General features: G+C 65.3%; 206 protein-coding genes, 1 other RNA gene and 1 riboswitch (1 of these 208 only partly in view). Of the genes, 117 read left to right on the plus strand and 90 right to left on the minus strand.

The genetic code is table 11. The annotated features are described in order from the left end of the window. Window positions 1–169: 169 nt before the first annotated feature. Together QTI04_RS07640 and QTI04_RS07645 are read right to left on the minus strand one after the other, a co-directional pair. Window positions 170–1,093, minus strand: coding sequence for an MBL fold metallo-hydrolase (locus QTI04_RS07640; RefSeq protein WP_286614881.1), 924 nt, complete (start codon window positions 1,091–1,093; stop codon window positions 170–172). Continuing rightward, on the minus strand, window positions 1,090–2,781 hold the full coding sequence (locus tag QTI04_RS07645; RefSeq protein ID WP_286600807.1) for an AMP-binding protein: 1,692 nt from the start codon (window positions 2,779–2,781) through the stop codon (window positions 1,090–1,092). Before QTI04_RS07645 ends, QTI04_RS07640 begins: the two co-directional genes overlap by 4 nt. A 103-nt stretch (window positions 2,782–2,884) precedes the next feature. Between QTI04_RS07645 and QTI04_RS07650 the strand changes: the two genes are divergently transcribed. Continuing rightward, on the plus strand, window positions 2,885–3,769 hold the full coding sequence (locus tag QTI04_RS07650) for a triacylglycerol lipase (RefSeq protein ID WP_286614884.1): 885 nt from the start codon (window positions 2,885–2,887) through the stop codon (window positions 3,767–3,769). Between the two features lie 14 nt (window positions 3,770–3,783). Here QTI04_RS07650 and phhA read toward each other — a convergent pair whose 3' ends face one another. From phhA to hppD, 3 genes are read right to left on the minus strand one after another with little or no spacing between them, the layout of a single operon-like run. After that, a complete protein-coding gene (gene phhA / locus QTI04_RS07655) occupies window positions 3,784–4,659 on the minus strand; it encodes a phenylalanine 4-monooxygenase (protein ID WP_286600811.1) in 876 nt (291 codons plus the stop codon). Between the two features lie 18 nt (window positions 4,660–4,677). Further along, window positions 4,678–5,478, minus strand: a complete 801-nt coding sequence (locus tag QTI04_RS07660; protein WP_286600812.1) for a transporter substrate-binding domain-containing protein — start codon at window positions 5,476–5,478, stop codon at window positions 4,678–4,680. A gap of 27 nt (window positions 5,479–5,505) precedes the next feature. Continuing rightward, complete coding sequence (gene hppD, locus QTI04_RS07665) at window positions 5,506–6,633, minus strand: 4-hydroxyphenylpyruvate dioxygenase (RefSeq protein ID WP_286600814.1); 1,128 nt, start codon at window positions 6,631–6,633, stop codon at window positions 5,506–5,508. A gap of 151 nt (window positions 6,634–6,784) precedes the next feature. Between hppD and QTI04_RS07670 the strand changes: the two genes are divergently transcribed. The 11 genes from QTI04_RS07670 (at window position 6,785) to QTI04_RS07720 (ending at window position 18,425) form a co-directional block, all read left to right on the plus strand. Further along, window positions 6,785–7,258, plus strand: a complete 474-nt coding sequence (locus QTI04_RS07670; protein WP_286600815.1) for an Lrp/AsnC family transcriptional regulator — start codon at window positions 6,785–6,787, stop codon at window positions 7,256–7,258. Window positions 7,259–7,367: 109 nt separating this feature from the next. Beyond that, the gene (locus QTI04_RS07675; RefSeq protein ID WP_286600816.1) at window positions 7,368–8,093 is read left to right on the plus strand and encodes a GNAT family N-acetyltransferase; all 726 of its coding nucleotides are present in this window, start codon (window positions 7,368–7,370) and stop codon (window positions 8,091–8,093) included. 190 nt (window positions 8,094–8,283) lie between these two features. Beyond that, a complete protein-coding gene (locus QTI04_RS07680) occupies window positions 8,284–9,162 on the plus strand; it encodes an HlyC/CorC family transporter (protein ID WP_286600818.1) in 879 nt (292 codons plus the stop codon). Continuing rightward, window positions 9,159–10,721, plus strand: a complete 1,563-nt coding sequence (gene lnt / locus QTI04_RS07685) for an apolipoprotein N-acyltransferase (protein WP_286614886.1) — start codon at window positions 9,159–9,161, stop codon at window positions 10,719–10,721. The genes QTI04_RS07680 and lnt overlap by 4 nt, the downstream gene beginning before the upstream one ends. 278 nt (window positions 10,722–10,999) lie before the next feature. Then, a complete protein-coding gene (locus QTI04_RS07690; protein WP_286614887.1) occupies window positions 11,000–12,070 on the plus strand; it encodes an asparaginase in 1,071 nt (356 codons plus the stop codon). Between the two features lie 180 nt (window positions 12,071–12,250). Further along, window positions 12,251–13,156, plus strand: coding sequence for a glycine--tRNA ligase subunit alpha (gene glyQ, locus QTI04_RS07695; RefSeq protein ID WP_286614888.1), 906 nt, complete (start codon window positions 12,251–12,253; stop codon window positions 13,154–13,156). A gap of 3 nt (window positions 13,157–13,159) precedes the next feature. Continuing rightward, window positions 13,160–15,304, plus strand: coding sequence for a glycine--tRNA ligase subunit beta (glyS, locus tag QTI04_RS07700; RefSeq protein WP_286614890.1), 2,145 nt, complete (start codon window positions 13,160–13,162; stop codon window positions 15,302–15,304). Window positions 15,305–15,322: 18 nt separating this feature from the next. After that, entirely contained in the window at window positions 15,323–15,898 is a 576-nt protein-coding gene (gmhB, locus tag QTI04_RS07705) for a D-glycero-beta-D-manno-heptose 1,7-bisphosphate 7-phosphatase (RefSeq protein WP_286600825.1), read from the plus strand. Beyond that, window positions 15,898–16,662 (plus strand): 1-acyl-sn-glycerol-3-phosphate acyltransferase, encoded by a 765-nt coding sequence (locus tag QTI04_RS07710; protein WP_286614891.1) that lies wholly within the window; start codon window positions 15,898–15,900, stop codon window positions 16,660–16,662. The genes gmhB and QTI04_RS07710 overlap by 1 nt, the downstream gene beginning before the upstream one ends. A 14-nt stretch (window positions 16,663–16,676) precedes the next feature. Further along, on the plus strand, window positions 16,677–17,582 hold the full coding sequence (locus tag QTI04_RS07715; protein WP_286600828.1) for a M48 family metallopeptidase: 906 nt from the start codon (window positions 16,677–16,679) through the stop codon (window positions 17,580–17,582). A 57-nt stretch (window positions 17,583–17,639) separates the two neighbouring features. Beyond that, window positions 17,640–18,425, plus strand: a complete 786-nt coding sequence (locus QTI04_RS07720; RefSeq protein WP_286600830.1) for an alpha/beta fold hydrolase — start codon at window positions 17,640–17,642, stop codon at window positions 18,423–18,425. An 8-nt stretch (window positions 18,426–18,433) separates the two neighbouring features. On the opposite strand, the gene QTI04_RS07725 is transcribed toward QTI04_RS07720, so the two are convergent. Both QTI04_RS07725 and QTI04_RS07730 read right to left on the minus strand, forming a co-directional pair. Next, entirely contained in the window at window positions 18,434–20,392 is a 1,959-nt protein-coding gene (locus QTI04_RS07725; RefSeq protein ID WP_286614893.1) for a S8 family serine peptidase, read from the minus strand. After that, window positions 20,361–21,317: a hypothetical protein gene (locus QTI04_RS07730; RefSeq protein WP_286614896.1), complete on the minus strand. Its 957-nt coding sequence runs from the start codon at window positions 21,315–21,317 to the stop codon at window positions 20,361–20,363. The genes QTI04_RS07725 and QTI04_RS07730 overlap by 32 nt, the downstream gene beginning before the upstream one ends. A 236-nt stretch (window positions 21,318–21,553) precedes the next feature. Between QTI04_RS07730 and QTI04_RS07735 the strand changes: the two genes are divergently transcribed. Continuing rightward, complete coding sequence (locus tag QTI04_RS07735) at window positions 21,554–22,228, plus strand: GntR family transcriptional regulator (protein ID WP_286600833.1); 675 nt, start codon at window positions 21,554–21,556, stop codon at window positions 22,226–22,228. Between the two features lie 10 nt (window positions 22,229–22,238). Here QTI04_RS07735 and QTI04_RS07740 read toward each other — a convergent pair whose 3' ends face one another. Genes QTI04_RS07740 through QTI04_RS07765 form a run of 6 tightly spaced genes read right to left on the minus strand, consistent with a single transcriptional unit; the run spans window position 22,239 to window position 25,638 of the window. Then, complete coding sequence (locus QTI04_RS07740; RefSeq protein WP_286614898.1) at window positions 22,239–23,153, minus strand: ornithine cyclodeaminase family protein; 915 nt, start codon at window positions 23,151–23,153, stop codon at window positions 22,239–22,241. An 18-nt stretch (window positions 23,154–23,171) separates the two neighbouring features. Then, window positions 23,172–23,894 (minus strand): sulfite exporter TauE/SafE family protein, encoded by a 723-nt coding sequence (locus QTI04_RS07745; RefSeq protein WP_286615355.1) that lies wholly within the window; start codon window positions 23,892–23,894, stop codon window positions 23,172–23,174. A gap of 23 nt (window positions 23,895–23,917) precedes the next feature. Continuing rightward, window positions 23,918–24,217, minus strand: a complete 300-nt coding sequence (locus QTI04_RS07750) for a 2Fe-2S iron-sulfur cluster binding domain-containing protein (protein ID WP_286600836.1) — start codon at window positions 24,215–24,217, stop codon at window positions 23,918–23,920. A gap of 39 nt (window positions 24,218–24,256) precedes the next feature. Further along, on the minus strand, window positions 24,257–24,550 hold the full coding sequence (locus QTI04_RS07755) for a ferredoxin (protein WP_286600837.1): 294 nt from the start codon (window positions 24,548–24,550) through the stop codon (window positions 24,257–24,259). A 19-nt stretch (window positions 24,551–24,569) separates the two neighbouring features. Further along, complete coding sequence (locus tag QTI04_RS07760) at window positions 24,570–24,875, minus strand: 2Fe-2S iron-sulfur cluster-binding protein (RefSeq protein WP_286600838.1); 306 nt, start codon at window positions 24,873–24,875, stop codon at window positions 24,570–24,572. A gap of 31 nt (window positions 24,876–24,906) precedes the next feature. Beyond that, complete coding sequence (locus QTI04_RS07765; RefSeq protein WP_286600840.1) at window positions 24,907–25,638, minus strand: TenA family transcriptional regulator; 732 nt, start codon at window positions 25,636–25,638, stop codon at window positions 24,907–24,909. A 167-nt stretch (window positions 25,639–25,805) separates the two neighbouring features. Between QTI04_RS07765 and QTI04_RS07770 the strand changes: the two genes are divergently transcribed. From QTI04_RS07770 to QTI04_RS07785, 4 genes are read left to right on the plus strand one after another with little or no spacing between them, the layout of a single operon-like run. Next, entirely contained in the window at window positions 25,806–27,266 is a 1,461-nt protein-coding gene (locus QTI04_RS07770; protein WP_286614899.1) for an aldehyde dehydrogenase family protein, read from the plus strand. Window positions 27,267–27,296: 30 nt separating this feature from the next. Beyond that, window positions 27,297–27,776 (plus strand): heme-binding protein, encoded by a 480-nt coding sequence (locus QTI04_RS07775; RefSeq protein WP_286614902.1) that lies wholly within the window; start codon window positions 27,297–27,299, stop codon window positions 27,774–27,776. A gap of 4 nt (window positions 27,777–27,780) precedes the next feature. Continuing rightward, window positions 27,781–28,788: a 2Fe-2S iron-sulfur cluster-binding protein gene (locus QTI04_RS07780; RefSeq protein ID WP_286614903.1), complete on the plus strand. Its 1,008-nt coding sequence runs from the start codon at window positions 27,781–27,783 to the stop codon at window positions 28,786–28,788. 23 nt (window positions 28,789–28,811) lie between these two features. After that, window positions 28,812–29,591 (plus strand): SDR family oxidoreductase, encoded by a 780-nt coding sequence (locus QTI04_RS07785; RefSeq protein ID WP_286614904.1) that lies wholly within the window; start codon window positions 28,812–28,814, stop codon window positions 29,589–29,591. Here QTI04_RS07785 and QTI04_RS07790 read toward each other — a convergent pair. Genes QTI04_RS07790 through QTI04_RS07805 form a run of 4 tightly spaced genes read right to left on the minus strand, consistent with a single transcriptional unit; the run spans window position 29,588 to window position 32,994 of the window. Then, entirely contained in the window at window positions 29,588–30,256 is a 669-nt protein-coding gene (locus QTI04_RS07790) for a cysteine hydrolase family protein (protein WP_286614906.1), read from the minus strand. The two genes, QTI04_RS07785 and QTI04_RS07790, sit on opposite strands and share 4 nt — an antisense overlap. 22 nt (window positions 30,257–30,278) lie before the next feature. After that, window positions 30,279–31,118: an ABC transporter permease gene (locus QTI04_RS07795; RefSeq protein WP_336621877.1), complete on the minus strand. Its 840-nt coding sequence runs from the start codon at window positions 31,116–31,118 to the stop codon at window positions 30,279–30,281. 38 nt (window positions 31,119–31,156) lie between these two features. After that, window positions 31,157–31,963, minus strand: a complete 807-nt coding sequence (locus QTI04_RS07800) for an ABC transporter ATP-binding protein (protein WP_286614910.1) — start codon at window positions 31,961–31,963, stop codon at window positions 31,157–31,159. Further along, complete coding sequence (locus QTI04_RS07805) at window positions 31,963–32,994, minus strand: ABC transporter substrate-binding protein (RefSeq protein WP_286614911.1); 1,032 nt, start codon at window positions 32,992–32,994, stop codon at window positions 31,963–31,965. The genes QTI04_RS07800 and QTI04_RS07805 overlap by 1 nt, the downstream gene beginning before the upstream one ends. A gap of 300 nt (window positions 32,995–33,294) precedes the next feature. On the opposite strand from QTI04_RS07805, the gene QTI04_RS07810 reads away from it, so the two are divergent. The 7 genes from QTI04_RS07810 to QTI04_RS07840 all read left to right on the plus strand — a co-directional run bounded on the left by QTI04_RS07810 (window position 33,295) and on the right by QTI04_RS07840 (window position 41,367). After that, a complete protein-coding gene (locus QTI04_RS07810; RefSeq protein ID WP_286614912.1) occupies window positions 33,295–34,830 on the plus strand; it encodes a hypothetical protein in 1,536 nt (511 codons plus the stop codon). Window positions 34,831–35,020: 190 nt separating this feature from the next. After that, window positions 35,021–35,635: a hypothetical protein gene (locus QTI04_RS07815; protein WP_286615357.1), complete on the plus strand. Its 615-nt coding sequence runs from the start codon at window positions 35,021–35,023 to the stop codon at window positions 35,633–35,635. Between the two features lie 106 nt (window positions 35,636–35,741). After that, window positions 35,742–36,479 carry a protein-L-isoaspartate(D-aspartate) O-methyltransferase gene (locus QTI04_RS07820; protein WP_286614913.1) on the plus strand — a complete coding sequence of 246 codons (738 nt, stop codon included), beginning with the start codon at window positions 35,742–35,744 and terminating at the stop codon, window positions 36,477–36,479. A gap of 13 nt (window positions 36,480–36,492) precedes the next feature. Continuing rightward, on the plus strand, window positions 36,493–38,895 hold the full coding sequence (locus QTI04_RS07825; RefSeq protein WP_286614914.1) for an SAM-dependent methyltransferase: 2,403 nt from the start codon (window positions 36,493–36,495) through the stop codon (window positions 38,893–38,895). A gap of 91 nt (window positions 38,896–38,986) precedes the next feature. After that, window positions 38,987–39,769: an alpha/beta hydrolase gene (locus tag QTI04_RS07830; protein ID WP_286614916.1), complete on the plus strand. Its 783-nt coding sequence runs from the start codon at window positions 38,987–38,989 to the stop codon at window positions 39,767–39,769. A gap of 35 nt (window positions 39,770–39,804) precedes the next feature. Further along, window positions 39,805–40,884: an App1 family protein gene (locus QTI04_RS07835; protein ID WP_286614919.1), complete on the plus strand. Its 1,080-nt coding sequence runs from the start codon at window positions 39,805–39,807 to the stop codon at window positions 40,882–40,884. Between the two features lie 24 nt (window positions 40,885–40,908). Then, window positions 40,909–41,367 (plus strand): DUF4262 domain-containing protein, encoded by a 459-nt coding sequence (locus QTI04_RS07840; protein WP_286600858.1) that lies wholly within the window; start codon window positions 40,909–40,911, stop codon window positions 41,365–41,367. A gap of 39 nt (window positions 41,368–41,406) precedes the next feature. On the opposite strand, the gene QTI04_RS07845 is transcribed toward QTI04_RS07840, so the two are convergent. The 6 genes from QTI04_RS07845 to QTI04_RS07870 form a co-directional block, all read right to left on the minus strand. Further along, window positions 41,407–43,779 (minus strand): arylsulfatase, encoded by a 2,373-nt coding sequence (locus QTI04_RS07845; protein ID WP_286614920.1) that lies wholly within the window; start codon window positions 43,777–43,779, stop codon window positions 41,407–41,409. A gap of 175 nt (window positions 43,780–43,954) precedes the next feature. Beyond that, entirely contained in the window at window positions 43,955–44,428 is a 474-nt protein-coding gene (locus QTI04_RS07850) for an SET domain-containing protein (protein ID WP_286600860.1), read from the minus strand. A gap of 2 nt (window positions 44,429–44,430) precedes the next feature. Next, complete coding sequence (locus QTI04_RS07855; RefSeq protein ID WP_286614921.1) at window positions 44,431–46,149, minus strand: IlvD/Edd family dehydratase; 1,719 nt, start codon at window positions 46,147–46,149, stop codon at window positions 44,431–44,433. A gap of 18 nt (window positions 46,150–46,167) precedes the next feature. Beyond that, complete coding sequence (locus QTI04_RS07860) at window positions 46,168–46,752, minus strand: molybdopterin-dependent oxidoreductase (RefSeq protein ID WP_286614923.1); 585 nt, start codon at window positions 46,750–46,752, stop codon at window positions 46,168–46,170. Window positions 46,753–46,763: 11 nt separating this feature from the next. Beyond that, window positions 46,764–47,162, minus strand: coding sequence for a nuclear transport factor 2 family protein (locus QTI04_RS07865; RefSeq protein ID WP_286600863.1), 399 nt, complete (start codon window positions 47,160–47,162; stop codon window positions 46,764–46,766). A 97-nt stretch (window positions 47,163–47,259) separates the two neighbouring features. Further along, window positions 47,260–48,321, minus strand: a complete 1,062-nt coding sequence (locus QTI04_RS07870; RefSeq protein ID WP_286600864.1) for an alpha/beta fold hydrolase — start codon at window positions 48,319–48,321, stop codon at window positions 47,260–47,262. Between the two features lie 62 nt (window positions 48,322–48,383). Between QTI04_RS07870 and QTI04_RS07875 the strand changes: the two genes are divergently transcribed. Beyond that, entirely contained in the window at window positions 48,384–49,085 is a 702-nt protein-coding gene (locus QTI04_RS07875; RefSeq protein ID WP_286614925.1) for a DUF899 family protein, read from the plus strand. 16 nt (window positions 49,086–49,101) lie between these two features. Here the strand turns inward: QTI04_RS07875 and QTI04_RS07880 are convergent, their stop codons facing one another. The 4 genes from QTI04_RS07880 to QTI04_RS07895 all read right to left on the minus strand — a co-directional run bounded on the left by QTI04_RS07880 (window position 49,102) and on the right by QTI04_RS07895 (window position 53,257). Further along, window positions 49,102–49,872: an SDR family oxidoreductase gene (locus QTI04_RS07880; protein ID WP_286614927.1), complete on the minus strand. Its 771-nt coding sequence runs from the start codon at window positions 49,870–49,872 to the stop codon at window positions 49,102–49,104. Window positions 49,873–49,972: 100 nt separating this feature from the next. After that, window positions 49,973–50,872, minus strand: coding sequence for a pseudouridine synthase (locus QTI04_RS07885; RefSeq protein ID WP_286614929.1), 900 nt, complete (start codon window positions 50,870–50,872; stop codon window positions 49,973–49,975). Between the two features lie 4 nt (window positions 50,873–50,876). Next, complete coding sequence (locus tag QTI04_RS07890) at window positions 50,877–52,199, minus strand: leucine-rich repeat-containing protein kinase family protein (protein WP_286614931.1); 1,323 nt, start codon at window positions 52,197–52,199, stop codon at window positions 50,877–50,879. Then, a complete protein-coding gene (locus QTI04_RS07895) occupies window positions 52,196–53,257 on the minus strand; it encodes an MBL fold metallo-hydrolase (RefSeq protein ID WP_286600872.1) in 1,062 nt (353 codons plus the stop codon). Before QTI04_RS07895 ends, QTI04_RS07890 begins: the two co-directional genes overlap by 4 nt. Before the next feature lie 87 nt (window positions 53,258–53,344). Here QTI04_RS07895 and QTI04_RS07900 point away from each other — a divergent pair, with 87 nt between their 5' ends. The 13 genes from QTI04_RS07900 to QTI04_RS07960 all read left to right on the plus strand — a co-directional run bounded on the left by QTI04_RS07900 (window position 53,345) and on the right by QTI04_RS07960 (window position 68,402). Continuing rightward, window positions 53,345–53,740 carry a MerR family DNA-binding transcriptional regulator gene (locus QTI04_RS07900; RefSeq protein ID WP_286614932.1) on the plus strand — a complete coding sequence of 132 codons (396 nt, stop codon included), beginning with the start codon at window positions 53,345–53,347 and terminating at the stop codon, window positions 53,738–53,740. Window positions 53,741–53,777: 37 nt separating this feature from the next. Beyond that, on the plus strand, window positions 53,778–54,497 hold the full coding sequence (gene can, locus QTI04_RS07905) for a carbonate dehydratase (protein ID WP_286600874.1): 720 nt from the start codon (window positions 53,778–53,780) through the stop codon (window positions 54,495–54,497). A gap of 12 nt (window positions 54,498–54,509) precedes the next feature. Next, a complete protein-coding gene (gene aceK, locus QTI04_RS07910) occupies window positions 54,510–56,321 on the plus strand; it encodes a bifunctional isocitrate dehydrogenase kinase/phosphatase (protein WP_286614935.1) in 1,812 nt (603 codons plus the stop codon). Window positions 56,322–56,348: 27 nt separating this feature from the next. After that, window positions 56,349–57,533, plus strand: a complete 1,185-nt coding sequence (locus tag QTI04_RS07915) for an acetyl-CoA C-acyltransferase (protein ID WP_286614938.1) — start codon at window positions 56,349–56,351, stop codon at window positions 57,531–57,533. Window positions 57,534–57,622: 89 nt separating this feature from the next. Further along, window positions 57,623–58,915, plus strand: coding sequence for a glutamate carboxypeptidase (locus QTI04_RS07920; RefSeq protein ID WP_286614940.1), 1,293 nt, complete (start codon window positions 57,623–57,625; stop codon window positions 58,913–58,915). Further along, a complete protein-coding gene (locus QTI04_RS07925; protein WP_286614943.1) occupies window positions 58,881–60,011 on the plus strand; it encodes an acyl-CoA dehydrogenase family protein in 1,131 nt (376 codons plus the stop codon). Before QTI04_RS07920 ends, QTI04_RS07925 begins: the two co-directional genes overlap by 35 nt. 61 nt (window positions 60,012–60,072) lie before the next feature. After that, on the plus strand, window positions 60,073–61,596 hold the full coding sequence (gene iaaH / locus QTI04_RS07930) for an indoleacetamide hydrolase (protein ID WP_286614945.1): 1,524 nt from the start codon (window positions 60,073–60,075) through the stop codon (window positions 61,594–61,596). A gap of 80 nt (window positions 61,597–61,676) precedes the next feature. Further along, on the plus strand, window positions 61,677–62,114 hold the full coding sequence (locus tag QTI04_RS07935; protein WP_286600884.1) for a YchJ family protein: 438 nt from the start codon (window positions 61,677–61,679) through the stop codon (window positions 62,112–62,114). Between the two features lie 220 nt (window positions 62,115–62,334). Continuing rightward, window positions 62,335–63,168 (plus strand): DUF3047 domain-containing protein, encoded by an 834-nt coding sequence (locus QTI04_RS07940; protein WP_286614947.1) that lies wholly within the window; start codon window positions 62,335–62,337, stop codon window positions 63,166–63,168. A gap of 45 nt (window positions 63,169–63,213) precedes the next feature. Next, entirely contained in the window at window positions 63,214–64,191 is a 978-nt protein-coding gene (locus QTI04_RS07945) for a VTT domain-containing protein (RefSeq protein ID WP_286614949.1), read from the plus strand. A 27-nt stretch (window positions 64,192–64,218) separates the two neighbouring features. Continuing rightward, window positions 64,219–64,324, plus strand: a riboswitch (TPP riboswitch). An 80-nt stretch (window positions 64,325–64,404) separates the two neighbouring features. Further along, entirely contained in the window at window positions 64,405–66,291 is a 1,887-nt protein-coding gene (gene thiC / locus QTI04_RS07950) for a phosphomethylpyrimidine synthase ThiC (protein WP_286614951.1), read from the plus strand. 34 nt (window positions 66,292–66,325) lie between these two features. Next, window positions 66,326–67,018 carry an HAD family phosphatase gene (locus QTI04_RS07955; protein WP_286614953.1) on the plus strand — a complete coding sequence of 231 codons (693 nt, stop codon included), beginning with the start codon at window positions 66,326–66,328 and terminating at the stop codon, window positions 67,016–67,018. A gap of 10 nt (window positions 67,019–67,028) precedes the next feature. Beyond that, window positions 67,029–68,402 carry a patatin-like phospholipase family protein gene (locus QTI04_RS07960; RefSeq protein WP_286614955.1) on the plus strand — a complete coding sequence of 458 codons (1,374 nt, stop codon included), beginning with the start codon at window positions 67,029–67,031 and terminating at the stop codon, window positions 68,400–68,402. A gap of 2 nt (window positions 68,403–68,404) precedes the next feature. Here the strand turns inward: QTI04_RS07960 and QTI04_RS07965 are convergent, their stop codons facing one another. Both QTI04_RS07965 and QTI04_RS07970 read right to left on the minus strand, forming a co-directional pair. Then, window positions 68,405–68,605, minus strand: a complete 201-nt coding sequence (locus QTI04_RS07965; protein WP_286600892.1) for a hypothetical protein — start codon at window positions 68,603–68,605, stop codon at window positions 68,405–68,407. Window positions 68,606–68,680: 75 nt separating this feature from the next. Continuing rightward, complete coding sequence (locus QTI04_RS07970; protein WP_286614958.1) at window positions 68,681–69,733, minus strand: AraC family transcriptional regulator; 1,053 nt, start codon at window positions 69,731–69,733, stop codon at window positions 68,681–68,683. A gap of 127 nt (window positions 69,734–69,860) precedes the next feature. Here QTI04_RS07970 and QTI04_RS07975 point away from each other — a divergent pair, with 127 nt between their 5' ends. The 8 genes from QTI04_RS07975 to QTI04_RS08010 are packed head-to-tail and all read left to right on the plus strand — an operon-like array spanning window position 69,861 to window position 79,313. After that, window positions 69,861–71,033: an isovaleryl-CoA dehydrogenase gene (locus QTI04_RS07975; RefSeq protein ID WP_286614960.1), complete on the plus strand. Its 1,173-nt coding sequence runs from the start codon at window positions 69,861–69,863 to the stop codon at window positions 71,031–71,033. Between the two features lie 10 nt (window positions 71,034–71,043). Then, the gene (locus tag QTI04_RS07980; protein ID WP_286614962.1) at window positions 71,044–72,747 is read left to right on the plus strand and encodes an AMP-binding protein; all 1,704 of its coding nucleotides are present in this window, start codon (window positions 71,044–71,046) and stop codon (window positions 72,745–72,747) included. Further along, window positions 72,744–74,351: a carboxyl transferase domain-containing protein gene (locus QTI04_RS07985; RefSeq protein ID WP_286600897.1), complete on the plus strand. Its 1,608-nt coding sequence runs from the start codon at window positions 72,744–72,746 to the stop codon at window positions 74,349–74,351. The genes QTI04_RS07980 and QTI04_RS07985 overlap by 4 nt, the downstream gene beginning before the upstream one ends. A 12-nt stretch (window positions 74,352–74,363) precedes the next feature. Continuing rightward, window positions 74,364–74,873, plus strand: a complete 510-nt coding sequence (locus QTI04_RS07990) for a DinB family protein (RefSeq protein WP_286600902.1) — start codon at window positions 74,364–74,366, stop codon at window positions 74,871–74,873. A gap of 5 nt (window positions 74,874–74,878) precedes the next feature. Continuing rightward, window positions 74,879–75,670, plus strand: coding sequence for an enoyl-CoA hydratase/isomerase family protein (locus tag QTI04_RS07995; RefSeq protein ID WP_286614964.1), 792 nt, complete (start codon window positions 74,879–74,881; stop codon window positions 75,668–75,670). A 13-nt stretch (window positions 75,671–75,683) separates the two neighbouring features. After that, window positions 75,684–76,355, plus strand: coding sequence for a DUF4126 domain-containing protein (locus QTI04_RS08000; protein WP_286614965.1), 672 nt, complete (start codon window positions 75,684–75,686; stop codon window positions 76,353–76,355). After that, the gene (locus QTI04_RS08005) at window positions 76,348–78,375 is read left to right on the plus strand and encodes an acetyl/propionyl/methylcrotonyl-CoA carboxylase subunit alpha (protein WP_286614967.1); all 2,028 of its coding nucleotides are present in this window, start codon (window positions 76,348–76,350) and stop codon (window positions 78,373–78,375) included. The genes QTI04_RS08000 and QTI04_RS08005 overlap by 8 nt, the downstream gene beginning before the upstream one ends. Before the next feature lie 8 nt (window positions 78,376–78,383). Beyond that, complete coding sequence (locus tag QTI04_RS08010; protein WP_286615358.1) at window positions 78,384–79,313, plus strand: glyoxylate/hydroxypyruvate reductase A; 930 nt, start codon at window positions 78,384–78,386, stop codon at window positions 79,311–79,313. Between the two features lie 105 nt (window positions 79,314–79,418). Here the strand turns inward: QTI04_RS08010 and QTI04_RS08015 are convergent, their stop codons facing one another. Beyond that, window positions 79,419–80,132: a Crp/Fnr family transcriptional regulator gene (locus QTI04_RS08015; RefSeq protein ID WP_286600907.1), complete on the minus strand. Its 714-nt coding sequence runs from the start codon at window positions 80,130–80,132 to the stop codon at window positions 79,419–79,421. A gap of 129 nt (window positions 80,133–80,261) precedes the next feature. Here QTI04_RS08015 and QTI04_RS08020 point away from each other — a divergent pair, with 129 nt between their 5' ends. From QTI04_RS08020 to QTI04_RS08075, 12 genes are all read left to right on the plus strand, one after another. After that, window positions 80,262–80,999, plus strand: coding sequence for an IclR family transcriptional regulator (locus QTI04_RS08020; RefSeq protein ID WP_286614970.1), 738 nt, complete (start codon window positions 80,262–80,264; stop codon window positions 80,997–80,999). Beyond that, a complete protein-coding gene (locus QTI04_RS08025) occupies window positions 80,999–81,391 on the plus strand; it encodes a cupin domain-containing protein (RefSeq protein ID WP_286600910.1) in 393 nt (130 codons plus the stop codon). The genes QTI04_RS08020 and QTI04_RS08025 overlap by 1 nt, the downstream gene beginning before the upstream one ends. 63 nt (window positions 81,392–81,454) lie before the next feature. Then, on the plus strand, window positions 81,455–82,441 hold the full coding sequence (locus QTI04_RS08030) for a tripartite tricarboxylate transporter substrate binding protein (protein ID WP_286614972.1): 987 nt from the start codon (window positions 81,455–81,457) through the stop codon (window positions 82,439–82,441). Window positions 82,442–82,452: 11 nt separating this feature from the next. Beyond that, window positions 82,453–83,691, plus strand: coding sequence for a CaiB/BaiF CoA-transferase family protein (locus tag QTI04_RS08035; protein ID WP_286614973.1), 1,239 nt, complete (start codon window positions 82,453–82,455; stop codon window positions 83,689–83,691). Beyond that, entirely contained in the window at window positions 83,688–84,857 is a 1,170-nt protein-coding gene (locus QTI04_RS08040; RefSeq protein ID WP_286614975.1) for an acyl-CoA dehydrogenase family protein, read from the plus strand. The genes QTI04_RS08035 and QTI04_RS08040 overlap by 4 nt, the downstream gene beginning before the upstream one ends. Before the next feature lie 60 nt (window positions 84,858–84,917). Beyond that, window positions 84,918–85,838: a hydroxymethylglutaryl-CoA lyase gene (locus tag QTI04_RS08045; RefSeq protein WP_286600914.1), complete on the plus strand. Its 921-nt coding sequence runs from the start codon at window positions 84,918–84,920 to the stop codon at window positions 85,836–85,838. Between the two features lie 81 nt (window positions 85,839–85,919). Further along, window positions 85,920–86,408 (plus strand): YbaK/EbsC family protein, encoded by a 489-nt coding sequence (locus tag QTI04_RS08050; RefSeq protein ID WP_286600916.1) that lies wholly within the window; start codon window positions 85,920–85,922, stop codon window positions 86,406–86,408. Beyond that, window positions 86,405–86,668: a DUF1289 domain-containing protein gene (locus QTI04_RS08055; RefSeq protein WP_286600917.1), complete on the plus strand. Its 264-nt coding sequence runs from the start codon at window positions 86,405–86,407 to the stop codon at window positions 86,666–86,668. The genes QTI04_RS08050 and QTI04_RS08055 overlap by 4 nt, the downstream gene beginning before the upstream one ends. Beyond that, the gene (locus tag QTI04_RS08060; protein WP_286614977.1) at window positions 86,665–87,306 is read left to right on the plus strand and encodes a 2-hydroxychromene-2-carboxylate isomerase; all 642 of its coding nucleotides are present in this window, start codon (window positions 86,665–86,667) and stop codon (window positions 87,304–87,306) included. The genes QTI04_RS08055 and QTI04_RS08060 overlap by 4 nt, the downstream gene beginning before the upstream one ends. 143 nt (window positions 87,307–87,449) lie before the next feature. After that, entirely contained in the window at window positions 87,450–89,144 is a 1,695-nt protein-coding gene (locus QTI04_RS08065) for an MFS transporter (RefSeq protein ID WP_286600920.1), read from the plus strand. A gap of 117 nt (window positions 89,145–89,261) precedes the next feature. Further along, window positions 89,262–89,420, plus strand: coding sequence for a hypothetical protein (locus QTI04_RS08070; RefSeq protein WP_286600922.1), 159 nt, complete (start codon window positions 89,262–89,264; stop codon window positions 89,418–89,420). A gap of 115 nt (window positions 89,421–89,535) precedes the next feature. Next, window positions 89,536–90,633, plus strand: a complete 1,098-nt coding sequence (locus QTI04_RS08075; protein WP_286614978.1) for a DnaJ C-terminal domain-containing protein — start codon at window positions 89,536–89,538, stop codon at window positions 90,631–90,633. Here the strand turns inward: QTI04_RS08075 and QTI04_RS08080 are convergent. Beyond that, a complete protein-coding gene (locus tag QTI04_RS08080) occupies window positions 90,620–91,915 on the minus strand; it encodes an acetyl-CoA hydrolase/transferase family protein (RefSeq protein ID WP_286614979.1) in 1,296 nt (431 codons plus the stop codon). The two genes, QTI04_RS08075 and QTI04_RS08080, sit on opposite strands and share 14 nt — an antisense overlap. 223 nt (window positions 91,916–92,138) lie before the next feature. Here QTI04_RS08080 and uvrA point away from each other — a divergent pair, with 223 nt between their 5' ends. From uvrA to QTI04_RS08095, 3 genes are all read left to right on the plus strand, one after another. Further along, window positions 92,139–97,955, plus strand: a complete 5,817-nt coding sequence (gene uvrA / locus QTI04_RS08085; protein ID WP_286614980.1) for an excinuclease ABC subunit UvrA — start codon at window positions 92,139–92,141, stop codon at window positions 97,953–97,955. Continuing rightward, the gene (locus tag QTI04_RS08090) at window positions 97,955–99,001 is read left to right on the plus strand and encodes a histone deacetylase family protein (RefSeq protein WP_286614981.1); all 1,047 of its coding nucleotides are present in this window, start codon (window positions 97,955–97,957) and stop codon (window positions 98,999–99,001) included. The genes uvrA and QTI04_RS08090 overlap by 1 nt, the downstream gene beginning before the upstream one ends. A 114-nt stretch (window positions 99,002–99,115) precedes the next feature. Further along, a complete protein-coding gene (locus tag QTI04_RS08095; protein ID WP_286614983.1) occupies window positions 99,116–100,072 on the plus strand; it encodes a tripartite tricarboxylate transporter substrate binding protein in 957 nt (318 codons plus the stop codon). Window positions 100,073–100,131: 59 nt separating this feature from the next. Here the strand turns inward: QTI04_RS08095 and QTI04_RS08100 are convergent, their stop codons facing one another. The 14 genes from QTI04_RS08100 to QTI04_RS08165 form a co-directional block, all read right to left on the minus strand. After that, window positions 100,132–101,166, minus strand: a complete 1,035-nt coding sequence (locus QTI04_RS08100) for a DctP family TRAP transporter solute-binding subunit (RefSeq protein ID WP_286614984.1) — start codon at window positions 101,164–101,166, stop codon at window positions 100,132–100,134. A gap of 541 nt (window positions 101,167–101,707) precedes the next feature. Further along, on the minus strand, window positions 101,708–103,006 hold the full coding sequence (locus tag QTI04_RS08105) for a TRAP transporter large permease (RefSeq protein WP_286614986.1): 1,299 nt from the start codon (window positions 103,004–103,006) through the stop codon (window positions 101,708–101,710). Further along, entirely contained in the window at window positions 103,003–103,563 is a 561-nt protein-coding gene (locus QTI04_RS08110; protein WP_286600934.1) for a TRAP transporter small permease, read from the minus strand. The genes QTI04_RS08105 and QTI04_RS08110 overlap by 4 nt, the downstream gene beginning before the upstream one ends. Window positions 103,564–103,655: 92 nt before the next feature. Then, complete coding sequence (locus QTI04_RS08115; protein ID WP_286614988.1) at window positions 103,656–104,627, minus strand: nitronate monooxygenase family protein; 972 nt, start codon at window positions 104,625–104,627, stop codon at window positions 103,656–103,658. A 24-nt stretch (window positions 104,628–104,651) separates the two neighbouring features. Beyond that, window positions 104,652–105,587, minus strand: a complete 936-nt coding sequence (locus QTI04_RS08120; protein ID WP_286614989.1) for an electron transfer flavoprotein subunit alpha/FixB family protein — start codon at window positions 105,585–105,587, stop codon at window positions 104,652–104,654. Between the two features lie 11 nt (window positions 105,588–105,598). Then, a complete protein-coding gene (locus QTI04_RS08125) occupies window positions 105,599–106,348 on the minus strand; it encodes an electron transfer flavoprotein subunit beta/FixA family protein (protein ID WP_286600938.1) in 750 nt (249 codons plus the stop codon). A gap of 34 nt (window positions 106,349–106,382) precedes the next feature. Next, window positions 106,383–107,381, minus strand: a complete 999-nt coding sequence (locus tag QTI04_RS08130; RefSeq protein WP_286614990.1) for a tripartite tricarboxylate transporter substrate binding protein — start codon at window positions 107,379–107,381, stop codon at window positions 106,383–106,385. A 38-nt stretch (window positions 107,382–107,419) separates the two neighbouring features. Then, a complete protein-coding gene (locus tag QTI04_RS08135; RefSeq protein WP_286614992.1) occupies window positions 107,420–109,360 on the minus strand; it encodes an acyl-CoA synthetase in 1,941 nt (646 codons plus the stop codon). A gap of 69 nt (window positions 109,361–109,429) precedes the next feature. Continuing rightward, on the minus strand, window positions 109,430–110,434 hold the full coding sequence (locus QTI04_RS08140; protein WP_286614994.1) for a tripartite tricarboxylate transporter substrate binding protein: 1,005 nt from the start codon (window positions 110,432–110,434) through the stop codon (window positions 109,430–109,432). Between the two features lie 20 nt (window positions 110,435–110,454). Continuing rightward, entirely contained in the window at window positions 110,455–111,654 is a 1,200-nt protein-coding gene (locus QTI04_RS08145; RefSeq protein ID WP_286614996.1) for a CaiB/BaiF CoA-transferase family protein, read from the minus strand. Then, entirely contained in the window at window positions 111,654–112,790 is a 1,137-nt protein-coding gene (locus QTI04_RS08150; protein ID WP_286614998.1) for an acyl-CoA dehydrogenase family protein, read from the minus strand. The genes QTI04_RS08145 and QTI04_RS08150 overlap by 1 nt, the downstream gene beginning before the upstream one ends. 10 nt (window positions 112,791–112,800) lie before the next feature. Further along, entirely contained in the window at window positions 112,801–114,009 is a 1,209-nt protein-coding gene (locus QTI04_RS08155) for an acyl-CoA dehydrogenase family protein (protein WP_286614999.1), read from the minus strand. A gap of 10 nt (window positions 114,010–114,019) precedes the next feature. Then, a complete protein-coding gene (locus QTI04_RS08160) occupies window positions 114,020–115,210 on the minus strand; it encodes an acetyl-CoA C-acyltransferase (RefSeq protein ID WP_286615001.1) in 1,191 nt (396 codons plus the stop codon). A gap of 11 nt (window positions 115,211–115,221) precedes the next feature. Beyond that, window positions 115,222–117,351 (minus strand): 3-hydroxyacyl-CoA dehydrogenase NAD-binding domain-containing protein, encoded by a 2,130-nt coding sequence (locus QTI04_RS08165; protein ID WP_286615003.1) that lies wholly within the window; start codon window positions 117,349–117,351, stop codon window positions 115,222–115,224. 133 nt (window positions 117,352–117,484) lie between these two features. On the opposite strand from QTI04_RS08165, the gene QTI04_RS08170 reads away from it, so the two are divergent. The 7 genes from QTI04_RS08170 (at window position 117,485) to htpX (ending at window position 125,951) form a co-directional block, all read left to right on the plus strand. Next, entirely contained in the window at window positions 117,485–118,399 is a 915-nt protein-coding gene (locus QTI04_RS08170; RefSeq protein ID WP_286600950.1) for a LysR family transcriptional regulator, read from the plus strand. Window positions 118,400–118,464: 65 nt separating this feature from the next. Then, a complete protein-coding gene (locus QTI04_RS08175) occupies window positions 118,465–121,728 on the plus strand; it encodes an adenylate/guanylate cyclase domain-containing protein (RefSeq protein ID WP_286615004.1) in 3,264 nt (1,087 codons plus the stop codon). Window positions 121,729–121,750: 22 nt separating this feature from the next. Further along, the gene (locus tag QTI04_RS08180; RefSeq protein WP_286600952.1) at window positions 121,751–122,404 is read left to right on the plus strand and encodes a redoxin domain-containing protein; all 654 of its coding nucleotides are present in this window, start codon (window positions 121,751–121,753) and stop codon (window positions 122,402–122,404) included. Between the two features lie 57 nt (window positions 122,405–122,461). Then, window positions 122,462–123,502: a dihydroorotase gene (pyrC, locus tag QTI04_RS08185; RefSeq protein ID WP_286615006.1), complete on the plus strand. Its 1,041-nt coding sequence runs from the start codon at window positions 122,462–122,464 to the stop codon at window positions 123,500–123,502. Next, window positions 123,499–124,236: an NYN domain-containing protein gene (locus tag QTI04_RS08190; protein ID WP_286600955.1), complete on the plus strand. Its 738-nt coding sequence runs from the start codon at window positions 123,499–123,501 to the stop codon at window positions 124,234–124,236. Before pyrC ends, QTI04_RS08190 begins: the two co-directional genes overlap by 4 nt. Next, a complete protein-coding gene (locus QTI04_RS08195; protein ID WP_286600957.1) occupies window positions 124,233–125,021 on the plus strand; it encodes a DUF3025 domain-containing protein in 789 nt (262 codons plus the stop codon). The genes QTI04_RS08190 and QTI04_RS08195 overlap by 4 nt, the downstream gene beginning before the upstream one ends. A 54-nt stretch (window positions 125,022–125,075) precedes the next feature. Next, window positions 125,076–125,951: a protease HtpX gene (htpX, locus tag QTI04_RS08200; protein WP_286600959.1), complete on the plus strand. Its 876-nt coding sequence runs from the start codon at window positions 125,076–125,078 to the stop codon at window positions 125,949–125,951. Window positions 125,952–126,012: 61 nt separating this feature from the next. Here the strand turns inward: htpX and QTI04_RS08205 are convergent, their stop codons facing one another. Continuing rightward, the gene (locus QTI04_RS08205) at window positions 126,013–127,671 is read right to left on the minus strand and encodes an NAD(P)/FAD-dependent oxidoreductase (RefSeq protein WP_286615008.1); all 1,659 of its coding nucleotides are present in this window, start codon (window positions 127,669–127,671) and stop codon (window positions 126,013–126,015) included. Window positions 127,672–127,742: 71 nt separating this feature from the next. Next, a complete protein-coding gene (cysK, locus tag QTI04_RS08210; RefSeq protein WP_286600962.1) occupies window positions 127,743–128,663 on the minus strand; it encodes a cysteine synthase A in 921 nt (306 codons plus the stop codon). Window positions 128,664–128,724: 61 nt separating this feature from the next. Here cysK and rnpB point away from each other — a divergent pair. Both rnpB and QTI04_RS08220 read left to right on the plus strand, forming a co-directional pair. Then, window positions 128,725–129,061, plus strand: an RNA gene (gene rnpB / locus QTI04_RS08215) — RNase P RNA component class A. 303 nt (window positions 129,062–129,364) lie between these two features. Next, the gene (locus tag QTI04_RS08220) at window positions 129,365–129,724 is read left to right on the plus strand and encodes a hypothetical protein (protein WP_286615009.1); all 360 of its coding nucleotides are present in this window, start codon (window positions 129,365–129,367) and stop codon (window positions 129,722–129,724) included. An 838-nt stretch (window positions 129,725–130,562) separates the two neighbouring features. On the opposite strand, the gene QTI04_RS08225 is transcribed toward QTI04_RS08220, so the two are convergent. From QTI04_RS08225 to QTI04_RS08235, 3 genes are all read right to left on the minus strand, one after another. Continuing rightward, window positions 130,563–131,072: a hypothetical protein gene (locus QTI04_RS08225; RefSeq protein WP_286615010.1), complete on the minus strand. Its 510-nt coding sequence runs from the start codon at window positions 131,070–131,072 to the stop codon at window positions 130,563–130,565. Between the two features lie 543 nt (window positions 131,073–131,615). After that, window positions 131,616–132,323, minus strand: a complete 708-nt coding sequence (locus tag QTI04_RS08230; protein ID WP_286615011.1) for an RNA pseudouridine synthase — start codon at window positions 132,321–132,323, stop codon at window positions 131,616–131,618. Between the two features lie 10 nt (window positions 132,324–132,333). After that, complete coding sequence (locus tag QTI04_RS08235; protein ID WP_286615013.1) at window positions 132,334–134,019, minus strand: MBL fold metallo-hydrolase; 1,686 nt, start codon at window positions 134,017–134,019, stop codon at window positions 132,334–132,336. Between the two features lie 126 nt (window positions 134,020–134,145). Between QTI04_RS08235 and QTI04_RS08240 the strand changes: the two genes are divergently transcribed. Beyond that, window positions 134,146–135,150, plus strand: a complete 1,005-nt coding sequence (locus QTI04_RS08240) for a tripartite tricarboxylate transporter substrate binding protein (protein WP_286615015.1) — start codon at window positions 134,146–134,148, stop codon at window positions 135,148–135,150. Window positions 135,151–135,168: 18 nt separating this feature from the next. On the opposite strand, the gene QTI04_RS08245 is transcribed toward QTI04_RS08240, so the two are convergent. Beyond that, the gene (locus QTI04_RS08245; RefSeq protein ID WP_286615018.1) at window positions 135,169–135,690 is read right to left on the minus strand and encodes a tetratricopeptide repeat protein; all 522 of its coding nucleotides are present in this window, start codon (window positions 135,688–135,690) and stop codon (window positions 135,169–135,171) included. Between the two features lie 166 nt (window positions 135,691–135,856). Between QTI04_RS08245 and QTI04_RS08250 the strand changes: the two genes are divergently transcribed. Both QTI04_RS08250 and QTI04_RS08255 read left to right on the plus strand, forming a co-directional pair. After that, on the plus strand, window positions 135,857–137,212 hold the full coding sequence (locus tag QTI04_RS08250; protein ID WP_286615019.1) for a nodulation protein NfeD: 1,356 nt from the start codon (window positions 135,857–135,859) through the stop codon (window positions 137,210–137,212). Window positions 137,213–137,215: 3 nt separating this feature from the next. Beyond that, on the plus strand, window positions 137,216–138,001 hold the full coding sequence (locus QTI04_RS08255) for a slipin family protein (RefSeq protein WP_286615021.1): 786 nt from the start codon (window positions 137,216–137,218) through the stop codon (window positions 137,999–138,001). A 29-nt stretch (window positions 138,002–138,030) separates the two neighbouring features. Here QTI04_RS08255 and QTI04_RS08260 read toward each other — a convergent pair whose 3' ends face one another. Beyond that, window positions 138,031–138,951 (minus strand): LysR family transcriptional regulator, encoded by a 921-nt coding sequence (locus QTI04_RS08260; protein WP_286615022.1) that lies wholly within the window; start codon window positions 138,949–138,951, stop codon window positions 138,031–138,033. Window positions 138,952–139,112: 161 nt separating this feature from the next. Between QTI04_RS08260 and QTI04_RS08265 the strand changes: the two genes are divergently transcribed. Then, complete coding sequence (locus QTI04_RS08265) at window positions 139,113–139,862, plus strand: SDR family oxidoreductase (RefSeq protein WP_286615024.1); 750 nt, start codon at window positions 139,113–139,115, stop codon at window positions 139,860–139,862. 67 nt (window positions 139,863–139,929) lie between these two features. Continuing rightward, window positions 139,930–140,904, plus strand: a complete 975-nt coding sequence (locus tag QTI04_RS08270; protein WP_286615027.1) for a magnesium and cobalt transport protein CorA — start codon at window positions 139,930–139,932, stop codon at window positions 140,902–140,904. A gap of 21 nt (window positions 140,905–140,925) precedes the next feature. Here QTI04_RS08270 and QTI04_RS08275 read toward each other — a convergent pair whose 3' ends face one another. The 5 genes from QTI04_RS08275 to QTI04_RS08295 form a co-directional block, all read right to left on the minus strand. Then, window positions 140,926–141,195, minus strand: a complete 270-nt coding sequence (locus QTI04_RS08275) for a hypothetical protein (protein WP_286615028.1) — start codon at window positions 141,193–141,195, stop codon at window positions 140,926–140,928. A gap of 55 nt (window positions 141,196–141,250) precedes the next feature. After that, complete coding sequence (locus tag QTI04_RS08280) at window positions 141,251–141,934, minus strand: response regulator (protein WP_286615030.1); 684 nt, start codon at window positions 141,932–141,934, stop codon at window positions 141,251–141,253. Beyond that, window positions 141,931–143,454 carry an ATP-binding protein gene (locus QTI04_RS08285; RefSeq protein WP_286615032.1) on the minus strand — a complete coding sequence of 508 codons (1,524 nt, stop codon included), beginning with the start codon at window positions 143,452–143,454 and terminating at the stop codon, window positions 141,931–141,933. Before QTI04_RS08285 ends, QTI04_RS08280 begins: the two co-directional genes overlap by 4 nt. Before the next feature lie 53 nt (window positions 143,455–143,507). Continuing rightward, on the minus strand, window positions 143,508–144,368 hold the full coding sequence (locus QTI04_RS08290; RefSeq protein WP_286615034.1) for an intradiol ring-cleavage dioxygenase: 861 nt from the start codon (window positions 144,366–144,368) through the stop codon (window positions 143,508–143,510). 84 nt (window positions 144,369–144,452) lie between these two features. Further along, on the minus strand, window positions 144,453–145,076 hold the full coding sequence (locus tag QTI04_RS08295; protein ID WP_286615035.1) for a hypothetical protein: 624 nt from the start codon (window positions 145,074–145,076) through the stop codon (window positions 144,453–144,455). Between the two features lie 187 nt (window positions 145,077–145,263). Here QTI04_RS08295 and QTI04_RS08300 point away from each other — a divergent pair, with 187 nt between their 5' ends. Both QTI04_RS08300 and QTI04_RS08305 read left to right on the plus strand, forming a co-directional pair. Then, window positions 145,264–145,743 carry a nucleoside deaminase gene (locus tag QTI04_RS08300; RefSeq protein WP_286615037.1) on the plus strand — a complete coding sequence of 160 codons (480 nt, stop codon included), beginning with the start codon at window positions 145,264–145,266 and terminating at the stop codon, window positions 145,741–145,743. 35 nt (window positions 145,744–145,778) lie between these two features. Beyond that, on the plus strand, window positions 145,779–146,687 hold the full coding sequence (locus tag QTI04_RS08305; protein WP_286615359.1) for a ketopantoate reductase family protein: 909 nt from the start codon (window positions 145,779–145,781) through the stop codon (window positions 146,685–146,687). 20 nt (window positions 146,688–146,707) lie between these two features. Here the strand turns inward: QTI04_RS08305 and QTI04_RS08310 are convergent, their stop codons facing one another. Continuing rightward, on the minus strand, window positions 146,708–148,273 hold the full coding sequence (locus tag QTI04_RS08310) for an FAD/NAD(P)-binding protein (protein ID WP_286600991.1): 1,566 nt from the start codon (window positions 148,271–148,273) through the stop codon (window positions 146,708–146,710). Window positions 148,274–148,294: 21 nt separating this feature from the next. Here QTI04_RS08310 and QTI04_RS08315 point away from each other — a divergent pair, with 21 nt between their 5' ends. Beyond that, window positions 148,295–148,930, plus strand: coding sequence for a 2-hydroxychromene-2-carboxylate isomerase (locus tag QTI04_RS08315; protein WP_286600992.1), 636 nt, complete (start codon window positions 148,295–148,297; stop codon window positions 148,928–148,930). On the opposite strand, the gene QTI04_RS08320 is transcribed toward QTI04_RS08315, so the two are convergent. Continuing rightward, on the minus strand, window positions 148,927–150,054 hold the full coding sequence (locus QTI04_RS08320; RefSeq protein ID WP_286615038.1) for an ABC transporter substrate-binding protein: 1,128 nt from the start codon (window positions 150,052–150,054) through the stop codon (window positions 148,927–148,929). The two genes, QTI04_RS08315 and QTI04_RS08320, sit on opposite strands and share 4 nt — an antisense overlap. 72 nt (window positions 150,055–150,126) lie before the next feature. Here QTI04_RS08320 and QTI04_RS08325 point away from each other — a divergent pair, with 72 nt between their 5' ends. Genes QTI04_RS08325 through QTI04_RS08335 form a run of 3 tightly spaced genes read left to right on the plus strand, consistent with a single transcriptional unit; the run spans window position 150,127 to window position 153,657 of the window. After that, window positions 150,127–152,172, plus strand: coding sequence for a molybdopterin-dependent oxidoreductase (locus QTI04_RS08325; protein ID WP_286615040.1), 2,046 nt, complete (start codon window positions 150,127–150,129; stop codon window positions 152,170–152,172). Continuing rightward, window positions 152,169–153,329: an aminopeptidase gene (locus QTI04_RS08330; protein ID WP_286615042.1), complete on the plus strand. Its 1,161-nt coding sequence runs from the start codon at window positions 152,169–152,171 to the stop codon at window positions 153,327–153,329. The genes QTI04_RS08325 and QTI04_RS08330 overlap by 4 nt, the downstream gene beginning before the upstream one ends. After that, window positions 153,322–153,657: a polyhydroxyalkanoic acid system family protein gene (locus QTI04_RS08335; protein WP_286600997.1), complete on the plus strand. Its 336-nt coding sequence runs from the start codon at window positions 153,322–153,324 to the stop codon at window positions 153,655–153,657. Before QTI04_RS08330 ends, QTI04_RS08335 begins: the two co-directional genes overlap by 8 nt. Window positions 153,658–153,671: 14 nt before the next feature. On the opposite strand, the gene QTI04_RS08340 is transcribed toward QTI04_RS08335, so the two are convergent. The 4 genes from QTI04_RS08340 to QTI04_RS08355 form a co-directional block, all read right to left on the minus strand. Then, complete coding sequence (locus tag QTI04_RS08340) at window positions 153,672–153,926, minus strand: acyl-CoA-binding protein (RefSeq protein ID WP_286571267.1); 255 nt, start codon at window positions 153,924–153,926, stop codon at window positions 153,672–153,674. A 56-nt stretch (window positions 153,927–153,982) separates the two neighbouring features. After that, window positions 153,983–154,813: a hypothetical protein gene (locus QTI04_RS08345; RefSeq protein WP_286615043.1), complete on the minus strand. Its 831-nt coding sequence runs from the start codon at window positions 154,811–154,813 to the stop codon at window positions 153,983–153,985. Window positions 154,814–154,824: 11 nt separating this feature from the next. Then, window positions 154,825–155,499: a TetR/AcrR family transcriptional regulator gene (locus tag QTI04_RS08350; RefSeq protein WP_286615044.1), complete on the minus strand. Its 675-nt coding sequence runs from the start codon at window positions 155,497–155,499 to the stop codon at window positions 154,825–154,827. A 117-nt stretch (window positions 155,500–155,616) separates the two neighbouring features. Further along, window positions 155,617–156,102 (minus strand): phasin family protein, encoded by a 486-nt coding sequence (locus QTI04_RS08355; RefSeq protein WP_286615045.1) that lies wholly within the window; start codon window positions 156,100–156,102, stop codon window positions 155,617–155,619. Between the two features lie 154 nt (window positions 156,103–156,256). On the opposite strand from QTI04_RS08355, the gene rfbB reads away from it, so the two are divergent. The 5 genes from rfbB to QTI04_RS08380 all read left to right on the plus strand — a co-directional run bounded on the left by rfbB (window position 156,257) and on the right by QTI04_RS08380 (window position 160,738). Beyond that, entirely contained in the window at window positions 156,257–157,336 is a 1,080-nt protein-coding gene (gene rfbB / locus QTI04_RS08360; protein WP_286615046.1) for a dTDP-glucose 4,6-dehydratase, read from the plus strand. Beyond that, on the plus strand, window positions 157,333–158,223 hold the full coding sequence (gene rfbD, locus QTI04_RS08365; protein WP_286615047.1) for a dTDP-4-dehydrorhamnose reductase: 891 nt from the start codon (window positions 157,333–157,335) through the stop codon (window positions 158,221–158,223). The genes rfbB and rfbD overlap by 4 nt, the downstream gene beginning before the upstream one ends. 21 nt (window positions 158,224–158,244) lie before the next feature. Further along, the gene (gene rfbA, locus QTI04_RS08370) at window positions 158,245–159,132 is read left to right on the plus strand and encodes a glucose-1-phosphate thymidylyltransferase RfbA (protein ID WP_286615049.1); all 888 of its coding nucleotides are present in this window, start codon (window positions 158,245–158,247) and stop codon (window positions 159,130–159,132) included. Further along, window positions 159,129–159,680, plus strand: a complete 552-nt coding sequence (gene rfbC / locus QTI04_RS08375; RefSeq protein WP_286615051.1) for a dTDP-4-dehydrorhamnose 3,5-epimerase — start codon at window positions 159,129–159,131, stop codon at window positions 159,678–159,680. The genes rfbA and rfbC overlap by 4 nt, the downstream gene beginning before the upstream one ends. A 149-nt stretch (window positions 159,681–159,829) precedes the next feature. Further along, entirely contained in the window at window positions 159,830–160,738 is a 909-nt protein-coding gene (locus QTI04_RS08380; RefSeq protein WP_286615053.1) for an FkbM family methyltransferase, read from the plus strand. A gap of 46 nt (window positions 160,739–160,784) precedes the next feature. Here QTI04_RS08380 and QTI04_RS08385 read toward each other — a convergent pair whose 3' ends face one another. The 8 genes from QTI04_RS08385 to QTI04_RS08420 all read right to left on the minus strand — a co-directional run bounded on the left by QTI04_RS08385 (window position 160,785) and on the right by QTI04_RS08420 (window position 175,295). Next, window positions 160,785–161,858, minus strand: a complete 1,074-nt coding sequence (locus QTI04_RS08385) for a hypothetical protein (RefSeq protein WP_286615056.1) — start codon at window positions 161,856–161,858, stop codon at window positions 160,785–160,787. Between the two features lie 82 nt (window positions 161,859–161,940). Continuing rightward, window positions 161,941–164,667: a glycosyltransferase family 1 protein gene (locus tag QTI04_RS08390; protein ID WP_286615058.1), complete on the minus strand. Its 2,727-nt coding sequence runs from the start codon at window positions 164,665–164,667 to the stop codon at window positions 161,941–161,943. Continuing rightward, window positions 164,655–166,151: an FkbM family methyltransferase gene (locus tag QTI04_RS08395; RefSeq protein ID WP_286615059.1), complete on the minus strand. Its 1,497-nt coding sequence runs from the start codon at window positions 166,149–166,151 to the stop codon at window positions 164,655–164,657. Before QTI04_RS08395 ends, QTI04_RS08390 begins: the two co-directional genes overlap by 13 nt. Before the next feature lie 69 nt (window positions 166,152–166,220). Further along, on the minus strand, window positions 166,221–167,339 hold the full coding sequence (locus QTI04_RS08400) for a glycosyltransferase family 4 protein (RefSeq protein WP_286615061.1): 1,119 nt from the start codon (window positions 167,337–167,339) through the stop codon (window positions 166,221–166,223). Further along, window positions 167,336–169,579 (minus strand): glycosyltransferase, encoded by a 2,244-nt coding sequence (locus QTI04_RS08405; protein ID WP_286615063.1) that lies wholly within the window; start codon window positions 169,577–169,579, stop codon window positions 167,336–167,338. Before QTI04_RS08405 ends, QTI04_RS08400 begins: the two co-directional genes overlap by 4 nt. Further along, complete coding sequence (locus tag QTI04_RS08410; RefSeq protein WP_286615064.1) at window positions 169,576–170,400, minus strand: hypothetical protein; 825 nt, start codon at window positions 170,398–170,400, stop codon at window positions 169,576–169,578. Before QTI04_RS08410 ends, QTI04_RS08405 begins: the two co-directional genes overlap by 4 nt. A gap of 87 nt (window positions 170,401–170,487) precedes the next feature. After that, window positions 170,488–171,525 (minus strand): GDP-mannose 4,6-dehydratase, encoded by a 1,038-nt coding sequence (gene gmd / locus QTI04_RS08415; protein WP_286615066.1) that lies wholly within the window; start codon window positions 171,523–171,525, stop codon window positions 170,488–170,490. Continuing rightward, on the minus strand, window positions 171,522–175,295 hold the full coding sequence (locus tag QTI04_RS08420; protein WP_286615067.1) for a glycosyltransferase: 3,774 nt from the start codon (window positions 175,293–175,295) through the stop codon (window positions 171,522–171,524). Before QTI04_RS08420 ends, gmd begins: the two co-directional genes overlap by 4 nt. A 17-nt stretch (window positions 175,296–175,312) precedes the next feature. Here QTI04_RS08420 and QTI04_RS08425 point away from each other — a divergent pair, with 17 nt between their 5' ends. Together QTI04_RS08425 and QTI04_RS08430 are read left to right on the plus strand one after the other, a co-directional pair. Beyond that, a complete protein-coding gene (locus QTI04_RS08425; protein ID WP_286615069.1) occupies window positions 175,313–175,504 on the plus strand; it encodes a hypothetical protein in 192 nt (63 codons plus the stop codon). Window positions 175,505–175,953: 449 nt separating this feature from the next. After that, on the plus strand, window positions 175,954–178,107 hold the full coding sequence (locus tag QTI04_RS08430; protein WP_286615070.1) for a glycosyltransferase family 4 protein: 2,154 nt from the start codon (window positions 175,954–175,956) through the stop codon (window positions 178,105–178,107). Window positions 178,108–178,119: 12 nt separating this feature from the next. On the opposite strand, the gene QTI04_RS08435 is transcribed toward QTI04_RS08430, so the two are convergent. Genes QTI04_RS08435 through QTI04_RS08445 form a run of 3 tightly spaced genes read right to left on the minus strand, consistent with a single transcriptional unit; the run spans window position 178,120 to window position 181,049 of the window. Then, entirely contained in the window at window positions 178,120–178,824 is a 705-nt protein-coding gene (locus tag QTI04_RS08435; protein ID WP_286615072.1) for an ABC transporter ATP-binding protein, read from the minus strand. Between the two features lie 6 nt (window positions 178,825–178,830). Continuing rightward, window positions 178,831–179,634, minus strand: a complete 804-nt coding sequence (locus QTI04_RS08440) for an ABC transporter permease (RefSeq protein ID WP_286615074.1) — start codon at window positions 179,632–179,634, stop codon at window positions 178,831–178,833. Then, window positions 179,631–181,049 (minus strand): mannose-1-phosphate guanylyltransferase/mannose-6-phosphate isomerase, encoded by a 1,419-nt coding sequence (locus QTI04_RS08445; RefSeq protein ID WP_286615075.1) that lies wholly within the window; start codon window positions 181,047–181,049, stop codon window positions 179,631–179,633. Before QTI04_RS08445 ends, QTI04_RS08440 begins: the two co-directional genes overlap by 4 nt. A gap of 27 nt (window positions 181,050–181,076) precedes the next feature. Here QTI04_RS08445 and QTI04_RS08450 point away from each other — a divergent pair, with 27 nt between their 5' ends. Further along, window positions 181,077–182,180 carry a glycosyltransferase family 2 protein gene (locus QTI04_RS08450; RefSeq protein ID WP_286615077.1) on the plus strand — a complete coding sequence of 368 codons (1,104 nt, stop codon included), beginning with the start codon at window positions 181,077–181,079 and terminating at the stop codon, window positions 182,178–182,180. Window position 182,181: 1 nt separating this feature from the next. Here the strand turns inward: QTI04_RS08450 and QTI04_RS08455 are convergent, their stop codons facing one another. Beyond that, window positions 182,182–182,928 (minus strand): glycosyltransferase, encoded by a 747-nt coding sequence (locus tag QTI04_RS08455; protein WP_286615078.1) that lies wholly within the window; start codon window positions 182,926–182,928, stop codon window positions 182,182–182,184. A 50-nt stretch (window positions 182,929–182,978) separates the two neighbouring features. Between QTI04_RS08455 and QTI04_RS08460 the strand changes: the two genes are divergently transcribed. Together QTI04_RS08460 and argB are read left to right on the plus strand one after the other, a co-directional pair. Next, window positions 182,979–184,073 carry a glycosyltransferase gene (locus QTI04_RS08460; RefSeq protein ID WP_286615080.1) on the plus strand — a complete coding sequence of 365 codons (1,095 nt, stop codon included), beginning with the start codon at window positions 182,979–182,981 and terminating at the stop codon, window positions 184,071–184,073. A gap of 42 nt (window positions 184,074–184,115) precedes the next feature. Beyond that, complete coding sequence (gene argB, locus QTI04_RS08465) at window positions 184,116–185,009, plus strand: acetylglutamate kinase (protein WP_286571291.1); 894 nt, start codon at window positions 184,116–184,118, stop codon at window positions 185,007–185,009. 37 nt (window positions 185,010–185,046) lie between these two features. Here argB and galE read toward each other — a convergent pair whose 3' ends face one another. Further along, window positions 185,047–186,063 carry a UDP-glucose 4-epimerase GalE gene (gene galE, locus QTI04_RS08470; protein ID WP_286615081.1) on the minus strand — a complete coding sequence of 339 codons (1,017 nt, stop codon included), beginning with the start codon at window positions 186,061–186,063 and terminating at the stop codon, window positions 185,047–185,049. 124 nt (window positions 186,064–186,187) lie between these two features. On the opposite strand from galE, the gene slmA reads away from it, so the two are divergent. Beyond that, window positions 186,188–186,832 carry a nucleoid occlusion factor SlmA gene (gene slmA, locus QTI04_RS08475; RefSeq protein ID WP_286615360.1) on the plus strand — a complete coding sequence of 215 codons (645 nt, stop codon included), beginning with the start codon at window positions 186,188–186,190 and terminating at the stop codon, window positions 186,830–186,832. A 55-nt stretch (window positions 186,833–186,887) separates the two neighbouring features. Here the strand turns inward: slmA and QTI04_RS08480 are convergent, their stop codons facing one another. Next, window positions 186,888–187,304 (minus strand): DUF2501 domain-containing protein, encoded by a 417-nt coding sequence (locus tag QTI04_RS08480; protein WP_286601051.1) that lies wholly within the window; start codon window positions 187,302–187,304, stop codon window positions 186,888–186,890. 174 nt (window positions 187,305–187,478) lie between these two features. Here QTI04_RS08480 and QTI04_RS08485 point away from each other — a divergent pair, with 174 nt between their 5' ends. Next, the gene (locus tag QTI04_RS08485) at window positions 187,479–188,861 is read left to right on the plus strand and encodes a TAXI family TRAP transporter solute-binding subunit (RefSeq protein ID WP_286601052.1); all 1,383 of its coding nucleotides are present in this window, start codon (window positions 187,479–187,481) and stop codon (window positions 188,859–188,861) included. An 82-nt stretch (window positions 188,862–188,943) separates the two neighbouring features. On the opposite strand, the gene QTI04_RS08490 is transcribed toward QTI04_RS08485, so the two are convergent. The 7 genes from QTI04_RS08490 to QTI04_RS08520 all read right to left on the minus strand — a co-directional run bounded on the left by QTI04_RS08490 (window position 188,944) and on the right by QTI04_RS08520 (window position 196,095). Further along, the gene (locus QTI04_RS08490; RefSeq protein ID WP_286601053.1) at window positions 188,944–189,297 is read right to left on the minus strand and encodes an alpha/beta hydrolase; all 354 of its coding nucleotides are present in this window, start codon (window positions 189,295–189,297) and stop codon (window positions 188,944–188,946) included. A 199-nt stretch (window positions 189,298–189,496) separates the two neighbouring features. Further along, the gene (locus tag QTI04_RS08495; protein ID WP_286615083.1) at window positions 189,497–190,555 is read right to left on the minus strand and encodes a malate/lactate/ureidoglycolate dehydrogenase; all 1,059 of its coding nucleotides are present in this window, start codon (window positions 190,553–190,555) and stop codon (window positions 189,497–189,499) included. A gap of 17 nt (window positions 190,556–190,572) precedes the next feature. Next, window positions 190,573–192,099 carry a UxaA family hydrolase gene (locus QTI04_RS08500; RefSeq protein WP_286615085.1) on the minus strand — a complete coding sequence of 509 codons (1,527 nt, stop codon included), beginning with the start codon at window positions 192,097–192,099 and terminating at the stop codon, window positions 190,573–190,575. A gap of 138 nt (window positions 192,100–192,237) precedes the next feature. Continuing rightward, window positions 192,238–193,632 (minus strand): TRAP transporter large permease, encoded by a 1,395-nt coding sequence (locus QTI04_RS08505; RefSeq protein WP_286615087.1) that lies wholly within the window; start codon window positions 193,630–193,632, stop codon window positions 192,238–192,240. 19 nt (window positions 193,633–193,651) lie between these two features. Continuing rightward, entirely contained in the window at window positions 193,652–194,209 is a 558-nt protein-coding gene (locus QTI04_RS08510; protein ID WP_286601058.1) for a TRAP transporter small permease, read from the minus strand. A 137-nt stretch (window positions 194,210–194,346) separates the two neighbouring features. Next, the gene (locus QTI04_RS08515) at window positions 194,347–195,342 is read right to left on the minus strand and encodes a sialic acid TRAP transporter substrate-binding protein SiaP (protein WP_286615088.1); all 996 of its coding nucleotides are present in this window, start codon (window positions 195,340–195,342) and stop codon (window positions 194,347–194,349) included. 45 nt (window positions 195,343–195,387) lie between these two features. Next, on the minus strand, window positions 195,388–196,095 hold the full coding sequence (locus QTI04_RS08520) for a FadR/GntR family transcriptional regulator (RefSeq protein ID WP_286601060.1): 708 nt from the start codon (window positions 196,093–196,095) through the stop codon (window positions 195,388–195,390). 161 nt (window positions 196,096–196,256) lie between these two features. Between QTI04_RS08520 and QTI04_RS08525 the strand changes: the two genes are divergently transcribed. The 12 genes from QTI04_RS08525 to QTI04_RS08580 all read left to right on the plus strand — a co-directional run bounded on the left by QTI04_RS08525 (window position 196,257) and on the right by QTI04_RS08580 (window position 208,556). Further along, window positions 196,257–196,991 carry an SDR family oxidoreductase gene (locus tag QTI04_RS08525; RefSeq protein ID WP_286601062.1) on the plus strand — a complete coding sequence of 245 codons (735 nt, stop codon included), beginning with the start codon at window positions 196,257–196,259 and terminating at the stop codon, window positions 196,989–196,991. Then, window positions 196,988–197,734, plus strand: coding sequence for an SDR family NAD(P)-dependent oxidoreductase (locus QTI04_RS08530; RefSeq protein ID WP_286601065.1), 747 nt, complete (start codon window positions 196,988–196,990; stop codon window positions 197,732–197,734). Before QTI04_RS08525 ends, QTI04_RS08530 begins: the two co-directional genes overlap by 4 nt. Before the next feature lie 19 nt (window positions 197,735–197,753). Further along, window positions 197,754–198,602, plus strand: a complete 849-nt coding sequence (locus tag QTI04_RS08535; RefSeq protein ID WP_286601067.1) for a fumarylacetoacetate hydrolase family protein — start codon at window positions 197,754–197,756, stop codon at window positions 198,600–198,602. A 166-nt stretch (window positions 198,603–198,768) separates the two neighbouring features. Continuing rightward, window positions 198,769–199,458 carry a TetR/AcrR family transcriptional regulator gene (locus QTI04_RS08540; RefSeq protein WP_286615089.1) on the plus strand — a complete coding sequence of 230 codons (690 nt, stop codon included), beginning with the start codon at window positions 198,769–198,771 and terminating at the stop codon, window positions 199,456–199,458. Window positions 199,459–199,525: 67 nt separating this feature from the next. Then, window positions 199,526–201,322, plus strand: a complete 1,797-nt coding sequence (locus QTI04_RS08545) for an acyl-CoA dehydrogenase C-terminal domain-containing protein (RefSeq protein ID WP_286615091.1) — start codon at window positions 199,526–199,528, stop codon at window positions 201,320–201,322. 5 nt (window positions 201,323–201,327) lie between these two features. Next, window positions 201,328–201,762 (plus strand): DUF2147 domain-containing protein, encoded by a 435-nt coding sequence (locus QTI04_RS08550; RefSeq protein ID WP_286615093.1) that lies wholly within the window; start codon window positions 201,328–201,330, stop codon window positions 201,760–201,762. Window positions 201,763–201,893: 131 nt separating this feature from the next. Beyond that, window positions 201,894–204,293: a 3-hydroxyacyl-CoA dehydrogenase/enoyl-CoA hydratase family protein gene (locus QTI04_RS08555; protein WP_286615095.1), complete on the plus strand. Its 2,400-nt coding sequence runs from the start codon at window positions 201,894–201,896 to the stop codon at window positions 204,291–204,293. Window positions 204,294–204,304: 11 nt separating this feature from the next. Further along, complete coding sequence (locus tag QTI04_RS08560; RefSeq protein ID WP_286615097.1) at window positions 204,305–205,504, plus strand: acetyl-CoA C-acyltransferase; 1,200 nt, start codon at window positions 204,305–204,307, stop codon at window positions 205,502–205,504. A gap of 77 nt (window positions 205,505–205,581) precedes the next feature. Further along, window positions 205,582–206,412, plus strand: coding sequence for an acyl-CoA thioesterase II (locus QTI04_RS08565; RefSeq protein ID WP_286601077.1), 831 nt, complete (start codon window positions 205,582–205,584; stop codon window positions 206,410–206,412). Next, a complete protein-coding gene (locus QTI04_RS08570) occupies window positions 206,409–207,155 on the plus strand; it encodes an SDR family oxidoreductase (RefSeq protein ID WP_286615098.1) in 747 nt (248 codons plus the stop codon). Before QTI04_RS08565 ends, QTI04_RS08570 begins: the two co-directional genes overlap by 4 nt. 13 nt (window positions 207,156–207,168) lie before the next feature. Beyond that, window positions 207,169–207,765, plus strand: coding sequence for a 2-hydroxychromene-2-carboxylate isomerase (locus QTI04_RS08575; RefSeq protein WP_286601082.1), 597 nt, complete (start codon window positions 207,169–207,171; stop codon window positions 207,763–207,765). A 26-nt stretch (window positions 207,766–207,791) separates the two neighbouring features. Beyond that, complete coding sequence (locus tag QTI04_RS08580; protein WP_286615099.1) at window positions 207,792–208,556, plus strand: enoyl-CoA hydratase; 765 nt, start codon at window positions 207,792–207,794, stop codon at window positions 208,554–208,556. Window positions 208,557–208,583: 27 nt separating this feature from the next. On the opposite strand, the gene QTI04_RS08585 is transcribed toward QTI04_RS08580, so the two are convergent. Then, on the minus strand, window positions 208,584–209,555 hold the full coding sequence (locus QTI04_RS08585; RefSeq protein WP_286615101.1) for a LysR family transcriptional regulator: 972 nt from the start codon (window positions 209,553–209,555) through the stop codon (window positions 208,584–208,586). Between the two features lie 98 nt (window positions 209,556–209,653). On the opposite strand from QTI04_RS08585, the gene QTI04_RS08590 reads away from it, so the two are divergent. From QTI04_RS08590 to QTI04_RS08600, 3 genes are all read left to right on the plus strand, one after another. Further along, window positions 209,654–210,616 (plus strand): tripartite tricarboxylate transporter substrate binding protein, encoded by a 963-nt coding sequence (locus QTI04_RS08590; protein ID WP_286615103.1) that lies wholly within the window; start codon window positions 209,654–209,656, stop codon window positions 210,614–210,616. A gap of 92 nt (window positions 210,617–210,708) precedes the next feature. Then, the gene (locus tag QTI04_RS08595; RefSeq protein WP_286615104.1) at window positions 210,709–211,161 is read left to right on the plus strand and encodes a GAF domain-containing protein; all 453 of its coding nucleotides are present in this window, start codon (window positions 210,709–210,711) and stop codon (window positions 211,159–211,161) included. A 36-nt stretch (window positions 211,162–211,197) separates the two neighbouring features. Beyond that, entirely contained in the window at window positions 211,198–213,033 is a 1,836-nt protein-coding gene (locus QTI04_RS08600; protein ID WP_286615106.1) for a gamma-glutamyltransferase family protein, read from the plus strand. Between the two features lie 8 nt (window positions 213,034–213,041). Here QTI04_RS08600 and QTI04_RS08605 read toward each other — a convergent pair whose 3' ends face one another. Further along, on the minus strand, window positions 213,042–213,464 hold the full coding sequence (locus QTI04_RS08605; protein ID WP_286601095.1) for an acyl-CoA thioesterase: 423 nt from the start codon (window positions 213,462–213,464) through the stop codon (window positions 213,042–213,044). Between the two features lie 189 nt (window positions 213,465–213,653). Here QTI04_RS08605 and QTI04_RS08610 point away from each other — a divergent pair, with 189 nt between their 5' ends. Both QTI04_RS08610 and QTI04_RS08615 read left to right on the plus strand, forming a co-directional pair. After that, entirely contained in the window at window positions 213,654–215,486 is a 1,833-nt protein-coding gene (locus QTI04_RS08610) for an ABC transporter ATP-binding protein/permease (RefSeq protein ID WP_286615362.1), read from the plus strand. 77 nt (window positions 215,487–215,563) lie between these two features. Beyond that, window positions 215,564–216,502: a 2-hydroxyacid dehydrogenase gene (locus tag QTI04_RS08615; protein ID WP_286615107.1), complete on the plus strand. Its 939-nt coding sequence runs from the start codon at window positions 215,564–215,566 to the stop codon at window positions 216,500–216,502. Here QTI04_RS08615 and QTI04_RS08620 read toward each other — a convergent pair. Then, window positions 216,499–217,953, minus strand: coding sequence for an amidase (locus QTI04_RS08620; RefSeq protein WP_286615112.1), 1,455 nt, complete (start codon window positions 217,951–217,953; stop codon window positions 216,499–216,501). The two genes, QTI04_RS08615 and QTI04_RS08620, sit on opposite strands and share 4 nt — an antisense overlap. 58 nt (window positions 217,954–218,011) lie before the next feature. On the opposite strand from QTI04_RS08620, the gene QTI04_RS08625 reads away from it, so the two are divergent. The 5 genes from QTI04_RS08625 (at window position 218,012) to QTI04_RS08645 (ending at window position 222,331) form a co-directional block, all read left to right on the plus strand. Further along, the gene (locus QTI04_RS08625; protein WP_286601104.1) at window positions 218,012–218,986 is read left to right on the plus strand and encodes a LysR family transcriptional regulator; all 975 of its coding nucleotides are present in this window, start codon (window positions 218,012–218,014) and stop codon (window positions 218,984–218,986) included. Window positions 218,987–219,183: 197 nt separating this feature from the next. After that, window positions 219,184–220,086 carry a transporter substrate-binding domain-containing protein gene (locus QTI04_RS08630; RefSeq protein ID WP_286615113.1) on the plus strand — a complete coding sequence of 301 codons (903 nt, stop codon included), beginning with the start codon at window positions 219,184–219,186 and terminating at the stop codon, window positions 220,084–220,086. Window positions 220,087–220,176: 90 nt separating this feature from the next. Beyond that, complete coding sequence (locus QTI04_RS08635) at window positions 220,177–220,902, plus strand: amino acid ABC transporter permease (RefSeq protein ID WP_286601109.1); 726 nt, start codon at window positions 220,177–220,179, stop codon at window positions 220,900–220,902. A gap of 1 nt (window position 220,903) precedes the next feature. Then, the gene (locus QTI04_RS08640; protein WP_286615117.1) at window positions 220,904–221,569 is read left to right on the plus strand and encodes an amino acid ABC transporter permease; all 666 of its coding nucleotides are present in this window, start codon (window positions 220,904–220,906) and stop codon (window positions 221,567–221,569) included. 24 nt (window positions 221,570–221,593) lie between these two features. Continuing rightward, window positions 221,594–222,331, plus strand: a complete 738-nt coding sequence (locus QTI04_RS08645; RefSeq protein WP_286615364.1) for an amino acid ABC transporter ATP-binding protein — start codon at window positions 221,594–221,596, stop codon at window positions 222,329–222,331. 141 nt (window positions 222,332–222,472) lie between these two features. Here QTI04_RS08645 and QTI04_RS08650 read toward each other — a convergent pair whose 3' ends face one another. Then, a complete protein-coding gene (locus tag QTI04_RS08650; RefSeq protein WP_286615119.1) occupies window positions 222,473–223,318 on the minus strand; it encodes a GNAT family N-acetyltransferase in 846 nt (281 codons plus the stop codon). Window positions 223,319–223,364: 46 nt separating this feature from the next. Here QTI04_RS08650 and QTI04_RS08655 point away from each other — a divergent pair, with 46 nt between their 5' ends. Both QTI04_RS08655 and QTI04_RS08660 read left to right on the plus strand, forming a co-directional pair. Continuing rightward, a complete protein-coding gene (locus QTI04_RS08655) occupies window positions 223,365–223,583 on the plus strand; it encodes a SlyX family protein (RefSeq protein WP_286601400.1) in 219 nt (72 codons plus the stop codon). Window positions 223,584–223,669: 86 nt separating this feature from the next. After that, the gene (locus QTI04_RS08660) at window positions 223,670–224,503 is read left to right on the plus strand and encodes a DUF4399 domain-containing protein (RefSeq protein WP_286615120.1); all 834 of its coding nucleotides are present in this window, start codon (window positions 223,670–223,672) and stop codon (window positions 224,501–224,503) included. On the opposite strand, the gene QTI04_RS08665 is transcribed toward QTI04_RS08660, so the two are convergent. Continuing rightward, window positions 224,490–225,296 carry an HAD-IIB family hydrolase gene (locus tag QTI04_RS08665; protein WP_286615123.1) on the minus strand — a complete coding sequence of 269 codons (807 nt, stop codon included), beginning with the start codon at window positions 225,294–225,296 and terminating at the stop codon, window positions 224,490–224,492. The two genes, QTI04_RS08660 and QTI04_RS08665, sit on opposite strands and share 14 nt — an antisense overlap. Then, window positions 225,296–225,864, minus strand: partial view of a peptide chain release factor 3 gene (locus QTI04_RS08670; RefSeq protein WP_286601117.1) — the 3' portion only. Its footprint extends 1,060 nt past the window's final position; only the last 569 of its 1,629 coding nucleotides appear in the window; its start codon lies beyond the right edge, outside the window; the stop codon is at window positions 225,296–225,298. The genes QTI04_RS08665 and QTI04_RS08670 overlap by 1 nt, the downstream gene beginning before the upstream one ends.

Consider the following 225,864-nt stretch of genomic DNA (forward strand, 5'->3'; position numbering starts at 1 on the left):
AACGCCTCAGCGCCGATGATAGTGCGGGTTCCCGTGTGAAAGTAGGTCATCGTCAGGCTCTTACAGCCCAGAAAAGCCCAGCCCCTCAAAGGCTGGGCTTTTTTGCGTTTGAAGCTTCCTGGCACCACTCGCGATGCTCTCGCTTGCGGACAGGAATTCTGCGTGGTCTTCAGCGATTCTGAATCTGTTCTGTGCTGGCGGATGCTGCTCCAATTTTGACGAGTGCCTCCAGTGCCTGGTCGCCCAGATCGTCCAATGAAGACGTGGGGAAAAAGCGGGCGCGAATAGTCTCCATATAAGGCGTTTGCCGCACCCAGGACTTCCATTCGTCAACGCTCATCGTCTGCATTTCAAGCAGCTTGAACTTCACAAGCACTTTGACTGCGTGCCAGGCATGTTTGGGCGGGTTCCGTGCGAATGTGTCCAGCCGGGTTCGCGCCAAGCGCAAGGCTCCGGCAGTCTCGTTGAAGACTGCGCCATGGCCGGGAATCACTCGATGTGGCTTGAGCGTTTCGATCAGTTCGAGGGTCGCTGCGACTTCGCCGAAAGACGGCTCTCCCGCAAGTTCAGGAAATACGACCCCGAATCCGTTCTCCCAAAGCGCATCTGCGGAGATCACGGTTCGCGAACGCGGCTCGAAAAGGATCACTGAATGCGGATCGTGCCCCGGAGCCGCATGGACTTCCCATGGAATGTCGCTCAAGACGACTTCGTGGCCAGGCTGGAGCAGGGCTTCGAAGCGGAAGCGAGGGCAAGTCTGCCCTGTCGCTCTGAAGCTCAGGCCGTCTTCGTCCCAGTTTTCTACCGAAGACGCTTCTCCGGGCGGAATTCGCGTCTCGACGCCTGAATAACGCGTCTGCAGCGCGGCGTTCCCGCCGCAATGGTCGCTGTGCAGATGTGTGTTGAGGATCAGATCGAGCGGCCGCCCGGCCAGGGCCGACTCGATCAACGCTAGCGTCTGCACCGAATGAGTCGCGTAGCCAGTGTCGACTACGGCAGTCTCGTCCCGCCCGACGAAGACGATGTTGTTGGCCGATAGCCATCCACGTTCGAGAACCAGCACCTGCGCTGGCAGACCGTCGACGGTTGTCAAGCCTGCGCGCCCACGCGCAATTGCCGGCGAAGAATCTTTCCGACGTTCGTCTTCGGCAGGGCATCTCGAAACTCGATGAGCTTCGGCCGCTTGTACCCGGTCAACTGGTCGTGGCAGTAGCGCATGACCGCATCCTCGGTCAATGAAGAGTCCTTCCTCACCACGAACACCTTGATGGCCTCGCCTTGCTTTTCATCGGGCACACCGACTGCCGCGCACTCGATCACGCCGGGGCACAAGGAGATCACGTTCTCGAGTTCGTTTGGAAAGACATTGAAGCCGCTCACCAGAATCATGTCCTTCTTGCGATCGACAATCCGGCTGTAGCCGTCTTCTTGCATCACCGCGATGTCGCCCGTCCGCATGAAGCCGTCTGGCGTGAAGGCAGCAGTGGTCTCTGCGGGCTGCTTGTAGTAGCCGGTCATCACGTTGGGACCTTTGATGCAGAGTTCGCCCGCTTCGCCGATGGGGAGCGAGCGACCTTCGTCGTCCTTGATCGCGAGCTCGATGCCGGGCAAGGGCAGGCCGATGGTGCCGGTGAAGGCGGTATTGGAAACCGGATTGTTCGTACCGATCGCGCAGGTTTCGCTCATGCCCCAGCCTTCGATCATCGGGCAGCCGGTGACCTCGAACCACTTGCGCGCGGTGCCTTCCGACGCCGCCATGCCGCCGGCCTGCGAGACGAACAAGGTCGAGAAGTCGACGGTTTTGAACTCGGGATGGATCAGCAATGCGTTGAACAGCGTGTTCACCGCCGGCAGCATGTGGAATGGCCGCTTCTTCAGCACCGCGATGAACTTGTCGAAGTCGCGCGGGTTGGGAATCAGCGTCAGGTGCGAACCTTGGCGGATCGCGAGCAGGCACAGCGTCAAGGCGAAGATGTGATAAAGCGGCAGCGCCGCGATGCTGTTGACCTTGGACAGATCGCCCGCACGGGCCAGCGCCGGTGTGAACCATGCCTCGGCCTGGAGCGTCGCGGCAACGATGTTGCGATGCGTGAGCACTGCACCCTTCGACAAGCCCGTCGTCCCACCGGTGTATTGCAGGAAGGCGATCGAATCGAGCGTGCTCGGGTCGGCCGCCAGCGTGCGGCCGCGCCCCTCCGCGATCACTTCTGAAAACGGCGTGACGGTCCGGCCGTTGTCGAGCGGCAGCTTGTAGGCCGGCACCATTTTCGCGAGGTGTCGGACGGCGATGGTGATCCACTTGCCGTACAGCCCGCCGAGAAGATCGCCCATCGACGCCACCACGACATGCTTCACGGCGGTGCGGTCGATCACCTGTTCGAGCGTGGCCGCGAAGTTTTCGAGAATGACGATGGCGGTCGCGCCCGAATCCGTCAGTTGGTGCTCGAGCTCGCGCGCCGTGTAGAGCGGGTTGACGTTGACGCAGGTGTAGCCCGCACGCAGCACGCCGCACATCGTGACCGGGAACTGCGGCACGTTGGGCAGCATGATCGCCACCCTGGCCCCCGCTTCCAGCCCGCGCGACTGCAGCCATGCCCCGACGGCGGTCGACAGGGCATCGAGTTCGCCATAGGACATCCACCGCTCCATGCATACCGAAAACGGGCGCTCGGCAAAACGCTTGAATGACTCGTCGAACATTTGCCCTAGCGAGCGATATTGTTCGGGGTGGACTTCGTGCGGCACGCCGGCCGGATAGTTCTGTAGCACTGATGTCTGCATGCGGTCTCCTTTGGCGCGGATTGTCGAAGCGAGCTCGTGTCCGCCGCCAGCGGGCTTGTCCTAATGCGGCACCGCACCAGCCGCGCATGCGATAGTCTGACTCATGGTTGCGCGTCTACAGCGATGGTTGGTGGTGGGGTGGCTCGTGATCGCGATCGCGTGGACCAGCTTCTGGTGGGGGCGTTCGATGGGGATCGCCATCGCAGGCCTTCTGGTCCTAGCGTGTGTGCATGCAGGCGTGCTGGCATTCGAGTTCTTCGCCAGCTATCGCGTGAATGCGCCAGATCCCATTCCTCGCGGCAGCGCCGCGCAGTACATCGGCGCATGGTTGGCCGAGTGTGTGGCGGCGCCGACTGTCTTCGGCTGGCGTCAGCCCTTCCGTTCGCAGTCGATCCCGGACCGGCTCCAGCCGGATGCGCGCCGTGGCGCCGTGCTCGTTCATGGTTTCGTCGGCAACCGCGGCTTCTGGAATCCATGGCTGCGTGAGTTGCAGGCGTCAGGTCGTGCGTTCGTCGCAGTCACGCTCGAGCCGGCCTTCGGCTCCATCGATCACTACGTTGAAATCGTCGAGGACGCCATGGCGCGCGTGACGGCTGCGACAGGCCAGCCGCCGCTCCTCATCTGCCACAGCATGGGAGGCTTGGCCGCGAGGGCCTGGTTGCGCGATTCGGATGGTTCGCGCGCGCACCGCATCGTCACGATCGCCACGCCGCACCGCGGCACGTGGCTTGCGCGCTTCGGTCGCACAGTCAACGGTCGCGAGATGCGCGTCGGCGGCGAGTGGCTGCAGAAAATCGAAGGCGAGCGGGCGAGCACGCGGCAAGTGCCGTTCACCTGCTGGTACTCCAACTGCGACAACATTGTCTTTCCCACCTCGGTGGCGACCTTGCCGGGTGCGGACAACCGCATAGTGTCAGGCCGTGCCCACGTAGAGTTGGCTTTCGACCCTCGCGTCATGCGCGAGACCCTGGCGCTCCTGGAGCCCTGAGCCCGACCGTGCAATCAGGCGATGGATCCGGATTCACCCGGCAGCAGCACGTCTGCCTCGATGTCTGGCTGTGTCGCAAGTTGCTCATACAACGCCGTAAAGTCCGGCGCCGTGAGATCGAACAAATGCGCGAAGCTGTCGATCACGAAATAGGTGCTCTGGTAGCTGTCGATCTTGTAGCGAGTCCGCATCGTGCGCAGCAGATCGAGCGGCAAGCGATGCGGCTCGTTGCTGCGGACCGCGTGCTGCAGTTCGCCGACCGAACTCAGGATGCCCGCGCCGTAAGCACGCACGCCGTCCTGCTGGCGAATGAGCCCGAACTCCACGGTGTACCAATAGAGGCGCGCAAGCTTCTCTCCCGCGCCGAGGCCATGCGCCTTCATGCCGCCCTGGCCATAGCGCTGGACGTAGTCGGCGAAGGTCGGATCGAACAGCATCGGCACGTGCCCGAACAAGTCATGGAAGACATCGGGTTCGACGATGTAGTTGAATTCTTCAGGCTTACGGATCCAATCGGTCACTGGAAACTTGCGATTAGCGAGTAGCGTGAAGAAGGGCAGTTCGGGAATCAGCCCGGGTACCGCGACCACCTCCCAGCGGGTGGCCTTGTACAGGCGTTCGTTGATCTCGTCGAAGCGCGGAATGCGATCCTTGACGCCGAGCGAAGGCAAGGAAGCGATGAAGGCATCGCAAGCAAGCCCGGGCAACTGCGCGGCCTGGCGTTCATAGAGCCGCCGATAGGTGTCGTGGTCGGCCGGCGTATAGCTGGCCCAGTCCTGCGGGCAGGTGTAGTCGTCATGGACGGCGCCCCCGCGGGAATAGTCGCCGCGAGGAGGGCGCTCCGATTGGCCGTAGACGGCCGGCATGACCGCGCCTTTGGGGGTGTCCATGAAAGCTCCGATGTTGGGTTACTTGAGCCAGCGATCCATCGTTCGCTGGAATTCGCCGCCGGCGAGCGACAGGTGCAGCCACTGGTCGACGTACGCCTTGAAGGCCACGTCGTCGCGCGGCAGCATCCAGGCCATCTCGCCGTACTGCAGCGGCTTGTCGGGGTTGATGGCGCACAGGCCCGGCTTGAGCTTCTGCTGCGTGATGGCTTCGGCCGATTCGGTCACGAAAACGTCGGCGCGGTTCGCCAGGATCTCGTCGAAGATCGTCACGTTCTCGCCATGTAGCGTGAGCTTGGCGCGCTTGAAATTGGCGCGCGCAAAACGCTCGTTGCTGCCGCCCGGGTTAAAGATCACCCGCACTTCCGGCTTGTCGATCAACTCCACGGTTTGATATTTGGCGACGTCCGCGCAGCGAGCGATCGGCGTCTTGCCGTTGACCATGTAGGGCGAGCTGAAGAAGGCGCGCTTCTGGCGATCGGTGGTCACCGACACGCCGCCGACCGCCATGTCGCATTTGCCCGCCGCGAGGTCGGGCAGCAGATTGGCCCAGGTCGTCTTGACCCACTCCGGCTTCGCGTTGAGGCTCGCGCTGAAGCTGGTCATGAGATCGACGTCGATGCCTTCGTAGCTCGCGTCCGGTTTCTGGAAGCTGAATGGCCGGTAGTCGCCGGGCGTGCAGATGCGCACCACGCCCGCCTTCTGCACCGCGTCGAGCCGCGAAGTGGGGTCGCCTTGCCGCGGCGTCATCGCGCAGCCTCCCAGCGTCAGGGCCGCAGCCACCATACAGAGGGAAGAACGAAACGAAGACGTCGGGCGCATGCGAAGCTCCTATGTGTAAAGGGAGCTTTATTGTGCGGCGGCCAGCACCCCGCGACGGATCTGGTCGAGCTCGATGCTCTCGAACAGCGCCTTGAAGTTGCCTTCGCCGAAGCCGTCGTCGCCCTTGCGCTGGATGAACTCGAAGAAGATCGGTCCAAGCTGGTTCTCGCTGAAGATCTGCAGCAGCAGCGCGCCCTTCTTGCCGTCGACCAGGATCTTGCGCTTCTTCAGTGCAGCCACGTTCTCGCCATGGCCGGGGATGCGCTTGTCGATCAGCTCGTAGTACGTGTCGATGGTGTCCAGCAGCTTCACGCCGGAGGCGCGCAACGCATCGACTGAATGCGGGAGGTCGCGCGAACCCATAGCGATGTGCTGGATGCCTTCGCCACGATAGCTGTCCAGGTACTCCTGGATCTGGCCGGCCTTCTCGTTGCCCTCTTCGTTGATCGGGATACGGATCTTGCCGCAGGGGCTGGTCATGGCCTTGCTTTTCACTCCCGTGACCTGGCCTTCGATGTCGAAGTAGCGGATTTCGCGGAAGTTGAAGAGGCGTTCGTAGAAATCGGCCCATTCCTTCAGGCGACCGCGGTGCACGTTGTGCGTCAGGTGGTCGATGTAGGTGAGGCCGTGGCCTTCCGGCGCGAGCGCTTCGATCGCCGTCAACCCGGGCAACGCCTCGAAGTCCACGTCATAGAAGCCGATGTTGCCGATGTCGCCAGGGGCCGCACCGTTCTTGCCGCGCCAGCGATCGACGAAATAGATCAGGCTGTCGCCGATGCCCTTGATGGCCGGGATGTTCAACTCGCCTGGGCCGGCGCCGGGGGCGAAGCCCCACGCACCGAGCGAGATCGCGCGTTCGTAGGCCGCCTTGGCGTCCTGCACGCGGAACGCGATCGCGCAGATGCTCGGGCCATGCTGGCGTGCGAAGCGCTGCGCAAAGGAATCCGGCTCCGAATTGATGATGAAGTTGATCGTGCCCTGGCGATACAGCAGCACATTCTTGTGACGGTGCTTGGCGATCGGCCTGAAGCCCATCTGCTCGAAGACCTTGCCCATCGCGGCCGGATCGGGTGCGGCGTATTCGATGAACTCGAAGCCGTCGGTCCCCATCGGGTTCTCCCAGGGCGTGAAAGCAGATTCGTCGTTGGTGCTCATGGCGTGTCTCCGATAGGGCGGGGGGTGATTCAGTGTCGCGCCGCGGTTCTGCGGCGTCCGTGTTGAACTGTAAAAGCGCGAGGCATCATGATTTCAGCGTTGTTGCGCCTAGATTGCAGCGAACACGCAGGAATCCTGCGAAAATTCAAGAATGGACGCATTGGACAAGATCGATAGACACATTCTTCGCACCCTGCAGATCGATGGGCGCGCCACCTACGACCAGTTGGCCGAGCAGGTCAGCCTTTCTCCCAGCGCGGTGCTGCGCCGGGTCAAGCGCCTCGAGGAATCGCGTGTGATCGACCGCTACGTTGCCCTCGTCAAGCCAGAATCGGTCGGCTGGGGCCTCACCGCCTATCTCAACGTACGGCTCGAAAAGCACACCGAAAGCCACAAGCGCAATCCGATGGACTTGTTCCGCGCCAGCGTTCAAACTTGGCCGGAGGTCGTCGAATGCGCAGCGCTGACCGGGGAGATGGACTACCTTTTGCGCGTGGTCGTGGCCGACATGGGCCACTACAGCCGCTTCATCATGGACACCCTGCTCAAGCACCCCAGCGTGCAAGACTGCAAGACCAGTTTTGTGCTCGATCGCGTGAAGGTCACCACCGCCGTGCCTGTGTAACAACACGAGCCTGTAGGCCAATGACTGATATTGGGCAGTTGTTCACCAATGAAACGCCAGGGTGCCCTTACGGCCTTGAGAGTTTAGGGAAAACCCTTATATTCGATGCATGCTTACCGCCAAGGCCCTCTTTCTTGCCTCACTCGGCGTCGGCTCGTTCCTGAAGGCGCCGATGGTTGAGGCGCATCCGCGCGCCGCCGCGCCAACCCCTGTGATGGTGCCGATCCGTTCGATCGGCCCGCGCGAGCGTGACCGCATCGCGCAACACCTGCTCGCGCTCGCGCCGCACGACCGCTATCTGCGCTTCGGCTACGCGGCGTCCGACGAGCAGATTCGCCGCTACGTCGACGGCCTCGATTTCGAGCGCGACGAGCTCTTCGGCATCTACAACCGCCGACTCGACCTCATCGCGATGGCCCACCTGGCCTTCGCGCCCGCTGAACAGCAGCAGGACTGCGCCGAATTCGGTGTCTCAGTCTCCGAACACGCCCGGGGACGCGGCTACGGGGCCCGCCTGTTCGAGCGCGCGGTCGTCGTCGCCCGCAACGAAGGCGTCGGCATGCTGTTCATCCATGCGCTAAGCGAAAACGCCGCCATGCTCAAGATTGCCCGCAATGCCGGTGCGACCGTCGTGCGCAGCGGCTCCGAATCCGAAGCCCATCTCGAACTCCCCGCGGCCACCTTCGACAGCCGCATGAGCGAAATTGCCCTGCAGCACTACGCCCAGGTCGACTTCCAGCTCAAGACCCGCGCCAAGCAGTTCTGGGCCTTCCTGGCGGAGCTGCAGGAAATCCGCAGCGGCGTCCGCGCAGCGCGGGATCGTTCGTCCCCCTGATCTCACGGCTCACTCTCAGTCACGCTCCTCAACGGCCGCGCGCAGCGCGCCGCGGTGGTGAGTGGCCGCGGATCCGGCTTGGCCGGTCCGCAGGCCACGCCCCCTTGAAGGGGGAGGCGGCTACACGAAGTGAGCAAGCAACGCGGGTGCCTCATGTATGCTTGTAGTCCCCCAACTTCGCCCTCCCGCAGTGGCAGACCCTCACCCTGAACGCGCGCCCGTCGAACGCGAAGACAAGCGTAGCTTTCTTCAAAAGCTCGCCGAATTCATTCATCCCGGGCCCGACTCGCGCGACGAGCTGATCGAAACCCTCGCCGACGCCGAGGACAACGACGTGATCGGGGCCGAATCGCGCGTGATGCTCGAAGGCGTGCTTCGCATGGCCGACATGACAGCCGGCGACGTGATGGTGGCCGCGCCACGCATGGATTTGGTCAACATCGACGCACCCTTCGACGCGTTGCTGCACCTGGTGATCGACACCGCCCACTCGCGCTTTCCCGTCTACGAGGGCGAAAAGGAAAACATCATCGGCATCCTTCTCGCGAAGGACCTGCTCAAGCTGCAGCGCGCACCGGGCCTGAACATCCGAGCCCTGCTGCGCCCCGCGACCTTCGTGCCGGAAAGCAAGGGGCTGAACGACCTCCTGCGCGAGTTCCGCGGCAATCGCAACCACCTCGCGATCGTCATCGACGAGTTCGGCCGCGTGGCCGGCCTCATCACCATCGAGGATGTGCTCGAACAGATCGTCGGCGAGATCGAGGACGAGTTCGACATCGCCGAGGACGAAGGCGACATCTTCGGCCTCGCGGACCACACGTACCGCGTGTCGGGCGACACTCCCATCGAGCGCGTGGCCGAAGCCTTCGGCATCACCTTCGACGACGAGGTGCTCAGCGAAGACTTCGACACCATCGGGGGACTGATCGCGCACAAGATGGGCCACGTGCCTAAGCGCGGCGAACACTTCGCCATCGGCGCCTTCGACTTCGTCGTGCTGCACACGAAGGGCGGTGCGGTGCGCTGGTTCAAGGTCTCGCCGGCCCGCGGCGACGACGCGGCCGATTGAAAACGCTGATTCGCGCGCTGGGCTTCGGCCTGGCCGGTCTTGCGCAGGCCGCCTCCATTGCCGCACCGTGGAACGGCCAGCCGCTGTGGTGGCTGCAACTGCTCTCGCTGGCCGCGCTGGTCTGGCAACTCGATGCATTGCGTTCGGGTGCTGCCGGCGGTCGCCGGCCGTTGCGCAGCGGAGCGCTCCACGGCTGGCTGTTCGCGACGGCCTGGCTCTGCGGCACCTTCTGGTGGCTCTTCATCTCGATGCACACCTACGGGGGGCTTGCGGCGCCGCTTGCCGCGATCGCCGTGCTCGCGCTCTCGGCAGCGCTGGCCTTGTACTACGCGCTGGCGTGCGCCCTGTTCGTGGCCTACGCGCCATCGAGTCCCTTGCGGGCCGCCGCGTTCTTCGCTGCGCTGTGGACGCTGGCCGAGTTGCTGCGCGGCAGCTGGTTCACCGGCTTTCCGTGGGGCGCGGGCGGTTATGCGCATGTCGATGGACCGCTGGCCGTCTACGCGCCCTGGCTCGGTGTCTACGGCATCGGCGCCGTGGCCACAGGCATCGCGACACTGGCGGCGCTCGCCTTCCGCAACGCCCGCGGCCGCGCATTTGCCGCACCGGTCGCCCTTGCGTTCGTCCTGCTTTGCGTGCCGGTGCTCTTCAGCACCTTGCGCGGGACGCCCTCCGACGATGCGGCCCGTTCACGCGGCCGCATCGGCATCGCGCTGCTCCAAGGCAACATCCCGCAGGATGAAAAATTCATCCCCAGCGGCGGCATCGTGACGGCGCTGCGCTGGTACGGCGAGCAGCTGCAGAAGGCGACTGCACCGCTCGTCATCACGCCCGAGACCGCCTTGCCCCTGCTGCCCTCGCAATTGCCGCCAGGCTATCTGGAGGCCATCGCGGCGCGCTACGCCAGCGGCAGCCAGGCGGCCATCGTGGGCCTTCCGACGGGCAACGGCCAGTCCTACAGCAACGCGGTGCTGGGCTTCAAGCCCGGCGAAGCAACGCCCTACCGCTACGAAAAGCACCACCTCGTTCCCTTCGGCGAGTTCATCCCGCGCATGTTCCGGTGGTTCACGGACATGATGAACATTCCCCTGGGCGACTTCCGCAGCGGTGGCCTCGCGCAAGCGCCCTTTGCCTGGCAGGGCCAGCGTATCGCGCCCAACATCTGCTACGAGGACTTGTTCGGCGACGAGATCGGCGCGAACTTCCGCAACGAGGCCGACGCGCCCACCGTGCTGCTCAACGTGAGCAACATCGCGTGGTTCGGCGACTCGATCGCGATCGACCAGCACCTTGCCATCTCGCGCATGCGGGCGCTGGAATTCCAGCGCCCGATGGTTCGCTCGACCAACACGGGTGCCACTGTCGTCATCGACCATCGCGGCCGCGTCACGCACGAGTTGCCGCGCCTCACGCGCGGCGTGCTGGAGGCCGAGGTCGAGGGCCGAGCGGGGCTCACGCCCTATGCCATGTGGGTGTCCCGCTTTCGTCTGTGGCCGTTGTGGGGCGCGGCGCTGCTTGTCGTCGCGGCGACGCTGATCTTTCGCCGCCGGCGCGCAGACTGAGCCGCGTCGACGGCCGGTCGTCGGTCGTCGATCCATCCGTTGATGATGTCGATCTTCTTCTGCGTCCAGGCCCGCGCATTGAGCCAATAGCGCTCTAGGTTGCGTCCACTATCCAGTGCCGATGTACTCGCCCGGCGATGGTAGCGCTTGCCCGGAACGCTGCGCCGCAGCATGCTCGCGAGTGGGCTGCATGACCGCATGCGCACCGGGCATCGAAGGGGTGCGCCGCAACGCAATGCTTCCCGTATCGTCTCGCCCTCGTCACCACAGGAGCTCCCATGTACTTCGCTTCCCGATTTCGTGCCTTCGCCGGCGCGGCTGCGTTGCTCGCGGCCAGCGCCATGGCCCATGCGCAGACTGCCTTGCCCAACGTCGTGATTCTCGCGACCGGTGGCACCATCGCCGGCGCGGGGGCTTCGGCCGTCAACAGCGCCACCTACTCGGCGGCCAAGGTGCCGGTCGAAAAGCTGCTCGCGGGCTTGCCCGAGTTGTCGAAGGTGGCCAACGTGCGCGGCGAGCAGGTGTTCCAGATCGCCTCCGAAAGCTTGACCAACGACAACCTTCTGACCCTTGCCAAGCGCGTCTCTGCGCTCTCGAAGCAGGCCGACGTCGACGGCATCGTGATCACGCACGGCACCGACACGCTCGAGGAAACTGCTTACTTCCTGACCCTCACGGTGCATACGCCCAAGCCGATCATCGTGGTGGGCTCCATGCGGCCGGGCACCGCGATGTCGGCCGACGGAGCCCTCAACCTGTTCGACGCGGTGAATGTGGCGGCCAGCAAGGATGCCGTCGGCAAGGGCGTGCTCGTGACCATGAACGACGAGATCCAGACCGGCCGCGACGTCAGCAAGACGGTCAACATCAAGACGGAGGCCTTCAAGAGCCAGTGGGGTCCGCTCGGCATGATCGTCGAGGGCCGCAACTACTGGTTCCGCGCGCCGCTCAAGCGGCACACGATGCAGTCGGAGTTCAACATCGACACCATCAACGCATTGCCGCCGGTCGAGATCGTTTTCGGCTACCAAGGTGTGCCGTCGACGGCCATCGATGCCTTGGCCAAGAGCGGCACCAAGGCGCTGATTCACGCTGGCACCGGCAACGGTTCGGTGGCAGACCGCATCGTGCCCGTGCTGCAGAAGGTGCGCGGCGACGGCATCCTCGTTATTCGCAGTTCGCGTGTGCCGGACGGCTTCGTGATCCGCAACGCCGAGCAGCCCGACGACAAGTACGACTGGGTGGTGGCGCACGATCTACGCCCGCAGAAGGCGCGCATCCTGGCGATGGTGGCGCTGACCAAGACCAGCGACACCAAGGAACTTCAGCGCATTTTCTGGGAGTACTAGCTTACCCCCAGGCTTCGCGCACTTCGTGTCGCTACGCCTTCCCCCTTGCAGGGGGCAATAGGCGGACCGGCGGAGCCGGATCCGCGGTATTTCTGCAAGAGGAGGGGCCGGCTGGCTGGCTCTTAAAATGATTGGTTCGCCGCGTGGGGCTCTTCCCTGCCGTGGCCACCCAGGGCTGACATGCTGACCTTCCAACAAATCATTCTCAAGCTTCAGGCCTACTGGGCCGACCAGGGCTGCGCGCTGCTGCAACCGTACGACATGGAGGTCGGCGCGGGCACTTCGCATACGGCCACCTTCCTGCGGGCACTCGGGCCGGAACCCTGGAAGGCTGCCTACGTGCAGCCGAGCCGCCGGCCCAAGGACGGGCGCTATGGCGAGAACCCGAACCGCCTGCAGCACTACTACCAGTACCAGGTGGTGCTCAAACCAGCGCCGAGCAACATCCTCGAGCTCTACCTGGGCTCGCTCGAAGCGCTGGGCTTCGACCTGAAGAAGAACGACATCCGCTTCGTCGAGGACGATTGGGAGAACCCGACGCTCGGCGCGTGGGGGCTCGGCTGGGAGGTCTGGCTCAATGGCATGGAAGTCACGCAGTTCACTTACTTTCAGCAGGTCGGCGGCATCGACTGCCGGCCGCTCACGGGTGAGATCACCTACGGGCTCGAACGGCTCGCGATGTACCTGCAGGGCGTGGACAACGTCTACAACCTGGCGTGGACCGACGGCCTCAGCTACGGCGACGTCTACAAGCAGAACGAGGTCGAGCAGTCGACCTACAACTTCGAGCACAGCGACGCCGACTTCCTTTTCACGGCCTTTGCCGCGCACGAGAAGCAGGCCAAGAACCTCATGGAACAACAGCTCGCGCTGCCGGCCTACGAGCAGGTGCTCAAGGCTGCTCACTGCTTCAACCTGCTGGACGCGCGTGGTGCGATCAGCGTGACCGAGCGCGCGGCCTACATCGGCCGCATCCGCAACCTCGCGCGCAGCGTCGCGCAGAGCTACTACGAGAGCCGCGAACGGCTCGGATTCCCGATGGCGCCGCGCGAGTGGGTCGCACAGATCACGAAGAAGGCGGCCTGATCGATGACCACCCCCAAGAACAACCTGCTCGTCGAACTCTTCGTCGAGGAACTGCCCCCCAAGGCGCTGAAGAAACTCGGCGATGCCTTTGCCTCCGTGCTGCGCGACCAACTCGTCGCGCAGGGACTGGCCGATGCCGGCTCGGTGATGACCGCCTACGCTTCGCCGCGCCGGCTCGCCGCGCATCTGACCGATGTGCTCGCGCAGGCCGCCGACAAGGCCGTCTCGCAGAAGCTCATGCCGGTGACGGTGGGTCTGGATGCATCGGGCAACGCAACGCCAGCGCTGCTCAAGCGCCTGGGTGCGCTGGGCGCCGATGCATCGGCCGTGCCGGGACTGCGCCGCGCCATGGACGGCAAGGCCGAGGCGCTGTTCTTCGAGAGCACCGCCAAGGGCGCGACGCTGGCCGAAGGCCTGCAGAAGGCGCTGGCCGAGTCGATCGCCAAGCTGCCGATCCCGAAGGTCATGAGCTACCAGCTCGAAACCGGCTGCGAGCTGCCGGGCTGGAGCAGCGTCAGTTTCGTGCGCCCGGCGCATGGTCTGGTCGCGCTGCACGGCGACACGGTTGTTCCGGTCGAGGCGCTGGGCCTGAAGGCAGGACGCGAGACGCACGGTCACCGCTTCGAAGCGACTGTCGATCCCATCGTGCTGCGCGACGCCAACCACTACGCGGAGCAACTGACCGACGACGGCGCCGTCATCCCCGGCTTCGAGGCTCGCCGCTCCGAAATCGCACGCCAGCTCGCCGATGCCGCCGTGAAGGTAGGCGGCGGCACGCAGCCGGTTCTCGATGATGCGCTGCTCGACGAGGTCACCGCGCTGGTCGAGCGCCCGAACGTGCTGGTCTGCGAATTCGAACGCGAGTTTCTCGACGTGCCACAGGAGTGCCTCATCCTCACGATGAAGGCCAACCAGAAGTACTTCCCTCTGCTCGACGCAGCCGGCCGCCTGACCAACAAGTTCCTGGTCGTCAGCAACATCCGGCCCGACGATGCCAGTGCCGTGATCGGCGGCAACGAGCGCGTCGTGCGCCCGCGCCTCGCCGATGCCAAGTTCTTCTTCGACCAGGACCGCAAGAAGTCGCTGGCCTCGCGCGTCGATTCGCTGGCCAAGGTCGTCTATCACAACAAGCTCGGCACGCAGGGCGAGCGGGTGCGGCGTGTGATGCAGATCGCGCGCCTCGTCGGCGAACAGTTGGGCGCCGCGAGCGACGATTCGAGGCTGGCCGCGCATGCAGTGCAGGCAGCGCAACTTGCCAAGGCCGACCTCGTGACGGACATGGTCGGCGAATTCCCCGAGCTTCAGGGGACGATGGGTCGCTACTACGCATTGCACGACGGGCTCGATCCGTTGGTGGCCGACGCGATCGAAGATCACTACAAGCCTCGCTTCGCCGGCGACACGTTGCCGCGCAGCATGGTGGGCGTTGCCGTCGCGTTGGCCGACAAGCTCGAAACGCTGGTCGGCATGTTCGGCATCGGCAATTTGCCCACCGGGGATCGCGATCCATTTGCGCTGCGTCGTCATGCCCTGGGCGTGGTGCGCATGCTCATCGAGCGTTCGCTGCCGTTGCAGTTCTATGAACTGACGCGCCAGGCATTCGGGGTGTTCCCGCCGGGCCTCCTGGAGGATCGAAGCGTCGAACTCGACGAGTTCCTCATCGAACGTCTCAAGAGCTATTTCAAGGACGAAGGCTATTCCGCCGTCGAGATCGATGCAGCGGTGTACGTGCGCAAGCTCGGGGTGTGGGCGACTATTCCCAAGCGCCTCGATGCCGTCCGCGCCTTTGCGTCGTTGCCCGAAGCACCGGCACTCGCCGCGGCCAACAAGCGCATCGGCAACATCCTCAAGAAGTCGCCCGAAGCCGACGCCCACGTGAGCGAACTGCTTCTGCACGAGCCCGCCGAGAAGGCGCTCCACGCCGCCATGCAGCAGATCGTGCCGCAGGCCAATGCCCAGTTCGACGAAGGCGACTACACCGCATCGCTGCAGACCCTGGCCGCGCTGCGCGCACCCGTCGACGCCTTCTTCGATGGCGTGATGGTGAATGCCGAGCAGTCCGATCTGCGCCTCAACCGCCTCGGCCTGCTGATGTTGCTGCACAACGCGATGAACCGCGTCGCGCAGCTCGAACGTCTCGCCGCCTGACCCCACAATCGACACGCCATGAAACTCGTCATCCTCGACCGCAACGGCAGCCTCAACGTGCACCGCGAGGACTTCGTGAAGAGCGACATCGAGTGGACGCCGCTGCCCGGCGCGCTCGAAGCCGTCGCCCGGCTCAACCATGCGGGCTGGCACGTCGTCATCGCATCGAACCAGTCCGGCCTCGGCCGCGGCCTGTTCGACGTCGCATCGCTCAACGCCATGCACGCAAAGATGCACAAGATGCTGGCGGCCGTCGGAGGGCGCGTCGAAGCCGTGTTCTATTGCCCGCACAGTCCCGACGAAGGCTGCGATTGCCGCAAGCCGAAGCCGGGCCTGTTCCGCCAGATCGGTGAACGCTTCGGCGTCGATCTGGCCCACGTGCCCACCGCCGGCGACAGCCTGCGCGACCTCCAGGCCGGCGCGGACGCCGGCTGCGAGCCGCACCTGCTGCTCACCGGCATGGGCGCGGCCTGCCGTGGCGTGCCGCTGCCGCCCGACTATCCGCCCAACACCATCGTGCACGAGGACCTTCCCGCCTTCGTCGATTTCCTGCTCCAGCGAGAAGAGCAAGCCGCCCTGAAGGTCGCCGTCTGATGTCCTTGATCCGTTCCATCGTCCACGCACTGTGGATGCTCGTCACCGTGATCCCCTGGGGGATCATCATGTGCGTCTGCTCCATCTGGAGGCGTGGCATTCCGCTGTACTGGATGGCCGTGCAATGGCTCAGCTGGGCCATCGGCGGCGCGCGGGTGTTGCTGGGCATCCGCACCCGCGTCACCGGCATGGAGAACCTGCCGACCGACAAGCTCGCCGGTGCCGTGCTCCTGGTCAAGCACCAGTCGACCTTCGAGACCTTCCTCATGCCCACGCTGATGCCGCATCCCCTGGCCTTCGTGTTCAAGAGGGAGCTGATCTACGTGCCCTTCTTCGGCTGGGCCATGGCCCGGCTCGACATGATCCACATCGACCGCAGCCAGCGCACGCAGGCGTTCAACAAGGTCGTCGCGCAAGGCCGCAAGCTGTTGGAGCAGGGCATCTGGATCATCATGTTCCCCGAGGGCACACGAATTCCGCGCGGCCAGCAAGGCACCTACAAGACCGGCGGCACGCGGCTCGCCTGCGAGACCGGTGTGCCCGTCATCCCCGTCGCCGTCACCTCGGCGAAGGTCTGGCCGCGCAAGGCCTTCATCAAGCGTCCGGGCGTGGTCGACGTGTCGATCGGCCCGGCCATCCCCAGTGTCGGCCGACGGCCTGACGAACTGATGCGCGAAGTCGAGGCCTGGATCGAAAGCGAGATGCGCCGGCTCGACCCCGAGGCCTACGCGCCCGCGGCCTCGGCGGCATCGACGACCGCCTGAACCACCTTCCCGACATGCGCAGTCTGCTGCAGTTCACGCTCGATCTCTTCGACGCTCCTGCAGCCGTCGAGTCGCCGCCGGCCGTTCGCCCGGCCGAGCCCCGGACACCGCCGGCGCCCGGCAGCAACCTGCCGTCGATCTCGCTCGCCGACGCCCTGAGCCCCGCGAGCTTCGTCCACCCGCGCGCCTCGCGCGAACTCATGCTGGGCCCTGCCCGCGTGGCCTACGAGTTCACGCGCGGCAAGCGCCGCACCATCGGCTTCGTTGTCGGGGCCGATGGCCTGTCGGTGCGCGCGCCGCGCTGGGTGGCGCTGCGCGACGTCGATGCGGCCGTGCTCGAGAAGTCCGACTGGATCCTGCGTAAGCTGGCCGAGACGCAGCAGCGCCACGCACGGCTCGAAGCCGCGCGCATCGAGTGGAAGGATGGCGTGACCTTTCCCTTCCTGGGCCAGGACGTGACCGTGCGACTCGACCCGCACCACGCCTTCGACGGCATCGGCGCGGTGCTCGATGCGTGCACGGAAGACGGCCCGCGCACCCTGCGTCTCGCGGTGGCCAACAACGCCACGTCGGCGCAGATCCGTGACGCCGCCCAAGCCTGGCTCATGCGGCAGGCGCGTCGCATCTTCATCGAACGACTCGATCACTTCGCGCCGCGACTCGGGGTGAAGTGGAACAAGCTGTCGCTGTCGAACGCATCGACGCGCTGGGGCAGCGCGAGTGTGGATGGCGCCATCCGGCTGCATTGGCGGCTCGTGCATTTCCGCATGTCGGTGATCGACTATGTGGTGGCGCATGAGCTGAGCCATCTGCGCGTGATGGACCACAGTGCGCGGTTCTGGGAGACGGTGGAGAGCGTGGTGCCGGACTATGAGCTGTTGCGCAGGCAACTCAAGGATGAGCCAGTGCCGCGCTGGTGAGGTGACGCGACGGTCGAGTAGCCTCGTGCCATCCAAGGTGCGAAGGAGACAGTGAACATGTACGTGGAAACAGGCGGCGAAGGTGCGGACCTTCTCCTCATGCTGCATGGAATGGGCGCGACGGGCGCTGTGTGGTCGCCCATGTGCGCGGAGGCCGGCCATCGCTGGAGCGGCCGCTGGCTGTCCCTGGACTTGCCCGGCCACGGCAAGTCCGCCCGACTGAACTCTTATGCCATCGGCCAGTACGCCGCGAGCGTCGGGCGCGCCGCGCTGCCGCACATTCATCCCGAAGGACGCCTCGTGGTTCTCGGACACTCGCTGGGCGGCGTGATCGCTCTGGCCCTGGCGACGGGCTGGTTCGGGATCAGACCGCATCAGGTCTTCGGTGTCGGCATCAAGATCGCATGGAGCGACGATGAACTCCGCCGCATGCAGACGCTTGCCTCCCAGCCTGCCAAGTGGTTCTCCACGGAAGGAGAAGCGTGGGAGCGATACCTGAAGGTCGCCGGCCTTGCCGGGATCGCGAATGCAACATCACCCGTCGCCGCGAGGGGCATCGCGCGTGATGGCGATGGGTGGCGTCTCGCGATGGACCCCGGAGCCCATGCCGTGGGCAAACCGCCTCTGTCCGAACTGATGGCGCTGGCCCGCTGCCCTGTCCATCTCGGTCGCGGGCGAGATGACGCGCTGGTGACGATGGAGCACATGCGTGCCCTCGATCCCGATGCCAGGGATCTCGGACCGAATGGTCACAACGTGATGGTCGAGGCGCCCGGGCGGGTCTGGGATTGGGTCACCGAACCATCGAGACTGGCGGCACCTTCGATCTCGATGCCGAACTGAACATCGGCTCAGTGCGACCCTCCATCGACCACCACCGTTTCCGCCGTTCCCAGGTGCCACTGGCCGAAATCCAGCGCTGCAGGCTGGGTGCTGCGCGCCAGCGCGCGCCGCCGTTCCACCTCCATCTCGAGCAACTCGGTTTCAAGGCAGGCCCGGCGAGCCATCAGCCTCAGTTGCTCGAGGCGCACATTGGCTTCGGCCAACAAGACCGGCTCGCATGAAGCGCAATGGGCCAGCTCGGCTTCATAGAGCGTGCCGTCGGTGGGCAGGGTGATGGAACGAGCGTCGCGAGTGACCTGCCCGTCCTTGACGAGTTCGCGCAGCATCTCGGCGATCAGCTTGCGCAACACGTCCGAGACTCCGTTGAGGTCATTGGCCGACCGCCATGCGCCGCCGTCGCCAAGCCGCCACTCGATGGACTCGATGCGCGAATGCACCTCGTACACCTCGTTGACGCGGCGCACATAGTAGGTCACCGCATAACAGTGGTTGTGGTTCTTCAGGGTGCGCGCGGTGGTGCTGACGTGCTCCTGCTCCTCGAAGGTGCTGACCACCGTGGAGCGTTCGGCTTCCATCGCCTGCGATGCCATCAGAGCGAGTTGCGAGAACTGCTCGGACGCCGTGCGCACGGAGCCACCGCTGGCCACTGAGCTCTCCGTGTCGACGCCGAACTCGCCTTTGACAGTGGGTGCACCCAGGAAGCCCGCCAACCCTCCGCCTGCAGATACCGAGGTGTCGCTGTGCGTGCGGATATCGTTGAGCGTGTCGACGTAAGCCGAGGTTGCTGCAGATCGGCGGCTCTGCGACAGCGCGCTGAGGGTTTGGCGGAACGAGGTGTGCACCGACATGCGCTGTGTCTCGGATCGGGTGCGCCGGTAGCGGTCGAATTCGAACAAGCGCACTTCTTCGCCGGGCAGCAGTGTGGTCGTATACAGCAACGGGCCCTGCTGGCGGCCGATCAGTTTCAGGCAATGCTGATAGGTGACGCGCAGGCGCATCCGCTGCTGCGCATCGCGTGCAACGCCATCGAAGACGCGCGTTTCGTAGAAGTACATGCAGCGGTCGAACGGCAGCCATGGGACTGGCTTGGGGCCGCGGCAATGCTCGGGCGTGGGTTCGGCGCAAGTGCCACCGCAGCCGGTGCATTCGTCGTCCTTGCAAGTCTCTTCGCCAGCGCACGCCTGCAGCAGCGCACGCTCGACGCTGATTCGCCCATAGCCGACTTCCTCGTTCCATGTGCCGCTCGGCTTGGACGGCACGTTGGCGTAGCCATACAGCGCCGGCGAGATCTTGTCGCAAGTGGATTCGATGATGTGACGCGCCTCGACGTTGCTGAGCGACGGTCGCAGCGACAGCAGCAGACCGGCAAGTCCAGCCACGACAGGTGTTGGCCGAGGAGGTGCCGTTGAAGCGGTCATAGTAGTCACCGATCGAGTAGCCGAAGCCGCCAAGCCGATCGGTCGTTGGCATCTCCAGGCACGGCGCGACGACGTCCACGTCGGGGCCGTAGCTCGCGCCCCACCAGGCTTCGGACGAGGCGTCGCCGATCCGCTTGCGCTCGTCGCTGCGATTGCTGCCGCCAACGCACAAGGTGCGGCCGTCGCTGCCCGGGAAGCGAGCCACGTTGGCATCTCGTTGCCCGACGCGGCCACCAGCACCAGGCCCTGGTCGTGCGCGTGCTGCAGCGCGTCGCGAATCAGATCGAAGTCCCAGAAGTTCCACGAGGCATAGACGCCGAAGCTCATGCTGACCACGCGTGCACCATTGTCGGCGGCGAAGTACAGGCCCTCGGCAATGTCGACATCGGCCCAGGTCGCGGTCGCGATCGCCATGATGCGAACGCCGCCGGCAATGCCGGACACACCCTGGCCGTTGTCCAGTCGCGCACCGATGATGCCGGCGCAGGCGGTGCCGTGATTGCCCGTCGGGCTGCCGTCAGGCGTATCGCTGGAGGCGTTCCAGGACAAGTGGATGCACCTCCAGGTCAGGATGCCCGAGTTCCACGCCTTCGTCGATCACCGCCACTGTCACGCTGGGCACGCCTCGCATGATTTCCCAGCCGCGCGGCGCGCCGACGCGCTGCAGCCCCCACTGGAGTGCGAACATCGGATCGTTCGGGTTGAACTCCGACGACGGGGGGCGGCATGACGGCAGCCGCGTCGGCATCGCGATCGGGCGGTCCGGAGCGGCTGGCGGGTGCTCGCCATGTGCCTGGGGCGAGAGCAGCGGAATCGTCTCGAAGCGCACATCCGCGCTGGCGGCGGCAGCCTCATTGGCCCCCAGGACCTTGGCGACAGCCGCGGCCACGTGCAATGTGGTCCGGCCGGCCGTGAACTCCGGCTTGTCGACCTGCACCGTGACGAAGCCGCGCAGGCGTCCGGGCCGGTTGAGGTCGACCGACAAGCCCGCACCGAGAGCGGCGGCGCCGCCGGCCCGTTCGAACGCCGACGTGCGCACGTAGAAGCGGGTGGGGTTGACGGTAAACAACGCCAGTGCCGGGGCCGGGGGCTCGGCACGTTGGGTGTTGCCGGGTGACGAGTTCTTCTCGTCGTCGTGCCGACTGAGCTCGGGACGCAGTGCCGGCGCGATCCATTCGATCAGCTCACTGTCTTCGAGACGCTTCAGCACGTCCTCCGCAAGCGGCGCGCCATCGGTGCGCTTGACCCATGACAACCCTTCGGTCTGGTTGGTCCGTATAAGCGGCGCGTCTTGCGTCGTGCCGGTCTGGACCAGGGACAATTCGAACTCGTCGAGCAGCTTCTCTTTCCTGGCCGGGGTGGCAGCGTCATGCCAGCGGATCGCGAGGATGGACAGGTCGACGCTGCAGCGGCCCGCTGTCGGATGATTGAGGCCGAGGTGCGGCGAGGTTTCGCCTTTGACTTGATTGGCCATGGGGCGTGCTCCTTGGAAGCGTATCGGTTGCCGTCCACTTCGCGAAGGCGGGGGTCGCAGCCGAGAGTGAACGCATGCTACGGAATTGCGCGAATGCCGCATCCACAAGCCGAGGGACCACTCCATGCGACATAGGCCCGCTCTGCGCAGCCTGAAAGACGGCTGCACCGGGCACAATATGGATTTCGTATACCGGCTACTCTGGCTGGTGAAGATCACGCGTCGCCGCTGGAGCAATGGAAGCACAAAACATCGATGGCAAATTGGGCGAGCGCCACGCGCCGCTCACAAAGCTTGTCCTGGCGGCGCTGCGGGAACGCATTCTGAGCGGGGCGCTTGCGCCGGGCGAACGGTTGGTGGAAGGCCGCCTTTCCGAGGAACTGGGAGTCTCGCGGATGCCGGTGCGCGAGGCGTTGCGCGCCCTGGCTGCCGAAGGCATCGTGGCCATCGAGCCGCGGCGCGGCGCGACGGTCACGACCTTCACGAAGGAACAGATCCAGGAAATGGTCGAGGTGCGCGCAACGTTGGAGGCACTGAACGCCAAGCTGGCGGCACGTCGCCATGATCCGGTGCAGATCGCCAAGCTGGAGCGCATCTTGGCCGAAGGCTCGCAACTCACCAGCGACGACGATCTGGCGCGCATTTCCGCGCTCAATCTCGACTTTCACGAAGCGCTGGGCAACGTCGCCGCCAATTCGGTGCTGCAGGAAATCATGCGTTCGCTGCGCGAGCGAACGGCTCTCTTCTTCACGGTGAACAACCGCGAACGCATGCATGCCAACTGGCAGGAGCACGCCGCCATCCTGCGCGCCGTGGTGGCCGGTGACGCGGAACTGGCATCGCTGCTCGCTGCACGCCATGTCTACAGCGCGGCCGAGCTGCCTCCGTCGCCGCCGACAGCGGCCGCCTGAAGCCGCGGAGTCAACGCTCGCCGAGGCGGCGCCAGGCGAGGCCGGCCAGCGCCACGTCTTCCAAGCCCACGCCGACCGACTTGTAGATGGTGATGTCGTCCCGGCCGCAGCGGCCACGCACCTGGCCGGTGACGAGCTCGGCGAGTTCCACGATCTTTTCCGCGGGCAACGCGCCCTCCGCCGCCTGCACCAGCTCGCCGGCCTCGCGCAATGACTGTGGCCGCCACTCGACCGCCACGAGCGCGGCGCGCGACAGCGCCACGTCGTCGAGTTCGCGCGTGTGCGGCAGGCTGGAGCCGATGGCGGCGACGAAGCAGCCCAGCGGCAGCCGATCGCCCGCAAAGAGCGGCGTGGTGGCGCGCGATGCGGTGACGACGATGTCGGCGCCCTCCAGCGCCTCATCGGCAGTGCACAGGCGTACCGGCGCACCGCACTGCGCGGCGAGGATTTCCGTCGCGCCTGGAGCGGGGTTCCGCGTGCAGACGCGGATGCTCTCGAGCCCGAAGACCGCCGCCATCTGCACCGCATGCGCCTGGCCTTGCGTGCCCGCACCGAACAGCGCGAGGCGACGCGACTCCGGGCGCGCCAGATGCTGCGCCGCGATCACCGAACAGGCGGCAGTGCGCAGCCTCGTGATGGCGCCGGCATCGAACGAGGCCAGCGGCCGTCCGTCGTCGGTCGAGAACAGCAGGATGACGAAGGAGAACTGTCCCTTGATCGTCGTATAGACCTTGGCGCCTGCCACACCCTGCCCGGGAATGACGGCGCCGAGCGTCGACAGCTTGACGCCGCCGGCCTCGGTGCGGATGCGCTCCTGCATCGCGGCCTCGCGCTCGCCGAAGCGTGCGAAGGCGTCGCGCAGTACCTGTTGCGCGTCCGCCGGCGAGACCAGCGCCTCGACCATTGAATCGGTGATGTGTTGCATGACGGGCTCCGGGGAAGGTCAGTAGCCGAAGGCTTCGCGCACCAGCAACGCGATGGCGCCGAAGGCGGACAAGCCCAGCAGCAGTCCGCGCACCGCGCCGCGCGGCACGCGGCTGTTGAGGGGGCCCGAGAGCGCGAAGCCCGCCACCATCAACGGTAACAGCCAGGCACTGAGCAACAGCTCGTGCCGGCCGAAGCGGCCCACGCTCGCCAGCATGGCCACCGAGAAGACGGCGCCGACGAAGAACACGCAACCCAGCGTGGCGCGTAGCCGGGGCGGCGGCAGGTACTGCATGACCAGCGCGAAAGGCGGTGCGCCCGCGGAAGTGATGGTGCCCATCAACCCCGAGGCGATGCCGGCACCGACCATGTTGCCGCGCGATGCGTCGAAGCGACGCCCGCTCAGGCTCAGCGCGACGCCCGCGAGGATGAAGAGGGCGAACATCACGGTGAGCAGGTCGGCGGGCAGGAGCATCAGGCACACTGCGGCGCCCAGCGTGCCCATCACGCGGCCGATGAGCGCGACGCCCGCCGCGCCCCAATCGACCTGGTCCAGCTCGCGCAGCGCGGACATCAATGCGAGCGGACCGCCGAGCGCGAGCAGCGGCCCCGGTGCGAGCTCGGGATAGAACAAGGCGGCGATGGGTGCCGAGAACATCGCGAAGCCGACACCGCCGATGCCCTGCAGGCAGGCGCCCACGAGCACCATCGCTGCCATGCCGGCGTAGTGGGCCAGGCTCATGCCGTCGGGCAGCAGCGAAGCGATCACCTGGCGAGGATCCGCGGCTGCCAGGACACGGCGATGTCCCCGTTCACGAAGGTCTGGCAGGCCATGCGCCAGCCCTGCTTCAACTCGTCTTCGGAGAGGTGCTTCTTCTCCTTCGCCTTGATGGCGTCGGTGTGCTCGACGCCTTTCTCGACGAGGCACTTGCAGGTGCCGCAAAGGCCGCCGCCGCACTTGAAGGGGATGCCGCCCTGCTCGCGCAGCGAGATGCGCAGGAGATTGCCGCCTTCGGGCGCGGAGACGACCTTGGCGTTGTTGCTGATGAAGGTGATCTGGATCATGAAGAGTCGAGGGATCGGGCGCCGCGGGCGGCAAGGGATTCAGGTGGGCACCAGCACCACGTCGGCATCGCCTTCGTGCACCAGTTCGCGCAGGGCCTTGCGCGCCAGTTCGACGGTGGCGAACTTTTCGAAGAATTTGATCGGCACGTGATTGACGGTCTCCGGCGGCACTTCGTCGATCACCGTGATGCGGCAGTCCGACACGACTTCCGCGATCACGAAGCGCGCCTTGCAGCGGCCGAAGAACAGGTAGTCGGCGGACTCGACGCGCCGCAGGCCCTCGACGAGCTCGGTGTGGAACTGCCCGGGCTTGCTGGTCAATATCACGTACATGGTGGGGGAGGACGATGCTTCAGGCGGACAGTGCGTCGTCCTGGGCGAGCTCGATGTCCTGCTGCACCCAGAGCTGGCAGGCCAGGCGCCAGCCCGCGTCAAGCCGCTCGCCAAGTTGCTTCTTCTCCTTCCAGTTCGGTGCAGGAAGGTGCTCGGCGCCGGCCAGCACGCGGCAGGCGCACTTGGAGCACTTGCCCATGCCGCATTCGTAGCGCAGATGCGGATAGGGGAACTGCCTGATGCCTGCGCGCACCACCAGGTTGGTGTTTTCCTTGACCTCGTCGCTGTAGACCTGGCCGCCTTTGTGGAAAGTGATGATGGGCATGCGCGGCGGCTTGCAATCGGATCGATGGCGCTCAGGCGGCTTCGAGCGCCGGCTGCCTGGCCTCTTCGACGGCCACGTAGTCGTGGTACAGCGCCGTCGTATAGAGCAGGCGCATCTGCGCGCCGACTTCGCAGATCTTCAGGCAGCGCTGCTGCAACTCGACGGTGGTCGCGTGCTCCAGCACGATCTGGTAGCCGCGTTCGCCGTGGATCTCGTCCGAGACGATGTGCAGGTCGAAGAACTCCACCTCCTCGTCGGTGAAGCCGTACTTCTCGCGGAGAGTGGGCGTCTGCTTGCGGTAGATCGACGGCACCTGAGACTCGAGCCCCACCACGAGGCCGGCGACGGCCACGATCGGGTCTTCGCGCATCGCGACGGCGTAGCACCAGCTTTGCAAGCCGCGCGTGGTCGGCGACATGTTGTCGGGGTCGGTCACCCGCTCGCGCGTCGTGCCGCAGGCTTCGGCGAAGCGGATCAGCAGGTCGGTGTGGCGATCGCCGCCGATCTCTTCCTCGTACATGTTGGCCAGCAGGAAATCCTTGGCTTCGGTGTAGCGGTCAGGCATGCGCGCATAGAGATAGCCCAGGTAGTCGGCGAAAGGGCCGACGTAGTGGTAATGGTTCTCCGCCCAGCGAGCCAGGTGCGCGCGGCTCAACGTGCCGCCGGCCCAAGCCAGGCTGAACGGGGATGTATTGGCGCTCTTGCCCTTGATGGCGTTTTCGAGGGCGGTCCGGAATTCGTCGCGATTCATGAGGGCGGGCATGCGGGCTCCTGGTCGGGATGGGTGGGTGGATGAAATCAGTTGTTGATGAATACTGTATACCAAATATCCAAGTCTGCGCAATGGCTCATTCGGAAGGATGGAAGATGTTGTCGGATTTGTCGGTATACAGTATTCTTAAAAGAACTTCACCGCCTCACCACTCGCAAATGACCCACGTTTCACCCGCCCCCTTTCGGAACTACATCGACGGAAGCTGGGTTTCCAGCAGCACCGATCGCACCTTCGACAACATCAATCCCGCCGACGCGCGCGAGGTGGTGGGGCGCTTCCAGGCTTCGTCCGCCGAAGATGCCAAGGCGGCCGTGGCGGCGGCGGCGGCGGCCTTCGACGGCTGGCGGAAGACGCCCGTGTCCAGGCGCGCCGCGATCCTCAACGCCGCTGCGCAATACCTGGAGGCGCACGCTGCACCGTTCGCCGAAGAACTGACGCGCGAAGAGGGCAAGCCGCTGGCGCAGGCCCGGGATGAAATCCTCCGGTCGGCGCAGACGCTGCGCTTCTATGCAGTGGAAGGCCAGTCCTTCTCGGGCGAGACCTTCCCGCAGGACGACCCGGACATGGTCGTCTACAGCCAGCGCGAAGCGCTCGGCGTGGTGACGGTCATCAGCCCCTGGAACTTTCCGGTGTCGATCCCTGCGCGCAAGATCGCGCCGGCGCTGATCACCGGCAATACGGTGGTCTTCAAGCCCTCGTCGGACGCTCCACTGTCGGGCCTGAGGCTGGCCGAGGCGCTGATCCAGGGCGGGCTGCCCAAGGGGGTTCTCAACTTCATCACAGGACGCGCCTCGGAAGTCGGACCCGTCATCACCGAGTCGCCCGCCGTGCGCGCCATTTCCTTCACCGGATCGACGGCGGCGGGCGAGCAGATCCATCGCGCCGCCGCCATGACCACGCGCACGCAGATGGAACTGGGCGGCAAGAACCCGCTGATCGTGATGGACGATGCCGATCTCGACAAGGCGGTCGATCTGGTCATCAAGGGCGGCCTGTCGCTCAGCGGCCAAGCCTGCACCGGGACGAGCCGGGTCCTGGTGATGAAGAAGGTGAAGGTCGACTTCACCGACAAGCTGGTCGCTAGGGTGCGCAGCCTGAAGGTCGGCAGCGGCATGACGCCCGGCATGGACATCGGCCCCCTTGCAACCCGCAAGCAACTGGAGACGGTGCTCGGCTACATCGAGATCGGCAAGTCGGAGGCAAGGTTGCTGTGCGGCGGCGAGCAGTTGGTCGCCGGCGATTTCGCCCATGGCTTCTACGTGACGCCAGCCATCTTCACCGACGTGACGCAGCAGATGCGCATTGCGCGCGAGGAGATCTTCGGGCCCGTCATCGCGATCATCGAGGTCGACGGCTACGAGGACGCGATCGCCAAGGCCAACGACACCGAGTACGGCCTCTCGGCCGCCATCGCCACCACCAGCCCGGTGCATGCGCACCGATTCGCGCAGGACATCCAGTCAGGCACCGTCAAGATCAACCGCACCACCACCGGCAACCTGATCAACGCGCCTTTCGGCGGCCTGAAGCGATCGAGCACCTCGACCTTCCGCGAGTCGGGCCGCACCGGGCTCGAGTTCTATACGCAGATCAAGACCGTCTATCGCGGCTGCTGATCTTTTCTTTCCGTCCCGCAGAGAAACCTCATGAAAACCGCACTGAAGCTCGAACTCGAAGAAGCCCGCCTGATGATCGCCGCTGCCATCCGCAAGGCGGAGGAAATAGGCGTGCTCGAAACCATCTGCATCGTCGACGACGGCGGCTATCCGATCGCCATGGACCGCATGAACGGCGCCCGCATCACCGGCCCCCAGATCGCATGGAACAAGGCCTTCACGGCCGCCGGCCACAAGCGGTCGACGCACCTGTTCAACACCTTGCCCAATGGTCCTGCGCTGCCGGGCAACGAGGCCTTCGGCATCCAGTGGAGCTTCGAGGGGAAATTCGCCGTGTTCGTCGGCGGCTTCCCGATCGTGGTCGACGGCAGCGTCATCGGCGGCGTGGGCCTGTCGGGTGGCAATGGCGAGCAGGACACGAAGTGCGGCGTGGCCGCGCTGCAGGCCCTGCACGAGTTCCTCGAAGCCAAGGGCCATGCGGTGCTGGTCGAGGCCGACATCAAGAAGTAGGACCATGGCTTTCCGCATCCGGTTGCTCGACACCGCGCAGAGCTTCGAGGCCGCCCCCGGCGAATCGGTGCTCGACGCCGCGCTTCGCCATGAACTCCGGCTGCCCCACGAATGCTGCTTCGGTAGCTGCGCGACCTGCCGCATCAAGCTGGTCGAAGGCTCGGTGCGCTACGACGACTTCCCGCCTGGCCTGACGCCCGAGGAGGCAGCCGAGGGTTATGCGCTGGCCTGCCAGGCCAGGCCCGCGAGCGACCTGGTGATCAGCAGCGCGCGTCGCCTGCCGCCATGTTCCGAGCCGGCGCGTCACCTGGCCACGGTGACCGCACTCCGGCCGCTGGGCGATGACGTGCTGCACCTGTCGCTCGAAGTGCCACCCGAGGCCGAACTGCTGTATCGCCCCGGCCAGTACATCAATATCCTGCTGCCCGACGGCGGTCATCGCAGCTTCTCGATGGCGTCGCGGCCGCATCCGCAAGCGCTCGACTTTCACATCCGGCGCATTCCAGAAGGGCGCTTCACCAGCGGCCATGCCGCGCGACTGAAGCCCGGCGATCGCCTGCCGGTCGAGCTGCCGCACGGCAGCTTCTGCTTCCATGCGGAAGACTATCGACCTCTGCTGATGGTGGCGACCGGCACGGGGCTGGCGCCCATCAAGAGCATCCTGGAGTCGCTCATGGACGACGAGGACTGCCCGCCGGTGAGCCTCTACTGGGGCATGCGCACCGAGGCGGACTTGTACCTGCACGACGAGATCCAGGGCTGGGCCGATCGCCTGTGCGACTTCCGCTACGTGCCCGTGTTGTCACGTGCGGATGCCGGCTGGACCGGCCGGCGCGGGCACGTGCAGCAGGCGGTGGCGGAGGACTTCGAGGACCTGTCGGAACACGCCATCTACCTCTGCGGCGCGCCGGCGATGATCGGCGACGCGAAGCGGGTCTTCCTCACGCGCAACGCCAGCGTGGACCATCTGTACTGCGACAGCTTCACCTTTCAATCCACCGCCACGGCCTGAGCCGGGGCACGCGAGGAATCCCGATGGACCTTGGCATCTCGCAGCGCACGGCGCTGGTCTTCGGCGGCAGCCGGGGCATGGGGCGCGCCTGCGCACGGCAACTCGCGCTGGAAGGCGTGCAGGTGGTGATTGCCGCGCGCACCGAGGCCACGTTGCGCCAGTCGGCCGCCGAGTTGTCCGCCGAGACCGGCGCCGCGTTGCGCTTCGTGGTGGCCGACATCACCACCGAGGCGGGACGCGACGCGGCGCTGGCGGCCTGCCCTTCACCCGACATCCTGGTCAACAACGCCGACGGCCGGCCGCCAGGCGACTTCCGCGACTGGACGACTGCCGATTGGCATGCCGCGCTGGACGCCATGATGCTGGGCCCGATCGAGATGATCCGGCGCACCGTCGACCCGATGATCGAGCGTGGCTTCGGACGCATCGTCAACATCGTCTCGCGCAGCGTGAAGACGCCCCAGGCCGAACTGGGCCTGTCGAACGGCGCGCGCTCGGGGCTGGTCGGCTTCGTCGCCGGCCTGGCGCGGCAGACCGTGCGGCACAACGTGACGATCAACAACATCCTGCCCGGCGTCTTTGCGACCGATGCGCAGCGCCATCACGTCGAGGGGCTCGTGAAGGCCGGAGGCCCGTCCTTCGAGGTCTTGTGGGAAGAGCGCGGCCTCAACAACCCCGCAGGCCGCTTCGGCCGCGCCGAGGAGGTCGGCGCGCTCTGCGCGTACGTGTGCTCCGCGCAAGCCGGCTACATCACGGGCCAGAGCCTGCTGATCGACGGCGGGGCCTACCCGGGCACTTTCTAGGCCCGCAGGCGCTTGCCCACTTCGTCCACGGTCAGCACGTCGCCGAAGAACAGCATCCAGTTGTTCAGCGAGTGCACGTGCTCTTCCGTCGTGGCGGCCGAGAGCGCGTCCTCGACCATCACGGTGGCGTAGTTCATCATCATGGCGTCGCGTGCGGTCGACTCGCAACAGACGTTGGTGACGGTGCCGCCGATCAGCACGGTCTCGATGCCGCGCTCCTTCAGCACTTCGTCGAGCGTTGACGAGCCCGGTACCAGCGCGCTGTAGCAGCGCTTGACGACGCGCGGGTCTTCCGGCCGCGCGTCGAGGCCCGGCGCGAGATGGAAGCCGGGGTGCGAGCGGCCGAGTTCCAGCAGGCGGCGAGCGCTGCGCTCCGGCGTCAGCATGTAGGCGTGGTGGTGCGACCAGAAGCTGTCGGCGCCGTCGGAGCAGGTCTGCACCCACACCACGGTGCCGCCGGCCTCGCGCAGCACCGAGGCGAGTGCATTGACCTTGCCGAAGGTGGCGCGCGCCGGCGCGCACTCGCCCAGGTAGCCGGGCTGCGTGTAGTAGTTCTGCAGGTCGACCACCACGAAGGCGGTGCGGCGCGCGTCGAAGCGGGAGTAGGGGTGCAGCGTGCCTTGCCGCGCGATCACGCGGTCGACGATCCAGGCGGGGAATTCCATCGTGTGTCCAGGTCTTTCGGGTTCAGCCGTAGCGGCGCGCGAGTGCGCTTTCGACGCGGGCGATGACGAGGTACATCAGCGCCGACATCAGCGCCAGCACCACGATCGCGGTCATCACGATGTTGAGCTTGAAGATCTGGCTGCCGTTGACGATCAGGAAGCCCAGCCCCTCGCTGGCGGACTGGAACTCGCCGACGATCACGCCGACCAGCGACAGCCCGATGTTCATCTTGAGCGCCGCGATCAGCGTCGGCACGCTGCCCGGCAGCACGACCATGCGCAGCACCTGGGCGCGGTTCGCGCCCAGCGTCGTCGCCAGCTTGATCTTGTTCGGGTCGGTCGACTGGAAGCCGTCGTAGGCGACCATGATCGTCACGAAGATCGCAATCGCGACGGCCATGCCGTACACCGAGTACTCCGAGCCGAGCCAGATGTAGAAGATCGGCACGAAGGCGATCTTCGGCATCGCGTTGGCGACGACCAGGAAAGGATCGAGCACCTTGTTGGCGAAGCGAGACCACCACAGGCCCGCCGCGATCGCGATCCCGAACACCATGCTGAGCACGAAGCCGATCAGGGTCGCCTTGAAGGTGGCCCAGGTGTGCGTCAGCAGGTTGCCGTTCTGCAGCAGGTCCACAAAAGTCGGCCACAGCGCGCTCGGGTAGCTGGTGAGCATCGGGTTGACCACGCGGGTCTTGGCCAGCAGTTCCCAGAGGCCGAAGAAAACCACGAGCAGCAGCAGCCGGCTTGCGAGCACCAGCGTCTTCTCGCGCCGCTGGCGCGCCAGCCATTTTGCGTAGGCCGCGCTGGGGGCCTTGTCGGCCGCGACCGCGGGTTGTGATGGCAGGGCCGGTGGAGGCATCGTCATCGAGGGGGTTGCATTCATGTCTGCGCTCACGTTCATCCTTCGACATGCACGTCGAGCTCGTCCCAGAGCGTGCCGAAGTAGGTGTTGAATTCGGGCAGGGCGCGAGCCTCGAAGGGCGTCGGCCGCTTGCCGTGGCTGGGAAAGCTCATCAAATGCTCGGACTTGATGCGGCCCGGGCGGCGCGACAGCACCACCACGCGGTCGGTCATCGCGATCGCCTCGCCGATGTCGTGCGTCACCAGCACCACCGACTTGCCCTCGCTGCGCAGCACCTCGACCACTTCGTCGGCGATCGCTAGCCGCGTTTGCGAATCGAGCGCCGAGAAGGGCTCGTCGAGCAGAACCACGTCGGGGTTGGTCACCAGCGTGCGCGCCAGCGCCACGCGCTGGCGCATGCCGCCCGAGAGCTGGCGCGGGTAGTGGTGCAGGAAATCCCCCATGCCGCACTTGTGCAGCAGGTGGATGGCGCGCTCGCGCGCCTCGCGCATGTTGCGCTTCTGGATCTGGGCGCCGAGCAGCGCGTTGTCCAGGATGCTGCGCCACTCGTAGAGGTAGTCCTGCTGCAGCATGTAGCCGATGCTGGGCGAAGGGCCGCTGACGGACTTGCCGTCCACCGTCACGCTGCCGGAGGAGGGTTCGAGGATGCCGGCAATGATCGAGAGCAGCGTGCTCTTGCCGCAGCCGGACTGGCCGATGATGCTGACGAACTCGCCGGGTGCGACCGCCAGGGAGATGTTGTCGAGCGCCTGGGTCTCGCCCTGCAGCGTGAAGTAGCGCAGCGAGACGTTGCGCACGTCGATGCGCGGCCGTCCGGCCGCGGAGATGCCGCCCGCCGCCATCACTTGGCCTTGGTGGCGAAGTCGGTCACGACGACCTGCTCGTACTTGACGCGCTTGCCGCTCTCGAGCACGCCGCTGGTCGTGAGCATGTCCTGCAGCTGCTCGATGGCCGCCTTCTCGACAAGCGGCGAAGTCTTCCAGAGCTTGTAGCCGCGATAGCGTTCGATGGCCTTGACCAGTTCGGGCTGCGACATGCCGGGGAAGAACTCCGCGATCTGCTTCGCGAGGTCCGCGGCCGGTGCGGCCTGGACGTACTTCTGGGCCCGCGCCACCGCGTTCGTCCAGGCTTGCAGTACCTCGGGGTTCTTCTGCATGAAGGTGTCGGTGGTGGTGAACACCGTGTAGTCGACGGGGCCGACCTCGCTGCCGATGGACGCCATGACGTAGCCGTTGCCGTCCTTCTCCAGGTTGCCTGCCTCCGGCTCCAGGAAGATCGCGTAGTCGTTCTGCCCGGCCATCCAGGCGCCGGTGCGTGCGGCCGGGCCGATGTTGTTGACCAGCTTCAGGTCCTTCTTCGGGTCGAGTCCGTGCTTGCGAAGCGCTGCTTCCAGGAACACGTCAGGGTTCGAGCCCGGACGGAAGGCCATCACCGACTTGCCCTTGAGTTGGTTCCAGTCGAAGGTGCCGCTGACCGGCTTGCGCGCCATCAGCAGGAAGCCGTCGGTCGCGGTGAGTCCGGCGAAGATCTTCGGCTTCGAAGGCGATTCGCTGTTGGCGACATAGATGGAGGCCTCGGGGCCGATCAGCACGATGTCCGCACTGCCGGACAACAGCGCAGCCATGCCCTTGTCGGTGCCCTGGGAGGTCTTCATGCCCACGTCGAGGCCGGCATCCTTGAAGTAGCCCTGGTTCAGGGCGACGTACATCGGCACGTAAAGTACCGAGCGGATGACTTCCTCATAGCGCACCTTGGTCAGGGGCTTGGCGGTCTGCGCGGTGGCGTGGCCGGCAAGGGACACCAGACCGGCCGCCATGGCGAGCGCCGGCACCAGTCGGGCGAGTGCCGGTATACGGCGCGAGAACAGAGACATGAGAAACCTCCGGTGTGAATGAATTAATACAGTATGCAAAACGTGGGCCAGAAAGCAATCCTGCAATGCAGCATCGCGACCCCTCGACAGCCTGCACCGGGCAGCGAAGATAAAGCAGATTTCGTGCGATTTCTCCAATGAGATGCGCGCTTTGGAAGCATTGCCGCACCATTTCGGCGCGCGGAGATGCTGCGTTCAAGCGTTTACCCCATGGCTCAGTTCTTGCCATCACGGAATACTGTATACCGTAAAGAGAGTTTTGTTTCTCCCCCCAAACCCCCACTCCACGAGGTTCCAACGATGGATTCCATCACCATCACCGCCGCCCACTGGGCCTATCTGCTGGGTGTCGGCGCCATCGTTCTGACGATGATCTTCCGCGCCAATGTCGTCGTGCCTTCGATCGTTGCCACCTTCTGCGTGACGCTCGCCTGGACGCACAGCCCCATCGCGGCGCTGGGCAGCATCTTCAATGCAAGCTTCGTGGCCGCAAAGGAGCTGTTCAACATCTTTCTGGTCATCGCCCTGATGACGTCGCTGCTCAACGCCCTGAAGGCGCTGCAGTCGGACATCCGCATGGTGGAGCCGTTCCGGGCCATCATGAAGAACGGACACATCGCGTACTTCGTGCTCGCAGGCATCACTTACATGATCTCGCTGTTCTTCTGGCCGACGCCTGCCGTTCCGTTGGTATCGGCGGTGCTGCTGCCTGCCGCGATCGCCGCCGGCCTGCCGCCGCTGGCCGGCGCGGTGGCCATCGCCATCGCCGGGCAGGGCATGGCGCTGTCGTCGGACTACGTGATTGGCGTCGCGCCAGGCATCAGTGCCCGAGCGGCGGGCGCCTCCGCCGCGATCGTGGCCGATCGCGCGCTGACGCTGTCCCTCATCACCGGCGTCATCGCGCTGTTCATCGCCTACATCTCCCTGCGACGCCGGATCGTGCCGGCAAGCAACGCGCTTCTCGTGAAGTGGCAGGCACAGTCGAGCAACGGCCAGACCGCCGAACTCGAATCCGCGGGGACCTTCGACAAGGCGGAGATCGCGCGAGGCACCAGCCGCGACGCACCTTTCCTGAGCGAGGCACAGATCGAGGACACACTGTCCTCTGTGGCGGCACGCCGCATCGTCTGGTCCAAGGTCTTCGCCATCCTCACTCCGCTGGCCTTCCTCGCCGTCATCGCGACGATGGTGCTGCCGAAGGTCATGCCGCTGCTGCCCGAACTCAAGGGCGGCGCTGCGGCCACGCTGGTCGGCGGAATGGCGGCAGCGCTGATGATCCTGGCCACGCTGGCCGCCGAGGGCCCCCGCAGGATGCTCGATGTCAGCGCCGACCACATCACCGACGGCTTCGTGTTTGCCTTCAAGGCCATGGGATCCGTGCTGCCGATCGCCGGCTTCTTCTTCATCGGTGCCGGCGAAACGGCTGGCCCGATCCGGGGCATCGTTGGCGACGCGAAACCGCCTCACTTGCTGTTCGAGTTGATCCAGAGCGCACAGCATCTGATCCCCCAGAGCCACGCCTTCGTTGCCTTCGGCGTCTTGATCGTGGGGATGATCACCGGCATCGACGGCTCCGGCTTTGCCGGCTTGCCGCTCACCGGCACCTTGTCGGGTGCGCTCGCGCCGGCTGCCGGTATGGATCCGGCAACGCTCGCCGCAGTCGGTCAGATGGGCGCTGTGTGGACTGGCGGCGGCACCCTGGTCGCCTGGTCGTCGCTGATCGCGGTCGCCGGCTTTGCTCGGGTACCGGTGCTGTCCGCCGTGCGGGCCTTGCTGTTCCCGGTCGTGACCGGTCTCATCGTCGCGACACTCTGCGCGATCATGCTGTGGCCGTGAATGTAGAGGCGCACTGGTGGAACCGTGGTGGCCGATCGCGCGCGCGGCTCCCATAATCCGCGCAGCCTGGCCAGGCGGCCGGGCTGCGACGCAACCTTCAACTTCCAACGGAGGAACCATGTCCAGACGCTTTTCCTGGCCCCTGCGGGCAGCCCTGATCGGGCTTCCGGTCGTGATCACGGCCTGTGCGATGCAGCAATCCGGCGGCGCCGGTGGTGGGCCGATGAGTTTCTTCGTGACCAGCGTCGGCGCCGGCAAGGGCGCCGACCTGGGCGGCCTTGCCGGCGCCGACAAGCACTGCCAGAACCTGGCCACTGCCGCAGGCGCAGGCGGGAAGACATGGCGGGCCTACCTGAGCACCCAGGGCAAGGACGGCGTCCCCACGGCGAACGCGCGGGACCGGATCGGCAAGGGGCCCTGGAGCAATGCCAAGGGCGAGGTGATCGCGCGTGACGTCGACCAGCTGCACTCCACGAACAACGTCACCAAGCAGACGGCCCTGAACGAGAAGGGCCTGCCCGTCGAGGGCCGCAGCGACACGCCCAACCGCCATGACATCCTGACCGGCTCACGGGCCGACGGAACGGCCTTTTCGCCGAACGACACGGACATGACCTGCGGCAACTGGACGCGCAGCGGCACCGAGGGCGTGGCGATCGTCGGCCATCACGATCGCTCGGGGCCGACGGCGGACCCGTGGGCCACATCGTGGAACTCGTCGCACCAATCCCGTGGCGGATGCAGCCAGCAGGCACTGCGCGGAACGGGCGGCGACGGCCTGCTCTATTGCTTCGCCGCGAACTGACGGCATGCGGGACCGGCCCTTTCAGGGCCGGTTCGTCCTCTTCCCGACCATGGCCTTGCACCGCGCACTGGACCGCGGTATCGGCCTCGTCCATGATCGCCGGACGATGGCCACATCCATGGTTCGTGCACTGGCGGCGTTACTCCTCCTGGCCACGGCGGGAACCCACTCCGCGGCCGCCTCGGACTTCGCTTCCGAGCGCCGGCGGATGATGGAGCAGATCGAGCTGCTGGCGCGCCAGACCAGCGTCGAGACCGGCAGGCCCGCCTTCGACGCGCGGGTGATGACCGTCATGAGCACCGTGCCGCGGCATGAGTTCGTGCCGCCAGATCAGGTCGATGTCGCTTACGCCAACCGGCCCGTACCGATCGGCCATGGGCAGACCATCTCGCAGCCCTACATCGTCGCGCTCATGACCGATCTGGCGAAAGCGGAGCCGGGTCACAAGGTGCTCGAGGTGGGTACCGGCTCGGCCTACCAGGCGGCGGTGATGGCACGGCTGGCCCGCGCGGTCTACACCATCGAGATCATCGAGCCGCTGGGGCTGCAGGCCACGCAACGCCTCCAGAAGCTGGGCTACGGCAATGTCCAGGTGCGCACGGGCGACGGCTATCACGGCTGGGAGGAGCATGCGCCCTACGACGCGATCCTCGTGACCGCGGCGGCCAGCCACGTCCCGCCGCCGCTCATCCGCCAGCTCAAGCCCGGTGGCCGGATGGTGATTCCGGTGGGTGCGGCGTTCATGGTCCAGCAGTTGATGCTCATCGAGAAGAACGCGGACGGAACGGTGTCGACGCGGCAGATCCTGCCGGTGGCCTTCGTTCCGCTGACCGGCCGGCGCTGAGCCCGGAGCGTCGATGGCCGCCGCGCCGCTGATCGCCGTGGCCCTGGTCTCGGCCGCGGCGCTGGCCTACGAGATTCTGCTGATGCGGCTGTTCTCGGTGATCCTGTGGCACCACTTCGCTTACATGATCATCAGCCTCGCGCTGCTCGGCTGGGGCGCCAGCGGCGCGTTGCTGACGCTGGCGCAGCGCGCGGTTCAGCAGCATTTCGCGCCGCTATTCTGTGCGGCCGCCGCGGGGTTCGGGCTCAGCGCGATCGGCTGCTTCCTGCTGGCGCAGCGCGTGCCGTTCAATCCGCTGGAAATCCTCTGGGACCCGCGCCAACCGGCCTACCTGTTCGCCGTCTACCTGCTGCTCCTGGTTCCCTTCCTGTGCGCCGGGGCTTGCGTCTGCATGGCCCTGTCGCGGTTTCGCGGACAGGTGTCGCGCATCTACAGCGTCGACATCCTCGGCGCCGGCGCGGGAAGCCTGGGCATCGTGGCGCTGCTGTTCGTGCTGTCGCCTTCCGATGCATTGCAACTGATCGGTGCGCTGGGGTGCGTCGCGGCGGCGATCGGGTGGCTCGAATGTGGTGGGCATCGGCGCTGGCCGGCGTTCGCGCTCGCGGCCCTGGCCGGCGTGCCTCTGCTGCTGCCCGAGGCCTGGATGACGCCCGCGATGTCGCCCTACAAGGAGCTGTCGCAGACCCTGCGCATTCCCGGCACGCGGGTGGTGGCACAGCGTTCGAGTCCGCTGGGCCTCGTCAGCGTGGTCGAGAGCCCGCGCATCCCGCTGCGCCATGCGCCCGGCCTGAGCCTCACCGCGTCGACCGAGCCGCCGCCGCAGTGGGGCGTCTTCACCGACGGCGAAGGACTCAACGCGCTGACCCGCTTCGACGGGCGGCGCGCCAGCCTGGCCCATCTGGACCAGATCAGTTCTGCGCTGCCCTATCACCTGCTGAATCGGCCGCACGTCCTGGTGCTGGGCTCCGGCGCAGGGGCGGACGTGCTGCAGGCGCACTATCACGGCGCGCGCCGCATCGATGCGGTGGAGCTGAATCCCCAGGTCGTCGAACTGGTGCGAGGCCAGTTCGCGGCCGCGGCGGGCGGTGTCTATGGGTCGATGGCGCACGTGCACGTGGCCGAGGCGCGGGGCTTCATCGCGGCGAGCCGGGACCGCTACGACCTTGTCCAGGTGGCGCTGCTGGATTCCTTCAGTGCGTCCTCGGCCGGCCTCTACGCGCTCGCGGAGAACTATCTGTACACGGTCGAAGCCTTGCAGGACGACCTGCGCCACCTGCAGCCCGGCGGCCTGCTGGCGGTCACGCGCTGGGTCACGCTGCCGCCGCGCGATGCGCTCAAGCTCTTTGCCGCCGCGGTGGTAGCGCTGGAACGATCGGGCGTCAGCGACCCCGCATCGCGGCTGGCGTTGATCCGCAGCTGGAAGACCAGCACGCTGCTGGTCAAGAACGGCGCGTTCACCAGCGAGGACATCGCTGCGATCAAGAGCTTCTGCATCGCCCGGTCCTTCGACGTGGCCTTCTACCCCGGAATGCGGCGGGATGAGGCGAATCGCTTCAACGTGGTCGAGGGCCCCGACCTGTTCGACGGCGCGCAGGCACTGCTCGGTCCGGGGCGCGGCGAATTCATGGAGCGCTACAAGTTCCACATCGAACCGGCCACCGACGACAAGCCGCACTTCTTCCACTTCTTCAAGTGGCGCTCGCTGGCGGAACTACTGTCGCTGAAAGAGCAGGGCGGTCTGCCGCTGCTCGAATGGGGCTATCCGGTGCTGGTGGCCACGCTGGTGCAGGCGGCGCTCGCAAGCCTTCTGATGATCGGGCTGCCGCTCGCATGGGTCGCGCGATCCGGTGCGCGGCAGGGCGCGAGCGCATCGGGCGCCGCATCGCGCGGGCGTGTGCTGACCTATTTCCTGGCGATCGGCTTCGGCTTCATGTTCGTCGAGATCGCGTTCATCCAGAAGTTCGTCCTGTTCCTGAGTCATCCGCTGTATGCGATTGCCGTCGTGCTGTTCGCGTTCCTGCTGTTCGCTGGCATCGGCAGCCGCGTGTCGGGCCGGCTGAAGGGGTACCCGGTGGCTGCGGTGGTGGGCGCCATTGCCGTGTCGGCGGCGCTTTGCCTGCTCCTGCTGCCCTGGCTCTTCCAGCACGCGATGGGCCTGCCCGATGCGGCGCGGATTCTGATTGCGGCAGCGCTCATCGCACCGCTGGCGTTCTTCATGGGCATGCCCTTTCCGCTGGGCCTGACCAGGGTGGAGGCTGCCGATGCCCGCCTCATTCCCTGGGCCTGGGGCATCAACGGCTGCGCCTCGGTCACTGCGGCGGTGCTGGCCACCTTGCTCGCGATTCACATCGGCTTCACGGCCGTGGTCGTGGCCGCGCTGGTTCTGTACGGAGTGGCCGCCGTGGCGCGTCCCTGACGCGTTTCGGGGTTGACAGCGCATCGACTTCGCCAAAGGATGGCCTGCCATTGAACTCCCATACCGGCCGGGGATGAAACCTGCTGCCATCATGCTTTGGCTCGTCACCGCCTGCGCCATCGCGCTGGCTGCGCCCGCCATGTTCCAGGACAGTCTTCTCTACCACCCCGCCCGGGCGCAAGCCGCCGACATGGTGTCCGCCGGGCTCGTCGCCTGGCCGGCAGAGGGCGACTTTCGTGGCCTGGTGGCGGAGCCGGCCGGGCCGGCGCGCGGCACGGCTCTCGTGTTCCACGGCAATGCAGGCCATGCGGGACATCGCGACTACTACGCCGCGGTGCTCACCCGCCTCGGCTTGCGCGTGATCCTGGCCGAATACCCGGCGTACGGTCCGCGTGAGGGCGCGCTGGGCGAGCGCAGCCTGGTCGAGGATGCCGGGCAGACCATCGCGCTGGCCCATCGCCTGCACGGGCCGCCCTTGCTGCTCATCGGCGAATCGCTGGGCGCCGGAGTGGCCGCCGCGGCGGGCGCGAGGCAACCCGAGCATGTCGCGGCCCTGATGCTCATCACGCCTTGGGACACGCTCGAACACGTCGCGGCCTACCACTATCCGTGGCTGCCGGTGAGTTGGTTGCTGAGGGATCGCTACGACAGCGCAGCGCATCTCGCGTCGATCGGGCGCCCCGTGCTGGTGGCGGTTGCCGAGCGCGACCGCATCGTTCCTGCGCGCTTCGGAACGGCGCTGTATGAGGCGCTGCCCGGTCCCAAGCGGCTCGAAGTCGTGCGCGCCGCCGACCACAACGACTGGATCCGCTACGTCGACGACGCGTGGTGGCGCAGCGCCGTGGGATTCCTGCTTGGAGATCCGCCTCGGTAGCGCAGGGCGCGCCGCCGTTGCCCGGAGTTGTCGTCATGAAGCGACCGATCATCGATGACCTGTGGAGCCACATGCTCCGCGTCCTGTGCTTGTGCACGCTGGCTTCGACGCTTCAGGCCGCACCGCTCGATGCGGACGAAGAGGTCATGTTCATACCCGGCATCGCACGCGCCACCGACGCTGGCGCGATCGAGTTCGACGTTCACGCCTGGCTTCACGAGAAAGAACCGCTGCTCGTGGCGCATCGCGTGCTGGCGCGCTATCTGGATCTCGACCTCGAGAAGCTGTCGCCGCTCGAGCGTGCGCGCTTCAGCCGGCGCGCTGCGTTGTTTCGAACCGAGTCGGAAGAAGACAACGTGATCGAGCTCGTGATCGAGGGCGTCAAGGGGCGCGTCGCACTGCCGCCGACCGCGAGGAACGGGCGCAGCGACGCCAGGCTGACCGTCGATGCCAGTGCGGCGCGCGGACCCGAGGAAGTCGTGCGCTTTCACGCTTACACGGCGCTCACCGACCCGCGCCGCTTCAAGGGGGAGGCGCGGCTCGTGCCGGCGCAGGGGCTGTCCGTGATCTCGGACATCGACGACACCATCAAGCACACCAACGTGCGCGACCAGCGCGACATGCTGCTCAACACCTTTGTCCGCCGATTCACGCCGGTCGAGGGCATGGCGTCGCACTACCGAGCGCTCGCAGCCAGCCCCGACACACGCTTTCACTACCTCTCGGCGAGCCCGATCCAGCTCTATCCGCCTCTGGCGGATTTCCTGGTGGGTGGCGGGTTTCCCCCTGGTAGCGTGCATCTGCGCGAGAGCACGACCTGGCGCACCCTCATTCCGTCGGAAGGCGAATCGCGCATCCACAAACTCGCGGTCATCGAACGCCTGTTGGCCGACTTTCCGCAACGCCGCTTCCTGCTGGTGGGCGACTCCGGCGAATCGGATCCCGAGATCTACGGCGAGGTCGCACGAGCGCACGTCGGGCAGATCCACGGCATCGTCATCCGCAACGTGACCCAGGAGCCTCGCGAAGCAGCACGCTATGCCAAGGCGTTCGAAGGTGTTGACGAAGGCCTCTGGCACGTCATCCACGAGAAGGATGCCTGGCCCGTGCGCTAAGGCCGCAGCGACATGGTGGGAGAGATGTTCATCCAACCCGAAGCTGTCGCAACGCTCAGGCGCCGCATCGCGCAAGAAGGCTGGGCCATGGCGGGCGTCGGCACGAGGAACGCAGCCGTGACCTACGTCTACACGGTCGGATTGCAGAAGAGCTTCGCGCATCCGGACCTCATCATGTTCGGCATTGCACCGGCGCACGCCAGGAGCGTCCTCGAAGTCATTGCGCAACGCGTGAAGGCAGGCGAGCCGGTTCACGAAGGCGTCATGATCCTCGGCGCCGCGCAGATTCCCTTGATGCCCCGCGTTGCGGATGCTGCGCGCGTCGAGCTGCTGGTCCCTGCCCAACTCGCGCGCGGCCACTATGACTATGTGCAGATCGTGTGGCCCGATGGCAAGGATCGCTTTCCCTGGGAGGCCGGATTCGACAGGAGAAGGCTTCGGTCCCAGTCCTTTCTCTTCGATATCGAGGGGATGGGGACCTGAACTCGGGTGCAAAACAACGCGGGGTCGCGACGAAATGACCTATCGCGCGCGAGCCGGCTTGCCCGCCGTGACAGCCAACTGCCCGAGTTCGACCGTCACCTTCTCGATGGTGCCCGTGAACGCGAAAGGCATCTTGTAGGTGAAGTCGATCGGCGAGCCGATGTCCATGCCCACGTCCAGCCCCTCGCCCAACGAGAACTGGATCGGGATGGTGCGCTCCAGCCGGCCCTCGGCGATTTTCCTGCCGTTCGCGCTCATGGTGACGGTGCCGCCCTTGCCCATGCCGCCGCCGTCGTACTTGAAGGCGACCACCAGCTTGTTCCGGCCCTTGGGCAGCGGGTTCTTCGCCGTGAAGGTCGGCCGGTCGATGCTGAGGTAGTTGTAGACGAAGGTCGGCCTGCCTTCACGCAGGTACAGGCCGTAGCCGCCTTCGAGGCCGCCGTGCGTCACGATCATTCCCTCGGCCTTGTCGTCGGGCACATCGAACTCCGCCGTGATGGTCCAAGACTTGTTGCACATCGCAGGCGAGGCCGCGTCGGGCAGGCCGATGGTGCCGGGGTAGTAGGTCATGCGGGTACGCCCGGCGATGAGGCTGGGCCGCCCCATCAGTTCGGCGTTCATGCGGATGGTGGCGCGCCAGTCGAGCGGCAGCACGTTGTACTTGGCGGCCTCCACCCACCAGAGGTCCTGCAGCTTGCGCAGCATGTCCGGATGCTTCTTGGCCAGGTCATTGGCCTGGGAAAAGTCTTCCTCGATGTTGTAGAGCTCCCAGGGTGCCTTGTCGGGGTCCCACTCCTGGCGGTTCGGGTCCCACGGCACGAACGACGGCGACGAGGCCATCCAGCCGTCGTGGTACAGGCCACGGTTGCAGCCGAGCTCGAAGTACTGCGTGTTGCGCGGGCTCTTGGCGTCCGCGCTGCCCAAGGTATCGGCAAAGCTCTTGCCTTCGATGGGCTTCTGTCTGATCCCGTTCAGCTCGGTCGGTGCGGTGACGCCGCAAAGCTCGTAGATCGTCGGCACGATGTCGATCGTGTGGATGAACTGGTCGCGCAGCCCTCCCTTGTCCCTGATGCGCGCCGGCCACGAAATGATCATCGGATTGCGGGTGCCGCCGAAATGGCTGGCGACCTGCTTGGTCCACTGGAAGGGCGTGTTCATCGCATGCGCCCACGCGGACGGGAAATGGTTGAAGTGCTTCGGACCGCCCAACTCGTCGATTGCCTTGATGTTGTCCTGCCACTTCTCCGAGAAGCCGTTGAAGAACATGTTCTCGCACAGCGATCCCTCCAGCCCGCCTTCGGCGCTGGCGCCGTTGTCGCCGGCGATGTAGATGATCAGCGTGTTGTCGGCGTCGGGCAGCTGCTTGCAGGCCTCGACGACTCGCCCCAGCTCGTAGTCGCAATGCGCTGCGTAGCCGGCGAAGACTTCCATCATCCGCGCGTAGAGACGCCGCTGATCCGCGTTGAGGGAACTCCACGCCGGCAGGCCCTTGGAGCGGGTCGTGAGCTTGGTGCCTTTCGGAATCACGCCCAGCTTGAGTTGCCGGGCGTGCGTCTGCTCGCGGTACTTGTCCCAGCCGCCGTCGAACTGGCCCTTGAACTTGTCGATCCATTCCTGCGGCGTGTGGTGCGGCGCATGCGTCGCGCCCGTGGCGAGATAGAGAAAGTAGGGACGGCTCGGCGCGATGCTCTTGGCCTGGCGTACCCATGCGATCGACTTGTCGGCGAGGTCGGTCGTGAGGTGGTAGTCCGGGTCCGACGAGGCCGGCACCAGGTCGCGGTTCTGGAACAGGATCGGGTTCCAGTGGTTCATGTCGCCGGCGTTGAAGCCGTAGAAGTAGTCGAAGCCCAGGCCATTGGCCCAGCGGTCGAACGGACCCGCCGCACTGGTCTCCCAGGTCGGCGTGTTGTGATTCTTGCCGACCCAGGCCGTCATGTAGCCGTTCTGCCGAAGCACCTCGCCCATCGTTCCGCAGCTACGCGGCAGGATGCAGGTGTAGCCGTCGTAGCCCGTGGCCAGTTCGGTGATGCCGGCGAACGAGGCGGAGTGATGGTTGCGCCCGGTGATCAGCGCCGCGCGTGTGGGGCTGCACAGCGCCGTGGTGTGGAAGCGGTTGTAGCGCAGGCCCTCGGCGGCCAGCTTGTCCATCGTGGGCGAAGGGATGCCGCCGCCGAAGGTGCCGTACTGGCCGAATCCGCAGTCGTCGATGAGGATCAGCAGGATGTTCGGCGCGCCTTGGGGCGCCTGCACGGGCTTCGGGAACTGGGCGGGATCCGAATCGAGATAGGTGCGCCCGACCTCGCCGGGAAAGTGGAAGTCCGGGCGGGGGAGTATTTCAGGGGTGCTGTCCGCAGGGATCGCCACTGCAGAGGCTTGCTTGCGCGACACGGGACTGCTGGGCTTCTTTGCCATCGCTGGACTCCTAGAGTGGCTGCGCAAACGGGGTCAGCGGACAGGAGCGTCCACCTTTGCCGTTGCGAGCAGGGTGCAAGAGTGGCGCCGGTCGGGGTTGCGCGCAATTGCACATTGGTGCAGCCGCCTCCGGCTCGCAGATGTCAGCGGCGCGGCGGCGCACCACTCGCGGAGTTCAGTCGGCCTCGACGGGCGCAAGCATCGTCCCGCGGCAGTTCGCGCAACGGCAATGGCAGGGATAGTTCGAGGCGGCCGAGCCGTCATCCGCTGTCAGGCAATAGTCGATGAACAACTCGTCCCCCGCCTCCACGGGCACGATCGTTTGAAACTTCAGCACCAACCGGCCCGCGTCGTCGTATTCCTCCACCGCTTCGCAGTTCGGGTCACAGGCGTGATTCAAATGGCGGGTGCCATTGCCGCCCTTGGCGCCGTCGATGGTTTCTTGGTTGGATAACGCAAACAGGTAAGTCAGCTGGTCATCCCAGGCCTTGGCCGCAATTTCCTGTTGCGAGTAGCGTCGGCCGTTGTAAAGGCCCAGCAATGCGAAAGCGGGCAGGTCCCGCGTCGCGAAGGCGCCGAGCCCGTGGACACCACTGGGCGCCACCCTGATGCACGGGGTGGAGGATGTGTACTTGCGATGCTTTGCCACAGCTATTCCGGCACTTTCCCGACCATCTTCGGCGCCTGCAAGAAGTCGAAGTCCACGCCTTTGTCCGCCTGCGTCACGGTCTCGAGAAACAGCTTTCGATATCCCCGCTCGGCCGTCGGCACGACTAAGGGCGCTTCTTCCGCTCGTCGCGCCAACTCCTCATCGGACACCAGCAGCGCGATCTCGCGGTCCCGCACGCTCAAGCGAATCCGATCGCCGTGGCGCACATGCGTCAGCGGACCGCCAATGGCCGACTCGGGCGTGACGTGCAGCACGATGGTCCCGAAAGCGGTGCCACTCATCCGCCCGTCCGAAATGCGCACGATGTCCTTCACGCCCGCACGCGCGAGCTTGCGCGGGATGGGGATGTAGCCCGCCTCGGGCATGCCGGGCGCGCCCTTGGGGCCGATGTTCTTCAGCACCAGCACGTCCAGCGCCGTGACGTCCAGGTCATCGCTGTCGATGCGCGTCAGCAGATCCTCGATGTTCTCGAACACGACGGCTCGGCCTTCGTGCTCCATCAGTTGCGGGTCGGCGGCCGACTGCTTGATGATGGCGCCGCCCGGGGCCAGGTTGCCGCGCAGCACGGCGATGCCACCTTGTGGATAGATGGGGTCGGTGATGGGCCTCACGACATCCTGTTGGAAGCCCGTCCCGGAGCGTTCGATTTCCTCGCCCAGCGTGCGGCCGGTTACCGTCATCGCGCCGAGCCGCAGCAGCGGCTTGAGTTCGCGCAGCAGGGTCGCCATGCCGCCCGCATGATGAAAGTCTTCCATGTAGTGTTGCCCGGACGGCTTCAGGTCCAGCAGCACCGGTGTCTCGCGGCCCATGCGGTCGAGTGCGGCCAGGTCGATCTCCAGGCCCATGCGCCCCGCAATGGCGGTCAAGTGCACGATGCCGTTGGTCGACCCGCCGATCGCCAGCAGCACGCGCATGGCGTTCTCGAAGGCCGCCGGGGTCAGGATCTTGTCGATGCTCAAGCCATCGCGCGCCATCTGCACGGCCTGGGTGCCGGTCTGTTCGGCGATGCGGATGCGATCGGCCGTGACCGCCGGTGGCGATGCGCCGCCCGGCATCGTCATGCCCAGCGCCTCGGCGATGCAGGCCATGGTGCTGGCCGTGCCCATCACCGAGCAGGTGCCGACGCTGGCAACGAGCTGGTTGTTCACGTCGGCGACTTCGTCCTCGTCGATCTCGCTCGCGCGGAACTTGCCCCAGTAGCGGCGGCAGTCGGTGCAGGCGCCGACGCGCTCGCTGCGGTGGCTGCCGGTCAGCATCGATCCGGTGATGAGCTGGATGGAGGGGATGCCCGCAGAGGCCGCGCCCATGAGCTGGGCGGGCACGGTCTTGTCGCAGCCGCCGATGAGCACCACGGCGTCCATCGGCTGAGCGCGCACCATTTCCTCGGTGTCCATCGACATGAGGTTGCGCAGGTACATGCTGGTCGGCGCGGCGAAGCTCTCGTGGATGGAGATGGTCGGAAACTCCATCGGTAAGCCGCCGGCCAGCATGACGCCCCGCTTGACTGCCTCGATGAGCTGGGGCGCATTGCCGTGGCAGGGGTTGTAGGCGCTGCTGGTATTGGCGATACCGACCACGGGGCGGTCGAGCGCCGAGTCGGTGTAGCCCGCGCCCTTGATGAAGGCCTTGCGCAGGAACAGGGAGAAGCCCTGGTCGCCGTAACTTGTGAGGCCTTTCTTGAGGCCGGTTGGCTTGTCCATGGTTTCAGCGAGAAACGATCAGCCGCGCGTGACTTCGATGCTGTACAGCCCCCACGGGCACAACGCGAACCGCTCCTTGAGCGGCTTGTCCTTGAACGCGGCGAGCGTATCGGCCTCGTAGATCGCCCACTGCGGGCCCAGCCCTCCGAGCGCGAGCGGCGTGCCGTCGATCTCGGTTGCCACGATCATCCGGTAGGCGCGTGCGTTCGCCATGCTCAAGGGCACGACGTAGCCGTCCACGGCGCGAAGAGCGATCGTCACTTCGCTGCTCGTCGGCACGCCTGCGGCCTCCAGCACGCTGGTCAGCAGCGGGCCCGCGAGCGAGTGCATCTTGGCGTCGTACTCGAGCGTGGCCTTGATGCGAACCGACGGCAGGCGGAGCAATGCTTCGGAGTCGAACACATAGGCCTTGTCGAACTTGACGCCGTGCTTGACCAGCAACTGGTCGAGCGCCGGATCCACCGGACCCCGGTTCGACTTGCCGATCGCTCCGCTGACGGTGAGAAGGCCCGGGCCCTTGCGGGCCGGGTCGGCGGCCAGTGCATCGACTGCGGGCCACAGTCCGGCGAGTGTCGCCGTGCCCAGGAAGTGACGCTTGTTCATCCAGTCATTGTCTACTTCGCGTGGAGTCTGGAGGCGGTGTCGCCCGTCCCGACCCAGCGGCTGATCTTGGTGCCTTCTTTCCAGGTGAAGACCTGGATCCATTCGGATTCGTGCACCTTGCCGTCCGGCAGCGCCCGGCCCTTGAGGCGGCCGAGCACCGTCACATGATTGGGACCTTCGAGGAATTCGCGCGGCTCGAACTCCAGGATCTCGTCGGCCTGGGCCAGTTTGCCGAAGAACTCGGCCACCTGCTGCTTGCCTCTGCAGGTGCCGCCGTAGGGCGTGCCGGTGTCGGGGTTGGCGAGGAATTTCCATTCCACGTCATCCGCGAGGAGCTCCAGCAGTGCCGGAATGTCGCGCTTGCCGAACGCTGCGTAGCCTTGCTTGGCGATCTCGGTGGGGGTTCCCATGGCGCTTCTCCTTGGAGTGAAGGGGCCATGAGTTTGCGCGCGGAAGGCCCGTCCCGAGGTCCCTCCACGCGCGTGCAAATGTAAGTGTTTTGTATTCCTATTGGCTGGGCGCCGCATCCAGCCATTGCTTCATCTGTGCCTTCCAGAATTTCGCGTTGCCGGTGGTGCCGTGGCCACGCGTGTCTTCACTGGCCGGGATCAGATAGAACTTCGCATTCTTCAGCCGCTTGAGTTCGCGCTCCATGATGCCGAGCTCGGGCGGATTGCGTTCGTCGTCCGCCGAGTTGATGGCGAGCAGGGGCGCACGGATGCGCTCCAGTTGCGGCGCAGGGTTGTAGTCGCGCGATGAATCCCACTGGTAGAGGAAGTCGTTGGCGTCAGCCGTGAAGGGCGCCGCCAGTCGCGCATCCAGCAGCTTGTCCGCTGCCGCCCGCGTGGGCGCCATCTTCTGGTACGCCTGCGAGCCTCCGTTGGAGACGATGCCGAAGTAGGCATTGGCAGCGCGAACCGCCTGGGGCTGCGTGGTGTAGTTGCCGTTGTTCCAGGCCGGGTCTGTGCGGATCGCATCAGTGACCATCCGCCGCATCATCCAGTTGCGGCTCGACATCTCGGTGGGCTGCGAAGCCATCGGCACAAGGGCGTCCATGAACTCGGGGTGCTGCACGCCCCAGATCCAGGTCTGCATGCCGCCCATCGAGTTGCCGATGACGAGTCGCAGGTGCTTCACGCCCAGCCCTTCGGTGAGCAGCCGGAATTGACCCTGCACCATGTCGTCGTAGTTGTAGAGCGGGAACTTGGTTCGCATGCCGTCCGATGGCTTGGACGACTTGCCGTGGCCCAGCGCGTCGGGAAGGATGATGAAGTACTTGCCGGCGTCCAGCGGCTGCCCCGGGCCGAACAATTCGTCTCCGAAGGCAGGCGACAACATGCCAGTCCCCGAACCCCCGGTGCCGTGGAGGACCAGCACCGCCGGGTTCGACGGCGAACCCAGCGTGGTGTAGTGCAGCCGCACTTCAGGCAGGACGTCGCCCGTGTGGAATCGGAAATCCCTGGCGATCCAGTCGCCTTCCTTGGCCGGCGGCGAATCGGCGGCCCATGCGGTGAGCGCGGCGCAGCACAGAAGCAGCCATGTAGTGAACGTCTGACGCAGAATTCTCATCAATGTCTCCTTGGAAACCGTCGTTGTTTTCCATACTCTAGGCGCAAACAAGGAGCAAAGGCATGCAACAAACGCTGACCCCCGCGGCCGAGCTGGCGAAGAAGGCGAAGAGGCCATTCCCCGGCGCATCGGATGAATACGCCGCCGCCCGACAGGCCCTGCTGGCGGAAGAGATCGAGTTTCGCCGCCACATGACACGGCTCGTCGAGCAGCGCCAGGCCCTTCCACCCGGTCCCGTGATCGAGAAGAACTACCGCTTCAAGGACGAACAGGCCTTCGAGGCGGGGCTGCTCGGTTTGTTCGGCGACAAGGACACGTTGGTCACCTACTTCTGGATGTACGGGCCGCAGCGCGAACGGCCGTGTCCGATGTGCACCAACCTGCTCGGTGCGTTGAACGGCAATGCCGCCGACATCAAGCAGCGCGTGGCGCTCAAGGTGCTGGGGCGCTCACCCGTGGAGCGTCAATACGCCTTTGCGCAGGAGCGCGGCTGGCGCGACCTGAACTTCGTGCAGACCATCGGCGACGACTATGCCAAGGACATCGGCGTGCTGCGGCCCGACGGCAGCGAGTACCCGGCGCTGATCGTGTTCAAGCGCGACGGCGAAAAAGTCCGGCTGTTCTGGGCAGGCGAGATGACGGGCGAGATGGCCGACCCCGGCCAGGACCCGCGCGGTGCACCCGACATCGCTTCACTCTGGTCCATCCTGGACTTGACGCCGGGCGGGCGCGGCACTGACTGGTATCCGAAGCTCCAGTACTGAGCCGGCGCGACACGCTTCAGCGCGCGTGCGTCACACCGCCGTCCACGATGAGCGTCGAGCCCATCACGTAGTCGCCGGCGCGCGACGCAAGATAGATCGCGGCGCCCGCCATGTCCTCCGGCTCGCCGATGCGGCCGGCCGGAATGCCGCCCTTGATCTCATCCCCGTGGTCGCGCGCCACCCGGTTCATGTCGGACGCGAAGGCGCCCGGCGCGATCGCGCTGACCGCGATGCGGTCCTGTGCGAGCCGCAGTGCCATGCGGCGCGTGAGTTGGATCAGGCCGGCCTTGCTCGCCGCGTACGAATAGGTTTCCTGCGGATTGACCGAGATGCCATCGATCGATGCGATGTTGATGACCTTCGCGAGATGGTCGGTCGCAGCCTTCTTGAGCATCGGCGTCAGCGCCTGGGTCAGGAAGAAAGGCGTCTTCAGGTTGAGGTCGACCACCTTGTCCCAGCCGCTTTCGGGGAACTCCTCGTACGGTGCGCCCCAGGCGGCGCCGGCGTTGTTGACCAGGATGTCGAGCGAGCCTTCGTGTTTGGCATAGGCGGCGACGAGGGCTTGCGCGCCCTCGACCGTCGACACATCGGCCGGCAGCGAGACGCAATGGCCGAAGACCGAGAGTTCCTTGGCGGTCTGGTCGCAGGCGGCGGCCTTGCGCGCCGAGATGTAGACGCGGGCGCCCTGCGCGAGGAAGCCCTCGGCGATCATGCGGCCGATGCCGCGCGAGCCGCCGGTGATGAGCGCGCTGCGTCCCTTGAGCGAGAAGAGTTGGGTGGTGTCCATGTGCTGTGTCTCCTGAATATGATCGGCGCGAGCTTAGTGCGCCTCGCCGCCGAGCGGCGTCACATGGGTGCCAGCAGGGCCGCAAGGGCGGCCGGCTGGCTCAGGCCGGCAGCGTCAGCGACCTGGGGCTCGTGAAGCGCCGTTCGCTGCCGTCGACCGGATCGCGGAAGGCGATCTCGCGGGCCAGCAGTTGCAGCGGGTGGTCGAAGTCGTCGCTGCCTTCGGGGCGGAGTTCGGGATAGATGGCGTCGTTCAGGATCGGCATGCCCAGCGCCGCGCAGTGCACGCGCAACTGGTGCCTGCGGCCGGTGAAGGGCGACAGGTCCAGGCGGGCCCATCCGTCGCGCTGCGCGAGCAGCCTGAAGCGCGTCTCCGAATTCGGTTCGCCGGGGACTTCCCTCATCCGCATGAAGTGATCGTCGGCGTCGAGCCGGCTGCGATGAACGGCCGGCAGCGGCTGGTTGCCAGGCCATCGCACGATCGCTTCGTAGTGCTTGCTGATCTCGCGATCCGCGAAGAGCGCGCTGTAGGCGCCGCGCGTGGCAGGCTGCACCGAGAACAGCACGATGCCGGCGGTCTCTCGGTCGATCCGGTGCACGGGCGCGAGATCCTGGAGACCCGGCCTGCGCCTGAGGCGAACGAGCAGGCTCTCCTGCACGTACTTGCCCACGGGCGTGACGGGCAGGAAATGGGGCTTGTCCACCGCCAGCAGGTGCTCGTCCCGGTGCAGGATGACTTCCTCGAACGGAATGCGGGGCTCCGATTCGAGCGCGCGGTAGTAGTAGACGCGCAGCCTCGGCTCGAAGGGTCGGATTAGCGTGACGGGCACCCCATGCTCGTCGACCACATCGCCGGCCTCGATGCGGGCTTCCCATGTCGATCGCGGGATGGCCGCGAAGCGCTGCACCAGGAACGCGATGATCGTCGGCCAGTCGCCGGTCGGCAGGGCGACGCAACTCGGCCCGACGCCATCACGCAAGGGCAGCGGCAGGGTGCGCATGGCGTCAGGCGCTCAACAGGGAAGTGATTTCCGCGAAGGCGGGGCGCGCCGAAGTGTCCGGGTCCACACAGCGCAACTGAAGCTTCGCCAGCATCTTCCACCTGGCTTCGTCGGCTTCCTCGACCGGATCGCAATGGCTCAGCAACTCTTCGAGCAGGCACCCGAAGGCGCGCGCCTCGATGCGCTGCAGCGCCTGCGAACGGGCGCTGTCGTCGGTCGGCAGGAACGATGCGGCGCCGAAATCGCCCAGCAGGCAGTCGCCTTGCCCATTCCACAGAATGTTGTGCGCATAGAGATCTCCATGCACGATGCCCCGCGAATGCAACTGGGCCGTGGCAGAGGCGATGCCGTGTGCCATGCGCAAGGCGGTCTCCAGTGACCAGCGCGCCCCGGAGTCATAGACATCGCGCGTGCAGGTCTGCAGGCTCGGCGGCCCCGCGAAATTGCGAAAGCTGGCGTCCACCAGGTCCAGCACCAGGCCCGGCGTGCCTTCGGGATGGTTCTCGACCCGGCCGAGCACGGCGATCAGGTTGGAATGCGAGCCGGCCGCAAGGCAGGCCGCCATCTCGCTGTGCGGCCAGCCGTCGCTGGTGACCGCGCCCTTGAACAGCTTCACCGCGACAGGGCGGATGCCGCCATCGGCAAGCCGCCAATCCGCCTCGTGGATCACGCCGGAGGCGCCTTCGCCCAACTTGTGCTTTAGCGAGAGGTGGCTCCAGTCGATGGCAACCGTGGGGCGTGCAACGAGGGCTGCCTCTTCCGGTGTCTCGTCGAAGGGATTGCCCGCGAAAGCCAGCCAGGCAAGCCGCGGCATCGACAGGAGCCACTCTGGCAGCGTGTCGAGTCCGTTGGCCGAGATGCGAAGCAACTCCAGCGCACGACAGGCGGCCAACTCTTCCGGCAGCGCACGCAGGCGGTTGCCGGCCAGCATCAGCTTTTGCATCCGGGCACATTGGCCGATCGTGGAGGGCAAGGCTTCGATCTGGTTGTCCGTGAGGATCAGCCAGCGCAAGGACGGCGGCAGCGAAGCAGCCGGAACGCTGCGAACGCGGTTGGCCTTGAAGCCGACCATGTCGAGCTGCCGGCATCGACCGACCGCCTCGGGTAGCTCGGTGAACTGGTTGTCCGAACAGAACAGCACGCGCAGCCGATGCAGCCGGTGCAGGTCGTCGGGCAGGGCGCTCAGCGCATTGCCCGAGAGATTGAGCACCTCCAGCGTGTCCGCCAGATCGAAGATCTCGCGTGGAAACTCCGTGAGGCCGCAGGACAGATCGAGCCGTTGCGACCCGGCCAACTGGCCCGCGCGCAGCCGACTCAATACGTTCATGCGAAGGCGCCGAAGCGGTAGATGCCGTCCGTGCCCAGGCGGCGCTGCAACTGGCCCGAGAACCACAGCAGGTGCAGGTGGGCCACGGTCTCGCCCATGGCGAAGGTCATCTGGTGCAAATCGAGCTGGCGCTTGAATAGGATGGGAAGGCCTTCCGCCGCGCTGTGCGGCTTGGCGATGCACGCCTCCAGCAGCTCGGCCAGGCGGTCGCGGTGATGTTCTTGCAGTTGCTCCACGCGGCGGTGAATGCCGGTGAAAGGCTTGCCGTGCGAAGGCAGGCCCAGCGTGTCGGCCGGCAGCGACTTGAAGCGCTCGATGCTGTCGAGGAAGAGCCGCAGCGAATTGGCTTCAGGCTCGCCCGCATGCACGCTCACGTTGGTCGAGATGCGCGGCAGCATCATGTCGCCGCCGAGCAAGGCGTTGAGATCTTCGCAGTAGAGCGCGATGTGTTCGGGCGCGTGGCCGTAGCCGCTGATGCAGCGCCAATCGCGGCCGCCGATGGAGATGCGGTCGCCGTCGAGCATGCGCACGAAGTTGGCCGGCACGGAGGGCACCATGTTGACGTAGTAGTTGGTGCGTGCGCGGATCTTCGCGATCGAGTCAGGGTCGGTGAGGCCGTGCGATGCGAAGAAGTCCGCCGCCGCGCCGCCGCCGGCCAGCGTGTCGCCGGCGGAGGTGAGGACCCGGGCCACGTGGTAGTCGGTGGCGCTTATCCACAGCGGCGCGTTCCAGCGCCGGCACAGCCAGTCGGCCAGGCCGATATGGTCGGGGTGCATGTGCGTCACGATCACGCGCAGGATCGGCAGGCCCTGGAGCTGGGTCTCGAAGATCTGTTCCCACTGCGCGCGCGAGGCGTCGTGCGAGATGCAGCAGTCGACCACCGTCCAGCCCTCGACGCCGTCGAGGGTGTCGCGCAGCAGCCAGAGATTGATATGGTCGAGCGCAAAGGGGAGCGCCATGCGGATCCAGCGCACGCCGGGCGCCACTTCGAGCGCCTCGCCGGGAGCCGGCAAAGTGTCGCCGAGGGGGTAGTGGAGTTCGCGTTCGAGGAGGTTCATGTACGATTGACGTTAACGTAAACGTCATGGCAAGGAGCCATCATTGTAGGCAGTGCGCCCCCGACGCGCTGCCGCACCCGCAATCTCATGCCGTCGCAGACCTTCACCATCGGCGAACTCGCCAAGGAGTTCGATCTCACCACCCGCGCGATCCGCTTCTATGAGGACGTGGGCCTGCTCACGCCCCGGCGCGCGGGCCTGCAGCGCATCTACACCTCGCGCGATCGTACGCGCCTGACCCTCACGTTGCGTGCCAAGCGCCTCGGGCTGAAGCTCATGGAGGTGAAGGAGGTACTCGACATGTACGACAGCCCGAGGGACACCGCCGTGCAGTTGCAGCGTTTCCTCGGCGTGCTCGGCACCCACCGCGAGCAACTCGAAGCCCAGTTGGCTGAACTCCAGGCCAACATCGCGGAAATCCGCGAACAGGAAAAGCAGGCACGCGCCGCGCTCGCGCGTGCCACCAAGCCCAAGGCACGTTGAGCGTCTGACCTGCCCAATCAACTTACCCACATCGACAATGGAAAACACTCCCGAAACCCTCGACGATCTGTTCGCTCACAACCGGGCGTGGTCCGCCCGGATGGAGCGTGACCGCCCCGGCTTCTTCACCAGTCTGGTGAAGCAGCAGACGCCGCGCTACATGTGGATCGGCTGCTCCGACAGCCGCGTCCCCGCCAACCAGATCACCGGCCTGGAGCCCGGCGAGGTGTTCGTGCACCGCAACGTGGCGAACATCGTGGTGCATTCCGACCTCAATGCGCTGTCGGCGATCCAGTTCGCGGTCGAGCGCCTCAAGGTGCAGCACATCATGGTGGTCGGGCACTACGGCTGCTCGGGCGTGCAGGCGGCGCTCGAAGGCGCGCGCATCGGCATCGCCGACAACTGGATCCGCCACATCCAGGACGTGCGCGACCGGCACCGCGTGATGCTCAAGACCCTGCCCGAGCGTGACCGCGCCGATGCGCTGTGCGAGCTGAACGTGGCGGAGCAGGTCGTCAACGTGGCCGTGAGCACGGTCATGTGCGACGCATGGAGCCGCGACCAGAAGGTCACGATCCACGGTTGGGCGTTCGGCGTGCACGACGGACTGCTGCAGGACCTGGGGATGACCGTCGATGGCTCGAAGCCCCTCGACGCCGTGTACCGCGCGGCCGTGCAACGCATCCGCTACAAGTGGAGCAAGCCGCAGGAGGAAGGGGCGCAGTCCAGTTCAGAGCCCGTCAAGGAAACCGACTGAACATCCGAAAGCATGTTCCCCCAGCGCCTCGATTCGCCGCTTGCCTACGACATCGCCAAGGCGATGCGGGACGGCTTCAACCGGCATTACCAGTTGTTTCGTGCCGAGTCGGCCCGCGCCAAGCATCGTTTCGAGACGGCCGACTGGCATGGCCAGCAGCGCGCGCAACGCGAGCGCATCGAGTTCTATGACCTGCGGGTGAGCGAAGCCGTCGCGCGGCTGGAGAAGGAATTCAAGGCCGGGGAACAACCGATGGATGTGTGGCACCAGGTCAAGCTGCACTTCATCGGCCTGCTGGTCGACCACCACCAGCCCGAGCTGGCCGAGAGCTTCTTCAACTCGGTGACCACCAAGATACTGCACCGCGCTTACTTCCAGAACGACTTCATCTTCGTGCGGCCGGCCATCAGCACCGAGTACATCGAGCCGCGCGACAAGCCGACCTACCGCGCCTACTACCCCGAGAGCGAAACGCTGGCCGACACCATCGAACGCATGCTCGAGGACTACGCGCTGCAGGGGGGTTACACCAACCGGCGCCGCGACGCCGAGCGCGTGGCGGCGGCGATCCTGGGGCGCTTTCACCAGATCAAGCTGCGCGCCAACTTCCAGCTGCAGGTGCTGTCGAGCCTGTTCTACCGGAACAAGGGGGCCTACGTGGTCGGCAAGATCATCAACGGCTTCGTCGAGCTGCCGTTCTCGCTGCCGATCCTGCACGACGGCGACGGAAAGTTCTACATCGATGCGGTGCTGTTCGGCGAAGAAGACCTGCAGATGCTCTTCAGCTTCGCGCGCGCCTACTTCATGGTCGACATGGAGGTGCCGTCGGCCTATGTGCAGTTCCTGCGCTCGCTGATGCCCAAGAAGCCGCGCGCCGAGATCTACAACGCGCTGGGGCTGGCCAAGCAGGGGAAGACGCTCTTCTATCGCGACTTTCTCTACCACCTGAATTACTCGACCGACAAGTTCCGCATCGCGCCCGGCATCAAGGGCATGGTGATGCTGGTGTTCGACCTGCCGTCCTTTCCGTACGTGTTCAAGCTCATCAAGGACTTTTTTCCGCCGCAGAAGGACACCACGCGCGAGCAGATCAAGGGCAAGTACATGCTCGTGAAGCAGCACGACCGCGTGGGCCGCATGGCCGACACGCTGGAATACAGCGACGTCGGCTTTCCGCTGGACCGCTTCGAGCCCGGGCTGATCGAGGAGATCAGGCAGTTCGCGCCCAGCCAGCTGGAGATCGGCGACCGCGACGGCAACGGGGAGATGGAGGTGGTGCTCAAGCACGTCTACATCGAGCGCCGCATGATCCCGCTCAACATCTACCTGCAAGAGGCATTCGACCAGATGGAGCAGCCCGAGCACGCCAAGCGCGCGAGCAAGCAACTGGAGCATGCGGTGGTCGAGTACGGCAATGCGATCAAGGACATGGTGGCGGCCAACATCTTCCCCGGCGACATGCTGTTCAAGAACTTCGGCGTCACGCGCGGCGGCAAGGTCGTGTTCTACGACTACGACGAGATCGAATACCTCACCGACTGCAATTTCCGCAAGGTGCCCACGCCGCGCAACGAGGAAGACGAGATGAGCGGCGAGGTCTGGTATTCGGTGGGACCGAAGGACGTGTTCCCCGAGACTTTCGAACCCTTCCTTCTCGGCAATCCCGCGGTGCGCGAGGCCTTCATGTCCCACCATGCGGACCTGCTCGACGCGGCCTTCTGGCAGAGCCACAAGCAACGCATCCAGGCCGGGCAGATGCTCGACGTCTTCCCTTACGACGAGGCCCAGCGATTCAAGCACGACGGCCACGTCCCCTATTTCTGACTGACAACCACTGAAGGAGCAATTTCCATGAGCGAATCGATCGTGATCGTCGGCACCGCACGTACCCCGATGGGCGGCTTCCAGGGCGACTTTTCTTCTCTCGCTGCGCACGACCTCGGCGGCGTGGCCATCAAGGCGGCGGTCGAACGCGCGGGCATCTCGGCCGATAGCGTGGGCGAGGTGCTGTTCGGCAACTGCCTGATGGCAGGCCAGGGCCAGGCACCTGCGCGGCAGGCGGCCTACAAGGGCGGCCTGCCCGACAGCGCAGGGGCGGTGACGCTCAGCAAGATGTGCGGCTCCGCCATGAAGGCGGCGATGCTCGCCCACGACATGCTGCTCGCGGGCACGCACGAGGTGATGGTAGCCGGCGGCATGGAGAGCATGACCAACGCGCCCTACCTGATGCTCAAGGGCCGCGGTGGCTACCGCATGGGCCACGACCGCATCTTCGATCACATGATGCTCGACGGCCTCGAAGACGCCTACCAGCCCGGCCGCTCGATGGGCACCTTCGGCGAGGACTGCGCCGCCAAGTACAAGTTCACCCGCGAACAGCAGGACGCCTTCGCGATCGCCAGCGTCGAACGCGCCAAGGCCGCGACGAGCTCTGGCGCCTTCAAGGCGGAGATCGCCGCGGTGACGGTCAAGGGCCGTGGTGGCGAGACGGTCATCGACATCGACGAAGGCCCGGGCAAGGTCAAGCTCGACAAGATCCCGACGCTCAAGCCGGCGTTCAAGAAGGACGGCGGCACCATCACCGCGGCATCGAGCTCGTCGATCAACGACGGCGCCGCCGCACTCGTGATGATGACCGAGAGCACCGCGAAGAAGTACGGTGCCAAGCCGATCGCGCGCCTGGTTGCTCATGCCACGCATGCGCAGCAGCCCGAGTGGTTCTCGACCGCACCGGTCGGCGCGGTCGCCAAGCTCTTCAAGAAGACGGGCTGGGGCGTGAAGGACGTCGACCTCTGGGAGGTGAACGAAGCCTTCGCCGTGGTGCCGATGGCGCTGATGCACGAGCTGTCGGTGGCGCATGACATCGTCAACGTGCACGGCGGCGCCTGCGCGCTGGGCCATCCGATCGGCGCCAGCGGTGCGCGCATCATGGTCACGCTGATCCACGCGCTGCAGCAGCGCGGCAAGAAGCGCGGCGTCGCGACCCTGTGCATCGGCGGCGGCGAAGGCACGGCGGTGGCGATCGAACTGATCTGATCTCCGCGCCCCTGATTCGAGGCTGATTCGAGGGGGCACCGCTCCCTAGAATCGAAGGCTCCTCCATTCATTCTTGAGATCCAGTCCACATGCATTCGGTCTTTCATCGCAGCGCGCTGGCCGCGCTGCTCGCTACCGCCTTCGTCGCACCCGCCGCCTGGAGCCAGACGCGCGACGAGGCCCTGTTCGCTGCCGCCACGGCCGAGAAACCCGCTGTCGTCAAGACGCTGGAAAACCTCGTCAACATCGAGACCGGCACCGGCGATGCCGAAGGCATGGCGTCGGTCGGCAAGTACCTCGAAGATGAACTGAAGTCGCTGGGCTTCACGGTCACGCGCAGCAAGTCGGCCGGCATCGTGGTCGGCGACAACATCGTCGGCAAGCTCCAGGGCAAGGGCGGCAAGAACCTGCTGCTGCTCTCGCACATGGACACCGTGTACCTCAAAGGCATCCTCGCGAAGGCGCCGTTCCGGGTCGAAGGCGACAAGGCGTACGGCCCCGGCATCGCCGACGACAAGGGCGGCAACGCGGTCATCGTGCACGCGCTCAAGCTGCTCAAGGCGCGCGGCTTCCAGGACTTCGGCACCATCACGGTGCTGTTCAACACCGACGAGGAAAAGGGCTCCTTCGGCTCGCGCGACCTGATCCAGGAAGAGGCTGCCAAGTCCGACTACGTGCTGTCTTTCGAGCCCACCGGCGCGGGCAAGGAAGATCTCTCGCTCGGCACTTCGGGCATCGCCTATGTGCAGGTCAACATCACCGGCAAGGCCTCGCATGCTGGCGCGGCGCCCGAGCTGGGCGTGAACGCGCTGGTCGAGGCTTCGGACCTGGTGCTGCGCACCATGGGCATCGACGACAAGGCCAAGGGCTTGCGCTTCAACTGGACCATGGCCAAGGCCGGCAATGTCTCCAACATCATTCCGGCCGGCGCCATGCTCAATGCCGACGTGCGCTATGCGAAGAACGAGGACTTCGAGGCCGCGATGAAGTCGCTCGAAGCCAAGGCGCAGCAGAAGAAGCTGCCCGAGTCGGATGTCAAGGTGCTGGTCACGCGCGGCCGGCCGGCCTTCAATGCGGGCGAGGGCGGCCGCAAGCTCGTCGACAAGGCCGTGGCGTACTACAAGGAAGCCGGCGGTGAACTCGCCATCGTCGAACGCACCGGCGGCGGCACCGACGCGGCCTACGCCGCGCTGGCGGGCAAGCCGGTCATCGAAAGCCTGGGCCTGCCGGGTTTCGGCTATCACAGCGACAAGGCCGAGTACGTGGATACCAGCGCGATCCCCCGCCGTCTCTACATGGCCAGCAAGCTGATCATGGACCTCGGTCAAGGAAAGGAAGGAAGTCACCATGCTGCTCAGCGCCGACCAGGAAGCGATTCGTGATGCCGTGCGCGCCTTCGCGCAAGCGGAACTCTGGCCCCATGCGCCGCGCTGGGACCGCGAGCACAGCTTTCCGAAGGAGGCGCATGCCGGCCTGGCGGCGCTCGGTGCCTACGGCATCTGCGTGCCGGAAGAGGATGGCGGCGCCGGTCTCGACTACCTGACGCTGGCGCTGGTGCTGGAAGAAATCGCGGCTGGCGACGGCGGCACCAGTACCGCGATCAGCGTGACCAACTGCCCGGTCAACGCCATCCTCATGCGCTATGGCAACGCGGAGCAAAAGAAGCAATGGCTGCAGCCGCTGGCGCAGGGCCGAATGCTCGGTGCCTTCTGCCTGACGGAGCCGCAGGCCGGCAGCGACGCATCGTCGCTGCGCACCACTGCGCGCAAGGATGGCGAAGGCTGGGTGATCGACGGCGTCAAGCAGTTCATCACCAGCGGCAAGAATGGGCAGGTCGCGATCGTGATCGCGGTCACCGACAAGGGTGCCGGCAAGCGGGGAATGAGCGCTTTCATCGTGCCGACCGATGCGCCGGGCTTCACGGTCGCACGGCTGGAGGACAAGCTGGGCCAGCATTCGAGCGACACCGCGCAGATCAACTTCGATGCCTGCCGCATTCCCGCCGAGAACCTGATCGGACAGGAAGGCGAGGGCTACAAGATCGCCCTCGGCGCGCTGGAAGGCGGGCGCATCGGCATCGCCGCCCAGAGCGTTGGCATGGCGCGCAGCGCCTTCGAGGTGGCCCTGGCCTATGCCAAGGAGCGCCAGGCCTTCGGCGGCTCGATTTTCGATCAGCAGGCAGTGGGCTTCCGGCTGGCCGAATGCGCGACGCAGCTCGAGGCGGCGCGGCAACTTATCTGGCACGCGGCCAGCCTACGCGATGCCGGCCAGCCCTGCCTCAAGGAGGCCGCCATGGCCAAGCTCTTCGCCAGCGAGATGGCCGAGCGCGTGTGCAGCGCGGCCATCCAGACGCTAGGCGGCTATGGCTACGTCAATGACTTTCCGCTGGAGCGCATCTATCGAGATGTGCGCGTGTGCCAGATCTACGAAGGCACTTCGGACATCCAGAAGCTGTTGATCCAGCGCGCACTGGCCTGAGCCGGCAGACAAAGCGCGCATAACGGTGCAGCATGGTGGTCTCTTCGTCGGAGTCCGCACCATGCTCCCCTCATTGAATCCGCCGTGCTCGCCTCGTGCGGCGGCCCTCGTGGCTGTTTTGGCGGCCTTTGGCCTGCCGGCGGCGGCACAGCCCGCAGCACCGGATATCGCCACTCTGACCGCCAGCGAGGCAGCGCGGCAGATCTGCGCAGGCACGCTCAGCAGCGAGCAACTGGTGGCGGCCTACCTGGCGCAGGCCCGATCGAAGGTGCAGCTCAATGCCTTCATCACGCTCGATGAGGCCGGCGCATTGCGCGCGGCCCGTGCGGCCGACGCCGAGCGCAAACAGGGCGGCGCCTGCAAGCCGCTCGCCGGCGTGCCGGTGGCGGTGAAGGACAACATCCAGGTCAAGGGCCTGCCAGCGACCGCTGGAACGCCCGCGCTCAAGACCTTCGTGCCGCAGGCCGATGCGCCTGTCGTCGCCAAGCTGCGCGCGGCGGGCGCCATCGTGCTGGGCAAGACCCATATGCACGAGTTGGCCTTTGGTGTTACGGGCTACAACCCCGCCTTCCAGACCGGCCCTGAAATCGGCGTGCGCAACGCCTACGACAGCACACGCGTCGCTGGCGGTTCGTCCTCCGGCAACGGCGCGGCGCTCGGTGCGCGCATGGTGCCTGCGGCGCTCGGAACCGATACGGGCGGTTCGGTGCGCATTCCCTGCGCGTTCAACGGCTGTGCCTCGTTGCGTCCGACCGTCGGGCGTTATTCGCGGGAGGGCATCGCGCCGATCTCGCACACTCGCGACACCGCCGGGCCGATGGCGCTGTCGGTTGCCGACGTGGCGCTGCTCGATCGTGTGATCGTGGGCGGCACGCCGATCAAGCCCGCCAACCTGAAGCGCGTGCGCCTCGGCTTGGTGCCGGCCTTCTATGCCAACCTCGATGCCGACACCCGCGCCGCCACCGATGCGGCGCTCGCCAAGCTGCGTGCCGCAGGTGTGACGCTGGTGGACGTGGAGATGCCGAAGCTGATGGAACTCAACGGCGCGGTCGGCTTTCCGGTCGCCTTGTACGAGGCGCATGACGACATCGTGGCCTACCTCGCGAAATACCGCACCGGCGTCGACATCGCGCAGCTCGCCGCAGCGGTCGCCAGTCCCGATGTGAAGGGCACTTTCGATGGCCTGATCATCCCGCGCAAACTGCCGGCCGCCAAAGGCGTGGTTGACGCCAAACCGGCGTACGACAACGCGATGCGAGTGGCTCGCCCGGCGCTGCAGAAGCTCTACCGCGACACCTTCACGAGGAACAGGCTCGATGCGCTGGTCTTCCCGACGGTGCCGCGTGTGGCGCTGGCCGCCACTCCGGACGCCAGTAGCGCGGAGAACTTCGTGGTGCTGATCCAGAACACCGACCCTGGCAGCAACGCCGGCATTCCGGGCTTGCAACTGCCCGCCGGGCTGGGCGCCACGAGCCGCCTGCCGGTCGGCCTGGAGTTCGACGGACCGGCCGGCAGCGATCGCCAGTTGCTGGCCCTGGGTCTGGCGGTCGAGAGCCTGCTCGGCCGTCTGCCGCCCCCCAAATAGAGGAGCGTCGGTGCCAGTCAAAGGCAGGGTTTGTGCGAGGGTCTGCACAATACGTGCTGCATTCCCCGCCCAAACCCTCCATGTCCGCATCCTCTCCCAGTTCCGCCCGTGTCCCTTGCCCCTGCGGGCGCCGTGATCGCCGGGAGCTCCCGCTGGCCTACGCCCAATGCTGCGGCCGCTATGTGGACGACTTCGAGAACACCCCGGCCACGGATGCCGAATCGCTCATGCGCTCGCGCTACACCGCCTTCGTACGCGAAAGAGCCGATTACTTGCTCGCGACCTGGCATGCATCGACCCGGCCAGCCGAAGTGAGTTTCGAACCCGGCGTGAAATGGCTCGGGCTGGACGTCCGCTCGCGGTCGGTGCTCGACGCCGACCACGCGGAGGTCGAGTTCGTGGCCCGCCAGCGTAGCAGCGCCGGGGTGGCGTCGCGCCTGCACGAGCGCAGCCGCTTCGTGCGCGAGGTCGACGGTCTTCACAATCGGTGGTACTACGTCGACGGCGATCTGCACTGACCCGGCCAAGGTGATCGGATGGCCTTCATAAGGCCGTCGGATAAAGGTTTATTGCTACCGATTCGATAGCGGTCTGCAGACATTGTGTCCAGGATGGAGACAGACAGATTCCTTTTGGCGTATTTATCTTGCGCCTTGTCGCCCCCACACTCCCATGGTGCGCCGAGCGCCGAAGGCGCTCGGCAGAGGTTTCAACCAACCCAACGGCAAAGGGGCCGACATGGAGAGCACGACGACGGATCAGTTTGCGCGCTTGCTGCGGTGTGTCGCCGCGGCCCTGCCGCTCGCGTCGATGCTCCTGCTGGCGGCGAACCCCGCCGCCCACGCTGACGAACCCGCAACGCTCACGCCCTTCTCGAGCGCCCAGAGCGCGCAGGCGCCGCAGCCTTGGCGCTTCACCACCCTGCCCAACAAGGCCCCCACGCGGTTCGAGGTGGTGCAGCAGGACGGAAAGCGCGTGCTCAGGGTCGAGGCCGACCAGTCCTACGGCAACCTGGTGCATCCCACGCAGGTGCCACTGAACAGCGGCACCACGCTCGCATGGCGCTGGCGCGTCGACGAGTTCGTGCAGGACGCCGACCTGCGCACCCGTGCGGGTGACGACGGCGCGGCCAAGCTGTGCGTGTTCTTCGACTTCCCCGTCGACAGGCTGTCGGTCGGCGAACGCACCCGCCTGGCGCTCGCCCGCCGTGCAACCGGCGAAGACGTGCCCAGCGAAGCGCTGTGCTACGTGTGGGACAACAAGGAAGCGAAGGGCAGCGAGTTCATGAACGCCTTCACGCGCCGCGTGCGCATGATCGTGCTCGAGTCCGGCGCTGCAGCCAAGCCGGGCACATGGGTGGCCGAACGCCGCAACCTGCTCGCGGACTATCGCCGCGCCTTCGGCGACGAGGCCGGCAGCACCATGCCTGACGTCGTCGCCGTCGCGATCTCGGCCGATGCGGACAACACGCGTGGCCATGGCATCGCTTATTTCTCCGATCTGGATCTTCGTGGCGGACCTTCTGTGCAGGCCACCGTGAACCCGACGGAACGACCCACGCAAGGGGAATAGCCGTCTTTCGACTCCTGCAGAAAAGCTCACCGGTCCCGTGAAATCATGAATGACTTCGTCGCACTTCTCGCCAGCCAGGGTTCTGCCCTGGTGTTCGTTGCCACGCTGGCGACGCGCCTGGGCGCGCCCGTGCCGGCGGTGCCTTTCCTGATCGTCGCCGGCGGGCTCACGGTCGGAGGGCAGGTGTCCTTTCTTGCGGTGACCGTGGCTGCGGTGCTGGGCAACATCCTGGGCGACGGCGTGTGGTTCCTCGCGGGGCGGCGCTGGGGCTATCGGGTCATGCGACTGCTGTGCCGTATCTCGCTGTCGGCGGACTCCTGCGTGCGGCGCAGTGAATCGATCCTCGGCCGCTGGGGCGGCTTGTCGCTGATCGCGGCGAAGTTCGTGCCCGGCGTGTCGGTGGTCGCGCCGCCGATGGCGGGCGCGCTGGGCATGTCGAACGTGCGCTTCCTGTCCTACGAGACCGTCGCTGCGCTGATCTGGACGTTGGGCTTCCTGGTCCTCGGGCGCGTGTTCCACGCGGCCATCGAGGACGTGCTGGCGGTGCTGTCCGATATCGGGCTCGCTGCCCTGGTGATCTTCGCGCTGTTGCTCGTCGCGTTCGTCCTGTGGCGCTATCGGCAACGCCGCATGGCGTTGCGCGCCGACGATATCGAACTGATCGAAGTGCGGGTGCTGCGCGAAGCCCTGGCCGCCGGGGCCGGCCTCACGGTGATCGACGTGCGCTCCGACGAAGCGCGTGCGCTGGATGAACGCGCGATTCCCGGTGCCATCGGCATCGCACTGGCGCACCTTCCGAAGCGGCTCGGCAGTTTTTCCGATGGCCGCGAACTCATCGTGTTCTGCGATTGCCCCAACGACGAATCGGCGGTCGCCGCAGCACGAGTGTTGATGGCGGCGGGCCTGCCTCGCGTGCGCGTGCTCGCCGGTGGACTGGACGCGTGGGCCGCGGCCGAGGCTGCAGGGTCCGATGCCGAGGGGCCGCTGGCGATCACGCCGATGGCCGCCATGCGTCCGACTTGATCCTTCGCGCGGGCCCAGCCTAGAATCAGCCCCGCTCCGGGGTGCACGCAGATGCGTGCTGAGATGGCCAAGCGGCCGAACCCGCGAACTTGATCTGGTTCATACCAGCGTAAGAAGAGCTGCGACTCCATGGTGCCGGTCCGTCCTCGACGGCCGTCACCGCCCCGGAGCGATCGCGGAGCACCCGTTGTCCCACAACCAGGAGTGCCCCGCATGAATGCCATCGACAAGTTCGCGTCCCTTCTCACGCTCACGCGCGAGCCTTTTCCCGCCTCCAGCAAGAGCACCATCGCCGGCAGCCGGCCCGACCTGCGCGTGCCGGTGCGAGAAGTGTTGCTCACCAATGGCGAGCGCGTGTCGCTCTACGACACCTCCGGGCCGTACACCGATCCGGCTGCCGACATCGACGTGCGGCGCGGCCTGCCCGGCGTGCGCGATGCATGGATCTCCGAGCGCGGCGACACGGAAAGCTACGAAGGCCGCGTGCACCTCGCGCTCGATGACGGCGCGACGCATGCCGACCGCGATGCGCAGCGCATCGCCGAACTGCGCGCCGGTGCGGCCGCCCTTCAGCGCACGCCACGCCGCGCCAAGTCAGGCGTCAATGTGACGCAGATGCACTACGCGCGCCGCGGCATCGTGACGCCAGAGATGGAATACGTCGCCTTGCGCGAGAACGGCCGCCGCGAATGGATGGCCGAATACCTCGCCGACGAAGCGCGCGAGAAGCGCCTGGCCGGCAATCCGATGGGCGCGCGCATCCCTAAGATCATCACGCCCGAGTTCGTGCGAGACGAAGTGGCGCGCGGCCGCGCCATCATCCCCGCCAACATCAACCACCCCGAAGTCGAGCCGATGGCGATCGGCCGCAACTTCAAGGTCAAGATCAACGCCAACATCGGCAACTCGGCCGTGACCTCGAGCATCGAGGAAGAGGTCGAGAAGCTCGTGTGGGCCATCCGCTGGGGCGCCGACAACGTGATGGACCTTTCCACCGGCCGCAACATCCACACCACGCGTGACTGGATCGTGCGCAACAGCCCGGTGCCGATCGGCACGGTGCCCATCTACCAAGCGCTCGAAAAGGTAGGCGGCGTGGCCGAAGACCTCACGTGGGAGATCTACCGCGACACGCTGATCGAGCAGGCCGAGCAGGGCGTCGACTACTTCACCATCCATGCCGGGTTGCGCCTGCCCTTCATCCACCTCACGGCGGACCGCCGCACCGGCATCGTCTCGCGCGGCGGTTCGATCATGGCCAAGTGGTGCATCTCGCACCACAAGGAGAGCTTCCTCTACACGCACTTCGAGGACATCTGCGACATCATGAAGGCCTATGACGTGAGCTTCTCGCTCGGCGACGGCCTGCGCCCCGGCTGCGCATCGGACGCCAATGACGAGGCCCAGTTCGCCGAACTGCGCACGCTCGGCGAACTCACGCAGATCGCGTGGAAGCACGACGTGCAGACCATGATCGAAGGTCCGGGCCACGTGCCGATGCACCTGATCCAGGCCAACATGGACGAGCAGCTGAAGCACTGCCACGAGGCGCCGTTCTACACGCTCGGCCCGCTGACCATCGACATCGCGCCGGGCTACGACCACATCGCCAGCGCCATCGGCGCCGCAATGATCGGCTGGGCCGGCACCGCGATGCTGTGCTACGTCACGCCCAAGGAGCACCTGGGCCTGCCGGACCGCGACGATGTGAAGCAGGGGATCATCGCGTACAAGATCGCGGCGCATGCGGCCGACGTCGCCAAAGGGCACCCCGGTGCGCGGGCGCGCGACGATGCGCTCTCCAAGGCGCGCTTCGAGTTCCGCTGGCAGGACCAGTTCAACCTCGGCCTCGACCCCGACACCGCGCGCGAATTCCACGACGAGACCCTGCCCAAGGACAGCAGCAAGGTCGCGCACTTCTGCTCCATGTGCGGGCCGAAGTTCTGCTCGATGAAGATCACGCAGGAAGTGCGCGAGTACGCGGCACAGCGTGGCATCGACGAGACCGTGGCGGTCGAGAACGGCATGGCGGGCAAGTCGGCGGAGTTCAAGGCTGCGGGTGGGGAGATGTACATCCCGATCCAGAACGTCACGGAATGACTGCACGGGGGGTTCATTGATAGGATGAGCCCCCATGAATTCCATTCCCTTCGACGCCGTCCTCTTCGACTGCGACGGCGTCCTGGTCGACTCCGAACCCATCACCAACCGCGTACTGGCCGAGATGCTCGGCGAACTGGGCTGGACGCTCAGCGTCGAAGAGTCCATGCGGCTCTTCGTTGGCAAGGCAGTGAAGGACGAGGTCGCGCTGATCGAATCGAAGACCGGCTTCGCGATCACCGATGACTGGCTGAACGGTTTTCGCGGTCGCCGCAACGAGGCGCTGGAGCGCGACCTGCTCGCCATCCCCAACGCGGTGCAAGCCGTTCGGACAGTGCACGCCGCGCTCTGCGGGCGTATCGCCTGCGCATCGGGCGCGGACCGGCACAAGGTCGAATTGCAGCTCGACAAGATCGGCTTGCTCGACTGCTTCGCCGGCCGCATCTTCAGCGGCCACGAAACCCCCCGCTCCAAGCCTGCGCCCGATGTCTACCTGGCCGCAGCAGCGGCGCTGGGCGTCGATCCTGCGCGCTGCGCGGTGGTCGAGGACACTGTCACCGGCGCCACGGCAGGGGTCGCCGCGGGGGCGACCGTCTTCGGCTACAGCCCCACCGACCTGGGCCACAGCGGGCCTGACGCGCTGCGCGCTGTCGGCGTGGTCCAGGTGTTCACCGACATGGCGCAGCTGCCGGCACTGCTGGCCGACTGGCGTCCCGTGCTCGTCTGAGACCGCCGAGATGGGAGGCCTGCGCTTTATCTGTGGCCTCCTTATCGCGGGTTGCGTCGGGGGCTGCTCGTCGCTGCGGCCCTGGCTCAACGACCCGCTGCCCGAGAACCCGCCGCCGCGTCTGGCAGTGGCTGCCAGCTCGGGCCGCGACCCGACCATCCTGGTGGCCGTCACCCTGTCCGGCGGCGGCGCGCGTGCCGCCGCATTCGGCTATGGCGTGCTGACCGAACTCCACCGCACCCAATTCCAATGGAATGGCCGCACCACCGACCTGCTCGATGCCACGGACGTCATCAGCGGCGTCTCGGGCGGCAGCATCCTCGCGGCTTACTACGCGTCATTCGGCGCCGAGAAGCTGCCCGACTTTGAACGCGACTTCCTTCGCCAGAACTTCCAGAACAGCCTCATCTTGCAGGCGTTGCGGCCCACCAGCCTGTGGGACCTCAGCTCGCCCTGGTACGGCCGCTCCCACCTGCTCGCGCGCCGGCTCGACGAGATCTATGAGGGCAAGACCTACGCCGACATCGAGAGCCACCCAAGGCATCCCCAGCTCGTGATCGCCGCGACCGACATGTCGCTGGGCACGCCCTTCGAGTTCACACAGGACCAGTTCGAGCTGATCTGCTCGGACCTGCAGACCGTGCCACTCTCCTTCGCAGTCGCGGCATCGTCGGCGGTGCCCATTCTGCTGAGCCCGATGACGCTGAAGAACCACGCCCAGGAGTGCCGCGACCGCGGCATCGTGCCGCGGCTGGCCGTGCGCGGCCAGGGCAACTACCGCGCACGCATGTTCCGCATGCAGGCGAACAGCTACCTCGATGCACAGGCTCGCCCCTTCATCCATCTCGTGGACGGCGGCGTCGCGGACAACCTCGCCGTGCGCAGGCTGCTCGATCGCGCATTGCTCGGTGGGGGACTGCGCGAGAGCTTCGATGAGGTCGGCATTCCGCGCGGTAGCGTCCGCAAGCTGGTCCTGATCAGCGTCAACTCGGCGCGCGACCCGTCGAACAACGTCGATACCAGCGACAGGTTGCCGCGCGCCAGGGCCGTGGCTGACACCCTGCTGTTCGGCGCCGGTGCGCGTGCGGTCCTGGAAACACAGGAGTTCCTGCTCGACACCGCGCGGCAGTGGCGAGAGGACTTGAAGTCACGCAGCAGGGATGGTTCCGATGCGTTTGCGCCCGACGCGGAGATTCACGTGGTGCAGGTCAACCTGCGCGACGCCGCCGACGGTGAACTGCGGCACCGACTGCTTCAGGTGCCGACGGCGTTCTCGATCACCGACGAGGAAGTCACCCGACTGATCGACGCGGGGCGCAGCGCGCTGCAGCGCTCGCCCGAGTTCCAGGCGCTGCGCAATTCATTGAACGTCCAGGGGGACTGAGCTCAGTTGCTGGCGCGAACGGCCGCCTTGGCCATGGCGGTGATCGATTGGGTCATTGCCTTGGCGCGGCCCGACCACATCCGGGAAACGAGCTCGTCGGCGTTCTCGCTCACGGACGGATGGCTGCGGACGCGTCCCGAGGTGGCGATGAAGTCCATCAGGGCTGCGAATTCGGAGCTGTCGGTGTCGGGCACTTGCTGCATCCGTCGATGCTAGATCGCCGGATGCACCGTTCCGGGGGGCCGCAGCGCGCCGTCCGCACCGCGGGCGTGCTTATTTCACGGATCGGCGGCCGAGACTGTAACTGGCTGCGCACCGCGTCGGAAGGCGCCCGGCGTCACGCCGGCCCAATTGCGGAAGGCGCGGGAAAAGCTCTTCTCGTTGCGGAACCCCACGGCGAGCGCGACCTGCTTGATCGGCCGATCGGTGCGGCGCAGTTGGTCCGTGGCCAGTTCGTGCCGCACTTCATCCTTCAGCGACTGCAGCGAGATGCCTTCCTCCAGCAACTGGCGGTGCAGCGTGCGGGTGGAGAGATTCAGCAGCGTGGCGAGCGCGTCCGCCGTGGCGACTTCGCCCCCGCGCGTCCGCAGCAGCTCCCGCACGCGCTGCCCCAGCAGCCGATCGCGGCGGTACTGGAGCACCGTGAGCGGCAGGGCGCGTCGCAGCATCGCCCGCAGCGCGCGCTCGTCGCGCTGGAGCGGCAGGGCCAGGTAGCGTTCGTCGAAGCTGTAGCCGGCCTGGGCCGCGCCGAAATGCAGTTCGCCGCCGAACATCAACGGATAGGCGTCGCGGTGCGCCGGCGCCTCGAAGGGAAACGAGGCCGCGCTCAATGAAACCCGCGAATCGATCGCCCAGCACGCGTAGCCGTGAAGAAAGCGCAGGCTCGAGACCAGGCAGAACTCCCTGAAGTCGCCGAGCGCGCGATGCTCGGTGACGGACACGGTGGCGACGCCGCCAGCTACCGCCAGATCGAGCGTGATGTCTTCCGTCAACAGCCGGTGATGCCTGCACCAGCGCTTGATCGCCACGCCCAGGTTCGGGGAACCCAGTGAGGCGCGGCACAGCATGCCGTAGCTGCCCCAGGGGAGTCGGCGCGCGAACCAGCCGAGCGCCTCGTCGTCGAGTTGCTGCATCGCAAAGCCCGACAGCGCCTCGAACTGCGCAGCGGTGACGCGGGCCTGCGGATTTTCGAGATCATGCGGCGCGATCTGTGCCTCCGCCAGCGCCTGCACGGGGTCGACGCCGTAGCGCTCGTAGCCCTGGACGATGGCGCGCACAAAGGCGATTGGCGTCGCGGCGCGGCTGCTGTTCCGTAGCGGAGACGAAGACATGGCGGGTGCAAGAGTGTGGCGCGATCTGCAACCATTGTGGCGCCAATTGCAACGGCACTGGGCGTAAGCTGCGCCTTTCCGTGCGCGAATTCCGGCGCGCGGCCGACCCGACAGAGGAGACAACCCCATGCACGATCCCGGCCTGAACTTCGACCTGGGCGACACCATCGACTCGCTGCGCGACGCGATCCAGACTTTCGCCGCCGACGAGATTGCACCGCGCGCAGCGGCCATCGACCGCGACAACCTGTTCCCGGCCGACCTCTGGAAGAAGCTCGGCGAACTCGGCCTGCACGGCATGACGGTGAAGGAGGAATACGGCGGCACCGAACTCGGCTACCTCGCGCACATCGTGGCGATGGAAGAGGTCTCGCGGGCGTCGGCCTCGGTCGGCCTGTCGTACGGCGCGCATTCCAACCTCTGCGTCAACCAGATCCACCGCAACGGCAGCGAGGCGCAGAAGAAGAAGTACCTGCCCAAGCTGGTCAGTGGCGAACATGTGGGCGCGCTGGCCATGAGCGAGCCCAATGCCGGCTCCGACGTCGTCAGCATGAAGCTGCGCGCCGAGAAGAAGGGCGACCGTTATGTGCTCAACGGCGGCAAGATGTGGATCACCAACGGCGGAGACGCCGACACGCTGGTGATCTACGCCAAGACCGAGCCCGAGATGGGCGCGCGCGGCATGACGGCCTTCATCGTCGAGAAAGGCTTCAAGGGCTTCTCGGCCGGCACCAAGCTCGACAAGCTGGGCATGCGCGGCTCCAACACCTTTCCGCTCTACTTCGACAACTGCGAAGTGCCCGAAGAGAACGTGCTGGGCGGCGAAGGCATGGGTGCCAAGGTGCTCATGAGTGGCCTCGACTTCGAGCGCGCCGTGCTCTCCGGCGGCCCGCTGGGCATCATGGCCGCGTGCATGGATGCGGTGCTGCCCTTCGTCCACGAGCGCCAGCAGTTCGGCCAGAGCATCGGCGAGTTCCAGCTGATGCAGGGCAAGCTGGCCGACATGTATTCGACCTGGCAGGCGACACGCGCCTACGTCTATGCGGTCGGCAAGGCCTGCGACCGCAGCGACCATGCGCGCACCTTCCGCAAGGACGCGGCGGGCGCTATCCTCTATTCGGCCGAGAAGGCCACGTGGATGGCCGGCGAGGCGATCCAGGCGCTGGGCGGCGTGGGGTACACCAGGGACTTCCCGGTCGAACGGCTCTGGCGCGATGCCAAGCTGTATGAAATCGGCGCCGGCACGAGCGAGATCCGCCGCATGCTCATCGGACGCGAATTGTTCGCCGAGACAGCCTGAAGGAGTCGCCATGACCTTGACGCGCAGCATGGCGCAAGGCGCCACAGACGTCCCGCTGATCGAGCAGACCATTGGCGACTTCTTCGACGATATGGTGGCGCGGCAGGGCGACCACGAAGCCCTGGTCAGCGCCCACGAAAAGAAGCGCTACAGCTACAGCGAACTCCAGCGCGAAGCCAACAGGCTCGCCAGCGCCCTGCTGGGTCTGGGACTCGTGCCGGGCGACCGCGTCGGCATCTGGTCGCACAACAACGCGCCCTGGGTGCTGATGCAGCTCGCCACGGCGAAGGTCGGCGTCATCCTGGTCAACATCAATCCGGCCTACCGCACCTCGGAGCTCGAATACGCGCTCAACAAGGTGGCGTGCAAGGCGCTGGTCACGATGAAGAGCTTCAAGACCAGCGACTACGTCGGCATGCTGCGCGAACTCGCGCCCGAGCTGGCGGATGCGAAACCCGGCGCACTCAACGCAGCCCGCCTGCCGAACCTGCGCACCGCGGCATGGATCGGCACGCCGGCCGACAGCGGCGAGCTGCCGGGGCTGCTGCGCTTCTCGAGCCTGCTCGACAGCGGCACGCCAGACGACCCGCGGGTCGCCGCCATCGCGAAGACGCTGCAGGCGACGGACCCCATCAACATCCAGTTCACCAGTGGCACCACCGGCTTCCCGAAGGGCGCGACGCTCACGCATCGCAACATCCTCAACAACGGCTTCTTCATCGGCGAGTGCATGAAGCTCTCGCCGGTGGATCGCCTGTGCATCCCGGTTCCGCTCTATCACTGCTTCGGGATGGTGCTGGGCAACCTCGCGTGCATCACGCACGGCAGCACCATCGTCTACCCGAACGACGGCTTCGACCCGATCACGGTGCTGCAGACGGTGCAGGACGAGAAATGCACCGGCCTGCACGGCGTGCCGACCATGTTCATCGCCGAGCTGGACCATCCGCGCTTCAAGGAGTTCGATCTCTCCACGCTGCGCACTGGCATCATGGCCGGCTCGCCGTGTCCCACCGAGGTCATGAAGCGCGTGGTCGACCAGATGCATCTGCGCGAAATCACCATCGCCTACGGCATGACCGAGACCAGCCCCGTGAGCTGCCAGAGCTCGACCGACACACCGCTCGAAAAGCGCGTGTCGACCGTGGGAACGGTGCAGCCGCATCTCGAGATCAAGATCATCGATCCGGTCACTCGCGACATCGTCCCGACGGGTGTCTCCGGCGAGTTCTGCACGCGCGGCTATTCGGTGATGCACGGCTACTGGGAAGACGAGGAAAAGACCCGCGAAGCGATCGACGCAGAAGGCTGGATGCACACCGGCGACCTCGCCACGATGGACGCCGAGGGCTACGTCAACATCGTCGGCCGCATCAAGGACCTGGTCATTCGCGGCGGCGAGAACATCTATCCGCGCGAGATCGAGGAATTCCTCTACCGCCATCCCAAGGTCCAGGACGTGCAGGTCGTCGGCCTCCCCGACAAGAAGTACGGCGAAGAGCTGTGCGCGTGGATCATCCCCAAACCGGGGCAGACCGCGACCGCCGACGAGATCCGCGACTTCTGCAAGGGCCAGATCGCACACTACAAGGTGCCGAGGTACATCGAGTTCGTCACTGCATTCCCGATGACGGTGACCGGCAAGATTCAGAAATTCAAGATTCGCGAAGCGATGAAGAGCCAGCTCGGGCTCGACGAGGACCACACTGCATGAAGCTGGAGACGAAACTCAACGCCCGCTCGGCCGAATTCCAGGCCAATGCGACCGCCATGCGTGCACTGGTCGAAGACCTGCACGCGCAGTTCACCAAAGTCGAGGCCGGCGGCGGCGAGGCCGCGCGCAACAAGCACACGGCGCGCGGCAAGCTCCTGCCGCGTGATCGCGTCGCGCAGCTGCTGGACCCGGGCACGCCCTTCCTCGAAGTGGCGCCGCTCGCAGCCCATGCGATGTACCACGGCGCAGCGCCCGGCGCGGGCCTCATTGCCGGCATCGGACGCGTCAGCGGCGTGGACTGCATGATCGTCTGCAACGATGCGACGGTGAAGGGCGGCACCTACTATCCGATGACCGTCAAGAAGCACCTGCGCGCACAGGAGATCGCCGAGCAGAACCGCCTGCCCTGCATCTATCTCGTGGACTCGGGCGGGGCCAATCTGCCGAACCAGGACGAGGTGTTTCCCGACCGCGATCACTTCGGCCGCATCTTCTACAACCAGGCGAACATGAGCGCGCAAGGCATCGCGCAGATTGCCGTGGTGATGGGCTCCTGCACGGCAGGCGGCGCGTACGTGCCCGCGATGAGCGACGAAAGCATCATCGTCAAGAACCAGGGAACCATCTTCCTGGGCGGCCCGCCGCTCGTGAAGGCGGCCACCGGCGAAGTCGTCACGGCCGAAGACCTGGGCGGTGGCGACGTGCACACGCGGCTGTCGGGCGTGGCCGACCATCTGGCGCAGAACGACCTGCATGCGCTGGCACTGGCGCGATCGGCGGTCGCCAACCTCAACGCGCCAAACGGCACCGGCGAGAAACCGGCGACGACCTCGCGCACACCCGAGTTCGCCGCAGACGAACTCTACGGCGTGATCCCGGTCGACACGCGCAAGCCCTTCGACGTGCGCGAGATCATTGCCCGCATCGTCGACGGCAGCGAGTTCCATGAATTCAAGTCGCGCTTCGGCAGCACGCTGGTCTGCGGCTTCGCCGAGATCGAGGGCATGCCGGTGGGCATCGTCGCGAACAACGGCATCCTGTTTTCCGAATCGGCGCAGAAGGGCGCGCACTTCATCGAGCTGTGCTGCCAGCGCAAGATCCCGCTGGTGTTCCTGCAGAACATCACCGGCTTCATGGTCGGGCGCAAGTACGAGAACGAAGGCATCGCGCGCCACGGCGCAAAGATGGTGACGGCCGTGGCCACCGCCAATGTGCCGAAGTTCACCATCATCATCGGCGGCAGCTTCGGGGCAGGAAACTACGGCATGTGCGGACGCGCCTATTCGCCGCGCTTCCTCTGGATGTGGCCCAACGCGCGCATCAGCGTGATGGGCGGCGAGCAGGCCGCGAGCGTGCTCGCTACCGTCAAGCGCGATGGCATCGAGGCCAAGGGCGGACAGTGGAGCGCGGAGGAGGAAGAAGCCTTCAAGTCGCCGATCCGTCACCAATACGAGGCACAGGGCCATCCCTACTACGCGACGGCGCGGCTGTGGGACGACGGCATCATCGACCCCGCCGACACACGCCGCGTGCTGGCGCTGGGTCTGGCTGCGGCACGCAATGCGCCGATTCCCGAGCCGAAGTTCGGCATCTTCCGCATGTGAGGGGGCAGCACCATGTCGCTCGCCAACTACTTCGCCAGCCTCGGGCGGTACCACGTGTGGGCCACCAACAGGCTGATCACGTCCAACCTCGCAGGCTTGTCCGATGAGGACTGGCACAAGGACTGCGGTCTGTACTTCCGCTCCGTGCACCTGACGGTGAACCATCTGCTGGTGACCGACAACATCTGGTTCGCGCGCTTCGCCGAAGGCAAGTCGGTGCGCATGTCGCTCGACACGGAGCTTCACACGGATCGCGCCGAGGTGTGCAGTGCGCTCGCCGCGGCCGTCACGCGCTGGAGCCCGTGGCTCGCGACCTTGCCGCCGGAACGCTACGACGGAGATCTGGCCTACACCCGCAACAACGGCGAAAAGGTGCTGATTCCCTTCGCGCCGGCGCTGGGCCACGTCTTCAACCATGCGACCCATCATCGCGGGCAGGTGGCTGCGGCGCTGACTGCGATGGCTCAACCTGGGCCGGAGCTGGATTGGGTCTACCTGCTGCAACAAGAAGCCCGGGAATAAAACATATGAGTGACTTCACTACCCTCGAACTGGCCATCGAAGGCGCCGTTGCGCGCATCTGGCTCAACCGGCCCGAGCTGCGCAATGCCTTCGACGACGTCGTCATCCGCGAACTCGGCGAGGCCTTTGCGCGGGCGAGCGCTGCGACGGATGTGCGGGTGATCGTGCTCGGCGCGAACGGTCCGGCGTTCTGCGCCGGGGCCAATCTCAACTGGATGCGACGTGCCGCCGACTTCACGCACGAGCAGAACCTCGCCGACGCGGGCGGCCTCGCCGCGATGCTGCGCACCATCCATGAAAGCCCGAAGCCGGTGATCGCGCGCGTGCAGGGCGACGTCTATGCGGGCGGCATGGGCCTGGTCGCCGCGTGCGACATCGCGGTGAGCGTCGACACGGCCTGGTACTGCCTGAGCGAGGTCAAGATCGGCCTGATCCCGGCGACCATCAGCCCCTACGTGCTGCGCGCGATGGGCACGCGGGCCGCGCAGCGCTGGTTCCTCACGGCCGAGCGTTTCACTGCAGCCGAGGCGCATCGCATCGGCTTCGTGCACGAGGTGGTCACCGCCGATGCGCTCGACGCCAAGGTCGCCGATATCGTCAAGGCGCTCACCAGCGCCAGCCCCGCGGCGGTGCGCGCCTGCAAGACGCTGATCGCCGACGTGGCCGGACGCGAGATCGACGACGCACTGGTCGCGAAGACGGTTCAGGGCATCGCCGACATCCGCGCCAGCGAAGAAGGCCGCGAAGGCGTGCAGTCCTTCCTGCAAAAGCGCAAACCATCCTGGCTCGGCGGCTGAAGGGAATCACGCCATGAACTCCCTGGACATGCCCCAACTGCTGGCGCTGGCCGCCGCGCTGGGCTGGGCCAGCGGCGTGCGGCTTTACCTCGTCGTTCTGTTGACCGGGCTGGCCGGCTACATGGGCTGGGTGCCGTTGCCGAGCGGCCTGCACCTGCTCGCCCATCCCGTCGTGCTGGCGGCGAGCGGCTTCATGGTTTTCGTCGAGTTCTTCGCCGACAAGATCCCGGGGCTCGATTCGATCTGGGACATGGTCCACACGGCGATCCGCATTCCGGCGGGTGCCGCGCTGGCGGCGGGCGTGTTCGGTGCCGACCATGCGGCGATGGCGCTGGTCGCGGCCTTGCTCGGCGGCGGCTTCGCGGCGACCGCGCATGCGGCCAAGGCCACGACGCGTGCGGCCATCAACACCTCGCCCGAGCCATTCAGCAACGTCGGCGCTTCGCTGGTCGAGGATGGCATGGTGCCTGCGGGGCTCTGGCTCGCGGTCGCGCACCCGCTGCTGTTCGGTGTGCTCTTCATCGCCGTGCTGGTGCTCAGCGTGTGGCTGATCCGCAAGAGCTGGCGCTTCCTCAAATCCCTCTTCGGCCGTGTGGCGCGCATCTTCAGCGGCCGGCCCGATCCTGGCGTGTCCCCCGCGTTCCAGCTCAAGAAGAACTCCCCCGGAGACTCATCGAATGTTTAAGAAGATCCTGATCGCGAACCGTGGCGAGATTGCCTGCCGCGTTGCGGCAACCGCCCGCCGCATGGCGATCCGCACCGTGGCCGTGTATTCCGACGCCGACGCGCATGCCAACCATGTGCGTGCCTGCGACGAATCGGTCTATCTTGGCGGCAGCGCGCCCAAGGACAGCTACCTGCGCTGGGAGAAGATCCTCGAGGCCGCCAAGGCCAAGGGCGCCGAGGCCGTCCATCCCGGCTACGGCTTCCTCAGCGAGAACGAGGTGTTCGCGCAAGCCTGCGCCGATGCCGGCCTGGTCTTCATCGGCCCGCCGCCTTCGGCCATCAAGGCAATGGGCCTGAAAGCCGAGTCGAAGCAACTCATGGAGAAAGCCGGTGTGCCGCTGGTGCCCGGCTACCACGGCAGCGACCAGGACCCCGCGCTGTTGCAGCGCGAAGCCGACCGCATCGGCTACCCCGTGCTCATCAAGGCCAGCGCCGGCGGCGGCGGCAAGGGCATGCGCGTGGTCGAGAAGTCTGGTGATTTCCCCGCCGCGCTGGCTTCCTGCCAACGCGAGGCTATCAACAGCTTCGGCGACGACGCGGTGCTGATCGAGAAGTACGTGCAGCGCCCGCGCCACATCGAGATCCAGGTGTTCGGCGATACGAAGGGCAACTACGTCTACCTGTTCGAGCGCGATTGCTCGGTGCAACGGCGCCACCAGAAGGTGCTGGAGGAAGCGCCGGCGCCGGGCATGACCGAGGCGATGCGCAAGGAGATGGGTGAGGCAGCCGTGGCGGCCGCGCGTGCCGTGAAGTACGTCGGCGCTGGCACGGTGGAGTTCATCGTCGAGCAGCGCGCAGACGGCAGCATGAACTTCTTCTTCATGGAGATGAACACGCGGCTGCAAGTCGAGCATCCGGTGACCGAGGCCATCACCGGACTCGATCTCGTCGAATGGCAGCTGCGCGTTGCTTCCGGCGAACCGCTGCCGTTGAAGCAGGAGCAGTTGCAGATCCACGGCCACGCGATCGAGGCACGCATCTGCGCCGAGAACCCGGACAACAACTTCCTGCCGGCCACCGGCACCTTGCACGTCTATCGCAAGCCGCAGGCAACCGCCTTCCAGCGCAGCCGCGTGCGCATCGACGACGGGGTGCGCGAGGGCGGCGTGATCTCGCCCTTCTACGACTCGATGATCGCCAAGCTCATCGTCCACGGCGCCACGCGCGAGGAAGCGCTGGCCCGGCTCGACCTGGCGCTGGCACAGACGCACATCGTCGGTGTCGCGACCAACGTGCAGTTCCTGCGCGGCATCCTGCGCACCGATTCGTTCGCGAATGCGAAGCTCGACACCGCGCTCATCGAACGCGAACGCGCGGTGCTGTTCGACCAGGAGCCGCTGGGCCTGCCGCTCGCAGCGGCGGCATCGATTGCCTGCACGGTGCTCGCGGAAGCGGCGACGTCCAGTGGCAATCCGTTCAGCCGGCGCGATGGCTGGCAGTCGCACGGCGTCGCGTCGCGGCCCTTCGAGTTCGAGTTCCGCGGCGAGTCGAGGAGTGCGTTGCTGCGCTACTTGCACGATGGCGCCCTGTCGCTGCAAGTCGGTGATGTCTCGGGCCCGCTGGAGATCGGCAGCTTCCCGTCGGGCGAGCTTGAAGTGCAGTTCGACGGCCAGCGCCACACGCTCAATGTCTACGAAGACCAGTCGACGGCCCATGTCTTCGCGGCGCACGGCGCCACGAGGATCACGGCCATCGACCGTCTGGCCCATGCGGGCGACACGCATGCCGAGGGCGGCCGACTTACTGCGCCGATGCCGGGAAAGGTCGTGTCCTTCGCGGTCAAGGCGGGCGACAAGGTCAGCCGCGGACAGCCGCTGGCGGTGATGGAGGCGATGAAGATGGAGCACACCATTGCAGCGCCGGCGGATGGCACGGTGGAAGAGCTGCTCTACGCGCCGGGGGATCAGGTCACCGAGGGGGCGGAGCTTCTGCGCATCGCGGCTTGGGCCGACGTGGAGGCCATTAAGCTTGAGGGATGACCTCCCGAATCCGAATCACCGTCTGTCTCACCGACAACCGCCCCGACCCGTGGATCGAGGGCCTTCGCGCCGCCCTGCCTGAAGCCGAGGTCGAGAACTGGGCTCCTGGCGCCGCGCCGGCCGACCACGCCGTGGTCTGGTCGCCGCCACAGGCGCTGCTCGACGACCAGCCCGGCCTGCGCGGCATGTTCAACATCGGCGCCGGCGTCGACGCGCTGCTCAAGCTCAAGGTGCCGCCACAGACCCGCGTCGTGCGGCTCGACGATGCAGGCATGTCGGTGCAGATGGCCGAATACGTCTGCCATTTCCTGATCCGGCATTTCCGAGAATTCGATGCCTACGAGGCCGAGGGACGTGCGGGTCGCTGGAGCTATCGCAAGCCGCGCGAGCGCAAGGACTTCACGGTCGGCGTGATGGGGCTCGGCGTGCTGGGCGAGCGCGTGGCGAAGGCCATCGGCCAGTTCGAGTTTCCGGTCAACGGCTGGAGCCGTTCGGCCAAGTCCATCGACGGCCTGCGCTGCTTCTCGGGCGAATCGGAGTTCGACGCTTTCCTGGGTGCGAGCCGCGTGCTCGTCAATCTCCTGCCGCTGACGCCGGCCACGCGCGGCATCCTCAACCGCGAAACGCTCTCCAAGCTCAACGGCGGCCAGCCCGGCGGCTACCTGATCAACGTGGCGCGGGGCGCGCATCTCGTGGATGCGGACCTGATCCCCTTGCTCGACAGCGGCCAGCTGGCCGGTGCGACGCTGGACGTGTTCGAGGTTGAGCCACTCCCGGCCGACCATCCGTTCTGGCGCCATCCGAAGATCACCGTCACGCCGCACGGCTCGGCGCGCACCGAGCGCGAGGCGTCGATCGCCCAGATCGCCAGCAAGATCCGCGCGATGGAGCAGGGCGAGCCGATCGCCGGTGTTGTCGACGTCACCCGCGGGTACTAGTAGCTCGCCCCCAGGCTTCGCGCACTTCGTGTCGCTTCGCCTACCCCCTTCCGGGGACAATACCAGCGGCCCGGCAGAGCCGGTTCCGCGGTATTCCTGGCCCGTTCAGGCGACGCCGGACATTGCCTGCTGGCGGTTCGCAGCGATCTGGTGCTCCAGCCGCTTTCGGTCGGCCAGCAGGCGGCCGGTCACCAGCGTGACGACCTCGAAGCCGAAGGCCGGGTTCTGGTAATAGAGCTGCTTGAAGGTCATCTCGTCGATGCGCAGCACGTTGCAGTCCGTCACGCAGCGGGCAGTGAGCGAGCGGCGCTTGTCGGGCGCGAAGAAAGCGATCTCGCCGAACAGGCGGCCTTCCTCCATCACCTCGCCGATCTCCACGAACTCGATGCGGCCCGCGGCGAGGAAATACAAGTGCGTCGCGGCGTCGCCCTTGTGGAACAGCACGTGCCCGGCCTTCAGGCGCCTGCTGCGCATGTAGGGCCGAAGCCAGACGCCCGATAGATCGCTCGCCTGTGCCGCCGCGCTCACGCGGCGCGTCAGTCGCACCATCTGCGCTGTGCGGACCATGTTGATCGGCAGGAGCGCCCCGTGCAGCAGCACCATCAGCAGCGACGGGTGCAGGGCTCCATAGAGCAGGAAGCCGAGATTGCTGCCCACGGCCAGGCAGCGCAGCGGGATCATTGTCTTGACCAGGGAGCTGACGACCACCAGAGCGCCCGCGATGGCTGCCGAGCACAGCGCGATGATCCCCGAGGGTGTGGCGAGCGCCTGCGCAAGGCCCGCGTTGGCGGCGTCGATCAATGCTTGCGTTGACAGCATTTCTGCTCCTGGTAGTGGCCGGCGTGAGGGCCTCATGCAATGTGCCACAGCCGTGCGTATTGCAAGTCCTGCGCCCATGCGGGGACAAACCCTGATGCCGTTGTTATTCACATAGATGAAAATAAATTCATGAGTGTGAAAACAGCATTGCGCGTGATCGACATCATCGAAGCCTTCGCGCAGGAGAAGCAGCCACTTGCGCTGACGGAGATGGCGCGTCTGCTCGACATGCCGGTGTCGAGCTGCCTCGGCCTGATCCGTACGCTCGAGGAGCGCGGCTACGTCTACGAAACGGGCCGCCGCCAGGGCTTCTACCCAACGAGCCGGCTCCTCGCGATGGCGCAGGTGATCGCCGCGAACGACCCGGTGCTCGACCGCGTCAAGCCTGCCTTGCAGGAACTGCGCGACGCGGCGCGCGAGACCGTCGTCTTCGGCAAATTCCGCGAGGAGGGCCGGGTGGTCTATCTGGAGGTGATGCCGGCGCCGCAGAGCATCCGCTACTCCGCCGAGGCCGGCGAGACGCGCCCGGCCTATGCCAATTCGCTCGGCCGCGCGCTGCTGTCGACGCTGGCGCCCGACGCACGCCGCCAGTTGCTCAGGGCCACGAAGCTCGTGCGCCTGACCGATGCCACGCTGACCACGCCCGCCGCCATCGAGCAGGAGCTTGAACGCGCGGCGGCGCGCGGCTGGTACGGCAACCTGGGCGAGAGCATTCCCGACCTGATCGGCCTGGCCTGGCCGCTGCGCATCGGCGGCCAGGCCTACGCCATCTCGGTGGCCGGCCCGCGCTACCGGCTGGAGCCGCGGATCGACGAGATCGCGGCGATGCTGCGCGCCGCCTGCCTGACCGTGGAGCAGAAGGGCTGATGAACGCATCCGCCGCACCCCGTTATTTCGTCCGCGAGGACGACATCGCCGGCTACCACCCGGCCAACCACACCGGCACGCTCAACAAGCGCCTGATCGGCCCCGAGACCGTGGGCGCCAGGCAGATCGAGATGCTGGTCGGCCACATCCAGAAGGGCAAGGGCGCGCTGCCGCATGCGCATCCGGGCATCGAGCAGGTCTGCTACCTGCTGCAGGGCCGCGCCGTCGCGGAAGTCGGCGGCCAGCGGCAGGAACTGGGTCCGGGCGACTGCTGCTTCTTCCCGGCCGATGCGATGCACACCTTCACCGTCGTGAGCGACGAGCCGGTGCGCGTGCTCGTGATCTACAGCCCGCCCTACGAGGAATCGCCCGAGCGCGTGATCCGTCCATGACGGGCCGTGGACTCGGTTTTTGACATCACCACCGGAGACAGCATGCAGAAGATCGCGAAAGACATGTCAGTGACAAACCGCCGCGGCTTCATGGCGCTCGGTGCCGGCATCGGCCTCGGCGCTGCGATGCCCCGGGCCTTCGCGCAGGAGGGCGCCTACCCGAAGCAGCCCATCAAGCTGGTCGTGCCCTTCGCTGCGGGCAGCGGCACCGATGCGGTCGCGCGCATCACGGCGCAGATGCTGGGCGAAGCGTTGAAGGGCCCTGTCATCGTCGACAACCGGGCCGGCGCCAACGGCGTGATCGCAGCCGAGGCCGTGGCCAAGGCCGCGCCCGATGGCTACACGCTCTTCATGACGACCAACACCACGCATTCGGCCAACCCGAGCCTGTTCAAGCGGCTGCCCTACGACCCCGTCAGGGACTACACGCCAATCAGCCGCATGGGCAACCTGCCTTTCATGCTGGTGGTGAACAACGATCTGCCAGTAAAGAACGTCGCCGAATTGCTGGCCTGGGGCCGCGCGAATCCCGGCAAGCTGAGCTACGCGAGCGGCAACAGCACCGGCATCGTCTGCGGCGCCACGCTCTCGCGCATGAGCGGCGTCCCGATGCTGCACGTGCCTTACAAGAGCACGCCGCCGGCCATCGCCGACCTGATCGGCGGGCAGGTCTCGATGATGGTGGTCGACCTCGCGGCCGGCCTTGCCACCGTCAAGGCCGGCAAGATGCGCGCGATCGCCGTCACCACCCAGGAGCGCACGCGGCTCTTTCCGGAACTGCCGCCGCTGGCCGACACGCCCGAACTCAAGGGCTTCGACATCACCTCGTGGAACGGCGTGTACGGACCGGCCGGCATGCCGAAGGACATCGTCGCGCGCCTCAACCAGTCGCTGGCCGCGATGGCCAACGGCCCGGTCTTCCGCGAGCGCGTCGCCAAGCTGGGCTTCGATGCCTTCGGCAGCACGCCCGAGGAACTGGGCACCTTCACCGTGGCCGAACTCGCCAAGTGGAAGAAGCTGATCGACGCCGCCGGCATCCAGCCCGAATGAGCATGCCGACGATGACCGCCCCGGAAGCCGGCGGACCCTTGCAGGGCATCCGCATCCTCGACCTCACGGCCGTGGTGATGGGGCCATACGCGACGCAGACCTTGGGCGATCTCGGCGCCGACGTCATCAAGGTCGAACCGCCCTCGGGCGACAACCTGCGCGCGGTTGGACCGATGCGCCATCCCGGCATGGGTGCGATGGCGATGCACCTCAACCGCAACAAGCGCTCGGTGGTGCTCGACCTCAAGCGCTCCCAAGGCCGCGAGGCCTGCCTGCGGCTGGCGAAGGATTGCGATGCGCTGATCTACAACACGCGGCCGCAGGCCATGGCGCGGCTGGGGCTGGACTATGCAGCGGTCGCTGCCGTCAACCCGAAGATCGTCTACCTCGGCACCTTCGGCTACGGCGAGGAAGGGCCGTATGCCGGCAAGCCTGCGTACGACGACCTGATCCAGGGCGCGGCTGGCGTCGCCTCGCTGTTCGCGCAGCAGAGCGGTGGCGAGCCGCGCTATGCGCCGGTCACGCTGGCCGATCGCGCGGTGGGGCTGCAGGCGGCCATCGCGCTGCTGGCTGCAGTGCTGCATGCACAGCGGACCGGCCGAGGCCAGTCCGTCGAAGTACCGATGTTCGAGGCGCTCGCGCAGTTCGTGATGGGCGACCATCTCGGCGGCCACAGTTTCGAGCCACCGATCGGCCCCACCGGCTACGCGCGGCTGCTGGCCCCGCACCGCAAGCCCTACGCCACGGCCGACGGCTATCTGAGCGTGCTGATCTACAACGACAAGCACTGGCAGGCATTCTTCGACCTCATCGGCCGGCCCGAGCTGCGCGACTCGCCGATGTTCGGCAACCACACCGCGCGCGCAGCGCACATCGGCGAGGTCTACGCCTTCGTGGCCGAGGTGATGGTCACGCGCACGTCCGATCAATGGATGGCCGCGCTCGAAGCGGCCGACATTCCAGTCGCGCGCCTGCACAGCACCGAGAGCCTTCTCGACGATCCGCACCTGCGCGCCGTCGGTTTCTTTCCCGAGTTCGATCATCCGAGCGAAGGTCGCATCCGCACGCCGGCGCCGGTCGGCCGCTACGGCGCCACGCCGGCCGCCATCCGCCGGCCGACGCCACGCATCGGCGAGCACAGCGTCGAGCTGTTGCGCGAAGCGGGCTATGGCGCCGAAGAGATCGAGCGACTGCTGGCCGATGGCGTCACGCTGCAGCCGGCACGCAACCCCTCCGAGGGTTCCCCATGAACTTCTCCCTTGACGAAGACCAGCGCGCGCTGGTCGCTGCCATCGAACGCCTCTGCGAAGACTTCCCCGCCGACTACTGGCGCGAGCACGACGACAGCGCCACCTTCCCGCACGAGTTCCATCGCGCGGTCGCCGCCAGCGGCTGGCTCGGCATCGCGATGCCCGAGGCACAGGGAGGCGCCGGGCTCGGCATCACCGACGCGGCGTTGATGATGCGCGCCATCAGTGCGTCGGGTGCCGGCATGTCGGGCGCATCGGCCATCCACATGAACATCTTCGGACTCAACCCCGTGGTGGTGTTCGGCACCGAGGAACAGCGCCAGCGCTTCCTGCCGCCGCTGATCGCGGGCGACGAGAAGGCGTGCTTCGCCGTGACCGAGCCCGACGCGGGCCTCGACACCACGCGGCTCAAGACACAGGCGTTGCGCCAGCCCGGCGGCGGTTACGTGCTGCACGGCCGCAAGATCTGGATCTCGACGGCGCAGGTGGCCGACCGCATGCTGATCCTGGCGCGCACCACGCCGCTCGACGAAGTGAAGAAGCCGACGCAGGGCCTCACGCTGTTCTACACCGCGCTGGACCGCAGCCGCGTCGAGGTGCGCGAGATCCACAAGCTCGGCCGCGCGGCGGTCGACTCCAACATGCTCTTCATCGACGGGCTCGAAGTTCCCGAGGAGGACCGCATCGGCGAAGAGGGCAGGGGCTTCGAGTACATCCTGCATGGCCTCAATCCCGAGCGCATCCTGATCGCGGCCGAGGCCATCGGCATCGGTCGCGCGGCCCTCCGCATCGCGTCGCAATACGCGAAGGAGCGCGTGGTGTTCGGCCGACCGATCGGGCAGAACCAAGGCGTGGCACATCCGCTGGCGCGCGCCTGGGCGAACCTCGAAGCTGCCGACCTGATGGTTTTCAAGGCGGCCACGCTCTACGACGCGGGCGAGCCCTGCGGCACCGAGGCCAATGCCGCCAAATACCTCGCGGCCGAGGCGGCGCACGACGCCTGCCAGAACGCCATCCTCACGCTCGGCGGCATGGGCTACGCCAAGGAATACCACGTGGAGCGGTTGCTGCGCGAGAGCTACATCCCGCGCATTGCGCCGGTGAGTCCGCAGATGATCCTCAACTTCATTGCGGAGAAAGCGCTGGGCCTACCTAAGTCTTATTGAAGGCGGCGAAAATGGAGGAGGCGCCGCGAGGCACGCTCCCATTCTTCGAACGAGACCACCATGAAACTTCCCTCCAGAGTCAAGATCGTCGACGTCGGCCCGCGCGACGGCCTTCAGAATGAAAAGCAGCCGGTGTCGGCCGAGATCAAGATCGGGCTGGTGCATCGCCTGCAGGATGCGGGGCTCAGGGAGATCGAGGTCACCAGCTTCGTCTCGCCCAAGTGGGTGCCGCAGATGGCGGACAACGCCGAGGTCATGCACGGCATCCAGCGCAAGCCCGGTGTTCGCTACTCGGTGCTGACGCCCAACATGAAAGGCTTCGAGGCCGCCATCGCCGCGCCGCGCGAGGAATGGCCGGACGAGATCGTGGTGTTCGGCGCCGCCAGCGAGGCCTTCAGCCAGCGCAACATCAACTGCTCCATCGCCGAGAGCATCGAGCGCTTCCGGCCGGTGGTCGAGGCTGCGCGCGCCAAAGGCATCTACGTGCGCGGCGCGATGTCGTGCACGGTCGGTTGCCCCTATGAAGGCGAGATCGCGCCGTCGCGCGTCGACATGCTCGCCGGCCTCATGAAGGAAATCGGTGTGCAGCACGTGGGCGTTGCCGACACCATCGGCGTGGGTACCCCGCTCAAGGTGCAGCGCGCGCTGGAGGCCACGCTGAAGCACTACGGCATCGACGATGTCTCCGGCCACTACCACGACACCTATGGCCAGGCGCTGGGCAATACCCTTGCGAGCCTTGAAATGGGCGTGTGGCAGTACGACACCTCGTCCGCCGGGCTCGGCGGCTGTCCCTACGCCAAGGGCGCGACCGGCAACGTCGCGACCGAGGACGTGGTCTACATGCTGCACGGCATGGGCATCGAGACCGGCATCGATCTCGACAAGCTGATCGACGCGGGCGTCTACATCAGCGAGGCGCTGGGTCGCGAGCCGAACTCGCGCGCCTCGAAGGCCATTCGAAACAAGAGAGCGGCATGAGGGTCGCCGGGCCGCCCCAAGACGCGAGGGCCCCCTTGGGGGGCAGCGCAGCACACGAAGTGGTAAGCGTGGGGGCACAAGATGTGCGGCGCTGAACTGACTTCATTGCCCGACGGTGTGCAGCGCGTTGCGCGCATGCTTCAAGACAAGGGCCATCCGCATGCGCCGCAGATGCTCGACGACGCCGCGCGCACCGCGCAGCAGGCGGCCGATGCGCTGGGCATCGACGTGGGGCAGATCGCCAAGAGCATCGTCTTCCGCCGCAAGACGGACGACGTCGCGGTGCTGGTCGTGACCTCGGGCGACAAGCGCGTGGACGAGAAGAAGGTCGCAGAGCTGGTCGGCAAGCTCGGCCGCGCCGACGCGGACTTCGTCAAGTCGCGCACCGGTTTTTCGATCGGCGGTGTTTCGCCTTTTGCGCATGCGACGCCGCCGGTGATGCTGATCGACCGCGAACTGTTCCGCTTCGAGGACATCTGGGCGGCCGCCGGCCATCCGCATGCGGTGGTGCGGTTGCGCCCGCGGGACCTCGAAGCCCTGACCGGCGCGCCCGTCGCGGACGTGGTGTGACGGCCGACACCGTGCCGTCGCTGGCCGAACGCGCCGTCGCTGCGCGCGACGTTGCGGGCGATGTGCCGTCGCCCTGCATCTCCATTTGCCGCATGGACGCGGACAGCGGCTTCTGCCTGGGCTGCCTGCGCACCATCCAGGAGATTGCCGCGTGGAGCCGCATGGGCGATGCGGACAAGCGCAGCGTTTGGCGCGCGATCGAATTGCGCGCGCAGGCGGGATCTCTTGTTGCCGAGGCACCTGACGGAGACAGGCCGTGAAGCACATCACCTTCCATCTCGACTTCATCTCGCCCTATGCATACCTCGCATTCGAGCAACTGCCGCAAGCGCTCGAAGGGCTGAGCTACAGCGTGGCCTACCGCCCGGTGCTACTCGGTGCTTTGCTCAAGCACCATGGACAGCTCGGGCCGGGCGAGATCCCTGCGAAGCGCACCTGGACCTATCGTCACGTGCTGTGGCTGGGCCACAAGCATGGCATCCCGATCCAGATGCCCGCCACGCATCCCTACAACCCGCTGCCACACCTGCGGCTGGCGCTCGCGACCACCGCGGACGGCGACATCAGCCGGCACGTGGCAGAGACCATCTTCCGCGACGTGTGGCGTACCGGCGGTGAAGCGGGTGACGTCACCCGCCTCGCCGCGCTGGCAGCGCAACTGAAGCAGGTGCGCGACAGCGGCAGCGACGAAGCCAAGGCCCAGCTCAAGGCCAACACCGACGACGCCATCGCGCAAGGCGTCTTCGGCGTGCCGGCCTTCGTCGTCGATGGCCGCCTGTTCTGGGGCTTCGACGGCCTCGCGATGCTGCGCGCCTGCCTCGAAGGCGATGCGTGGTTCAGCGGCCCGAACTGGGCCGAAGCCGACCAGCGCCCCATGCTGCTCCGCAACAATCGTTGACTTTCTTACAGGCTGAAACGCGGGCTGCGGGTTTCACCTTAAGTCGTCAGCAAGCGTTCAGTTTGGCGACAGGCTCGGGTCAGTCGGCACTCCAAGAATGCGTCACGTCCCACGCCGTGGGCGCATATTTCTAAGGAGACGACATGGCAGCCACACTAGATTCACGGGGAGCGCCGCACAGCGCCCCCCGACCCATGAGCGCCGAGGAGAAGAAGGTCATCTTCGCCTCGTCCCTCGGGACCGTGTTCGAGTGGTACGACTTCTACCTGTACGGTTCGCTCGCGGCGATCATCGCCAAGCAGTTCTTCAGCGGTCTGGATGCGGGCGCGGCCTTCATCTTCGCGCTGCTGGCCTTTGCAGCGGGCTTCCTGGTGCGGCCGTTCGGCGCCATCGTGTTCGGCCGGCTCGGCGACATGATCGGACGCAAGTACACCTTCCTGGTCACCATCCTGATCATGGGCCTGTCGACCTTCATCGTCGGCCTGCTGCCCAGCTACGCGACCATCGGCGTCGCGGCCCCTGTCATCCTCATCGCATTGCGCATGCTGCAGGGCCTCGCCCTCGGCGGCGAGTACGGCGGCGCAGCCACCTACGTGGCCGAGCATTCGCCGCACGGCAAGCGTGGCGCCTACACCTCGTGGATTCAGACCACTGCAACGCTCGGCCTGTTCCTGAGCCTGGTGGTCATCCTTGGCGTGCGTGAAGGCATGGGCGAGGCCGCATTCGCCGAATGGGGCTGGCGCATTCCGTTCCTGGTGTCGATCCTGCTGCTCGGCGTGTCGGTGTGGATCCGCCTGTCGCTGTCGGAATCGCCCGCCTTCCAGAAGATGAAGGCCGAGGGCAAGACCTCGAAGGCGCCGTTGTCCGAATCCTTCGGCCAGTGGAAGAACCTCAAGATCGTGATCCTGGCGCTCATCGGCCTGACCGCCGGCCAGGCCGTGGTCTGGTATTCCGGCCAGTTCTATGCGCTCTTCTTCCTGACGCAGCAGCTCAAGGTCGATGCGACCACCGCCAACCTGATGATCGCGGCCGCCCTGCTGCTCGGCACGCCCTTCTTCGTCGTGTTCGGCACGCTCTCCGACAAGATCGGCCGCAAGCCGATCATCATGGCGGGCTGCCTGCTGGCTGTGGTCACGTACTTCCCCGTCTTCAAGATGCTGACCGAAGCCGCCAACCCCGCCCTCGCCCGCGCGCAGGCCACGGCCGGCGTGACGGTGACGGCCGATCCGCGCTCGTGCTCCTTCCAGGGTAACCCGGTGGCACGCGAAATCGACTTCCGCAGCTCCTGTGACATCGCCAAGCGCTACCTGGTGCAGAACTCGGTGAGCTACGAGCGCGCCGACGGCCCGGCCGGCTCCCCGGCTGTCGTCAAGATCGGCGACGTGACCATCACCGCTCCGAGCGGCAATGTGGTCAATCACAAGTTCGACGAAGCCTCCGCCAAGGAGATCGCCGCCTTCAAGAAGGCCGTCGGCGAGCAGTTGAAGACCGCCGGCTACCCCAGCAAGGCCGACCCGGCCAGCATCAACAAGGTCTTGACCGTGGTGCTGCTGTTCTGGCTGGTGCTGCTGGTGACGATGGTCTACGGCCCGATCGCGGCCATGCTGGTCGAACTCTTCCCGACCCGCATCCGCTACACCTCGATGAGCCTGCCGTACCACATCGGCAACGGCTGGTTCGGCGGCCTGCTGCCAACCACCGCCTTCGCGATCGTTGCCAGCACCGGCAACATGTACAACGGCCTCTGGTATCCGATCGTCATCGCCGCGATGACGCTGGTCGTGGGCACGATCTTCATTCGCGAGACGAAGGACGTGGACATCTACGCGAATGACTAGCTAACCCCCAGGCTTTTTCACTTCGTGTAAACGCCCTCTGAATGGGGCGGGAATTCTTGATGGGCCTCGCGGCTTGCGGCGCGAGGCCTTTTTCTTGGAAGTTAAGGAGACTTGATCATGTGGAAGATCGGTATCGGCTTTGCCATCTTTGCGGTTGTCGTGTTGTTCGTGCTGATGAAGGCGGGGGACAAGGTGGATATGTCGGGGGAGAAGCACGGCGGGGACTCGATGCACGCGCCCGCGGCTGCGCCGGCTGCGGGGGAAGCGTCGAAGTAGGGCCTCTGGGTGCCGAGAAACGTCGATGGCGGTCTCTGCCCTCGATTAACATTCGCAGCGCAACGCTTCCATCGGGACATCGTCCCGAACGCCTTGCCTGGACGAGGACATTGACTTGGGCACCGACAACGCTTTCGCCGAACTGGGCTTGGCACCTGACGCATCCGACAGCGAGGTGAAGGCGGCGTGGCGCCGTCTCGTCTCGCAGTGGCATCCGGACCGCAACGACAGTTCCGATGCGGTAGCCAAGATGCAGCGCATCAATCAGGCGTTCGAAGAGATCCGCCGTGCCGGAAGCCGTGCGCGCACGGATGAATCGGCGACCGGCGGCGCATCGTCCCGCGCAGCAGAAGAAAGCGCCCGCGGATTCGACGACGACGCTACGGCGTCACGACATGCCGCCGGCGCGGATCGACATCGTCGGCCCATCTACCGCAAGGTCAAGATGACGCTGGAAGAAGCTGCCGTCGGTTGCATCAAGGTGCTGCGGGGCAAAGTCACCAACGTCTGCTCGACCTGTGCGGGCGCAGGGCACCAGGTGCTCGGTGGCAACTGTGCCCAATGCGGGGGCTCGGGCGCGATTCCGAAGCGCTCCTTTTTCGGATGGCCCAGTGGCTATTTCGAGTGCGATGCCTGCCTGGGAGGCGGCATCGCGAGGCAGCCGTGCGCGGCCTGCGACGGCTCCGGCAAGATGGATGCGCGCGCTTACAAGATCAAGGTCCGCATCCCGCATGGCGTGCGCCATGGCGACCTGCTCCATGTCGATGGACGGCCGTCGCGCCCGGACAGCCCCCCCTCGGACCTCGAGATCCGCGTCGAAGTGGCGGACCACGCATTCTTCCAACTCGACGCGGACGGCACGATTCGATGCGAAATCCCGGTCGATGGCTTCGCGTGGATCGCCAACCGGTCGATCCAGGTGCCGACCGTCACTGGCCTGCACGCGCTGCAATTGGACCGCGAGCAACTGTCCTACCGCCTGAAGGGCCAGGGCTTCCCGATGACGCGCCGTGGTTCGCGCGGCGACCAGTTGATCACGCTCTTGCCGATATTCCCGGATTCGCTCAGCACGGATCAGCAGATCCTCCTCGACCAGCTTCTGGCCACGACCTCGGGTGGTGGACAAAGCTCGGACGCGCGTCTTCGCGCATGGAGCCGAGGCCTGCGCGCCTGGGAACGAGGGTTGTCGGGCCGCGGCGCTACAGGAGCTTGATGCGCGCGGCTTGCGCCGCAAGTTCCGCGCGGAAGGCGGGATGCGCGATACCGATGAGTTCTCGCGCGCGCTGACTGGCGGACTTTCCGCGCAACTGCGCCACGCCGTATTCGGTGACGACGTAGTTGATGTCGTTCTTGCTGGTGGTGACGTGAGTGCCCGGTGACAGCACTGGCACGATGCGCGAAATGGTGTCACCCTTCGCCGTCGATGGCAGCACGATGAAGGCCTTGCCGCCGCGCGAACGATTGGCCGCACGCACGAAGTCCGATTGGCCTCCGGTGCCGGAGAACGGTGCGGACCCGAGGCTTTCCGAGCCGCACTGTCCCAGCAGGTCGATCTGCAAGGTGGCGTTGATGGCCACCAGGTTGTCGTTCATGCCGGCCAGCGCCGGATCGTTGGTGTAGTTCACCGGATGAATTTCCAGCGCGGGGTTGCGGTTCATGTACCGGTAGAGCTTTCCGGAGCCCAGCGCGAAAGTGGCGATCATTTTTCCCGGCAGGTAGTTCTTGCGGCGATTGGTGACGGCGCCGCATTCCACCAGCGAGAGGATGCCGTCGCCGATCATTTCGGTGTGGATTCCGAGATCGCGCTTGTGCGCCAGTTGCATGACCACCGCGTCGGGGATGCCGCCATAGCCGATCTGCAATGTGGAGCCGTCGTCGATCATGTCGGCCACGTACTTGCCGATGGCTTCCTGCACGGGCCCGATCTTGGGCAGGCCGACCTCGAGCACCGGATCTTCGCTCTCGACCAGAGCGGCGACCTTCGAGACATGCACGCGGCAGTTCCCGAATGCAAAGGGCACGTTGGGATTCACCTCGAGCACCACGGCGCGCGCCTTGGCGACCGCGGCCATGGTGTAGTCGGCGCCGAGGCTGAGGGCAAAGAATCCTTCGTCGTCCATCGGTGACGCCATGCTGAATACGACGTCCGCAGGCATCAGGCCCCGTTCGATCTGCATCGGAATCTCCGAGAAGTAGTTCGGAATGAAGTCGATCCAGCCGGCCTGTCCGCCCTCGCGCGTAGCCCCGCCGAAGAAATAGGCGATGTGCCGGACATGGTCCACGGTCGCGGGATCGATGTAGCCGTACTTCCGCAGCGCGAGGATCTGCCCGACCTTGACGTCGCGGAAATCCAGGCGCTGCTCCGACAGCGCGGTCAACAGCGTCGGTGGTTCACCCACGCCCGTGGGGACGACGATGAAGTCGCCGTTGCGCACATGGCGCACGGCTTCGGCGGCGGAGGTCCGGCGCTGCTGGTAGATCTCGCGAGGCGACATTCTTGAACTTCCTGTGGGGTAGGAGGGGGCCCCGCTGCCGGTATTTGACGCCCATCTCATTGCGATGGAAGCATCCGGACCGCAGGGGTAAGTGTGTCCGTGTGTAAATGATGGAAGCTGCGTCCTGCATCGGAGAAACCCCTGCACGGTGACCGACCATCCGAGGCCCTGCACGAAGCTTCGCTCGTGTTTCTAGAATGTCTGCCCCACCCCCAAGGCATTCATGACACAGGGCTCCATCCGGATACGCGGTGCACGTCAGCACAACCTCCAGAACCTCGACCTCGACATCCGCACCGGCGAGATGACGGTGGTCACCGGCCCGAGCGGCTCGGGCAAGTCGAGCCTGGTGTTCGACACGCTCTACGCCGAAGGCCAGCGACGTTACGTCGAGACCTTCTCGGCCTACGCGCGCCAGTTTCTCGATCGCATGGACAAGCCGGCGGTCGACAAGGTCGAAGGGGTGCCGCCGGCGATTGCCATCGACCAGACGAACCCGGTGCGCTCGTCGCGCTCGACCGTGGGCACGATGACGGAGCTCAACGACCACCTGAAGCTGCTCTTCGCACGCGCCGCGCAGTTGTTCGATCGCCAGACGGCACTGCCCGTGCGGCACGACTCGCCGGATTCGATCTATGCCGAACTCGTCTCGCGCGCGGCCGCGGCGGGCGATCCACGCGTGGTGCTCACGTTCCCGGTCGAATTGCCCGCCAGCACCAGCGCCGACGAGGTGACGCAATGGCTGTCCGCCAGCGGCTTCACGCGCGTGCAGGCCGAGCGCGAGGTCGCGACGCCGACCGGTCCGCGCAAGGTGCTCGACGTGGTGGCCGACCGCTTCCGCATCGCCGGTGCCGAGAGGGTGCGCGTGGTCGAGGCGATCGAGGTGGCCTTGAAGCGCGGCAGCGGGCGCCTGACGGTCTATGCGCTGTCGGCGGAAGAGGGCGCGGAGCCGGACATCTGGAAGTTCTCGACGGGCCTGCATTGCCCTGAAAGCGACATCCGCTACACGGACCCGATTCCGTCGATGTTCTCGTTCAACTCGGCGGTGGGCGCCTGCGAGACCTGCCGCGGCTTCGGCCGCGTGATCGGTGTCGACCTGGGCCTCGTGATCCCGAACGACAAGCTCACCTTGCGCGCCGGCGCGATCAAGACTATCCAGACGCCCGCATGGAAGGAAGCGCAGGACGACCTCATGCGCCACGCCGAAGCGGCGGGCATCCCGCGCGACACACCGTGGAACAAGCTCACCGACGAGCAGAAGCATTGGGTGATCGAGGGCACGCCCAGCTACAAGGAAGGCAACTGGAACAAGCAGTGGTACGGCGTGCGCCGCTTCTTCGCCTACCTGGAGAGCAAGGCGTACAAGATGCACATCCGCGTGCTCCTGTCGAAGTACCGCAGCTACACGCCGTGCCCGGTCTGCGCGGGTGCGCGCCTCAAGCTCGAAAGCCTGCTGTGGCGCATCGGCAGCAAGGAAGACGCCGACGCAGTGCTCGCGCCCGCGAAGCGCTTCATGCCGGCCGGAGCGAAGTGGTCGCGCGCGAAGCTCGAAGCCTTGCCCGGCCTGTGCCTGCACGACCTGATGCTGCTGCCCATCGAGCGCCTGCGCCGATTCTTCGACGGCATCGAGAGCCACGGCAACAGCAGCACGGCGAGCGAAGGCGATGTGCAGGCGCTCAAGCTGCTGTTCGAGGAAATCACGACGCGCCTGCGCTACCTGCACGACGTCGGCATTGGCTACCTCACGCTCGATCGCCAGAGCCGCACGCTCAGCGGCGGCGAGGTGCAGCGCATCAACCTCACCACGGCGCTGGGCACCTCGCTGGTCAATACGCTCTTCGTGCTCGACGAGCCGAGCATCGGCCTGCATCCGCGCGACATGAACCGCATCACCGAAGCGATGTTGCGCCTGCGTGACGCAGGCAACACGCTGGTGGTGGTGGAGCACGATCCGGCCGTGATGCTTGCCGCAGACCGCGTGATCGACATGGGCCCCGGCCCCGGCATTCGTGGCGGGCAGATCGTGTTCGACGGCAGCACCGACGCGCTGCGCGATGCCGAAACGCTGACCGGCCAGTACCTCGGCGGCCGCAAGCAGATCGGCATGGGCTTCCGGCGCATGGTCACCGACAACACGCCGCGCCTCATCCTCGAAGGTGCGCGCGAGCACAACCTGCAGAACGTGACGGTCGAGCTGCCACTCTCGCGGCTGGTGTGCATCACCGGCGTCAGCGGCTCGGGCAAGTCGACGCTGGTGCAGGACGTGCTTGCGCCCGCGCTCATGCGGCACTTCGGCAAGGCGACCGAAACGCCCGGCGCGCACGATCGGCTGCTGGGCGCAGATCACCTGAGCGACGTGGTCTTCGTCGACCAGTCGCCGATCGGCAAGACCGCGCGATCCAACCCCGCGAGCTATGTGGGCGCATGGGATGCGATCCGCGAGATTTTCGCCACGGCAGGGCTCTCGCGGCAGCGCGGTTACACGGCGTCGAAATTCAGCTTCAACAGCGGCGACGGACGCTGCCCGACCTGCGGCGGCTCGGGCTTCGAGCACGTCGAGATGCAGTTCCTCTCCGATGTCTACTTGCGCTGCCCTGATTGCGACGGCAAGCGCTATCGCCCCGAGATCCTCGAAGTGACGATCGAGCGCGCAGGACGCAATGTCAACGTGGCCGATGTGCTCGATCTCACCGTGGCCGAGGCCGCAGCGGCCTTTGGCTCCGACCGTGACGTGCTGCGCACGCTGCAGCCCATCGTCGACGTCGGGCTCGACTACGTGAAGCTCGGCCAGCCGGTGCCCACGCTCAGCGGCGGCGAGGCGCAGCGCCTCAAGCTCGCGGGCTTCCTCGCGGAGGCCGCCAAGAACGGCAGTGCCAGCAAGCAGCCGCTGGCGCGCAAGGGCACGCTGTTTCTGTTCGACGAGCCCACCACCGGCCTGCACTTCGATGACATCGCGCGGCTGATGCGCGCGCTGCGCAAGCTGCTCGAAGCGGGTCATTCGCTGGTGGTGATCGAACACAACCTCGACGTGATCCGCGCCAGCGACTGGCTGATCGACCTGGGCCCGGAAGGTGGCGAGGGCGGTGGTCAGATCGTCGCGGTGGGTACGCCGGAGCAGGTGCGCGAGAACCGTGCGTCGCTCACCGGTGCCGCGCTGGCCGACTACGAGCTGGCGATCGGCCCCGGCGCCTACAAGGTCGCGGAACGCGCCGCGCGGTCGTACGCGGCACGCGCGCAACCGGCGGCAGGCCGCGATGCGATCCAGATCGTTAACGCGCGCGAGCACAACCTCAAGAATCTCTCGGTCGACATTCCGCGCGGCAAGTTCAGCGTGGTCACGGGCGTGAGCGGTTCGGGCAAGTCGACGCTGGCTTTCGACATCCTGTTCAACGAAGGGCAGCGTCGCTATCTCGAATCGCTGAATGCGTATGCGCGCAGCATCGTGCAGCCAGCGGGCCGGCCCGAGGTCGATGCGGTGTACGGCATCCCGCCCACCGTCGCGATCGAGCAGCGCCTGTCGCGCGGCGGCCGCAAGAGCACCGTGGGGACGACCACCGAGGTGTGGCACTTCCTGCGCCTGCTCTACGTCAAGCTCGGCATCCAGCACTGCATCCACGACGGCGCGGCCGTGCAGCCGCAGACACCTGACAGCATCGCGGCGCAACTGCTGAAGAACTTCAAGGGCCAGCACATAGGCCTGCTCGCGCCGCTGGTGAGCAACCGCAAGGGCGTCTACACCGAGCTGGCCGACTGGGCGCGGCCCCGGGGCTATACGCACCTGCGGGTGGACGGCGAGTTTCTGCCGACCACGAACTTCCCGCGCATCGATCGCTTCAAGGAGCACAGCATCGAGCTGCCGGTGGCCAGCCTCGATGTGCTGCCTTCGCAGGAGACCGAACTGCGCCAGGCGCTCACGCGCGCGCTGGAACACGGCAAAGGCGTGGTGCATGTGTTGAGCGACCTCACAGGCTTGCGCGGAGCAATGATGGCCGGCGCGCCGACCACCGGGATCGGCCGCGCGCACGTGTTCTCGACGCTGCGCGCGTGTCCGGTGTGCAGCACCAGCTACGCGGAACTCGACCCGCGCCTTTTCTCGTACAACAGCAAGCACGGCTGGTGCCCGGACTGCGTGGGCACCGGCGTCAAGCTCACGAAGGACCAGCGCAAGGTCTATGACGATTCGGTCATGGCCGACGACCAGAAGGGGCGCGAGCAGACATTCGCCGAGCCCGAGGCGGAAGACGTGGGAGATGTGGTGTGCCCGACCTGCGAAGGCACGCGGCTCAACGCGACGGCGCGGGCGGTGAGCTTCGGCACATCCGATGCCGACGGCAACGGCGGCATCGGCATCACCGAGCTGGCACGCATGAGCGTGGGCGACATTCGGGTGTGGTTCGAGGGTCTTCACCTGACCGGCCGCGAGGCCGAGATCGCGCGCGACCTGGTGCCCGAAATCAAGAGCCGGCTGGAGTTCCTCGAAGAGGTCGGGCTGGGCTACCTCACGCTCGACCGCGGCGCGCCGACCTTGAGCGGTGGCGAAGCGCAGCGTATCCGCCTGGCGGCACAGCTCGGCAGCAACCTGCAAGGCGTCTGCTACGTGCTCGACGAGCCGACCATCGGCCTGCATGCGCGCGACAACCAGATCCTGCTGGACGCGCTCCACAAGCTGGGCGACAAGGGCAACACGCTGGTGGTGGTGGAGCACGACGAGGACACGATCCGCCGCGCCGATCACATCATCGACATCGGCCCGAGCGCCGGCAAGCGTGGCGGGCGACTGGTGGCGGAAGGCACGGTGGCCGATATCCAGGGCGCAGGCGATTCGCAGACGGGACGCTATCTGCGCGATGCGATCAAGCATCCGCTGCAGGCGCGGCGGCCGGTGCCGATGCCCGAGCCGGGCGCGCCCGATTGGCTCACGGTGCGCGGAGCGGACCTGCACAACCTGCAGGACGTGACGGCGTCGTTGCCGCTGCATCGTCTGGTGGCGGTCACCGGTGTCAGCGGGTCGGGCAAGTCGACGCTGGCGCGCGATGTGCTGCTGGCGAACGTCTACGCCGTCGTGGTGCAGCGCATGACCAAGGCCGGCCGCGACGCCGATGCCGCCGGGAAGCATCCGAAGTGGGTCGGCTGCAGCGCGGTCGAAGGCTACGAGACCATCGACCGCGTGCTGGAGGTCGACCAGACGCCGATCGGCAAGACGCCGCGCAGCTGCCCGGCAACCTACATCGGCTTCTGGGACACGATCCGCAAGCTGTTCGCCGACACGCTGGAAGCGAAGGCCCGCGGCTATGGGCCGGCACGCTTCAGCTTCAACACCGGTGAAGGCCGCTGCCCGGGCTGCGATGGCGCGGGTGTCCGCACCATCGAGATGAGTTTCCTGCCCGATGTGAAGGTGCCGTGCGAGGTGTGCCATGGCGCCCGCTTCAACCCGGAGACGCTGGCCGTGAGCTGGCGCGGCAAGAGCATCGGTGACGTACTGCAGATGGAGGTCGACGAGGCGGTGGAGTTCTTCGCGTCGATGCCCAACATCAGCCATCCGCTGCAGTTGCTCAAGGATGTGGGGCTGGGCTATCTCACGCTGGGCCAGCCTTCGCCGACCTTGTCGGGCGGCGAGGCGCAGCGCATCAAGCTCGTGACTGAACTCAGCAAGGTGCGCGACGACGTCACGCGGCGCGGCAACAAGGCGCCGCACACGCTCTACGTGCTCGACGAGCCGACGGTGGGGCTGCACATGGCGGACGTCGAGAAGCTGATCCATGTGCTGCACCGGTTGGTGAACGGCGGGCACAGCGTGGTCGTGATCGAGCATGACCTGGATGTGATCGCCGAAGCCGACTGGCTGATCGACCTCGGACCCGAAGGCGGCAACGCCGGTGGGCGCGTGGTGGCAGCAGCGCCGCCCGAAGAAGTCGTACGGCTGGGCACGCACACGGGGGTTGCATTGGCGCCGGTGCTGGCGCGCTCGCGCGAAAGGCATGTCGTGCTGACCTTGCCGGTGCAAGAAGCGCAGTCGACGCCCGTTCGGCGCGAGGCGTGATGCGCACGATCTACAACGAACTCCACAGCCTCCACCATGGCAAGGTGGAGATGTTCCGGGGCGAGCTCGTGCCGTGCTTCGAGGTCCCGGCGCGCGTCGACTATGTGCTGCGGGAGTTGCAGGAGCGCAACCTCGGCCCGATCGAGTCAGCGGATGTGTTCGACGATGCCGCCATTGCCCGCGTTCACGCGCCGCGCTATCTCGACTTTCTCGCCAACGCCTGGACCGAGTGGGTGGCGCTCGACCCGGCCAACGCCGGGCGGGATGCGCTGCCGTCGTACTGGCCGATCCGCACCTTCCGTTCCGACGTGTTGCCACCCAGCTTCGCCGCGCGCATGGGCTTGTTCTCGTACGACGCGGGCACGCCGCTGACATCGGGCACCTGGGATGCTGCGCGCGCGGGTGCCTGTTGCGCATTGACTGCCGCGGCTCGCGTGCGGCAAGGGGAGCGTGCGGCGTTCGCGCTCACGCGGCCACCGGGGCACCATGCCGGCTCGGACTTCTTCGGTGGCTACTGCTTCCTCAACAACGCGGCCATTGCTGCACAGTCGTTGCGAAATAGTGGCGTGAAGCGCGTCGCCGTGCTCGACATCGACTACCACCACGGCAACGGCACGCAGGCCATCTTCTACGAGCGCGCCGACGTGCAGTTCACCAGCATTCACGGGGATCCGCACACCGAATACCCCTACTACCTGGGATACGCCGACGAGCGTGGCGCGGGTGCAGGCCTGGGCTTCAATCGAAACCTGCCGCTGGCGCGTGGCACTGGCTTCGCAGCATGGAGAGAAGCGCTGAAAGATGCGTTGACTGGCATAGCCGGCTGCAAGCCCGGTGCGCTGGTCGTGTCGCTGGGCCTCGATACCTTCGAGGGCGACCCGATCGCCGTCTTCACGCTCGCCACCACCGACTACCTGCGCATCGGAGAGGACATCGCGCGTGCCGGGCTGCCGACCGTGTTCGTCTTCGAGGGCGGCTATGCGGTGGCGGAGGTCGGCGTCAACGCGGTCAACGTGCTCGACGGATTCATGCAGCACGCGGGCTGAGCGTCCCCGCTGCGTGCGGCTGACTCGACCGGGACATTCCCCCATTGCCTGCGGAATGTCCCTGCGGCCAAATGGCGGCCCGTCGATTTCGACGCGTTTTCCGGAGTCCGCATCATGTTTCGTCGTTCCCTTTTGTGTGCCGCCCTTTTGAGCGTGGCCGCCACCGCCGTGCACGCCCAGAGTTTCCCGACCCGTCCGATCAAACTCGTGATCGCCTTTCCCGCCGGCGGACCCACCGACATCACGATGCGGCAACTGGCGGACAACGCATCGAAGATCCTCGGCCAGCCGATCGTGGTGGACAACAAGCCCGGCGCCGGCGGCACCCTGCCCGCGCAAGCGCTGCAGACTGCGGCACCCGACGGCTACACGATCGGCCAGATCCCGCTCGGCGTGTTTCGCCTGCCGTACACCACCAAGATCAACTGGGACCCGGTCAAGGACATCAGCTACGTGATCAACGTCACCGGCTACGCCTTCGGCATCGCGGTGCCGGCCGACAGTCCCTTCAAGACCTGGAAGGATTTCGTCGCCTATGCCAAGGCCAATCCAGGCAAGCTGACCTACGGCTCGACTGGCAACCTGACAAGTCCGCACCTGACGACCGAACTCATCGCGCAGCAACTCGGCATTCAACTGCAGCATGTTCCCTACAAAGGTAGCGCCGACCTCTCGCAGGCCGTGCTCGGCAACCATCTGATGGCCATCGCCGATTCGACTGGCTTCGCGCCGCTGGTGGAGTCGGGCAAGCTGCGCGTGCTCAACACCTGGGGCGAGAAGCGGCTCGCGAAATTCCCCGATGCGCCGACGCTCAAGGAACTGGGCATCGACATCGTGCAGAACTCGCCTTTCGGCATCGGCGCGCCCAAGGGCACGCCGCCGGAGGTGGTGAGGAAGCTGCACGACGCCTTCAAGCAGGCAATGGAAGAGCCGAGCTACGTCGCCGCGCTGGGCCGCTACGACATGTTGCCGATCTACATGAGCTCCGCCGACTACACGAAGTTCGCGCAGACGACCTTCAATCGCGAGAAGGCGCTGATCGAGAAATTGGGGCTGGCCAAGCCGCAATGAACGTAGCTGCAAAATGAAAAAGCCCCGCATCGCGGGGCTTTTTTCTGGCGCGTGCGCCTTTACTTCTTGCGCGCTGCGATGGCCTGCTCGGCCTTCGCCACCAGGTCGTTGCCGACCGTCGGCTTCCACTTGGCATACACGGGCCGCGTGGCCTTGACGAAGGCATCGCGTTCCGCCGGCGTCAGTTGCGTGACGGTCACGCCCATCGCCGCAATGTCCTTGAGCACCGGCTTGTCGGCTTCGACCAGGCCCTTGCGGGCCAGTGCGATGTTCTGCTTGCCGGCATCGATCGCGGCTTGGCGAACGATGGCCTGGTCGGCCGGCGTCCACGAGGCCCAGATTTCCTTGTTGACCACGAACACCAGCGGGTCGCACACATAGCCCCAGGTGGTCACGAACTTCTGGCCGACGGTGTGCATCTTGAGCACGGTGAAGAGGAAGAGCGGATTCTCCTGACCGTCGACCGCGCCACTGGCGAGCGCGGGCTGCGCGTCGGCCCAGCTCATTTGCGTCGGGTTGGCGCCCAGCGTGCTGAAGGTGTCGGAGAAGATGGGCGAGCCGACCACGCGGATCTTCGCGCCCTTGAGGTCGTCGGGCGACTTGATCGCCTTCTTCGAGTTGGTGAGTTCGCGGAAGCCGTTCTCACCCCAGGCCAGCGGCACGACGCCCGACTTGTCGAGCGTCGCGAAGATCTCCTTGCCTACCTCGCCTTGTGTGAGCGCATCCACGGCCGTGTAGTCGGGCATCAGGAAGGGCATCGAGAAGAGGTTGAGCTGCTTGACCTGCGGCGACCAGTTGATGGTCGAGCCCACGGCCATGTCGATCACGCCCTGGCGCAGTGCGCTGAATTCGCGGGTCTGGTCGCCCTGGATCAGCGAGACACCGGGGTACAACTTGATGTTGATGCGGCCTTGCGTGCGCTCCTTCACGAGGTCGGCCCAGATGCGGCCGGCTTCGCCCCACGGTGTCGGTGGGCCGAGCACCAGGGACATCTTGTATTCGGCCTTGTAGTTTTGCGCAGGTGCGGCGACCGAGAAGGTGCTTAGCGCGGCAGCCACGGCCAGGAGGCCGAGCAGGGAACGACGGAAATTCATGGGTCAGTCTCCTTGGGTTAATCGTTGAAAGGCTTTTGGTGCTGGGGTGTCCGCCCGGTATGCGGTGCGGGCTGTGCAACCCCGCTACGCCGGCCCTTCGGGCTGCCCTGCAGTGCTCGCTTCAGGCGGGGTCCGCGCAAACTCACTTCGCTCAGACACGCGCGGCCCTTTTTCCGCCTGAAGCTGCGCGCTTCGGCGGCGCAGAGGGGTTGCACAGCCCGCACCGCATACCGGGCTTCGTGGTTGTGCGACGGATGCGCGCGTCTCGAGCGTTGCGCGGCTGCGCACAACAACGAGCGTGGAGGCGGACAGTTCACCCCCAACGGTTCAGCGATGGTGGGCAGTGTGCCCTGTGCCGGCCGTTGAGGCACCGCCGAGCAGCGCAGCGACAGGCGGATCAGGGCCGCGCGTGTCTGGGCGAAGCGAGTTTGCGCGGACCCCGCCTGTCGTGAGCAGCGCAGGGAAGCCGCGAAGCGGCCGGTGACGTCGGCCGGCACAGGGCACACTGCCCGCCATCGCCCAACGCACACGTGTCTCATCCCTAGTACCCCAGCTTCCGCGGCAACCACAACGCCAATTCTGGCCAGGCAATCACCGCCACCATCACGAGGAACATCGCGAACAGCATCCAGCCCACCCAGCGCACGGTCTCTTCCATGCGCACGTTGGCGATGCGGCACGACACCATGAGGTTCACGGCCAGCGGCGGCGTGAACTGGCCGAGCGCGACCTTGAGCGTGAGGATCACGCCGAACCAAACCGGGTCCCACTTGTAGTACTGCACGATCGGCCACAGCAGCGGCACGAAGATCAGGAAGATCGACACGCCATCCAGGAACATGCCGACGGTGATCAACATCAGGATCAGCAGCGACAGCACGCCGTATTCCCCGAGCCCGGAATTCACGATCGCGCGGGTGACCGGGTCGATCACGCCCAGCGTCGAGAGCGAGTACGCGAAGATGCCCGCGAGCGACACCACCAGCAGGATCACGGCCGACAGTTCACCCGATTCGCGCAGGATCACGAACAGATCCTTCACCTTGATCGTGCGGTGGATCGCCATGCCCACGAACAGCCCGTAGAACACCGCCACCACCGCCGCCTCGGTCGGCGTGAACAGCCCGGCGCGCATGCCGCCAAGGATCAGCACCGGAGCCGCCAGGCCCCAGGTTGCATCACGGAAACTCTTCCAGAACGGCGGCCGCGGCAGGCTGGATTCGAGCGCGCCCATCTTGTGCTTGCGCGCCAGCCACACGGCCGGAACGATCAGCGCGACGCCAGCCAGGATGCCGGGGATCATGCCCGCCGCGAACAGTGCCGGCACCGAAGCGCCTGGCACCAGCACCGAGTAGACGATGAACGCGACCGAAGGCGGAATCAGGATGTCGGTGGCCGCGGCTGCGCCCACCACGCTGGCCGAGTACGCGTCGGGGTAGCCTGCGCGCGACATGGCCGTGATCATCACCGCGCCGACCGCAGCCGCATTGGCCGGGCCCGAGCCGGAGATGCCACCGAGGAACATCGCGACCACGATCGCGACCAGCGGCAGCATGCCGGGCCCGCGCCCGACGATGGCGATCGCGAAGTTGACCAACCGCAGCGCCACGCCCGAGCGGTCGAAGATCGAGCCGACCAGCACGAACATCGGGATCGCGAGCAGGGGGTACTTGCCGAGGCCGGCATAGAAGTTCTGCGGCACGGCCAGCAGGCCGAACCACTGCGCGTCGCTATTGGCGAGCGCGATGCAGGCCGCACCGGCGAGGCCGAGCGCCGCACCGATCGGCACGCCCACCAGCATCATCAGCAGGAAGGCGACGAAAAGAAGCGTGGGGATCACTGGTCCGGGCCCCCATAGTTCGTCTTGCGGCCGCGGCGCACGAAGAGGCCGATGGCCCGCAGTGCGATCGCGAAGGACACGATGGGCAGCCAGATCGAATACCACCACTGCGGGACGCCGATGCCGGGCGAGGTTTCCTCGAAACGGTAGTCGTCCCAGACCACGCGCACGCTCAGCGCGCCGATCAGCAGGAACAGTACCGCCACCATCAGGGCGCCGAACTGCGCGAGCCGCTTGCGCCGCGCCATGGTGCCGCTTTCGGCGAAGTACTCGATGCGGATATGCCGGTCGCGGGCGACGGCGGCGGAGCCGGCCACCAGCGCCAGCAGGATCATCAGGAACACGGAGAACTCTTCGGTCCACGCGAAGGAGGAGTCGGTGAAGTAGCGCACCAGGACGTTCGCAAAAGTGATGCAGGCCAGGAGGCCCATGATGGTCACCGTGGCCCAGTCCTCGATCGCGAGGGGAACGCGCGTCGGTTCGTCGGCGGCTTCGATTTCAGGGGGGAGGGGGCTGGCGGCGTCCAGCACGGGGCCGGACTCGGTGGGAGTGGTCATCGGGAGAGGAGGGAAGCAGCTATGAATCGTAACGATCAATGACCCCTTCCCTCATCGGGGGTTTCCTTAGCTGCCGCCCTGTTGAGACCCGGTCAATCGAAGTAGGCGCGGGAACGGTCCAGGTGCTCGCGGCACTCCCGGACCATGCGGTCGAGCAGCTCGGCGCAAGTCGGCACGTCGTCGATGAGACCGATGCACTGGCCCGCCGAGACCACGCCTCCGTTGACCTCGCCGGACTCCAGCGCTGCGCGCCCGCGCACGCCGACGACCAGGGGGCGGATGTCGTCGAACTGGCAGCCGCCGGGCCGGTTCTCGGTCGCGACCACTTCCTCGGAGATCGCGTTGCGGAACACCCGCGCCGTGTTCTTCATGGTGCGGAACATCAGCTTGGTGTCGCGCTCGGAGGCCGCGACCAGCGCCTGCTTGATGTTGTAGTGGATGGGCGCCTCCTGCGTCACGCAGAAGCGCGTGCCCATGTTGACCCCCTCCGCGCCCAGCGCCAGCGCAGCCGCCATGCCGCGCCCGTCGGCGATGCCGCCCGAGGCGATGATCGGGATCCTGAGCGCGCGCGCCGCGATCGGCAGCAGCACCAGTCCGGGCACGTCATCCTCGCCCGGATGCCCCGCGCATTCGAAGCCGTCGACCGAGACCGCATCGACGCCATTGCGCTCCGCCGACAGCGCATGGCGCACGGAGGTGCACTTGTGCACGACCTTGATCCCATGCGCCTTGAACTGGTCGATGAAGTCGCGCGGGCTGTTGCCGGCCGTCTCGACGATCTTGATGCCGCTGTCGATGATGGCCTGCACGTACTCGGCATACGGAGGCGGCTTCAGCGCGGGCAGGATCGTGAGGTTCACGCCGAAGGGGCGATCGGTCATGCCGCGCGTGCGCTCGATCTCGCGCCGTAGCGCATCGGGCGTCTGCTGCGTGAGGGCGGTCAGGATGCCGAGGCCACCGGCGTTGGAGACCGCCGAGGCCAGTTCCGCCAGCCCGACCCATTGCATGCCGCCCTGGATGATGGGATAGCGGATGCCGAGCAGTTCGGTGACGCGGGTCTTCATGGTGCTGTTTTCTCCTCGGAGGGCTTAGAGCGCCTTGACCAGTTCCGGCACGGCCGTGAACAGGTCAGCCACAAGGCCGTAGTCGGCCACGCTGAAGATCGGTGCTTCTTCGTCCTTGTTGATCGCCACGATCACCTTGGAGTCCTTCATGCCCGCCAGATGCTGGATCGCGCCCGAGATGCCCGCTGCGATGTAGAGCTGCGGGGCGACGATCTTGCCGGTCTGGCCCACTTGCCAGTCGTTCGGGGCGTAGCCTGCGTCGACGGCCGCACGGCTCGCACCGAGGCCTGCGTTGAGCTTGTCCGCCAGCGGTGCCATCACTTCGGTGAACTTCTCGGCACTGCCGAGTGCCCGGCCGCCCGAGACGATGATCTTGGCGGCCGTCAGTTCAGGGCGTTCGCTCTTGGTGACTTCACGGCCCACGAAGCTGCTCTTGCCGCTGTCGGCCACGCCGTCCACGGTTTCCACCGCTGCGCTGCCGCCCGTCGCTGCGGCCGCATCGAAGCCCGTGGTGCGCACGGTCGCGACCTTGATCGGGTCGCTGCTCTGCACGATGGCAATCGCATTGCCCGCATAGATGGGGCGCTCGAAGGTGTCGGGGCTGTCCACCTTGGTGATGTCGCTGATCTGCGCGACATCGAGCTTGGCAGCCACGCGAGGCGCCACGTTCTTGCCGTTGGCCGTGGCCGGGAACAGGATGTGGCTGTAGTTCTTGGCAATGGCCAGGACTTGAGCGGCGACGTTCTCCGCGAGGTTCTCGGCCAGGGTCGGGCTGTCGGCCACGATCACCTTGGCAACGCCTGCCACCTGGGCGGCGGCCTTGCCGGCTTCGGCGGCGTTCGCGCCGGCGACCAGCACGTGGACATCGCCGCTCGCGCAAGCAATCCCTGCGGTCACGGTGTTCAGGGTCGCCGGCTTGAGCGTGGCGTGGTCGTGTTCGGCAATAACAAGTACGGTCATGTCGTTCTTCCTCAGATCACCTTGGCTTCGTTCTTCAGCTTGTCCACCAGGGTGGCCACGTCGGGCACCTTGATGCCGGCGCCACGCTTGGGCGGCTCGGAGACCTTCAGGGTCTTCAGGCGCGGCGTGACGTCCACCCCGAGGTCTTCGGGCTTGAAGGTGTCGAGTTGCTTCTTCTTGGCCTTCATGATGTTGGGCAAGGTCACGTAGCGCGGCTCGTTCAGGCGCAGGTCGGTGGTGATGACTGCGGGCAGCGAGAGGGAGATGGTTTCCAGGCCGCCGTCGACTTCGCGCGTGACATTGACCTTGTCGCCGGCCACTTCAACCTTGGAGGCGAAGGTGGCTTGGGGCAGATCGGCCAAGGCAGCCAGCATCTGGCCGGTCTGGTTGGCGTCGTCGTCGATGGCTTGCTTGCCGAGGATCACGAGCTGGGGCTGTTCCTTGTCGACCAGCGCCTTGAGCAGCTTGGCAACAGCCAGGGGTTGCAGCTCTTCGGTGGTCTCGACCAGGATGCCGCGATCGGCACCGATGGCCATGGCCGTGCGCAGGGTTTCCTGGCACTTCGCATCGCCGCAGGACACGGCGATGATTTCCGTGGCGACGCCCTTCTCCTTCAAGCGCACTGCCTCTTCGACGGCGATCTCATCGAAGGGGTTCATGCTCATCTTGACGTTGGCGATGTCCACACCGGTGCCGTCGGACTTGACGCGCACCTTGACGTTGTAGTCGACGACCCGCTTGACGGGGACCAGGATCTTCATGTGTCTAGCTCCTTCGGTTTTGAGATTCTGCGATTCACTCGAGCTTGGCGCCCGATTGCTTGATCAGGCGCTCCCACACCGGGCGCTCCTGCTTGTAGGCGGCGGCAAAGGCTTCGGGCGAGCTGTCCTTGAGCTCGAAGCCCATTCCAGCGACCTTCGCCTGCACGTCGGGTTGCTGCGTCGCCTTGCGCACTTCGTCCGCGATGCGCTGCACGATGGGCTTCGGCGTGTTGCCCGGCGCCGCGATGGCGAGCCAGCCGGTCACGCGATAGGCCTCGTCCTTCATGCCTTGCTCCGCCAGCGTCGGCACGTTGGGCAGCGTGCTCATGCGGCGGTCGCCGGTCACGCCGATGGCCTTGACCTTGCCGGCCTCGATCTGCGGCTTCGCGACCAGTGCGCTGGCATAAGCCATCTGGATCTGGCCGCCGATGAGGTCCTGCAGCATCGGCGCCTCGCCCTTGTAGGCGACGTGGTTCATGTCGGCGTTCTGCGTCAGGCTCATGTGCGCGCCGGCCAGGTGCGGATAGGCGCCGACGCCGTAGGAGCCATAGGCCACCTTGCCCTTGTTGGCGCTGACGTACTTGAGCAGCTCGGGCCCGGTCTTGACCGGCACGCTCGGATGCACCACCAACACCAGCGGCGCCATCGCGATCTGGTAGACCAGCGTGAGGTCGCGCTGCGTGTCGTAGGGCAGCTTCTCGTAGAGGAACTGGTTAGTGAGCAGCGAATTGCTCAGCGACAACACGATGGTGTAGCCGTCCGGCGCGGCCTTCGCGACTGCGTCGGTGCCGATGATGCCGGCCGCGCCGGGCTTGTTGTCGATGATGACGGGCTGACCGAGGCCCGCCGCCATCTTCTCGGCCAGCACGCGCGCCAGCACGTCGGTCGCGCCGCCGGCGGCGAAGGGCACCACCATCTTGATCGGCTTGTTCGGATAGGTCTGCGCCTGCGCGGGCGCGATGGCGCACAGCGCCGCGGCGGCGGCCGAGGCGCAGAGCCACGCTCGGCGGCTCATGGTTTGCAAAGAGGTCAAGGTGTGTCTCCGGTTCGTGTTCAGAAGAATGCGCGCGGCTATTTCAGGATCACCTGCGCCTTGATGGGCAGGCGTCCCAGCAACTGCTGCAACTGGCTCTGCAGCGCTGGTGCCTGCGCTCCCACGGCCGCCGCGTCGACAACGACCTTCAGCGCACTGTCGCCATCGGCCTGCACCTGCGGGCGTACCGCGGCGCCGACGCCCAATGCGGCGCAGGCTTCGTCCACCATCGTGGCGGCCACCTTGCGCGCAGCCATCGAGCGCAGTTCAGGCTTGAAGATCTTGCCGACGTTGGTCATCGGCATCGTCTCGATGACGATCACCGACTTGGGCTTGGCCGGCGCTTCGTCGACCCGCCCGGCGGTGAAGGCCAGCAATTCTTCCTCGCTCGCCGATGCGCCGGGCACGAGCGTCGCGAAGACCACCGGCAGCTCGCCCGCATAGGCATCCGGTGCGCCAACGGCGGCGCACAGCTGCACCGCGGGGTGCGCACCGAGTGCGTCCTCGATGACTTTCGGATCGATGTTGTGGCCGCTGCGGATGATCAGGTCCTTCGAGCGGCCGCTGAGATTCAGCCGCCCCTCGTCGTCCATCCAGCCGAGGTCGCCGGTGGCGAGCCAGCCGTCGGTCGTGAAGGCCTTGGCGTTGTCGGCCGGATCGACGAAGCCCGAGAACAGGTTCGGCGACCTGAACAGCACCATGCCCTGTTCGCCCGCCGGCAGGTCGCGGTCGCTGGCATTGCCGTTCTCGTCGAGAGCGACGATGCGCAATTGCGTGAAGGGGAGCGGAAAACCGACGCAGCCCGCAGGCCCGATCACGCCCGGTGGCGTGATGGTCGAGATCCCGGCCATCTCCGTCATGCCCAGGCTCTCGTGCACGTGCAGGCCGAAAAGGCGCTCGAAGCGCGCCGCGAGTTCCGGTGCCAGCACGGCGGCGCCAGTGCGGCAATAGCGGATCGACGAGATGTCCGCGCCATCGAGCGGCACGTTCGCCAGCGCCGCGAGCACGGTCGGGACCGCCGACAGCGAGGTCGGCCGGTACTTCTCGACCAGCCGCCAGTAATTGGCGAGCACCTCCTTGTTACGCAGCAGCGAAGTGGTCGGAATGATCACCTCCACGCCCGCGGACAGCGATGCCAGCGAGGCCGGCAGCACGCCCGCGACGTGGAACAACGGATAGCCGTTGATGGAGGTGTCACTCGAACCCTGGCCGGCGACGTTCACGCTGGCCCAGGCGGTGAACACCTGTGCGCCGTGGCTGTGGCGCGCGAGCTTGGGCGCGCCCGTGGTGCCACCGGTGTGGAAGTAGGCGGCGATGTCGCTGGCTTGAATGTCGCGGCCGCTCACCAGATGGTCATCCGGCTCGCGTTCGCGCAAGGTCTTGAAGTCGGCCACGCCTTCGGGCAAGGCCCCTGCACTGCCGGGCGCTTCGTCATGCGGCGCCACGCGCAGCACGGTCGTGAGCGTGGGCACTTGGCTGCGAAGCCGCATCGCCTTCGACCACATGCCGGATTCGGCGTCGGAGCCATAGGCGATCAACACCTTGGCACGGCCCGCCGTCATCAGCGAGACCAGCTTTTCGTCGGTGAGCAGCGGGTTGAGCGGCTGCACGATGCCGGCCGCCGCACCGCCCCACAGCGCGAGGTGGTACTCCAGGCAGCCCGGTAGCAGCACGGCAATGGCATCGTCGGGCCCGACGCCGAGCGCATGCAGTGCGTTGGCGGTCTGGTGGATGCCGGCCAGCAGCTCGGCATAGGACCAGCGGATCGGCTCGTCCGCCGGATTGCCCGTGCGCAGGAAGGTCAACGCCGTCTTGTCGCCGAAGGCCGCGCCGGCATTGCGGAAGATCTCGTAGGTGCTGCGAACGGTCAGCGCCTCGTCGAGCGGCGTTTCCTCGAGCCGGCGGATGTCCGCGAGGCTGCGGATGGGAAAGGACGCGCTGAAGGGCGCTGCGATCCGGGGTTCGCTCGTGCGGCTCATGAGTGCTGTCTCCTGGTTCGGTTTTGTCTTGAATCATGCGCCGGGCCGTCCCACGGCCCGAAGTGCGACCTACTTGTTGGTGATGTTGTTGTCGCGGATCACCTTGCCCCAGCGCTCGTAGTCCTGGCGCATGCGCGTCGCCATCTGCTCGGGCGTCTGGAAGGCTGCGAAGGTGCCGACGCCTTCGAGCTTCTCCTGCACTTCCTTGTCGGCGAGTGCCTTCTTCAACTCGGCGTTCAGGCGCGCGACCACTTCCTTCGGCGTACCGGCGGGCGCGAGCATGCCGCCCCACGAGGTGGCGTCGAAGCCGGGGAAGCCCTGCTCGGCCACCGTCTTCACGTCGGGAAGCAGGCTCACGCGCTTGGACGATCCGACGGCGATGGCGCGCAGCGTGCCCGACTTGATGTGCGGCAGCACGGCGATAAGGTCGGAGAACATCATCGGCACTTGCCCGCCGATCAGGTCCGTCACGGCGGGTGCGCTGCCGCGGTAGGGCACGTGCTGCATGTCGAAGTGCCCGACCGTCTTGAGCGACTCGGTCGTCAGGTGGCCGAAGCTGCCCGTGCCGGCGGTGGTGTAGTTGACCTTGCCGCCTTGCTCCTTGGCCTTGGCGATGAGTTGCTGCAGGCCGGTCGCGTCGGGCAGCGCCTTGGGATTGACCACCATCACGATCGGCAGATCGTAGGTCGTTCCCACCGGCGTGAAGTTCTTGAAGATGTCGTAGCTGGTGGGGCCGTACAGGTGTCCCGCGAGCAGGGTGGGCGTCGCGAGCATCACCAGCGTGTAACCGTCCGGCGCGGCCTTGGCGGCAGCCGCCGCACCGATGGTGCCGGAGGCGCCGCTGCGGTTGTCGATCAGCACCGGCTGCTTGAGGCCGAGGGACATCTTCTGTCCGATGATGCGCGTCGCCGTGTCGGTCGGGCCGCCGGCGGGGAAGGGCACGATGATCGTGATCGGCTTGGTCGGCCAGGCTTGGGCCTGTGCGAAAGCGGAACCTGCCAGCAGCGGCAGCGCGAGAGCGAGCAGCGCGCGGCGCGCGGGGTTGCGGACGGAAGTCAGGAAACGGGAGGCCATGGGTTCTTCAGGATGCGGCGTCAGAGGACGCCATTCGATTTCAGTTGGGAGAGCTTTTCGTCGGAGAGGCCGAGCAGCGACTGCAGCACATCGCGGGTGCCTTCGCCGAGTTGTGGCGGTGCGCTGCGCACGGGCAGGCGTTCGCCGTCGAAGCGGTAGGGCGGCGCGAGCACGTTGACGCTGCCGGCCACGGGATGCGGCTGCGTGGTCACGAGCCCGGCATCGGTGGCGCGCTTGGACTGCAAGGCTTCGAGCAGGCCGAGCACTTCGCCGCAGGGAATGCCTGAGCGCGTGAGCTGTTCGAGCAGCGCCTTGCGCTTGCGCTTGCCGAGTTCGCGGTTGATCTCGGGCATCAGCACCTCGCGGTTGGCGGAGCGCAGGATGTTGGTTTTGAAGCGTTCGTCGTCGGCGAGGTCCGGCCGCTCGATCACGTCGGTGCAGAAGCGCGCGAACTGGCTGTTGTTGCCGACGGTGATGACCAGTGGGCCGTCTTCGGCATCGAACACGCCGTAGGGAACGATCGACGGATGCGCATTGCCATAGCGCGGCGGGTCTTCGCCCATCAGCAGGGCTTCGAGACCGTAGTAGGCGGTGATCATCAGGCCGCAGTCGAACAGTGCCATCTCGATGTGGCGGCCGGTGCCGGTCTTCTCGCGCTCGTAGAGCGCCGCGAGGACGGCCTGCGCGGAATACATGCCGGTGAACAGGTCGACGGCGGCGACGCCGAACTTCAGCGGCGGCTGGTTCGCCTCGCCGTTGAGCGCCATCAGTCCCGCCTCACCCTGCACGACGAGGTCGTAGCCGGGGCGTGCGGCTTCGGGGCCGGTGCGGTCGTAGCCGGAGATCGAGCAGTAGATGAGACCGGGGTTGTCTTGCCGCAGCCGGTCGTAGCCGAGGCCCAGCTTGTCGATGCCTCCGAACTTGAAGTTCTGGATCACGACGTCGCTCTTCTTCGCGAGTTCGCGGGCGATCTCCTGGCCCTCGGGGGTCTGAAGGTCGAGGCCGACCGAGCGCTTGTTGCGGTTGACGCTGTTGAAGTAGGCCGTCTCGGTGGCGCCGACGCGCAGGCCCCAGTCGCGCGTGTCATCGCCGCGGCCGGGGTGCTCGACCTTGATCACTTCCGCGCCGAGGTCGGCCAGCACCATGCCGCACCACGGCCCGGCGAGGATGCGCGAAAGGTCGAGAACGCGGACGCCGGCCAGCGGCAGAGTGCCTTTCATCAGTGATGCTCCCGTCCCAGCGCGATGTAGCGCTGGAGGTGGTGGTCCTCGTCACCGAGCTGGTGGTCGATCATCACCAGGCGCTTGGCGTAGTGGGCGAGCGGCAGTTCCCAGGTCATGCCGATGCCGCCGTGCATCTGGATGCTTTCCTCGGCCACCAGTGTGCCGATGCGGCCGATGCTGACCTTGGCCGCCGACAGCGCGCGCTCGCGCGTCACGCGATCGGCGTCGATGGCCGCGGCCGCGTTGATCACGGCCGAACGCGCCTGCTCGATTTCCAGCAGCAGGTCCGCCATGCGGTGCTGCAGCGCCTGGAAGCTGCCGATGAGCGTGCCGAACTGTTTGCGCGTGCGCAGGTACTCCAGCGTGGCCGTCTTGGCGGCTTCCATCGCGCCGAGCGCTTCGGCGCACAGCGCGAGCACACCGCGGCCGATGGCGCGTTCGAGCGTGGCGTGGCCTTGACCTTCGGTGCCCAGCAATGCGTCGGCGCCGAGCTTCACGTTGTCGAAGCCGAGTTCGGCCACGCGGCCGCCGTCGATCGCGGGGCAGCCGCGCACGGTCAGTCCAGGTGTCTTCGCGGGCACGAGGAAGAGCGAGATGCCGGCCTCGTCGTCCACCGCGCCCGAGGTGCGGGCGGAGACCACGAAGAGATTAGCCTGTTCGCCCTGCTGCACGACCGCCTTGGCGCCCTTCAGCACCCAGCCGTCGCCGCTGCGCTCGGCGCGCGTCTGCACGCGGCTCAGTTCGTAGTGGGTTTCGGGTTCGTCATGTGCCAGCGTGGCGATCGTGGTGCCGCCGACGATCTCTGCCAGCAGGCCCTTTTGCGTGTCGTTGCCCGCAACGGAAATGGCCTCGCCAGCCATCACGGCGCCCAGCAGCGGTTCGACCACGAGGCCGCGGCCCAGCGCCTCGAAGACCACCGCGACATCGAAGCCGCCACCTCCGAAGCCGCCATCGGCTTCGCTGAACAGCGCGCCGATCACGCCGAGTTCGGCGAACTGCTGCCAGATCTCGGTGCTGAATCCCTGCGCGGACTTGGCGATGCGGTCACGCGTCTCGAAGGCGTATTGCTCTGCGATGAAACGGTTCAGGCTGTCGGCGAGCATGCGCCGGTCTTCGGTGTGTTCGAAGTTCATGACTGTTCCTTCAGAGTCCGAGGATCATCTTGGAGATGATGTTCTTTTGAATTTCGTTCGAGCCGCCGAAGATCGACAGCTTGCGGTTGTTGAAGTAGCGGGCCGCAGCCGGCGCCGCATAGCTCGGTCCGACGGGCTGACCGTCGAAGCCTTCCTTCAGCGCCTCGACCACGAAGGGCCGCGCATACGAACCCATCGCGCGACGGGTCAGCGACGAGATCTCCTGGCGGATCTCGGTGCCGCGGATCTTGAGCATCGAGCTTTCCGCACCCGGCACGCCGCCACCCGCCACTGCCGCGATCACTCGCAGGTTGGTGGTCTTCATGTTCTCCAGGTCGATCTCGACCTTCGCCATGCGCGCCGCGAAAGCCGGGTCTTCGGCGAGCGGGCGGCCGTTCCTGGTCTGCTTCGCGGCGATGAGCTTGAGCTGTTCCATCGCGGCGACCGAGAAGCCGACGCCGGCGATGTTGGTGCGCTCGTAGGTCAGCAGGTACTTGGCGCAGGTCCAGCCCTTGTCTTCCTCGCCGACGAGGTTTTCGGCGGGCACGCGCACGTCGCTGAAGAACACCTCGTTGACTTCATGATCGCCGTCGAGCGTGATGATCGGACGCACTTCGATGCCGGGCGAAGTCATGTCGATCAGCAGGAAGCTGATGCCTTCCTGCTTCTTAGCCTCGCGGTTGGTGCGAACGAGGCAGAAGATCATGTTCGCGTGCTGGCCGAGCGTGGTCCATGTCTTCTGGCCGTTGACGATGTAGTGGTCGCCCTGCGCATCGACACCGCGCACGGCGGAAGTCTTGACCGATGCCAGGTCGGAGCCCGCGCCGGGTTCCGAGTAACCCTGGCACCACCAGTCCGAGCCGTCGAGGATGCGTGGCAGCCAGTGGCGCTTCTGCGCCTCGTTGCCGTACTTGATGAGCACCGGGCCGAGCATGTTCACGCCGAAGGGCACGATGCGCGGCGAGTGCGCCAGCGCGCATTCGTTCTCGAAGATGAACTTCTCGACCGCGGTCCAGCCCGGGCCGCCGTACTGTTCGGGCCAGTGGTTGGCCAGCCAGCCGCGCTCGTTGAGGATGGCGTGCCATTCCTGCATGTCGGCCTTGCTCAGGTGCTTGCCGGTCGCGACCTTGTCGGAGAGGCGGGCCGGCAACTTGGTGGCCAGGAAGTCGCGCACTTCGCTGCGGAAGGCTTCTTCTTCGGGGGTGAAGTTCAGGTCCATGGCGGACTCCTCAATAGATTTCAAAGAGGCCGGCGGCACCCATGCCGCCGGCGATGCACATCGTGACGACGGCGTACTTCGCGCCGCGGCGCTTGCCTTCGATCAGCACGTGGCCGGCCAGCCGCGCGCCCGTCATGCCGAACGGATGGCCGATGGAAATCGCGCCGCCGTTGACGTTGAGCCGCTCGGCCGGGATGCCGAGCTTGTCCTGGCAGTAGATGGACTGCGAAGCAAAGGCTTCGTTGAGTTCCCAGAGATCGATATCGTCGACCTTCAGGCCGTGGCGCGCCAGCAGTTTCGGCACCGCGAACACGGGGCCGATGCCCATCTCGTCGGGCTCGCAGCCGGCGACGGCCATGCCGCGGAATGCGCCCATCGGCTTCAGGTTGGCGCGCTCGGCTTCCTTGGCTTCCATCAGCACACAGGCCGAGGCGCCATCGGAGAGTTGCGATGCATTGCCGGCGGTGACGAACTTGTCCGCGCCCATCACGGGTTGCAGCTTGGCGAGCGCGTCGTAGGTCGTGCCGCGGCGGTTGCAGGTGTCGTGGTCGATCGTCACTTCGCGCTGCGTGACTTCCTTGGTTTCCTTGTTCGTATCGGCCATCGTGGTGCTGCAGGCCACGATCTCTTCCTTGTAGCGGCCGGCGATCTGCGCTTCCTCGGTCTTGCGCTGGCTCTCGGCGGAGAAGCGGTCCTGCGCCTCGCGGCTGATGCCGTAGCGCTGCGCCACGATGTCGGCGGTCTCGATCATCGCCATGTAGAGCGCGGGCTTGTGCTCGACGATCCACGGGTCCATGCCGCTGTCGCCGCTGTCGGTGGCGCTGCGGGTGCGGATCTGCGAAATGCTTTCCACGCCGCCCGCGATCATGGCCGGGGCGCCGTCGACCACGATGCGGCCCGCTGCCATCGCGATCGCCTGCAGGCCCGAGGCGCAGAAGCGGTTGACCGTGGTGCCGGCGATGCCGATCGGCAGGCCCGCGCGGATGATGCTCTGGCGTGCGATGTTCCGGCCGGTGGTGCCTTCGGGGTAGCCGCAGCCGAGGATCGCGTCCTCGATCAGCGCGGGATCGATGCCCGAGCGCTCGACCGCGGCCTTGACTGCAAAGGCTGCCAGCGTCGCGCCGGGGGTGATGTTGAATTCGCCACGGTGCGCCTTGGTGAGCGGCGTGCGGGCGGTTGAGACGATGACGGCTTCGCGCATGGGATATCTCCTTATTCGGACTGGTTGAGGCTTGCGAAATCGGCGCCGCGTTCGACCAGCTCGACCAGCAACGGCGAGGGTTTCCAGAACAGCGGGTCCTGCTTCGCGAATTCGCGGATGTCGGCCAGCACGTTGGCGAGGCCCACGGTGTCGGCGTACTTCATCGGGCCGCCGCGATGGCGCGGGAAGCCGTAGCCGTAGAGGAAGGTCACGTCCACATCGAGCGGACGCAGCGCGATGCGCTGGTGCACGACGTTGGCGCCTTCGTTGATCATCGCGGCCATGTAGCGGCGCATGATTTCGTCGTCGGTGAAGTTGCGCGTCGCGATGCCCGCGCGCTGGCGCTCCGCATCGATGATCGCAAGCACCTCGGGATCATCGGTGCCGGTGCGTGCACCTTCCGGATAGAGGTAGTAGCCGCGCTGGGTCTTCTGGCCGAACCAGCCGCGCTCGCAGATGCGGTCTGCGATCTGCACGTAGCGCGCCTTCGGGTCGCGCGTTGCGGCCTTGCGCTTGCGCGTGGCCCAGCCGATGTCGCCGCCTGCGAGGTCGGACACCTGGAACGGTCCCATCGGGTAGCCGAAATCGCGCACCGCCTTGTCGATCTGGTAGGGCGATGCGCCGTCTTCCATCATGTGGTCGGCCGCCTGGCGGTAGACCGCGAGGATGCGGTTGCCGATAAAGCCGTCGCACACGCCGGCGCGCACCGGCACCTTCTTGAGCTTCTTCGCAAGCTCGAAGCCTGTGGCGACCACGTCGGCGCTCACCTTGCCGGGCACCACGATCTCCAGCAGCTTCATGATGTTCGCCGGCGAGAAGAAGTGCAGGCCCACCACGTCGGCCGGGCGCGAGATGCTGGCGGCGATCTCGTCGATGTCCAGGTACGAGGTGTTCGTGGCGAGCACGGCGCCGGGCTTGCAGACGCGGTCGAGTTCGGCGAAGACGGCCTTCTTGACGCCCATCTCCTCGAACACGGCTTCGACCACGATGTCGACCTTGGCCAGCGCGTCGTACGAGGTCGAGCCCGAGAAGCGCGCCATGACGGCCGCCTTGGCCTCGGCCGTCATGCGGCCCTTCTGGATGAGGCCGTCGTAGACCTTCTCGACATGGGCACGACCGCGCGCGAGGCTGGGCTCGTCGCGCTCGATCATGGTCACGGGCATGCCGGCGTCGAGCATCGCCACCGCGATGCCTGCGCCCATCGTGCCGCCGCCGACGATGCCCGCCGACTCCAGCGGGCGGGGCTTCGCGGCCTTGGTTTCTGGCGCCTTGAGCACTTCGCGCTCGGCGAAGAAGGCGTGGATCAGGCCCGCGCGCTGCGGGCTGTCGATGCACTGCAGGAACAACTTGCGTTCGAGCGCCATGCCCTCGTCGAAGGGCTGCGTGAGCGCGGCTTCGACCGCTTCGATGATCTTCATCGGCGAGAACAGGCCGCGGCTCTTCTTGGCCGTGTCGGCGCGGGCGGCTTGCAGTGCGGCACGGCTGGCTTCGGTATCGGCCAGCCCTTGGGCATCGCGCGTGCGGCGCACCGGGGCCTTGGCGGCGACGAGTTCCTTCGCATAGGCGAGGCCTTGCGGCAGTGCGTCGGTGCCTTCGCCGAGACGGTCGATCAGGCCCAGCGACAGCGCTTCCTTCGCGCCGGTGTGGCGGCCGCTGAGCATGAGTTCGAGCGCGGGCTTCACGCCGATCAGGCGCGGCGCGCGCTGGGTGCCGCCGGAGCCGGGGAGCAGGCCGAGCTGCACTTCAGGCAGCCCGAGCTTGGCGGAAGCCACGGCCAGGCGGTAGTGCGCCGACAGTGCGATCTCCAGCCCGCCACCGAGCGCCGCACCGTGGATCGCAGCCACCACGGGCTTGCTGCAGTTCTCGATGCGGCCGCAGACTTCCGGCAGCGACGGCGGCTGCGGCGTCTTGCCGAACTCGCGGATGTCTGCGCCGGCGATGAAGTTGCGCCCCGCACCCACGATCAGCACCGCGGCGACACCGCTGTCGGCTTCGGCCGCATCGATCGCAGCCACCAGGCCGCGGCGCACATCGACGCCCAGCGCATTGACCGGCGGGTTGTCGATGGTCACGACCAGCACGTTGGCATCTCGCTGGAACGTGACGGGTTCGGACGTAGAAGGAGTGGGAGTCGTGGCCATGCTGTGTGTCTCCGGATGGCGGAACCGGACGGTTCCTAGAGGGTGAATCCGCGATTCTTGATCCGGCACACCAATTTGACAATTGCATTACCCATTGACAGACTGTCAAAGGATTTTTGACAGAATCGATGCCATGGACCTGCAATCGCTGACCCTGCTGGTCGAAATCCTTGACGCCGGGAACCTGAGCGCGGCCGCGCGACGGCTGAAGATGAGCCGCGCCAATGTGAGCTATCACCTGAACCAGCTCGAACGCTCGGTGGGCGCGCAACTGGTGCGACGCACCACGCGGCGCGCCGAGCCGACGGAAATCGGCCTGCGGCTCTACCAGCACGGCCTTGCCATCCAGGGCGAGCTGATGGCCGCGAGGGAGTCGGTGACGACGCTGGGCCAGAGCCTGCAGGGTCGCGTGCGGCTCAGCGTGCCGAGCGGCTACGGGCAACTCGTCATGTCCGAGTGGCTCATCGACTTCAAGCGACAGTACCCCGGCATCGTGCTGGACGTGCTTTTCGAGAACCGCATCGAGGATCTCTTGCGCGACGAAGTGGATATCGCGATCCGCGTGATCCCCGAGCCGCCGCAGAACCTCGTTGCGCGCGAACTGGGCCCGGTGCGCTACGTGGCCTGCGCATCGACTGCCTATGCACGGGAACACGCGCTGCCCACCCAGCTCGATGAATTGCAGGCCGCGCCGGTGGTCACCGCAGCCGTGATCGGACGGCAGTTGCGCGTGTCGGCCTATCAGGGGGAGGAGCGCCGCGAGGTGGTGCTGGAGCCCACGCTGATCTCCGAGAACTTTCTCTTCCTGAGGCAGGCCATCCTCGCCGGCCTGGGTATCGGGCTGGTGCCCGACTACGTGGTGAATGACGACGTGCGGCGCGGCGACGTCGTGACCACGCTCGACGACTGGCGGCTCAGCATCTTCGGCACGCAAATGTTCATGCTCTACATGCCGAACCGCCAGCACACGCGCGCGACGCGGACCTTCATCGATTTCATCCTGGAGCGCGCCCGAGGCACGGCAGCGGGCGCCGCGCAGGACGCGTAGCACCCCGGGCGCCCGCCATGGCGCGGGCGGCGGAAGTGCGGCAGCATCGGGGCACGGAACGCTCGATGACCACGACCTGTGCCGGCTGCGGCGCCGATGTGCTGCCCACGTCATCCTTCTGCCAGCGCTGCGGGCGACGGCTCGCCTGTTCCTGCGTGTCGTGCGGATACGAATGCGAGTCCGACTTTGCGTTCTGCCCGCGCTGCGGCACGGCGCGGGCGGCGGCGGGCCCGGCGATCGCCAGCGTGCCGCCGACACCGGCCATCAGCGAGCCCAGCCATGAGGCGGATCGCCGCCAGGTCACCGTGGTGTTCGCCGATCTGACGGGCTTCACGTCGCTCGCCGAAGGGCTGGACCCCGAAACGCTGCGCACCTTCCAGAACGCGTTGTTTGCCGCGATGGCGCAGTCCATTGCGCGCTACGACGGCTTCGTCGAGAAGTTCGTGGGCGACGCAGTGATGGCGGTGTTCGGCGCGCCCCGCGCGCACGAGGACGACCCGCTGCGCGCCGTGGACGCGGCGCAGGACATGATGCAAGGCGTCGAGCAGCTGAGCGCGCAGTGGATGGCGCGCCTCGGACGGCCGGTCACGCTGCACATCGGCGTTCACACCGGCGCGGTGGTGGCCGGCAGCCTGGGCAGCGGCACTGGCGGCGCGTATGCGGTCACCGGCGATACGGTGAACACCGCGTCGCGATTGCTCACGGCCGCGGCGCCGGGCAGGGTGCTGGTGTCGGAAGCGACCCATGCAATGGTGAGGCACCGCTTCGAATTCGAGCCGCCCTCCGAACTGGCGCTACGCGGCAAGGCGGAGCCCCTGCGCGTGCATTGCCTGATCGGCGTGCGCACGGAACTGGCCTCCGCCCGCGGGCTCGCCGACCTCGGGCTCGCGGCGCCGATGGTCGGGCGCGGCGATGCGGTCGAACGTCTGCTGGCTGCGTTCGACCGCATGCAGGGCGGGAAGGCGCAGGTGGTCAGCGTCGTCGGCGAGGCCGGGGCCGGCAAGTCCCGGCTGCTCGCCGAGTTCTTCGCGCGCCTCGAAGGCGACGAACGTTTGGCGGCGACGGGCGTTCGTCGCGCCAACTGTTCATCGCTCGGCGAGCCCACCTATGGCACCTTCGGCGCGCTGTTTCGCGATGCGTACCGCGTGGATGCGGGGGAGTCATTGGAATCGGCCCGGCGCAAGCTGCAAGAGGGTTTGACGTCCCTCGGCGCCAACGCCGACGAAGCCGATGCAGTGGGGAAGGTGCTGAACTACCTGCTCGGCATCCAGGACACGAAGCCGCGCGACATCGAACCCGAGCAACTCCAGCGCCAGATCACCCTGGCAGCACGGGCGCTGATCGAGCGCCGGCTGTCGCAGCAACCGGTGATGGTCGTGGTCGACGATCTGCACTGGGCCGATGCGGCGTCCGTCGATCTGCTGGGCGAGGTGGTCGACCAACTCGCGGACCGGCCGTTGATGGTGCTGGTCTTTCAGCGTCCCGATGCGCGTTCGCTGCGCACCGAGCGAGCCGAACCCTCCGTGATCGAGCTGGGTCCGCTCCACGAGCAGGAGTCTCGATCGCTCGTGCGTCACCTGCTGGAAGCGTCCGCGGACGATGACCTGGCGCCCGTGCTCGATTTCGTCGCGGCGCGTGCCGGAGGCAACCCGTTGTTCGTCGAGGAGATCGTTCGCAGCCTGGCCGGGCGCGGCCTGCTGGTGAAAAAGGAAGGGCGCTGGGTCTGCGAGGACCCGTGCGACAGCGTGGATGTTCCGCCGACGCTGTACGGTCTGCTGTTGTCGCGCATCGACGGATTGGGCGTGGACGACCGGCGGGTGCTTCAAGAAGCGGCGGTGTGGGGAGTCGGGTTCGACGGCGCGCTGTTGCAACGCATCGCGAGCGAGCCGCGATCGGTCGAAGCTTCGTTGCATCGGCTCGCGGCGGCCGACCTCATCCGGGCCGATGGGCAAGGCTGGTGCTTCACCCATGCGCTGCTGCACGAAGTGGCCTATCAGAACCTGCTGCTCTCGCGGCGCACCGAACTCCACCAACGTGCCGGCTTCGCGCTGGAATTCGTGCTGGGCGTCGACGCGCAGGCGCCCATCGACGAGCAGGCGCGCAGCCCCCTGCGTCTGGTCGAGCTGGAGGCGCTGGCGCACCATTGGAGCCTGTCGCCGGACAAGGCACGCGGGGCTCGCTACCTCGTGGCCGCCGGCGACTGGGCGCGCGCCGTCTACGCCAACGACGACGCCATTCGCCACTACGAACGCGCGCTGCACACGCTGGACGAATCGACGGTCGACACGGTGGCCGCGAAGGCCGAGGTCGAGACGGCGGAACTCGACGCGCGCGAGCGCCTGGCCGACCTGTTCGGCCTGCAGGGGCGGCGCACCGATGCGCTCGCCCAATATGCGGTTGTCCAGCGCGCGGACGAACGGCGAGACGATCCGGTCCGCACCGCGCGCGTGTTGCGCAAGACGGGCGGCCTGCACTGGGAGGCCGGCGAGCGCGAGCGCGCCAGCGCCTGCTTCAGCGCCGGTCTCGACCGCCTGGGCGAAGAAGGCGACCGGATCGAACGCGCGCACCTGTTCCAGGAGATGGGCCGGCTGGCTTTCCGGGCCGGCGACAACGACACCGCGCTGGCGCTGGCTCAGCGCGCCCTGGCGGAGGTGCCTTCCGAGCCCACGGGCCGCGAGCGGGAGGCCAGCGTCGTGCGCGCCGAGGCCTGCAACACGCTCGGCGTGGCACTGGCACGGCTGGGACGGCCTGCCGAGGCGGTGGAGCATGTCGAACGCAGCGTCGCGCAGGCCGAGGCGAACAATATGCTGCAGGCGGCCTGCCGCGGCTACACCAACCTGGGCGTGCTGTATGCATCGCTCGACCCGCAGCGCAGCATCGAGACCTGCCTGCGCGGCCTGGAAACTGCCCGGAAAGTGGGCGACCTCGGCTTCCAGTCACGGCTCTACGCGAATCTCGCGGTCGCCTATTGCGCGCTGACCAACCGCTGCGAGGCCGAGGGCATCGAGGCTGCGCGTGCCGCCGCCAGCCTCGATCGCCGCCTGGGACTGCTCGATCACCTTGCGGTGCCGCTGATCGTGCTGGGCCAGATCTATCAGTGCCATGGCGATAGTGCGCGCGCCTTCGCTTCTTACAAGGAAGCGTTGCAATTGGCCGAGAGGATCGACGAGCCTCAACTGCTCTTTCCCTGCTACGATGGTTTGGCTACGCTGTACCTCGATGCCGGGCGCCCCGCACAGGCGGAAACCTACCTCGCCCTGGCACAAGCGGTATGCGAGCGCGCCGGCCTCGAGCCCGACGCCCTGATGGTGCTTCCGTTCCTCTGCTGAACCTGCCTGAAGGAGCCTCGACATGGCATTCGTGATGAATCATCCCGTGGCGCCGGGCGACCCGGCCCCCGACTTCTCCCTTCCGGCAGTCGCCGGGCCCGAGACCGTTTCGCTCGCCGACTACCGCGGACGCAGCCCGGTGTTCCTCGCGCTGATGGTGGGTCTGTGGTGCCCGTTCTGCCGACGACAGCTCGTCCAGCTCGGCGCGCTCGAACAGAAGCTGAAGGCGGTGGGAGTCGAGACACTGGCCGTCGTGGCGACCGAGCCCGAAAACGCGCGGCTGTACTTCAAGTTCAGGCCGACGCGGCTGCGCCTGGCATCCGACCCAGAGCTGTCGACCCACCGCGCCTTCGGGGTTCCGAAGCCCGAGTCGACGCCCGAGCTGCTCCAGCAGCTGGATGAGGTCCGAGTCAATCCTTTCGGTGATCTGCCCGAACCGCTGCCGATTTCCCAGGCGGCCAAGGTGATCGGCGAACTCGACGGCTACGCCTGCACGCCGACCGACCTGGGTGAAGTCGACAAGCAATGGCCGCAACTGAAGGCGCAGTTCATGATCGATCGCGACGGCATCGTGCGCTGGGCGGAAATCGAGTGCGCCGCAGAGGGCTTGCCCGGCATCGGCAAGCTGCCCTCCGAAGACGTGATCCTCGGCGCGGCGCGCGCCTGCGCTGCCTGAGGCGCACGCGGGCCTGATTCACGCGGGGCCGCGCACGGCGATGGGACAATCCTGCCCATGACTAGCCCAGCCGACACCCTCACCATCACCCGCCCCGATGACTGGCACCTGCACGTGCGCGACGGCGCCGCGCTCCAAGCCGTCGTGCCGCATTCCGCACGCCAGGTCGGCCGCGCGCTGATCATGCCGAACCTGCGCCCGCCCGTGACCACGGCGCAGCAGGCCATCGACTACCGTGCACGCATCCTCGAAGCGGTGCCCGCTGGTGTCCGCTTCGAGCCAGTGATGTCGCTCTATCTCACGGACAAGCTCGCGCCCGATGAAATCGAGCGCGCCGCAGCGGCAGGCGTGCGAGCACTCAAGCTCTACCCCGCAGGCGCGACCACCAACAGCGATGCCGGCGTGACCGACATCCGCAAGACCTACGCCACGCTGGAAGCGATGCAGAAGCACGGCCTGCTGCTGCTCATCCACGGCGAAGTCACGGATCCGGCGATCGACCTGTTCGACCGCGAGGCCGTGTTCATCGACCGCGTGATGATCCCGCTGCGTCGCGACTTCCCCGAACTCAGGGTGGTGTTCGAGCACCTCACGACGAAGGAGGGCGCCCAGTACGTGCGCGATGCGAGCCGCTTCACCGCCGCCACCATCACCGCGCACCATCTGCTCTACAACCGCAACGCCATCTTCACCGGCGGCATCCGACCGCACTACTACTGCCTGCCGGTGCTCAAGCGCGAGACGCATCGCGTGGCGCTGGTCGAGGCTGCGACCAGCGGCAGCGACCGCTTCTTCCTGGGCACCGACAGCGCGCCGCATCCCGCACACCTCAAGGAGCATGCGTTGGGCTGCGCCGGCTGCTACACAGCGCTCACCGCGATCGAGCTGTACGCCGAGGCCTTCGACAACGCGGGTGCGCTCGACAAGCTGGAAGGTTTCGCGAGCTTCCATGGCGCCGACTTCTACGGCCTGCCGCGCAACGCCGACACCATCACGCTGCGCCGCGAAAGCTGGACCGTCCCCGAGACGGTGCCTTATGGCGACGCCACACTGAAGCCGCTGCGCGGCGGCGAAACGGTCGCCTGGAGGCTCGCGTGAACACGCCGCCGCGTGTGATGCTGCTGATCGACGCCGACAACGTCTCCGCCGACGTGATCGAGCAGGCCGTGGAGCGGACGATGACCGAGCACGGCGCCATCCATGTGCGGCGCGCCTACTGCAACGCGGAGACCGCGATGAAGCAGCAAGGCCTGTTCAAGCGGCTTTCGGTGCGGCCCATGGTGAATCTCTCCGCCGGCAAGAACAGCACCGACATCGCGCTCGCGGTCGACGCCATGGATCTCGCAGTGGCCGAGCGACCGGACATCGCGGTGCTGGTGTCTTCCGATTCGGACTTCGCGCCGCTCGTGATCCGGCTGCGCGAAAAAGGCTGCCGCGTCTGCGGCATCGGCCAGCAGGGCAAGACCGGCGACGACACGGTGGCGATCTACGACAGCTTCATCGATCTCCAGCACCATCAGGCACCGAAGGCGGCGGTGGCGAAGACCGCTGCCAAGCGGGCCCCGCGGCGCGTGAAGGCCGTGGCGCCCAGGGCCGCGCCGCCCGCGCCGGTGTTGCCTGAAGAGGTCATCCGCATCCTCGACGCGGTCGCCGAACTGGGCATGGGCAACAAGGTGGAACTCAACGTGGCTGCGGAACGGCTGCGCGCCGCGAAGCTGCTGGGCAAGAGCGCGAGTTCGCCGAAGCTCTTCAAGAAACACCCCGAGCTGTTCCTGCTGACACCGGAGAAGACGCCCAACAAGGTGCAGTACGTCGGCCCCGTGCCGTCGTGAATCCCGCCGACGCCGCGCAGCCTTGGTTGGCCCCCTACGCGCCACGAGCCGCGCGCGTTCTGGAGAGCGCCGGGCAGGGCGCCGGCGTGGCGGAAACCCTGTCCGCCGAGTCGGTCGCCATCGACCTGCCCGCCGGTCCGCTGCGATTCGTGCCGGGGGACAGCGCACCGGTCGGCGAAGCGTATGAAGCCTTCATTTTTCGCACCGCATGCGTCCCGACGCGCGACAACCTGCACGATCTTTTCAACGGCCTGGTCTGGCTGCATTTTCCGCAAGCCAAGCGGCGCCTCAACGAATTGCAGGCGACCGAGATCGCGCGTGCCGGCGTCGGCGCCACGCGCGGCCCGTTGCGCGATGCGCTGACCCTGTTCGATGAAAACGGCGCCGTGCTCGAAGCGCCGCCCGCGTTGTGGGAGGCGCTCATCGCGCGGGACTGGCAGCGGCTCTTCGTCGCCCGGCGTGGGTTGTGGCGCGAGGCGCGCCTGCTCGTCTTCGGCCATGCGCTGCTCGAGAAGCTGGCGTCGCCGAGGAAGGCGGCCACCGCGCATGTCCTGATGGGACCGGGGGATATTCCCTCGATCAAGGCCGACGATGCATCCATCATCTCGGCCCTGGACTCGGCGCATCTTGCGACCAAGCCTTTCGTGCCGCTGCCAGTGCTGGGTGTGCCCGGCTGGTGGAAGCAAAACGAGAACTTTTCCTTCTATGATGACTCGGAGGTCTTTCGTCCGCGCAGGGTCCCAGAACCAAGTCCAACCCAAACGGCCCTGCAGGGTGGCGCTTGAAGAGCGCCGCCCGGCCCCCATCTGTGCACCTCGTTTCCCCACGGAGAATCCAACTTGAAACGCATCCTTCTGTTTGTCCTGACCAACGTCATGGTGGTGGCGGTGCTGGGCGTCGTCGCCAGCCTGCTCGGCGTCAACCGCTTCCTCACGGCGAACGGGCTGAACCTCACGGCGCTGCTGGGCTTCGCGCTCATCATGGGCTTCGGTGGCGCAATCATCTCGCTGCTCATCAGCAAGCCGATGGCCAAGTGGTCGGCCGGCGTGCGGATCATCAACGACCCGCAATCGCCCGACGAGGCCTGGATCGTGCAGACCGTCAAGAACTTCGCCGACAAGGCCGGCATCGGCATGCCCGAGGTCGGCATCTTCGAGGGCGAGCCCAACGCCTTCGCCACCGGCGCGTTCAAGAACTCGTCGCTGGTGGCCGTGTCGACCGGGCTGCTGCAGAACATGACGCGCGAAGAGGTCGAAGCCGTGATCGGCCATGAAGTCGCGCACGTCGCCAACGGCGACATGGTCACGATGACGCTCATCCAGGGCGTGATGAACACCTTCGTCGTGTTCCTGTCGCGGGTGATCGGCTATGCGGTCGACAGCTTCCTGCGCCGCAACGACGAGCGTTCTTCCGGTCCCGGCATCGGTTACTTCGTGACCACCATCGTGCTCGACATCGTGCTCGGCTTCGCCGCCGCGATCGTGGTGGCGTGGTTCTCCCGCCAGCGCGAATTCCGCGCGGATGCCGGTGCCGCGCAGCTGATGGGCCGCAAGCAGCCGATGATGAACGCGCTGGCCCGCCTGGGCGGCCTGCCGGCCGGCGAACTGCCGAAGTCGGTCGAGGCGATGGGCATCACCGGCAAGCTCGGCAGCCTGTTTGCAACGCACCCGCCGATCGAGGAGCGCATCGCTGCGCTCCAGAACGCACAGGGCTGATCGGCCGCTGCAGCAAAAAAGCCGCCTTCGGGCGGCTTTTTCGTGGGCGGGGCCGAACGTATCAGTCGGCTTGCGTGATGCCGAACGCCACCGCTTCGGCCACCCTGATCCCATCGACCCCCGCCGACAGGATGCCGCCCGCGTAGCTCGCGCCTTCGCCGGCCGGATACAGCCCGCGCACGTTGAGGCTCTGGTAATCCTCGCCGCGCGCGATCTTGATGGGCGAGGACGTGCGCGTCTCGACGCCGGTCAGCACGGCGTCGTGCAGGTCGAAGCCCTTGATCTTGCGTCCGAAGGCCGGGAAGGCTTCGCGCATCGCCTCGATGGCATACGCGGGCAGCGCGGCGTGGAGGTCGCCCGGCGTCACGCCCGGCTTGTACGACGGCTCGACGCTGCCGAGCGCCGTCGACGGCTTGCCCGCGACGAAGTCGCCGACCAACTGGCCCGGCGCGCGGTAGTCGCCGCCACCGAGCACGAAGGCGTTGGATTCCAGCTGACGCTGCAGCGCGATACCCGCCAGCGCCGGGCCGATGCGGCCGTCTTCCCAGCCCGGATAGTCGCGCGGCTCGATGCCCACCACGATGCCCGCATTCGCATTGCGTTCGTTGCGCGAGTACTGGCTCATGCCATTGGTCACGACGCGGCCTGGCTCGCTGGTCGCGGCCACCACCGTGCCGCCCGGGCACATGCAGAAGCTGTAGACGGAGCGGCCATTGCCCGCGTGGTGCACCAGCTTGTAGTCGGCCGCGCCGAGCAGCGGATGGCCGGCGTGCCGGCCCCAGCGGGCGCGATCGATCAGACCCTGAGGATGCTCGACACGGAAGCCGATCGAGAAGGGCTTGGCCTCGATGTGCACGCCGCGCTCGTGCAGCATCTCGAAGGTATCGCGCGAGCTGTGGCCGAGCGCCATCACCACGTGGTCGGCGCGCATCTCGCTGCGCTCGCCGGTGCGCTGGTCGAGCACGGTGAGTCCGCGCAGGTGCTTGCCCTTCGGACCGTCCTCGATCAGCACGTCGACGACGCGCTGCTCGAAGCGGATCTCGCCGCCGAGCGCGACGATCTGCTCGCGGATGTTCTCCACCACCTTCACCAGCTTGAAGGTGCCGATGTGCGGGTGCGCGACGTAGAGGATCTCCGGCGGCGCGCCGGCCTTGACGAACTCTTCCATCACCTTGCGGCCGAGGAAGCGCGGATCCTTGATCTGGCTGTAGAGCTTGCCGTCGGAGAAGGTGCCGGCACCGCCTTCGCCGAACTGCACGTTCGACTCCGGATTGAGCACGCTCTTGCGCCACAGGCCCCAGGTGTCCTTAGTGCGCTGGCGCACGCTCTTGCCGCGCTCCAGCACGATGGGCTTGAAGCCCATCTGGGCCAGAACCAGCGCGGCGAAGATGCCGCAGGGACCGAAGCCGATCACCACCGGCCGCAGAGGCAGTTCAGCCGGAGCCTGCGCCGGTGCGCGCCATGTCATGTCGGGCGTGGGGCCGACGCGCGGGTTCTCCGCGAACCTGGCAAGGACCTGGGCTTCGAGCGCCGGATCGGCCAGCGCAACGTCGACGATGTAGACCTGCAGCAGATCGGCCTTGCGGGCGTCGAAGCTGCGCTTGAAGACGTAGATGTCGCTCACCGCCTCGGGGGAAATGCCCAGCGTGGTGGCGACGGCCTTCGGGAGTGCCGCACTGTCGTGGTCGAGCGGCAGTTTGATTTCGGAGATTCTCAGCATGTCGTGGGCTTGTGTTTATCAAGCAGGGACGCCGATTATCGGCAACGCTGCGTGGCGCTGCCGGTGCGGGGTCAGGCCGGCAGGAAGCCGTCGACCGACAGGTAGCGCTCGCCGGTGTCGTAGTTGAAGCCCAGCACCACGGCGTTGGGCGGCAGCGAGGGCAGCTTCTGCGCGATCGCGACGAGGGTCGCGCCGGACGAGATGCCGACCAGCATGCCTTCCTCGCGGGCGCAGCGGCGCGCCATTTCGCGCGCGGGTTCGGCATCGACCTGGAGCACGCCGTCGAGCAGCTCGGTATCGAGATTCTTCGGGATGAAGCCCGCGCCGATGCCCTGGATCGGATGAGGCGATGGCTGGCCGCCGGAGATCACGGGCGAGGCCACCGGCTCGACCGCGAAGACCTGCAGCTTCGGCCACTTCTTCTTGAGCACTCGGGCGCAGCCGGTGATGTGGCCGCCAGTGCCCACGCCGGTGATCAGCACGTCGATGCCCTCCGGAAAGTCGGCTGCGATTTCCTCAGCCGTGGTGCTTTCGTGCACCGCCACGTTGGCCGGGTTGTTGAACTGCTGCGGCATCCATGCGCCGGGGGTGCCGGCGACGATTTCCTCGGCGCGGGCGATCGAGCCTTTCATGCCCTTTTCGCGCGGCGTGAGGTCGAAGGTCGCGCCATAGGCCAGCATCAGCCGGCGGCGCTCGACCGACATGCTGTCGGGCATCACGAGGATCAGCTTGTAGCCCTTGACGGCCGCGACCATCGCAAGGCCGATGCCGGTGTTGCCGGACGTAGGCTCCACGATCGTGCCGCCGGGCTTCAGCGCGCCGGACCGCTCGGCATCCTCGACCATCGACAGCGCGATGCGGTCCTTGATGGAACCGCCCGGGTTGGCCCGCTCGGACTTGATCCAGACCTGTTGCGTCGCGTGGCCGAACAGGCGCTGGATGCGGACGTGCGGCGTGTTGCCGATGGTTTGAAGAATGGTGTTTGCCTTCATGCAATCTCCTTGGGCCCGGGGGAACAGAATTGGACCGCCATTGTGGCGATAATCGCCCGGTGAAGCACGCCGGACCGCCGCTGGTGCATGTCTCGAAAGAGCGCACTGGAGGAACGTCCGGACTGCACAGGACAGCGCAGGAGCTAACGGCTCTCCACCGTGAGGTGAGGATCAGAGCAACAGAGACGAGTCGGCCGGGGGCAACCCAGGCCGGGTGAAACGGGCAATCTCTGCGCGCAGCAACACCAAGTAGGCCAGCGTCGATGTGGTTCCGCAGAGCTGGCGGGTAGGTGGCACCGAGCCGTTTGGCGACAAACGGCCCAGAGTAATGGCGGTCACGCCGAGGTCTCGCAAGTGGCCTTGGTGCACAGAATCCGGCTTATAGGCGGGCTTCACACTTTTCATCGCCGTCCCCGAGTGAACTGGGGGTCTCAAGTTTGAGGCTGAACTTAGGCAAACCGCTAGGACAACTAGGCGGCTAGTGGACAGGCCCTGAAAGAAACTTTTCCTTGAGCCGAGCGAGGCGGGGGTCAGTACGATGGTCGGGCCGATGGGCTCAACCGGGACACCACCCCGAAGGGCAATGCTGGATGCGCCGCGTAGGCGTACGAGCAGTTCCCTGTGGTGCTCCTGAAACCTCGGATGCATCGTCGCCCATTCTGGTGACTGGCCGAGTGGTGGGGCCGCATTCGAGGACAGCCATGCCCGACTACGGCGAGGACGCACGCCTGTACGAGCCGAACCAGTACCCCTACCCACGTTACCTTCCACGCCAGTGGGCGCACGCGATGGTCATTCGCAGCGCCGACCTATGCATCGACGCTCTGCGCTTCTATCGAGAGAATGAGGCCAGTTCCGTCTGCCAAGAGACCATCGACGAGGGCATCGCCTCGGGGGCGATGGACTTCATCGCGGACGACTCCACCGACAAGGGGGTGGGCTCCCGTCAGGCCAAGAACTACATCGCCGCGTACAAGAACATTCTGGAACTCGGTTCCAGAAGCGATTTCGGGGGCTGGTCCGCGCGCAAGAGTGCCACCTATAAGGCGGAGGCCGCATGAAGATCGAGCCGACCCGCGAGTTCATAAGCGCGTAGGAAGCTGCGTTCATCCTTGGCTACAAGGACGCCAATGCGCTCTATATCGCCAAATACCGCCGCAAGTCGTATCTACCGCAGCCCTATAAATTCGGGCGCGCATTGAAATTTAGACAATCCGAAGTGTTAGCCGCAATTAAGCCGGTCACCACGTAATTAGGTGGGTGGTGGGTAGTTAATCAATTCGATGTGGTTCTTTCGGGAGCGTGCTATCCCTATTCGATAGTTAATCTCATGCAGAGCCATATGTGAGTTGACGACGAACCGAAGCCATTCGGAAAGTGGCAGCACCGGGACGTGGGCAAGCGCGAGTTTCATTATGGAGAACGATTTCATGGCCGCGGCTCTGCTCGAAGGGGTGCCGCTCGACTATGAGCTAAAGATATTTAAGCTCAGATTCAAGGGGGAAAAACCATGCTTTCCTACATCCGAAAAGGGCTGCTTCGAGCATTGAGCCAGAATTGCTTGAAAGGTCAGTCGTAGACGGAGTTTGGCCAAGAATTGCTAATACTGTCTAGTCGCTTTGCCTAGTGACGGCCAGCTAAGTTACTGTCCTGCAAGGACAATCTTGACGCGACGTTCTTCACGTTGAGCCGCCGCGCCATATCTCGGGCTAATCCTCCGGTCAATGGCTTGACTCAATTCCAATCAACCATCCAGCCTCCAGCCACAGTATGGGAGGTGAGGTCGGTCGGCAGCTGAGTTGAATGCGGAGCATTCACGGCGGTGGGGGCCATCCGGCGGCTGTGTCCGCCGTCAGGTCGAATATGCATTGCATGCAAAATATGCAGCGCTACATGCCTTTATGCCAAGGCAGCACAAATGTCGGTTGACTTGCCGCTCGTCGTTAAAATCGTGAATACTTGGTTAGCGTCAATTGTGAATGAGACCCGCCCCACATAAAGCGTGGTGGTCGGACCCGGCGGCACGTCGGTTGGGTACATTATGAGGACGTTATGCCCCATAATTGACATCGTAGAAGTGGCATCAGAATTGTTGTAAGCTGTCTTAGTTACCGACCCGCTCGACTTCAATGTGAGAACGTTCGCTGGCTTTGAGACATTGGTGAACGTCAGTTGAAAACCTTTGCCCCCTGTTATCGACTTCACAACTTTGCCGTTTTCGTCTAGCCATTCCTTGGTCACAAGATTGCCACCTGTGCCCTGAGCCCTCAGGTCAAAGTTCGGGCACGCAGTTCCCTTGGGAATAACGTAATCGAAGTCGGCTGCTAAAGCGGGGCCTGCTAGACCCAATACGGCAGCGAAGGCAAAAGCAGTGGCCCGCACGGGCCGTGCGTTAAATAGTGCTCTCATGGGAATCCCCTCCAAGTTGGTGGAGTGGCAGTGTCATCCCGATTTTCTAAATGCGATGAGAACTTTTGGGTGCTTTTTGTAAGTACGGTGAAATTTGAAGTCCCGTGCATAAAATTGCCCAAAGCTGGTGCATCGGCTTCGTCTTCGGTGCGTATTTATGTTAATTTAACGGTAATATTATTTACGAAATTCAATTTGCGCTCATTTGGCAAAAAGACTAGACGTTTCTCGATGCACGGCGTATATAGCGCCCCTCTCGAATTGGAGTCTCCAATGCCCTATTCCCAATTACTCATCCCCCGAGGCAATGGACCTCCTCGGCGCGCCGGGATTTAAGCTCCGTCTACAACAGGCTATCCAACGCGGCGATTGCCCGAGCCCTTAGCCAGACCCCGAAAAGAGTAAATTTTCGGAAGGCGGGCTTCACACCTTTTTTGCCTCGCCCCCAGGCTTCGCGCACTTCGTTTCGCTTCGCTAACCTCCTGCCGGGCGCGGCGGCCCTTCCGAACAGGTCCGGCCGTTCCGGCGGACCTCTTTCCCCTGTTAAAAGCGTTCGGTGGGGGTCAGGTAGCGCCACTGGTTGGGGAGCAGGCCGGCCAAAGGGACTCGGCCTATCCGGATACGCTTCATGGCGAGGATCTGGAGGCCGGCGTCGTCGCAGATGTGGGCGATCTGACCGGGGCGGGCGCCTTTGAGCGCGAAGCGCAGGCCGGTGTGGCCTTCGGCTTGCTGGCCGATGCTGACGCGGGCGGGCGAGCGTTCGAGGCGCGCCAGGGTTTCGGGACCGACCGGGCCGGCGACGTCGACCATGACCTCGTGTTCGAGGATGCCGGCGTCTTCCTGCAGCTTGCGCTCGACGCGCCACTCCTGGGTGAAGACGACGAGGCCGCTCGCGCCGGTTTCCAAGGGTGTCATGCAGCGCTGCGCCGCGACGTGGCGCGGCAGGAAGCGCAGGCCGGCGCGTTCGGGTTCGTGATGGTTGGCAGCCACCAGCAGGCGGTGGGCGTTGTCGGTGGGCATGCCGGCGGGCTTGTGAAGCAGCAGGGTGACGGGCACCACGGGCTGCGGCCGAGCGCCGGCTTCGATTTCGACCGACTGTTCGGGGCGCACGCGCGATTGCGGCAGCAGCGTCGGTTCGCCGTCGACGCGCACGGCGCCGTTTTCGATCAGCAGTTCCGCCTCGCGCCGGGAACATCCGGCGAGCGCGGCGACGCGCTTGGCCAGGCGGATGCCTTCGTCGGCTTCGGTCACAGGGGCATCCTCATGGCTGGGTCAATTGCTGGATGCGCTCGATGTGCGCCGCCAGCGAGCGAGCCGCCACGGGCCACATGCGTTCGGGGACGTCGCTGTAGGCGATGGGCAGCCAGTCCTCCGGCGTGCCCTCGGGCAGTTCGCGCATGGCGGCGGCGATCTTGGCTTCGCGCTTCAGGCGGTGCGCCTTCAGGTAGGCGATCGCAGCACGCGCCTCGCCCAGCACGTAGCCGTGGGCGGGCAGGATGAACGCGACGCCGCCCGCGGCGCAGGTGGCGTCCAGCTTGTCGAGCGAATCGAGATAGGCGTTCATGTTGCCGTCCGGCGGATCGACCACGGTCGTGCTGCCGTTGAGCACGTGGTCGCCGGAGAACAATAGGCCGTCTTCCTCGAGAACCAAGCACAGGTGGTTGGCCGCATGGCCCGGGGTGTGCACCACGCGCAGGGTGTGGGTGTGCGCCGCGGCTTCTTCCTTGGCGGCGGACGCCTGCGGGGACAGGACCAGGCGCTCGCCGTCCTTCAGCTCGCGATCGGGCGTGAACCGCGCCGTGGAGCGTGCCGTCGGCGCGGAGGCCAGCCCGAGAATGGGTGGCTGGGTCTTGCACAGCTTTTGCAAGGGCAGCGCGCCGGGCGAATGGTCAGCATGCGAATGGGTGCAGACGATCATGCGGATGTCGCCACGCGTCGTGCGCCACAGGCGGCCGATATGGTCGAAGTCGTTGGGCCCCGGATCGATGACGACGTAGCCGGTGGCGGCGTCCCCAACGATGTAGCTGTTGGTGCCGGGGCCGGTCATCGCGCTCGGGTTGGGCGCCGTCAGGCGCTGCACGTTCTTCAGCAAGGGCACGGGATGTTCGCACTGCCAGTCGAGCGCGTGCACGATCTGGCCGTCGGGGCTGACCATCGCGAGCTCGCCGTAGGGCGAGTCGGTTTCCATGTAGCGCGCTTCCTGTCCTGCGAGCATCCCGGCGCGCGGACAACTGGTCCACAACGGGCCTTCGCCGGCAGGGCGGTTGGCGCAGGCGTCGAGCACGGCGTCGACCGTCTTGTAGGCGGCCAGCCTTTCGAGCGTGCGCAGCGTCGGGTAGATCATGAAGAAGGTGCCAGCCGCGTGGCGCTCCAGCGCATCGGCGGGCCGCACCCAGCAGGGCTCGAACTGCTCGGTCTCGTCGGCCGCCGGCGTCTGGCCTTCAGGCATGCGGGCGACGAGGAAGGGCACGTCGAAGCGCTTGGGCAGGTCGCGGTCGGTGATCCAGTGCGCGAATGTGTAGACCTTGTCGGTCGACAGCAGCAGGCCGCGTTCGACGCACTGGTCGGCGAAGGCCACGGTGGTCGTGGCGGTGCTGCGGTCCATGACGGCGACTTCCTCGGCGCTCACCGGCCGGCCGTCGGGGTGGTGAGCGAGCAGCACGCCCAGTTCCTCGAAGCTCTCGCGGACGGCGGCGATGGCCTGCGTGAGCTGCACCCGGCTCTGCGTGCGGCGGCGCGTGGCGATGGCGCGCGCGGTCGTGTCGCCTTCATCGATGCGCCCGCCAGGGAACACGTAGGCGCCTGGCGCGAAGCTTGCAGTCGATGAGCGCCGCGTCATCAATACCTCGACGCCTTCCGGCGTATCGCGCAGCAGCAATACGGTCGCGGCGGCACGCACGGGCGCCGGTTCGCGTTGGGGATGAATCAGTTGGGTGGGGCGTACCATGGGTCGCGATTATCGGGAGTGGGGTGAAAAGTCCGCGTGCGGCGACCGTGTGCATAAGCTTCTACACGATCCTTCATGAGCAAAACGCCACAATTCCGGCCTGCTCATCCGTCTCGAAAGACTGTCATGTCCGATTCTCTCTCCAGCCGCGCGCGGCGTCTTGTCGCGCTCTCGGCCATTGCGCTGTGCGGCGCGGCGCCCGTGGCCCTTGCGCAGCCCGATTGGCCCCAGCAGCCCGTCACCATGATCATGGGATTCCCGGCCGGTTCCGGCGTCGACGTCGTGGCCCGTGCCATCCAGGAGCCGCTGCAGCACAAGCTCGGCCAGCCGGTCATCATCGACTACAAGTCGGGCGCGGCCGGCAACATCGCCAGCGAGTACGTGGCGCGGGCCAGGCCTGATGGCTACACGCTCGCCTTCGGCACCGCGGCCACGCACGGCAGCAATGCGGCGCTCTACAAGAAGCTGCCCTTCGATGTCGAAGCCGACTTCATCCCGGTAGCGCCCGTGCTCGACGTGTCGAACGTGCTCACCATCAACGCCGACGTGATGAACGTGAAGACGCTCAAGGAGTTCGTCGATCTGGTGAAGGCGAATCCCGGAAAGTACAACTACGCGTCCACCGGCAACGGCGCGGGCACGCACATGGCCTTTGCCGAATTCAATTCACGCCTGGGCCTGGACATGGTGCACGTGCCCTACAAGGGCGGTCCCGAGGCCATCACCTCCGTCGTCCGTGGCGAGACCTGCTGCATCATGAACCAGGTGCAGACCGTGCTCCCGCAGTACAAGGCGGGCAAGGTGCGCTTGTTGGGCGTCACCACGGCGAATCCGGTGGCGGCCATCAAGGAAGTGCCGACCATCGCATCGAGTGGCATCCCGGGTACCAAGGGTTTCGACAGCTCGATCTGGTTCGGCATCTTCGCGCCCAAGGGCACCGACCCGCGCATCGTCGACAAGCTCAACATCGCCATCAAGTCCGTGCTCGAGCAGCCCGAACTCCGCGAGAAGTTCGAAGGCCAGGGCAACACCGTGCGCATCGAGACGCCCGCACAGTTCAAGCAGACCGTTCACGACAATCGCGTGAAATGGGCCGAGGTCGCCAAGGCCGCCAACATAAGCATCGACTGAGCGAGCAGGGCCGACGGATCAACTCTTGCTGTGCGACTTCTTGTAGTCCTGGATCTTTTCCTTCAACTCGGTGTACTGCTCGCAGGGTAGCCAGCACAGTTTGTCGAGCGCCTTCAGATGCTTCTCCGCGTCCTCGACGCGGCCGACCTGCAGATAGGCCTCGCCCATGTATTCGTGGGCGTCCCGGTGTTTGGGATTGAGCTGCAGCGCTCTTTCGTAGTGCTTGAAGGAGTTGTCCATGTCGCCCGTGTGGCGGTAGGCGAAGCCCAGCAGGTTCCACGCGTCCGCGTTGTTCGGATCTATCTGGATGACCAGCGTCAGGCGCCCGATGGCGTCGGTCCATTGTTCCGACTTGATCGCGGCCTGCCCGGCGACATAGTTGGGATCGAGGTTCTTCACCTCGGTCCCGCCTCCGCCGCCCCCGCCGCCTCCACCACCCCCACCACCGCCGCCGCCGCCGCCGCCGCCGCCGCCCGCGGGCCAGGCAGGAAGGCTCAGGAAAACGAGGCACGCCGCCGTTGCCAATGCTCTCTTGCGCATGATGAGTGCTCCAGGTCGTTCCTCCCCGCCCCGCCTCGCGAATCGCTGTTGGCTTTGGCTGCATTCGAATCCTGCGGTGAACAGGTGTCAACACCCGGATGCGACATGTGACAGCGCCGCGCGCGCTCCCTAGAATGAAGCGATGAGGTCCGCCAGAACATGGTTGATGGGACTGGTCCTCCTCGCCGTCGCGGCGGGAGTGGTCCAAGCCCAAGCCGTGCCTCCCGCCGCCTCGACCGGACGACCCGGCCGCGTCGTTCTGATGGATCTCGACGGCGCCATCGGTCCGGCCTCCGTCGACTACGTGCGCCGCGGGCTCAAGCTGGCTGCGGCGGAGAACGCGCGGCTGGCCGTGATCCAGATCGACACGCCCGGCGGGCTGGACGCCTCGATGCGCAGCATCATCAAGTACATCCTTGCCTCGCCGGTCCCGGTCGCGACCTACGTCGCGCCGAATGGGGCACGCGCCGCGAGCGCAGGAACCTACATCCTTTACGCCAGCCACATCGCCGCCATGGCACCGGCCTCCAATCTCGGCGCCGCGACACCGGTCGCCATCGGCATGCCGACACCGGCCGCGCCGGCCGGCAAGCCGGAATCCTCCGGCAAGGGGCCGGATGACGCGATGACGGCCAAGCGCCTTGCCGATGCATCCGCCTACATCCGCAGCCTCGCGCAACTGCGCGGGCGCAATGCGGACTGGGGCGAACAGGCGGTGCGCGAATCGGTCAGCCTCTCGGCCCAGGAGGCGCTGCAGAAGAACGTCATCACCCTCATCGCGAAGGATGTGCCCGACCTGCTGAAGCAGGTCAACGGCCGCGAAGTCCGCACCGCCGAAGGCAACATGCGGTTGGCGACGCAGAACGCCGAGCTGCTGGTAATCGAGGCCGACTGGCGCAGCCGGCTGCTGTCGGTCATCACCGAGCCGAGCCTGGCGCTGATCCTGCTGATGCTGGGCGTCTATGGCCTGCTTTTCGAGTTCTCGAATCCGGGCTTCGTGCTGCCCGGCGTCGTGGGCGCCATCTGCCTCATGCTGGCGCTCTTCGGGCTGCAGATGCTGCCGGTCAACTACGCGGGGCTGGGGCTGATCCTGCTGGGCGTGGCCTTCCTCATCGCGGAGGCGTTCCTGCCGACCTTCGGCGTGTTGGGCATCGGCGGTGTCGCGGCGTTTTCGATCGGCGCGCTGCTCCTGATCGACAACGACGTGCCGGGCTTCGGCGTGCCGCTCTGGCTCATCGGATTGCTGGCCGTCGGTTCGGCGCTATTCATCCTCGTGATCGGGGGCGTGGCGGCCAGGACGCGTCGGCGTCCGCCGGCGGTTGGAGTCTCGACATTGGTCGGTGCCACCGGCGAACTGGTGGAGTTCGCGGACGGGGAAGGCTGGGCGCAGATCCAGGGCGACTATTGGAAGGTGCGCGGCGCGGAAGGTTTGCGCCCCGGCCGGCGTATTCGCGTGACCCGCGTGCAGGGCCTCGCCTTGCAGGTGGCCGAGGACATCCAGGAGAGCCCGGCCGGAGCGTGACGCATGTTCATCAACTTCAGCTTCGTGTTCATCGGCTTCATCGTCTTGTTGGGCGCGATGCTCGCAGCGGCGTCGCTGCGCATCCTGCGCGAGTACGAGCGCGGCGTGGTGTTCCAGCTGGGGCGTTTCTGGAAGGTCAAGGGGCCGGGCCTGGTGATCCTGATTCCCGGCATCCAGCAGATGGTGCGCGTCGGCTTGCGCGTGATGGTGCTCGACATTCCGAGCCAGGACCTGATCACCCGCGACAACGTCTCGGTGAAGGTGAACGCGGTGCTGTACTTTCGCGTCATCGACCCCGAGAAGGCCATCATCCAGGTCGAGAAGTACTTCGAGGCCACCAGCCAACTCGCGCAGACCACCTTGCGCGCGGTGCTGGGCAAGCACGAACTCGACGACCTGCTGGCCGAGCGGGAGCGGCTCAATCTCGACATCCAGAAGACGCTGGAGGCGCAGACCTTCGTCTGGGGCATCAAGGTGACCAACGTTGAGATCAAGCACGTGGATCTGAACGAAAACATGGTGCGCGCGATCGCGCGGCAGGCCGAGGCCGAGCGCGAGCGGCGCGCCAAGGTGATCCATGCCGAGGGCGAGTTGCAGGCCTCCGCGAAGTTGGCCGAGGCGGCCGAGATCCTGGGGCGCCATCCGCAGGCGCTGCAGCTTCGCTACCTTGAAACGCTCACCGTGATCGCGGCCGACAAGAACTCGACCATCGTGTTCCCGTTGCCGATGGACCTCATCGGGCTGTTGCTGCAGGGGGTGAACCGCAAGCCTGGAGGCTCCGACGCGTGAGGACGTGACGGGCCAGCTTCCACTCTAGCTCAGCGCACGAACGTGTCCAGGCCCTGCACCAGCCGCTTCGCAAGGCGCGGCTGCTTGAACTGCTCCAGCCACCAGTCCAGCGCACGGCCCTCATGGTCGCCGCGCCAGGCGACGTAGAGGAGGTTGGGCTCGCGCGGGTCGGCGGTGTTCTTCTCGACCAGTTCGCCGCGCTGCAGCAGCGAAGCGATGCGCTGCCGAGGCAGCCAGCCGACGCCGAAGCCTTCGCGCTGCGCCAGGATCTTCGCGTGCATGGTCGGCACGGCCAGCGTCGCCTGGCCGCCGTGGATGCCATAGGCGCTGCCTTCGGTGCTGCGCGACGAGTCAGCGACCACCACGGCGCGGTGGCTGGTGACGAGGTCGCGGCCCAGCGGCTCTTTCGCCTGGGCGAGCGGATGCCGCGGCGAAACGGCGAACACCCAATCCATCACGCCGAGTTCGAACCAGCGCAGCCCCTGGATGGCGGGCGGCTCGTTGGTGGCCCCGACGACGATGTCGGCGCGGCCGTCCCGCAGCGCCTCCCAGGTGCCTTTGAGGACTTCGTGCGTCACACGCAACGGGACGCCGGACTCCAGCGCATCGAAGGCGGCAATCACCGGGAGCAGCGACTCGAACTCGATGATTTCGTCGGTCACGATCCACAGACGATCCTCCCAGCCACTGGCGACCTGCCGAACACGCTGAGAGAGCCGCGACACATCCAGCGCCAGTCTCGTCGACTCCTGTGCGAGGAGTTGCCCGGCGGGTGTGAGCTGCAAGCGGTAGCGGCGGCGGTCGAACAGCAGTGCGTCGAATCTTTCCTCGAGCTGCCGGGCCGCATGCGAGATCGTCGAAGGCGCCTTCCCCAGCCGGGCGGCTGCGCGGGAGAGGCTGCCGCTTTCCCGAATGGCCTCCAGCAGTGCGAGTTCGTCATCTGACAGCATCTTCGGGTTCCTCGAACGGGTTGGGCGAGATCATGGCATGGTGGGCTCCACATGTTCGAAGCCTTCGCACGTGTTCGTCGCGGCCGTTGTACGTCAAAGAGGGCCTGAAAGCGGACCATTCACATCACGGTATATCCACCGCAACCACTGGAGTTCACACCATGAATCGCTTTCAAGACAAGACAGTCCTCGTCACCGGCGGCACGAGCGGCATCGGCCTCGCAGCCGCCAAGGCCTTCGCCGCCGAAGGCGCGCGGGTCATCGTCACCGGGCGCGACGCCGCGGGGCTGGAAAAGGCGCAGGCCGAACTTGGCCCGCGTGCCCTGGCCATCCGCAACGATGCGGGCGCGCCGGCATCGGCGAAGGAACTTGCGGCGGCCCTCTCCGGCCATGGCGTGAAGCTCAGCGCCGTCTTCCTCAATGCGGGCGTTGCCCGGTTCGCCGGCCTGGCGGATGTGACCGAAGCCTTCTGGGATGAGACCTTCGACATCAACGTCAAGGGCGTCTTCTTCCAGATCCAGGCGCTGACCCCGCTGCTGGACCAAGGCGCTTCCATCGTGATCAACGGCTCGATCAACGCGCACATCGGCATGCCGAACAGCGCCGTCTACGCCGCCAGCAAGGCGGCGGTCATCTCGCTGGCGAAGACGCTCTCGGCCGAACTGCTGCCGCGGGGCGCGAGGGTCAACGTGGTGAGCCCGGGCCCGGTGCATACGCCGCTCTACGGCAAGCTGGGCCTGGACTCGGCGGCGCTGGAAGCCACCGCTGCGCAGATCCAGGCGCAAATTCCGCTGGGCCGCTTCGGCACGCCGGATGAAATCGCGTCCACCGTGCTGCATCTGTCAGCGCCGGAGTCCGCCTTCATCGTCGGCACCGAAATCATCGTCGACGGCGGCATGAGCCAGCTCTGATCCGTGCGGCGCCGGCGCGAGCCCGTGGCAAGATGGTCCCGTCATCGTCATTGCCCGGGCTCTTCGCATGCTCATCAACTGCGTCGTCTACGAGGACGGCACCAAGCTCGCCGACATTCCGGTCTCGAAAATCAGCGATTACCTCTCGCTGCCCGGCTGCTTCGTGTGGGTGGCGCTGCACGATGCGACGCCTGAAGAACTGAACGAGCTTCAGGCCGAGTTCGGCCTGCACCCGTTGGCGGTCGAGGATGCCCAGCATGGCCATCAGCGGCCGAAGGTCGAGGAGTACGAGGATTCGCTCTTCGCCGTCATGCACCTGCTGGCGCCGGGTGACCCGGAGGCGGCAAGGCTGGGCATCGGGGAGATCGATGTCTTCGTCGGGCACAACTACGTGGTGTCGGTGCGCAATCGCAGCGAGCACGGCTTCGTCGAAGTGCGCGAGCGCTGCGAGCGGGAACCCGAGTTGCTCAGGCACGGCCCGGGCTTCGTGCTCTACGCGCTGATGGACGCGGTGGTCGACCGCTATTTTCCGGTCATCGATGCCTTCGAAGTCGAGATCGAAACCATCGAACAGCGGATCTTCACCAAGGGTGCGGCGCGCGAGAGCATCAAGCGGCTGTACGACCTGAAGCAGCGCCTCACGGTGCTCAAGCACGCGGTCGCGCCGCTGCTCGAAGGCGCCAGCAGGCTGTACGGCGGTCGGGTGCCGCAGATCTGCCTGGGATCGCAGGACTATTTTCGCGACGTGGTCGACCATCTCGGCCGCATCAACGCCTCCATCGATGCGATCCGGGACACGATCGGCACGGCGATCCAGGTCAACCTCTCGATGGTCACCATCGAGGACGGCGAGGTGACCAAGCGCCTGGCCGCCTGGGCTGCCATCTTCGCGGTGTGCACCGCCTTCGCGGGCATCTGGGGCATGAACTTCAAGAACATGCCTGAGCTGGACTGGCGCTACGGCTACGCCGTCGCGTTGGCGCTCATCGTCGGCTGCTGCGGCTACCTGTACTACCGTTTCAGGCGCGCGGGTTGGGTCTGAGCAGTTGGCGCGCCCTTGGCCTCAGTGCGGCGGTGCAGGCACGAAGACAAGCCGGCCATCCGGAGTGCGCTGGCACATGCCGTCGATGGGCTCGCCACGCCGCCCCGCGATCTGCACGCTGGTGCTCTCCTGCCGTCCTTCGCAAGCCTTCATGAATTCCGGAGGCGGTGGCGGCCGTCCTTCGCGATGGTGGGGCGGTGGTGGCCGTGGCGGCGGAGGGGGCGGCGGCATGACGCAGCCTTGAAGAATGGCGATGAGGGCCAGCAGGCCCCATCCCTGGGTTCGGTTCATCTGGAATCTCCTTGCTGCCGATGGTCGCGGGCAACTTCGGAGGAATGGGGGAGCTTCAGGCCTCGCCGGGCTCTTCGAACGCGAAGCCGACGCCGTAGACCGAACGGATCCAGTCGTGCGCCGGTCCGGCCGCGGCCAGTTTGCGGCGCAGGTTCTTGATGTGGCTGTCCACCGCGCGCTCGGTCACGTCGGCGGTGTCCTCGTAGGCGAGGTCCAGCAATTGCGAGCGCGAGAAGATCCGGCCCGCCTGGCGCGACAGCACCTGGAGCAGCCTGAATTCGAGGCGCGTGAGGCTCAGCGGCGCGCCGTCGAGCGTCGCGCGCCAGTGAGCGTCGTCCAGCAGCAGCCATTTCGGGATCGGTGGCGATGCATCGCCGGCAGGGCTGCGACGAAGCACGGCACGCACGCGCGCGACCACCTCGCGTGGCGAAAAGGGCTTGCATACGTAGTCGTCGGCGCCCAGTTCAAGGCCGAGCAGCCGGTCGACTTCCTCGATGCGGGCGGTGAGCATGATGACGGGATGGGCCGTGTGCTGCCGTGCCTGCTGGAGCACCGCCATGCCATCCAGCCGCGGCAGCATGACGTCGAGCAGCGTGAGATCCGGCGGATTCGCGACCATGCGCTCCAGGGCACTCTCGCCGTCGGCGACGCGCTCGGTGTCGTAGCCGGCGTGCCGCAGGTAGTCCACGAGCACCGAGGCGATGTCGTCCTCGTCCTCGACGACCAGGATGCGGGTCATGACGTTCCCTCCAGCGGCAGCGTCACGGTGATGCGCAATCCGCCGAGCGCTGACGGCGCTGCGTCGATCGAACCCCCGTGCGCCTCGATGGTGGCGCGGCAGATCGCCAATCCGAGGCCGGAGCCGCCAAGTGCCCGGTTGCGGGAGCCCTCTGCGCGAAACAGGCGCTCGAACAGGCGGGGCAGTTCGCCGGGCGCGACGCCGGGCGCGCTGTCGTCGAACTGAAGCACCAGCCGCTGCGCGCCCGGGTCGCTGTCGACGTGCGCGCCGATCTGCAGCCGGCCACCGGTGTCCGTGTAGGACAGCGTGTTCTCGATCAGGTTCATGAAAGCCTGGTGCAGCCGGCGCGCGTCGCCATGCATCAGCGGCTGGTGATCGGCCGCCAGCACGTCGAGCGCGCGAGCATCGAGCAGGATCCCGCGTTGTGCGAAGCGTTCGCGCGTGAGCGCCAGCGCCTCTTTCAAGAGCGCAAGTGGAAACACCGGCGCGAAGGGCGGCGATGCATCGTCCTGCTCGCGCATGCTGCTGCGCAGATCGTCGACGAGTTGCCCGAGACGCATCACCTGGCGGTGCAATCGAAGCGCGGTCTTGTCGTCGAAGCTGCGAATGCCGTCCTGCAGCGCCTCGATCTCGGCACGCATCGCGGCCAGCGGCGTGCGCAACTCGTGGGCGACGTCCGCCAGCCAGGCGCGGCGCGAAGCCTCGATGTGATCGAGACGCTCGGCCATGTCGTTGAAGGTGCGGCCCAGCAGGGCAAGTTCGTCCTGGCCATGCACCGGCACGCGCGCATCCAGACGTCCCTGCGCGACGCGCTGCGCACCCTGCGTCAGTGCGTCGATGCGCGCGAACCATCGGCGCGCCAGCAGCCATGAGAGCAGCAGCGCAATGGCCAGTCCCGCCACGCCGGTCCAGATGACGAAGCTCGACTGCCGCGCGACGAAGGCGCGGTCGGCATCGCTCTCCAGCCCCTGCAGCGGCGCGAGGAGAAGGGTGCCGATCAGCCGGTCGCCATCGCGCAGCGGGAGCCGAGCGGCGATCGACGGGTCGACCTTGGCGCCGGCCACCCAGGCGCCTTTGCTGTCAACGAGGCCCAGGCGCTGGTAGACGGAATCCGGATTGCCGCCAGGACCGCTGGAAGGATCCGGGGGCGGGGGCGGCATGCGGCGCGAAGGAAGCAGATCGGGTGGCGGTCCGGGCGGAGGCCCACCCGCATCCCGCGGCGGCGGGCCGCCTTGCCACGAAGGCGGCCGCATGTCCCGCATCGGCCCGAAACCGCTCATCTGCAAGTCGTGCCACGCGCGCGGGTCATTGCGCAGGGTGTCCCAGTTGCCTTTCTCCGTGTGGTGCTTCTTGAGGAGTTCGGCGAGCCAGTCCATGCGGCGGATCTCTATCTCCGCGACGTACGGGCCGAGCCCGCGCTGCAACCCGAGGCGCGAGAAGCCCGCGAAGATCAGCAGCAGGGCCAGCAGCAGCACCGCCAGCGCAAGGAAGATCTTTCGAAACAGCGTCAGGCGGGGCATGGTGGCGGCCGGCGGCGAGCCGCATTGTGCGGCATGCCTGCGGGCAGAGCCGGTCAGGCCGATATCGCGATGGCGATGTTCGCGCTGTAGCCGCTGGTGGCATCGCCGCTGAAGTTCACCATCTCGAGCGAGGTGCCGTCGCTGAACACGTTGTCCGTCGCGAAGCTGGTCGCGTTCAGGTTGGCGACGCTCTGCGAATAGCCGGCGGCATTGTTGTAGATGGCGCGCAGCGTCTCTGTCGGGAAGGCCAACTGCGTGGTCTTGACCTTGCGGCCTGCCGACTTGGCGTTCGACAGGCTCGGATAGATCTCCAAATGCATGTGCGGCATGCGCCCTGCGTAGCAGCCTGGCACGACGGTGATGAAACTGACCGTGCCGTTCGCATCCGTCTCCTGCACACCGCGCAAGTGGTTGTCGCTCAGGCTTTGCGTGGTGTAGACCGAGTAGGTGCCTTCGCGCGTGCAGTGCCACAGATAGATGGCATAGCCGGCCAGCGGCGCGCAACTGGTCTTCGTGTTGGTCAGTGTGATGGTGAGCGTCAGGGGCGCGCCGCCGACCTGTGCCGTGCCGCCGACGTTGGTTCGGATGTCCGAGCGGACGATGCCGGAGAGGGCGAGCACGTTGTAGTTGTTGTTGCTGGCGTTCGAGCCGTCGGCGGGGTAGGGGCCCGCGGTCTCCTCGGGCACGACCAGGCAGGCGCTGGAGGTCGTGGTCGTGTCGGCGGCGGTGCTCGTGGTCGCCGCCGTCGTGGCCGTGGTGGCCGCGGTGGAGACGCCGCTGGTCATGATCGGCGCCAATGTCGACGTGTCGGTGCCGCCGCCGCCGCATCCGCCCAACGCGAACAAGCCCAGCGAACCGAGCGTGCCCAGCACGTGACGCCTGCCGCCGTCGGTCGGCGGTGAATCCTTTTTCATCTGAGTTTCTCCTGCACGGAATGCGCCAAGTACGCGATGGGCCGACTGTGCGTGGCGATCTGGGAGAAAACGTGTGCAAAGGCCCTAGAGCCGGGCTGGGGCAGCTCCGGCGGCAAGGCCCTGCAGCGGCAGTCGCAAGGTGATGCCCAGGCGTCCCAGCGGCGACGGCGCCGCGTAGATGCGGCCCCGGTGCTCTCCGACTATCTGCGCGCAGAGGGCGACGCTCGCGATCGATTCGCAGTCGCCGCGGGGCCGCGCGCGCTGCGCAGACGCCGCGTCGAAACATCGTGCGAGACGAGGCTCATCGGTGCCCGGCGCGCAGTCCATGAAGTTGACGACGGCTTGCGTGCCGTCGAGCCGGCCCAGCACATGCAGGGTGCTCCCGGCCTTCATGGCGCGGCAGGCGAGTTCGACGATGTGCGCAATGACCTCCTGCATGCCGGATCGATCGAGGAGTACGGGAAGTGGGTCGGCGGGGAGCTTCAGCTCCAGCGCCATGCCGGCATCGTGGAGCCGGGCGCGCATGGACTCGGACATCTGGTGCAGCAGCTGCCGGACGTCGGCCTGGTTGCATGCGCGCGGCATGGAGGGAGTCGGTCGGGGGCGCGTCGCCGCGGCGGATCCCGCGCTGCGCTGATTCAAGAGGCGCCAGAATACGGAAAGCAGGATGAAGACGAAGGTGGCAATGGCGATCTGGGCCGTGTTCATGCATGGGAGAGGTGGTGACGATGCGTCGCATTAGTCCCTGTCTCCGCTCCCGACGCAACAGCTCCCGCGCGCCTCATCGGGCCTTCAATATCTCTCCGCAATCCCGGCGCACGCCATCGCTTCGGCTTTCGGCGGGTGCCTTCGAACGACCTAGAAACCAGGAGTGACGATGTATCAGGAAGAATTCATGAAGCGCGCCATCGCGCTGTCGGCGCAGGCGCTCGATACGCCGGGCACCGAGCCATTCGGCGCCGTGGTCGTGAAAGACGGCACGGTGGTGGGCGAGGGCTTCAATCACTCCGTGGCCCATTTCGATCCCACCTCGCATGGCGAGGTCGAGGCCATTCGCGATGCCTGTCGGAATCTGAGGAGCGTCGATCTGAGCGGTTGCGATCTCTACACATCGTGCGAGCCTTGCGCGTTGTGCGTGGCCGCGATGCGGATCGCGGGCATCGGCAAGCTCTACTACGCTGCTTCGCTTGCGCAGTCCGGCGAGGCGTTTGCGGGTGTGCCCGTGGAGGCTCGTCATCCCATCGATGTGGATGAACTGCGTGCCGAGGCGGGTGCACCGCTTGCGGAGCGTGCCATGCCTTCGGAGCAGAAACTCGACCGTGCGGCGGTAGCGGTGCTGGAGGCGTGGGCGGCGGGCCGGCGGACGCAGTCATGACAGCCGAGCCCATGAAGGTCCCGGGATCGAACCCGATGAAGATCGCCGTGATGGGCGCCGGTGCCGTGGGCTGCTACTACGGCGGCATGCTGGCGCGGGCAGGCCATTCAGTGACGCTGATCGGAAGGCCGCAGCACGTCGAGGCCGTCCGCCGCGACGGTCTCCTGCTCGACACGCAGAGCTTCAGGACCCGTGTGCCGATGCAGGCGAGCACCGATGCCAGCGCGGTGGCGGGCGCGGGGCTCGTGCTCTTTTGCGTCAAGTCCACCGACACCGAGAGTGCCGCAATGGAGATCCGGCCGCATCTCATGCCCGATGCGCTCGTGATCACGCTGCAGAACGGCGTCGACAACGCTGAGCGCCTGCAGGCGCTCGTGCCGCAGGAGGTGGCTGCCGCGGTGGTCTACGTGGCCACCGAAATGGCGGGTCCCGGCCATGTCAAGCATCACGGGCGTGGCGAACTGGTCATTGCCCCGTCGAAGACCAGCGAGCAGGTCGCGGCGCTGCTGGCGGAAGCCGGCGTGCCGACGCAGATTTCCGACAACGTCATCGGCTCGCTGTGGGCCAAGCTGATCCTCAACTGCGCCTACAACGCCTTGTCCGCCATCTCGCAGCTTCCCTATGGACGTGTCGTGCAGGGCGTGGGCGTGGATGCCGTGATGCGCGATGTGGTGGAGGAATGCCTGGCCGTCGCCCGTGCGGGAGGCGTCACTGTGCCTGGGGACACGTGGCAAGCGGTGGAGCGCATCGCGCAGACCATGCCATCGCAGTTTTCATCCACCGCGCAAGACCTGGCGCGCGGCAAGCGCAGCGAGATCGACCATCTCAACGGCTACGTGATGCGCAAGGGCGATGCCCTGCGTGTGCCGGCGCCCGTCAATCGCACGCTCTACACGCTGGTCAAGCTGATCGAGGACCGTCAGGCGCAAGCCCCAGCGCACTGACCTGCGCCGGGCTGCGGGGATCAGTCGGACGGCTTGTCCGCCACGTACCACCGGGTGGCGATCAGTTCGGGCTCCTCGTGCGCCTGCAGGCGTTCCCAGTGCCGGTCGGCATCCTCCACGAAAAGGTCGCGCGCGATGGCCTGGGCGAGTCGCGTCGCGCCGATGGCCAGGCCGGGGATGTCCCCGGCCAACGCGCCGTGGCTCATGGTCGCGCCCCAATTGAACAGGCGCATGCGCGCCAGTGCGTCGGCCTGCGAGCTGGCCGGGTCCGCGCTGCGCAATTCGAACCCTGCGCCCAGATAGGGAAAGCGCGCAGGCTCCGGGTGATGCTCGGCCTCGGTTGCCGAAACGTGATTCGCCCAGCTATCGATCTGCGCCGTGTAGGGCGCAATCTCCGGCCGGTCGAGCAGGTCCACGTCGAAGCCGGTGCCGAAGATCACCGCATCGAAGCGCTCGCTGCCACCGTCAGGCAGGGTGACGGTGACGCCGTCCTCATCGGGTGCGACGTCATCCCAGGGCGTGCCCAGCCGCAGTTCGAAGGCGTCGTGTGCGTCGCAGCGGCGCACGGTCTCCCACGGCGGTGGCACCTGCTCGTCGAAGATGTAGGTGTAGACGCGCCACTTGCGCGCGTCGTCCAGCCCCTCGAAACCGCGCAGGAATCCATGGCTCGACGCCGCCTTGCTCTTGTTGATCTGCGGCAATTGCGTGCGGCGCGCGAACAGCGTCACCTTCGCGGCGCCGGCTTCGAGCGCGCAGGCGGCGTTGTCGAAAGCCGAGGCCCCGGCGCCGAGGACGCCGATGCGCCGGCCTTCCCAGGCCGCGAAGTCGATCGGGTCGGCGGAATGGAACACGCGCCCTGCCGCATGCGGGTCGGCACGCCGCAGCGAAGGAAACGCCGGCCAGCGCGGCGCGCCGCTGCCGTCACGGCCCAGCGCGAGCACGAGTTGCCGCGTGCGCACGATCTCGCGCCGGCCTTGGGCGTCCTCCAGCTCGATCAAAAGCACGCGGCCGCCATCGGCGTGCGACACCGACCGCAGCGACACGCCGTTGTCGATCTGCAGGCCGACGGTGTCGCGCACCCACAGCAGGTAGTCGCGCCAATCGACGCGGCCGATCTTGTGCAGCGCCAGCCAGCCCGGCGTGCCTTCGGCGGAGCCTTCGCTGCCTTCGCCGTGCTGGGCTTCGTACCAGGCGCGAAAGCTCAGCGAAGGAACGCCCAGTTCCGGCCCGCCCACGTGCTTGGGGCTGCGCAGGGTCAGCATGCGGGCATAGGTGCCCCACGGACCTTCGTCGCCGCGGGCGGCGCGGTCGATCACCCGGATGTTCGTGACGCCTTCCCGGCGCAGCGCGAAGGCGGCGGTCTGCCCGCACATGCCGGCGCCGGCGACGAGAACGTCGAGCACGGGCGCCTCGGCGGTCGATGATTCGGCCGGCAGCACCCACGCGGGCGGCGGCACGTTGATGCGTTCGAGATCGGCGCGGGCCTGCGTAGCCAGGCGCCCGAGCGCCGCCGCGTCGCGCGGGCTCGCGATGAATTGCAGTGGCACCGGGGGCAGTGCGTCGGGAGAGGAGTCGTCGGAAGCCATTGCCTGAAGATAATCCAGAACATGATCGCACTCGACTGCTACTACAGCCTCTCTTCGCCCTGGGCCTATCTCGGCGGCCCGCATCTGCAAGACATCGTGCGCCGCCACCATGTGCAGCTCACGCTCAAGCCCTACGACTTCCAAGCCGTGGTTCCGCAGACCGGCGGCATTCCGCTCAAAACGCGGCCCGAGCCGCGTCGCACCTACCACGCGCTCGAACTCGCGCGCTGGCGCGATCACCTCGGCATGGCCCTGAACCTCGAACCGGCGCACTACCCGAAAGGTGCGGCCAGCGATCCGAACTGGAACAAGTATCCGGGTTGGATGGTCATTGCGGCGCAGTTGCAGGGGCTCGACGCGCAGCCGCTCTCGCACGCCCTGCTGCGCGCGCTGTGGGCGGAAGAGCGGGATACCTCCGACGCGGCGGTGCGCATTGCCGTCGCCGACGAGAACGGCTACGACGGCGCGGCGCTGCAGGCACTGGAACAGATGCCGGAAACGCTTGCCGTCTATCGCGCGAACAGCGCCGAAGCCGTGGAAAGAGGTGTTTTCGGCGCGCCGACCTACATCCTCGACGGCGAGCGCTTCTGGGGCCAGGACCGGCTGGTGTTCCTCGATCGCGCGCTGGATCGCCTCAGGGCTGCGCGCGGCGCCTAGGTACGGATCCGGCCGTCGCCCGTGATCATCGACAGTTCGACGAACTTCGATGCCACGTGATTGCGCGGCGAGAACGAGACCTCGAAGCCGCCGAACTGTTGCCTGTCGATGCTTTCGAGCCCGGTGATCAGGCCCTCGCGCGTGACCTTGCCAGGTGCGCGCCGCAGACCTTCGACCAGCACCTTCGCGGCCAGGTAGCCCTCGAGGCTCGAGAAATTGGCCTTGGTGTTGCCGCCGGCCTTGCGCAATGTATCGTTGAATTCGCGCGTGATGCCGTTCGCCGCGTTGTAGGGCGAGGGCACGACCTGCGTGACGACCACGCCGGCGCCGTCCTTGCCGAGTTCGTCGGCCAGGGCCTGCGTGCCGACGAAGGACACATTGAAGAACGTGCCGCCGTAGCCCGCCTTGCGCGCTTCTCGGATGAAGGCGGCGCACGACTTGTACGCGCTGACCTGGACCACCGCGTCCGGGCGTGCCGCCACGATGCTCTTGACCGCCGCGGAAACGTCGGCCGAGTTCCGCTCGACCGTGGCCAGCGCTGCCGGCTTGAGGTCCATTTGTGACAACGCGAGCGTCACGCCGTCCAGACCGGCCTTGCCGTAGGCATCGTTTTGATAGAAGACCGCGATCTTCTTCAAGCCCAGGTGGGTGAGTTGCTTCACGATCAGCGCGGTCTCATCGTTGTACGAGGCGCGCAGATGGAACACGTTCTTGTGGAAGGGCTCGCGCAAGGCCATGGCGCCGGTAAAGGGCGCGATGAAGGGAATCTTGGCGTTCACCGCGAGCGGCATCGCGGCCAGGCTGGTGGGCGTGCCGATGTAGCCGAACAGCGCGAAGGCGTCGTCGTCGATCAGCTTCTTGGTATTGGCCGCGCAGCGGTCGGGCTCGTAGCCGTCGTCCAGGAACTTGATGGCGACGTCCCTGTGGCCGGGCTGCGCGTTGTACTGGTCCAGAAAGAGCTTGGCGCCTTCGTAGAACTGGATGCCGAGTTGCGCGGCGGGTCCGGTGAACGGTGCCGACTGGCCCAGGACGATCGGTGTTTCGCTCTGCGCGCGCGCCCAATTGGCGCCGGCGAGCGCTGCTGCCCCGGTAGCGATCGAAAAATGCCTGCGATTCAACTTCATGAAAACCCCTCCGCGCGCATTCGCGACGCACAACTTAGACTCGTCCGATTGGCTGCTGCCCCTGTTTGACTCATGACTCTCGAAACCCAAGTGCTCGGCGCCTGCCCGCACGACTGCCCCGATACCTGCGCGCTCGTCACGACCGTGCACGACGGCGTCGCCGTCAAGCTGCAGGGCAATCCGGCCCATCAACACACGGCGGGCGTGCTGTGCACCAAGGTTTCGCGCTATATCGAACGCAACGACCACCCCGAACGTCTGGTGCAGCCCCTGAAGCGCTCCGGCCCCAAGGGGAGTGGCCTCTTCGAGCCGGTGAGCTGGGAGCAGGCGCTGGCGGACATCGCGGCGCGACTCGATGAAGTCAGAAGTAACAATCCGGAAAAGATTGTGCCTTACAGTTACGCAGGAACGATGGGTCTCGTGCAGGGCGAATCGATGGACCGTCGTTTTTTCCACAAGCTCGGTGCGTCGCTGCTGGACCGCACCATCTGCTCGACCGCAGGCGGTGAGGCCTTAGGTTTTACTTTGGGTGGCAAGGTCGGCATGCGGGTCGAGTTTTTCGCCGACGCGAAGCTGATCCTGATCTGGGGCAGCAACTCGATTGCGAGCAACCTGCACTTCTGGCGCCATGCGCAAGCCGCCAAACGTGCAGGCGCACGACTGGTGTGCATCGATCCTCGCAAGACAGAGACAGCGGACAAGTGCGACGAGCACATCGCCTTGCTTCCGGGCACCGACGCGGCGCTGGCGTTCGCGCTGATGCACGAGCTGATCGTGAACGACTGGCTCGACCATGACTACATCGAGCGTTACACGGTGGGTTGGGCGCAGCTTCGCGAGCGGGCCTTGCAATGGCCGCCGTCGCGTGCGGCAGCAGTCTGCGGCGTGCCGGAGGCGCAGATCGTCGAACTGGCACGCGCCTATGGAAGCACCAAGCCCGCAGCCATCCGGCTCAACTACGGCATGCAGCGCGTGCGCGGTGGCGGCAATGCCGCGCGTGCGGTGGCTTGTCTGCCGGCGTTGGTCGGCGCGTGGCGCGATCGGGCGGGCGGATTGCTGCTCAGCAGCTCGGGCCTGTTTCCGGTGGACCGGGCGGCGTTGCAGCGGCCCGATCTGCTGGCGGGCCGGCGCCCGCGCACGATCAACATGACGTCGATCGGCGACGCGCTGCTCGATACGGCGAATCCGATCGAGGCATTGGTCGTCTACAACAGCAATCCGGTCGCCATCGCGCCGGAGTCGGGCAAGGTGGTCGCCGGGTTCGCGCGCGAGGACCTCTTCACCGTGGTGTTGGAGCAGTTCCAGACCGACACCGCCGACTACGCGGACTACGTGCTGCCGGCCACCACGCAGCTGGAGCACTGGGACATCCACTTCAGCTACGGCCACACCGACGTGATGTTGAACCAGCCCGCGGTCGCGCCGCGCGGCCAGGCGCACAGCAATACCTGGGTGTTTCGCGAGCTCGCGAAGCGCATGGGATTCGACGAGCCCTGTTTCGCCGACGATGACGAGACCCTGTGCCGCGCCGCTTTCAGCCCGGAGGCGGTCGACTTCGAGGCGTTGCAGGCGCAAGGCTTTGCCACGCTGAAGCTGCCCGATGCACCCTACGCCCAAGGAAACTTCCCGACGCCGTCGGGCCGCTGCGAGTTCTTCAGCGCCCGGCTAGCCGCGCACGGCCAGGACGGCTTGCCCGACCATGTGCCCAACTACGAACCGGCTGGCAGCTCGAAGGAGTTTCCGCTAGCGATGATCTCGCCGCCGGCGCGCAACTTCCTCAACTCCAGCTTCGTCAACGTGCGCAGCCTGCGCGCGATCGAGGGCGAGCCGCTGCTGGAGATCAACGAAGCCGACGCCCTGGCGCGCGGCATCGTGGACGGCGCCACGGTGCGCGTCTTCAATCGGCGCGGCGAGCACCACTGCCGCGCCGAGGTCTCGCGGCGCGCCCGGCCGGGCGTGGTGCACGGCCTCGGGATCTGGTGGCGCAAGCTGGGACTGGACGGCACCAACGTCAACCAGCTCACGAGCCAGCGGCTGACGGACATAGGGCGAGGTCCGACCTTCTATGACTGCCTGGTCGAGGTGGAGTCCGTCGCGGAAGCTGCGGTCACACCATGAGGGCGGCTCGCAGGCGTTTCGCGGCATGCGCGACGGTTGCAGGGCTGGCGATGCTCGCGGGCTGCGCCGATGTCAGCTACTACTGGCAATCGGCCAGCGGCCATCTGGGACTGATGCGCGCCGCACGACCGGTGGACCAGTGGCTGGAAGACCCGGCGACCTCTGACGCCCTCAAGGCCAAGCTCGAACTCACCACGCGGGTGCGCCGCTTTGCGGTGACCGAACTCGGCTTGCCCGACAACGACAGCTACAAGGCCTATGCTGACCTGCATCGCAACGCCGCGGTCTGGAACGTGGTTGCGGCGTCGCCCCATTCGCTGACGCTGAAGACCTGGTGCTTCCCGGTCGCAGGCTGCATCGGCTACCGGGGTTACTACGACGAGGCCGCCGCCAAGGCGGAAGCCGCCGAACTGCAGGCGCAGGGACTCGAGACCTCCGTCTATCCGGTGCCCGCGTACTCGACGCTCGGCTGGATGAACTGGGCCGGCGGCGATCCATTGCTCTCCACTTTCATCGGCTACCCGGAAGGGGAACTGGCGCGCATCGTCTTCCATGAGCTTGCGCACCAGGTGCTCTATGTGCCCGGGGACACGATGTTCAACGAATCGTTCGCGACAGCAGTCGAACGCATCGGCGGCGCTCGCTGGCTGAAGACGCATGCCAGCGACGCGGCTCGGCTCGAATATGCACAGTTCGACGCGCGCCGCCAGCAGTTTCGCGCCCTCACGGCCGACACACGGCGTGCGCTGCAGGAGATCTACACGTCGAAGGAAGCCCAGGCGAAAGACTGGGAGACGGTCGATGCCAGGAAGAAGGCAGCCATGGAGGCGTTTCGCCAGCGCTACGCCGCGCTGCGCGCCGGCTGGACCGGCCCCCGGCAGGGCGCCTACGACGGCTGGGTGGCACGCGCCAACAACGCGACCTTCGGCGCCCAGGCTGCCTACGACGAACTGGTGCCCGGCTTCGAGGCCCTGTTCGAGCGCGAGGGTGAAGACTGGCCGCGCTTCTACGCTGCCGTGAAACAGTTGGCCAAATTACCCAAGGACGGACGCGACCAGGCGCTCAGGACCGCTGCGCCTCCGGCGACGGACCTCATGCAAACGCAGGCCCCGTGCTGCAAGCCCAACAACACCAAGAACGGAGCCCCCGGTGTCTGACATTCACATCGAACGCAATCACAGCCTGGGATTGGCCGCCGCGCGCGAGGTCGCGCGCCAATGGATGCAGCGGGTGGAGGAGGACTACGGCATCGAGTGCACCTATGCCGAAGGCGAGACCTGCGACGTGGCCCAGTTCAACCGGGCCGGCATCGACGGCAGTGTCGAGGTCAGCGCCGATACCTTTACGTTGGATGCGACGCTGGGCTTGCTGTACGGAAGCTTCAGCGAGCAGATCGAGCAGCGTTTGCAGCAGAGCCTGGACGCCTTGCTCGGCGCCAAGGCGCCGGCGGACGACGACGCCTACAACGACAAAGACTGGTTGTGAAGCGCGCCGCCGGCTCAGCGCAGCGATTCGATCAGGTCGATGTACTGCTGCTTGGCTTCGTCGGCGCTCAAGCCCTTGCGCGAAGTCCAGGCATCCCACTTCGCGCGGGCGACGATGTCGCTGAAGCTCGGCTTCTTCTCTGCGTTGTCGCCGGCGGTAGCCTGCTTGAAGAGACCGTAGATCTTGAGCAGCGTCGGATTGTCCGGGCGCTCGGCAAGCAGTTTGGAATTGGCTTGGGCAGCTTCGAACTGGGCGTTCAGGTCAGACATGGCGGCAAGGTCTCATCAAAAGACGGGATCTTAAGTGACGACGTCGTCGATAAACCTCAATCGGACAGCCCGGCGCGCGCCAGCTCCACATCCAGGCGCTCGCGCGCGTCGACTGGCTCGAGGGTTGCCGCCTTTTCGTAGAGCCGGGTGGCCTCGGCCATGCGCGAATCGCCTTGAAGCATCAGCAGCCCTCGGGCGTACTCCATCAGCACGCTGGCCGAGTGAGGGTTGAGCTGCAAGCTGCGCTCGAAGAGTTCGATGGCCGTGTCGGCGCGCACGCCGTAGGTCATGCGGCCCACCAGCGAGCCAACCTTGTCGATGACTTCGGCGTGGAACGCGCCGAGCGCCGCGTGCGCATCGGCATGGAGCGGCTGCAACTCGATCACTCGTTCTAGCGCCCCTTTGACCTTGCCACCCAGGCCTTGCGCCAGCGCGCGCGCCACGCTGATGCCCTGGCTGTAGCGCCCCAGGGCGTAGGCCTGCCAGTACAGTGCCTGGCAGTTGTCGGGTTCGGCGGCGACCTGGGCGGTGGCGCGCTCTGCCACCTGCTTGAACAGCGCCAACCGGACCGATTCGCGTGGCTCCAGGTAGTTGGCATAGATGGCAGTGGCCTGGTTGGCGAGCGCCAGGCCGTCGTGGCCGTGCGTCAGCGCGATCGCCACGGCTCGCTCGAACTCCCCGCTGTGATAGAGCGCCCAGCCTTCTGCCAAGGGGCCCGGCACCGGGGGCTGCAAGCCTTGGCCGGCATGCAGGCGGGGCCAGTGCGTCAGCAGGTTGGAGCTGTCGAATTTGGGGGCATCGGGGTAGGGCAATCGGGTCCATGGCGCCGTTGCGGGAGGGGCGCCAGCGGACAGCAGCGGGAGTGGTTGGAGGTCCGGTGGGGTCATTCGATAGGGGGTCAGACCGTTGCAGGTTGATCTTCGCCGGAATAGGCGCTACTGAGTGTGAGCAAATGCCGCCGTTGCTCCGTCGCAAGATAGGGCGCGAGCAAGTGCAGCGTGTGATGGGCGCCGCGAAGAAGGGCGCCCTGGGCATGCCCGGGCTCGAGCGCCTCGCGCGGATTGCGTACGTATTCGTAGCTGAGCCAATAGGTGAGCACCACCACCATGCTCTGCGCCAACGTGTCGACCTCGCGCGTGTCGATGTCGAGATGCCCGGCGCGGCCCAGGCCGGCCAGCAGGGTCCGGATGGCACGTGCCTTGTTCTTGAGCACGAGCTGGAATTGCGTCTCGAGGTGCCGGTTCTTGCTCAGCAGGTCGTTCAAGTCACGGTAGAGGAAGCGGTAGCGCCAGATGAGCTCGAACAGGCTGTGCATGAAGAACCATGCGTCCTCGACATCGTGCACACCTTCGCTCGCGTGCAGCAGTGTGTTGAGCTCGGTCTCGTAGCCTTCGTAGAGCCGGTTGATCAGCTCGTCCTTGGCCGGGTAGTGGTAGTAGAGGTTGCCGGGGCTGATACTGAGTTCGCCGGCCACAAGGGTCGTCGAGACGTTCGGTTCCCCGAACCGGTTGAACAGGTCAAGTGCGGCTTCGAGGATGCGTTGCGCAGTGCGGCGTGGCGCTTTCTTGGCCATGTCGGAGCCCCGTTTTTGTCTCTTGGGGGAGACTCTAGCGCAACTCTGTCGCGCCCGGTGCAGCGATCTCCGCCAGCCCCGCCCCGGCGGCGGGGCTCAGTTGCCGGTCAGGCTGCTTCAGGTACCGCCGCTTGCCTTGTGACGCTGCGAGGGCTTGGCGCCATCCGACGACTTGCGGGCGGCCGTCTTGCGCGGCGCCGGACGGGCCGGCGCGCCGGCCGCGGCCTTGCCGCGCAACTGCGCCTCGAGGACTTCAACCCGTGCTTGAAGCGCCGCGACTTCCTGGGCCGAGGGCATGCCCAGCTTCTCGAGAGCGCGCGCGACGCGCTCCTCGAAAATGTTCTCCAGCTTGCCCCAGCCGCCCGCGGCCTTGGTGCCGAATTCGCTCGCGAAGCCGGCCATCCGGGCCTGCGCCTGTGCCAGGGTTTCCTCGGCGGCCTGCTGCGTCTTCTTCTGGACGCCCACACCATCCTTCACCAGCGCCTCGAAGGCCTTGCTGCCTTCCTGCTGCATCTTGGCGAAGGCGCCGAGGCCGGCGAGCCAGATCTGCTGCGCGGAGTCTTTGATGCGGTCTGCGGGTTTGTCGTCTTCGGGAGTGGGCATGGTGGATTCCTTGAAGGTCTTTGGGACTCTAGCCGGGGTCGGACGGGCCGGTGTAGAGGCGGGGGTCTAGCTGCGAATTGAAACATTCTCGGATGGGATAATCCGCGCCTTGCCCGCTGGCAGGCGATATTCCGAAAACAGAGAGGGACCTCCGATGATCCTAGTTACCGGCGGCGCCGGCTTTATTGGTGCCAATTTCGTTCTCGACTGGATTGCCCGGAGCAGCGAAGCAGTTCTGAATCTAGACAAGCTGACCTATGCCGGCAATCTTGAAACGCTTGCTTCGCTCAAGGACAACGCCGGCCATCTGTTCGTGCAAGGGGACATCGGCGATAGCGAGCTGGTCGACACGCTCTTGGCGGAACACAAGCCTCGCGCCGTGGTGAACTTCGCGGCCGAATCCCATGTGGATCGTTCAATCCACGGGCCCGAGGATTTCGTTCAAACCAACGTGCTCGGCACTTTCCGCTTGCTGGAGTCCGTGCGCGGCCATTGGAACGCACTGCCCGCAGACCAGAAAGAAACCTTCCGCTTTCTGCACGTCTCGACCGACGAGGTCTACGGTTCGCTGTCGGCATCCGATCCGGCCTTCACGGAAGAGAACAAGTACGAGCCCAACAGCCCCTATTCGGCCAGCAAGGCGGCCAGCGACCACCTGGTCCGGGCGTGGCATCACACGTACGGCCTGCCGGTGGTCACGACCAATTGCTCGAACAACTATGGTCCGTTTCACTTCCCCGAGAAGCTCATCCCTCTGATGATCGTCAACGCACTCGCCGGTAAGTCGCTGCCGGTGTACGGCGACGGCATGCAGGTCCGCGACTGGCTCTACGTCAAGGATCATTGCAGCGCCATCCGTCGGGTGCTCGAAGCAGGCCGCCTCGGCGAAACCTACAACGTCGGCGGCTGGAACGAGAAACCCAACATCGAGATCGTCAACACGGTTTGCGCACTGCTCGACGAACTCCGCCCTCGCGCCGATGGCAAGAGCTACCGCGAGCAGATCACCTATGTCACAGACCGGCCGGGCCACGACCGGCGCTACGCGATCGATGCGCGCAAGCTCGAGCGTGAGTTGGGCTGGAAACCGGCTGAGACATTCGACACGGGCATTCGCAAGACGGTCGAGTGGTATCTTGCCAACGGCGAATGGGTGCGCAACGTCCAGAGCGGGGCCTACCGCGATTGGGTCCAGAAGCAATATGCGGGGGCGCCCGCGGAGGCGCAAGCATGAAGCTGTTGCTGCTTGGCAAGGGCGGGCAGGTCGGCTGGGAGCTGCAGCGCAGTCTGGCGCCGCTCGGCGAATTGGTGGCGCTGGATTTCGATAGCACGGACTTCCATGCGGACTTCAGCCGTCCTGAGCAACTGGCCGACACGGTGCTGAAGGTGCGGCCGGATGTCATTGTCAATTCGGCGGCGCACACGGCCGTCGATAAGGCCGAAAGCGAGCCTGAATCGGCGCGCAAGCTGAATGCAACGTCCCCGGGCGTCGTGGCGGAGGCTGCGCAGCAAATTGGCGCTCTCATGGTTCACTACTCAACCGACTACGTTTTCGATGGGAGTGGCGACAAGCCCTGGCAAGAGGGTGACGCGACGGGCCCGCTGAGCGTGTACGGCCGCACCAAGCTCGAAGGCGAGCAGCTGGTTGCCCAGAACTGTGCGCGCCATCTGATCTTTCGCACGAGCTGGGTCTACGCGGCGCGTGGCGGCAACTTCGCGAAAACCATGCTGCGTCTGGCGAAGGAGCGTGATCGGCTGACGGTCATCGATGACCAGTTCGGCGCGCCGACCGGGGCCGAACTGCTGGCCGACGTGACAGCCCACGCGATCCGCGACACGCTGCGCGATCCCGGTAAGGTCGGGCTCTATCACCTCGTGGCCGGCGGAGAAACCACGTGGCATGGTTATGCGCGCTTCGTGCTGGAGCAGGCCCGGGCCGCGGGCGTGGAACTCAAGGCTGGCCCCGGCGCCGTGGATCCGGTGCCGACCAGCGCGTTTCCGACGCCGGCCGCGCGGCCGAACAATTCACGCCTCAATACCGCGAAACTCCAGGCCACCTTCGGCCTCGTGCTGCCGCACTGGCAAGCGGGTGTCGCGCGCATGCTGCGCGAAACGCTCTGATCCCACTACAAAGAAAGATTCATGACGCAACGCAAAGGCATCATCCTGGCCGGCGGCTCCGGCACCCGCCTCCACCCGGCCACCTTGGCGATGAGCAAGCAACTGCTCCCGGTGTACGACAAGCCGATGATCTACTACCCACTCAGCACGCTGATGCTCGGCGGCATGCGCGACATCCTCATCATCAGCACGCCGCAGGACACGCCGCGCTTCCAGCAACTACTGGGTGACGGCAGCCAGTGGGGGATCAATCTGCAGTATGCGGTGCAGCCGAGCCCTGACGGGCTGGCGCAGGCGTTCATCATCGGGGCCGACTTCATCGGCGACTCCCCGAGCGCGCTCGTGCTGGGCGACAACATCTTCTACGGGCATGATTTAGTTCATCTGCTGTCGGACGCGGATGCCAGGCAGGCGGGCGCGACCGTGTTCGCCTATCACGTGCACGACCCCGAACGCTATGGCGTGGTCGCGTTCGACAGCCAAGGGAAGGCCAGCAGCATCGAGGAAAAGCCCGCGAAGCCGAGGAGCAGCTACGCGGTCACCGGCCTGTACTTCTATGACAACCAGGTTGTTGACATTGCCAAGGCCGTGCAGCCGAGTGCCCGCGGCGAACTGGAGATCACGGCTATAAACCAGGCCTATCTGGATCTCGGAAAGCTAAACGTGCAGATCATGCAACGCGGTTATGCGTGGCTCGACACGGGTACGCATGACAGCCTGATGGAGGCAGGGCAGTTCATCGCGACGCTCGAGCATCGGCAGGGTCTCAAGATCGCGTGCCCCGAAGAGGTCGCCTGGCGAAACGGATTCATCAGCACGGCGCAGCTTGCGGCACTCGCGAAGCCTCTGGAGAAGAGCGGCTACGGCAAGTACCTGAACCACCTGCTGACCGAAGAGGTGCGGTCGTGAAGGTTAAGCCGACGTCGATTCCCGACGTGCTCGTCATCGAGCCAAAGGTATTTGGGGATGCGCGCGGCTTCTTCTACGAGAGCTTCAATCAGATCGCTTTCGATGAAGCCGTGGGCCGCCACGTGGACTTCGTCCAGGACAACCATTCGCGTTCTGCCAAGGGCGTGTTGCGGGGACTGCACTACCAGATCAAGCAGACACAGGGCAAGCTCGTTCGCTGCGTGCGTGGGGCGGTGTTCGATGTGGCTGTAGACATCCGCAAGTCATCGTCAACCTTCGGGAAATGGGTCGGCGTTGAACTCACCGAAGACAATCATCGGCAGCTTTGGGTGCCTGAGGGTTTTGCCCACGGTTTTGTCGTGACAAGTGAGACCGCAGACTTTCTGTACAAGACTACCGATTACTACGCACCAATGCACGAGCGTTGCATCTTGTGGGACGACGGGCAGATTGGTATTAAGTGGCCGGTGGCCAGTATCGGGACTCCACGGCTGTCCGCAAAGGATGCCGGGGGCAGTTGCATCGGGGAGGCAGAAGTCTTTTCGTAATTCGTTTTTGGCCAGTGAGTGGATACATGACCAGTAATATAAGCGCCCGAACTCCATTTCGCCAGCTCGCGCGAATCTACGGAAGTATTCTCTCAATTTCGGAGTCCTTGTCTCGCATTCGGTCGGCATCGGTCGCCGAAAATCAACAGATGGCCGAGTCCATCACTCGAATATCGGACACCCTGTCCCGTATGGCGGCGACCGCTGAAGTCAGCAGCCAGGTTTTGATCGATCAGATGTCGGCCGTTGCGGCTGAAAGCGCTGCCGCAAACCAAATTTTGGCCGACCGAGGTGGCGGACTCGGTTACTCGCAAATTGAAGCGTCGCGAAATCAGGTCGACATCTACGAGCGGATGACGCTGAGACTGTTGCTTGATCACACTTCGATTGTCGATCGTTGCGTGATCGTTGAAGGGGCGTGGGAGCAGTCGCAAATAAAATTCTTCATAGGTCTTGTGAAAACAGCGGTAAGGCGTCGCGACATTGTGTTTCTTGATATCGGTTCCTATTGGGGCCTCTATTCACTACTGGCGATGCGCGCGGGCGTGCGTCGCATTCATGCGTTCGATGCCGACCGGCACAACTTCGCCCAGCTACAGGCACAGATCTTCTTGAACGATGCCGCAGGCACGATCAATCCACATAACTTGGCGGTTAGCGCCGAAGCGGGCAACTTGCGGTGCTGGGATAGTAGAACTCACCCAGACGGCAATCGCGGAGGGGTCGGGATCGTTGGTCGCGATGCAAAAGATCAGCCATCCTATGAAGTAGTGGCCGTAGCCATCGACGACTTTCTACCTTTCGAGCGAGAGGTCATCTTCATAAAAATAGATGTCGAAGGTCATGAAGACAAAGCCCTGCTAGGCTTGCGACAGACTATCGAGGGCAATAAGGTGGTGATTCAAGTGGAGATATTTGAGGCGCAATGGGAACGAGTCATGCCGATCATTGAAGAATTTGGTTTGCGAAGAATCCACCAAATTACGCCAGATTATTACTACACAAATATGACCAACGACGAACTTGAATTGCAGTCAATGGCTCCGATTGCCGCCTAACCGAGAGCTTTAAAAGATTCCCAGGCTCAGTGCTGGCCTCTCAGGGTCACCGGCCTCGTCTGATTGTCAGGCCAACCGATGTGGCAACATATCCAGACAATAGAAGCTTCAAATGAACATTGTCTTGGTGATAGGGTGGAACATCGACATGGAAATCCAAATGATGAGCGGTGGGGCCGATGTTAAAGTCTTCGACAATGTGTCCGCGTTCTCGGAGGCGCCGCACTAATTCTTCGATGTCGCTGCGGCGATAAATCACTGTGGGGCCATCGGTGATGGTATCTTCGTTCGAAGATGCATTGAACTCTGTTGTGTGAACCGCAACCCCTCCGATTTTCAGTGTCTTTTCCACGGCGTTGATGACGAATTGAATGCCCGCCTCCAGTGAACCGAGGTGTTCGAAGCAACAAGATGACCAATTGAAGTCGAAATCCCGTAGAGCGAGGTCGATATTGTTCATGTCGCACGCTTGATGAGTCACAAGTTGGCGAAACCGTTCATTGGGAACGATATCCGGGAAAAGCAGGGCATCTATGCTGTGTCCATACTGGTTGGTCGCCGCCCAACCTTGGCTGCCGTCGAGATCGGGTGGTGCATCCGTGGCAACAATCTGTGCCCCCATCGATGCAAAAACCGCCGGGAGTGGCTCGACCCCAACTCCAAATACCAAGCCTCGCGCACCGCTTGTAACAATCCCAGAATCGATCAATTTGTGAAGAATGAAGATCCACTCCCATTGCTTGCGGTGGAGATTGGGTCGATGGTTGATGATTTTGGCGAGCTGCGCGTAACGCGGATGGTAAAAATCACTCGCCTGGCAATTGGCATACTGCATGAACGGTTCGTCTGCCGATAGCATTTCCAGATCCGGCTGAGGCTTGAACAGAACACGGCGATGATATTGGACTGCATCTCGAAGCGCTTCATGCGCATTCTGCTGCACCCGGACTTGCTCGCTCAGGTTCTCAAAGGATTTTCGTAATTCGCCCAGCTCAGTTTCTCGATTTAGCTCGCGGCTTGATACGGCGTTGTTTACGGAGTTGTCGATAAGTTCGACTATCCGAGGGCGCACCTTTGTCCAAAATGGTCGCGCCAAACTCCTGCTGAGTTGTTTAATCATTTTTTTCCTCGGTGTTCCAATGGCGAAAATCTAATGGAGATATCGTTTGACTAGAATCGGGTGGGAAGCGAGTTGCCGGTGTCTAAAGGATGCCGTCATTGCCGTCAGATGTTGTCGATGGTGAAGAAGCGACGGTGGCGCCTTTCTGCCGTCTCGCGGTGTCTATCTCAGAGGCAGGGGAATAAACGTCGAGCACTGCCTCGATAAAATCTTGGAGGAGCGCGCCGTTTCCGTTCGCGCTGTCAGAACTCGGATGCAATACCTTGATCCGAGAGCCGGGATCCGACCGTGCAGGACAGTGCGCGGTCAGCCAAGACGTCAATTGTGATTCAACAGATTGTGAGAAGCAAAGAGCGCCATCGTTCTCCGCGAGTACGTGAAGCCATGTCTCATGAAGCTCGTTGCTTTCCTGAGGATAGCGTCGATCCCATTGGCTCGGCAGCATATCGCCTACGACGAATGTGACGTGCACACCAGCGTGGCGCAGCTTCCTGAAGACGTCCCGCTTTTCGATCACCTCGGGTGGCCGCGCGTCCAGGTCGATGAAGACATCACCTCGACGAAGATCGACCGGCTCGTCTGGCAGTACATCCGTCGGGCAATTCAGGAGGCCTAGAGCGTAGCGCCTAGCATAGCGCCATCCGATGCCATCCGAAGCATAGACAGGCTCAACCCTGAAGTTCGGAAGACCTGCATTCAACAGCTCCAACACCAGGGGTTCAATGAGTTGCTGCGCGTCAGTCCTCACTGAACCGTTGGTCAGTTCAGAGACGTCGATGAGCATTTGCCGATGTGGCATCTTGAGTGGAAGACTCTCGGCGATAGCACTTGAAATCTCCGCGACCTCGCTGCCCTGATCGGGCGACTCAGTCAACGGGTCGCTTGCGCCAATGATGCGAACCAAGCGGGAGCGCCCGGAGCTTGTGTCTTCAAAAAAATGCTCGATCGCAGCCGAGTAGCGCTGCGCACATTCAGTGAATGATGGGGTACTGGGCGGAGAGATCGTCGCCCATTCGTCTGCGATCGCTGGTCCGTACCAATCCCTCGCCAGTTCAAGAAAATGCGGCGAATTGACAATTACACCTTGCGCGTGTCGTATGACACTCAAGTTGCAGGGAAACTTGCGGACTGTGTCGATCGCATCTTCCGTGATGGAAGGGTGGGCTATTGCCTGATAGCCATGCGACTCATACAACGCTCGCATCCAGACATACGAAGTCGGAGTTGCAGGGTCATTGGGTGCATACAGTTCACTCAGATGGAAATCATGCAGTACCACGACCCCGGGGATTTCTGAGAGCAATGAGAGCATGTGTCGACAGCGCGACGTATTGGCGAAGTGATAGATCACTCGATCGAACAGATCGGCATGCTTTTTGAACCATTCGATCGATCGAAGGGGGAACGATATCGCAAGGCCCGGGTCGCTGACCGCAGACAAGTCACTGACAAGGTCAATGTCGTAGTGGCGTGCCAATTCAGGAATCAGCTTGACAGCGTAATCGGCGACTGGGCCGGGCTCCGGTGAAAACGGAGAGAGATACGCCAAGCGCGGCCGATCGGCGCGTTGCGCCGTTCGATAAGGGCGTCGACCGACAGCGTCCTTATGCAGAGCTTCCAGCCCTTCGATTGCCAGCCGGGCCGATTCATCCCAGGAGAACCTTCCGGCCTGCCTAAGACCATGTTCCGACAGCGTGGTCCTGAATGCGCTGTCGGTTAGACCTTGAAAGATCTTGTCTGCTATTGATTGGTCGTCCCGGGGGTCAAACAGCGCATCTTCTCGTCCGATCAGTTCCGGAAGACTGGATGTGTTGGCCGCAACAACCGCAGCTCCGCAATGCATGGCTTCCAATGCTGGCAGCCCGAATCCCTCGTGCCGCGAAGGAAAGACAAATAGAGTGCAGGTGTTGTATAGATCAACCAAATCCTCGTCCGGTACGTAGCCGGTGATAACTAGCGTGCCGTCTTGAAGACCTTCGCGCTTCGCAAGTTCGAGGAGCGCTTCGCGATGATCTGGCCCCAGCAAGCAGACGATGGCAAGTTGATGCTGTGAGCGGACATCTGGCGGTAGCAGTGCGAATGCGCGGATGAGCCCATCGAGATTTTTTCTGTGGTCCATGCCACCCGTGTACATCACGAACGGCTTGTCGAGGCTATGACGCCCACGGAGCGCCGACTCGTGCTCTGCGCTTAGTCGGCAGGGGCGAAAGTGCTCGGATGCGGCGCTTGAGATATTGATGCATCGATTTCTGTCCAGACCCAGATGAAGGATGCCCTCTCGACGCGACGATTCAGAAATTGCGAGCCACATATCGGCGCGACGAAGCGAATCAATCTTGCGCATGTACCAGGAGCGAAACACAGGGTCCTCAAGGTAGGGGCGCTTGTGAATGAGCGGAATCAGGTCATACAAGGTAACTGCGGTTGGCTGCTCGACAAAGGTGCCGACACTCGTCACCGCAGCGTTGTTATTTCCTTCAAAAAGGCTCGATACGTGCACCACATCTGGCCGCAGAGAGGCAAGAAAGGCCTCGTAGAGTCGTTCCCTGGCTCTGCCGCTTCCGGCGCTGGATCGATCGGAATATGGAGGGGGATGCCATATCCGAAAGTTGCTCCGCTCAACCAGCCCATCGAAAGCCAACTTCATCTCTTCGACGGCGTCGGGAAAGCGGCCATTGAGGGCCAGGATAACTTCATGATGCTGCGAACGGGCCACCATCGTTCTAGCAAGCGCCAATGAGTATCGTCCGATGCCGCGTGTCCTGCTACCCGGTGACTGGACGCCCTGGATGTCGATTACGAGCCGCATTCGGTGTCTCCGTTCGCTTGTTGTTGTCGCTTCAGCTGGCCATAGATACACGTCGCATCCGGTGATAGCAGGTGAAGTTCGTGCGGCAATTCGATGTCTTGAACGTCGGATGTCGGCGCCGATGCAACAGGGGGGGGCGCAAGCGCTCTCTGCAAGCGGCGTCGCACTGGAGGGACGCAACTGAGACCGATCACAGCACAGCGCTTGAGTACCGGGTGAGTCACCACACCATGCGCTGCACTGCGCAGAAGCGCTTTTACACGCCGCTTGACGCCCGGAACTATGCGCTCTCGAAAGTAAGAACTGAAACCATGGAAAGGCGCACAGATAGAGCGGACCGGCGCTGTTACGCGCCACGAAGAGCTGTTCAGAACAGCCTGGAGATGGGTTGCAAGCGCGTCTCTGCGCTCCTCGGACTCCGCCAAGCGCGTTTCGGCGTCGGCGCTACGTGCTTCCATTTGTTTAAAGTGGTGCTCCGTCGCTCTCGCTCGCTCCTCCGCATGAGCTGCGCGAGCCTCAACTTGGGTCGCATGAGCCTCCGCTTGGGTCGTGCGGGCCTCTGCCTGGGTCGTGCGGTTCTCTGCTTGGGTCGTGCGGGCCTCTGCCCGGATCGCACGAGCCTCTGTCTCGGCGGACAGAGCGCAAACTCGCTGAAGGTCCGCCTGTACATGAGAAAGCCGTGTGTTGGCGGCTGTCAGCGCGTGCGTGAGTTCTTCCTCGATCGCAGCCGATTTCGCGAATGTTGAATCCCGTTCAGCTCGATGTGCTGCGATCAGTCCCTGACACCAGGGTCCCGAGGTTCCACTAAGCTCGATGTTGTCGAACACATTGGGCGGAGTCTGCAAACTTCTGGCCAAATCTGCGTGTTCGGCGGCAACATAGAAGCGGTTCAATCCATCGAAGTATGCAAATTGGTAGTTTGCATCAAGAAGCAGTCGATCCGCGCCCGTGAAGCTCAATTCGGTAGATAGTGGAACCGTTGCTTCGATCAGAATAATCCATGGCCTGAGTGCCCGGCTGTCCCAGCCCCTGAGAACTTCTTCTTCCAATCCCTCGACATCGATCTTAAGCCAGTGCACCTCTAGCTCACTCAATGAAGCCAGCGCGGTCTTCATCGGGAGCATCGGCACCTTGAGAACGTGATGTTGAAGGCCCAGGCTTTCGTGGTGCCGTTCAGCATACTCCGCCACGCCCGTACTCAGACCAGTGCCTGGAATGACGTTGAGTTCCAGAATTCCCGTAACATCGGATATCGCCATCTGCAATACGGTCTCGTCCGGCCGGTCGTTTCGCAGCAGATCCGCATATTCGGGGACTGGCTCGACATGCACGCCGCGCCAACCGTTTTCATAGAAGGCCTTGCTGACGGAATCGATAGTTGGATGCTGAGCGCCGATGTCTATGTATCGACCGTTGGGAATATGCCGCAGCGCGCGCCAAAGCATGGCGTCCTCGAAGTTCTGAGCGTAGGAGATGAAAGCCATGAACCTTGATCGTGTTGAGGGGCCAAATTCAAAAAGCGCCCAGAAATCGCGGGGCGTCACCCCTGGCATTCAGGCAGCCATCAATCCATAAACGGTCTGCAGAAACTTGGGTGCCACGCTGTCCGGGGAAAACTGATGAACGTGGTGCTCCGCGGCGGCCAGGAATTGATCGTAGCTGTTTGGGCCGCCGCCGCGCCACTTTTCCGACCGCACGACAGCCATCATCGAACGCAAGGCATTCGCAAATTCATTGACGTCCCCGGTCGGAACGAGCGTACCGAACTCGGCTGTGACGTCCGGCGTGTTCGAGTTGTTGTAGACGATCACCTGACATCCACTCGAGATCGCCTCGATGATGGGAACGCAGAACCCTTCATGGTAGGTCGGAAGCGCAAAGATATCAGCGTTGCGCAGGATGGCGTGCTTCACTTCGTCCGGTGCGTTTCCATGGATCCGGATGATCAACCTATCGGGGAATCGAATCATGAGGTCGTTAGACCTTTGCCGCACGTTCTGCACCGTCGCGGGGTCCGAAAATGAGAGATTCCCGACGAGGTCGAGTTCGATGCGCTTCGACTGAAGATCGGAGCAGGTCGTCTCCACCGATGTCAGGAGTTCTTCTGGACCTTTGGCTTTGGTGAACCGTCCTACGTATGCGATACGTACGACGTCGTCGTCGAAACTGGGCTTCCGCAATGGCGGACGCAGTTCTGAATGGATTGAGAGCGGAACGACGTTGGCCGAAACGGCCAAGCCGCGAGAGCGAAGCACTCCAAGGTTTGTGCGACTTACGCAACTCACGTGGTCAGCCCATCGAATGTTGTCGAGTTGAGCAAATGACTTCTCGATCAACCACCTGTCCTTATCAGGAACGACGGACGCAGGAGTGATGTTGTGAAACACCACCAGCTTTCGCATCTTCTTAGGAATTGCTGGGAACAGATTGAAAAGAGAGTAGTAGATACCAAAATGGAACACGACCAGATCGCTGCCCAGGAAGTGCGGATCCTGAACGATGTCGGCGATGCTTTTGCAGGGCTTAAATGGCAGTTCCGCATGATCGCACTCGAACGCGAAAAGGCGAACATCCCCATGCCCGGCCTGCTGCAGGATTCGCAATTCGTCCTTGATGGCATTCGAAATTGCATCATTGCGTACGCACACGCTATTGACATACGAGATCTTCATTGGTTTGGGCGGATTTCCTTGCTGAGTTGCCGAGCACGTCGATACAACGAAATGCTTTCTGCAGCCATCCGATCTGCGGAGAAGCGCTGCGCGAATCTGGCTTGACCTGCCGCACCGAACGCCGCCCGCAATGAGGGCGATTGAACCAGCCGCAGTATCGCCGCCGCAAGTTGATCGACGTCGCCCGGAGCGACGAGCAGTCCGCATTCGTCGTTGACGATGACTTCGGTCATGCCACCCGCTGAACAGCCAATGACCGGCTTGGCCACCCGCATCGCCTCGACGAATACAAGTCCGAAAGATTCGAAGCGGCTTGGTGCGACAAAGATGTCACAACTCGCGTACGCGTTCATGAGTTCGGCTTCGTCGATATGGCCTTCAAACGCCACGCTATTCCGCCATCGAGCTCCGGATTTGCTGGAAAGGAAATCATCCGCGTAAGGTCGCCCGGTGGGGGAAAGCTGTGTCTTGTCGCCAACTATTCTGAAGCGTACTGAGGGGGCCGATTCGAGCACCTGAGGTATTGCGTCCAGCAGGACATCAATACCTTTCCGCGGTTCGAGTCGTCCGACAAAGAGAACGACCGGAGCCTCATTGGGGGGAGTGCCTATCGTTTGCAGCACGGGCTTCATGCCGTGCGGAATGACCTGTGTCCGTGAGTCATCGAAGCGGAACCCATACGCCTTCTCGATCTCCCCGCGAATCGCCTGACTGTTTGCCCTCACGCCATCCGACTCCTGCATCAGTCGCCGCTCCGCCTGGAGCATCGGGGTCCCATGATGAGTCATCCACGCGATGTTGCTTCGGTGTTCGGGATGCGAATCAAGCCAGAAGTGGAGCGTCGTATGAAGGCTTGTCACTAGGGGCCACTGTCTGTCGAGCAGAAAAGCAATACCTTCGCAATCCCAGATCGGCGCTTCGACGACGTGCACCGTCCGATGCGTCGCAATGCGCCGCGCTTCTTCAAACGCGCTCGCAGACCAATTCCAGATGTGCTGCGGCAATCCCATCCGGACAACTTCTGGTGGCCGCTCGAACGTCTTGGGAATGATTCGATGTATCCAGACGCCGTTCTCGAAGTCAACGCGATTGACGTCATTGCTTTCAGCGATCAGGTGGACGATGTTGCCGCGACTTGCGTAGGCTTCGGCCAGATCTTTGCTGAATGTGGCGATGCCGCCGCTTTGTGCTGGCGCAAAGCTCTTCGAGATCAGGACCAGAGTGCATTCGTCGATATCCGAATGCGGAGTGAAGGCGGAGAATTCACCCGGCCAGGCCATTCGCTTGGCGTCGTCGATCATTGAGTCAGGCGCCGGCCCTTCTGCGCCCCGTCGCATTCCAACCTCCATTGCGCGTTCCAAGTCACTCTCGAACGTGGCCACATCTGCGGCGGTAACGAGATTGTGCGAAAGAGCCCACTGCATCTCGTTGCGTTGTGACCGGAGAAATTCGACTTGCTCGCCAAGGATTTCATCCAACGGATGAAATCGACGTGCATGCTTGAACATGAAGTAGATCTTGTTCTTGATAATGGGGTACCGGTATCGCGGCACACGATTGGTCCCGCGGATGTTGCTGGCAGCGTACTTGTGGTGAACGAACGCGTTGGGTAGTTGTGCAATGAGATAGCCCGCATCCACGATGCGAGCACACACGTCGGTCTCGTCGAGAAAGTATTCGAACTCCTCATCAAAACCTCCGATCTCCAGGAGGGCCGATGTCCTGAAAGAGGAATTGGCACCGAGGAGATGAGGGAATCGCGGGCTGTTCGGATATGAAAGATGCGGCGTCGCGATGCCTACGTTGATGTCTGCCTTGCCGAATCGGTCGACCACGCCATAACCATATTGGAACGAATATCCGGTGTGATCGAATACGAAGCCTCCCGCGCCGCCCACTTGCGGATCTTCGTAAGCCGCCGCGAGTTGTTCCAGCCATTCGGGTTCGGGTATCGCGTCGTCATCGATGAAGGCGGTGATGTCTCCTCGCGCCAAGCAGATGCCGATGTTGCGGGAGACGGACAAATTGGCAACAGGGCACCTCGCCGATCGAATGCGAACCCCCCACTTTGCGATGACCTCTTCGCTATTGTCCGTGGAGGGACCATTGACGACGATGACTTCGAATCGCCCGCTGTAGCGTAGCCATTGAAAGCTTTCGAGCGTTGCGTTAAGACTGGCACCTCGATTGAGGGTGTTGATGACGATCGAAATATCAGGGGTTGCGCCCGGCATCTTCATAGTTCGCCCCTGCCTCTTTCAGCGACGATCTTGCGCGCGTACGCTGGACCGTCTTTGGTGGGTTCCGACAGCACCCGCACTTGGACGAACCCTGCGTCTTCGAGCAACCGGGCAAGGTTCGCCGCGGAGAGCATGTTTCGTGGATGAATTGCACTGGATTCGTCGCGCCCGAAGACGGCGTCGCGCAGATCTTCGAACGACACTGTGCCGCGCGCGTGGTCATGGAGCAGTGACTCCGCATCGAGGAAGGTCACCTTCACTTGCCCGCCGGGCCGGAGAAGTCGGAGGAGGCGTGGAAGCACCGAGCGCATCAACTCGTCCGGCGAGAAGCGCTCCAGAAAGTGCGCGATCGAGATTTCTTCGAACGTGGCATTTTCAAGCTGAAGATTGTCCAAGACGGAGACGATGTCCGCGTCTCGAGGAGGCCTGCAATCAATGCGGACTTGCCCACGGGCATGTTCAAAGATTCCAAGGGCGAGGCGCACGCCATCGTGCTTGGCCAGGCAAGACTTGTCTGCAAACAGGGCCGACGTCTGGGTCGCTTTCCTGAGTCCATCGAGTGCTTGGCGCAAGTCGGCGACATCACGCGTTAGCTGTCGGAGCGTAATGGGCGCGGTTCTTTCGAAACCGCTTCGATCGAAATCAAGTCGCATTTGCTTGTGATTGATTTCGGATACGGTCTCGAGCAGTTGCGGAAGTTGCTGCACGAGGAAGACGTTGAGTCTTGGCAATCGCACAATCGCGGCGGCGATGTGGACAAATCGGCCTATGACGGGTTTCGTGGCGAGATAACGGGCTACACGCTTGAGATGCTGCTTCATCGAAAAGGCTTGAAGTTGAGTAGTGGCGCGGTTCGCCGGTTCGGGCCGGCGCCTGAATGATCAAGCGCCGAATTCAAGACGGGCTCGTCAGAACGAGTGGCCCGTCGCGTTGCGACGCAAGTCCGCGTTGACCATCATGGTGCACAGTTGCTCCAGGGTCGTCTTGGGTTCCCAGCCGAGCTTTTCCTTCGCCCGCGCCGCATTGCCGATCAGAAGATCCACCTCGGCCGGGCGATAGTACTTGGGGTTGACGCGAACCAGCGTTTTGCCGGTCTTCACGTCAATGCCGACCTCGTTTTGCTCTTCGCCGTCGAAACGGAGCTCGTAGCCGGCAGCCTTGAACGCCATATCCACAAATTGGCGCACGGTTTCGGCTCGGTTGGTGGCGAGGACAAAGTTGTCTGCCTCCTTCGCCTGCAGCATCAACCACATGCCTTCGACATATTCCTTGGCGAATCCCCAATCCCGCTTGGCACCCAAATTACCCAGTTCAAGCACCTCGAGCTTGCCGAGTTTGATCTTGGCCACTCCGTCGGTGATCTTGCGGGTGACAAATTCACGGCCACGCAATGGGCTCTCGTGATTGAATAGGATGCCGCTGCATGCAAAGATGCCGTAGCTTTCGCGATAGTTGATCGTCATCCAGTGGGCGAAGAGCTTGGCAACGCCGTACGGGCTGCGTGGATAGAAGGGGGTGTCTTCCACCTGGGGAATCGCCTGGACCTTGCCGAACATCTCCGAGGTCGAGGCCTGGTAGAAGCGTATCTTCGGATTGGTCAGGCGAATCGCCTCCAGCAGATGCAAGGCGCCCATGCCCGTGATCTGGGCCGTGGCGTCGGGTTGGTTGAAGCTGACGCCGACAAAGCTTTGGGCCGCGAGGTTGTAGACCTCGTCGGGTGCCGATTCCTTGATCAGGGTCATCGAACTGCCCAGGTCGGTGAGGTCGTACTCGACTAGATGCAGGTCTGGGTTGTTCTGAATCCCCAATTCCTCGATCCGCCAAAAATTGACCGAACTGGTGCGGCGATAGGTCCCGAAGACCACGTAACCCTTGCTCAGCAGCAGTTCGGCCAAGTAGGCACCGTCCTGACCCGTGATCCCTGTGACGACAGCGCGTTTTTTCATAGATTACTCTCTGGTTCCTGGTTGAATCGGTCACTGTGCCCGATGGACTCGACGATCGCGGGGGCCCCATTTTGAGGCGCCCGGCTTGCGGGAAGCCCCGGTGGCCGCAAGGGCAGCCCGGCTGCCGCGGAGGTCGGACAATCGGTCAATCTGGCCTTGAACTGATCGGCGCTTTGCCGCCAGTCCAGATAAGGCATGGTATTGGATCGGGGATGCCGTCCCTGTGCAAACAGAGCGAGCCACTCGACAATGGCTGCAGCCAGCGCACCCGCGTCGGATTGAAAGTAGGTTGCGTGGCCGCCCGCAACCTCCCTGAAGACCGGCAGGTCGTTGGCCAAGATGGGCAATTTGTGGATCGCAGCCTCGATCAGGGGCAGGCCGAAGCCCTCGCCTTCGGACCCTGCGAGGAGGCAACTGGCCGTCGCGTACAGGGCTTCGAGGTATTCGTCACTGGCCTTCTGAATCCAGAACAGGCGCTTGCCGAGTTCCGGATGCCGTCGCAATCGCGTCGACATCGCATCGGCCAGCCAACCCTTCTTGCCCACGATGACGAGGTTGACCTGCACTCCTTCGGCCCACAGGCGCTCGAAGGCGTCGAGCGCGAGCACGTGCCCCTTCCGGGGCTCCAGCGTCCCGACCATCAGGAAGGACGGGGCCGAGGAGATTGCACGCACTGTGGATTCGGCATCGCGCGGCAACCCCTTGCTATGCATCGAGGCGGCCAGGTCGGCGCCCAGGTGAAAGGATTGGACCTGGAAGCCGGCTGCCATGCGTTCCGGCGCGTGTTCCGTGAGCCATTTCGAAAGCTCGGCCGCGACGGATGCCGAAATGCAGATGGCGCCGTCGTTCTCGGCCACCGCTTGGAGCCAGCGTTCATGGGCTTCAGGCGCGCCCTTGGGAAACCGGTGGCCGATCTGCAGGGGCAGCAAGTCGTAGACGACGAAATTGACCCGGACGCCGTGGTGACGCATTGTTCGGTAGAACGCGGCCTGCTGCGGGATCAGGTGGGGCTGGAAGTCGAGCCCGACGAACACGTCGCCACGGCGCATGTCGATGGGCGCATCGGTCAGCGCCTCCGCCGGGCAACCCATGAACGCCATGGTGAAACGGCGGGCATACCTGTAGCCGGGTGGCCCATCGACCTCTGCATAGACGGGCTCAATCCGAAAGCCAGCCGGTGGTTCGGCCAGGAGCGCCTTCAGCAGTGACTTCACGACCCGCTGGATTCCGCTTCGGGAATCGCGCTGGACGAGTTCGGACACATCGACCAGAAGCTGCCGCTTTGGCATCGGCATCGGCAGCGTGTCTGCGATAGTCGCGGCCAGGTCCGCGATCTCGCGCCCCTGTCCAGCGTCCTGCGGCAGTGGGTCACCGCCAGCCACGGCTTGCAGGAGACCGTCGCGTCCGACCGCTGCACCTGCGGCGAAGCGTTCGATGGCCTCGGCGTAGAGCTGGGCACAGACGCCAGGCGAATGTAGGGATTCGACTGAACGCCGGGCCTGCGCGCCCAATGCGTTGCGTGCGGGAGCATCCTGCAAGAAGTCCTCGAGTGCGCTTGTGAGTTGCGCGTCGGTGAATTCGTCGGGCAGCATGGCCACCGCATCCTGCGGCAGGTAGGCCATGGAACCATTCGCGTTGACAACGGTTGCCACGCCGCGACTCATCGCGTCGAGCACAGTACCGGACGTTTCGCCGCGGGAGTGCGTGCGCAACTGTACGGCCAGGTCGGCCGCTGCCAGGTAGCGGGCGAAGAGTTCGGCGCTCGCCCATCCGGTGATTTCGACGCGCCCTTGCTGGCCGCTTGCCTGCAGGCGGCGGTCGATCTCATGTCCATAGGCGCCGGGATCCTTGTCGCCCACGAACACGAGCCTGCAGTGCGAATCGCGTGAGAGGTCGGACGCAAGCCAGGCGTCGATCAATCGATGATTGAGTTTGGTCGGGCCCATCAGGCCGAATGCGCAGACCAGAAAGCCTTCCGGCGCCAGGCCCAGTTCAGCCCTGGCACGGCTTCGTTCGCTGGCGACATCGACGGGCGGCACTCGCAGGTGAGGCACCAGCGCCCAGTCGCGCGTCGTCGAGAGGCCGTACCACTCGCGACCCAGTTCGAAGGAGTGCGGCGAATGAACGATGACACCTTGCGCCTGCGCCAGCACGTCGAAATTGCAGGGATACCGGAAGACCGCGTCGGCGGCATCGGCCGCCCGAAAGCGCTCGGCCACGGCGGCATAGCCGTGTGATTCGTACAGCGCCTTCGACCACTCGAAGGTGCCGAGGCCCAGGCCCTCCTGGCGGGCTCTGACACTGCTCAGAAAGAAGTCATGCAGCATGACCGTGCCGGGAATCTCGGCCAGCAGGTCGAACATGTGCTCATGGAACTCGGAGTTACCGAAGTGATAGAGCACGCGGTCATACGCGTGGGAATGGTTGCGAAACCACTCGATGTCCCGTGTTGCGAATGAGCTTGCAAGCGCCGGATCTTCGACGACCTTCAAACTGGTGATGAGCTCGATCTCGTAGTGTTGAGCCAGTTCGGGCAGGAGGTCGGCGCTGTAGCTGGCGATTCCGCTGCGTTCGGGTGGCAGAGGGGACACATAGGCCAATCGGGGCCGGTGGCCGCGAAGGCCGTGGCTGGGCGGTGCACTGCGGTGAGTGGACGCGTGCAATCGCTCGAATCCTTCGATCGCGCGCGTTGCCGACAACTCCCAGGAGAAGCGCCTCGCCTGCGCCAGACCATGCTCGACCATCTGCGTCCGGAAGGCATCGTCGGTGAGCGCCTGCACCATGCTTCGCGCGATGTCCTCGTCGTTGCGAGGATCGAACAGGGCATCGGCGCGTCCGATCACCTCGGGAAGGCTTGATGCGTTGGCGCCGATGACCACTGCGCCACAATGCATCGCTTCCAGCGCGGGCAGACCGAATCCCTCGTGCCACGAGGGAAAGACGAAGAGACGGCAGAGGTTGTACAGCTCGACGAGGTCCTGCTCCGGAACGAAACCGGTGATGACGACAGCGCCTTCGTCGAGGTGGCGTTCGCGCGCGAGCTGCAATAGCGAGGCGCGGTCCTCTGCACCGGCCGAACATACGATGGCCAATTGGAGAGCGGTGCGCAGTTCGGATGGCAGCAGGGCGAACGCCCGGATCAGCCCCTCGAGATTCTTGCGGGGATCAATCCCACCCGTATACATGACGAAGGGCTTGTGCAAGCCATGGCGTATCCGCAAAGCCTGCTCGCGCTCGGCAGTGACCGTGACGCGGCGGAAATGATCGTAGGCGGCCGTTGAGATATTGAGGCATCGGTCCGGGTCGAGGCCCAGGTGATACAGCCCTTCCTGCCGCGAAGACTCGGAGATCGCCAGCCACATGTCTGCGCGACGAAGCGAACCGAGCTTGCGCATGTACCAACTGCGCATTTCCGGATCGCCGAGATAAGTGCTCGAGTAGATCAGTGGAATCAGGTCGTACAGGGTCACGGCAGTCGCCAGTTGCGCAAAGCTCCCGATACTGGTGACGGAAGCATCGCCAAAGCCTTCGAACAGACTCGAAACGTAGACGGCATCGGGTTGCAGACTCGCCATGAACGCTTCGTAGAGTTTCTCTCGGGCACGCAGGCTGCCGGGGCTCGATGCGGCCGCGAAAGGAGGCGGATACCAGACGTGAATGTTCTGCGGATCGATCAGTCCTTCGAACTGCCGTTTGGCACTGTCGACCGTGTCGGCAAAACGACCATTCAGCGCCAGGACGATTTCATGCCCACCGGGCCGCCGCGCCATGGCTTCCACCAGCGCCGATGAATAGCGACCAATTCCACGATGACTGTTTGCTGGAGATTGCGCGCCTTGAAAATCAACAACGATCCGCATCAAAAGTACTGACGATTTTGCTGGGCTCGCTGAAGGCGGCGATAGATCAGCTGGGTGGCGGGCGAAAGTTCCGTCAAGGCATGAGCCGGATCGAATCCGGTGCTCAGCAAGTTGCGTAGCCGCGGTTTCATCCCGGGTACGAACGCCGAACTCGCGAGTACCACTCGCCCGAGCACTGGCCGCCGCACCACGGAGCGCGCCAGTCGAAGCAGGGTCGGCTTGATCCGACGTTTCAAGCCGCTCGAGAGCCGGCCTTCCTTGACCGCAGCAAGCAATCTCCGGGCAAACATGCTAATTAGTGCTTGAGTTCAGGGGTTGGCGCTTCGGAGCCCGGTACGTTCATAGGGTCGGAACTCTGGAGTCCGTTTGCAAGGGGCGCCGTGATTCCTGAAGGTTATGAACGGACGAGAAGGTGTTCGGGCGGCTTTTCTCTCTCGTGGAAAGGACCGCGCCGGCGGAACCTTATTCTAAATGGGCGCTCCCGCGCCCTTCGTCACATTCGGTAACCCAATTACACTGACCCGTTTGCAGGAACAGGGGAGCCAGCGGACATGGGGTCAAGCATCGGATGAACAAGTTGATCGGGATCATTCCCTCGCCGGCCCGCAAGGTTGTTAGAGGCATCGTCTGGATCGTCACACCTTGGCGCATGAAGGAGCGCCTTCCGCTGATTCGCAAGCGACTGGCCGCTTGGAACCGTCGGGCGAAGCTCGTTCCGCTGATTGAGCGGGAACGTGTCCGCGTCGAGCGTCGGAAGCGCGGTCTCGATGCAGAGCCCCAGGCACCGTTCAACCTCTTCGACAACGCGGAGGTCGCGCGGGCTGCCGGGCTTTCAATGGGCGCGTTTCATTGGCCGGCCGTTCTTGCGGCTGACGTGTCGGACCGGTGGTCAGCCGCACGATTTCTGATTGACCTCTGGCGCAGTCGTCTGGATCTGCGCGAGCGCTTTCCCATGGGGCTTGTTGAAGGCGGCAACGGACCTCTTGGCCACTGGCTCCGAGGACCAGGCGCCGCGGAACTAGGCCTGAGCGAAGTCGCCATCCAGCAAGTTCCGGCTGTACTGGATGCTCGTCTTTCAGACCGTCCACGGCAGACGTTCCTGTCCAACAAGGCTTTCGAATTCGTCTTGCCGCATGGCCTCACGCCGATTGGCATGAGGGATCTCTTCGGATGGTTCATGCGCTGCTTTCGCGCCGGATCCGAGTTGCGTCGGGAAGAGATCTGGTTGCTGTTCCTCGAGGCGTCGGCACAGCCGACTCGAGAGCTTTTGCTTGCATACGCATTCACGCCCGCCTGGCAGCAGGCGCATCCTGCCGGCTCCTCAATGTTCGGTCGGGATGCCTTTGCGGCGTGGTTCATCCAGGAATACGGCGCAGAAGGTCCGTGGGTCGATCCATCAACCTGGCCGGATTCGATGCCGGTGGCCGATCAGATTCGCACGGCCTATCGGGCGATCGAAGTCTGGCGCACAGCCCACCCGGATGCCTTGCACGAGCCAGGCGCTGCGCGTCGGCTGCTGGCGTGGCTTGGATCGCCCGCTGCCGGTCTTCCTGTGGGTGTCGCACAGCGGTGCCGTGAATTCAACCATGAGGCCATGGCAATCGAACTGGCAAAACCCGGCCTCAATGTGCTCGGCCACTTTTGCTATCCGTCGGGGCTCCGCGTCTCGGTGGAGTCGATGGTGCAGGGCATGGAGGCGGTTGGTGCGCCCACTTCCCTGCGTGACGTTTGGACGGACCTCGCAAGCGACGATCCGCACCACGCTGACTATCGCGGCATGGAATGCCATGACGTCACCCTCATCCACGTCCAGCCCGAGCCCTTCTTCGCGCTCGCCTACGAGCGCGCGCAGCTGGCGGAGCGCTCGCCCCGGACATACCGTGTCGCCTATTGGTACTGGGAGTTCGACACCGTCCCCGATTCGTGGGTCGCGCATGCGCAAGACGTCGACGAAATCTGGGCCGCCACGGAGTTCGTCGCGCGCGGGTTGCGTGCGCGTCTTTCCATTCCCGTGCGTACGTTGTTTCCGGGTGTCAAGCTGGCGCCCTATCAGCGAAGGAGCCGGACACACTTTGGATTGAGCGAGGCCCCATTCACCTTTCTTTTCACTTTCCACATGGTGAGTGTCATGGAGCGCAAGAACCCGCTGGGCCTGATCCAGGCGTTCAGGCAGGCGTTCCGCGCAGAGGAGTCCGTCCGGCTGGTTCTCAAGACTTCGTTTGGCGACCGACACCCGGCACAGATCGAGGAGCTTCGCAACGCGGCTGCTGGCTCGAACATCACCGTGATCGACCAGGTCTACAGTCCGGACGAAGTGCTGTCCTTGATGGACGCCTGCGACGCCTACGTCTCGCTCCATCGCAGCGAAGGCCTGGGCCTGACGATGGCCGAGGCGATGCTGATGGGTAAGCCCGTGATTGCGACGAACTTCTCCGGCAACGTGGACTTCATGGACGAGAGCAACAGCTTGCTCGTGCCCTACAAGCTCGCGAAGCTCGGCAAGCCGATCCCACCCTACGGCGCCGACCTCGAATGGGCCGAGCCGTCGATTGAGGAAGCGGCGAAGCTCATGAGGCGTCTGTACGAAAACCAGGAATGGGCGCGCGAACTCGGTGCACGCGCCAAGGCAAGCGCCGAAGCCAACCTGTCGCTGCCGGCGGCTGGCGCACGCATCGCGAGTCGCCTGGAGGAGATCCAGGCATTGCGCCGCGCAGCGCCTTGATGTCCACGCGCGTCAGGACTTCTCGACGATGCGCCCGTGCTCGAGGTGGATGACCCGATTGCATTCCTTGGCGATCAGATCCGGCGAGTGAGAGGCCAGCACCAGGATCCCGGATTTCGACACGACGTCCTTCATCCGTTGCTCGGCCTTGTGGGTGAATTCGGCGTCGCCGACGGACAGCCATTCGTCCATCAGCAGGATGTCGGCCTGGACACTGGTCGAGATCGAGAAGGCCAATCGCATCATCATCCCGGTGGAGTAGGTGCGAACAGGCATGTTCACATATTGACCGAGCCCGCTGAATTCGCAGATCTCGGGGGTGAGCGCATCGATTTCCTTCTTGTTCATGCCCATCACAAGTCCCCGGAGCATGATGTTCTCGATGCCGGTGGCGTCCGGCTCGATACCGAGCGATGGGTCGATCAAGCTGGAGACGGTGCCCTGGCGAACGAACTCACCCGAAGAGGGCTCATAGACGCCCGCGAGCGCGCGCAGCAGCGTCGACTTGCCAGCACCGTTGTGGCCGATCAGGCCCAGACGATCCCCGCTTTTCAGCTCCAGATTGATATTGCTTAGTGCCTGCACCACGTTGACGCCGGTTTCCTTGCCGAAGCGTCCACCGGTGACGGAGGCGGCCAGCGTCTTCTTGAAGGAAGCCGCTCCCGCGCCGTAGATGGGAAAGTTGACCGAGACGTCTTTGAGAGAAATGAGTGCCATGTTCTTTTACAGCCAGTAGACGACGCGGCGGCGATACTTCGCAAACAGCAGACTACAAAGGACCAGATTCACCGCGGTCCACGAGAGAATGCCCCACCAGTTGAAGGCGGGCGATACGCCTCCCATCAGCGGGGCGCGCAGAAGATCGAGCATTTGCGCGAACGGGTTCCAGAGGATGTACTGAGCGCGCCCTGGCAGGCTCTCGGGTAGCCAGAAGACGGGCGTCAGGAACATCAGCATCTGCATCACGCTGGTGACGATCTGGGTCACGTCGCGGAATCGTGTGCAGACGAGCCCCAACACCAGGCCCAAGGCCTGTGCATTCACCAGCACCAGCAGGAACGCGGGGAAGAACAGCAGCGCCGACCACGACAGTGAAATGCCGGCCCAGAGCGCGACCGGGATGTAGATCACGATGTGATGCGCAAACTGGATCAGGTTGCGCGCCATGCTCCGCCAGACGAACATGCTGATCGGGAAATAGCCCTGTTTGAGGTAGTTCGACGACCCGATGAAGGCATTGCACGATTCCGTCACCATGCTGGAGAAAAAGCCCCAGAAGATGATCCCGAGCGCCAGGTGCGGGAAGAACTTGGATAACTCGGTGCCGAACAGGGAGCTGTAGAGCGGGCCCATGCCCCCGATCATGGCCGCCATGCTGAGGGTCAGCCACAGCGGGCCGAGCATGGACCGGCGATAGCGCAAGACGATGTCGAACCAGGCCAGCGTCCACCAGATGTCGGTGCGACGGGTGCCTTCCCACCAGTCGCCCCACGCGCTGCGATGCAAATTGGAATGTGCCTCGCTCATACGCGACCGTAGGTGTCAGCCAGCCGTACGATGTCGTCCTCGCCGAGATAAACGCCACATTGCACTTCGATGAGCACCAGCTCATCCTTTCCGATATTCGTCAAACGATGTTTCTCCTTGAGTGGGATGTAGCGGTATTCGCCAGGCAGTGTCTTGTGTTCCACCTCGCCCACCTGGACGATCGCGGTTCCCCGAACGACGACCCAATGCTCTGCGCGCTGATGGTGGTATTGCAACGATAGCGACTCGCCCGGTTTGACCGTGATGCGCTTGACCTTGTAGCCGTCCTCTTCCTTGAGGGACGCATAGGTGCCCCATGGACGATGCACCACTGCGGGCAGGTTCACCGATTCGTGCTTGCGGTTCTTCAAGGTGTCGACGACCGTCTTGACCTTCTGGGCGCTGTCTTTGTGGGCAACCAGCAGTGCATCGGGCGTATCGACGATCACGAGGTCGCTCACGCCGAGCGTGGCCACGATCTTCGGTCCGTGGCTTTCGACCTGAACGTGGGTGCCGCTGGTGTCGATCGCCACCACGTCGCGCGGCATGGTGTTGCCGCTGGCGTCGGGACCGTGCGCCTTGGCGACCGAAGGCCAGGATCCCACGTCGCTCCAGCCGAACTTGGCGGGCACGACGTGCACGTTGTCGGCCCGCTCCATGACCGCGTAGTCGATGCTGATGTCCGGCTGGAGGCCGAAGGCATGCGCATTGAAGCGCACTGCATTGCCATCGGCCTGTGCCGAGTCGAGGGCTCGGCGGGCTGCGGCCAGGAGTTCCGGCGCATACCTCTCGAACGCCGAGACGATCGCATCCGCGGTGAAGCAGAACATGCCGCTGTTCCAGTAGTAGCGGCCCGTGGCCAGGTATTCCTGGGCGGTCTGGAGGTCCGGCTTCTCGACGAAGCGCTTGGCTGGCTGGCTTTCGCGCGAGACGTTCGCGACCTCGACATAGCCGAATCCGGTGTCGGGCGCAGTCGGGCTGATGCCGAAAACAACCAGCGAGCCCTGTGCCGCCAGCCGGAAGGCCTGGCTGGCGCTGGCCACGAAGGCTTCGACATCAGGCACCAGGTGGTCTGCCGAGAGCACGAGCATCACAGTGTCGCCGCCGAACTTCTTGATGCATTCAAGTGCCGCCAGCGCAATGGCGGGCCCCGTGTTGCGTCCCTTCGGTTCCAGCAGGAGAGTGGTCTCGGGCGCATCGGACATCTGCCGCAACACGTCCTTGGTGAGGAAGAGGTGGTCCTGGTTGGTCACGACCATCAGGTCGCCGGTACCGCAGGCCTGCCCGCGCTCGATGGCTTGCTGGAGGAGCGTCGAGTCGCCGAGCTTCATGAATGGCTTGGGGAAGCCTTGCCGGGAAAGAGGCCAGAGCCTGGAGCCGGAGCCTCCCGAGAGAACCACAGAAAGCACGCGCATCTTTTTCCTATACGTTGAGTAGGGCCGATGATTTTACCGGCGCTCTCCCGCCGGCTGCGCCCGGGCCCCGGCGAGGATAATTCCGCCGCTCCCATTCGCTCAAGGCGTCGCTTGACCACACATCCCGAATCTCCTGCCGCCGACGTGTCCGTTTCCGTTGCTCTTTGCACTTACAACGGCGCGCGCTTCATTGGCGAGCAAATCCGCAGCATTTGCCTGCAGACGCTGCGGCCCCGGGAGATCGTGGTTTCTGACGACGCCTCGAAGGATGGCTGCGTCGAGATCGCCCGCCGGACGGTCGAGGAATGCAATGCCGTACATCCGGGGCCCTCGGTGGTGCTGCGCGTGCTGCAGAACGCGACGCCCTTGCGCGTGACGAAGAATTTCGAGCAGGCTGCGCGTGCGTGCCAAGGCGACCTGATCGCGCTCAGCGATCAGGACGACGCATGGCCGCCAGAGCGGCTCGCCCGAATGGCCGCCGAGTTTGAGCGGCGCCCCGACCTGCTGTTGCTGCATACCGATGCGCGATTGGTCGACGGTGCGCTCACCGATCTCGGGCAATCGCTCTTTCATGCGCTGGAGGTCGAGCCCATCGAGCTGGAGCGAGTCCATGGGGGCAACGCGTTCGATGTGCTCCTGAGACGAAACCTGGTGACCGGCGCGACTGCCATTTTCCGCCGCTCGCTGCTGGACGCGGCCTTGCCATTTCCTTCGGAATGGCTGCACGACGAGTGGCTCGGAATCATCGCCGCAGCCATTGGGCGCGTGGACCTGCTGGAAGATCAGCTGATCGACTACCGCCAGCACGAAGAGAACCAGATCGGTGCGCGGCGCGATGCGTTCCTCGACAAGATGCGCAAGGCGTTCGGCTCGCGCGGCGACACGCACGTCAAGCGCGCCTACAAGGCAGAGCTTCTTCTTGCCCGACTGCTTGAGCTCGGCGACAGGATCCCGCCCGCCTTCATTGAAAAGGCGCGCCTGAAGGTGGCTCACCAGCGCTTTCGCGCGGCGCTGCCGAGGTCACGCATCGCGCGCTGGTTGCCCGTGCTGCGGGAAGTCCTGACGGGGCGCTACAACAAGTTCGGTCGCGGTGTCAGGGGCGTGGTGCGCGACCTGTTCGAATCGGCCTGACTCAGCCAGCCCGCTCCAGGCGCCAATAGCGCCAGAACGCAGCCGAAAACCACACCTTCAACAGGCTGGTCACGTGCCAGTAGAGATGCCGCTTGCTCCGATGGCTTGCCCGTCGAGCGTCGTGCCGGGCCTGCAGTTGCTCCGCGATCTGCAGCTTCCACCCCGCGAGGCGAAGGCGGGCGCAGATGTCGAAGTCCTCGCCGTACATGAAGAAGCGTTCGTCGAAGCCTTCGATCTGGCGGTACGCCTCACAGCGAAACAGCATGAACAGGCCCGGAATCCAGGCCGGGATCACGGGGCGAACATAGTCGGGACGCTTGCGTGAAACGATTTCCAGCGGCGTGATGATCGCGCGGTGCTGCTCGGGTGTCGGCTTCCCGGGTTCGAGGATTCGCGGTGCGAGCAGGCCGCTGTCCCGAGCGGCTCGGGAGACCAGGGGGGTCAGCACGTCACTGTCGAAACGAATGTCCGGATTGAGTACCAGGAACCACGGGGTGGTGCAGTGCGCAAACGCCTGGTTGTGGTTTGCGCCGAAGCCCTTTGGCTCCGTGTTCTCGATGCGTTCGATCTCGAAACCCCACGTACGGCCAGCGAGCAGGTCGGGCTCGGGGATGTTGAGCGTGAGCACGAGCTTGGCGACGATCCCTCGGTTGAACTGGTCCAACTCGTCGAGCAGCGGGAGCACCAGTTCGAGCTGACCATGGCTCACGATCGAAACCGTGATGGGAGGAGTGGGGGGAGGGGACATCGGCATGGTCTAATTTCGCTCGGGAATTCTAGAGTTCCCGCTCCCACCCCATGATTGCTCTGATCGTCATCAGTTTTCTCCTTTCTGCATTTGCCGTGCAGATCTTCATGCGCCGTGCGCGCCGGCATGCGCGGCGCTACGGCCACGACATGCCGCAGCGCTTTCACAAGGGCCACGTCCCGCGGCTGGGAGGTGCCGGCATTTTTGTAGGCATGGGTGTCGCCTGGCTGGTCGCGGGGGTGCCATCGGACCCCTTCAATGTGTCGTGGCCGCTGAAGGCCTCTGCGCTTACGCTGCTGTGCACTGCCCCGGCCGTGCTCGGCGGCATCATCGAGGATGTGACCCAGCGGGTGTCGGTGCGGTACCGGCTCGGGCTCACCATCGGTTCTGCACTGCTGCTGTGCTGGGTGCTCCATCTGGGCGTGTCACGCACCGGCGTCGCCGCCGTCGACGGTTGGATACAGGCCGCGCCCTATGCGGGGCTTCTGTTTGCGGCGTTTGCCATTGGCGGCTTGCCGCATGCGTTCAACATCATCGACGGCTACAACGGGCTGGCCGGAACTGTGGCCGTCCTGGTCTGCCTGGCCATCTCGCATGTGGCACTGCAGGTGGGTGACCGGCAGTTGGCCGCCATGGTGATCTGCCTCGTGGGCGCCACTGTCGGCTTCCTGATCTGGAACTACCCGCGCGGCAAGATCTTTGCAGGAGACGGCGGCGCCTACGTCTGGGGCATGGTGATTGCCGTGGCCGCAGTCACCCTGGTGCAGCGGCACCGGGTCGTTTCGCCCTGGTTCCCGATGCTGCTTCTGATCTATCCGGTGTGGGAGACGGTGTTTTCCATCTATCGCAAGATCGCACGGGGGCAATCCCCTGGCACGGCGGATGCCCTGCACTTTCATCAGCTGATCTTCCGGCGCATCGTCCGAGTCGCTTTCGCGGATGACGAAGCGCGCCAACTGCTGGCGCGCAACAACCGGACTTCGCCGTACCTGTGGATCTTCGCGGCGCTGACCGTGGTGCCGGCCGTGCTGTTCTGGAACAACACGCCGGTGCTGATGGCGTTCTGCGCCCTGTTCGTGGCAACTTACGTCGCTGCCTATCTGATGATCGTGCGGTTCAAGGTGCCCCGCTGGCTGCGCCCCTGACGTTCCGCCACAATTCAAAGTCTCTTCTCTCCGTTGCTCACCATGACCGATCCCGTGCTCAACATCCCGCCGCGCGACAAGGCCGAAATCCTGGCGCAGGCGCTTCCGTACATTCGCAAGTTCCACGGCAAGACGATCGTCATCAAGTACGGCGGCAATGCGATGACCGACCCTGAGCTGCAGGCTGATTTCGCCGAAGACGTGGTGTTGCTCAAGCTGGTCGGCATGAACCCGGTGGTGGTGCACGGCGGCGGCCCGCAGATCGAGGCGGCACTCAACCGGCTCGGCAAGAAGGGCCATTTCATCCAAGGCATGCGCGTGACCGACTCCGAGACCATGGAGGTGGTCGAATGGGTTTTGGCCGGTGAGGTTCAGCAGGACATCGTGGGCCTGATCAACCAGGCGGGCGGCAAGGCGGTGGGTCTCACGGGGCGCGACGGCGGATTGATCCGCGCCCAGAAACTCAAGATGGCGGATCGCAACGACCCCAACCTGCACCACGACGTTGGACAGGTCGGCGACATCGTCTCGATCGACCCGAGCGTGGTCAAGGCGCTGCAGGACGACGCCTTCATTCCCGTCGTGAGCCCGATCGGCTTCGGCGAGGAGAACGAGAGCTACAACATCAACGCCGACGTCGTCGCGGGCAAGCTCGCCACGGTGCTCAAGGCCGAGAAGCTGATGATGCTGACCAACACGCCGGGCGTGCTCGACAAGGACGGCAAGCTGCTGACGGACCTGAGCGCCCGCGAGATCGACGAGCTCTTTGCCGACGGGACCATCTCCGGCGGCATGCTGCCGAAGATTGAAGGCGCTCTCGACGCCGCGAAGAGCGGGGTGAACGCGGTGCACATCATCGATGGCCGTGTGCCGCACGCCATGCTGCTGGAAATCCTCACCGACCAGGCTTACGGCACGATGATCCGAGCCCGGTAGAACTCGCCCTCGGGCTTCGCTTTGCTTGCCCTTGGGGCTATGCGTAGCCGTTGGGATTGGCTTGTTGCCAGCGCCAGCTGTCGGCGCACATCTGGTCCACGCCGCGCGATGCACGCCAGCCCAACGTGGCTTGCGCCAGCGTTGGGTCGCCCCAGTAGGCGGGGACGTCACCGGGTCTGCGTGGGCCGATTTCGTAGGCGATGCTTTGGCCGCTGGCGCGTTCGAAGGCCTTCACGACATCGAGTACTGATGCGCCGTGGCCGGTGCCGAGATTGAGCGTGACCAGTCCGGGCCGCTTTTCCGCATGGCGCAGTGCCGCCACGTGGCCTTCGGCGAGGTCCATGACATGCACGTAGTCGCGCACGCCGGTGCCGTCCGGCGTCGGGTAGTCGCCGCCGTGGACGGCCAGCTTGTCGCGCAGGCCGACCGCCACCTGGGAGACGAAAGGCATCAGGTTGTTCGGCTTGCCTTGCGGGTGTTCGCCGATCAGGCCGCTTTCGTGTGCGCCGACGGGATTGAAGTAGCGCAGTAGCGCAATGCGCCAGGCAGGGTGCGCGCGATGCAGGTCACCTAGCGCCTCTTCAACCATGAGCTTTGATCGGCCGTAGGGGTTGGCCGGCCGCAGGGGCGCGTCTTCCGGGATCGGTGAGCGGTCGGGGTCGCCATACACGGTCGCCGAGGAAGAGAAGATCAACGTGCGAACCCCCGCCGCCTGCATCGCCGCCGCGAGCACGAAGCTGCCATGCACGTTGTTGTCGTAGTAGGTGATCGGGTCGGCCACCGAATCGCCGACCGCCTTGAGGCCTGCAAAATGGATGACGCCGCCGACCGGCCGCTCACGAAAGAGCTTGTCGAGCAAGGCCCGGTCGCGCACGTCGCCTTCGATGAAACGGGGTCTGGTGCCGATGATGCGTTCCAGCCGCTCCAGCACCCGGACGTCGCTGTTGCCGAGGTTGTCCAGGATCAGCGGTTCGTAGCCGGCTGCTGCCAGCGCGACGCAGGTGTGGCTGCCGATAAAACCCGCACCTCCGGTCACAAGAATGGTCTGACTCATAACTATTTGGCGTTCTGCCCCCGTGGAACTACCTGTCGATTCTGCGCGACAAGCAGGGCATGCCCGGTTGGCGCACGCTAACTGGCGTGTGCGAGAATCATTTTTTTACATTTTGCACGCGCCCATGCAGAACGACGAGCAAAGCGCCTCCGACGCGCCAATCAGTTCAGAACCGGCGGCCGCACCGACCCGCAAACGCCCCAAGCCGGGAGAACGGCGCGTGCAGATCCTCCAGGCCCTGGCCGCCATGCTCGAACAGCCCGGAGCCGAGCGCGTGACCACTGCGGCCTTGGCGGCCCGGCTCGACGTCAGCGAGGCAGCGCTGTATCGGCATTTCGCCAGCAAGGCGCAGATGTTCGAAGGCCTGATCGACTTCATCGAACAGAGCGTGTTCACGTTGGTCAACCAGATCGTCGAACGCGACGCCGTGGGCACCGAGCAGGCTGCACACATCGTCGCGATGCTGGTGCAGTTCGCCGAGAAGAATCCGGGCATGACGCGGGTGATGGTCGGCGACGCGCTGGTCTTCGAGAACGAACGGCTACAGAGCCGGATGAACCAGTTCTTCGACAAGATCGAGGCAACCTTGCGCCAGGCGCTCCGCGACGCGGCGGCGGTCGACGGGTCGGCCACGCCCAGCGTCGATGCGCAGGTGAGGGCATCGGCGCTGACCGCCTTCGTGGTGGGGCGGTTGCAGCGCTTTGCCCGTTCGGGCTTCCGGCGCGCGCCTTCCGAGAATCTGGACGCCGCGGTCGCTCTGATGCTTTGAGGTTGGCGGCGGCGCGCCCTCGGCGGCAGAGCTGAGTTGCCCCGAACGGCTGGGGTCAGATCATGCTCTTGCCTTGCTGGAGGACGAAGTCGCAGGCCCTCTTGGTGATTTCCTGCTTGAGCCCGCCGCCGGTCAAGTCCATCTTCTTGCCGTCGCTGCCGGTCAGGATGCCTTGCGAGCCGTCGACATAGCCGCTGTCCGACGCGGGCTTGCCACCGGGGATCTTGCTCATGAGCTGGTCCTTGACCGAGGATGCGGCGTCGCCGCTCAGATATTTGTTCTTCAGGCAGTATTCGAGAACGCCTGCCGCATTGCCGAGGCTGCCGGATGCCATCGAGCCCAGCGCTGACGATGAACCTCCGCCTCCCGCAAGCCCCTTCAGCGCGTCCAGGCCTTGGGCCTGAACCGAGCCCGTGGCGAGCAGGACGAGAGCGGCGCCGATACTGGCGAATGGGTAGCGAGAGATGGTCATGTGGCCTCCTTGGAACGTGAGATTGCAACGACCATAGCTCAAGCCCGTGACGCGACAGCCGCGACATTGAAACAGTTCGTGGGCGCATGCTTCACGCCGGCGATGCGGCCCGCTATCCCTTTCCGGCCGTAGTGTCGCGGGCAGAATGGATCATCCAATGCTTCAGGTTCACGCATGAAGACTCCGGCATTGCCAACGCTGCCCACTGGACGTCGCCTGTTGTTCTGGTTGGCGCTGATCGCCGCCCTCACCGCCGCCATCTGGTTCGTGGTGCGCTTCATCAGCCCCACGCCGCCGCGCACGATGGTGATGAGCACCGGCGTGGCCGATGGTGCCTACCACCGCTTCGGACAGCGATATCAGGACATCCTCCGAGCCAACGGCATTGCGCTCGAGTTGCGCCCTTCGAGCGGCGGTGTCGAGAACCTGCAGCGGCTGAACGAGGGTTCGGTTTCGGTGGCCTTCGTCCAGGGCGGCACGGGCGTGCTGGCACTCGACCCCGATGCGTCGCCCGATGCGACGCCACTGCGCTCGCTGGCGACAGTCGCCTTCGAGCCGGTGTGGATCTTCACGCACACGCTCGACCTGTCGAAGGGCCTGGGTGCACTCGCCGGCAAGCGGATCGCAGTCGGCGTTCCGGGCAGCGGCAACTACAAGGTTGCCGTCCAACTGTTGTCGATCTACGGCGTCGTGATGGCGGACGGCCAGCGCAGCGCACCGGATGGCACCACCTTCGTGAGCGAGGGAGGCATGGCGGCCGTGGACATGCTCGACAGCCACCAGATCGACGCGGCCATCATCATCGCGGCGCCCCAGGCTCCGGCAGTGCAGAGACTTCTTGCCGACGGGGCGATGCACCTGGCTTCACTGGAACATGTCGAAGGCCTTTCGCGCCGTTTTCCGTTCTTTCAACCGGTGACACTGAAGCGCGGCTCGGTCGATCCGAAGCGCGATTTGCCTCCCCAAGACATCGAACTGCTGGCGACGACCGCCAACCTGGTCGTGCGGGACGAACTTCACCCGGCGCTGGCCTATCTGTTGCTCGAAGCGGCGCGACAGGTGCACAGGCAGCCCAGCCTGATCAACCGACCCGACGAATTTCCGAGCCCGAGGGCGACGGATTTCCCACTGTCGACCGAGGCGGAGCGGTACTTCAAGCACGGGCGTCCCTTCCTGCAGAACTATCTGCCTTTCTGGGCCGCCAACTACGCGCAGCGGTTCTTGCTGCTGCTGGTTCCCCTGGCCGCCATCCTGGTCCCGCTGGCCCGGCTGCTGCCCGGGCTGGTCAACTGGCGGCGCCAGAGTCGGCTGTACCGTCGCTATGGGGAACTGAAGTTTCTGGAGCAAGATCTGGCGTCGCGCAAGCTCGAAGCCCAAGAGCGGCGAGAAGCCCTCGCGCAGCTTGATCGGATCGAGGACGAAATCGTCCATACCAAGTTTCCGCTCGACTTCACGGACAGGGTCTACACGCTGCGCCAGCACGTCGACTATGTGCGCGCGCAATTGAATCGACAGACCGAAGTTGCCCGAGCGCAAGACCAAAAATCGGGGCTTTGAGCCTGGCCGTCTCGCTCTCCGGAAAGAAAAAAGGCTGGGTCCGCGAACTCGCGGACCCAGCCTTCAGCGTGCCGTCGATGGATTACAGGCCAGCTTGGCGCGTCACCGAAACCTTCGGCTTGTAGTACGCAGCCGGCACCTGGTCGCGGTAGAAGGCGCGGCGGTCGAGGCTCTGCAGCGGGTTGTGTGCTGCGGCCACGGCCTGGGCATGGACCGCAGCGCGGTCGGTGTTCGATGCGACGGCCTGCACGCCGGCATCCGAGCCGTCAGCGTAAGGGTTGCCGCTGCGCGCAGCCACCCTGGCTTCCGCGCTCACGTCGGCACGGCTGTTGGCGGTGGTCAGGGGATGCACACCTTCGTAGGTTTCCGCGTGTGCGGCACCCGCGGCGGCCAGGACGGAGAGAGCGGCCGCAGCGATGAGTTTCGAGGTCTTCATTTCAATTTCCTTCAATGCGTTTGGACGATTTCGAACCGGTCTCGGGGTTAAGTGCCAAGCCCTTCGGGGTGGCCACTTCACTCTGTGCCTTGTTCACCCAGATCAGCTTGTCTGGCTGGTCCGTGGGATGAAGTTTGGGGCCAATCGGTAAGTAAAAACCCTTGCATTTGGAAGAACCGCGTCACCCATTTGGAAACAATCAAACGATCGACACCCCCACCTTGCGGCCGGATTCGACGATCTCGCCCCAGGTTGCATCGTCCAGCCAGATGCCCTCGCGTTCGCGCGCCGCACGCGCCTTGCGCTCGGGCTCGCCGGCGATCTGCACGGCGTCGAAGCCCTCGCCTGGCGGGCTTTGGCGAAGCCAATCGATGAAGGCCCGCGCCTCTTTCTCGAAACTGGCCTCGGTGCCCAGCTTCGCGGGGTCGATCAGCACCGCCAGCATGCCGTTGAGCACAGTGCGCGCGGTATCGGCGGGACGATGCCAGGTGCCGCCACCGGTCAGCGCGCCTCCGAGCAGTTCGCAGGCCACGGCCATGCCGTAGCCCTTGTGCTCGCCGAAGGTCATGAGTGCACCGAAGAGGCCGTTGCTCTGCGGCACGACGACGACGCCCGGGTCATCGGTCGGAGCGCCGTGCTCGTCGATCAGGTGGCCCGCCGGCACGCGCTCGCCCTTGTTGTAGGCCACGCGCATCTTTCCCTGCGCAACCCGGCTGGTCGCGAAGTCGAGGATGAAGGGCTCGGCGCCCGCGAGGGGTACGCCGATGCAGCAGGGATTGGTGCCGAAGCGGCCATCGCCACCGCCCCAGGGAGCGACCACGGGCCGCGACAGCACATTGACGAAGTGCATCGCCACCAGGCCTTGCGCCGTCGCCATTTCCGCGAAATGGCCGATGCGCCCCAGGTGGTGCGCGTTTGCGAGCGAGAGGATGCAACTGCCTTGCTGCTTCGCGCGCGCAATGCCGAGTTCCATTGCCTGCACGCCGACGATCTGCCCATAGCCACGCTGGCCGTCGAGCGCCAGCATCGCACCGGCATCGAGATTTACCTTGACCGAGGCATTCGGCTTGAGACCGCCTTCGACCACCGCGTCCACATAGCGCGGCACCATGCCGACGCCATGCGAATCGTGACCGCTGAGATTGGCGAGCACGAGGTTGGCTGCGACCTGCTCGGCCTCGGCCGGCGTGCTGCCTGCGGCGTGGATGATCGATGAGACCTGCGTTCGCAAGGTCGATGCTTGAAGAGTCTGGGACATAAAGGTTCCTGTTCTGCCTACATGACGGCGCCGACTTGCCACGGCACGAATTCGTTCTGGCCGTAGCCATGCTGTTCGCTCTTCGAATGTTCGCCCGAGGCAGTGGCAAGAACCAGTTCGAAGATGCGCTGCCCCATCTCCTGGATGGACACGGTTCCCTCGACGATCTCGCCGCAGTTGATGTCCATGTCCTCCTCCTGCCGCTGCCAGAGCGCGGAGTTGGTAGCGAGCTTCAGCGAAGGGGAGGGCGCGCAGCCGTAGGCCGAACCGCGTCCGGTGGTGAAGCAGATCATGTTCGCGCCGCCGGCCACTTGCCCTGTGGCACTGACCGGGTCGTAGCCCGGCGTGTCCATGTAGACGAAGCCGTGTGCCGTCACGGGCTCGGCGTACTCATACACCGCTTCGAGATTGCTGGTGCCACCCTTGGCGACCGCGCCCAGCGACTTCTCGAGGATGGTCGTGAGACCGCCCGCCTTGTTGCCCGGCGAGGGGTTGTTGTTCATCTCGCCTTCGTTGATGGCGGTGTAGTGCTCCCACCAGCGGATGCGCTCGACCAGTTTTTCGCCGACTTCGCGCTTGACGGCGCGCCGCGTGAGCAGGTGCTCGGCGCCGTACACCTCGGGCGTTTCCGACAGGATCGCGGTGCCGCCATGAGCCACCAGCAGGTCGACCGCGGCGCCGAGCGCCGGATTGGCGCTGATGCCGGAGTAGCCGTCCGAGCCGCCGCATTGCAGCCCGATCGTGATGTGCGCCGCGCTGCAGGGCTCGCGCTTCACGGCATTGGCGCGCGGCAGCATCTCGTTGATGAGCGCCACCCCCTTCTCGACCGTCTTGCGCGTACCGCCGGTGTCCTGGATGTTGAAGACGCGGAAGTTCTCGCCCTCGCTCAGGTTGCCGGTCGCCAGCCATGCATTGATCTGGTTGGCCTCGCAGCCCAGGCCGACCACCAGCACCGCCGCGAAATTCGCGTGCGTCGCATAGCCCGTCAGCGTGCGTTCGAGGATCTGCATGCCCATGCCGCCCGTGTCCATGCCGCAGCCCGTGCCGTGGGTGAGCGCCACCACGCCGTCGACGTTGGGATAGTCCGCGAGTGCCGCCGGATTGGTCTTGCGCGAGAAGTGGTCCGCGATGGCCCGCGCCGCCGTGGCGGAGCAGTTCACGCTGGTCAGCACGCCGATGTAGTTGCGCGTTGCCACGCGGCCGTCGGCACGACGGATGCCCATGAAGCTCGCCTCGCGCCGCGCGGGCGGCGGCTTCACATCGGCGCCGAAGGCGTAGTCGCGGTCGAAGTGGCCCTTGTCCGGCCCCAGGTCGAGGTTGTGCGTGTGCACGTGCTCGCCGGGCGCGATCGGCTTGCTCGCGAAACCGATGATCTGGTTGTAGCGCCGCACTGGCTCGCCTTGTCCGATGGCGCGCACCGCAATCTTGTGGCCCGGTGGAATCAGCCCGCGCGCCGTGACGCTTTCGACCGGCGTGCCGCCGACCAGTTGGCCGCGCGCGATGACAACATCGTCGGCGGGGTGGAGTCGAATGAAGGGATTCATCGTGATACCTCTTAGGATCGATTCAATCGCAGCGCCAGTTCCAGGCCGCCGCGCAACCGGCTTTGCCGGGCCGCCGGCGGCGCCGCCGCGAGGGGGTTGGCGAAGCGACACGCAGTGCGCGCAGCCTGGGGGCGTTTTCTAGAAGAACATTTTGGGCAGCCACAGTACCAGTGACGGCATGTAGGTGATGATCGCGAGACTCACCAGCAGTGGAACCAGCCACGGCAGGATCGCCATCGTCGTGCGCTCGAAACTCAGGCCCGCCACGCGTGCAAGCACGAAGAGCACCATGCCCATCGGCGGATGCAGCAGGCCGATCATGAGATTCAGCACCATCACCAGCCCGAAGTGGATCGGATCGATGCCGAGGTGCGTTGCGATCGGCAGCAGGATCGGCACCAGGATCGTGATCGCGGCCGTCGGCTCCAGGAAGCAGCCGACGAACAGCATCAGCAGGTTCGCCAGCAACAGGAAGACCCAGGCCTCCTTTGTGAAGCCGAGCACCCAGGCGGCGATGTCCGCCGTGACGCCGGTGGCCGTCAGCATCCACCCGAAGATGGAAGCGGCGGCGACGATGAAAAGCACCGTCGACGTCGTTTCGATCGTGTCGAGGCAGACCTTGACGAACATCTTCCAGGAGAGCGTGCCGTACCACGCGAAGCCGAGGATCATGGCCCACACGCAAGCGGCGATGGCGCCCTCGGTCGGCGTGAAGAGTCCGGTGGTCATGCCGCCGATCAGCAGCACCGGCGTCATGATCGGCAGCAGCGCCTCGAACTTGAAGATCCTGTCCAGCACGAAGAGCGCCGCGAGCCCGGCGAACACGGTCAGCTGCGCAGGCGCTCCGGCCTTGTCGATGACCACCCACAACAGCAGCGGCCAGCCGACCACCACCGCAAGTTCGCTCAACGCCTTGAACAGCCGCGTGCTCGAAAACTTGACGTCGCCGCCCCACTTGTTCTTGTGCGCAAAGTAGGCGACCGTGAGCATCATCAGGATGGCCATCATCGCGCCCGGCAGGATGCCCGCCAGGAAGAGAGCGCCGACCGACACGTTGGCCATCATCCCGTAGATCACGAAAGGCAGGCTCGGCGGAATGATGGGCCCGAGCGTTGCCGAGGCGGCCGTGACGCCCACTGCGAATTCGGCGTCGTAGCCGTGCTCCTTCATCGCCTTGATCTCGATGGTGCCCAGGCCTGCCGCATCGGCGATCGCGGTGCCGCTCATGCCGGCGAAGATCACGGAGCCCAGCACGTTGACGTGGCCGAGCCCGCCCTTCATCCAGCCCACCAGCGCCAGCGCGAAGTTGTAGATGCGCGTCGTGATGCCGGCGTTGTTCATCAGGTTGCCGGCGAGGATGAAGAAGGGAACGGCCAGCAGCGGGAAGCTGTCGATGCCGCTCACCATGCGGTGGATCACGACGAAGGGCGGCAGGCTGCTCGACAGCAGGATGTAGGCGAGCGAGGCGCCAGCCATGGCGATGGCGACCGGAATGCCGCCGGCCATGAAGACCAGGAAGAAGATTTTCAGCATGGGCGTGGGCTTCCGTTCGTCAGTGGTCGGCCAGGGTGGATTCGGGGCGCTCGAGCACGCTGTAGCCGCGTCGCCAGTGGATGCGCGCGGTCTGCACGGAGCGCCACGCCATCGCGGCAAAGCCGAACAGGCAGAGGCCGTAGACGATGTTCATCGGCAGATCGACGATGGTCATGCGCGTCTGGTTGCCGATCTTGAGCATCATCTGAACCGTCATTACCACGGCCGCGATGAAGAAGAGGACGCGGATCACGTCCACGGCTTTCGACATCCAGCGGCCCATCGCCGCCGGAATGTGGCGGTAGAAGAAGTCGACCTGGATCTGATTGTTCTTCGCCACGCCGATCGCTGCGCCGATGAAGACCACGCCGATGAGCATGTAGCGCGCGACCTCTTCGGTCCAGGCCGCGGAGTCGTTCATCACGTACCGCGTGACGAACTGGTAGAACACCGTGAGCCCCAACATCCAGAAGATCGCGAGCGCGATCCACCCCTCTGCAATGGTGTCCGACAGGTCGACCACCTCGTCCTCCGCATGAAAGTGGCCCTCGTCATCAATGATTTTCTGGTCAGTCAAACGGATCTCCTTGATCAGCCCGCAGGCACTGCGCGGCTACTTCGGAAAACACCGCGGAACCGGCTCCGCCGGGCCGCAGGTGTTGCCCCCTCGAGGGGGATTCGGCTACACGAAAGTGAGCAAGAAACGGGGGGGCCCTACTTGATCGCGAGAATGCGGTCGTAGTCTTGTTGGCGGTATCCCTGGTCCGTTGGCTTGGTGTTCTTCAAGACTGCTTCGCGGAACGCGTTCTTGTCGACCGTGATCACGTTGTTGCCCTTCTTCTTGAACTCTTCGGTCAGCCGGACTTCGGAAGCGATGATCTCGCGGCCGGTCTTCTCGGCGGCTTCCTGCATCACCTCGGTGAAGATCTTCTTCTCGTCGGGCGTGAGCTTCTGCCACAGCGGGCCCGAGACAACCGTCAGTAGCGAGTCGACGATGTGGCCGGTGAGCGAGATGTTCTTCTGCACTTCATAGAACTTCTTCGCCTCGATGGTGGGTAGCGGGTTCTCCTGTGCGTCGACCGTGCCGTTCTGCAATGCGAGATAGACCTCGGCGAAGGCGATCGGCGTCGGGTTCGCGCCCAGCGACTTCGGGAAGGCCAGGTAGGCCGGGGCATCGGGCACGCGGATCTTCAGTCCCTTCATGTCTTCGGGCTTGGCGACCGGCTTCGCCGCCGCGGAGGTCACGTTGCGCGCGCCGTAGTAGTTGAGCGCCACGATGTGGTTGCCGCTTTTCTCGTCGTAACCCTTCGCCAGTTCGGCGAAGACGTCGCTCTTGGCGTACTTCAGCAGGTGTTCGGAGTCACGAAAGATGAAGGGGAAGTAGGTGACGGCCAGCGGCTTGTAGGTGTTGCCCGCGAAGCTCGCGCCCGTGAGGATGATGTCCACCGTGCCCAGCGTCAGGCCTTGGTTGATGTCCGATTCCTTGCCCAGGCTCGACGCCGGGAACACCTGGATCTCGTACTTGCCGTTGGTGCGCTTCTTGATCTCCTCGCCCGCCCACACCGAGTACTTGTGAAAGGGCTCGGAGGTTTCATAGACATGCGCCCACTTGAGCTTGGTCTGCGCCTGTGCGAGGCCGAAGGCGCCGAACGTGCTCGCCGCGATGGCGCAAGCTGCGAAGGTCTTGATGGCGAAACGTTTGCTGGTCATCGGTTGTCTCCGTTGTGGTTTGAAAAAGAGAACACTGCTGGCGGATCAGGAAACCTTCGCGCGGCGCCAGCTCGCGCTGAATCTCTGGTGCGACTTGTCCATGTGCTCGTGCATCGCCCTGCGCGCGCCATCCGCGTCGTGCGCGGCGATGGCGTCGCGGATGGCTTCGTGCTCGGCGATGGCGGAGCGCCACGACTTCACGGTCTCGAAATACCCGCCGAGCCGCGTGAAGATCGGACCGTTGCGCGAATCCCAGAAGCCCTGCACTGTTTCGGACAGCACGACGTTGCCGCAGGCGTCGACGACCGCCAGGTGGAAGGCTCGGTCGCCTTCGAGCGGCATCACGTTGCGGTCGGCCATCTCTCGCATGGTCTCGATGGCGCGGGTCATGGCGTCCACGTCCCTGCGCTTGCCCATCGTCGCCGCGAGCGCGGCGGTTTCGCCTTCGACCACGCGGCGTGCGCGGATGAGTTCCAGCGGCCCCCACTCGGCCGCCTCGACGGGCTCGGACGCGCGGTGCGACCGATCGAGTACGTAAACACCTGAGCCCGTACGCACTTCGACCCAGCCCTCGACTTCCAATGCGATCAGCGCCTCGCGCACCGAAGGACGGCTCACGCCGAGCTGCTTGGACAGATCGCGTTCGGCCGGCAGCCGCGCCCCGACCGCGAACTCGCCACCGGCGATCAGCGCGCGCAGCTGATCGGCGATCTGGCGGTAGAGACGACGGGGTTCAACGGTCTGCAGCGGCACGAGATGCGGTAGCGATAGGCTTAAGGGTTGTCCTGAATTGGACAAGTGGTCAGGCCAATTCAGAATACGATTCGCACCGTCCGTCAGCCATCCGGCGAAACCCTGAATGCTGCGGACCCCGGTGGCGCGACCATCCGACAAAGCTTCAACGAGGACATCTCATGAGACTCCAGGGCAAGACCGCACTCGTCACTGCGGCCGGACAGGGCATAGGCCACGCGAGCGCGCTCGCACTCGCGGCCGAGGGCGCCCAGGTATGGGCCACCGACGTCAACGAGAAACTGCTCGACCGCTATGCAGGCGTCGCCAACATCAAGACCGCCCGGCTCGACGTGCTCGACAGGGCCGCCATCGACGCCTTCGTGAAGACGCTCCCCACAGTCGACGTGCTGTTCAACTGTGCGGGAGTGGTGCACAACGGCACGGCGCTGGACGCCACCGATGCGGACCTCGAGTTCGCCTTCCAGCTCAACGTGCGCGCGCAGTTCTGGACCATCCAGGCCGTCCTGCCGGGCATGCTCGCCGCCGGACGCGGCAGCATCATCAACATGGCCAGCGTGTGCTCCAGCATGAAGGGTTTGCCGAATCGCTTCGTGTACGGCACGACCAAGGCCGCAGTGCTCGGTCTCACGAAGAGCGTCGCGGCCGACTTCGTGACCAAGGGCATCCGCTGCAACGCGGTATGCCCCGGCACGGTCGATACGCCGTCGCTCGGCGATCGCATCAACGCCAACGCCGACCCTGAAGAAGCGCGCAAGGCCTTCATCGCCCGCCAGCCGATGGGCCGGCTCGCGAAGGCCGAGGAGATCGCGCCGGTCGTGGTCTTCCTGGCGAGCGACGAATCAATTTTTGCCACCGGGCAGGCCTTCACGGTCGACGGAGGCATCACCATATGAACCAGCTCGACTTCGCGGGCCGGCACGCCGTCGTCACGGGCGGCGCGACCGGCCTCGGGTACGGCATCGTGCAACGCCTGCTGGCCTCGGGCGGCAGCGTGACGATCTGGGACCGCGACGGCGAAGCCGCCACCAAGGCCGCTTGGTCGCTCGGCGCCAAGGCCTTCGCGCTCACCGTCGACGTGACGCAGCCGCCGTCCGTGGCCAAGGCCGTTGCCGCCACGCTCGCGCAGGCCGGGCGCATCGACGCGCTCATCAACAGCGCCGGCATTACCGGGCCCAACACCAAGCTTTGGGAATACCCGGTCGATGCCTGGCGGCAGGTGATGGACGTCAACCTCAACGGCCCCTTCATCTGCTGCCGCGAAGTCGTCTCGCAGATGCGCGTTCAGGGCTACGGCCGCATCGTCAACATCGCCTCTGTGGCGGGCAAGGACGGCAACCCCAATGCCAGTGCCTACAGCGCCAGCAAGGCGGGTCTGATCGCACTCACCAAGTCGCTCGGCAAGGAACTCGCCGACACGGGCATCCGCGTGAACTGCGTGACGCCGGCGGCGGTGAAGACCGCGATCTTCGACCAGATGTCACCGGACCACATCGCGTTCATGCTCTCGAAGATCCCGATGGGCCGATTCGGCAAGGTGGAGGAGATTGCCGCGATGGTCGCCTGGCTTTGCACCGAAGATTGCTCGTTCTCCACTGGCGCCGTGTTCGATCTTTCCGGCGGTCGTTCCACCTATTGATTTCAGAAGAAAGGACAACATGAAACTCGTTCGCTATGGCAACCCCGGCAAGGAAAAGCCGGGCCTCGTCGACGACAACGGCCAGCTGCGCGACCTGAGCGCGGTGGTCAAGGACATCGGCCCCGATCAACTGGGCGATGCCGCGCTCGCCAAGTTGCGCAAGCTCAAGGTCGACAAGCTGCCGCTGGTCCGCGGCAAGCCGCGCTACGGCTGCCCGGTGGCGGGCGTCGGCAAGTTCATCGCCATCGGTCTCAACTATGCGGACCATGCGGCCGAATCCGGCATGCCCATCCCGAAAGAGCCGGTGGTCTTCACCAAGGCCATCAGTTGCATCCAGGGGCCGAACGATCCCGTGATGCTGCCCAAGGGCTCGGTCAAGGGCGACTGGGAAGTCGAGCTCGGCGTGGTGATCGGCACCCGCGCGCGCTACGTGTCGCAGAAGGATGCGCTCAACTACGTGGCGGGCTACTGCACCATCAACGACGTCAGCGAGCGCGAATGGCAGCTCGAGCGCGGCCTCACCTGGGACAAGGGCAAGGGATTCGACACCTTCGGCCCGATCGGCCCCTGGCTGGTCACGCGGGACGAGGTGCCCAATCCGCAGAAGCTCGCGATGTGGCTCGATCTCAACGGCAAGCGCGTGCAGACCGGCAGCACCAAGACCATGATCTTCAACGTCGCCAAGCTGGTGAGCTATGTGAGCCAGCTCAATACGCTGGAGCCTGGCGACATCATCACGACCGGCACGCCACCCGGCGTGGGCATGGGCATGAAGCCCCCGGTCTTCCTGAAGAAGGGCGACGTGATGACGCTGGGCATTGAGGGCCTGGGCGAACAGCGCCAGGAGGTCGTGCCTTTCAAGCTCTGATTGCTGGACCGGCATTCGGCGGCAAGCCGATTGCAGATGGGGGCGGCGCCTGACGAGCTTGCGCTCTGGACAGAAAGACCTGCAAGTTTTTCAGGTCTTTCTTCTTTCGGAAGCCCCGAAACTGCTGCAAAATAGAACGATCGTTCGTTTTATTTTCAGCCCATCGATGTCCGACCCCGTCGCCGCCGCCAAGACAGTTCGTGCCCCCCAGAAGGGTCAGCAGACCAAGGCCGTCATCATTGACGCGGCGCTGAACCTCGCCGCGCAGATCGGCCTGGAGGGTCTGTCCATCGGCGCTTTGGCCGAGGTCACGCAGATGAGCAAGTCGGGCGTGTTCGCCCATTTCGGCTCGCGCGAGGAACTGCAGATTTCCGTGGTGCGCGAGTACCACACCCGTTTCGAGCAGGAAGTCTTCTACCCCGCGCTCGAGGCCGAACGCGGTCTGCCGCGCCTGCGCGCGATGTTCGCCAATTGGATGAAGCGCACCTCGGCCGAGATCGATTCCGGCTGCATCTATATCAGCGGCGCGGTCGAGTTCGACGACCGGCCCGGCCCGGTGCGCGATGCGCTGGCCGATTCCGTCAACACCTGGCTCGCGGCGATGTACCGCGCCGTCGTCCAGGCCAAGTCCGAAGGCCACCTGCGTGCTGACGCCGACGAGAAGCAGATCGCTTTCGAGATCCACGCACTGATCCTGGCGCTCCACTACGAGGCGCGATTCCTGCGCTCGCCCGATTCCCTGGCGCGTGCCAATGCCGGCTTCGACAACATCCTCGCGCGCTGCGCCTCGCCAGAGGCACCGCCCGCCGCCGCGACCGCCGCTCCTGCGCGCCGCCGCCTGAAGACCGTGCGCTGAGCGTGCGGCCCCCGGCACCTCTTTTCTCTTTTTTCTCTTCAAACCTTTATTTCCCGGAGATCCCCACATGCCCGCCTACACCCCTCCTCTTCGCGACATGCAGTTTGTGATGCACGAGGTGCTGAACGTCACCGAGGAGCTCAGGGCGCTTCCCAAGCACGCGGAAGTTGACGCCGAGACCATCAATGCGGTGCTGGAAGAGGGCGGCAAGTTCGCGTCCGAGGTGACCTTCCCGCTCAACATCAACGGTGACGAAGAAGGTTGCGTGCTCGACAAGACCACGCACGAGGTGAAGACGCCCAAGGGCTTCAAGGACGCATATGCACAGTTCGTCGAAGGCGGCTGGGCGGCGCTGTCCTGCGATCCGGCCTACGGCGGCCAGGGCTTGCCTTTCGTGGTGAACCAGTGCTTCTACGAGATGCTCAACTCCGCCAACCAGGCGTGGACGATGTATCCCGGCCTCTCGCACGGCGCCTACGAAGCCCTCGCGGCGCACGGCACCGACGAGCAGAAGAAGACCTACCTGCCCAAGCTCACGACCGGCGAATGGACCGGCACGATGTGCCTGACCGAGCCGCATTGCGGCACCGACCTCGGCCTGCTGCGCACCAAGGCCGAACCGCAACCCGACGGCACCTACAAGATCACCGGCAACAAGATCTTCATCTCGGCCGGTGAACACGACATGGCCGCCAACATCATCCACCTGGTGCTGGCTCGCCTGCCGGACGCGCCCAAGGGCAGCAAGGGCATCAGCCTGTTCGTGGTGCCGAAGTTCAACGTCAAGGCCGACGGTTCGCTCGGCACCCGCAACGGCATCTACTGCGGCGGGCTGGAGCACAAGATGGGCATCCACGGCAATGCCACGGCCCAGATGGTGCTCGAAGGCGCTACCGGCACGCTGGTCGGCCAGCCCAACAAGGGCCTCGCCGCGATGTTCGTGATGATGAACGCCGCCCGCCTGGGCGTCGGCAACCAGTCGCTGGGCCTGACCGAAGTGGCCTTCCAGAACGCGCTCGCCTACGCCAAGGACCGCATCCAGATGCGCTCGCTCTCCGGCGTGAAGGCCAAGGACAAGGACGCCGATCCGATCATCGTGCACCCCGACGTGCGCAAGATGCTGATGACCGCCAAGGCCTACGCCGAAGGCGGCCGTGCGCTGGCCATCTACTGCACGCTGCTGCTCGACAAGGAGCATCACCATCCCGACGAGAAGGTGCGCAAGGACTCCGGAGAGATCGTCGCGCTGCTCACTCCGATCGTGAAGGCCTTCATCACCGACAACGGCCACATTGCGACCAACGCCTGCATGCAGGTCTTTGGCGGCCACGGCTTCATCAAGGAATGGGGCATGGAGCAGTTCGTGCGCGACAACCGCATCAACATGATCTATGAAGGCACCAACACCATCCAGTCGCTGGACCTGCTGGGCCGCAAGGTACTGGGCAACAATGGCGCGACTCTGAAGAAGTTCGGCAAGCTCGTCGGCAAGTTGGTTGAAGAAGAAGGCGTCAACGAGAAGATGAGCGAGTTCATCACGCCGGTGGCGATCCTGGGCGACCAGCTCACCAAGTTCACGACCGAGATCGGCTTCAAGGGCTTCCAGAACCCGGACGAAGTCGGCGCCGCCGCGGTGGACTACCTGCGCGTCGCAGGCCACTTCGTGTTCGGCTACATGTTCGCGCTGATGGCGCGCGCCGCGCTGCGCGAGATCGCTGCCGGCAACGCCGATCCGTTCTACCAAGCCAAGCTGCAGACCGCGCGCTTCTACTTTGCCAAGCTGTTCCCCGAGACCGCGACGCTGATGCGCACCGCGCGTGCCGGCGCCGCGCCGTTGATGAACACCGACGCCGCACTGGCCTGAACGCCATGAAAGCGCTCTTCGCAGCCGTCGTCCTGGCAGCCGGCGCCACATCGGCGCTGGCGCAGATGAGCCCCGTGGGCCTCTGGCGCAGCGTCGATGACAAGACGGGTGAGTCCAAGGCAGAGATCCGGATCAGCGAACCGGGCGGTGCGCTGCAAGGCCGCATCGAGAAGACGCTTCGCAAGGACGCGAAGCCGGACGCCGTGTGCGAGGAGTGCACCGACGACCGCAAGGGCAAGCCCATGGCCGGCCTGGAAATCATCCGCGGCGGCAAGAAGGCCGAGGGCAAGGACGTCTGGGAAGGCGGAAAGATCCTCGACCCCGAGAACGGCAAGGAATACCGCGCGAGCTTCACGCCCATCGATGGCGGCAAGAAGCTCGAAGTTCGCGGCTACCTCGGTCCGTTCTGGCGCACCCAGACCTGGAACCGTGTGCAGTGAGCCCACCCCCGTTGCTTGCTCACTTCGTGTAGCCGCCTCCCCCCTCAAGGGGGCAACACCGGTGGCCCGGCGGAGCCGGTTCCACGGTGTTTCCCGAATCAGTCAGTCAGAACTTTTGTAGGACCTCTGTTATGTCCAGATTTCAAGTGAAAAAGGTCGCCGTGCTCGGTGCCGGTGTGATGGGCGCGCAGATCGCGGCCCACCTCGTGAACGTGCGTGTGCCTGTCGTGCTGTTCGACTTGCCTGCGAAGGAAGGGTCGAAGAACGGCATCGTGACGCGCGCCATCGACAACCTGAAGAAGCTCAAGCCCGCGCCGCTCGGCGACGTGGCCGATGCCGGTCTCATCGAGCAGGCCAACTATGAGGACGATCTCGCCAAGCTCGGCGAATGCGACCTCGTGATCGAAGCCATTGCCGAGCGCATGGACTGGAAGCTCGATCTCTACAAGAAGATCGCGCCCCACGTCGCGAAGCACGCGATCCTGGCCTCGAACACCTCGGGCCTGTCGATCACCAAGCTCAGCGAAGCACTGCCCGAGGCGCTCAAGCCGAGCTTCTGCGGCATTCACTTCTTCAACCCGCCGCGCTACATGTTCCTGGTCGAGCTGATCAACACGCCGACCACCAAGCCCGAAGTGCTCGACCAACTCGAAGCCTTCGTCACCAGCACGCTCGGCAAGGGCGTGGTGCGTGCGTACGACACGCCCAACTTCATCGCCAACCGCGTCGGCATCGCCGGCATGCTCGCCACGCTGAAGGAAGTCGAGAAGTTCGGCCTGACGCCTGACGTGGTGGACGACCTCACGGGCAAGAAGCTCGGCCGCGCCAGCTCCGGCACCTTCCGCACTGCCGACGTGGTGGGCCTCGACACGATGGCCCATGTCGTGAAGACGCTGCAGGACAACCTCGACGAGAAGAGCGATCCGTTCTACCCCAACTTCGCGACGCCGCCGGTGCTCGCCAAGCTGCTCGAACTGGGCAACCTGGGCCAGAAGACCAAGGCCGGCTTCTTCAAGAAGGCCGGGCGCGACTTCCTGCGCTTCGATCTGGCCAAGGGCGAGTACGTGCCCTCGGGTGACAAGGCCGACGAGGTCTACGGCCGCATGCTGAAGAAGCCCGCAGCCGAACGCCTGAAGCTGCTGCGCGAGAGCGAGGGCGCACAGGGCCAGTTCCTGTGGGCCATCCTGCGCGACAGCTTCCACTACGCGGCTGTGCACCTTGCGACCATCGCCGAGAGCGCGCGCGACATCGATTTCGCGATGCGCTGGGGCTTCGGCATGAAGCAAGGTCCGTTCGAGCTGTGGCAGGAAGCGGGCTGGACGCAGGTCGCGAAGTGGATCCAGGAAGACATCGATGCCGGAAAGGCGCTCGCGAATGTGCCGCTGCCTCAGTGGGTCTTCGAAGGCCCGGTGGCCGAAGCCGGTGGCGTGCACACGCCGGAAGGCTCCTGGAGCGCATCGAAGAGCACCTTCATCGCGCCGCGCCGCCTGCCGGTGCATGAGCGCCAGCTGTTCCCGGAGAGCGTTCTGGGCGCCAACGCACCCGACGCCAACAAGGCCGGCACGACGATCCAGGACGAAGGCGACGTGCGCCTCTGGACGCTGGACGGCGAAGTCCTCATCGCGAGCATCCATTCGAAGATGCACGCCATCAGCCCCGACGTCGCCGAGGCGCTGGCCGCGGGCGTCGAGTTGGCCGAAAAGGACTACAAGGCGATGGTGATCTGGTCGCCCGATGAAATGTTCTCGGTCGGCGCCGATCTGCAGGCGATGCTTCCGGCCTTCGTGGTCGCCGGCATCGGCGCGGTCGAAGCGGCTGAAGAAGAACTGCAGAACGTCATGCTCAAGATCCGCTACGCCAGCGTGCCGGTCGTCTCGGCCGTGCGTGGCATGGCGTTGGGCGGCGGTTGCGAGCTGGCGGTTCATTCGGCCAAGCGTGTCGCCGCGATGGAAAGCTACATCGGCCTCGTGGAAGTCGGCGTCGGCCTCATCCCCGGCGCAGGCGGCCTGACCTACATTGCACGCCGCGCCGCAGAGAACGCGGCCGCATCGACCGGCACTGACCTGCTGCCTTTCCTGACCGAGGGATTCACCGCCGCGGCCATGGCCAAGGTCGGCACCAGCGCGCTCGAATCGAAGAAGCTCGGCTACCTGCTCGACAGCGACGTGATCGTTCCCAACAAGGACGAACTGCTCTACGTCGCGCTGCAGCAGGCGAAGGCAATGGCCGACGCCGGATGGCGCCCGCCGCTGCGCCGCCAGTTCAAGGTTGCGGGCCGCAGCGGCGCCGCGACCATCAAGGGCCAGCTGGTCAACATGCGTGACGGCGGCTTCATCAGTGCCCACGACTTCCACATCGCGAGCCTGATCGCGGGCGTCGTCACCGGCGGCGACGTCGATGCCGGGTCGCTTGTTACGGAGGAATACCTGATGACGCTCGAGCGAAAGGCCTTCTGCTCGCTCATCGTGCACCCCAAGACGCAAGAACGAATCATGGGAATGCTCTCGACCGGCAAGCCGGTGCGCAACTAAGGACAGACATCATGAGCAAGCAAATCCAGGACGCCTACATCGTCTCCGCCACTCGTACGCCGATCGGCAAGTCGCATCGCGGCTACTTCCGCAACTACCGGCCCGACGACCTGCTCGCGACCACGCTGAAGGCGGCGCTCGCGGCGGTGCCCGGGCTGGACCCGAAGTCGATCGAGGACATCATTTGCGGCTGCGCGATTCCCGAGGCGCAACAGGGCCTCAACGTCGCGCGCATCGGCGCGGTGCTGGCGGGGCTCCCCAACAGCATCGGCGGCATCACCGTCAATCGCTTCTGCGCTTCCGGCCTGTCGGCGGTGCAGATGGCGGCCGATCGCATCCGCGTCGGCGAGGCCGAGGTGATGATCGCGGCCGGCGTCGAGAGCATGAGCATGGTGCCGATGATGGGCAATTCGCCCTCGCTGTCGCCGTCGATCTTCGAGCGCGAAGGCGACGTCGGGATTGCCTACGGCATGGGCCTCACGGCCGAGAAGGTCGCGCAGCAGTGGAAGATCAGCCGCGACGCGCAGGACGCCTTTGCGCTGCAGTCGCACCAGCGCGCACTGGCCGCGCAGCAGGCCGGCGAGTTCGCCGCCGAGATCACGCCGATCGAAGTCACGGACCGCACGCCCGATCTTGCGACCGGCGAGCCGATCGTCAAGACCCGCACCATGAGCCTGGACGAAGGCGCGCGCCCTGACACCTCGATCGAAGGCCTTGCCAAGCTGCGCACCGTGTTCGCGGCACGCGGCTCGGTCACGGCCGGCAACAGCTCGCAGACCTCGGACGGTGCGGGTGCGCTGATCCTTGCCAGCGAGAAGGCCTGCAAGCAGTACGACCTGAAGCCGCTCGCGCGCTTCGTGAGCTTTGCCAGCAAGGGCGTGCCGCCGCACATCATGGGCATTGGCCCGATCGAGGCGATCCCGGCCGCGCTGCGCTATGCAGGGCTGACGCAGGACGCCATCGACTGGATCGAACTCAACGAAGCCTTCGCGGCCCAGTCGATCGCGGTGATGAACACGCTCGGCCTCGACCCGGCCAAGGTCAATCCGATGGGCGGCGCGATCGCACTGGGCCACCCCCTGGGTGCGACGGGCGCGATCCGCTCCGCGACGGTGATTCATGCACTGCAGCGCAAGAAGCTGAAGTACGGCATGGTCACGATGTGCGTCGGCATGGGGCAGGGCGCGGCGGGCATCTTCGAGCGCGTGTAAGCCTCAGGGTTTGTGAGCAGGCGCAGGCGTCTCCGATACGACTGCATGATCCATCGGCACGGAGGCACACTGCGGCCATGAAATCACATCCCCTCGACAAGGCCCTCGCGCTGGAGCACAGCGACATCCAGGCGGGGCTCTTCACCGGCACCACGAGTCCGGACTACTGGAACATGGTGGGGCCCTTCGGTGGCACGACGGCGGCGGTGATGCTGCAGTCGGTGCTGCGGCATCCGGACCTGCTCGGAGAGCCCATTGCGCTGACGGTCAACTACGCGGCCGCGATCGAAGAAGGCACCTTCGAAGTGCAGGCCGTGCCGGTGCGCACCAATCGCTCGACGCAGCACTGGACGGTGCAGATGACCCAGTCCGGCTCCGAAGGCAGGCCCCATGTCACAACCACGGCCACTGTGGTCACGGCCGTGCGGCGCGAGACCTGGGGCGTCAACGATCTTCCCATGCCCGAAGTGCCGTCACCCGAGCGGGTCGAGCGCCTGAGCATCGGACCGGCCCGGGTTGCGTGGCTCGAGCGGTACGAGATGCGGCCGATCAGCGGCTCGATCCCGACGCGCTGGGACGGCAGCGGCGACCACAGCGAAACGCGCATGTGGCTGCGTGACTCGGAGCCGCGGCCGCTGGACTTCGCCTCGCTCGCAGCATTGAGCGACACCTTCTATCCGCGCGTCTGGCTGCGGCGTGCGACGCACGTGCCGATCGGGACCGTGTCGATCACGACCTACTTCCACACCGACGCTCAGCTGCTGTCCGAGATCGGCACGGGCTACCTGCTGGGCCGCGCGACGGGGCAGCAGTTCCGCAACGGCTACTTCGACCAGGCTGCGCAGCTCTGGAGCGAGTCGGGCGCACTATTGGCGACCAGCAATCAGATCGTCTACTTCAAGGAATGACCATGAACAAGGCAGCACTGATCGTCGGCGCCGGCGATGCCACTGGCGGGGCCATTGCACGCCGGTTCGCTCGCGAGGGCTATGCGACCTGCGTCACGCGGCGCAGCCTCGACAAGCTCCAGCCCCTGGTCGCGCAGATCGAGGCCGAAGGCGGCAAGGCGCATGCCTTCGCCAGCGACGCGCGCAAGGAAGAAGAAGTCGTTGCGCTCATCGAGCAGATCGAATCGACCGCCGGCCCGATCGAAGTGCTGGTCTTCAACATCGGCGCCAATGTGCCTGAGAGCATCCTGACCGAGACGGCGCGCAAGTACTTCAAGGTCTGGGAGATGGCCTGCTTCTCCGGCTTCCTGAACGGGCGCGAGGTGGCCAAGCGCATGGTGGCGCGCGAGCTGCCGGAAGGCGCACACCGCGGCACCATCATCTTTACTGGTGCCACCGCATCGATGCGGGGGGCGGCCAACTTTGGCGCCTTCTCGGGCGCCAAGATGGCCCTGCGGGCACTGGCCCAGAGCATGGCGCGCGAGCTCGGCCCTCGCGGCATTCACGTCGCGCACTCCATCATCGATGGCGCGATCGATACCGAATTCATCCGCAGCAACTTTCCAGACCGCTATGCGCTGAAGGCGCAGGATGGCATCCTCAATCCCGAGCACATCGCCGACGCCTACTGGATGCTGCATTCGCAGCCGCGCGACGCCTGGACGCACGAGCTGGACCTGCGGCCGTGGTCCGAGAAGTTCTGAGGAGACAACGCACATGACGACGCGATCCGTCGATTTCTATTTCGATTTCGGCAGCCCCGCCTCCTACCTGGCCGCCACGCAGCTGCCGCACCTGTGCGCCGACGTGGGCGCCGAACTGGTGTGGAAGCCGATGCTCCTCGGCGGCGTGTTCCAGGCCACCGGCAACCATTCGCCGGCCACCATTCCCGCCAAGGGCCCGTATGTGTTCAGTGACCTGGCGCGCTTTGCACGGCGCTACGGGGTGCCGCTGCAACACAATCCGAACTTTCCGGTCAACACACTGCTGCTGATGCGCGGTGCCATCGGCATGCAAATGCATGAACCCGAGCGCTTTCGCGCTTACGTCGACGCCATGTTCCGAGCGATGTGGGTCGAACCGCGCAACCTCAACGATCCCGCGACGGTCGGCGTCGTGCTGCAGGAGGCGGGCTTCGATCCCGCCAAAATGCTGGCGCTCGCCAACGCGCAGGACGTCAAGGACCACCTCAAGGCAGCGACCCAGGCCGCAGTGCAGCGTGGCGTTTTCGGCGCACCGACCATGTTCGTCGGCGACGAGATGTTCTGGGGCCAGGACCGGCTCGATTTCGTTCGCGAGGCGCTCGGCGCCTGAACCTCTTTTCTTTGCAAGGACTCACCATGAGCGACATCCTCGTCCACACCGAAGCCGGTGTGATGACCATCACTTTCAACCGCCTCGACAAGAAGAATTCGATCACCAGCGCGATGTACGGCGAATTGGCCGATGCGCTGGGCAAGGCCGAGCAGGACAAAGAGGTGCGCGCAGTGCTGATCCAGGGCGACGCGACGATCTTCAGCGCCGGCAACGACATCGGCGACTTCCTCAACGGTCCGCCCTCGACGCAGGAATCGCCGGTGTTCCGCTTCCTGCGCGGCATCGCGACCTTCCCGAAGCCGATCGTGGCGGCCGTGTGCGGCCCCGCAGTGGGCATCGGCACGACGATGCTGTTCCACTGCGACCTCGTCTACGCTGGCGACAATGCTGCTTTCTCGATGCCCTTCGTGAATCTGGGCCTGTGCCCCGAGGCCGCGTCGAGCCTGCTGGTGCCTCACATGTTCGGCTACCACCGGGCGGCCGAGGCGCTGCTGCTGGGCGAGCCTTTCATGGCTGAAGCGGCGCTGGAAGTGGGCCTGGTCAACCGCGTGGTGCCGCCGACCGAAGCCAACGCCATCGCGCAGGCACAGGCGCGCAAGCTGGCGGCCAAGCCGCTGAGCGCGCTGATCGAGACCAAGCGCTTGATGAAGAAGTCGCAGCAGGCCGCAGTGCTGGAGCGCATGGGCGAGGAAGGCCAGAGCTTCGGCCGCATGCTGCGCGAACCCGCTGCGCGCGAGGCCTTCACGGCCTTCATGGAAAAGCGCCGGCCCGATTTTTCGAAGGTCTGAGCGCGGGTGCCGGCCTCGCCGGGGCCGTCACCCGTGCTCAGGGTGCTCACCGGGCGAATTCAGGTGCTCTCGAATGGCCTCGCTCAGCGCCAGGCAGATCCTCGCCTTCGGAGCGCCCGTCAGCCAGGCGAGTCCCACTGGGGGCAAATTCCAAGGCAGGGGTTGCGGCAGCATTTCCGCCGCACCGCCTGCCGCGACCGCCCGGGCCACATCGCCGGGAAGGACCGTCACCCCGCGGGGCATCTGGAGCAGCGCTGACGAGATCGTGCGCACCGCGTAGGCCTCCAATGCGGGAACGGGCACACGCTGTCCGGCCGCCGAAAAAGTCGCGTCGATCATCTGCCGGATGGGCGTGTGAGGCGGCGGGAAGATCCAGTCCATGTCGGAGAGCTGTGCGATGTCGAGCGGGGCGTGGCGCATCAGCGGGCCCGCGCTCGCCCGAGCGACGACCAGGTGCGCCTCCTGCCGATACAGCAGCACCTGCTCCAGGTCATCTTCCGTGCTGGCGCTGGAGAATCGACAAATGGCGCAATCCAGCGTGCGATCGCGCAGGCCGTTCAGCAGGGGCCCGGTAGTGTCCTCTTGCGTGTACAGCAACAGCCGCGGCCGCAAGTCGAACAGGTGCTTCCACAGGGCGTCCAAGGCCGGAGGAGACACGTAGGGAATGAGGCCGATGCGCAATCTCCCCTGCCATCCTTCGCGCACGCCTTCGAGTTCCCTCAGCAGTGCCTCGTTGTCGGCAATGGCGAGCCGTGCCCTGGCGACCACGACCTCGCCGGCGGCTGTGGGCTCCAAGCCACGTCGCGTGCGCAGGAAAAGCGGCTGCATGAAGATGTCCTCGATGTCGGCGAGGGCCCGCGTGACCGTGGGCTGGGTCAAGGACAGCTGCCTGGCGACGCCCGTCACCGAACGATGACGGGCGAAAGCCAGCAAGAGGGCGTAGTGCCGCATCTTCAAGCGGTTTTCGAGACGTGGCGCCAGAGGGTCGATCGATTGCATAGAACAATGTGCATTCGTTGATGCAAAGATATTCTATTTTTTCTATTCAACAATCTACACTTTTGCGCACCCCTGGCTCTCTTCGTAGGCGTTTGAAAATGATCTCCCGTATTCGCCGCAGCTTGGCCGCACTCGCTCTGCTTGGTGCGGCTTCCGTCGCTTGCGCGGCTTTCCCCGACAGGCCCATCACCCTGATCGTTCCCTGGGCGGCGGGCGGATCGACCGACATCCTTGCCCGCGCCCTGGCCGAGCAACTGACCCGGTCCCTGGGCCAGCCGGTCATCGTCGACAACCGGGCTGGTGCCTCCGGAAACATCGGCTCCAACATGGTCGCCAAGGCCAAGCCGGATGGCTACACGCTGCTGGTCGGCTCGATGAGCACGCACGCCATGAATCCGGCGCTGATGGCGATGCCATTCAAGGGTGTCGAGGACTTCACCCCGATCGCCCAACTGGCCAACGTGGTGAATACCTTGGTGATCAATCCGTCGGTGCCCGCCAGGAACGTCGGGGAACTGATTGCCTACGCGAAGGCCAATCCAGGCAAGCTGGCCTATGCAAGCGCGGGGGGCGGGTCCACGAACCACCTCAGCGCGGTGTTGTTCGAGAAGGCCGCGGGCATCCAGATGCTGCATGTGCCGTACAAAGGCGGCGCCCCGGCCGTCCTGGATACCGTGAGCAATCAGACCCAGGTGCTCTTCTCGGCCGGGACCCAGACCCTTCCTCACGTGAAGGCCGGCAAGCTCAACCTGCTCGCGGTGACCGAAGCGAAGCGCTCCTCGCTGCTGCCGCAGGTGCCGACCGTCGCGGAAACGCTGCCCGGCTACGAACTCGGTGTCTGGTACGGCTTGTTCGGGCCCGCCAACATGCCGAAGGAACTGGTCGAGCGTCTGAACGAGGCGGCGAACCAGGCGCTGGCCGATACGGCGATTCGCTCTCGCATGGACGCCATCGGCGTCGAGATCGTCCAGGGAACGCCGCAGCAGTTTTCGGCGGTGTTGCGTCGCGATGCGGATCGCTACGGCAAGGTCATTCGCGATCTCAACATCAAGGCCGACTGATGACGGGCCGCGATTCGCCGGTATGCCTGTCTCTCGACAGGGTTGCCGAACTTTGCGAAGCGTTGTCGCGGACGCGTGAATTTTCGCAGGCGATGTCGGCTCTGGAAGGCGCTCGCCGGGATCTGCTGGGTAATGGCTTGCTGACGGTCAATGTGCGCACCGACCGAATCGATGAAGCAAGCGAATCCGGCGCGGAACTCCAGCGCATATGGAGTTCGAACATCGACGCCTATCCCGTTGCGGGCCGCAAGCGCAAGTCGTGGACGCCCTGGGCACTCCAGTTGCTCGGGCGTGCCGAGGTTTTCGTTGGCGAGGGGACCGACGCGCTGAAGGAAGCCTTCAGCGACCACGCGCTCATTGCCTCGCTGGGCCTGCGGTCGATCGTCAACGTGCCCTTGATGGACGACTGCGGCGACTGCTTTGCGACCTTCAACGTTCTGACGCACCGCGACAAGTGGGAGCCCCGAGACATCATCGCGATTCGACTGCTCGCGCTCCTGGCGACCCCGGCGGTGGCTCGCGAAGCCTCGAAGCTCCGCAGTTGATCTTCGCGCGACCCATTGCCCTTCAAAGAATCAGACATGAGCTTCACGACACGCCCTGAGATCACCGGCACCTTTGGTGTTGCCGCCTCCACGCACTGGCTGGCTTCGCAGACTGCAATGGGAGTTCTCGAGCGCGGGGGGAATGCGTTCGACGCGGCGGTGGCCGGCGGCTTCGTGCTTCAGGTTGTCGAGCCGCACTTGAACGGACCTGGTGGCGAGGCGCCCATCCTGCTTTGGGACGAACGGCAGCGGAAGATGCTGTCGATCTGCGGGCAAGGGGTGGCCCCCGAGGCGGCGACGGTGGACGCGTTCCGTCGCATGGGGCTGGACCAGGTGCCCGGCATCGGATTGCTGCCGGCCACGGTGCCAGGTGCCTTCGGCGCCTGGCTGACGATGCTGCGGGACCATGGCACCTGGTCGCTCGCCGACGTGATGGCACCGGCCATCGGCTATGCCCGCGACGGCTTCCCGCTGATACCCCGTGCCGTGCAGGCCATCACGGCCGTGCAGGACCTGTTTCGTGCGCACTGGCATTCATCGGCGGCCGTGTGGCTTCGCGACGATCGGGTGCCCGTGCCCGGTGCGCTGTACCGTTTGCCGGAACTGGCCTCAACCTGGGAACGCATCCTTCATACCGCCCAGCGGGAGGGAAGCAGCCGTGTGGAAGTCATCGACGCCGCGCTTCGCTGCTGGTACGAGGGCTTCGTGGCGACTGCGATCGACGTGTACTACCGCACGCAGGAAGTGCGGGACACGACGGGCGAGAAGCACAAGGGCATGCTGCGCTACGACGACATGGCGCGGTGGCGGCCCACGGTCGAAGCGCCGCTCAGCATGGATTTCGGTCGCTACACGGTGGCGAAATGCGGATTCTGGAGCCAAGGGCCTGCATTCCTGCAGCAGATCGGAATGCTCCGCCACGCAGAGTTGGAGCGCCACCCGCCTCACACCGCGGGCTTCGTTCACCGCATTGCGGAAGCGGCCAAGCTGGCTTTGGCGGACCGGCTCGCGTGGTATGGGGCAGCGCCCGGCGCCTCTCGCCAGGCCCAGGCAGCGCTGCTGGCGGACGGGTACCTCCGACAGCGCTGGACGCAGGTGTCGGACCGCGCGAACGCCAGCCTCGACCCAGGCGCGCCGCTGGGCATGACGCCTCGATTGCCGGACCTGGATGCCGCCCGGCGCACGCTGCTTGCGGCAGACACCCGCTTCGGCGTCGGCGAACCCACCTTCGCGGCGCTTCCACCGGTGTCCGAGTGGCTGGAACGGGAAGTGTTCGTGGGCGACACCTGCCACATCGATGTGATCGACAGGCACGGCAACATGGTCGCCGCGACGCCGTCGGGAGGGTGGCTGTCTTCCAGTCCGGCGATTCCGGGCCTCGGCTTCTCGATCAACACCCGGCTGCAGATGACATGGCTGGACGAAGGCCTGCCGAACAGCCTGTCGCCCGGCGTCATGCCTTGCACTTCGCTCTCGCCTTCGCTGGCGCTGCGGGACGGCGAGCCGTACATGGTGTTCGGTACGCCGGGGGGAGACCAGCAGGATCAATGGTCGCCGGCCTTCTTCCTTCGGCACGTCGTGCATGGCATGAACCTGCAGGAAGCCATCGATGCTCCCGCGTGGCACGTGGACCACTTTCCGTCTTCCTTTTGGCCGCGCCAGACGACCTTGAATCGCCTGACGCTCGAATCCCGCTTTTCGGAGGACGTGGTTCGGCAATTGCGAGAGGCCGGTCACGACGTACGCGTCGGCGATCCGTGGTCCGAAGGCCGGATGTCGGCTTGTAGCCGGGAGCACGACGCGTGCGGTCGGCTCGTCCTTCGCGCGGGCGCCAACCCGCGTGGCATGCAGGGCTACGCGGTGGGCCGATAGGCCCCCGATCAGTCCTTCACGATCGGACGCGGCCGCCCGTTGTCGTCGATCGCCACGTAGGTGAAGGTGGCCTCGGTCACCTTGATGTACTCGCCCTGTGCCTTGAAACGCTCAGCGAAAACTTCCACCGTCACCGTGACCGAGGTGCGTCCGATCCGCTCCAGCTTGGAGTAGAACGACAGGATGTCGCCCAGCCTCACGGGCTGCTTGAACACGAATTCGTTGACGGCCACGGTCGCCATCCGGCCCTTGGCGTGGCGTGCCGGGATCACCGAGCCGGCCAGGTCGCACTGCGCCATCACCCAGCCGCCGAAGATGTCGCCGTTGGCGTTGCAGTCGGCGGGCATCGGAATCACCTTGAGCACCAGTTCCATATCGGCCGGAAGGCTTTTGAGCGTGGCGGTGAGGTTGGCACTGGAAGTGGCGGACATAGGCACAATCTGAAGAAAACGAAATCCCGATAACGGCTCAACCCCTGCAATGCACGCAGCGTGCCAACCCAAGGGATACCGCAGAACTGGCTCCACCAGGCTGCCGGTATCGCCCCCTCGAAGGGGGTGGGCGAAGCGACACGAAGTGCGCGAAGCCTGGGGGTGAGCAACAAGCCACGATTGTCCCCCATGCGCCGCAGCGGCGAAGCTCTTTCCTCTCCCCACCATGCCTCGGGCAGCCAGCCTGCCCGCAGCGACCGTTCCGACTGGGCCACGCTGCGCAGGCTGTTTCCCTACCTGTGGCACTACAAATGGCGCGTGATGGCGGCGCTCGCCTTCATGATCGGCGCCAAGGTCGCCAATGTCGGCGTGCCGGTGCTGCTCAAGAACCTGGTCGATGCGATGTCGATCAAGCCTGGCAGCGCGGCCGCGCTGTTGGTGGTGCCGGTCGGACTGCTGGTCGCCTATGGATTGCTCAGGCTGTCGACGGCGGTATTCAATGAGTTGCGCGAACTGGTCTTCGCCAAGGCGACCGAGGGGGCGGCGCGCAGCATTTCGCTGGAGGTCTTCCGCCATCTGCACGCGCTGAGCCTGCGCTTTCACCTGGAGCGCCAGACCGGCGGGATGACGCGCGACATCGAGCGCGGCACGCGCGGCGTGCACTCGCTGATTTCGATGTCGCTCTACAGCATCGTGCCGACCATCATCGAGCTCACGCTGGTGCTGACGGTGCTCGGCGTGAAGTTCGACTCGGGCTTCGTCTGGATCACGCTGGCCGCGCTGGTGGTCTATATCGCGTTCACCGTTCTCGTCACCGAGTGGCGCACGCAATTCCGCAAGACCATGAACGAGCTCGATTCCGTGGCGCAGAGCCACGCGGTCGACTCCCTGCTCAACTACGAGACCGTCAAGTACTTCAACAACGAGAACTTCGAGGCTGGCCGCTACGACGCCAGCCTGGAGCGCTACCGCAAGGCCGCCGTCAAGAGCCAGACCACGCTGAGCCTGCTCAACGCGGGTCAGCAGTGCCTGATCGCGGTCAGCCTGGTGGCGATGCTCTACCGCGCGACGCAAGGCGTGGTGGACGGCCGCATGACGCTGGGCGACCTGGTGATGGTCAACGCCTTCATGATCCAGCTCTACATCCCGCTCAATTTCCTGGGCGTGATCTACCGCGAGATCAAGCAGAGCCTGACCGATCTGGACAAGATGTTCGTGCTGCTCGAAAAGGACCGCGAAGTGCGCGATGCGCCGGATGCGACGGCTCTGACCGGCACCGATTCGACCGTGCGCTTCGAGAACGTGAGCTTCGGCTACGAGGCCGCGCGGCCGATCCTCAAGAACGTGAGCTTCGAGGTCCCGGCAGGCGAGACGGTGGCTGTGGTCGGGCCCTCGGGCTCGGGCAAGTCGACGATGGCGCGGCTGCTCTACCGCTTCTATGACGTGCAGCAGGGCCGCATCACCATCGGTGGCGAGGACATCCGAGACGTGACGCAAGCGAGCGTGCGGCAGTCGATTGGCATCGTGCCGCAGGACACGGTGCTCTTCAACGACACGGTCGAATACAACATCGCCTATGGCCGGCCCGGGGCGACTCGGGAGGAGGTCGAGGAGGCGGCCCGGTCCGCGCGCATCCACGATTTCATCGTGCACACGCCGAAGGGCTACGAAACCACGGTGGGCGAACGCGGACTCAAGCTGTCGGGCGGCGAGAAACAGCGCGTGGCCATCGCGCGCACGCTGCTCAAGAACCCGCCGATCGTGATCTTCGACGAGGCGACTTCGGCTCTCGATTCGGCGAACGAGCGGGCGATCCAGTCCGAACTCAAGAGTGCGGCGCGCAACAAGACCACGCTGGTGATCGCGCACCGACTCTCGACGGTCGTCGATGCGCACGAGATCCTCGTGCTCGAAAGCGGCGTGATCGTCGAGCGCGGCACGCATGCGGACCTGCTGGCCCGGCAAGGCAAGTACGCACAGATGTGGAGACTGCAGCAGCTCGAGGCCGCTCCCGTGCTGTGACCCTTTCGTCGATCGTGCGGCATTCGGGTCGCGCGAATCGGCCCCTATCCCGTTCAGCCATTTCAGGAGCGATGTGAATGTCCGAGAAGATTCCTCTTTTGGTGCTCAACAGTCTTTCGAGTGCCCATCAGGCGCAGTTGGCCGCGGTCTATGACCTGACCTACGCGCCGACGCAGGCCGAGCGCACGGCGGCCATTGCCGCCCACGGTTCGAAGTTTCGCGCGGTACTGACCATCGGCGTGATCGGCATCACGGCGGAAGAGATTGCGGCCCTGCCCAAAGTCGAACTGGTGTGCGCCATGGGCGCGGGCTTCGAAGGCCTCGCGATGGACGCCATCCGCGCACGCGGCATTGCGGCGGCCAACGGTGCCGGCACCAATGACGACTGCGTCGCCGACCACGCCTTCGGCCTGTTGATCGGGGTGGTGCGCGGCATTCGCACGCTCGACCGCCTGTGCCGCGAAGGCGTGTGGCGCGAGGATATTCCGCAGCCGCCCAATGTGTCGGGAAAGAAGCTCGGCATCCTGGGGCTGGGCACCATCGGCCAGAAGATCGCCAAGCGCGCGAGCGGCTTCGACATGGAAATCGGCTATCACAACCGCAAGCCGCGCGACGGTTCCGCGCACCGCTATTTCGATAGCCTCGAGGGGTTGGCCGAGTGGGCGGATGTGCTGGTCATCGCCACGCCAGGCGGTGCGGGAACGCGGCACCTGATCAACGCACCGATCCTCGACGCGCTCGGCCCGCAGGGCTATCTGGTCAATATCTCGCGCGGCAGCGTGGTCGACACCGAGGCGCTGGCTGTCGCGCTACGCACGAACCGCATCGCAGGAGCGGGTCTCGATGTCTACGAAAGCGAGCCCAAGCGGCCCGAGCCCCTGATCGGTCTCGACAACGTGCTGCTGACGCCACACATGGCGGGCTGGTCGCCCGAGGCGACGCAGGCGTCCGTGAAGCGCTTCATGGCCAATGCAGAAGGCCACTTCGCCGGCCGCGGCGTGGTGTCCCCCATCTAGGTCGGCAAGTCTCCAAGCACCGACGGCTGGACGACGCCCCAGCCGCAGGCCCGGTCGTAGGCATGGCCCAGGCGGAGCACTTCGAGGTCGTGGTGGATCGGGCCGGCGATCTGAAGACCCATCGGCAGTCCGCCTTCGCCGAAGCCCGCGCGCACGTTGAGGGTGGGAAGTCCCGCAAGCGTGAAAGGCGTGACGATTTCCATCCAGCGGTGGTAGGTGTCGCTCGTCACATCGCCGACCGCGGCGGGCCAGTCGAGCTTCGCGTCGAAAGGAAAGACCTGCGCCGTCGGCGCGACGACGACATCGAAGGTCTCGAATGCGCGCAGGAAGGCGCGGTAGACGTTCGAGCGATAAACCGAAGCCTGGTAGAGCGCCGCCGCGTCGAGCTGGAGGCTCTGCTCGATTTCCCAGCGGGCCTCCGGCTTGAGCCGTTCGCGCAGCGAAGGATCGGCATACGCGGCGCCCAGCTTGCCGCCCACCAGCAGTTGACGCAGTCGCAGCCACGCGGTCCAGTTCTGTTCGCGCGGCACATCGAGCTGTAGCGGCTCGACCTCGCAGCCGAGATCGCGGAAGGTCTGGAGTGCGCCTTCGCAAAGTTCGCGCACGCCCGGCGCGAGCGGCAGTTCCGGCCACACGCTGCCGAGCCATCCGATGCGCAGACCCTTCACGTCGCTGTCCAGCTGCATCGCGTCGGGGGAGGGAAGGGCGTCGGAGAGCGACAGCGGGACCCGCCGGTCGAAGCCCGCCTGCACGGCGAGCAAGCGGGCGGCGTCCTCGACGGTGCGCGCCATCGGTCCTTCGCAGCCGAGTTGCTGCAGGAACAGTTCCTCGTCCGGAGAGCCCGGTACCCGGCCTCTCGACGGGCGGAAGCCGATCACGTTGTTGAACGCCGCGGGGTTGCGCAGCGAGCCGCCCATGTCGCTGCCGTCGGCCACCGGCAGCATGCCCAAAGCCAGGGCGACCGCCGCGCCGCCGCTGCTGCCGCCGGCGCTCAGCGTGGGCAGGTAGGCGTTCAGCGTGGTGCCGAACACCGTGTTGTACGTGTGCGAGCCGAGCCCGAACTCGGGCGTATTCGTCTTGCCGATGACGATGGCGCCGGCCTGGCGCATGCGCGATACATGCAGGCTGTCGCTGCGCGCCGGAGAGCGGGGCGCGAGCGGCGAACCCATCGAGGTCGGGAGACCCGCGGCATGGCTCAGGTCCTTCACGGCGAGCGGGAAGCCGTGCATCCATCCGAGCCGTTCGCCGCGCGCGAGTTGCGCGTCACGCTCGCTGGCCTCGTCCAGGAGTTGCTGCGGATCGCGCAAGGACACGATCGCGTTGAAGCGCGGATTGAGCGCCTCGATCCGCGCGAGCGCAGCGGCCATCAGGTCGCGGCACGACACGACGCGCGCGGCGATCTGGCGGGACAGGGTGCTTGCATCCAGGGCGAGAAGGTCGTCAGCGTGCATGGCGAAAACGGGCTCCGTAAGTCCTCGGAGTATGTCGCAGCCCTCGCATAATCAGTTCATGGAAACCAAGTGGCTCGAAGACTTTGTCAGCCTTGCGGAGACGCGCAGCTTCAGCCGCTCGGCCCAGTTGCGACACGTGACTCAGCCCGCGTTTTCTCGCCGCATCCAGGCGCTCGAAGGATGGGCCGGCACGGACCTGGTCGATCGCAGTTCCTACCCGACACGGCTCACGCCGGCAGGCCAGACCTTGTACGGCCAGGCGATCGAGATGCTGCAGGCGCTGCAGAGCACGCGCGCCATGCTGCGCGGTCACTCGGCGGCGGCGCAGGATGTGATCGAGGTCGCCATCCCGCACACGCTGGCCTTCACTTTCTTCCCGGCCTGGGTCACGGGCCTGCGAGAGCACTTCGGTCCGCTGAAGAGCCGGCTCATCGCGCTCAACGTGCATGACGCCGTGCTGCGCCTGGTCGAGGGCAGCTGCGATCTGCTGATCGCATACCACCATCCCTCTCAACCTCTGCCGCTGGACGCCAATCGCTACGAGATGGTGAGCCTCGGCAAGGAGGTGGTGGCGCCGTGGGTCAAGCCCGACGCCGAAGGCGCGCCGCGCTTCCTGCTGCCGGGCCGTGCCGGTCAGCCGCTGCCCTATCTCGGCTATGCGCCCGGCGCCTACCTCGGGCGCGTGGTCGACCAGTTGCTCAAGGAATCGGGCACTGCCATCCACCTCGATCGCGTCTATGAAACCGACATGGCCGAAGGGCTCAAGGTGATGGCACTCGAAGGCCACGGCATCGCCTTCCTGCCGCAAAGCGCTGTGCGCAAGGAGATCCGGGCCCGCACGCTGGTGAGTGCATTGCCACCAGAGATCGACCGCCTCGAGGCGACGATGGAGATTCGCGCGTACCGCGAGCGACCCTCGGTCCCCGCCAGGGCTGGCGCGCGCCCTGGCAAGACCGATGCGCCATCTCCGCGAGCCAAGGGCTCCGTGGAAGCCCTCTGGGCCTATCTCGTGGGAACTCAGCCGGCAGGGTGACCTCGTGTTTCATTCAGGCACAAAGGGTGCTTTGTGACAACGTACCCGCGGCCACTTGCAAAGTGGTGCGCCTGCGCAGTGCCGCTGACCGTCGACTCGCTGTTCGATGGTGCGTGGCGCACCGGGTTGGCCCGGGTATGGCGCAAAATGCGGGCGTCTAGAATTTCGTGTATCTCAAAGTCACAGGAGTTTTCCATATGAAGAAGCAAATGTTGGCCCTGGCCGTGATGGCGCTCGCCGCGGGAGGCGCCTTTGCTCAGGCCAATGACACTCTGGCCAAGATCAAGTCCAGCGGCAGCGTCACGATGGGCGTGCGTGACTCCTCTGGCGCACTGGCCTACACCATCGGCGACGGCAAGTACGTTGGCTTCCACACCGAAATGTCGGAACGCATCCTGGCCGACATCCAGAAGCAACTCGGTTTGCCCAAGCTGGAAATCAAGCGCCAGTTGGTGACCTCGCAGAACCGTGTTCCGCTGGTGCAGAACGGCACCGTGGACCTCGAGTGCGGCTCGACCACCAACAACGCCACTCGCCAGAAGGACGTCGCCTTCGCCGTCACCACCTACGTCGAGGAAGTGCGCATCGCGGTCAAGGCCAGTTCCGGGATCAACTCGATCAAGGACCTCAACGGCAAGAGCGTGGCCACCACGACCGGCACGACGTCGGTGCAGACCCTGCGCAAGAACGAGCGCGCACAGGGCATCGATTTCAAGGAAGTCATGGGCAAGGACCACGCCGACAGCTTCCTGCTGCTCGAATCGGGCCGTGCCGACGCCTTCGTGATGGATGGCCAGATCCTGGCCGGCAACATCGCCAAGTCGAAGGCTCCGGCCGACTTCAAGATCGTCGGCGAGGCTCTGTCGGTCGAACCGATCGCCTGCATGCTGCGCAAGGACGACCCGGCTTTCAAGAAGGCGGTCGATGACAGCATCAAGAACCAGATCAAGGATGGTTCGCTGGCCAAGCTGTACGACAAGTGGTTCATTCAGCCGATCCCGCCGACCAACACCAAGGTCGGCCTCCCGCTGTCCGAAGCCACCAAGGCGGCGTGGGCCAACCCCAACGACAAGCCGATGGAAGACTACGCCAAGAAGTAAGTCGCGTGGGCTGACGCGTGAACGAACGCCCGCCTCTTTCGGCGGGCGTTTGTTTTGTGAGTTGCCTCCAACAATGATCGAGGAGTTGAAATGGGAAAATGGGATTGGCAAATCTTCCTGGAAGATCCGGGAGGCAAGATACCCACCTACTGGCAGTGGCTGGTTTCTGCCTGGGGCTGGACGGTGTCGGTGTCCCTGTGCTCGCTGGTCGTGGCACTGGTGCTGGGCTCGCTGGTCGGCGTGATCCGCACCCTGCCCGACAGCCCTTGGCTGGTGCGCTTCGGCAATGCCTGGGTCGAGTTGTTCCGCAACATCCCGCTCCTGGTTCAGATCTTCCTCTGGTACCACGTCGTGCCGAAGATATTTCCGGTCATGGCAGGCCTGCCGCCCTTCATCCTCGTGGTGTTCGCGCTCGGCTTCTTCACCTCGGCACGGATTGCCGAGCAGCTTCGCTCCGGCATCCAGGCTCTGCCCAAGGGCCAGCGCTACGCGGGCATGGCGGTGGGCTTCACCACTTTCCAGTACTACCGCTACGTGATCCTGCCGATGGCCTACCGGATCATCATTCCGCCGCTCACCAGCGAATCGATGAACATCTTCAAGAACTCGTCGGTCGCATTCGCGGTGTCGATTCCGGAAATGATCCAGTTCGCCATGCAGGCCGGCGAAGAGACTTCCCGCGTGACCGAGATGTACATGGCCGTGACCGTGCTCTACGTGATCTCGGCGATGATCATCAACCGCATCATGGCCTGGGTCGAGAAAAGGGTCCGCGTGCCAGGCTTCGTGGTCGCTGGCGGAACCGGAGGGCACTGACATGAATCTCGATCTGACCTTCTTCAGCTGGCCCGTCATCAGCGGATTCCTGCTCAAGGGCCTCTACTTCAGCGTGTTCCTGACGGTGGTTGCCACCCTGGGCGGCATCTTCTTCGGCACGTTGCTCGCGCTGATGCGGCTGTCGGGCAACAAGTGGCTCGACATGCCTGCGGCCATCTACGTCAACGGCATGCGCAGCATTCCGCTGGTGATGGTGATCCTGTGGTTCTTCCTGCTGGTGCCCACCATGATCGGCCGCCCGATCGGTCCCGAGTACTCGGCCATCATCACCTTCGTCGCCTTCGAGGCGGCGTACTTCAGCGAGATCATGCGCGCGGGCATCCAGTCGATCCCTCGTGGCCAGGTGTATGCCGGTCAGGCGGTGGGGATGACCTATGGCCAGAACATGAAGCTCGTGATCCTGCCGCAGGCGTTTCGCAACATGCTTCCGGTGCTGCTGACCCAGACCATCATCCTGTTCCAGGACACTTCGCTGGTCTATGCGATCGGCGCGTACGACTTGTTCAAGGGCTTCGACACGGCCGGCAAGAACTTCGGGCGGCCCGAAGAGGCCTACCTGCTCGCTGCGGTGGTCTATTTCGTGCTGTGCTATTCGCTCTCGTACCTCGTGAAGCGGCTGCACAAGAAGATCGCCATCATCCGCTGAAGGAGAAAAAAGATGTCCGACAAAATGATTGAAATCAAGAACGTTTCCAAGTGGTATGGCCCGGTGCAGGTTCTCAACGACTGCTCCGTCAGCATCTCCAAGGGGGACGTGGTGGTGGTGTGCGGTCCTTCGGGATCCGGCAAGTCCACGCTGATCAAGACGGTGAACGCGCTCGAGCCTTTCCAGAAGGGCGAGATCACGGTCAATGGCATTCCGCTGCACGACCCCAAGACCAACCTGCCGAAGCTGCGCTCGAAGGTGGGCATGGTGTTCCAGCACTTCGAACTCTTCCCGCATCTGTCGGTGACGGAGAACCTGACGATCGCGCAGATCAAGGTGCTGGGCCGAAGCGCGGACGAGGCCAAGACGCGTGGCCTCAAGATGCTCGACCGCGTGGGCCTGATGGCGCACAAGGACAAGTTTCCGGGCCAGCTCTCCGGTGGTCAGCAGCAGCGCGTGGCGATCGCCCGCGCGCTGAGCATGGACCCGATGGTGATGCTGTTCGACGAACCCACTTCCGCGCTGGACCCCGAGATGGTGGGAGAAGTGCTCGACGTGATGGTGGCGCTGGCCAAGGAAGGCATGACCATGATGGTGGTCACCCACGAAATGGGCTTTGCGCGCAAGGTGGCGAACCGCGTGATCTTCATCGACGTGGGTGGACGCATCCTCGAGGATTGCTCGAAGGAGGAGTTCTTCAGCCATCCGGAGAACCGGCAGGCGCGCACGAAGGACTTTCTCAACAAGATCCTGGCGCATTAGGCTCTCCCCCAGCCTGCGCGCACTTCGTGTCGCTTCGCCTTCCCCCGACCGGGGGCGGTGACTGCAGACCGGCGGAGCCGGATCTGCGGCACCTCTGGAATTGAAAAGGCCCCGCTTGCGGGGCTTTTCCTTTGGCGCCTTTCAGCCCAGCTCGAATGTGGTGATGCCGTAGATGCGGTTCAACTCGCAATCGGGCGGGGTGCCGTGGTACATGCGCGCGGTTTCGAAGACGGCGCGCATGCCCATCTTTTTCGCTAGCGCCATGGCGTCTGGATTGGACTGCGGAACGTCGAGGTAGATGGAGTCGCTCGCAGGTACGCTGGCGCTCAGGGCGGCGTAGAGGGCTTGGGCGACCGGGAGGTCTTCCGCCACGAGAGGACCGATCTTGTGGCCTTCGCGGCATCGGCGGATCAATCCCCATCCTTCCAGTCGTCCCTGGCGCCGCCATGCGAGGCCTGTCGCATCGGGCATCGTGGTCCAGCTGCGCAGGAAGGCGTCTCGCGGCGCGGGAAACACGCGGAGGTCGTCGGCGCACAGGGAGGCAAAGTCGATCGCGCCGAGCGGAACGATCTCACGGGCCGAAGCCATCTCCGAGCCCTGCGCTACCCCGGCGTAGCGGACGTTGTTCCAGGCCAACTCGAAGCCGCTGCGGCGGTAGTTTTCCTGTTGGGCGGGTACGCCGTCGAGCCCGACGACATGACCCGACAAGCGGGCCATGCCTTCGCGCCAGAGGGTGATGCCGATGCCTTCTCCGCGCAACGCCGGCGCGACGATGTAGAGCCCGACGAAGCCGAAGCGCCCTGCATACGAAACGGCGCTGATGCAGCCCAGCGGCTCGCCCTTGCGCTCAGCGACCAGAAAGCCGTCGGGGTCGGCCGCATGGAAGCACTCGGCATCGTGCAGTCCCGGGTTCCAACCTTCGTGTGCCGCTAGGTCGATGACCCAGGGCATCTCGTCGCGGCGCAGGGTGCGGATCGTGAAGTCCATGCGCGGCATTCTCACTCCCGGTGCGGGATTCCTGTCCAATAGCGGGATGGAAAATCCGCACGACGTCGAAGGCCGCCTGAACGATCTGGAAATCAAGGCCAGCTTCACCGAAGACCTGCTGGACCAGCTGAACATGACTATCTACAGGCAACAGCAGCAGATCGACAGCCTCGTTCTTCAGGTCATTCAACTGCGCCAGCAGAGCCCGGACGCAAGCACCGGCGGCCCGCGCAATCTGCGCGACGAGTTGCCGCCACACTACTGATCGTGGTGCGGGCTGCGCGCCGGCCGAAATTGTGATGTAGCACCAAAGTGTGATGACACAATCCCCTGACATTTGGAGGAGTGGACATGAGATTTGGTGTACGTCACGGACTGTGGGCGGGATGGAGGTTGGCCGCGGCAGGAGTCTTTCTGCTGGGGCAGGGGGCTTTCGCGCAAGTGCATCAGGGCGCGGAGGGCGCTGACTTTCTCTCGCATCCATGGGTGGTGCCGCCGCCCAGTTGGTCGCCGGACGCGTATTTCACCAACCTGAAGGAAGGCGTGACGCTCGAATCGCCGTTCGTCGCGCGCTTCGGGCTCTCGTTGCGCGGAATCGTCCCGGCGGGCAAGACGGCGGGGAAGGCCGGCCACCACCACCTGCTGATCGACCAGCCGCTGCCGCTCGATTTCTCGATGCCGCTGCCCTTCACCGAGCACTACATCCACTTCGGCAAGGGCCAGATGGAAACCGTGGTCGACCTGCCGCCTGGTACCTACACCATGCGCCTGGTGCTGGCCGACCAGGGGCACATCCCGTACTTCGTCTACAGCAAGCCGCTGAAGTTCACGGTCAGCAAGCAGAACAAGGGCATTTCGGCAGCCAGCGTGCTGGGCCAGCCTCGCGTCGAGATCCTCAACCCAGCGGATCGCACGACAGTGCAGTTGCCGTTGCGGGTGCAGTTGCATGCCAGCGGCTACAACTTGTCGCACGCGGGGCCCAAGGTTCCGGACACCGGGCACTTCCGTCTCATCCTGGAACGTGCGGGCCAGAAGCCCGAGATCATCGAACTCGATGGCGGGCAGACCGAGCTGTGGCTCAACCCCCCGAAGGGCGACTACAGCGCGCGCCTCGATCTGGTGAGCAATACGGCCCCCGGGGCCGTCACTGCGCGAGCCAAGCCGGTCTCGTTCAGCGTGCGTTGATGTCGGCGCGGGCGTCGAGCACCGCGGCCGCGACTTCCGCAAATCCGGCGCCGCGCTCGGCCTGCGCGACATAGCGCGGCAGATGCGACAGCGCGGACTCGAATCGGCGGACATTCGCCACGCCGATGCTGTGTTCGAAATGCTCGAACATCAAGGCGTCGTTGGTCGAATCCCCTACGTAGGCCCAGCGCGGCATCTCGCGGTCGAGTTGCCGGCCCCAAAGCTCGCTCACGATCCAGCGGGCGCCGGCCAGCTTGTTGTGATCGCCGTACCAGCCGTTGATGTGGATGCTGCTGACGGTGGCGTGCATCCCTTCGCTCCTCATCAGCGCGACGACGGCGACGATCTGCGTGTCGTCCAGGTGCGAGAACTCGCTGTGGTCGATCGCGATGTCGCACTCGCGGCCCGCCGAGTCGGTGGCGCGTCGCGCGCCGGGGATCTCACGCTCGATGCGGTCCAGCACGCCTTGCATGCGCGCGAAGTTGCGCGCGCGCGTCGCGGCGTCCTGCTGGTAGCGCTTTTCGAGCCGCCCCGTCGCGGAGGGAACGAGCGCGACCGCGCCGTTCTCGGCGACGATCGCATCGAGAGGCCACACGCTGGCGAAAGGCACGCTCCAGCCCACGGGGCGGCCGGTGATCGCGACACTGTGGAGGCCGGTCGCCTTGATGTCGCCCAGCGCCTTCAATGCATCAGGCGTGATGGCGCCGTCCGTCGTGAGCGTGTCGTCGATATCGGTAAAGACGCCGATTAGTTCACGGCGCGCCTCGAGCGGCCATCGCGGCAGCGGCAGCATCAGCCTGCCGGGTGAAGTGCCAGACCCGCATGCTCGCGCAGCGGATGGAAATGAATCTTCGGGAAGCGTTCCTGCGCCAGCCGCACGTCGTAGGGCGAGGTGCACAGGTAGGCCAGGGTCTCGGCCGCATCGCGCGCCATGCGGGCGGGGTAGGCGTCCGTGAAGGCGCGCAGTTCGGCCGGCGTGTCAGCGGTGATCCAGCGCGCGCCGGTGTACTGGCAGCCTTCGAGCCGGACGTCGGCGTCGTACTCGGTCTTCAGACGATGCTGCACGACTTCGAACTGCAGTTGGCCGACCGCGCCGAGGAGCATCGGCCCGCCGACCTCGGGCCGGAACACCTGGATCGCGCCTTCCTCTCCAAGCTGTGCGAGGCCTTGCTGCAGTTGCTTGGTGCGCAATGGGTTCTTCAGGATCACCGTCATGAACAGTTCCGGCGCGAAGAAGGGCAGGCCGGTGAACTGCAGCGACGCGCCGTCGGTGATGGTGTCGCCCAACTGCACGCCGCCGTGCGTCGTGAAGCCGACGATGTCGCCCGCGTAGGCCTCCTCGACCGCTTCGCGCCGCTGGC

This window comes from Variovorax sp. J22R115 (assembly GCF_030317005.1).
Taxonomy (GTDB): Bacteria; Pseudomonadota; Gammaproteobacteria; order Burkholderiales; family Burkholderiaceae_C; genus Variovorax.

Excerpts from the sequence above, each read along its gene's own strand:
- QTI04_RS07935 (WP_286600884.1), top strand. The coding sequence starts at position 61,677 with ATGTCCGCATCCTCTCCCAGTTCCGCCCGTGTCCCTTGCCCCTGCGGG.
- QTI04_RS07890 (WP_286614931.1), bottom strand. The coding sequence starts at position 52,199 with ATGAACGTATTGAGTCGGCTGCGCGCGGGCCAGTTGGCCGGGTCGCAA.
- QTI04_RS08495 (WP_286615083.1), bottom strand. The coding sequence starts at position 190,555 with ATGTCCCAGACTCTTCAAGCATCGACCTTGCGAACGCAGGTCTCATCG.
- QTI04_RS07915 (WP_286614938.1), top strand. The coding sequence starts at position 56,349 with ATGAGCGAATCGATCGTGATCGTCGGCACCGCACGTACCCCGATGGGC.
- QTI04_RS07805 (WP_286614911.1), bottom strand. The coding sequence starts at position 32,994 with ATGTCTCTGTTCTCGCGCCGTATACCGGCACTCGCCCGACTGGTGCCG.
- QTI04_RS08140 (WP_286614994.1), bottom strand. The coding sequence starts at position 110,434 with ATGGCCTCCCGTTTCCTGACTTCCGTCCGCAACCCCGCGCGCCGCGCG.
- QTI04_RS08275 (WP_286615028.1), bottom strand. The coding sequence starts at position 141,195 with ATGAACCGAACCCAGGGATGGGGCCTGCTGGCCCTCATCGCCATTCTT.
- QTI04_RS08120 (WP_286614989.1), bottom strand. The coding sequence starts at position 105,587 with ATGACCGTACTTGTTATTGCCGAACACGACCACGCCACGCTCAAGCCG.
- QTI04_RS07755 (WP_286600837.1), bottom strand. The coding sequence starts at position 24,550 with ATGTACGTGATATTGACCAGCAAGCCCGGGCAGTTCCACACCGAGCTC.
- QTI04_RS08115 (WP_286614988.1), bottom strand. The coding sequence starts at position 104,627 with ATGAAGACCCGCGTCACCGAACTGCTCGGCATCCGCTATCCCATCATC.
- QTI04_RS07885 (WP_286614929.1), bottom strand. The coding sequence starts at position 50,872 with ATGCGCACCCTGCCGCTGCCCTTGCGTGATGGCGTCGGGCCGAGTTGC.
- QTI04_RS07845 (WP_286614920.1), bottom strand. The coding sequence starts at position 43,779 with ATGGCAAAGAAGCCCAGCAGTCCCGTGTCGCGCAAGCAAGCCTCTGCA.
- QTI04_RS07800 (WP_286614910.1), bottom strand. The coding sequence starts at position 31,963 with ATGGCGGCGGGCGGCATCTCCGCGGCCGGACGGCCGCGCATCGACGTG.
- QTI04_RS08580 (WP_286615099.1), top strand. The coding sequence starts at position 207,792 with ATGAGCGACATCCTCGTCCACACCGAAGCCGGTGTGATGACCATCACT.
- QTI04_RS08345 (WP_286615043.1), bottom strand. The coding sequence starts at position 154,813 with ATGACCCCACCGGACCTCCAACCACTCCCGCTGCTGTCCGCTGGCGCC.
- QTI04_RS07760 (WP_286600838.1), bottom strand. The coding sequence starts at position 24,875 with ATGCCCATCATCACTTTCCACAAAGGCGGCCAGGTCTACAGCGACGAG.
- QTI04_RS08285 (WP_286615032.1), bottom strand. The coding sequence starts at position 143,454 with ATGCCCCGCCTGACGCTGTTTCGAAAGATCTTCCTTGCGCTGGCGGTG.
- QTI04_RS08600 (WP_286615106.1), top strand. The coding sequence starts at position 211,198 with ATGAGCTTCACGACACGCCCTGAGATCACCGGCACCTTTGGTGTTGCC.
- galE (WP_286615081.1), bottom strand. The coding sequence starts at position 186,063 with ATGAGTCAGACCATTCTTGTGACCGGAGGTGCGGGTTTTATCGGCAGC.
- QTI04_RS08045 (WP_286600914.1), top strand. The coding sequence starts at position 84,918 with ATGAAACTTCCCTCCAGAGTCAAGATCGTCGACGTCGGCCCGCGCGAC.
- QTI04_RS08555 (WP_286615095.1), top strand. The coding sequence starts at position 201,894 with ATGTCCAGATTTCAAGTGAAAAAGGTCGCCGTGCTCGGTGCCGGTGTG.
- QTI04_RS07870 (WP_286600864.1), bottom strand. The coding sequence starts at position 48,321 with ATGAGAATTCTGCGTCAGACGTTCACTACATGGCTGCTTCTGTGCTGC.
- QTI04_RS08655 (WP_286601400.1), top strand. The coding sequence starts at position 223,365 with ATGGAAAATCCGCACGACGTCGAAGGCCGCCTGAACGATCTGGAAATC.
- QTI04_RS07775 (WP_286614902.1), top strand. The coding sequence starts at position 27,297 with ATGAAAACCGCACTGAAGCTCGAACTCGAAGAAGCCCGCCTGATGATC.
- QTI04_RS08635 (WP_286601109.1), top strand. The coding sequence starts at position 220,177 with ATGGGAAAATGGGATTGGCAAATCTTCCTGGAAGATCCGGGAGGCAAG.
- pyrC (WP_286615006.1), top strand. The coding sequence starts at position 122,462 with ATGACTAGCCCAGCCGACACCCTCACCATCACCCGCCCCGATGACTGG.
- QTI04_RS07645 (WP_286600807.1), bottom strand. The coding sequence starts at position 2,781 with ATGCAGACATCAGTGCTACAGAACTATCCGGCCGGCGTGCCGCACGAA.
- cysK (WP_286600962.1), bottom strand. The coding sequence starts at position 128,663 with ATGAAGGCAAACACCATTCTTCAAACCATCGGCAACACGCCGCACGTC.
- QTI04_RS08400 (WP_286615061.1), bottom strand. The coding sequence starts at position 167,339 with ATGAAGATCTCGTATGTCAATAGCGTGTGCGTACGCAATGATGCAATT.
- QTI04_RS08610 (WP_286615362.1), top strand. The coding sequence starts at position 213,654 with ATGCGCCGCAGCGGCGAAGCTCTTTCCTCTCCCCACCATGCCTCGGGC.
- QTI04_RS07920 (WP_286614940.1), top strand. The coding sequence starts at position 57,623 with ATGCATTCGGTCTTTCATCGCAGCGCGCTGGCCGCGCTGCTCGCTACC.
- QTI04_RS08650 (WP_286615119.1), bottom strand. The coding sequence starts at position 223,318 with ATGGACTTCACGATCCGCACCCTGCGCCGCGACGAGATGCCCTGGGTC.
- QTI04_RS07970 (WP_286614958.1), bottom strand. The coding sequence starts at position 69,733 with ATGTCTTCGTCTCCGCTACGGAACAGCAGCCGCGCCGCGACGCCAATC.
- QTI04_RS08550 (WP_286615093.1), top strand. The coding sequence starts at position 201,328 with ATGAAAGCGCTCTTCGCAGCCGTCGTCCTGGCAGCCGGCGCCACATCG.
- QTI04_RS08305 (WP_286615359.1), top strand. The coding sequence starts at position 145,779 with ATGAAGATCGCCGTGATGGGCGCCGGTGCCGTGGGCTGCTACTACGGC.
- QTI04_RS07715 (WP_286600828.1), top strand. The coding sequence starts at position 16,677 with ATGCGCAGTCTGCTGCAGTTCACGCTCGATCTCTTCGACGCTCCTGCA.
- QTI04_RS08575 (WP_286601082.1), top strand. The coding sequence starts at position 207,169 with ATGACGACGCGATCCGTCGATTTCTATTTCGATTTCGGCAGCCCCGCC.
- QTI04_RS07925 (WP_286614943.1), top strand. The coding sequence starts at position 58,881 with ATGCTGCTCAGCGCCGACCAGGAAGCGATTCGTGATGCCGTGCGCGCC.
- QTI04_RS07895 (WP_286600872.1), bottom strand. The coding sequence starts at position 53,257 with ATGAACCTCCTCGAACGCGAACTCCACTACCCCCTCGGCGACACTTTG.
- QTI04_RS07880 (WP_286614927.1), bottom strand. The coding sequence starts at position 49,872 with ATGGACACCACCCAACTCTTCTCGCTCAAGGGACGCAGCGCGCTCATC.
- QTI04_RS07690 (WP_286614887.1), top strand. The coding sequence starts at position 11,000 with ATGTACTTCGCTTCCCGATTTCGTGCCTTCGCCGGCGCGGCTGCGTTG.
- QTI04_RS07825 (WP_286614914.1), top strand. The coding sequence starts at position 36,493 with ATGGCCGCCGCGCCGCTGATCGCCGTGGCCCTGGTCTCGGCCGCGGCG.
- QTI04_RS08205 (WP_286615008.1), bottom strand. The coding sequence starts at position 127,671 with ATGCTGAGAATCTCCGAAATCAAACTGCCGCTCGACCACGACAGTGCG.
- QTI04_RS08425 (WP_286615069.1), top strand. The coding sequence starts at position 175,313 with ATGAATAGCGACCAATTCCACGATGACTGTTTGCTGGAGATTGCGCGC.
- QTI04_RS07815 (WP_286615357.1), top strand. The coding sequence starts at position 35,021 with ATGCAGCAATCCGGCGGCGCCGGTGGTGGGCCGATGAGTTTCTTCGTG.
- QTI04_RS08545 (WP_286615091.1), top strand. The coding sequence starts at position 199,526 with ATGCCCGCCTACACCCCTCCTCTTCGCGACATGCAGTTTGTGATGCAC.
- QTI04_RS07995 (WP_286614964.1), top strand. The coding sequence starts at position 74,879 with ATGAGTGACTTCACTACCCTCGAACTGGCCATCGAAGGCGCCGTTGCG.
- QTI04_RS07940 (WP_286614947.1), top strand. The coding sequence starts at position 62,335 with ATGGAGAGCACGACGACGGATCAGTTTGCGCGCTTGCTGCGGTGTGTC.
- rfbD (WP_286615047.1), top strand. The coding sequence starts at position 157,333 with ATGAAGCTGTTGCTGCTTGGCAAGGGCGGGCAGGTCGGCTGGGAGCTG.
- QTI04_RS08395 (WP_286615059.1), bottom strand. The coding sequence starts at position 166,151 with ATGGCTTTCATCTCCTACGCTCAGAACTTCGAGGACGCCATGCTTTGG.
- QTI04_RS07675 (WP_286600816.1), top strand. The coding sequence starts at position 7,368 with ATGCTTACCGCCAAGGCCCTCTTTCTTGCCTCACTCGGCGTCGGCTCG.
- QTI04_RS08155 (WP_286614999.1), bottom strand. The coding sequence starts at position 114,009 with ATGGACCTGAACTTCACCCCCGAAGAAGAAGCCTTCCGCAGCGAAGTG.
- QTI04_RS07670 (WP_286600815.1), top strand. The coding sequence starts at position 6,785 with ATGGACGCATTGGACAAGATCGATAGACACATTCTTCGCACCCTGCAG.
- QTI04_RS07900 (WP_286614932.1), top strand. The coding sequence starts at position 53,345 with ATGCCGTCGCAGACCTTCACCATCGGCGAACTCGCCAAGGAGTTCGAT.
- QTI04_RS08620 (WP_286615112.1), bottom strand. The coding sequence starts at position 217,953 with ATGCACGCTGACGACCTTCTCGCCCTGGATGCAAGCACCCTGTCCCGC.
- rfbA (WP_286615049.1), top strand. The coding sequence starts at position 158,245 with ATGACGCAACGCAAAGGCATCATCCTGGCCGGCGGCTCCGGCACCCGC.
- QTI04_RS08310 (WP_286600991.1), bottom strand. The coding sequence starts at position 148,273 with ATGGCTTCCGACGACTCCTCTCCCGACGCACTGCCCCCGGTGCCACTG.
- QTI04_RS08270 (WP_286615027.1), top strand. The coding sequence starts at position 139,930 with ATGCTCATCAACTGCGTCGTCTACGAGGACGGCACCAAGCTCGCCGAC.
- QTI04_RS08325 (WP_286615040.1), top strand. The coding sequence starts at position 150,127 with ATGACTCTCGAAACCCAAGTGCTCGGCGCCTGCCCGCACGACTGCCCC.
- QTI04_RS08480 (WP_286601051.1), bottom strand. The coding sequence starts at position 187,304 with ATGACCATCTCTCGCTACCCATTCGCCAGTATCGGCGCCGCTCTCGTC.
- QTI04_RS07795 (WP_336621877.1), bottom strand. The coding sequence starts at position 31,118 with ATGCCTCCACCGGCCCTGCCATCACAACCCGCGGTCGCGGCCGACAAG.
- QTI04_RS08515 (WP_286615088.1), bottom strand. The coding sequence starts at position 195,342 with ATGACCAGCAAACGTTTCGCCATCAAGACCTTCGCAGCTTGCGCCATC.
- hppD (WP_286600814.1), bottom strand. The coding sequence starts at position 6,633 with ATGAGCACCAACGACGAATCTGCTTTCACGCCCTGGGAGAACCCGATG.
- QTI04_RS08035 (WP_286614973.1), top strand. The coding sequence starts at position 82,453 with ATGACCGCCCCGGAAGCCGGCGGACCCTTGCAGGGCATCCGCATCCTC.
- QTI04_RS08320 (WP_286615038.1), bottom strand. The coding sequence starts at position 150,054 with ATGAAGTTGAATCGCAGGCATTTTTCGATCGCTACCGGGGCAGCAGCG.
- QTI04_RS08265 (WP_286615024.1), top strand. The coding sequence starts at position 139,113 with ATGAATCGCTTTCAAGACAAGACAGTCCTCGTCACCGGCGGCACGAGC.
- QTI04_RS07975 (WP_286614960.1), top strand. The coding sequence starts at position 69,861 with ATGCACGATCCCGGCCTGAACTTCGACCTGGGCGACACCATCGACTCG.
- QTI04_RS07790 (WP_286614906.1), bottom strand. The coding sequence starts at position 30,256 with ATGGAATTCCCCGCCTGGATCGTCGACCGCGTGATCGCGCGGCAAGGC.
- QTI04_RS08660 (WP_286615120.1), top strand. The coding sequence starts at position 223,670 with ATGAGATTTGGTGTACGTCACGGACTGTGGGCGGGATGGAGGTTGGCC.
- QTI04_RS08340 (WP_286571267.1), bottom strand. The coding sequence starts at position 153,926 with ATGTCTGACCTGAACGCCCAGTTCGAAGCTGCCCAAGCCAATTCCAAA.
- QTI04_RS08500 (WP_286615085.1), bottom strand. The coding sequence starts at position 192,099 with ATGAATCCCTTCATTCGACTCCACCCCGCCGACGATGTTGTCATCGCG.
- argB (WP_286571291.1), top strand. The coding sequence starts at position 184,116 with ATGACCGATCCCGTGCTCAACATCCCGCCGCGCGACAAGGCCGAAATC.
- QTI04_RS08455 (WP_286615078.1), bottom strand. The coding sequence starts at position 182,928 with ATGTCCCCTCCCCCCACTCCTCCCATCACGGTTTCGATCGTGAGCCAT.
- QTI04_RS08355 (WP_286615045.1), bottom strand. The coding sequence starts at position 156,102 with ATGCCCACTCCCGAAGACGACAAACCCGCAGACCGCATCAAAGACTCC.
- glyS (WP_286614890.1), top strand. The coding sequence starts at position 13,160 with ATGACCACCCCCAAGAACAACCTGCTCGTCGAACTCTTCGTCGAGGAA.
- QTI04_RS08295 (WP_286615035.1), bottom strand. The coding sequence starts at position 145,076 with ATGAACACGGCCCAGATCGCCATTGCCACCTTCGTCTTCATCCTGCTT.
- QTI04_RS08505 (WP_286615087.1), bottom strand. The coding sequence starts at position 193,632 with ATGCTGAAAATCTTCTTCCTGGTCTTCATGGCCGGCGGCATTCCGGTC.
- aceK (WP_286614935.1), top strand. The coding sequence starts at position 54,510 with ATGTTCCCCCAGCGCCTCGATTCGCCGCTTGCCTACGACATCGCCAAG.
- QTI04_RS07875 (WP_286614925.1), top strand. The coding sequence starts at position 48,384 with ATGCAACAAACGCTGACCCCCGCGGCCGAGCTGGCGAAGAAGGCGAAG.
- QTI04_RS08235 (WP_286615013.1), bottom strand. The coding sequence starts at position 134,019 with ATGGTACGCCCCACCCAACTGATTCATCCCCAACGCGAACCGGCGCCC.
- QTI04_RS08490 (WP_286601053.1), bottom strand. The coding sequence starts at position 189,297 with ATGAAGACCTCGAAACTCATCGCTGCGGCCGCTCTCTCCGTCCTGGCC.
- QTI04_RS08065 (WP_286600920.1), top strand. The coding sequence starts at position 87,450 with ATGGCAGCCACACTAGATTCACGGGGAGCGCCGCACAGCGCCCCCCGA.
- QTI04_RS08535 (WP_286601067.1), top strand. The coding sequence starts at position 197,754 with ATGAAACTCGTTCGCTATGGCAACCCCGGCAAGGAAAAGCCGGGCCTC.
- QTI04_RS08605 (WP_286601095.1), bottom strand. The coding sequence starts at position 213,464 with ATGTCCGCCACTTCCAGTGCCAACCTCACCGCCACGCTCAAAAGCCTT.
- QTI04_RS08615 (WP_286615107.1), top strand. The coding sequence starts at position 215,564 with ATGTCCGAGAAGATTCCTCTTTTGGTGCTCAACAGTCTTTCGAGTGCC.
- QTI04_RS08585 (WP_286615101.1), bottom strand. The coding sequence starts at position 209,555 with ATGCAATCGATCGACCCTCTGGCGCCACGTCTCGAAAACCGCTTGAAG.
- phhA (WP_286600811.1), bottom strand. The coding sequence starts at position 4,659 with ATGGACACCCCCAAAGGCGCGGTCATGCCGGCCGTCTACGGCCAATCG.
- QTI04_RS07750 (WP_286600836.1), bottom strand. The coding sequence starts at position 24,217 with ATGATCCAGATCACCTTCATCAGCAACAACGCCAAGGTCGTCTCCGCG.
- rfbB (WP_286615046.1), top strand. The coding sequence starts at position 156,257 with ATGATCCTAGTTACCGGCGGCGCCGGCTTTATTGGTGCCAATTTCGTT.
- uvrA (WP_286614980.1), top strand. The coding sequence starts at position 92,139 with ATGACACAGGGCTCCATCCGGATACGCGGTGCACGTCAGCACAACCTC.
- QTI04_RS08160 (WP_286615001.1), bottom strand. The coding sequence starts at position 115,210 with ATGCGCGAAGCCGTCATCGTCTCAACCGCCCGCACGCCGCTCACCAAG.
- QTI04_RS07990 (WP_286600902.1), top strand. The coding sequence starts at position 74,364 with ATGTCGCTCGCCAACTACTTCGCCAGCCTCGGGCGGTACCACGTGTGG.
- QTI04_RS08530 (WP_286601065.1), top strand. The coding sequence starts at position 196,988 with ATGAACCAGCTCGACTTCGCGGGCCGGCACGCCGTCGTCACGGGCGGC.
- QTI04_RS07945 (WP_286614949.1), top strand. The coding sequence starts at position 63,214 with ATGAATGACTTCGTCGCACTTCTCGCCAGCCAGGGTTCTGCCCTGGTG.
- QTI04_RS07810 (WP_286614912.1), top strand. The coding sequence starts at position 33,295 with ATGGATTCCATCACCATCACCGCCGCCCACTGGGCCTATCTGCTGGGT.
- QTI04_RS08410 (WP_286615064.1), bottom strand. The coding sequence starts at position 170,400 with ATGAAGCAGCATCTCAAGCGTGTAGCCCGTTATCTCGCCACGAAACCC.
- QTI04_RS08290 (WP_286615034.1), bottom strand. The coding sequence starts at position 144,368 with ATGAAAAAGGATTCACCGCCGACCGACGGCGGCAGGCGTCACGTGCTG.
- QTI04_RS08280 (WP_286615030.1), bottom strand. The coding sequence starts at position 141,934 with ATGACCCGCATCCTGGTCGTCGAGGACGAGGACGACATCGCCTCGGTG.
- iaaH (WP_286614945.1), top strand. The coding sequence starts at position 60,073 with ATGCTCCCCTCATTGAATCCGCCGTGCTCGCCTCGTGCGGCGGCCCTC.
- QTI04_RS08260 (WP_286615022.1), bottom strand. The coding sequence starts at position 138,951 with ATGCTGTCAGATGACGAACTCGCACTGCTGGAGGCCATTCGGGAAAGC.
- QTI04_RS08250 (WP_286615019.1), top strand. The coding sequence starts at position 135,857 with ATGGGACTGGTCCTCCTCGCCGTCGCGGCGGGAGTGGTCCAAGCCCAA.
- QTI04_RS07710 (WP_286614891.1), top strand. The coding sequence starts at position 15,898 with ATGTCCTTGATCCGTTCCATCGTCCACGCACTGTGGATGCTCGTCACC.
- QTI04_RS07835 (WP_286614919.1), top strand. The coding sequence starts at position 39,805 with ATGAAGCGACCGATCATCGATGACCTGTGGAGCCACATGCTCCGCGTC.
- QTI04_RS08070 (WP_286600922.1), top strand. The coding sequence starts at position 89,262 with ATGTGGAAGATCGGTATCGGCTTTGCCATCTTTGCGGTTGTCGTGTTG.
- QTI04_RS08390 (WP_286615058.1), bottom strand. The coding sequence starts at position 164,667 with ATGCGGCTCGTAATCGACATCCAGGGCGTCCAGTCACCGGGTAGCAGG.
- QTI04_RS07960 (WP_286614955.1), top strand. The coding sequence starts at position 67,029 with ATGGGAGGCCTGCGCTTTATCTGTGGCCTCCTTATCGCGGGTTGCGTC.
- QTI04_RS08180 (WP_286600952.1), top strand. The coding sequence starts at position 121,751 with ATGGCATTCGTGATGAATCATCCCGTGGCGCCGGGCGACCCGGCCCCC.
- QTI04_RS07650 (WP_286614884.1), top strand. The coding sequence starts at position 2,885 with ATGGTTGCGCGTCTACAGCGATGGTTGGTGGTGGGGTGGCTCGTGATC.
- QTI04_RS08255 (WP_286615021.1), top strand. The coding sequence starts at position 137,216 with ATGTTCATCAACTTCAGCTTCGTGTTCATCGGCTTCATCGTCTTGTTG.
- QTI04_RS08100 (WP_286614984.1), bottom strand. The coding sequence starts at position 101,166 with ATGAATTTCCGTCGTTCCCTGCTCGGCCTCCTGGCCGTGGCTGCCGCG.
- QTI04_RS07820 (WP_286614913.1), top strand. The coding sequence starts at position 35,742 with ATGGCCACATCCATGGTTCGTGCACTGGCGGCGTTACTCCTCCTGGCC.
- QTI04_RS07770 (WP_286614899.1), top strand. The coding sequence starts at position 25,806 with ATGACCCACGTTTCACCCGCCCCCTTTCGGAACTACATCGACGGAAGC.
- QTI04_RS08150 (WP_286614998.1), bottom strand. The coding sequence starts at position 112,790 with ATGAACTTCGAACACACCGAAGACCGGCGCATGCTCGCCGACAGCCTG.
- QTI04_RS08595 (WP_286615104.1), top strand. The coding sequence starts at position 210,709 with ATGTCGGCTCTGGAAGGCGCTCGCCGGGATCTGCTGGGTAATGGCTTG.
- QTI04_RS08170 (WP_286600950.1), top strand. The coding sequence starts at position 117,485 with ATGGACCTGCAATCGCTGACCCTGCTGGTCGAAATCCTTGACGCCGGG.
- QTI04_RS07720 (WP_286600830.1), top strand. The coding sequence starts at position 17,640 with ATGTACGTGGAAACAGGCGGCGAAGGTGCGGACCTTCTCCTCATGCTG.
- gmd (WP_286615066.1), bottom strand. The coding sequence starts at position 171,525 with ATGAAAAAACGCGCTGTCGTCACAGGGATCACGGGTCAGGACGGTGCC.
- QTI04_RS07865 (WP_286600863.1), bottom strand. The coding sequence starts at position 47,162 with ATGGGAACCCCCACCGAGATCGCCAAGCAAGGCTACGCAGCGTTCGGC.
- QTI04_RS08570 (WP_286615098.1), top strand. The coding sequence starts at position 206,409 with ATGACCATGAACAAGGCAGCACTGATCGTCGGCGCCGGCGATGCCACT.
- QTI04_RS08165 (WP_286615003.1), bottom strand. The coding sequence starts at position 117,351 with ATGGCCACGACTCCCACTCCTTCTACGTCCGAACCCGTCACGTTCCAG.
- QTI04_RS08015 (WP_286600907.1), bottom strand. The coding sequence starts at position 80,132 with ATGCTGTCAACGCAAGCATTGATCGACGCCGCCAACGCGGGCCTTGCG.
- QTI04_RS08020 (WP_286614970.1), top strand. The coding sequence starts at position 80,262 with ATGAGTGTGAAAACAGCATTGCGCGTGATCGACATCATCGAAGCCTTC.
- QTI04_RS08560 (WP_286615097.1), top strand. The coding sequence starts at position 204,305 with ATGAGCAAGCAAATCCAGGACGCCTACATCGTCTCCGCCACTCGTACG.
- QTI04_RS08110 (WP_286600934.1), bottom strand. The coding sequence starts at position 103,563 with ATGACCACTCCCACCGAGTCCGGCCCCGTGCTGGACGCCGCCAGCCCC.
- thiC (WP_286614951.1), top strand. The coding sequence starts at position 64,405 with ATGAATGCCATCGACAAGTTCGCGTCCCTTCTCACGCTCACGCGCGAG.
- can (WP_286600874.1), top strand. The coding sequence starts at position 53,778 with ATGGAAAACACTCCCGAAACCCTCGACGATCTGTTCGCTCACAACCGG.
- QTI04_RS07985 (WP_286600897.1), top strand. The coding sequence starts at position 72,744 with ATGAAGCTGGAGACGAAACTCAACGCCCGCTCGGCCGAATTCCAGGCC.
- QTI04_RS08040 (WP_286614975.1), top strand. The coding sequence starts at position 83,688 with ATGAACTTCTCCCTTGACGAAGACCAGCGCGCGCTGGTCGCTGCCATC.
- glyQ (WP_286614888.1), top strand. The coding sequence starts at position 12,251 with ATGCTGACCTTCCAACAAATCATTCTCAAGCTTCAGGCCTACTGGGCC.
- QTI04_RS07840 (WP_286600858.1), top strand. The coding sequence starts at position 40,909 with ATGTTCATCCAACCCGAAGCTGTCGCAACGCTCAGGCGCCGCATCGCG.
- QTI04_RS08645 (WP_286615364.1), top strand. The coding sequence starts at position 221,594 with ATGATTGAAATCAAGAACGTTTCCAAGTGGTATGGCCCGGTGCAGGTT.
- QTI04_RS08665 (WP_286615123.1), bottom strand. The coding sequence starts at position 225,296 with ATGCTGCCGCTGCCGCGATGGCCGCTCGAGGCGCGCCGTGAACTAATC.
- QTI04_RS07860 (WP_286614923.1), bottom strand. The coding sequence starts at position 46,752 with ATGAACAAGCGTCACTTCCTGGGCACGGCGACACTCGCCGGACTGTGG.
- QTI04_RS08245 (WP_286615018.1), bottom strand. The coding sequence starts at position 135,690 with ATGCGCAAGAGAGCATTGGCAACGGCGGCGTGCCTCGTTTTCCTGAGC.
- QTI04_RS08435 (WP_286615072.1), bottom strand. The coding sequence starts at position 178,824 with ATGGCACTCATTTCTCTCAAAGACGTCTCGGTCAACTTTCCCATCTAC.
- QTI04_RS07730 (WP_286614896.1), bottom strand. The coding sequence starts at position 21,317 with ATGGCCAATCAAGTCAAAGGCGAAACCTCGCCGCACCTCGGCCTCAAT.
- QTI04_RS08000 (WP_286614965.1), top strand. The coding sequence starts at position 75,684 with ATGAACTCCCTGGACATGCCCCAACTGCTGGCGCTGGCCGCCGCGCTG.
- QTI04_RS08445 (WP_286615075.1), bottom strand. The coding sequence starts at position 181,049 with ATGCGCGTGCTTTCTGTGGTTCTCTCGGGAGGCTCCGGCTCCAGGCTC.
- QTI04_RS08405 (WP_286615063.1), bottom strand. The coding sequence starts at position 169,579 with ATGAAGATGCCGGGCGCAACCCCTGATATTTCGATCGTCATCAACACC.
- QTI04_RS07965 (WP_286600892.1), bottom strand. The coding sequence starts at position 68,605 with ATGCAGCAAGTGCCCGACACCGACAGCTCCGAATTCGCAGCCCTGATG.
- QTI04_RS08385 (WP_286615056.1), bottom strand. The coding sequence starts at position 161,858 with ATGATTAAACAACTCAGCAGGAGTTTGGCGCGACCATTTTGGACAAAG.
- QTI04_RS08030 (WP_286614972.1), top strand. The coding sequence starts at position 81,455 with ATGTCAGTGACAAACCGCCGCGGCTTCATGGCGCTCGGTGCCGGCATC.
- QTI04_RS08420 (WP_286615067.1), bottom strand. The coding sequence starts at position 175,295 with ATGGCGCGGCGGCCCGGTGGGCATGAAATCGTCCTGGCGCTGAATGGT.
- QTI04_RS08630 (WP_286615113.1), top strand. The coding sequence starts at position 219,184 with ATGAAGAAGCAAATGTTGGCCCTGGCCGTGATGGCGCTCGCCGCGGGA.
- QTI04_RS07735 (WP_286600833.1), top strand. The coding sequence starts at position 21,554 with ATGGAAGCACAAAACATCGATGGCAAATTGGGCGAGCGCCACGCGCCG.
- QTI04_RS08330 (WP_286615042.1), top strand. The coding sequence starts at position 152,169 with ATGAGGGCGGCTCGCAGGCGTTTCGCGGCATGCGCGACGGTTGCAGGG.
- QTI04_RS07955 (WP_286614953.1), top strand. The coding sequence starts at position 66,326 with ATGAATTCCATTCCCTTCGACGCCGTCCTCTTCGACTGCGACGGCGTC.
- QTI04_RS08220 (WP_286615009.1), top strand. The coding sequence starts at position 129,365 with ATGCCCGACTACGGCGAGGACGCACGCCTGTACGAGCCGAACCAGTAC.
- QTI04_RS08135 (WP_286614992.1), bottom strand. The coding sequence starts at position 109,360 with ATGAGCCGCACGAGCGAACCCCGGATCGCAGCGCCCTTCAGCGCGTCC.
- QTI04_RS08430 (WP_286615070.1), top strand. The coding sequence starts at position 175,954 with ATGAACAAGTTGATCGGGATCATTCCCTCGCCGGCCCGCAAGGTTGTT.
- QTI04_RS08050 (WP_286600916.1), top strand. The coding sequence starts at position 85,920 with ATGTGCGGCGCTGAACTGACTTCATTGCCCGACGGTGTGCAGCGCGTT.
- QTI04_RS07660 (WP_286600812.1), bottom strand. The coding sequence starts at position 5,478 with ATGCGCCCGACGTCTTCGTTTCGTTCTTCCCTCTGTATGGTGGCTGCG.
- QTI04_RS07740 (WP_286614898.1), bottom strand. The coding sequence starts at position 23,153 with ATGCAACACATCACCGATTCAATGGTCGAGGCGCTGGTCTCGCCGGCG.
- QTI04_RS08080 (WP_286614979.1), bottom strand. The coding sequence starts at position 91,915 with ATGTCGCCTCGCGAGATCTACCAGCAGCGCCGGACCTCCGCCGCCGAA.
- QTI04_RS08350 (WP_286615044.1), bottom strand. The coding sequence starts at position 155,499 with ATGGCCAAGAAAGCGCCACGCCGCACTGCGCAACGCATCCTCGAAGCC.
- QTI04_RS07745 (WP_286615355.1), bottom strand. The coding sequence starts at position 23,894 with ATGAGCCTGGCCCACTACGCCGGCATGGCAGCGATGGTGCTCGTGGGC.
- QTI04_RS08565 (WP_286601077.1), top strand. The coding sequence starts at position 205,582 with ATGAAATCACATCCCCTCGACAAGGCCCTCGCGCTGGAGCACAGCGAC.
- QTI04_RS07980 (WP_286614962.1), top strand. The coding sequence starts at position 71,044 with ATGACCTTGACGCGCAGCATGGCGCAAGGCGCCACAGACGTCCCGCTG.
- slmA (WP_286615360.1), top strand. The coding sequence starts at position 186,188 with ATGCAGAACGACGAGCAAAGCGCCTCCGACGCGCCAATCAGTTCAGAA.
- QTI04_RS08005 (WP_286614967.1), top strand. The coding sequence starts at position 76,348 with ATGTTTAAGAAGATCCTGATCGCGAACCGTGGCGAGATTGCCTGCCGC.
- QTI04_RS08315 (WP_286600992.1), top strand. The coding sequence starts at position 148,295 with ATGATCGCACTCGACTGCTACTACAGCCTCTCTTCGCCCTGGGCCTAT.
- QTI04_RS08625 (WP_286601104.1), top strand. The coding sequence starts at position 218,012 with ATGGAAACCAAGTGGCTCGAAGACTTTGTCAGCCTTGCGGAGACGCGC.
- QTI04_RS08525 (WP_286601062.1), top strand. The coding sequence starts at position 196,257 with ATGAGACTCCAGGGCAAGACCGCACTCGTCACTGCGGCCGGACAGGGC.
- QTI04_RS07785 (WP_286614904.1), top strand. The coding sequence starts at position 28,812 with ATGGACCTTGGCATCTCGCAGCGCACGGCGCTGGTCTTCGGCGGCAGC.
- QTI04_RS08380 (WP_286615053.1), top strand. The coding sequence starts at position 159,830 with ATGGCCGAGTCCATCACTCGAATATCGGACACCCTGTCCCGTATGGCG.
- QTI04_RS08450 (WP_286615077.1), top strand. The coding sequence starts at position 181,077 with ATGATTTTACCGGCGCTCTCCCGCCGGCTGCGCCCGGGCCCCGGCGAG.
- QTI04_RS07780 (WP_286614903.1), top strand. The coding sequence starts at position 27,781 with ATGGCTTTCCGCATCCGGTTGCTCGACACCGCGCAGAGCTTCGAGGCC.
- QTI04_RS08460 (WP_286615080.1), top strand. The coding sequence starts at position 182,979 with ATGATTGCTCTGATCGTCATCAGTTTTCTCCTTTCTGCATTTGCCGTG.
- QTI04_RS08440 (WP_286615074.1), bottom strand. The coding sequence starts at position 179,634 with ATGAGCGAGGCACATTCCAATTTGCATCGCAGCGCGTGGGGCGACTGG.
- QTI04_RS08590 (WP_286615103.1), top strand. The coding sequence starts at position 209,654 with ATGATCTCCCGTATTCGCCGCAGCTTGGCCGCACTCGCTCTGCTTGGT.
- QTI04_RS07765 (WP_286600840.1), bottom strand. The coding sequence starts at position 25,638 with ATGCCCGCCCTCATGAATCGCGACGAATTCCGGACCGCCCTCGAAAAC.
- QTI04_RS08485 (WP_286601052.1), top strand. The coding sequence starts at position 187,479 with ATGAAGACTCCGGCATTGCCAACGCTGCCCACTGGACGTCGCCTGTTG.
- QTI04_RS08240 (WP_286615015.1), top strand. The coding sequence starts at position 134,146 with ATGTCCGATTCTCTCTCCAGCCGCGCGCGGCGTCTTGTCGCGCTCTCG.
- QTI04_RS08025 (WP_286600910.1), top strand. The coding sequence starts at position 80,999 with ATGAACGCATCCGCCGCACCCCGTTATTTCGTCCGCGAGGACGACATC.
- QTI04_RS08090 (WP_286614981.1), top strand. The coding sequence starts at position 97,955 with ATGCGCACGATCTACAACGAACTCCACAGCCTCCACCATGGCAAGGTG.
- QTI04_RS08640 (WP_286615117.1), top strand. The coding sequence starts at position 220,904 with ATGAATCTCGATCTGACCTTCTTCAGCTGGCCCGTCATCAGCGGATTC.
- QTI04_RS08095 (WP_286614983.1), top strand. The coding sequence starts at position 99,116 with ATGTTTCGTCGTTCCCTTTTGTGTGCCGCCCTTTTGAGCGTGGCCGCC.
- gmhB (WP_286600825.1), top strand. The coding sequence starts at position 15,323 with ATGAAACTCGTCATCCTCGACCGCAACGGCAGCCTCAACGTGCACCGC.
- QTI04_RS08145 (WP_286614996.1), bottom strand. The coding sequence starts at position 111,654 with ATGAAAGGCACTCTGCCGCTGGCCGGCGTCCGCGTTCTCGACCTTTCG.
- QTI04_RS08540 (WP_286615089.1), top strand. The coding sequence starts at position 198,769 with ATGTCCGACCCCGTCGCCGCCGCCAAGACAGTTCGTGCCCCCCAGAAG.
- QTI04_RS07855 (WP_286614921.1), bottom strand. The coding sequence starts at position 46,149 with ATGGACAAGCCAACCGGCCTCAAGAAAGGCCTCACAAGTTACGGCGAC.
- QTI04_RS08125 (WP_286600938.1), bottom strand. The coding sequence starts at position 106,348 with ATGAAGATCCTGGTCCCCGTCAAGCGGGTCGTCGACTACAACGTCAAG.
- QTI04_RS07830 (WP_286614916.1), top strand. The coding sequence starts at position 38,987 with ATGCTTTGGCTCGTCACCGCCTGCGCCATCGCGCTGGCTGCGCCCGCC.
- QTI04_RS08225 (WP_286615010.1), bottom strand. The coding sequence starts at position 131,072 with ATGAGAGCACTATTTAACGCACGGCCCGTGCGGGCCACTGCTTTTGCC.
- QTI04_RS08175 (WP_286615004.1), top strand. The coding sequence starts at position 118,465 with ATGACCACGACCTGTGCCGGCTGCGGCGCCGATGTGCTGCCCACGTCA.
- QTI04_RS08300 (WP_286615037.1), top strand. The coding sequence starts at position 145,264 with ATGAAGCGCGCCATCGCGCTGTCGGCGCAGGCGCTCGATACGCCGGGC.